The following is a 230686-nucleotide window of genomic DNA, read 5'->3' on the forward strand; positions in this document are numbered from 1 at the left end:
AGTAAATCGTCCATTATTAATGGATGAACGATTTTCAAATGAATCAGATGAAATTGACTTACGTGAGTTATGGAATGCTATTTGGCAGGGGAAGTGGTTGATTGTTGGAGTCACTTTCATTTTTGCAATCACTTCTGTTTTCTATGCGCTATCTTTACCTAATGAATATAAGTCAACGGCTATTTTAGCGCCTGAAACGCAATCAGGGGGCGCTGGTGGTCTTTCTAAATTAGCTGGGCAATTTGGTGGTTTGGCTTCTCTTGCCGGACTTAATTTAGGTGGTGGTGGCGCTGAAGATAAGTCTGTTATTGCTATGGAAATTATTAAAACTTGGGGTTTTTTGGAAAAGTTTATTGAAGATAATAATATTCAGGTTGAAGTTTTTGCTGCTAAAGGGTGGAATAGAAGTACTAACGAGTTGATAATAGATCCTGAAATTTATGATGTTGAGAATAAAAACTGGGTTAGGGATTTTGACTCGAAAAAAGGAGAAACTGCTGAGCCTAGTAGCTGGGAATTATTTGAAGAGTTTAGAGAAAGAATTAGTATTAGTCAGGATAAAAAAACGAGCTTAATTAATTTATCCGTTGAGTATTACTCACCAGTTTTAGCCAAAGAATGGACTGACAAACTAGTAAAGTCAATTAATGAGCATATTCAAAAGCAAGAAAAAGAAGAAGCGACTAAAAGTATTGAGTATTTAAAAGCTAAAATAGGTGAAACCAACATTGCTGATATGCAAGCTGTTTTTTATCAGTTGATTGAGGAGCAGACTAAGACTTTGATGCTGACTGAGGTGAGTGATGAGTATGTTTTTAAAACAATTAGTTATGCAAAGGTTGCAGAAGAAAAATCTAAGCCAAAGCGAGCGTTGATTTGTGTTTTGGGTGTGATGCTTGGTGGAATGTTGTCTGTTTTAATCGTACTCGTCAGATATTTCAGTAACAGCAATAAAATAGAGTCTAAACATTAAAAACGATGGTCTAAAATTATATGAAAATACTAGTTACTGGAGGCGCTGGGTTTATTGGCTCTGCTGTTATTCGTCACATAATAGAAAACACTAGTGATAAAGTAGTTAATTTAGATAAATTAACTTATGCAGGTAACTTGGAGTCACTTCAATCTATTTCTGATAATCCTCGATATGTATTTGAACAAGTTGATATTTGTAATAGAGAAGAATTGGAGCGTGTTTTTTCAAAATATAAACCTAACGTAGTAATGCATCTTGCCGCAGAAAGCCATGTTGATCGCTCAATAGACGGGCCGTCTGAGTTTATACAAACAAATATTATTGGCACGTATAACTTACTGGAAACAAGTCGTCAGTATTGGCTTAATCTAACAGAAGAAGACAGAGCTATATTTCGTTTCCATCATATATCAACAGATGAAGTGTACGGTGATCTGGATGGACCAGAAGATTTATTTACAGAGGAAACGCCATACGCTCCAAGTAGTCCTTATTCAGCTTCAAAAGCTTCGAGCGATCATTTAGTACGCTCATGGTTACGGACTTATGGTTTACCTACATTGGTAACTAATTGTTCAAACAACTATGGTCCTTATCATTTCCCTGAAAAGCTAATCCCGCTTATGATTTTAAACGCGTTAGAAGGCAAACCACTACCAATTTACGGGGATGGCCAACAGATCAGAGATTGGCTTTATGTCGAAGATCATGCCAGAGCGCTTTATTTGGTCGCCACAAAGGGTAAAGTTGGGGAAACCTATAATATTGGTGGTCATAATGAAAAAGCTAATATCGATGTAGTAAAAACATTGTGCCAACTATTGGAAGAGTTAGTGCCAAGCAAGCCAGAAGGGGTAAGCTATTACACTGACTTAATTAGCTACGTTAAAGATAGACCCGGTCACGATGTTAGATATGCAATAGATGCAAGTAAAATTGAAAGAGAGTTAGGATGGAAGCCGTCTGAAACTTTTGAGTCTGGTATTCGAAAAACGGTTGAGTGGTATTTAAATAATAAAGACTGGTGGAGTAGAGTTTTAGATGGTTCTTATAGTTTAGAGCGATTAGGAAATGGTGGATAAAAAATGAAAGGTATTATTCTTGCGGGGGGATCAGGCACACGTTTATATCCCATTACCAAAGGTGTCTCAAAACAATTACTGCCTATTTATGACAAGCCTATGGTTTATTATCCATTGTCGGTACTAATGTTGGCTGGAATTAAAGAAATCCTGATTATTTCTACGCCTAGTGACATAGATGGTTATAAAAGGTTATTAGAAAATGGTCAGCAGTTTGGTGTGGATATTTCTTACGCTGAACAACCAAGTCCCGATGGCTTAGCACAAGCTTTTATTATAGGTGAAGATTTTATCGGTGATGACAGTGTTTGCTTAGTTTTAGGCGATAATATTTTTTATGGAGAAAGTTTTTCCAAAAAGTTAAAAAATGCTGCCAATAGAACAAGTGGAGCGACTGTTTTTGGTTATCGGGTAAAAGATCCTGAACGTTTTGGAGTTGTCGAGTTTAATCGTGATATGAAAGCTATCTCGATCGAAGAAAAACCCATTAAACCTAAATCAAACTTTGCAGTTACTGGGTTATATTTTTATGATAACGATGTAATTGAAATTGCAAAAACAATTAAACCTTCTAACCGTGGCGAACTGGAAATTACCAGTGTTAATAACGCTTATCTTGACCGCGGAGATTTAAATGTTGAGCTCCTTGGGCGTGGCTTTGCATGGCTTGATACTGGTACTCATGAGAGCCTACTGGAAGCAAGTCATTTTGTTCAAACTATTGAGCATAGACAAGGACTAAAAGTCGCCTGTCTGGAAGAAATTGCTTGGCGAAATGGTTGGCTCACGGATGCACAGTTGTTAAAACTTGCGAAGCCTATGCTAAAGAATGAGTATGGAAAATATATTCAATCACTTATCGAAGAAAAGAATTAACTATAAATGCGAATTTTATTAACAGGTTGCAATGGTCAGGTTGGTTTCCTGCTAAAGAAAAAGCTCGAAGGTAAGTGTGAGCTACTTGCGTTAACTCGTGAATCTCTCGACATTACCGATGAGCCAAAAATTAACCTGACGGTCGCTGAATTTAAACCGCAAGTGATTATTAATGCTGCAGCCTATACCGCAGTAGATAAAGCTGAGAGTGAAAAAGAGCTCGCATTTGAAATCAACGCTACTGGCCCAAAATTGCTAGCCAAAGCTGCTAGCTCAGTTAATGCTTCGATAATTCATATATCGACGGATTATGTTTTTGAGGGTAATAAGAGTGGGACTTATTCAGAGACAGATCATGTCAATCCTCAAGGTGTTTATGGTGAAAGTAAACTTGCAGGAGAAATTGCTGTTCGCGAAAACTGCGAGAAACATATTATTTTACGGACAGCCTGGGTTTTTGGCGAGCATGGTAATAATTTTGTTAAAACTATGCTTCGGCTAGGTCAAGAACGAGAATCTCTAGGTATTGTCGGCGATCAGTTCGGTGGACCCACTTATGCTGGTGATATTGCGGATGCGATTGTCGAGATAATTTACCAAATTGAAGATAAGCGCTTTGACAGTTGGGGGAGTTATCACTATTCAGGATATCCTTATGCAAGTTGGTATGAATTTGCAGAACAAATTTTTGTGAAGGCAAAAGGAAAAGGATTATTAGAGTCAATTCCAAAACTAAACAAAATACAAACTGAAGACTACCCCACCCCTGCAGCACGGCCTAAAAACTCTAAACTTGAATGTAGTAAAGTTAAGTTGCAGCTTGGAATTGAGCCATCAGATTGGTTGAAGGCTTTAGAAAAAATCTGTGAATATGAGTAATAAGGCGTAAATAGATGAATGTAATAGAGACTAAAATACCAGATGTGAAAATTATTGAGCCGAGGGTGTTTGGTGATGACCGCGGTTTTTTCATGGAAACCTGGAATCAAAAAGAGTTCGAAGAGAAGGTGGCAGGAAGGCCAACAGTTTTTGTTCAAGATAATCATTCTAAATCTAAAAAAGGCATCTTACGAGGTTTACATTATCAAACTGAAAATACTCAGGGCAAATTGGTTCGCGTAATTTCAGGGGAAGTTTTTGATGTTGCGGTTGATATTAGGAAGAATTCTCCAACATTTGGCCAATGGGTTGGTGAATATTTGTCTGCTGAGAATAAGCGACAACTTTGGGTTCCTGAAGGATTTGCTCATGGGTTTTATGTGACAAGTCATGAGGCTGAATTCGTTTATAAATGTACAGATTATTATAACCCTAGCGCCGAAATTTCGATTAACTGGAATGATCCTGAAATTGGTATTAATTGGCCGACTTTTAACCATGAAGAAGTACAGCTGTCTGAAAAAGATCGGCAAGGTGTAAAGTTTTTAGCGCTCTGCCTGTAAATATTGTGGAAATCGAATGTTTTTGACTTTTGAGTACTACGGAGTTAGCAGTGCTGTTTAAACATAGTTTTATTTATGCGATTACGCAAATTCTACCAGCGGCAATGACTTTGATTGGCATTTCCGTTTTTACTCGACTGCTGAGTCCGGAGGATTACGGGTTATACTCTTTAACTTTGCTATTAGCTGCCGCTGGTACCACTATATTTTATCAATGGCTTAGCCTCTCTCTCGGACGTTACTATCAAGAATACGTGCATTCCGATCAAAAAGTTTTTCTTTTATCGACTACCTTATTATCATTTGTACTTATCAGCGTTGTTATCGCTATTGTTTCAGGCATATTAAATCTTGTTTTAGAAAGTGAAATAAATTTTGTTGTGGTTGGTGCCGTTATCTTATCTGGTGCGTGGTTTGAAATAAACAAACGACTGTCTAACGCAGATCTAAAACCGTCATCTTATGCTATCTCCTTAGGTATAAAAAGTACTTTAGCTGTATTCGGGGGGTATGTTGCAATATTGGCTGGGTTTGGCGTGTCTGGTATTTTGATCGCTTTATGTACAAGTTTCTGCGTCGCTACACTGGTACAATATCGGTATTGGATGGGATTTAGCGTAAGTAAAGTTAGCAAACCCGTTTTTTACAAAATGGCTGATTATGGATTACCATTAACCTTAACGTTTTTAATGCTATTTGTAATAAATGGTTCTGGTAAGTTCTTTTTAGATCAAAGCATTGGAAAATCAGCTGTGGGATTATTTTCGGTAGCATTTGATTTTACGCAATATATCATCTTAACAATCTGTGCAGTGTTACACCTTGCTGGATTTCCGTTGATTTTGAAAGCTTACACAGAGAGAGGGGAGGCGGAAGGAAAGAAGCAGTTGTTAAAGTCCTTTAACCTTTTACTATGTATTTCTATGCCAATTGTATTTGGTTTGATTGTAACTGTAGATGAGGTGACGGCAATATTTTTAGGTAATGAATTTAGAGAGAGTGCCGTTATTTATATACCTATTTTGTCAATTGCATTATTGACAATGGTTTTTAAGTCTTATTATTTCGATTATGCATTTCAGTTGGCTAAAAATACAAAACTACAAGTGGTTGGTGTGATTGCTGGTGCAATAGCCAGTTTTGTTTCAAATCCAATTTTAATCAGTTATTTTGGAATTATGGGGGCGTGTTACGCCATTTTGATTTCGTTTCTAGTTTATCTTTTCGTATGTATTTATTTAGGTAATAAAGTTTTCGACATGCCTAGGCTTCCCTGGCTAAATATATCGAAGATTATTTTTGCATGTGTATTAATGGTAATAGTAGTTAAAATCATAAAATTTGAAAATTTGTATATATTAATCTCAGTAAAAATATTAATTGGGACGTTAGCATATACTGTTTTACTTTGGATAATGAACTATCTTGGGCTTAGAAATATTGTTAAACTTAAATTATCAAAAAATATTACTTTCAAGTAAGAGTATGTCGGATATAGGCAGACTTTAAGTGTCCAATATCGTTTATACATTGCTTTCTGGAATAATTCTATTGAATTTTTCTTACCTTTGCTATAGGTACTCTCGCAGTGTAGTCTCTCCTGCATTCACTTTTAGTAGTGTATGGGCTGTATCATTAGTGTTTTTGTCTATAACTCCTTTAATGGGGTTTTATGCAGTAAATTCATTCTCCGTTCTAATTTTTATATTCGGTGCAATCGTATTTTCACTTACAAGTTTAAGCATTCAGTTTATTTCTGCTTGCTTACAAAAATCTAAAAAGAGCGGTCAACTAGAAACATTAAATTACGACAAACTGTTAGTATTTTTTATAGCCATATCGATAATATTTTTACCGCTACTTGTGATTGAAATAATGTCGTACGGTAGCTCTGTTCCAGAAATAGCATATAATTTGAGGCAAGCAACGTTGAACGGTGAAAAGATCGGCTCTTTCTTCACTGCAAATTATTTTGTGATTGCATATTTCTTATCAATTTTATTTATATATGCAATTAGTAAAAAACTCGTACGAATAACACCAGTAATACTAAGTCTCGTTCCATTTCTTGCGTTGACGTTGTTGTTAACGGGGCGTTCTGCACTAATTAGCTTGATATTGGCATGGGTTTTTACCTATGTCTTTTCGGGTGGAAAAATAAGTATAAAAGTCGCGACTTCCTTTTTTGTGGCCTTTATGCTGGTTCTGGTTTTAGGTGCAACCTTAGTAAGTAAAGTCGATGTTGCCGAGGCAAGCTTAGGGGAATCTATTTATATTTTGCTAGTGCATATTGTCGATTATTTATTTCAAGGACCGGTATTATTTTCTCATTATTTTGACAATCAGATACATATAAGAGAAAGCTGGGATACGTTAAATAGTGTTTGTCATGCATTATCTAAACTTGGATTATGTACACCGATTTCTAATGTACATGCCGATGATGCATATTTCGGCAACAACAAGCTTGGGAATGTTTATAGCATGTATTTCGCAATTTTTCCTCATTATTCTTATATTGGAATTGTCTTTTTTATTGTACTCTATTCAAGCTTGTGCACTTATTTTTTTGAAAAAGCAAAACATGGAAGTGTATTCTCACTAGTAGCAAGTGGTTTTTTGTATAGTGCAATAGTGTTATCTATATATAAAGATGGTTTTGGATCTGCGTTCTGGCTATTTATAAAATTCTATTTAATTTCAATTGCAATTGTCGCGTTATTTTCAAATCGTGGGCTTTTTAACCGAATCAAAACTTGAAATGAATATTGACGTTGTAACTAATTACAAACGGTAAATACAAAAATAAATTTTACTCCTTAACACAATAACACTGCGCCTTCAGCGAAATAAATATGACAATATTTAATAATCTATTATTTCAAATATTTATTGATACTGAAATTTAAAGAGGTGACAACTTCCTTTTATGGAAAATCTAAATATATTGGCTCTTACACTTGGAGAGAATACTCCTAGTAGTAGGTTTAGAGTCAGAAAGTTAACCCCTGAATTAACGCGTTTTAATATAAATGTTGACGAGCTTTATGCGAAATATGGCTCATATCCTCCTGCAGGCTCAATAAATAGACTTGGATGGTTACCTTTAGCTTTGAAGGATGCTTACTTACGTGTTCGTAAAAGTAAAGACTATGACCTATGTTTGGTTCAAAAACCACTGTTGTCAACCTTGATTACGTTTGAGCCGTTTATAAGAAAACCATTTATCTTTGATGTTGATGATGCGGTACATCTAGGTAAACGGGGCGGCTTAATAAACAAAATCGCACAAAAATCAGCGCACGTAATTTGCGGTAACCAATTTCTGGCGGAACACTATAGTAAGTTCGCTGAGGTTACAATACTACCCACAGCTGTAGATACTGGCTATTTTTATCCACAGAAAACTAAAGATGATAGATTGACTATAGGTTGGTCCGGCTCTTCGAGTGGTTTTAAATATTTGTATAATATTGAAGCTCAATTGTTAGAAGTTTTGAATCGTCATTCAGAGGCTTGCATCAAAATAGTCTCAAATGAACCGCCGAAATTCAAATTAATTGATCCAACAAGAATTATATTTGAAAAATGGACTAGCGATACTGAAGTGCAAGCCATACAAGATTTTTCCGTTGGCTTAATGCCGTTAGATGATAACCAATGGGAGCGTGGTAAATGTAGTTACAAAATGTTGACTTATATGTCTGTAGGTGTTCCAGTTGTGGTTTCTGACGTAGGTATGAATATTTCCGTTATGTCGCATGGTGAGTCTGGATATCTAGCGTCGACACCTTCAGATTGGATAGAAGCTATTTCTGAGCTGTTAAATTCTCAAAGCTTAAGGGAAAAGATGGGCGGTATTGGAAGAAAGGTTGTTTGCGAGCACTATTCTAATAACGTCATAGTGCCACAGTTGACCAGAGTTATTAGGAATATTTGTAAATAGGTAATAATTTGTATGAAAGTATTACATATAACTTTGGGCTTGGGGAATGGTGGGGCTGAAGGAGCATTGTTCAGACTTGTTACGTTTGATAAAAGTAACGAACATATTATTATTTCGATAATGGGAGACGGCATATATGGACAGAAGTTACGTGAATCCGGTCATACTATTTTTTCATTGGCTGTGCGAAGAGGAAAAGTAAAATTTAGTTGTTTTTATTCGATTTATAAAATAGTTAAGGAAGTTAGACCTGATGTTGTTCAAACTTGGTTATATCATTCTGACCTTCTTGGTGGAATTATCGCTCGCTTGGCTGGCGTGAAGACGGTTGTATGGGGAATTCGTCATTCCAATCTAGATCCAAAACTTAACTCAAAAATAATTATTTACATTGCAAAGATATCGAGTTTATTTTCTAAGATAATTCCTAAACGTATAATCAGTTGTTCTATTAAAGCTGCTGAAGTTCATAAAAATATCGGGTACAAAGCCTCTATCTTCGAAGTTATTCCTAACGGTTACGACCTTAATAAAATCAAACATACTAGAAAAGGTAGGTATGGGTATCGCTCTAATTGGCGGATCGGTGAAAAAGAAATCGTTTTCGGAGTGGTTGGCCGATGGGACCCGTTAAAAGATCATAAAAACTTCATTCGAGCTGTTTCAGATTTAAAGAGACAATATAAAGGTTCAATAAAGTGCATTCTTGTGGGACCTAACATTGATAATAGTAATGTAGAACTAGTTAAACTGATTCGATATTACGAGTTGGAAGATGATTTCTTACTACTGGGCCCTACTAAACAAATTAGTGAGGTTATGTCGGCATTTGACTTATTGGTCTTGCCGAGTTTAGGTGAAGCTTTTCCTAATGTGGTCGCAGAAGCTATGGCATGTGGTACTCCATGTATTGTAACTGATGTCGGTGACGCATCATTCATAGTCGGTAGTAATGGATGGGTCGTACCACCTGCAGACCATATCGCCTTATCAAATGCCATGAGTGAGTCCATAGCAAAAAATGCAGACGAAAATGAATGGCAAAATCTAACACAAAGATGTAGAGAACGAATTGAACAAAATTTTAGCATAGAGAGCATGGTTTCAAGATTTTCAGATGTTTGGTTTGATGCTAAAGAATCGAAATAATTAAAAGTTGCATGGGCGAATTTATTAGGTGATCAATTGAGAGTGTTACACGTAGTTGGAGATTCAAAATTTGGTGGTGGTTCAGTTATTATAAGCCAAATTGTTGTAGCGCAAAAGGAAAAAGGGTATGACGTGAGCGTGCTTACAACAGACCGTGAATTTATTTCACACTTGCAAAGCAAAGGAATTAATACCCATCATGTTGATTGTATTTGGCGCAGTTATAACCTATTCAAAGACGTGTTAGGCGTATTTAGGTTAGTTACATTTCTTAATCGTGATGAGTTTGATGTTGTACATACTCATACAACTAAGGCCGGTTTTATTGGTCGGATAGCGGGAAGGATTTCTGGTTGTAAGAATATTTTTCATACTGTCCATGGATTTCCGTTTAGTGAAAATAGTTCACTTTTAAAAGTTAGGATATTTGCAATAATAGAAAAATTTTTAGCACGCTTCACACATAGATTAATATTCGTAAGTGACTACCATAGAAAATGGGCAAAGGATCTTGGGATTATTTCTAATAATTCAAACGCTATTTCAATTAGAAATGGCGTGAATGCGCCATCTATAAGTGGCGACAAGGTTAAGGTTCTCAAGGAAAAATTTGGCAATAAAATATCAATTGTATTCGTTGGACGTATTGTTAGAGAAAAAGGGGTTTTTGATTTATTGCATGCGTTTAGTATATTGAAAGATAGTATTAAAGGAGCACAACTCTTTTTTGTTGGAGATGGACCAGATTTCGAAAAGCTAAAAGATGAAGCTTGTGGGGAAGATGGAGTGTATTTAACCGGCTTTGTAAAAAATCCAGCTGATTATTTAACGTTAGCCGATATCTTTGTATTACCTAGCTATAGAGAAGGGCTTTCAATTTCAGCTCTTGAAGCTCAGGCATTAGGAGTACCAAGTATTCTAAGTAATGTAGGTGGTAACATTGAGATAAGTGATAATGGTAAGTCTGCTTTGATTTTTGATGTTGGTTGCATTTCTGCTTTAGTGCAAAAATTAAGCTGTCTTCTATCTGATGAAAAGCTTTGCGAACGACTTAGGTTGAGTTCAAATGAAAATTTCAATGATAATTTTACAAGTGAAAAGATGACAACCGAATACAATAACTTGTGTGAAGAAATACAAACGAAATAATATTTCGCAGTCTCATGATATTTGTATTGTCGTACTTGGTTAAGTGATTAGGATTAGTAAGGGTAAGTGATGGAAGTAAGAAGGCTAAATTCGGAAGACTTGGATGCTATTGTGAAAATCCATAGTTCTGCGTTCCCTGATTTTTTTTTAACAGCATTGGGTGCACGCTTTTTAACCAAATATTACAGCTTTTACTTGGATGATAAACATGTCGCCTTGGTCTGTATTGATGGTGTTGAAATTATGGGCTTCGCTGTTGGATCTCATAATATCGAAGAGTTCTATTGTGAGCTATCTAATCGCAAAATGTATTTTCTTCCTTCAATTTTGCTTAATGTTTTTAATTGGCAACTATGGTCAAAAATTTTCAAAAGAGCTATGTCAATTATTTTTAAGAAACGAGTAAATGATGACAAAGTGAATTTGAAAGGATACTGCGAATTGACATCTATTGGAGTATCGGCTGACCACCAAAATAAAGGTGTCGGCAAAACATTGCTCAATGCTTTTGAGGTAGTTTGTTTTGAAAGTGAATGCGCCGGAATATATCTCACAACAGATCAAGATAATAATGAATCAGTAATAGAATTTTATAAACGGTCAGGTTATGATATTTTTAAAGAGTTTAAACAAGGCAAATCTAGAGTGATGTTAATAATGAAAAAAGATAAATGTAATAAAACTGATAGAGGCGAAGACTCAGATTTAATGCCATTTATACCTTATGCATTACCTCTAACGGATGAGAATGAAATCAACGAGGTTATAGATACAATACGGTCTGGCTGGTTAACTACAGGACCGAAAACCAAGCAATTTGAAAAAGATTTTTCAGAGTTTGTGCAAGCTAAATATGCCTTAGCAGTTAACTCTGCAACCGCTGGCTTGCATTTAGGTCTTGAAGCTTTAGGCGTAGGAGCTGGTGATAAAGTAATTACAACTGTGCATACTTTTACAGCTACGGCGGAAGTAATTCGCTACTTGGGAGCCGATCCTGTTTTTGTCGATATTGAAGGGGATAGTTTTAATATTGACTGTGATGAAGTTGAAGCAGCATTAATTGCTCACCCTGAAGCCAAAGTAATAATGCCTGTTCATTATGCGGGGCAATCGGCAAACATGACTCGTATTATGGCACTAGCTGAGCAATATAAAGTAAAGGTATTAGAAGATGCTGCTCATGCCGTGCCAACAACTCATCAAGGTAAAATAATTGGTACTTTTGGCGATATAACCGTTTATAGTTTTTACGCTAACAAAACGATTACTACAGGTGAAGGTGGAATGTTGGTTACTAATAATGAAGAATACGCTAAACGTGTTAGCTGTATGCGTCTTCATGGTATCAGTAAAGATGTTTTTGACCGTTTTACTTCTACTAAACCTTCCTGGCATTATCAAGTAGTAGCACCTGGTTTTAAATATAATATGACAGATATAGCTGCTTCGCTTGGTATACATCAGCTAAAAAAAGCTTGGCAGTTACAAGAGCGCCGAAAGGAAATTGCCAACAAATATAGTAATGCTTTTAATGACTTACCTGTTGTTACTCCTTTAATAATTAATGAAGATGATGTCCATTCGTGGCATTTGTATGTGTTGCAACTAAACATTGACGAGATTAGTATTTCGCGAGATCGTTTTATTGAAATATTAGCGGAGAAAGGAATCTGTACATCGGTGCATTATATTCCTTTGCATTTTCACCCATATTGGCAAGAGACTTACAGTTTAAGCAAAGCTGATTTTCCAAGATCTAGTAAGGCGTTTACACGGATCGTAAGTTTACCTAATTATCCTAAAATGACTGACGAACAAGTTGATAAAGTTATTTCTGTTGTTAGAAATGTGCTTAAAGAGTATCGGTTAAGTGCTTAAAAGAATCTTTGATTTGATTTTTTCTTTATTGGGAGTGACATTGCTTAGTCCTTTGTTATTACTCATTGCTTTTTGGATTAAGGTTGATAGTGATGGTCCAGTTTTATTTATTCAAAAGCGTGTTGGAATAAATGGAAGTACGATCAGTGTTTATAAATTTAGAACTATGGTTGTAGATGCCGAAACTAAAGGGTTAAAAATAACAGTTGGAAATGATTCCCGGATAACTAGAAGTGGACTCTTTTTAAGAAAATATAAATTAGATGAATTGGCTCAACTATTTAATGTATTAGATGGTACAATGAGTTTTGTTGGCCCTCGTCCGGAAGTTCAGGAGTACATAGATGTCTATCCAAATGACATCCGAAAAAAAATATTATCTGTTCGCCCTGGAATCACAGACTTTGCTTCCATTGCGTTTAAAGATGAAAATCAAATGCTAGAAAATGCATTAGATCCTAACAAAACCTATATCGAAGAGATATTGCCTATCAAACAAAAATACTATATCAAATACATAGAAGAGCAAAGTGTTTTATTAGATATTAAACTTATTATCAAAACAATTATTAGGATAGTTTTTGGTAAGTAATAAGTTGTAAAAACGAAAAATCATGCCAATAGTTATTATTGGGCGAAGTATTTATTTTGCCAAAAATCGTAAGTGTGCAGCTATAGATTAATACTAGTGTAAAGTCTGTTGAAAAATTGAACGTAAGCAATGGTATGGACTCCTCCTCAACCTGACCAATTGGCTATTTTAAGCGACAATGGTATTTGAATAGTCATTATAAACAATTGAGGAGAATTTCATGGGTAACATAACTCGAGTAGGTGTTGATATTGCCAAATCTATTTTTCACATACATGCTGTTGACCGATTCAGTGAAGTTCAATGGAAGGGAAAGTATTCTCGGAATAAATGGTTAGCAGCAATTGTAAAAAAAGTACCAGAAGGAGCGGTGATTGCGATGGAAGCTTGTGGTTCAGCAAACTACTGGGGCCGAGAACTTGAAAAGTTAGGTTATCAAGTCACAGTTATCCATGCACAATTTGTTANTGGAAGCTTGTGGTTCAGCAAACTACTGGGGCCGAGAACTTGAAAAGTTAGGTTATCAAGTCACAGTTATCCATGCACAATTTGTTAAACCTTATGTAAAAAGTAATAAAAATGATGCGGTCGATGCAGAAGCAATCTGCGAAGCCATGAGTCGGCCTAATATGCGATTTGTGAATTTGAAAACAGTCAGACAGCAAGATGTTCAAGCAGCACATCGTATTCGAGATAAGTTAATGATGCAAAGAACAGCAAAAATTAATCAAATTCGAGGGTTAACCGGTGAATATGGGTTGATAGCCCCTATTGGAGCCAAGAATCTGAGAAAAATTATTCCCATTTGGTTAGAAGATGCAGAAAATAGTTTGTCTCCGATGTTCCGTGAATTGCTGAGTGGTTTATCGGAAGATTTAATTCAATTAGATGAGCGTCTATTAATGCTTGATGAGCTGATTCAACAAGATGTTCAAAATGATCCGGTTGCCAGTAGACTTTTAGAGTTAAGGGGGGAAGGTATTTTATGTTCCAGTGCTTTATCAAGTGCTATTGGAGATGGTAAAGCTTATCGTAAAGGGAGAGATTTTGCGGCTTCCGGCATGCCCATCGACATAATGACAGTTTGAGTCAATGGCTAAAAAATTAACTTCCAATAAACATTTCAATGTTGTCATTGTTGCATTAGCGAACAAAACGGCTAGAGCGGCCTGGGCAATGGTGAATAATAATGAAAGATATCGACCTGAATTAATCGCTTCGGTAGAAGCATAAACGCTTTCATAAAAACGAGTAAAAATCAGTTTCATCCAAGTTGCAAAGTATCGCGTGAGATGGCAAATAGGTAAGACCGACACTTGTAAAACCTCAAGCGGACGAAGAGCCAAACAAGCTCGTGTAAGCGTAAAGGAACAAGTGTGCGAATAGCCCATAGTGGTTCGATGTATTCAAAGCATCAATAAAGAAACCGAATATACGTTGGCACTTATACCATTATATCGTTGAGCGAAATACTTGCAAATGAGGAGGAGTCCATATACGTCTGGCCAAAGACACCTAGCAGTTGAAATTTTTTCGAATAAACTGACTCCGGCATTCACCATTGGAGACCAGCATGAAACGGGTGGAATGGTAACAACCAATGACTAAAGCTTCTGGAAAAAAATGTGGTCCTACAAAGATCACGGTAAATCATGGATGCTATTTATAATCGTGAACATACACCTGGTTTTAGATGGGGTCATGAAAGCTTTGGAACCAACCGGAGAATGCTTGAAATTCAAGCGGTTATTGTTAGAATACAGCTGAAAAGAATGAGTGAATGGACTAAGCTTCGTCAGCAAAATGCAGCTAGAATCGATAAGGTTGCTAAGCGGTTTAAAGTGACTCGCTGAATTGATATACCCTCAAATATGCAACATGCGGAATACAAACATTATTTATTAATTCAGAATATTTAGTTAAAGGATGGAGTCGAGATAGAATCATTGATAAAATTATTCAGCTCGGCTTACCTTGTTACTAAGGCAGTTGTTCAGAAGTTTATTTAGAAAAAGCCTTTGATAATACATCATTTAAGCCTAAAGAGAGATTACCTAATGCCAAGTTATTAGGTGAAACTAGCTTGATGTTTTTAGTTCATCCAACACTCACCGAAGCAGAAGTTAATAAAACCTGTGAAGTTCTTTCGGAAGTATTAAGCAAAGCTTCAAAGTGATTTCTGTGTAATTTAAGCAATTTAATGTTAAAAGTTGTAATTCTTTTGCTAGTACTTGTCAGTACTTCTTTAAAGATAATTTCGAACCCTACAAATATCCAGCAAAATCTTGAAATGGGTACTAAAATTAGCTCATCTAAGAAAAAACAGTGTGTTTTTTATTTAAAAGATAATTTACTGGTTAACAAAAATAAAAGGAAAATACTACATGGATAATAGGAACAAAATAATCTCTTCATTTATTGAATCACCAAGACCATTTAAGAGATTCGTTTCTTTAGCTTTTGATTCTGCTGCAATAATATTCAGTATCTATTTTGCATTAAATATAACTATTTATGGGTATGAAGTTGATAATGTAAACGCTCCATATATTTTAATCACTTTAATAGTCAGTTTATCTGTATTTGCCAGAGTTGGTTTTTATAGAGCTATTTTACGTTACATGGGGCTGAAAGCTATCTTTACTATAGCTATAGGTATCGCTCTTTCGACACTAGCATTCACCGCAAGTTGTTTGTATTACAAGGTTTCTATTGATGCAACTAGCATTCTACTTTATTGGTCTTTTTCTCTTGTAACAATTGGAGGTGCTCGTTTATTAACAGTTGCTCTAATTCGTTCAACAAAGAATCTCTCGTTAAATGTAGTTGCCATATATGGTGCAGGCTCAGCTGGAAGACAGTTAGCCCGTGCACTAGGTCAAAGCAATCAATATAAGATTGCTGCCTATATTGATGACGAGCCAACAATGTTCGGAACAGAAATTGATGGTGTTAAAGTATACTCTCCCATTTCTTTAGAAAAAATAATTGGAAAACATCTTGTTTCTCAAGTGCTATTAGCAATGCCTTCTACTAGCCATGCTCGTCGTTCTGAAATTCTTTCTCGTTTAGAACCGTTCCCTATTAAAGTTAAAACTATCGCCTCTATGGACGAAATTGTAAGTGGTAAAGTCCAAATCGAGCAATTGAAAGAAATTGAAATTGAGGACTTACTTGGACGAGATTCTGTAGCGCCTAATAAAGAGCTGCTGCATTCTTGTATTATTAATAAAGTCGTGATGGTTACTGGAGCTGGTGGCTCTATCGGTTCTGAACTATGTAAACAGATTGTGGCACTGAAGCCGAGTTCGATAGTTTTATATGAATTATCTGAGTTTGCGTTGTATTCTATTGAAAAACAGTTAAGAAAATTAAGTCGAAAACTTGAAATTAAACTAACCATTATTCCGTTACTTGGTTCAGTTCAACATAAAAACCGACTAATCCGTGCGATGCAGCATTATAATGTACAAACAGTTTATCATGCTGCTGCTTATAAACATGTGCCGATAGTTGAGCATAATGTTGTTGAAGGTGTGAGGAATAACGTTTTTGGAACTTGGTATGCCGCAGAGGCTGCTGCTGAAGCTGGTGTAGAAAGGTTTGTACTTGTTTCAACAGACAAGGCTGTACGACCTACGAATGTTATGGGGGCATCAAAACGACTTGCTGAGCTGGTATTACAAGCTATTTCTACTCGAGGTCAAAAGACTATTTTTACAATGGTCCGGTTTGGTAATGTTTTAGGATCATCTGGTTCTGTGGTTCCTTTGTTTAGAGAGCAAATAAAAGCTGGTGGGCCAGTAACCGTTACTCACAAAGATATTATCCGTTATTTTATGACAATTCCTGAAGCTGCGCAGCTGGTTATTCAAGCGGGAGCTATGGGGAAAGGGGGCGATGTTTTTGTTTTAGATATGGGAGAACAAGTTAAGATTTCAGAACTCGCAGAGCGAATGATCCACTTGATGGGGTTAAGTGTAAAGAGTTCTGCTAATCCACAAGGTGATATCGAAATTAAGTATTCTGGGTTAAGGCCTGGAGAGAAGCTCTATGAAGAGTTATTGATTGGTGAAAATGTCGTTGGTACGTCTCACTCAAAAATTATGACGGCTAACGAAGAGTTTCTACCTTGGTTAGATATGCATAAAGCTTTAATTCTCTTAAATGAACTGTGTGAAAAAATGGATTGTGAAGGAATTGTACAGCTTTTGCTTAAAATTCCTACAGGGTATAACCCGCAACACGCCGTTTGTGATTTGTTATGGGATGAGGATAAAGAACAAAATAATGTTATTAGATTAAAGACATTGTCATAAAGTTTTTAGCAAAAACTAATTAAAGGGAGAGTGCTAATCATCCGATCTCGATTAAAAGAGTGAGTCATTAAGTAAATTAGTCGTTACTTTAAAATTTATTTATACCTGCTAAATTGTTTTAATACCTTAAATTTAATATACAATGTAGAAACTATTGTCTTAAATATTAAATTGTTGCAAATAATATGAAAATTCAAAAAGCCGTCATTCCCGTAGCAGGCTTAGGTACACGTATGCTGCCTGCATCGAAATCCATCCCCAAAGAAATGCTTCCGATAGTGGATAGGCCATTAATTCAGTATATTATTGATGAGTGTATTTTAGCCGGGATCACCGAAATTGTATTGGTCACACACTCTTCAAAAGCTTCGATTGAAAATCATTTCGATACTAATGTTGAACTGGAAAGTAATCTAAAAGCAAAAAATAAGCTTTCTTTGTTGAAGGAAGTGCAAAATACTTGCCCTAATAGTGTTTCTATTATTGCCGTTAGACAAGGTGAAGCCAAAGGACTCGGTCATGCAGTCTCAATGGCGAGAGCCGTTGTTGGAGATAACCCCTTTGTTGTTATTCTACCTGATGTGCTAATTGATAATGCTGCTTGTGATTTAAAGTCAGAGAATTTGGCCGCTATGCTTAGCCAATATGAGCGTTCGGGGGCCAGTCAAATTATGGTGGAGCCTGTACCAGATGATAAAGTATCCAGTTATGGTGTGGTTGATTGTGGTGATGTCACATTAAATCCGGGTGATTCTGTTAAAATGACGCGAGTGGTTGAAAAGCCACCTAAAGAGCAGGCACCATCTAACTTAGCTGTTGTTGGTCGTTATGTATTATCAGCTAAAATTTGGCAGTTATTAGAAAATACACAACCTGGGGCTGGCGGTGAAATTCAGTTGACGGATGCCATTGATGAGCTGATGAAGTCAGAAACGGTTGAAGCGTTTCATATGACTGGAAAGTCTCATGATTGCGGTTCAAAAATTGGCTATATGAAAGCAAATATTGAATATGGAATGAGGCATCAAGGGATTGGAAAAGAGCTTACTGATTTTGTTAAAAGTATGATTGAGTAGGCTAGTAGTCGAGTAGGCTGGTAGTCGAGAAATAGTAAGCTAGTAGTCGAGTAGACTGGTAATTGAGTAAGGAGGCTTTTTATGCGATTTAGGGAGTTGGATGTTTGGAAGCGTAGTAAATGATTAACAATAGAAGTGTACAGGGAACTATCATTGTTAAAGGATTTTGGGTTTAAAGATCAAATTACTCGTTCAGCTTTATCGATACCATCTAATATTGCAGAAGGATTTGAAAAGGATTACACAAAAGAAAAGTTGCGTTTTCTAGCAATTGCTAAAGGCTCACTTGGTGAATTTGTTACACAAGTTGAAATTGGAATTGGAATTGATATTGATTATATCAAGCAAGAAGTAGGTGTAAAGTGGATTAAAGAAGGTGAAGAACTATCTAAAACGATAGGAAAAATGATAACAAATTTAAAATACTAATTAATCTCTAACTAGCATATTCCACTACTAGGATACTAGCTTACTCACTTACTAGAATACTCGCACACTAGAATACTAAAAAATGACTATGATCAACAATACCCCTCAATGGCAATCTCTACAATCACACTTAGATTTAGATTTAGTTGAAAAAAATATTGCTGAATTATTTCACAATAAGCAACGATTTGAAGATCTTTCTTTTGAGTTTGAACAATTGCTACTCGACTTTTCAAAACAGAAGCTAACAAAAGATACGCTTAAAAAATTAATACAATTGGCTCATGCTGTTGAGTTGCCTTCACAAATTCATAACTTATTAACTGGAAAATTAGTTAATACTACTGAGAATCGTCCTGCACTTCATTCTGCGCTCAGAATGCAAGAGAGTGAAACTCTCATATTAGCGGGTGAGAATATCAATCAAAATATTCAAACTGAACTTAAAATTATGCAAGCAATGATCGAGCGAATAACGCAAGGTCATTGGCGGGGATTTAGTGGTAAGCCCATAACTGACATTGTTAATTTAGGTGTAGGCGGCTCAGATCTTGGGCCGCTCTTAGTTTGTGAAGCGCTTGATGAGTTTAAAGTGAATTACGCTAATCCTGTGAGCGTTCATTTTGCGTCAACAATGGACGGTTCACAAGTTTCGAGTTTGTTTGAAAAATTAAACCCGGAAACAACGCTGTTTGTATTGGTGTCTAAGTCGTTTACAACGATAGATACGTTATCAAATGCAGCATCAGCAAAAGCCTGGTTAATGAATCATTGTCAGGATGAACGAATAATTAATAAACAGCATTTCATTGGTATTTCAACCAATGAAAAGAAAATGGCTGAATGGGGCATTCACCGCGATCACCAACTCAAGTTGTGGGATTGGGTTGGCGGACGTTTTTCCCTTTGGTCAACCGTTGGTCTGACTATCGCATTAAAAATCGGTATGGGGAATTTTCGTCAACTGCTCGATGGGGCCAATGCTCTTGATAAACATTTTGGCCAAGCAGAACTTTCAAATAATCTGCCTGTTTTATTTGGACTCGTTGGTATTTGGAATGCCAACTTTTTAGGGATTTCGGCGCAAGCGATTTTGCCCTATGATGCACGTTTAAAATATTTTCCAAGCTATTTAACGCAACTCGAAATGGAAAGTAACGGGAAGTCCGTAACTCACGCAGCCGAAAAAATTGAATATGATACTTGCCCCGTACTGTGGGGAGAAGTCGGCCCTAATGCACAACATGCCTTTTACCAGTTGTTACATCAAGGTACTCGGAAAGTTGCCTGTGATTTCATCGCCCCAGTTAAACGATTTGCAATTGCTGAAAGTGAGCATGATAAAGCGCTACAGGAACAACACGCGCTCACGCTAGCAAACTGTTTTGCCCAATCTCGTGCATTGATGCTTGGCAGTCAAATAGAAAGTTCTCAATGTGAACCTTCTAAGTTTGAATCTTCTCATCAGTTTTATCCTGGTAATCAACCTTCAACGACCATTTTATTAAAAGAGTTAAATCCGTTTAGTTTAGGGCAGTTGATTGCACTTTATGAACATAAGGTTTTTGTTATGGCTGCAATTTGGGGGATTAACCCGTTTGACCAATGGGGGGTTGAATTAGGAAAAGTCATGGCGAAAGAAACCTTGACTGCGATTAAGTCTGAGACTGAAATAAATCAATTTGACGGTTCGACAAATGGGCTGATGAACTATGTTAAGCAACAGGCTTGATTAGAATTAAATAATTTAAATTGACTTGTCGTTAAAACAATAATATTAAAATAGAATTAAATAGAAAAAATTTAAGAGTAAATTATGAAAATTGCAGTCTTTGGTCGAGAATTACAGTCACATACTGCAGCATCTTTGTTTGCTTCGGTCGGAAATCAAGTCGACTTTTTTGCTAGAGAAAAAAGTACCTGCCTACAAGAATCTGGCTTACTAAATTTATATACTTTACAAAAAGATGCTAAACGTCTTAAGAATATTTTAACAAATCAAGTTATCTCCTCGTCGTTAGAAGGTGAGAAAGCACGCTATGATTTTATTTTAATTTCAGATGTTTCTCCCAATTATGTTCTTGAACATTATGCGCAACAGTTAAAATATTCTCTAGAGTGTGGGACCGTTTTCATTATTTTTACTCCCTCAGAAATCGGTGAAGCTCAGTCATTTTCGCAAAAACTTAAATTGTATGGCGATCAGGTAACCGTTTGTAGCGTACCGTTGCTAGTTCGTGAAGGTCGCGCGATATTAGATTTTTCCAGACCAGATAACATTATTATTGGCTGTGATGATCCTGTTGTTTTGCCGAAAGTGAAATCACTTTTTTATCCATTTAATCGGGTAAAAAATGTCATCAAAGAGGTGTCTACCAGAGAAGCTGAATTTTCCTGCTTTGCGGGCAATGCCATGTTAGCTACTCGTTTAAGCTTTATGAATGAAATGGCAAGTTTGGCAGAAAGAAGTCATGTGGATATTGATGTTGTCAGAGAGTGTATAGGTAGTGATCCGAGAATAGGGCGAGATTACCTTTATCCTGGGTGCGGTTATGGTGGTCATGCACTTGCCGAGAATGTTGAGAAAATTGCGGCGCAATTGAGAACGCGAGAAGATGATCTAGGTTTGCTCGATATCGTTGCTCAAATTAATGAACGCCAAAAAGACTTGTTATTTCGCAAAATCTGGCAGTTTTTCAATACAGACCTGCATGATAAAAAGATTGCAATTTGGGGGGCTGCGTTTAAGCCGGGTAGTTCAAATATTGATGGTGCTCCCTCAATTAAACTCATTGAAGCTTTGTTAGCGCAAGGTGCGAACGTCAATGTTTATGATCCGCTAGCACTTGAAAAAATTCATGTAAAATTTAAAAATAACTGTCATTTAACCTTGTTAGACTCGGCTTATGAAGCACTTGAAGGTGCTGATGTTTTAGCAATTTGTACTGAATGGAAAGAGTTTTGGAGTCCTGACTTTGAAAAGTTTTCTAAATGTTTGAAGTACAAAGCTATATTTGATGGCCGAAATATACTTGATCCATTCCAAATGAAAAATGCGGGGTTCCTGTATTTTGGTATTGGACGAGGGGAAATGTTGTAAACCAATTTAAATTGTAAAAAACGATTTAAAAAAGCGACTGTAAAAGCGCGATTGAGTAACAGGGTTAACTTAATGAAAGTAACGGTTTTTGGTACAGGATATGTTGGATTAGTTCAGGGAACAATTCTCGCGTCTGTTGGACATGAGGTTATATGTGCAGATATTGATGAAAAAAAAATAGCAGATTTAAAAAATGGCAGTATACCGATTTATGAACCCGGTTTGGAGCCGTTGGTTAAAGAGAATTTTGAGTCTGGAAGACTAAAGTTTACCACCGATTTAAAATTAGCAGTTGAGCATGGAGAGTTTCAGTTTATCGCTGTGGGTACTCCGCCCGATGAAGACGGCTCTGCCGACTTAAAATATGTTTTATCTGTTGCGGAAACCATTGCAGTTAATATGCAAACACCTAAAATTATTGTTAATAAATCAACGGTACCAGTTGGAACTGCTGACAAAGTTGCCGCTTCAGTACAGAAAAAACTGACCGAAAGAAATACCAATCTTTTATTTCATGTGGTTTCTAACCCTGAGTTTTTAAAAGAAGGTGCTGCGGTTAATGATTGTTTGCGTCCTGATCGGATTATTATTGGCACGAATAATTCAGACGTTGAAGAAAAAATGCGTGAGCTATATGCGCCATTTAATCGTAATCATGACAAAGTGATTGTGATGGATATTCGTTCAGCAGAATTAACCAAGTATGCGGCTAACTGCATGTTGGCGACAAAAATTTCTTTTATGAATGAAATGGCTAATCTGGCAGAAAAATTGGGGGCCGATATTGAAGCCGTGCGTCATGGTATTGGCTCTGACCCTCGAATTGGTTATCAATTTATTTACCCAGGTTGTGGTTATGGTGGTTCTTGTTTTCCAAAAGATGTTAAAGCATTGATTAAAACCGCCAATGATTTGGATTATAAGCCCGAATTATTGGAAGCCGTTGAATTAGTTAACGAGTACCAGAAGACTAAATTGTTTGAGTATTTTAATGCACATTTTGCTGGAAATATTACTGGAAAAACTGTTGCGCTATGGGGGTTGAGTTTTAAGCCTAATACAGATGATATGCGAGAAGCCTCTAGTCGAGTGTTGATTGAAGCACTTTGGGAGCATGGTGTAAAAGTTCAAGCCTATGATCCTGAATCCATGAATGAGTGTCAACGGATTTATGGTCAAAGAGAAGATCTCGCATTAGTGGGTACAAAAGAGTCTGCACTTAAAAATGCCGATGTACTGATGGTATGCACCGAGTGGAGTCAGTTTAGGGCGCCAGATTTTGAGTTAATTAAAGAATCATTAACTGATAAAGTGATTTTTGATGGTAGAAATATGTACGATCCTAAGCTGATGAATAAAAAGGGGTTAAAATACTATGCTATTGGGCGAGGAGCTTCGGTAAAATCCGTATAATATCTCTATTTTTCCCATTAATTTAGTGTGACTATATCATTTTGTCGCTTTCGATATAATGCAATTATGGTATTATTTGCACACTATAATCAAAAAACACTTTTATAATTAATTAGGAATCTCTGATGGATAGAAAAATATCAGTTATTGGCCTTGGATACGTGGGGTTGCCGGTTGCAGTTGCGTTTGGTAAATCACACCAAGTAGTTGGTTTTGACCTTAATCAAGCCCGAATTGATGAGTTGAAGGCTGGTCATGACCGGACATTAGAGGTAACTGATGAAGAGTTGGTCGCGTCAGATATTCTATTTACCGCAAATCCAGAAGATTTAAAAAATGCTGATTTTCATATTGTTGCAGTGCCAACGCCAATTAATCATGCCCGTCAACCAGATCTCAGACCGATGCTTTCAGCCTCCAAGACAATTGGTAGCCAATTGAAAAAGGGCGATATTGTTGTTTTTGAGTCGACGGTTTATCCAGGAGCAACTGAAGAAGATTGTGTGCCGATACTGGAAGCTGAATCAGGATTGAAATGTGGTATTGATTTTACAGTGGGATATTCTCCAGAGCGTATTAACCCAGGTGATAAGGAACATACATTTACTAAAATTACCAAAGTAGTTTCTGGACAAGATGAAAAAACGCTAGATATTGTCGCAGAAGTTTATTCTAGCGTGGTTACTGCTGGCGTGCATAAAGCCGCAACAATTAAAGTGGCAGAAGCGGCAAAAGTAATTGAAAATACCCAGCGCGATTTGAATATTGCACTAATGAATGAACTGGCGGTTATATTTGAGAAAATGGGGATTGATACGCTGGATGTGCTTGAAGCTGCGGGTACTAAATGGAATTTCTTACCATTTAGACCTGGATTAGTCGGTGGCCACTGTATTGGCGTTGATCCTTATTATTTAACCTATAAAGCGGAACAAGTTGGATATCGACCCGAAGTAATTCAGGCTGGACGTCGAATTAACGATAATATGGCAAAGTTAATTGTTCAACGCTGTGTTAAACAGCTTATTTTGCAAGACCGTAAAGTCAAAGGCGCAAAAGTTGCTATTTTAGGGTTAACCTTCAAAGAAGACTGCCCCGATTTGAGAAATTCAAAAGTTGAAGATCTGATCGCTGAGTTTAAGAGCTATGGTATTGAACCATTGGTGCATGATGCAATGGCCGATGCTAAAGAAGCTGAAAAGTACTATGGTGTAAAATTAGCGTCTTTTGACGCGATTAAAGAATGTGAATTAGTGTTAGTCGCTGTAGCTCATAAAGAATATAAAGCTTTATCTGCAAAAGAATTTGCAGGCATGTTAGCCAAACAAGGGTGTTTATTTGATATAAAAGGAATTTTACCTAGAGCAGAATTGAAAGAGTTAGGTGTTGATGTTTGGCGAATTTAATTCGTAAAAGCTTAGTTTTATTACTAATTTTGATTTTTTAGGTTTAGATTTTTAGTTATTAATATTATGACTATAATCATTCAAAGCGAATTATCATTAGCGATTGAGTTGCTGATAAGAAAATAGTTTAAATTGGAGTAAGTATTTTGAACGTTTTAGTTACCGGTGCCGCGGGTTTTATCGGCTTTCATGTGTCTAAGTATTTGATGAGTCGTGGCGATACAGTTGTGGGAATCGACAATATCAATGATTACTACGATCCCAATATTAAACTTTCACGACTGGATATGCTCAAGGAGTTTGACGGATTTAAATTTATCAAACTAGATTTGGCGGATAAAGAAGGCATGGAAAAGCTGTTTGCTGAGCATAAGTTTGATGCAGTAATTAACTTGGCAGCTCAAGCGGGTGTTCGTTATTCGCTGGAAAATCCACATGCCTATATGGATAGTAATATTATTGGTTTTTTGAATATCCTTGAAGGGGTAAGACACAATAATATTAACCATTTAGTCTATGCTTCTTCAAGTTCTGTTTATGGTGCTAACACATTACAACCATTTTCAGAACACCATAATATTGATCACCCAGTTTCTCTTTATGCCGCCAGTAAAAAAGCTAACGAGTTAATGGCACATAGTTATAGTCATTTATATGGAATGAAAACGACAGGGCTGAGATTTTTTACCGTATATGGCCCTTGGGGCAGACCTGATATGGCGCTTTTCCTATTTGCCAAAGGTATTATTGAAGACCAGCCTATTAATATTTTCAATAATGGTAATATGATAAGAGATTTCACTTATATCGATGATATTGTTGAAGGCATTGTTCGAGTGATGGATAATCCGCCTGAAGGTAACCCTGACTGGAATGGCGATAAGCCTGACCCTGCAACCAGTTATACCAACTACCGCGTTTTTAATATTGGTAATAATAGCCCTGTTAAGTTAATGGAATTTGTCGAAGCCATTGAAAATGCCGTAGGTAAAAAAGCCATTAAAAACTTTATGCCAATGCAAGCAGGGGATGTACCTTCGACCTGTGCAGATGTCAGTGAGTTGGAAAATGCCGTAGGATTTAAACCAAATACTTCGATTCAAACGGGCATCAATAATTTTATTGAGTGGTACAGAGCGTATTTTAAAGTTTAAGAGACATCAGCGTTAACAATTTACGATTTGTTTAATTGAATCTAAAAGCCTTTGAGTTATTGCTCAAAGGCTTTTTGTTTTTAGCGCAATAAAAAGTCATTTTGATTTTGATGACTTTAATAAGTTTAGATATTTTTTTAATCTAAGTTATTCTTATAAGTACTGTCGTTTTTATAAAGTTGAAAGCAAATGATACTACCTGTTATTTTGGCTGGGGGGACAGGATCACGGCTTTGGCCCAAGTCTCGTGCGATGCATCCTAAGCAATTTTTAAAGATTTTAAGTGATAATACCATGTTGCAAGAAACGCTATTGCGACTTGATGGTATTGAATACCTCGATCCTTTAATTGTCTGTAACGAAGAATATCGTTTTCTTGTTGCTGAACAAATTCGTGAAATCAAGTTACACTGCGAAATTTTGCTTGAACCCGAGGCTAAAAATACTGCGCCTGCTATTACGCTTGCAGCGCTCCATGCCGTTGAGACTAATCCCGATGCGATTCTTTTGGTACTTGCTGCTGACCACCAGATTGAAAATATTAAAAACTTTCATCAATCGATCTATCAAGCAGAACAATTGGCAAGACAGCAAAAGCTAGTTACTTTTGGTATTGTTCCACATAAAGCGGAAACCGGTTATGGCTATATCAAGCGAGGGAAGCCAATTGAAGCTGGATTTCTCGTTGAGGAATTTACTGAAAAACCGCAAATAGAAAAAGCCAAAGAGTTTCTACAATCAGGACGCTATTACTGGAATAGTGGTATGTTTATGTTTCGTGCAAAAGACTTATTAGCTGAAATAAATCAATATTCTCCTGAAACTTTAAGTCTTTGCGAACAGGCAATGGAAAAAGTCACTCAAGATTTGGACTTTGTGCGCATTCAGGATGAAGCATTTACAAGATGCCCATCAGTGTCGATTGACTATGCCGTAATGGAGAAAACAAAAAATGCGGTGACTGTTCCATTAGACGCAGGATGGAATGATGTTGGCTCTTGGGCTGCTATTTGGGAAGTTACCCCGAAAGATAACAATGGTAATCAACTTACTGGCGATGTGCTTGTTTCGGGTTCATCGGGTTGCTTGATCCAAGCTGAAGATCGAATTGTTTCTGCGCTTGGCTTAAAAGATACGGTAATTGTCGATACAAAAGATGCTTTATTGGTGGCACATAAAGATGCCGTTCAAGATGTAAAAGTCATTGTTGAAAAATTAAAACAATCTCAGCGAACTGAATGGCAAATTCATCGGGAAGTTTGTCGGCCTTGGGGAAAGTTTGATGCGATTGATAGTGGACATCGATATCAGGTAAAACGTATCACGGTTAATCCTGGGGCGAAAATCAGTGTGCAGATGCATCATCACCGCGCAGAACATTGGATTGTGGTTAGCGGTACCGCTAAAGTCAGGAAAGGCGAACAAATCTTTTTACTTGCTGAAAATGAATCAACGTATATACCAATAGGTGAAATTCATTCGCTTGAAAACCCAGGAAAAGTGCCTCTGGAGTTGATTGAAGTACAAACCGGAGCATATCTAGGTGAAGATGATATTGTCCGGTTTGAAGATGATTATGGTCGTATTAAATAATCGGGTTTGAATCTTTGAAGGAGATAACGACTTTCAGCTTCATTGCCAGGAATATTTGACAGCAAAACGAGCGAAATCTTCACCGAAATTATCTTGACCAAAATAGAGTTCATAGCGCCAAATACTGGTCGGTTCTATTTGATTAAAGCCAATCGTCCACTCTGTCGCTCGCTCATATTTAGATTCATCACTCGGTGCTTCATCACTTAAGTTGATGTTTTTGAAAGTTGAAAGTTTAAAATCCAGATGTAAATCGGCGCTATATTCCCAGTTGTAGCGTAGCGTTGTAATACGCGCACCAATACCATCATTGATAAGTTTTTCGTCACCCCACCAATGACCCATACTATGCTTATCATTGCGATAGCCTTCGGCATAAAGATGATGTACATACCAGGCATTTTCAATGTACTGATACTCTAGAAGAGCGGATGACTTTTCAGTTAAATAAGGGAGGAATACACCAATATTGTACGCTTTATTGCCTAATTTATAAGCTTTGAAATTATTGGTATCTTCGCCTGCCAGTTCTGTATAAATACTAATAGGCATTCCCCAATAAAAATCAAATTTATTAGAAATTGAAGCCTGCTGATTTCCAAATTCCTCTTTACAATTCTGTAACTCTGATTCACCGCCGCAGTTATCACTATTAACCGGATCAATAATCGCATTCCAAACATCACCTAAATCAACATCTCTATCTCCACCACCAAACATCATTGTTCGAGTCGCGCCAATTGTCCACCAGTCAAAAGGTTGTAGACTAAAGTGCATGGTTAAAAAACCCGGCTCGCCTGATTTTCGTTCTTCTCCAAATCGAATTCCTTCCATCTCTTCCAGTTTTCCAAAAGAAACATCATAACGAATTTGGTAATCTGTCCAAGGCGTTGGGCTAGAAATATTGAACCGGGCAATTGGTTTGGCGTTTGTTGAAAGGAGCATCGCGCTTTCTTGAAACGGTGATAGCCAGATTTCTTTGTAGCCGACGTCAATTTGCAAATAATCATTACTAAACGATAGGTAGCTATGATTGGGAATAATGCCGCCGCTACCATTATAAATAGTCCCACCTAAAGAAAGATTAAAATACTCGTTAAGTTGAAAATAGCCGGCAACAACGCCAGTAAATTCGCTATCGGAATCTTGTCCACGCCTATTCGGCAGGTTTTTAAAATCAACATCACTATAAGCTATTTCTGCACTCAGTTGAGTAATATTGTAGGTGCTTTTATAACGACTAATGTACTGGCTGATCCGCTGATAAAGCTGTGGATGGCTAATACGGATTTTATCTAAATAGCCGACTAGCGTATCCAAGTGATAAGGTTTAGACATAGTTGGCATTTGGGCAACTGATGCCAGTTTTTCGAGTTCTAGTTCGAATAGAGGATCGGTTTTGATTGGCAAATAGTGCTGACTGGCAACCGCTATCTGGCTAGTACTGATTAAAATACTAAATGTTATCAAGTGAGGGACGAATCGAGTATAAATATTCAAAACAAAATGCCTGATTAATTGTATAAGTAACACTGTTGTCGCTATTGTACTGGAATAAAAAAATATAAAAAGTAAGAAAGTGTAGTTATGCAAACTAAATGATACTGTCAAATTTATATTGTTTAATGATATTGTCTAATGATATTGGCTTAGGTATTGACTATCGTTGGTAACGATTTATTTTTCACGCTTAACTTGAATTATTGCAAACTATATTTCTTGATTATCTATTCACTTTGCTTGTTTGAACTATCCGATTGCTGAGAGATTAATCGATGGGCAACAAAGACGCCAACAAGAGCACCAATGCAGTCGGCAACCATATCAGCAATACTAAAACCGCGATTAGGGATATAAATTTGGATAAATTCAATTAATATACCAAGCAGCGACGATAAAATTAGAATTCTGTAAAATCCTAATTTTTTAAAGGCAATATAAAAGATAAGACTAAATCCAAAAAAGGTGACAAAATGATATAGCTTGTCAATATGCTGAACCGAAATTGGGTTTGGTGGCCTTGGTGTTAATGTTAAATAGGCAATTGTAATAAGCACCAGCCAAAATAAAATCTGCCAAAATCGTCGATATTTATCGACGTTAATGAACTGCTTGATTATCAATGTAAAATCCAATTTGTTAAATTTCAACAAGAATCATACCTTATTCGTTTGGTTATAACTACATTACGACAAATTATCTCTGCTTAGCACGGCATACTGATAATATGCTGACTGTAAATTAACCATTGATTTAAAAGATCAGGATAAACAAAATGCAAGCTGAATATAATGCTCACGGTGGTACATTAAAACAGTTATACCTCAGTGAAGAAGAGGCAAAGTTAGCAAAAGAAACAGCAAAATCATTGCTTTCTTGGGATTTAACCCATCGTCAGATTTGTGATATCGAATTGTTGCTTAATGGTGGCTTTTCACCATTAGAAGGCTTTTTAACACAACAGGATTATCAGTCTGTTCTTGATAAAATGCGCTTAGCTAATGGTGTTTTATGGCCAATGCCAGTTACCCTAGATGTATCTGCCAAGTTTGCTGAACAAATTGAACTGGGCGATGAAATTGCCTTAAGAGATGAAGAAGGCGTTATTATCGCGATCATGCAAGTGTCTGATCGCTGGCAACCGAATAAAGCTGAAGAAGCAGAAAAAATATTTGGTGCCAATGATCAAACTCACCCAGCGGTAAGCTACTTATTTAATCAGGCTGGTGAAATTTATCTAGGCGGAAAATTAAAAGGGGTTTCAACACCTAGTCATTACGATTTTAAAGCATTAAGAGATACCCCAGCAGAGTTACAAGATAAATTTAAAAAGTGGGGATGGAATAAAGTGGTTGCGTTTCAGACTCGCAATCCAATGCACCGCGCGCACCAAGAGCTGACATTTCGCGCTGCCAAACAAGTCGAAGCAAACTTATTAATTCAACCAGTTGTTGGAATGACCAAGCCTGGCGATATTGACCATTTTAGCCGTGTTAGATGCTATGAGCATTTGGTTAAGCATTATCCTGAACAAACGACAACATTAAGCTTGTTACCTCTTGCCATGCGCATGGGCGGGCCGCGTGAAGCTGTTTGGCACGCTATCATTCGTAAAAATTATGGATGTACCCATTTTATTGTGGGACGTGATCATGCTGGACCAGGCAAAAATGCACAAGGTGAAGATTTTTATGGACCATATGATGCGCAAAATCTGATGAATGAATTTAAGGATGAACTGGGTATTGAAATGGTACCTTTTCAAATGATGGTTTATGTGAAAGAGCGTGCAGAGTATCAACCTGTGGACAATGTTCAAGAAGGCGAAACCGTTTTGAATATTTCTGGAACGGAATTTCGTCGCAGATTGGCTGAAGGTCTGGAAATACCAGATTGGTTTTCCTATTCCGAAGTTGTTAGCGAATTACGTAAACGTTATCCGGCCAGACACAAGCAAGGTGTGACGGTTTTCTTCACCGGGCTGTCAGGTTCTGGCAAATCAACAATAGCCAATGCCTTATTAAACAAATTGATGGAATTAGGCGATCGTTCAATTACTTTACTCGATGGTGATGTTGTTAGAAAGCACCTGTCTAGCGAGTTAGGTTTTTCTAAGGAACATCGTAACTTAAACATTCAGCGAATTGGCTATGTTGCCAGTGAGATTACTAAAAATGGTGGTATAGCTATTTGTGCTCCAATTGCGCCTTATCGCTCAACGCGCCGTGAAGTCAGAGAAATGATTGCACCTTTGGGTGGTTTTATAGAAGTTCACGTCGCAACCAGTCTTGAGGTGTGTGAACAACGAGACCGAAAAGGGCTGTATGCAAAAGCGCGCGAAGGAATCATCAAGGAATTTACCGGAATTAGCGATCCCTACGAAGTACCAGAAAATCCAGAACTGATTATTGATACGGTGAATTGCACCCCAGATGAAGCTGCGCAGCGAATCATTCTTAAACTGGAAAGTATGGGATATATTAAGTAGTCATCTTAGGTTTTTCAGTCTTAGGTTTTTCAATCTTAGACGTTTCAATCTAAGCAATGAGAATCTAGGAAGTAACTTTTTAAAAATTACTTCCTAAGAAGTATTATCTGACAAGTAATACCTAGTAAGCAACAGGCTCAAGCTGATATAAAATTTTTATCAGAATAATCAATCTTGGCGAACTCATGGATGAGTTTCATTCGACTTCTGAGTTAAGTTGGGTAATGTAAAGTAGAGCAAGCTAGAGTAAATTAGGGGCGTCAGCCAAATAATAACTTGGCTAAAAGATGCTGAGCTCACAGATTTTAAGTGCTAAAGAATTCAGCTAAAGCAACCGGCTCTATAAAACCAAGCTAATCTTCCACCGTTTCTTTTCACAAATATTATTGATTGACGGTGAGTATCTTTCCTTTTAAGCCAGCATATGTCACTGCGAAATTCTTTTGTGCAGTAATGTTTTTGATTTACAACGGAAAAATTAACGAAATATTCAAAAAATCAAAAACATAGACTCCTATTTCAGACGATTGTTTTCTTTGCTTTATGTTGACTTATTCGATATTATCCCGCTAGTTTAGAGCACTCCTTGTGATTCTTGCCAAATAGCCATGATAAAAGCACCCAAATCGGTGCTTTTATTGCTTAAACCATTGGCAATTAACCATTATTTTTCGAGTGAAAATTGAAACGTTATTAATGATATAAATTAATTGCATATAAGGTTGATAAGACGCATGCCTGTAATAACACTTCCCGATGGTAGTCAACGACAATTTGACAAGCCGATAACTGTCTATCAAGTTGCCGCCGATATAGGCCCAGGATTAGCCAAAGCGGCTTTGGCTGGCAAAGTAAATGACCGTTTGGTCGATACCAGCTATGTGTTAGATACCGATGCAACCTTATCCTTAGTGACCGAGCGTGATGAAGAAGGCTTAGATATTATTCGCCACTCTTGTGCACACTTATTAGCTCAAGCCACCCAAGCTATTTTTCCAAAGGCGCAAGTGACAATTGGTCCCGTAATTGACAATGGTTTTTATTATGACTTTGCATTTTCCAGACCTTTTACTCCTGAAGATCTGGTAGCGATTGAAGCCAAGATGGAAGAAATAGCTAAGCAAGATCTGCCTGTGCAAAGAACAACCATGTTAAGAGAAGATGCAATTACTTTTTTCCGTAATATGGGAGAAGAGTATAAAGCTGAAATAATTTCGAGTATTCCGCAAGGTGAAGAGATCTCTTTATATCAACAAGGAGATTTTATCGATCTTTGTCGAGGCCCGCATGTACCCAGTACTGGCCGAATAAAAGCATTTAAGCTGATGAAATTAGCTGGTGCTTATTGGCGTGGTGATTCTAATAATGAAATGTTGCAGCGAGTTTACGGTACTGCCTGGACTAATAAAAAAGAACTGAAACAGTATCTGCATCGTTTAGAAGAAGCTGAAAAGCGTGATCATCGAAAAGTTGGTAAAGCAATGGAGCTTTTCCATTTTCAAGAAGATGCGCCTGGAATGGTCTTTTGGCACCACAATGGCTGGATCGTGTTCAAGCAATTAGAAGCTTATATTCGCAGTGTTTTGGATATTAATGATTATCAGGAAGTGAAAGCGCCACAAATTATGGACCGCAGCCTGTGGGAAAAGTCAGGTCACTGGGAAAAATATCACGATGATATGTTTACCACTGAATCTGAAAATCGGACCTATGCGGTAAAACCTATGAACTGTCCGGGACATGTTCAAATATTTAATCAAGGGCTCAAGTCGTACCGTGATTTACCCTTGAAAATTGCAGAATTTGGCTCTTGTCATCGAAATGAGCCTTCTGGTGCACTGCATGGATTAATGCGTGTTAGAGCATTCACTCAAGATGATGCCCATGTATTTTGTACTGAATCACAAGTACAAGAAGAAGTTTCGAAGTTAATCGATGTAATTTATCAAGTTTATGCAGATTTTGGCTTTGATAAAATTGAAATAAAACTTTCAACACGTCCCGAAAAACGAGTTGGATCTGATGAGGTTTGGGATGCTTCAGAAAAGGCATTGGCGGACGCATTAGCGTCAAAGCAAATAGCATTTGAGTTACAACCGGGTGAAGGGGCATTTTATGGACCTAAAATTGAGTTTTCGTTGCGTGATTGCCTAGACAGGGTTTGGCAATGCGGCACAGTGCAACTAGACTTTTCAATGCCACTTAGATTAGGTGCTGAATATGTCGATGAGGATGGTAGCAAGAAGGTGCCGGTAATGATCCATCGCGCGATCCTTGGCTCGCTAGAGCGATTTATTGGCATTTTAATCGAAGAGTACGCTGGAAAATTTCCGCCCTGGCTGTCTCCAACACAAGCTGTTTTGTTGAATATTACCGATAAACAGCGTGAATATATCGAAAATTGTGTGAAATATTTGAAATCACAAGGGTTTAGAGTGAATTCGGACTTGAGAAACGAGAAGATCGGCTTTAAAATTCGCCAGCACACGCTAAAACGCGTTCCATATCTGTTGGTGGCCGGTGATCGTGAAGTTGAGACGAATACGCTTTCGGTACGGACTCGAAGTGGTAAAGATCTTGGCAGTATAACGTTAGAGGCATTTGCAGAGAGACTAACTGCTGATATCGCACAGAAAGGGCGTTATGTAGAGCCATGATTGCTATAGACGCATTAATAATAGTAAGCGTTTATGTATAGAGAGGAAATATTAACAGAACCGTAAAAATTTAATACTGAACAAGATTAATCGATAAAATTAGTCTATGTTTATTGGCATTATTAAATATTTCCTCTTATATCAAGTAATTTCAGATAGAGTAAGATACTGTATTTATTTAATAAAAGAGGATGAATAACATTAAAAAACCAAGACCAAAAGCGAATATGAAAGACCAGCGCGCAAATATAAACGATGAAATAACAGCACCAGAAGTACGATTAATAGGTCCCGATGGTAGTGCAATTGGGGTCGTATCAAACAAAGACGCTCAACAAGCTGCAGATGATGCGAAATTGGATTTAGTCGAGATTTCGCCAGGGGCCGAGCCACCTGTTTGTAAAATCATGGACTATGGAAAATATATTTTTGAGCAGAAAAAAGCCAAGGCTGCTGCCAAAAAGAAGCAAACAATTGTTCATGTCAAAGAAATTAAATTCAGACCAGGGACTGATATTGGTGACTACAACGTCAAATTAAGGAAGTTACAAGAATTCTTATCTGACGGTGATAAAACTAAAATCACTGTTCGATTCCGAGGTAGGGAAATGGCTCATAAAGAACTGGGCATGGAACTTCTGGGAAGGGTTGAAAAAGATTTAGCTGAGTTTGGTGAAGTTGAAGCCAGACCAAAGCTAGAAGGGCGACAAATGATTATGGTGGTTGCCCCGAAAAAGAAAAAATAGCCAATAGGCTGTTTTTGTCCGTGCAGGGTTTTTGGCAACCCGGTATGGACTTGGTGAGAAGGCACCTAAAGCCTTCTTTTTTATTAAGCACTGTCAGGTAACAAACGGTATAGTGAATAATTCGTACTATTAGTACGTATTGATTACAAAATACGACCTGCAGATGATATTTGGAGTAAACAAGAAATGCCAAAAATCAAGTCTGATAGCGGCGCTGCCAAGCGCTTCAAAAGAACGGGTAAAGGTGGTTTTAAGCATGCTCAATCGCATCGTCGCCACATTCTTACAAAGAAGAGTTCAAAGCGGAAACGTCATTTACGTGGTATGGAAATGGTAGCTCCGGCTGATGTTGAACAATTGAATCGTCAGATTCCTTACGCATAAGAATGGAGGAGTAAAAGATGCCAAGAGTTAAACGTGGTGTAACGGCCCATAGACGTCATAAAAAAGTTTTAAAGGCGGCTAAAGGTTATTATGGTGCTCGTAGTCGTGTTTTCCGTGTTGCCAAGCAAGCGGTAACTAAAGCGGCTCAATATGCTTATCGTGACCGCCGTCAAAGAAAACGTCAGTTCCGTGCGTTATGGATCCAACGAATTAATGCAGAAGCCAGAGTTAATGGTATGTCTTATAGCCAATTTATCAACGGTCTGAAGAAAGCATCTATTGCAATCGATCGTAAAATATTGGCTGATATTGCTGTTTTTGATAAGGCTGCATTTAGTGCTTTGGTTGAGAAAGCAAAAGCTGCTCTTGCTTAGGTACTACTAAATCGAGTTAACATGAATTGACTCTGTTTAGACAGATTAAAGGGAAGGGCATAAGTCCTTCCCTTTTTTATTGGCAAAATAATTACTATTGCAATTGAAAAGAATTTTTTGATAATCAAATGGTTATTGATAACTGATTACCAGACCAAAACCGGAATAATTAAATGTCGAATATGATTGATGAATTACTTGACCGTGGCCTAAAAGCGGTAACGAATGCTGATAGTCTTGAAGCACTAGAAAAGGTTAAGGTTGAGTTTTTAGGGAAAAAAGGTGAGTTAACATCGCAGCTCAAATCACTGGGTAATCTCCCTGCTGAAGAACGACCTCTCGTTGGAGCAGAAATTAATAAGGCGAAAAAAGCCATTCAAGCGAAAATTGATAATCAACGCATTCAATTTGAACAAGCAAAAATTAATGCTCAACTCAATGAAGAAACAATTGATGTCACCCTCGCTGGAAGAAATATCCAAACTGGCGGCTTGCATCCGGTTAATCGAACACTGGAAAGAATTGTTAATTATTTTTCTCAAATTGGCTTTGGTGTAGAAGAAGGTCCCGAAGTTGAAGATGACTTTCATAATTTTGAAGCGTTAAATATTCCCGGTCACCATCCTGCTCGTGCAATGCATGACACTTTTTATTTCGGTGATGGCCAACTGCTACGAACACACACCTCGCCAGTACAAATCAGAACGATGGAGAAAACTCAGCCTCCAGTTAGAATAATTGCTCCTGGCAGGGTTTATCGATGTGATTCAGATTTAACCCACACACCTATGTTTCATCAGGTAGAAGGACTGTTGGTTGATAAGACGACTTCTTTTGCTGACTTAAAAGGTGTATTAGATGAGTTTTTAAAACACTTTTTTGAAAATGAGAATTTAGCCGTTCGTTTTAGACCATCATATTTTCCATTTACAGAACCCTCGGCAGAAGTCGATATTGAATGTGTTATGTGCGCCGGAAAAGGTTGCCGGGTATGTAAACAAACAGGATGGCTGGAAATTTTGGGATCGGGCATGGTTCACCCAAAAGTACTTGAGTCAGTAGGAATAGATAGCGAAGAATATACTGGTTATGCATTTGGTATGGGGGTTGAGCGGATGACGATGCTGCGTTATGGCGTCAATGATCTACGTTTATTCTTTGAGAATGACTTGCGCTTTTTAACGCAATTTAATTGATTAAGATAATTGAATTGAACACCTGCTTGTTCATCAATTTGATCAATTACCAATGAAATCAGGTACAGAATATTAAGTATTGTTCGAACCAGAGTATTTCAGAACTAAGTACTGAACAAAACGAAGTACTGATCATAAATAAATTAATCGAGAACTTTCAAACTGAAATTTATGTTTGAGAATGTTGGATACTGATAATGAAAATAAGTGAAAATTGGTTACGCACTTGGGTTAATCCTCAAATTTCAACTGACCAACTGGTGAGTGTTTTAACAATGGCCGGTCTCGAAGTCGATGGCATTGAAGAAATGGGCGCCGAACTTAAGGGTGTTTTGGTGGGGGTAATCGAAAAAGCAGAAAAACATCCTGAAGCTGATAAATTACAAGTATGCAGTGTTAACATTGGTGAGTCTGAAAATTTACAGATTATCTGCGGTGCGCCGAATGCACGAGAAGGGATTAAAGTTGCTGTTGCTACGATTGGTTGTGTTTTACCCGGTGATTTTAAAATTAAAAAAGCTAAATTACGGGGGGTTCAATCATTTGGCATGTTATGCTCGGGTAAAGAATTGAATTTATCCGATGATCATGACGGTATTATGGAATTGCCTGCCCAAGCCAGCATTGGCACTGAATTAGTTGACTGTCTTGGGTTAAAAGATAATTCAATTGAAATTGATTTAACACCCAATCGTGGAGATTGTTTGGGTATCAAAGGGCTGGCATTTGAAGTTGGCGTTTTAACTCAATCTGCTCTTTCGCCTGTTAATATTGAGCCTGTCCCAGCATCAATTGATGATAAGGTTGAAGTCAATTTACATGCCCCAGAAGCGAACCCTAGATTTGTTGCACGAGTGATTAAAGGTGTAAATATCAAGGCACCTACACCGGAATGGATGAAAGCAAGATTACTGGCTTCAAATATTCGAAGCATTGACCCTATTGTTGATGTTACTAACTATGTGATGCTTGAGTTAGGGCATCCCATGCATGCGTTTGATTTAAATAATCTCGATGGGGCATTACATGTTAGATATGCCAATGAAGGAGAAAAACTGACCCTGTTAAACGATCAGGAAATCACCATTAGGCCAGATACGCTGGTTGTTGCTGATGACAATAAAGTGTTGTCTCTGGCAGGAATTATGGGGGGAGAATTTTCGGGAATTAATAAAAATACCCAAGATTTATTACTAGAAGCCGCACATTGGGAGCCTATTAATATTGCTGGAAAAGCCAGAAGTTATGGACTTCATACCGATGCTTCACATCGATTTGAGCGTGGTGTTGACTATAATATGAGTGCTGAGACAATTGAACGGGCAACACAATTAATTATAGAAATTGCAGGTGGTCAGGCTGGCCCAATTGTTGATCAAATTGATGATGTGCATTTCCCCCAGTCAAAAAGTATACAGCTTCGACAATCTCGAATTGAACGCTTATTAGGTGTTCAATTAGATGATAGTCAAGTTGAAGATATTCTTACTCGCTTGGGAATGGGGTTGACGTCTAATCAATCAGGCTGGCTGGTTGAGATTCCTTCGCGACGTTTTGATATTTCTATTGAGGCCGATCTCATTGAAGAGTTGGCTAGAATCTACGGCTACAATAAAATTCCAAGCCGAAAGCCTGTTAGTGAAATGTCGATGATTCGTCATCCTGAGAATCGTTTGACCAAATTGCAAATTGCAAAGCTGTTAGCTGCTCGAGGTTATCAGGAGTGTATTACTTACTCATTTGTTGATAAAAATGCACAGCAGCTAATCGATCCTGCAATCGAACCGCTGGCACTGTTGAATCCAATTTCGTCAGAATTAGCCATTATGCGTACATCACTTTGGCCCGGACTATTAAAAACTGTTGAATATAATCAAAAGCGCCAACATGACAGAATTCGACTGTTTGAAACCGGTCTTAAATTTATTCCTGGCGAGCAGGGGCTTGAGCAAATACCTGTTATTGCTGGTGTGATTACTGGATGCAGATATGCAGAAAACTGGGAAGCTGCGAATCAAAAAGTTGACTTTTATGATTTAAAAGGAGATTTGCAGGCCATTTTTGATAGTACGCAAGCCAGTGATGAATTCTCATTTGTTGCTGCTCAACGTGAAGGACTTCATCCTGGACAAACAGCAACCATTTATCGCAATGGCCATGAGTGCGGAATTATTGGAAAATTACACCCACAAACCCAACGAGAGTTTGATTTAGAAGAATCTACTTATGTATTTGAGCTAAACTTGAAAAAGGTACTTCCTAGGATATTACCCAGGTTTAACCCTTTATCGAAATTCCCGTCCATTCGTCGAGATATTGCGATTTTGGTAAAAGAAAGCGTGACATCTTCGCAAATTATTGATTTAATTGGACAAACAGCCAAACATTGGCTAAATAATATAGTGATATTTGATATTTATCGTGGTAAAGGTATTGAACCTGGCTACAAGAGTGTTGGCATTGGCTTTACTTTACAGCGTGCCGACCGTACCTTTAAAGACGCTGAAATTACCAAAACAATGGATAAGGTTATTTCGGTATTAACTGAGAATTTAGGCGCAGTATTGAGGGAATAGCGAATGGCACTAACTAAAGCAGATATGGCTGAACGCTTATTTGAAGATTTAGGGTTGAATAAGCGAGAAGCTAAAGAAATGGTGGAGGGCTTTTATGAAGAAATTCGGGAGTCTCTCGCCAACAACCAACAGGTCAAACTTTCTGGGTTTGGTAATTTTGACTTGCGTGACAAAAAGCAGCGTCCAGGAAGAAATCCAAAAACTGGGGAAGAAATTCCTATCAGTGCGAGAAGAGTGGTTACATTTCGACCAGGACAAAAACTTAAAGCCAGAGTAGAGGCCTATGCTGGAAGCAAGCAACAATAACGAACTCCAACCCATACCAGACAAACGCTACTTCACCATTGGTGAAGTAAGTGAACTATGTCTGGTTAAACCTCACGTTTTGCGTTATTGGGAACAAGAATTTCCACAATTAAAACCAGTCAAACGTCGAGGTAATCGACGCTATTACCAGCGTGAAGATGTGTTAGTCATTCGAGAAATTCGTGAGTTGCTTTATGATCAGGGATTTACAATTGGTGGCGCACGTCAGCAATTAGAATCAGAAGAAAACCAAACAGAGCAGGCAATTATTGAAGAAATTATTCTTGAGTTAGAGGATGTTTTAAAAATACTCAAACATTAAGCTGATATGGATTAGCTGACATTATTTGCCAAAATTCATAATAGAATTTCATAACAATTACTTGCAATGTGTTCAAATTCAGGTAACATTCCGCACCACTAAAAGTTATTCAAGTATCATTGCAATTAAAGACAAAGCAATAACAGATAATTAAATAGTTTTAGTTGTTAGCTCGGTGCTAATGTGTAATTAAAGCAAGTTCAGAATTACAATCAAAATATTTTAATCGGAGCGTGGCGCAGCCTGGTAGCGCACTTGCATGGGGTGCAAGTGGTCGGAGGTTCAAATCCTCTCGCTCCGACCAATTTTTCTTTATTTTCAATCAGTGAAACTTTCCGGCTCATATTCAGTTTAAATCTTCGTTTCTGCCTTTTGCATCAGTTGTTTTAATCTTTCGCAATCTTGAGAAATTATCATCAAATTTACACTGAGCTTCGGCTGTAGGAAGTGGTATTGGGTAATGCTGATCGCCTGATTTTATTAAATATGTGAACTTACTCGAAAATAGTTGAATCATTTAATGCAATAACTGTGATTTTTGACTATAAAATGTATACTGATAAGTTATTAAAAACGGTAAATTACAGGAAGTTTGTTATTGCCAATTATTAAAAAAATTATAATTATTTGTATTGTCTGGTTTTCGGGGGAAAGCCCGCTATTTGCTGCGAATAATAAAATCGCCGTATTTTATCCGCAAAGCAAAGAACCCTATCAATCAATTTATCAAGAAATTATCACTGGTATTGAAAGTAGTCAGCAAGATATTTTAGTTGTCGAATTATCGAAAGATTATGTTGCCGCCTCAATTACCAAGGAGCTCGTACAAAAGGAGATTAATAAAGTTATTGTGTTAGGTCGACTGGGAATAAAATTAGCTAGACAATTACCTGAAAATATTCATGTTATTTCTGGTGCGTTGCCGATTCCTCCGGGAAGCATTGATGGGATAAGTTTGATTGCTGATCCAATAAAATTATTTGAGTATTTAAATACCGTTGCCCCCGCAGTAAAAAATGTTCATGTTGCTTTCAGCAGTGAAAACCAATGGATGATTGACTTAGCAGAGGCTGCAGCAAAAAAGAAAAATTTAGTTTTAAAAGCTAAACTCATTAATCAGACAGCAGAAGCGATTCAATATTATAACCAATTATTCGGTTCGCTAGACTCGTCACAAGATTCTATTTGGTTACCGTTAGATAGGGTAACTTCACATGATAAGGTGATTTTGCCTCTCATCCTTGAAAAAGCTTGGTCGAAAGAAATTGTCGTTTTTTCAAGTAAACCATCCCATGCTAAGCGAGGGGCTTTATTTTCAACATATCCAGATAATTACCTGCTTGGGCAACAATTGTCTAAAATGGTCAATTCGGTTGCTGCGGCACCTGACACACCAAAATTTGCGGTACTCGATTCATTACAGCTGGCGGTCAATATAAGAACGGCTGCACACTTGGGGTTAAAATATTCAAGTGACCAGCAAAAACAGTTTAAACTGACTTTTCCGGAGTAGGTGAAGAAATGTTTAAATCATTTGGTAATCAATCTCCTTTAAAACGCCAGCTTTTAGGATTTTTGTTACTGAGTGTTGTAATCCTGGTGATAACGACGTCACTAATTACTGCGTGGCAAACCAGTATCAAAGTTGAAAATTCAATCATTGAAAATGGCTTGCAGGTGACGCGAAACTTTGCAGATCAAACGGTTTTAGCATTGTTAACAGGGAGTGAAGAAAATGCTAGAGAAGCGGTTGATAGAGCAACTGGTTTCGAGTCGGTTATCGCTGTTGCGGTGTTTGATTCACAAGATAATATTTTGGTGACTTCAGCTAAAAATGTAAAAGACCGACTGGATTTTGAACATAAAAAGATTACCGAACACCCTATATTAATTGAAGATGCGGAATCCTCCTGGACCTTTGCTGCGCCCGTTTATTTTGAGGATGATCGTTTCGATGTAGATACTGTTGAGCCAGATGAAGAAGCAATCAATCGACAAAAAATTGGTTATGTTTTGGTCAAATATAATAAGCGAAGTTTACGAGAAATTCAGCAATCGATTTTGGTCAGCAATATATTAACCAGTATTATTATTGCTTCAGTGTTAGCTGTATTTATGAGCTTAGGTCTTAATCGCTTGACTCGACCAATTAGTGGTTTGTCTAAAACAATGGAGTCAGCGAGGGATTCTGCTGAATATTTGCGAGCAGAAGTTAGTGGGGCAGCCGAAATTAGACAAATGGCAGAGGTCTTCAATCAAATGATGGAGCGTCTTGAGCAAACTAATATCGAATTAGAAAAGCATCGAAATAATCTAGAATCTGAAGTTGAAATCAGAACTCAAGAGTTGAGAGTCGCACGTGATACCGCATTAACAGCAAACCGACATAAGTCTGAATTTTTAGCCAATATCAGCCATGAATTAAGAACGCCACTGCAAGCGATAATTGGATACACCGATCTTGTTAAAGAAGAAATCGAACTGGAAGGAATGGATGCACAAGCAGAGGATTTAGCAAAAGCTATTCGCAGCGCACATCACTTACTTGGACTGATTAACAATATCCTCGATCTTGCAAAAATTGAAGCCGGTAAAATGGACTTGTATTTACAAGCCGTTGATATGGAATATTTAGTCAATGATACAATTGAAACCATACAACCTATGGCTGAGGCAAATGACAACAAACTGCGACTAGTTCGTGGTGAACTACCTGAAAAGTTATTGTTGGACCGACAGAAAATGTTGCAAATCTTCCTTAACCTGCTGAGTAATGCATGTAAATTTACCAAAAATGGAGAAGTTATTTTTGAAATTTACAGTGATATAAATTATCTGTATTTTTCGGTTAAAGATACCGGTATTGGAATTGCGGAAGAACAACTGGAATTTATATTTGAAGAGTTTACTCAAGTTGATGGTGCACAAACACGTAAATTTGAAGGAACCGGACTTGGAATGGCAATTACTAAAAATTTTTGTGATTTAATGAATGCCACAATCCATGTTGAAAGTGAGCTTAAGGTTGGAACAACATTTCGTGTCAGATTGCCCATTATTACTGATGAATCAAAATTGTAAGACTTAAAAAATATTGATGTTTAATTAATAGGCTTACTTGTGAAAAAACTAAATTAGACTAGAATTACTAATTTAGGGTAAGTCATACCAAACACTCAAAAACAAAATAACAGGTATTTAATATGACTGCAAAACCTCGTTCATTGATCCTATTTTTGTTTATTCATTTTATTTTATCTCCCATAAGTTCTGCTCAGGAAGTGTCAGAGAACGAATATGATCTGGCTGACTTTTATGGTGACGAAGAGTTTGTGAGTATTGCTACAGGAAGTAAAAAATCAATTAGTAAAGCGCCTGCTGTTGCCTCTGTGATAACTGCAAAAGATATCCGCAGAATTGGGGCAACTAATTTAGCCGAAGTACTGGAGCAAGTTCCTGGACTTCATGTATCCCGCAGCGGGCAAAACTTTGTTCCCGAGTTTTGGTTTCGTGGTATTACTTCTACTTTTAATCCACAAACCTTGATTATGATAAATGGCGTATCGACAAAAAGTGTTGTTCGTGGCGATAACCATACTGTTTGGGGACAATTTCCAATTCACGGTATTGAACGTATCGAAATTATTCGTGGGCCCGGTTCGGCGCTGTATGGTGCGGATGCTTTTTCTGGTGTCATAAATATTATAACCAAAGGTAGTGAAGAGCCCTTTAATAATGAAGCTGGTATCATGTACGGTAGCTTTAACACAAAAAATATTTGGAGTAACAATCAGTTTACACTCGCTGACTGGAATTTTGCGCTTACTACTGAGTATATAAAGAGTAAAGGCTTTGAGGGGTTGATTGAAGAAGACACACAAACAATTTTTGACCGTGTTGCGGCAACGTTAAATTTGCCGGCAGCTTCACAAGCGCCAGGATTTCTTGCCACCAGTTTTGAAGCTTTGGATATTTGGATGTCTGCCAATAACACTTGGGTAAATCTTCAAGCCGGGTTGCAAAAGCGTAGTGATATAGGAACCGGGCAAGGTGGAACAGAAGCGTTAGACAAAATAGGGCGTTTGGGTAATTACAAGAAAATTTTCAAGATCTCACTTAATGAGGTAGAGGTTTTGCCTCAGTTTAGTTTAGGTGGAAATATTTCCTATTATGGTTCAAGTCAGGAAATCGAGAAAGATATGGTGTTATTTCCTCCTGGCGCTTTTTTCGGGTCTTTTCCCGATGGATTTATCGGTAATCCTGGGTGGGAAGAAGAAACCACTCATGCGACTTTAACGGCAACTTATCGTCAATTTAATCAAACAGAAATTTCATTTGGTGCAGGATATGATCGGCAAAACCTGTATAAGGTTGTTGAAGAGAAAAACTTTTATCCAGACTTTTCGCCGCGCCCAGGTGGTATTGAAGATGTTTCTGATACGGCAGAAGTTTACATGCCAGAGGCCGACAGAGAAAGTCATTTCTTTTATACACAGTTGATTAGTCAGATTGCGCCAGACTGGGAGTTAACGGCTGGTGCCCGATATGATCATTACACTGACTTTGGTTCAACCATTAATCCGCGTATTGCATTGGTCTGGTCTTCCAGTTTAAATTTGACCACTAAATTTCTCTATGGCAAAGCATTTAGAGCGCCGGCATTTGCTGAATCTTTGGTTGTTAACAATCCTATCGCGCTTGGCAATCCAACAATAAAGCCTGAAACAATCGATACGCTGGAGGTGGCATTTAACTATAATTACTCACCAGAGCTTTCTTTAGATTTTAATTTGTACCATTATGAAATTGAAGATTTCATTACTTTTATTTTGGATGAAAACGGTGTTACAGCAACTGCACAAAACATCGGAAAACGCTCAGGCAAAGGGTTCGAGTCGGGCTTAAACTATCACTGGTCCGAGAGCTTTGATATTTCAGCGAACATTGCTTATGTCAATGCAAAAGATAAGTTACTCGATAGCAAAGTGCCTGATTATCCTGATATTCAATTTTATTTAAATGCCGATTGGCATATAGCTGATAAATGGAAATGGAATGGTCAGTTGTTTTATATTGGTGAGCGAGAGCGAATGCCAACGGATCCGCGAGAAGACTTACAGGATTATTTACAATTCAATATGGTAACTAGCTATCAAAGTGCTGATAATTTTTTGATTGAATTTATTGTTGCTAACTTATTTGATGAAGAAATTTGTGAGCCGAGTGGCGCATCGACAACGCTCGGACAAATTCAGATTCCAAATGATTTGCCCCAAGCGGGGCGAGCTGTTTATTTACGGGCCAGTCTGCAGTATTAAGTTTATTCATTTGTTAATGTTGAGCTACCAGGATTTGTCTTTTTCTCCAACAAAATTGATGTCGCTGCACTTGATAGGTAAAAATGTTCCCGGTGGTTTTTTTTGTGCATCGAGATAACAAGGAGGCATACCCGCAACAACTAATAAGGAAACAAATAAGCTCAATTCAGTTTTGTTAAACTCTAAGTCTGCTAATACTGCGGAATAAAGTGCGGCAATATTCATTTGAATATTTTTTTTTGCTTTTAAAATTGCTTCAATTTTAAAAGCGAGTTTGAAATGAAAGCCTTTGTCACAGCCAAGCCGGTTTAAATAGCTAACAAAGTGTGGGACGCGCTCATCAACTGAAGTAATCGGACGTCCAAAGCCGAAAATTGTTTCGTTGCTGTCGAGTTTCTGTTGTATTAGAAATTCTAATGACTGTCCATGAATAGTTAATAACTTTTCCATTTTTTGATACATAACCAAACAATTCACTAATGGCTGAGTAACGAATAACTCAGCATCACACGAAGATAATCCGCCAACAATTGACATCAATGCCGTACTACGTGTGGTACCCGCAAGAGCTGCAATGCGATTGGGCCAGATTCGAATATCTGAGTAGCTAGTGCTTCTCCAAATATAGTTTAAAATTTTTAGTTGAACTTCTGTAAATTCACGCCCCGTTATTCCATATAAATTTAGTTCAAACCAACTCTCAGATGTAAAGTCATTATGCAAGTCTTTTTCTCTAAAAATAGACTTTTCACTTAAATAGGCATAACCAGAGTCAGTAGGGTAGTGTGTGTGCAATTGGTTCAGTTTGAAATTTTTAGATAACATAGCGGATAAAAATATAAATAATATAAATTAAAAAATATCGAACAATATTACAAATGCTCAACATTTTAATTGAGTAACTTGCTTATGATTCAATCTGGCAAATAAGAATAACTAATTTCTCAACATGGCTATCACTTTAAATAGTAGTCTTTAATTTACAGCAATCCTTTTTGAAAACTTGAACATGATTGGTTTGCTGAGTTAATTAATTATTCATAAAAATGGTAAAGTTAATCATTTACATAATGCTTCACCAATTGAGAAATGTCAGGTAGTTTTGTTGGTTTTTCTTCTTGAGTAAATTTTACTGTATCAGCAAAAAAAGGAAACTTTTTCCAGCCAAGCTCTTTTTGTTCTAAAGCGTGAGCAGCGATGCCTGGTAAACGTAAAATTAAAAATAAATATTCGCATTGTTCTTCGGTTAATCCCAAATCACAAAAACCAGCAGCTAAAACACAGATTAAAGAAATTGGATAACCTGCTGTTGATTCAATGGTTTCACGGTGTTCCTCTAGCCCATTTAAGTAAGAGGATGATACGGCTTTAGTTAAAAATTGGAGGCACTCAAGTACAAACGGAGAGGTTTTTTCAAAGTGTATATCAAACCCTGGCGGGTGTTTAATATCGGGTAAAACTTCTTTTTTATCCAGTTTCTTGAGCGCATTTATAAAACTCAAAGGCTCAAAATCAGAGGTTTTGCCATCTGAGGACTCAGCGTCAGATAGTTTGACGCTTGCTTTCATCCACTGCATACAGAGTGAGACTTCTTGAGAACCATAAAATTGTCCTGCACTACAGCTTATACCCGAGATAAGAATTGAAGATGCTGGCGCTTTACCCACGCCGGCATTCATTGCTGCGCGTACGCCAAAATCTCTTAAACCTGGATTGCATAAAATTAGTGAAAGTTTTTCTAGGAGTAGTTTTTCTTGGGGCTCGGCACGTTTGCCAGAAATTAATAAAAATAAATACTCTATCCAAGTTGCATTCGGTAATATCTGATTGACAATATCATAGCCCATACAAGAAATACTTTTGGGTTGAAATTCGCTTTGTTCATCAGCTTGTTCATACCAAATAGAAGAGGTGATGATGGTTTTATTGGTTTGCACGATTTAACCTCCAGGCGTTGCGGAGCTGTCGGCCAAACCTTTAACTCTCTGTCCCATTGGCGGAACTTCATTTGGATCGATAATCAGATCTATTAATGTTGGACCTTCTCTTTTACCTAGATATTCCCAGTCTATATTATCAAGTTCTGTTGGACTGGTAATCGTCATTGCTGGTACGCCCATTGCTTCAGCTAGTCTGGCAAAATTAATTTGTGGTAACTCAAAACCGATTTCTTCCGCTTTTCCGAGTTTTTGTCCATGTTTGACCATGCCTAACGCGCTATCATTTAAAACAACATAGATAACTGGAAGTTTATGTTGAAGTGCAACAGTAATTTCCTGACCGGCCATTAAGTAGCTGCCATCACCCGTGATACAAACTGCAGGTTTTCGTCCACTGCCTAAACAGTTACCGATAGCTGCGCCAATAGCCCATCCCATCGAACCAAAGCCCATTGCAATGTGGTAATTTCCCTTTGCGCTTGCGCGGTGAAAATAATGGGTAAACCAAGCCCAGGCATTACCAGCATCAATATGAACCCGAAAATAATTTGGAATTTTTTTTGCAAATTTAGTGACTACTTTTTGTGGCTTTAGCGGTAAGCTATTTGAGTAGCAAGATGCGGGATCGTTTAGCCGGATTTGAAAACCATGATCATTACTTGGAATATGGTGATCGAGAAAATTTTGTTTAACCGGATCCGGTGCATCCCATTTTCGCCCCCACTTTAGACCTAAAATTATATCGCTGTTAAGTTGCTCAAAGATTAATTTGAGATCACCACAAACATGTAATCTGGCCATTGGTGAGCGAGAAAAATGTTCAATATTCGGATCAATATGTACCAGTTTGCTGTTTAATAAGTCCGACTGCCAGCCGCCTGTGCCAAGCTCAGTAATCGGTGTACCAATAGCAAGAAGCAAATCAATTGTTTTATCTCTAATGGTTTGCTCTGCACTTTGATGACCGGCAAATCCAAACACACCACGATATAAAGGGTGGAAACCATTTATCCAGCGTTTTCCAGCAGGACCGGTGATAATAGGAGAACGAGTTAATTCAGCAAACTCCATGATTTGTTCGATGGCTGCACCACAACCACGTCCCAAATAAAGTGCAACGCGTTTTGACTGCTTGAGCATATCCAGTAGTTTAGCCACCGCAACATTATCAGTAAGTGCAAAGTCGTGTACTAAATTATCAGCTTGAGTTAATTCAAAAGTACTCGCCGGTGTTCTTAAAATATCTGAAGGTATAGAAATGTGTGCCGGACCCGATGGTACTCGATAAGCAGCGGTGATTGCAGAAATTAATTTTGCGGTTAATTGTTCTGTATGAGAAACCAACGTATTGTAGCGCGTGCAATGACGAAAAATTCCAACAGTATCGATTGCCGTGCACGAAGATTCTTGCAAAGCATTACGACCAAATTTAGGGAGAGGTGTTTGTGCGGTAATGACAAGTATCGGAATATTATCAGCATAAGCAGATGCAACGCCCGTTAACAAGTTAGTTGCACCAGGACCTGTGGTCGCACAGCAAACACCAATTTTTCCAGTTTCTCGCGCATAGCCTTCGGCCATAAATGCAGCTCCCGCTTCATGACGAGCAACAATTATTTTAGGGCCTTTATTTTTATATCTTGCTAGCGCGTTATAAAATGGTTCGATTGCGCCACCAGGTACACCAAAAACATATTCGACGCCTAAAAGATTTAAATATTCAATAATTAAATCGGCGTTATCCCAGTTTTTTTTTGGTTGAAAATTTGTTTGATTCGTCTTTCTTGAAACCAACGATAACTTCATACATCACCTCTTAAGGTTTTAGTTATCAGTGCGTGGATTAAAGGGGCGCCATTTTAGACTGTTTTTTAGTCAAATAACAAATACTATTTGAAGTTATGTCAACAAATTATGTTTTTTTAACTGAAAATAATATTGTAAATGTGAAGCAGTTATTTATTTGAGTGTTGTTTTATTTTTCTAATTTAATATTAAATAATTTAGCATTACTTACATTAATTCTTGCTTAAATAAAACTTCGATCGGTTTAGGTTGTCCGAGATGGTATCCTTGTGCATAAGTAACACCGATAGATTTTAATAATAAAAAGGTTTCTTCATTTTCTACAAACTCAGCAACAGTTTTTTTATTGAGTGCTGAAGCCACTTCATAAATCGCTTTAACTAAAGCCAGGTCTACTGGATTTGAAATTAAATCAATAATAAATGAACCGTCTATTTTTACAGATTGTGCGGGAAGTTGTTTGATATAATTGAAAGTGCTAAAACCAGTACCAAAGTCATCAATAGAAAACTCGCAGCCTAATCGACGAATAGCAGAAACAATTTGTCGGGTTGCCCGAATGTTACTTAAACTGGCACTTTCTGTTAATTCAAAAATAATATTAGCGGCATTCACTTGATATTGTTTAATGGTATCTTTAATTAGTGGTACTAGGCGTTCATCACTAAAGCCTTGCGCAGACAAATTAATCGATATTTTGCCCAGCTGCGGATATTCACTTAGATACTTTATTGCCTTGTTGATAACTTGATGGTCCAGCAAACTCATGTCACCTTCACGTTCAAGAGCAGGAATAAATTCACCGGGTGTTACTATTTTGCCATCGAGCTCTAATCTAACTAATGCTTCATAGTAATGCACCTCACGCGTATTTAATTCGAATATGGGTTGAAAATAAAGTAGCAAATTATCTTGGGCAACTGCCTGGTGTAATTTTCTTGCCCAGTCCAAACTGTTTTGTAGATCATTACTGTGTATGTCATTTTTGTCATAAATGTGAGCGAGGTTTCGTCCTTGTTTTTTTGCTGCATAAAGTGCAATATCAGCTTGCTTCATGTATTCATTGGCACTGGGCTCTTTGCCATTAATTTCAGCAATACCAATCGAGCAGTTAACTTGAAAAACCTGATCTTCGAGATTGCATCGATAATTGCTAAGTAGTTTACAGATATCATTCGCAATTATCAGTGCAGTTTGCTGGTTGGTATTTGGTAACAGCAAGGCAAACTCATCTCCTCCAATTCGAGCTAAAGTATCTGACTCTCGAAGCCGTGTTGAAATAAGTGATGCGATGCTTTTTAAGACGATGTCGCCTTGATGATGTCCCAATGTATCATTGATAACTTTAAAGTGATCTAAATCTAAATAAAGTAATGCATGGGGACCATTGCCGCGGCTGGCAGTAGCGGCGAATTGCTTGAGCTCTGTTTCAAAAAAGTGTCGGTTAAACAGTCCGGTTAGCCCATCATGCATGGCCATATATTCCAGATCACGTTGTGCTTTTTTTCGTGCAGTAATATTATCGATAGTGCCTGAAATAGTGCGACTGTTTTGTTGATCATCAATAGCAATTTCAAAGCGAGCTTCAACCCAAAGCTCCTCAGAAAATTTATTCTTCAGTTGAAACTCAAATCGATGTGAGGAAACTTTTCCAGAGAGGAGCGTGAACAATTCATTAGAAATATAGTTGCCTGGCAAATCAGAAATCTGAATAAAGTCGAGTAAAGGTTTGTTGTGGCTTTCTTTAATTTTGTATCCCGTGAGTTTTTCCCAGGCTCGATTAAGAAAACAAATCTTACCTTGTGTATTAAGCTCGATGACGACGCTACCGAGTTGATCGAGTAAGTGTTGATGAGCTTCTGATAAGCGTTTGTATTCTGCTCGACTCTGATTGAGCGATTTTACTTTTGAGGCAAACTGGGCGTTGCTAACCATAAAGTCTTCGCGTCTGGCTGCACTTTCACAGGCTCGGCGCAGTTCTTCGGCACGAAAGGGTTTGGTTATGAAATCTGCCGCACCGGCGAGCATTAGTTCTTCTGCTAATTCAATCGTATGGTTCGCTGTCATAATGACCACTGATTGATTGGGTTTTTGCTGTAAAATATATTTAAGAACCTGATTGCCAGTCATACCTGGTAACATCACATCCAACAAAATCAACGCATAATCTTTTTGATGCCAAAGTTTTATTCCTGTTTCGCCATCATCGGCAGCATCAACCGAAAAGCGGTGGCTTAAAATGCGACTGACTAAGTGCTTGGTATCGGGATTATCTTCAATCACCAACAACGGCGCTTTGGGGACTACCTCAAGTTTGCCGCGTTGCTGCATATTAATAATATCGATTAATTGTTCGCGTTGCTCAAATGCGATCAAGCGATTGATGCCAAACTCTCGGGCGGTGGTATTGGCAATATGCTCACACCAGGTATTGGCGACAATGATATACGGAGTTTCACGTGGACAACGCAATATGTCAGAACGCACTAGCCTGGCAAGACGCCAGCCGTCCATATCTCCAATTTGGATATTGCTGATGATGATTTCGATATTCTCATGACGCAGAATATCTATCGCCTTGGTTGCATCGCTTGCGGTGATAATTTTAAAATCAGTACCCTTAGTTAACAAAGACTCCAGAATATTCAATCGTTCAATGCTAGAATTAACCAACAAAAGCGTTTTAGTCGAAATCTTTTGAGACATACTACCTCGTTATTATCATTTATGCGTTCCCTATAAAATAATATTGGAGTCTTAATTAGAGTTAAAATTACCCTTTAGTATAAACCATAATATAAGTAAATCGCGGACTTATGTCCGTTTGTCCGTTTGTCCGTTTTGCCGTGTAAGATTAGATTAACATAAGATTATTCAACAAAAAATTTAAAGGTTATTTTAATATAAGAAAAAATCCTAATTCTTTTATGAAAATTATAGAATTTATTGTTAAAATCCGGTTCGAATGTTTATTAACCAACTCTTGGAGTACACAATGCGTGAATTATTAGTAATTGCCGATAGGAAGAAAGGGAAGCAGAATGCATTCCGCCATGCACTGGAAGTTGCAAAAAATACCGGTGCGACAATTGAGTTTGTTGGTTTCGTACATGCGCCTGGGGTTGATAGTTCAGAAATACTGACACATGAAGAAAAACGGAAAGTGCATAGAAAGTATACCGATCAAAAACAAGCAGAGATTGACAAGTTTTTAGCTACTCAAGATTTGGGTAATGTTAAGGTAAGAACCGATGTGGTTTGGGAAAGAGCATTTGAGCGTTGGGTTATTTCACGTTGCTCTCAAAAATCATTTGATATGGTTTTTAAATCTGGGCATCGTTCAGAGGCTTTCATGTATACACCATCTGACTGGCAATTAATGCGTCATTGTCCTGAGACGGTCATGATTGTTGGTGACCATGAGTGGAAGGAGGGTGGCATTTTATTAGCCGCACTAGACTTAGGATCAGATAATTCGCGAACGCATCGTTTAAATGAAGATATTTTGAATCAGACATTTAAGCTGGCGGAAGCAACCAATAGTGATGTGCATGCATGTTACTCAATCGCAATCCCTAAAGCCTTGGCCGACTTGGATCTCATTGACCCAGTTGAATACGAAAGAAAGATGAAAGACTCGTTAGACCCGGTAATCCGTAAGCTGGTTGAGGATGCTGGGCTTAAACGTGAGCAGTTGCATTTGGTATCAGGTAAGCCGGATAAAGAGATTTGTCGCATTGCTGAAAAAATCAGCGCTGATGCGGTAATCATCGGTAACAAAACTCGTGCCAGCTTACGCGGACGTTTAATGGGGAATACCGCTGAGAATGTACTTCATAAAGTTGCTGCTGATGTTGTCGTTGTAAAATAAGTCACAGACTTAATTTAGCAAACGGGAGTACATACTCCCGTTTTTGTTATTCTACTCAATCGTATTGTAAAATTAACGCTTAGCGCCCGTTGCTAAACAGTCTATGATTAAATTGATATTTGTGTCCGTGGCTTTACCTGTCTGAAATTTGAGGATACAATTTTTGAGGAACTAACTGATGTTGAAACAGGAATCAAAGGAAATCAGCGCTCAGCAGCAAAGTGTGAATGACAAAGGTGCTAATTTTGAGGATATTACCGGGCTAATAGTACATGCCTATAATAATTTTCTATCGGGTATGATGGGATTTACTGAGTTAGCTTTACTAGATTGTCCACAGCAAAATTTGAAAGCTCAATTAGAAGCCTCTTTAGAATCGGGAAATCAGGGGGTTCATTTTGGTAAACAGCTTCTTTCGTCGATTGGCCGGTTACAAGTAAACCTAGCACCAAGAAATCTGATAGAGCTACTTGTGCAATTTGCAAATGAAAAGCACATTGAATTTCAAAACCAGATTGGTGAGCAAAGTTGTCTCATTACTACCGAAGCCGAATGGTTTAATTACTGTCTGAATGTTCTTTATGAGTTTTGTGATAACCTTTCAACTGAAAAGACACTCGCTGTAAAAATAATCTTGCAGGATGCACGAGCAATAGTGACATTTTACTCGCCAAGTGTCGATTTAACCGAGGTTCAACAGCAACAATTATTTTTACCTTTTTATTCGAGTCGTTATATACAAGGCACGAAAGATGTTGGGCTTGCAGTGGTCAAAGGTTTTTTAGAGCAAATGAATGGTGAAATTGAGTGGCAGGATAAAAAAGGATTTATTATAAAAATACCAATATTGGAACGGTAATAACAATTCGTATACAACTAATTTGGTTAATAAAAAAGGGAAAACGATTTCCCTTTTTTATTTGATATTTTTACGGATTATTTTTAATTTAACACTCAATAATATTGACTGCCAATCCGCCTCGAGCTGTTTCTTTATATTTAGTCTTCATGTCTGCACCCGTTTCACGCATGGTTTTTATTACTTTATCAAGTGAAACTTTTTGTTCGCCATCGCCTTGTAGTGCCAATCTTGATGCATTAATCGCTTTAACTGCACCCATAGCATTTCGTTCAATACAAGGAACCTGAACTAAACCGCCAACCGGATCACAGGTTAAACCCAAGTTATGTTCCATACCAATTTCTGCGGCACATTCTACTTGCTTAGCTGTTCCGCCTAAGGCTTCTGTTAAACCGCCGGCTGCCATTGAACAGGCAACACCGACTTCTCCCTGACAACCCACTTCAGCACCAGAGATGGATGCGTTTAGTTTGTATAAAATACCTATTGCCGCAGATGCAAGTAAGAAACGGCGAATACTTTCTCGGCTACTCGGTTGATAGTAATGAATAAAATATTTGATAACGGCTGGAATTATTCCCGCTGCTCCATTTGTTGGCGCTGTTACTACTCGACCACCCGCAGCATTTTCTTCGTTCACTGAAAGTGCGTATAGATTAACCCAGTCCATTGCTGATAAGGGATCGGATTCTGCTTTGCCAGCGGTTAGTCTACGATGGAGAGAAGCGGCACGGCGTCTTACTTTATAACCGCCGGGTAATACGCCTTCTTTACGCATGCCTTTTTCAATACACGCATTCATGGTATCCCAGATTTTATCCAGTCCAGCATTGATCTCATCTTCAGTTCGCCAATGCTTCTCATTTTCCATCATGATACTGCTGATGCTCATGCCGGTTTCTTTGACAATTTGCAATAATTGCTCACCCGATTGAAAGTCATAAGGCAGTTGTAAATGGGCTTGTTGAATGGGTTTCGGATCGGTTTCTTCACCAACAATAAAACCACCACCAACGGAGTAATAAATTTTTTCGAGAATTATTTCTCCCTCTTCACCAATAGCGGTAAATTTCATTCCATTGGCATGAAAGGGGAGAGATTTACGACGGTTAAAAATTATATCCTTATCATAATTAAAAGGAATGGTTTGTTTGCCGAAAAGGTTAATAACCTGACTGGTTTTTATGTGCTCGATTCGTGCTGGAACAGAGTCTGTATCGACTGTATCGGGTTTTTCACCTTCGAGTCCCAATAAGATGGCAACATCACTACCATGTCCTTTTCCGGTATAGCCCAAAGAACCATAAAGTTCAGACTTCACTTTTACGATTGGTTTTTTTTGTGCAATCGCTTTCTTTATAAATCGCCTAGCAGCACGCATAGGTCCAACAGTATGTGAACTTGAAGGACCAATACCCACGGTAAATAAATCAAAAACTGAAACAGCCAAAGTTTCACCTCAAATAGTCTAGTAAATTTGATTTTTATATTATTATTTTATGTTGCTTGTTACGTGTCGTTTGCACGTGTAATTCGACGAGCAAAGTTAACTAGAATTCTAGCAGTTGCCCCCCAAATATTATAATGCTTATATCGTATAACATAGTAGCTGATTTTTCGTCCGTTAAAAAAATCTTCGTGCAGTTCTTGGTTAGATTCTTGTGTAATAAAATCTAGCGGAACAGTAAACACTTCTTCAACCTCATTCTCATCTGGAATGATGCTATAATCTTTATCAATAACTCCGACAAATGGCGTAATACTAAATTGGGATGTTGTGTGTTGAGAGGGTAAGCGGCCGAGTAACCTGATTTTTTCTGCGGGAATACCAATTTCTTCGAATGTTTCTCTCAAGGCAGTATCTCGTAGATCGCTATCAATTGACTCTAAACGTCCACCAGGAAAGCTAATTTGACTCGGATGGTGTTTCAGGTGAGCGGCGCGACGGGTGAGTAATACATCAAAACAAAGTGCCATATTATTCGTTTTTCTTTCTGGATTCTCTCTTCTATGCTCGATCAAAGGAACTAAAACTGCTGCAGATTTTAAAGGTTGAGATTGTTGCTCAATTAATCTGTTAGCTATTACGTCAGATTGATTATATGAAGCTGATTTATCTGCTGAAATATTCTCAACATAATGATGTTTATTCGCATGATTATCTTCGAATGGTAGTAATTGATCTTTAATCCGATGTATGAGCATAGTGTTTGATAGCGTGATGTATGGTTTTAACCCCTAAAATTGTCAGGTAAAGTCTAGCTAACTAAAGTTTAACAGAATCAACTTAGTTTGGAGTCAGTATTGGTAATATTTTGGCGAGTTTGTCATAGGTTTCTTGGTATTCGGTGTTTAATTCTGAGTCAGCGACCAGCCCGCCACCAGCCCAACAAAATAATTTTTGATTTTTGGCGATAATAGTACGTATACAAATATTGGTATCCATATGTGCATTAAAATCAATATAGCCAATAATCCCACAATATAAATTACGCCTTGCGGGTTCAAGTTCTTCAATAATCTCCATTGCTCTGATTTTTGGCGCGCCCGTAATTGAGCCCCCCGGCAGCGTCGTTTTTAAAAGATCAAATTCATCAAAACGCTCTGCCAGTTTGGCAGTGATCGTTGAAATTAAGTGGTGCACCGATTCAAATTGATAATGTTGGTAAAGTTCTTCGACTTTGACACTTGCCTTGGCTGCTGTTCGACTTAAGTCATTGCGTAATAAGTCAACAATCATTAAATTTTCTGTTTTATCTTTTTCACTATGTATTAATTCTGATTTGAGGCGAGCATCAATTTGGGGATCGGGATGGCGTGGGCGAGTGCCTTTAATTGGTTGTGTTTTCACGCAGCGCTGCCTGGATTCAATAAATCGCTCTGGTGATAGGCATAAAATTTGGTGATCAACATAATTAAGGTATGCGGAAAAAGGCGCTTGATTTGCCTTGGTTAACTTTGCATAAGCGGTAACCGGATTACCGTTAAATTGAGTTGAAAACTGCTGGGCATAATTGACTTGATAACAATCACCGGCCTGAATGTAATCCTGGATTTTTTGAAAAGCAGTCGTGTATTCTTGTTTTGATGTATTGCTTTGCCAGGAAGCCGTAATATTGAACTTGGGGAGTTGTGTCAAGGGGGGATTACTTGGCTTAAGCTGTTGCGTAACTTTATCGACAATTGCACACCATTGCTCATTGTCCAACCCAAAATTATGGAGTCGAGTTCGACGGTTTCTATGATCAGTGATTAATGCCCATTGATATAACCCCATTTGTATCTGCGGTAACTGAATATCATCCCTGGCAATGTTTGGTAAACGCTCGAGAGAACGAGCAAAATCATAACTAATGTAACCTAGCCAGCCACCACAAAAAGGCATATCAACCTTTTGTGGATTCGTATCGCTGCTTGGCTTAGTACTATACTCGTTACTTTTCAGCATATTTACATAGGCTGGTTTGAATAATTGAAGAATTTTTCTCATGCAATCTAATGGATCGCTGAGATTTAATAACGCTAACTTTTTTACCTGCTCAGTCTTATCGGGTTGATTTAAACAGGGCTGGGGAGTCTTGGTTTCACCAAGTTGTTGGTAATCAAATGGCGCTTCAATTTTACAGCGTTTTCCATTAAAAGTTAATTTAACGCTTGGCGCAAAACTGAAAATATCAAATCGACTTAACTGATTGAGACTGGCTTGATTTTCATTGTGTTGCTTTTTCGCACTATCCAGTAACACAGCCCAGGGCAGGGATAATAAAGGGTGTAAATAATGAAGCTTATGTTCGTGAGATAGATAAGGAAGTTCAATTATATTCATGAATAACGATATAGCAAAAATGATTGACAAGATTCAATTGCAGGACTATTTAATTGAGCTGATTTTCTGGCAAGTGAATTCACGACATTATGACGCTTATTGTAACTGAATCATTTGAAAACATCAGCTTTTTCGGTAGTATGCATTTCTTATGCTACACATATTACTCCACTTTATTATTCCTGCAATTGTTGCAAGACTGGCTTTTCGTAAGAATTGGCTGAGGGTTTATTTAATCTTTTGTTTAACAATGCTTGTGGATTTAGATCATCTGCTAGCGACGCCTATTTATGATCCATTTCGTTGCAGTATTGCGTTTCATCCGTTGCACAGTTATTGGGCAATTGGTGTGTATATCATTTTGATTTTTATTCCTAAAACCAAAGAGATTGGTATTGGCTTGTTAATTCATATGTTATTAGACTGGCAGGATTGTTGGTACAAAATTTCATTCTGAGTTTATTAACGATCTTACAAAAACTCGTACCATGAAAAATTGACGATGCAAAAACTTTTAGTATTTACCAGGCCAGCTAAAAATATAAGTTACTCTACTGTAAAATTTGTTGAACCTTTATTTATAATTATTTTATTCATGACTATTCTGTATACGTTTATGCCATACAATTCTATCTATTAAATAGATTATCTTAATAAAATATAATTATATAGTTAAAAGTCCGTTTACTTTTGTCTTTATACGGGTTTAAATCAAGCCTACCTGTCTTAAGATTCAAGAAATTTTAGTGAAAGTAGCGATCCGTGGAGCGAGCCAAATCGATGCTCGTGTTGTATTACCGGGCAGTAAATATATTGCCAATCGATTATTATTAATGTGTGCGCTCGCCGAGTCAGAATCTCGCCTGACAAATGTGGTTAATAATCATGATATTCAAACCTCGATTGAAGGGTTGCGCCAGCTTGGTTATCAATTTGAGCAGCAGTCTGCTGAATTAGTGATTAAGCCGCGTGTTCAACAACCCGATATGAAAGTTAAATTATATACCGCGCATAGTGGGACTTTTTCTAGATTTGTCTCTGCTATCGCTGCATTAGAGAGCGTGCCGGTTGAAATTGACTGTTCGGCTAAAATGGCCACTCGTCCGATGCTCGAATTATTTGCCGGACTAATTGAGTTGGGCGTTAAAATAGACTCTCCAAACAATTGCCTTCCTGCAACCATTACCGGTCCGGTAATCGGTGAAACCTGCGCTATTGATGCTAGTAGAAGTAGTCAGTATTTAAGTGCGTTGATGATTATCGCTCCGCGACTTCCACAGGGGTTAACGATTCAGCTAGATAATCAAGTTGTATCGGGTGCTTATGTTGAAATGACAACTAGATTTATGCAAATGATGGGTGTTCAGGTTGATCAGTCGGCCCATGCAATTAAAATTTTACCGGGTCAAAAATATCATGGAATTGACTTTCAAATTCCTGGTGATGCTGTTTCGGCCAGTTACTTTATGGGCGCTGCTGCAATTAGCGGTGGTCGGGTTACCATTGCTGATTTCGATTTTGATTCAGTGCAGGGCGAAGCTCGGTTTTATCAAGTTCTTGAACAAATGGGGGTAACTGTCACTCGGTTGGGGAACGATTTGCTGATTAGTGGTCCGCAGCAACTCAAAGGAATTGAAGTCGATATGGGAGATATGCCTGATGCGGTACAAACTTTAGCGGCTGTCGCTTGTTACACTGATGGTGTTACTAAAATTACCAATATTGCCCACTTGGCCTATAAAGAGTCTAACCGAATTGAAGATACTGCACATGAGTTGCGTAAAGCGGGAGTTCGCGTCGACTCGGGCAAAGATTATTTAACGATTTATGGTGGTTCGCCACATGCCGCAACATTTGAAACACATGAAGATCACCGTATGGCGATGAGTCTTGCGTTGCTGGGTATTAAAACACCCGGTATTCAAATTAATAATGCTCAAGTCGTTGAAAAGTCTTTTCCTGAATATTGGCAATATCTGACAGCAATAGGAATTGATGTGAATACTCTGGTTGACGATTAAAGGTACAATTAATCAATTATGTTTAATCAAAAACAGGTCGAACAGCTTTCGTTAACAGAAATTGAAGCGCAGTTGGAACTGTTAACTCAGCAGCGTCAGCGGCTGCTTGAATCAATCGGTGATGCTTCACCAGATGAATTACCTTTGTCCAAAGATGTTTCTGCAAATACTGATTCGATCGATATTGATTTATTAAATACATCCTTCATACCAGAGCAAAAAACAATTGAGCCAAAAGTCAGCGCGATAGCAAGTATAAAAGAAGGTAAAGAAGAAGGTACAAAAGAAACGGCTCAGCAAAGTCTGCGGTGTAAGGTCGTTATTGTTGGTGGAAGAGGTCAGCTTGGCAAACTGTTCGTCGGGTTATTTTCGGCATCAGGATATGTGGTTGAAATTATTGAAGCGGAAGATTGGCCTAATGCAAGCAGTAAACTTGAAAATAGTCGATTGGTCATTGTTGCCGTTCCTATTGATATAACGGTTGAAGTAATTAAGCGACTCAATCAGTTACCACAAGATTGCATTCTAGCTGATTTAACCAGTATTAAGGCAAGGCCACTGGCGGCAATGTTATCGGTTCATCAAGGACCGGTTGTCGGGCTACACCCTATGTTTGGTCCAGATTTAGCACATATTCAAGGACAAACTGTCGTGGTTTGCGAGGGCCGATATGCTGAGCAGTATCAATGGTTGATTGAGCAACTGAATGACTGGCAAGCGACGACTTATTTGGTGGATGCACAAAAACATGATGAAACAATGGCATTTGTGCAGGTATTACGCCACTTTTCGACGGCAGTGTATGGTGTTCATTTAAGTCAGGAGGACATCTGTCTGACTGATATTCTAGCGATGAGCTCGCCAATTTATCGACTTGAATTGGCTATGGTAGGGCGTTTATTTGCTCAAGCCCCTGAGTTGTACACTGAGATTATATTTGCAAACCCCGATAATATTGCGATGATGAGGCGATATGTTACTCGATTTGAGCGCATGCTGGAATTATTGAGTAAAGGCGATAAGCAAGGGTTTAAGACAGCATTTCTGGCAACTCGTGAATGGTTTGGAGATTTTGCTGAAGTTTGCTTATATGAAAGTGGGCGAATGCTGGAAGCTGCAAATCAAGTTAAAAACAGATAATTAGATACTTTACTTTAATCTTTAATGTAACTTTCAACTCAATTTGTAAGCAATTTAAAGATGCTAAAATGTATCGATATTTTTTAGAATAAATATTGGCAGGCTTGTGCACATATTCATAATATCGATTAAAATGGCGAGCTTTTGGAAAATATTTTCTGAAAGTACCATGTTTTAACAACCAGTTATCAAGATGCAATGAAATCAGATATATAAAATCTGATTAAAGATAGTCAGTAAAGAGAGCGCAATATGTCGGGAGATAGTTTCGGAAAGTTATTTAAAATTACCAATTGGGGGGAATCTCATGGACCTGCAATTGGTTGCGTGGTTGAAGGGTGTCCCGCTGGCATACCTTTAACTGAGACTGATATACAACCGTTTTTAGACAAACGTCGCCCAGGGCAAAGCCAATTAGTCACCCAACGTAATGAAGCCGATCAGGTTAAGATATTATCCGGTGTTGTTGATGGCAAAACGACTGGAACGGCAATTAGTTTGTTAATTGAAAACAATAATAACCGATCCAAAGATTATAGTGAGTTTGCAAAGTTATATCGTCCAAGTCATGCTGATTTTACTTACCAGCAAAAATACGGTATTAGAGATGTTGCAGGTGGTGGCCGAAGTTCGGCGCGAACGACTGCATCAAATGTCGCTGCTGGGGCGATTGCCTTAAAAGTGCTACAACGAGCAAATATCGAAATTTTATCGTGGGTAGATTCTGTTGGCACTATTTCAGCCAAAATAGACGCTGATCAAGTTACCGAAGCTTTAATTGAAAGTAACCCAGTACGCTGCCCAGATTTGGTGGCGGCTAAAGCAATGGAAGAAAAAATTCTGGCCATTCGTAAAGCAGGAGACACCATCGGTGGCGTGGTGAAGTGTGTGGTTCGAGGAGCGCCAATTGGACTTGGTGAACCGCTATTTGATAAATTGGAAGCTGATCTCGCCAAAGCAATGTTATCAATTAATGCCAGTAAAGGGTTTGAGTTTGGTTCTGGATTTGCAGGAACAGAACTCATAGGCAGTCAGCATAATGATATCTTTTATCAGGATGAAAATAGCCAAATAAAAACGCATACTAATCATTCTGGTGGCATTCAAGGCGGAATTTCAAATGGAATGGATATTTATTTTAGAGTTGCATTCAAGCCGGTTGCCACTTTAATGCAGCAGCAGCAAACGGTTGATACTTCGGGAAATGCTATTGAATACCACGGTCGAGGTCGACATGATCCCTGCGTTTTGCCTCGTGCCGTACCGATTGTTGATGCAATGACGGCAATTGTGTTATGCGATCATTGGTTAAGACATCAGGCTTATTGTCACTCATGATTTCACTTTGCCATTGGCGTTTTGCCAGTGGCATCGCTGTCAATGATTTATGTTTTACTCTTTTGATTTACTTTTGGGGAGCTGCAACCCCAATTGTTCGCCACGCCACTTAGCAAAATACATACTCGAAAAAAGAAAAATGCTGCTTAATAATAGTTCGCACAAAATTGCCGGTAATTCTTGAGGATTTGTTAAAAGTGCCGTTAGACCGTGGCAGATATAAATAACTGCAATAAAACCAGACCAAGCGTGAGTGTAAGCTTTGCCTTTTATTAACCCAGCGAGCGGAAATAATAATGGGAATATCCAGATGAAGGTTAGTGTAAGGTTAGAGAACTGCGTCGATGGATACCACCATAAATTCCAACTCGGAATTAATAAAATTAATCCGAAATAGCTGAATAATGTTAAACGGTGTGCCAATCGCATACGCGATGTTGGTTGAACTGGATGACTAAAATTATCAATACTCATTGGTCAGTAATTTACTCGTACTGCGCTTAAAAAATAAAGCTTAAGTTAATGAAGTTTAATGATGTTAAATTATTGCTGGCTAAATCTTCAATCTTTTAACTTGATGGCAAACTCCGCAACTCGTTTACCCTGCGCTATGGCAAGTTGCTTTTCATGCTCGCTGATAGCATGTTGATTATCATTTCCTGACCAGTGAGTAACGCCATAAGGGGTGCCGCCTGTTGTGGTATGTAACAGTGCTGTTTCGCGATAAGGTAAACCGCAGATCAGCATCCCGTGATGTAAAAATGGAATCATCATGGAAAGTAAAGTTGATTCTTGTCCACCATGCAAACTGGCGGTTGAGGTAAAGCAGCTAACAGGTTTGCCGGCTAACTTCCCTTGCATCCAAAGCTCACTGGTACCATCAATAAAATATTTCAGCGCAGCTGCCATATTACCAAAACGGGTGGGGCTGCCTACGATTAATCCATCGCAAGTCAGTAAGTCTTGTTGACTGGCATACAAATCACCTTGTTCGGGGATTGCACTTTGTGACTTTTCAATATTATCAGATACCGTTGGTACCGTTCTCAGTACGGCCTGTGCTCCTAGCTGATTAACGCCTCTGGCAATTAATTGAGCCAATTGGCGGGTTTTTCCACCATGAGAATAATATAAAATCAATACTTGTGCTGACATGGGCTGCCTTGGTTTTTTGCCTTAGGGAAGAAGTGAAATTTAAAACAAGTGCTTAAAGTTGGTCACTTTATTTAAAAAATACCAGCACATTTTCTGGCGGTCGCCCAATGACTGCTTTTTTTCCTTTTACTACGATTGGGCGTTCGATCACCTTAGGATTCTCAGTCATTAGCTGAATTTGTTGTGCTTCAGATAAGGTTTCGTCGTTAAGGCCTGCCGCTTGGTATTCAGCTTCTTTTTTGCGCATTAATGCTTGCGGTGATAATTTTAGTGAAGCCAAAATAGTTGTTAACTCTTCGGCAGTGGGCGGTGTTTTCAGATATTCAATGACTTCGACATCTGCATCATTTTCATGTAATAAATCAAGAGTTTGTCGTGATTTTGAGCAACGAGGATTATGATATATTTTAAACTTGGCCATAGCGTTATCACCTTAAGCTGTTTTGAAGTATGGTTTACGATAGGTTAATGTTACATTGTTTGTTGATGGTAATTGAGATAATAGAGCCAGTCAGACTGTTATCACCAATTTACGATATATCGACTACCGATTAAAAGAGAGTTATTTTAGGGTGAAGTTGTGATTGAGAAAAGAGTTAAATACCTGTTGGCGTTGATTGGTTATGTTTTTGAGCGATATTCGTTCAATCGAAGCTCTTCGGTGGCGGCAGAATTGACTGTTACTAGTATTTTGGCACTTGTGCCGCTAACTGCGGTGATTTTTGCATTATTAGCCTTTATTCCAAGTTTTCAGAATTTGGGTGAAGAAATACAAACTTGGCTTTACCAATATTTTGTTCCTAGTACCGGTGAAACCGTACAGCAATATATTCGCGAATTTGTCGGTAAAGCGCGGGGGTTGTCAGGATTAGGATCCGTGATGTTAATTATTACTGCATTAGCACTCATGCGGACTATTGACCAAAGTTTTAATAAAATCTGGCATTCAAAATCAACCAAATCTTTTGTAAGAACCTTATTAGTGTATTGGGCGGTATTGACTTTAGGGCCTATATTTTTGGGTTCTAGTTTGGTGATTACTTCTTATATTAAATCCTTACCGATTGTTTCTGATGTGGTTGAGCAAGGACAATGGCTTACTTTATGGCTGCCATTTTTAATGGCATCAATAGCATTTAGTGTGATGTACTATGTGATCCCTAATCGAAAAATTCGTGTCTGGCATGCGGCTTTATCCGGATTGATAACTGCAACACTGTTCGAAATCGCCAAATTTGCGTTTGGTGTATTTGTATCAGGTGTGTCGACTTATCAATTAATCTTTGGCGCGTTGGCGGCCGTACCTTTATTTTTAATCTGGATTTATTTGAGCTGGAGCATTGTTTTATTTGGGGCGGAAATTTGTCATGCATTGGATGCATTTGAACCAGAAGAAGTACGTCAAAATTTGCACCCATTAATCGAATTAATCGGGTTATTACAATGTTTTGCGCAGGCGCAGCGAGCCGGAGAAGTGATTAGTGAACAGCAATTAAAAAAATTAAGAGAGACAATTGGTCGACGGGTCAGTCAAGATTGGATAGAAAAGTTGATTGCTGCCAAAGTGATTGCGCAAACACATGAGCAATCATATTGTATGATTAAAAATGCAGATAAACTTGATTTTGAATTAGTTTTCAATTTGGCTGGACGTCATTTTCCTACACCAGCACAAGTTGAAAGCAGCTTTTTGTCAGCTGCCAGCAAAGCCTCATTAAATGAGATAATTGTCACTATTCAGAAACAGCTTAATGGTCGCCTGGTAATCTAAGGTCGTCCAGACTGTTGGGAAAATTATCATCTGACTTGTCATCAAAACTATCGAGAATATCGCCTTTTTCATGAGGAATTGATGTCCAAGGGATCACATCAGATACCTCATCCTGAACTTCCTCTGCCAGTTCATCGCGCAACTCGTAAGTTTGAAAGAAAAAGCGCTCCACGCAGGGCGTTATTTCAACTTTTAATCGAGGTCGTACTTCAACCGGTTTGTCCATGCCAAGCATTGCATAAACCCGGTTTTCACTATGTGAACCACGCAAGGTAATAATGGTTGATGAGTTACTGCCTTCAATTACGGTGTCAGAAACGACTATGCCAGCCTGTCCACCTTTTTCATTTCTACCCTGATAAAGAATTAATCTCACGGGGTGATAGCGGCCTTCAATATATTTTAAGCCTAACATGGTTCCATTATTTTTATCGCCAGTATGCCAGCGACAAACTGCCAGACGCCAGTGTGGCGCTGGTGAGCCATCCATATATTCTCGAATAAATGCTAAGTCTCCCAACTTAATATTGGGAATCATATAACGGCGAGAGCATAAGCCTATCCCGCCACTACTTACATTGATTGCATCCCACGAAAGCTGCTCGGCCGTTTGAATTTCAGTTAACGCTTCAATTTCGTTGAAAGAGAGCGATACGCCGCTATTTTGTTCAATTCTTCCCAGAATACGACAAATATTATCAATACCCCAAATGACATCAACTTTAGTCACAATAGGGTAGCGACGAGACGAACGTTCAATACGGTGACGCCAATGTTTGGCAATATGTTCCCAGAGATATTTGGCGGTAATATGAGAAATTGACTTATGAAAGGTATTATCAGGTAATCTATTTTTATCGTTAAACGTTTCTAAATCAAAACTGATTTGTCGTAATAAATCAAAAGTCAGTAATAAGCGAATTTTTGGATCTTCCGGATCATCGAGTTCACTGGTTACAAAACTGGGTTTGTTTTCAGAAGTGACATCAATAATAAAACATTCTTCTTTACGAAAATCATCAGGATCTTCTGAAATATGTGCCAAATGTATCCAGTTTTGTAAATAAAAGAATAGCTGCCAATGTTCGCCTTTATCAAGATGGTAAGGATCGGATAAAGCCAATAGACAGTTACGAATGTAATTTTTCTCAATCGTATTTAAACAATGAGAATTAGTAACTTCAAACTCTGCATGTTCGATATTATCGCGTCCAGCATGGGCAAACAGCGCATTGATTTCACGCCACAAATAAATGGGAATAGGGGTGTAGTTTTCATATTGCTCGATGAGCATGATACCGAGATAAAAAATGGCAAAGCCAATCGCTTTGACTTTAAATTTATTTTTGCCCCAAAATTGACGTTTGTGTTGTGAGTCGTTGACAATAATCTTGTGGGCGAAGGCCATTTCGCGCGTAAAATTATGCAGTTTATTTAGATTGTCTTTTTCAACTTGAGATGTTTTGCTGCTAATAGTAATTTTGGGACGAAATCTATCGTGAATTAACTGGTAACTGGCATCGAATAACTCCACTAGCTCGGCTCTTTGTTTAAAAGGCATTTCAGTTCGGTTAAGACTCGATATTGCGCGTGTAATTTCGGGCAACGTTTTAGACATATCTGCTAGTGGCAGCGACAGTAACCAATCGGAAAGCTTGGCCCGGTCAGTTTCGACCAGAATATGCTGGCCTTCCTGCTGTGAGGGAATAGTTAATCTGAGACTATCCATATGAAACCTTAAAATACTCCCAAATAACTCGTCGCAATAAAATAGTGTGTCAGTCTAGTGTCTTTTATCATGCTGTGTATAATAATCGTTTGTCTACTAATAAAATAATTTAAACACAATAACGCCAAAAGTCAGTGAATGTTAAATTGCTAAATCGCATTAGGTTAAATTGGTACGACTTTAGTATTAGTTGAAGTATTAGTTAAATTTGCAAATTAATGAATTTTGTAATCGATTTGCATAAAATTTTTAAACTAATGCCAACGTATTAATCAAAAGGACATTACAAGAGTATAGCAACTGGACCTGTTGCTCATGACAATACTTGAATTACTTATAAAAGAATTGCTGTTTATATCTCTTTTTTTGCTAATTGTCCAATTTTTCAACGAATCCACTGAATTTTCTTATGAGTGGTATTGTGTCATTAAAAATTATTCAAAATCAATACGATATCATTAAGTAAATCAACTGAAAACATGAAAACTATAGCATATTTTATTCGCACAATTCTATTTGGATTCGGTCTTATCTTGACTGGCTGCACTCAAAATGGACAATTTACCCTGCTTGATGGCAAAAGTTATTCTCTCGATGATTTTTCTGGCCAGTGGGTGATTATTAATTTTTGGGCTGAGTGGTGTTCTCCTTGCCTGGAAGAAATTCCAGAACTCAACAAGCTGGCAAACCAAGAGCAAGCATTTAAAGTGACAGTTATTGGGGTCAGTTATGACCAACTTACCTTAAACCAATTAACTGATACCGTAAAAAAATGGCAGATTGAATACCCTGTTATTGCTACCGAACCTGTCCCAATTTTGCCATTTGAGTTGCCTCCTACCTTGCCAACTAACTATTTACTTAACCCGGATGGAAAAATTGTAGCAAAACTAGTTGGTACGCAAACCTACGAATCTTTAAATGCAGCAATTTTAAAAGCTCAAAATAAATAGCGTTGACTCTTCTTTACATAGAGATTTCAATGGCGTAGTTGAATTAAAGTACCGCAATCGACAAAATGAGTACTGGTATGAATTATTTTATTATATGCTGCGATAAAATAGAATTTGGTTATGATGTCTGGTTTAATGGTTACTGATAGATTTCCGTCGATGAAGCAAAAAGCTCAGGTTATCTTGAATAAATTGCACCTTTGTTTGGTTTTTCGATATAAAGCCCGATTTAAGCTGAAGTTGAGAGGCGTTAATTAATTAAAACGCTGGGACTGAAAGTTGTTTGGAATAGTGATTATAAAGCTTTGTGGCTATGGGCTTAGGTGTGAATTTGAGGCTTTAGAATGTTGGCGATTCAACAATAACAAAATTGTGAATAATTACCAAATCTATTGAATTTAACTGGAATTTACTCGACCACACCTTTTTGTTGCAGTATAAAATTTGTTGCAGTATAAAATCGGTCAATAAGCACAAGTAAACAAGAGCCCAACTTGACAAGGGCTTAACTTGACAAGGGCTTAACTTAAATAGTTGATTGGGGTTGGAATGAAATATTTAATGACGCTTTTTGTTGTATGCATGTTGCTGAGTCAAGGCAAACTCATGGCATATGCAGAAAGTGAGCAAACAGAGCAAACAACAGCAGATAAGCTTGAAGCATTAAAAAAAGAAGTACTCAATGTTAATCGTGACTTGTTTATTTTAGAAGAAGATCTACTTTTTCCTGCTTCGACTCAACTTGCCGTGTATTTATCTATCGATGTTGGCCAGTTTTTTCAGCTTGATCATGTTAAAATAAAAATCGATGATAAGGACGTTACTCATTACCTATATACTGAAAATGACGTAGATGCACTACATCGGGGTGCAATTCAAAAATTGTATTTAGGAAACTTAAGCACCGGTAAACATCAGATTGTCGCCATTTTAATCGGCATAGGCCCTCACAATCGAGAATATCGAAATGCTGTCGCTTTTGATTTTGAAAAAGGCAGTGACGCTAAATCTTTAGAAATTCAAATTCGGGATAACACAACTAAGCAGCAGCCCGATCTAAAAGTTATCGAATGGTAAAATTGTCGAGATGTTATCTATGAAGTCTTCTCGAATATCACGACAGTTTCTGTTCGCTGGTGCTAGTCTATTAACTTCTGTCTGTTTATCTTTACCCGCAGCCAATCAATCTGAAACGGTTACTGATAATCAGACTGTTCAGTCTGCGGAAGATTTCAAGAAGCCAGTCATCATTGAAGATTTAGCTTATGGTAATATTTTATTTGATTACTATCGGGGTAAGCCTATCAATGCGCTAAATAGTATTCTCGTTGCTCAACAACAAAATACGCTGAATAATCATACGCAAAGTGCAAGGCTGCTTTCCGGTGTTATCTATCTTGATCTGGGAATGCTAACGTTAGCGCAGAAAATCTTTAATGAATTGCTGACAGAAGCTGATCTACAATCTGGATTATTCTCAAAAATTGAGTTTTATTTAGGTAAGCTACACTACAAGCAAGGAGATTTAAAACAGGCCGAATTTCGCTTAAGTCGAATTATCGATACGCTTGATAGCAAATTGAAAGATGAAGGTTTGGTGATATTAAGCAATATTGCTGTCAGTCATGGAAATAAACAACAGGCAAGAGAGTGGCTTGATCTTATTAGTGAAAATTCTCAATTGTCTGCATTTAGTCAGTTTAATTTGGGCATGTTATGGTTACGTGAAGGACAATTTGAACAAGCGCAGCCGATTTTAAGTAATATTCGTGCTACCGATAAGGAAGATCCGGTGGTAAAAGGATTGCATGATAAAGCGAACATTGCTCTGGGTTATTATCTATTGGCACAAAAGCAGTTTACTGAAGCTAGGGAATATTTAAATCAAGTTCGCCTTGAGTCGCCTTCATCAAATAAGGCGCTCTTAGGAATGGGGTGGAGCTATGGTGAAGAAGGTAATTATCGTAAAGCGTTATCGTTTTGGTTGGAATTAAACAAACGAGACATTCGTGATATTGCCGTACAAGAAGTATTGCTCGCAGTGCCATATGCCTACCAAAAACTGAACGCAATGCAACTGGCTTTAGAGCACTATGTTAATGCATCAACCCAATACCAACAGCAACTTGACTTAATTGATTCATTATTATTAAAAATTAATAATGAAGGATTGATCGAGTCATTTGTTAGTCAAATTGTTAATCAGGCGCCTGAACTTAGCGATAAGGGAGTAGAAGATTCGCAACTGTTTGGGGATCAATACGATTACTACTTATTTGAATTAATTTCCCAGCATCATTTTAATGAAGGGTTTAGAAGCTACCAGAAACTCGGACAGCTAGCCCAGATATTATCCTACTGGGAAAGTCAATTACCAGCATTTACCGATATTCTGGATACCAATCAATTAAGATTTCAAGAAAAATTACCCTTAGTTGATAGTTATTTGAATCAAGGAGCATTCGATCAATATACGCTGCAACTTGAGCTAATGAAAAGTCACTTAAATGATGTGAAGCAAAATAAAAATCTGCATGTTATTGCAAATGAAAAACAGCTAAAACTTCATCAGCGAATTAACTCGTTAATGCAAAAGCTAAGTATTATTCCCAGCGAATTATTGACCGATGACCAGCGTTTAAAAGCTGAGCGTGCAAAGGGTGTATTGCAATGGCAATTTGAAGAAAACAAAACGGAAAAAATCTGGCAACTTGAAAAAGAAATCAATCAGATTGAATCGGTTTTACAGGAATTACAAAATCGCAAATTTTCTTTGGCAAATGCTCGTCAAAAAGCAGCAGGACGGTTTGATGGCTATCAACAAAAAATTGATGTTGCTGCGAACAAGCTCTTATCATTAAGAGACAAAATAAAAGTGCAAATTACTTTACAAGCTGAAGATCTTAAATCACAAATTATTGCTGTGCTCAATAAACGAAAAGCAACGCTAGATTATTATTTGCTACAGTCAGACTTATCTGTTGCAAGACTTCATGAAAAAGCGCTTAAAATACCGGAGCTCGAATGATGAAGTTGAATAAATGTCGAGCTATAAGAGTCTTGCCAAAAGCAAGTTTGCAGTACTTGCAACAGCTTGGTTTACGCATTGTAATTTCTTTAGCTGTGGTTTTGTTGATTGCTGCCTGTGCCAATATTAAAAGAATTGTTCCGCTACAAAAATTAACACCTGCTGAGGTAGACCCGCGCGTTAGTTTTATAGACAAAAAAGAAGACCTCGAGGTTGAAACCTCTGCAATTCAATCAATTGAACCCGAAATCGTTATTGCCAGCTACGAGAGATTATTAACTCGTGGCAATTCGCAAATCAGAAAAGAAGCATTACATCGACTGGCCGATTTAACCATGCGGCTTGCTGAGTCAAAGCTTGCCGTAACAAATCAGGAATCCCTTCAACAATTATCGCTAGCCGTACAACAGGCAACATTTGCCAAAGCGATTATGCTTTATCAGCAGTTAGCCATCGAGTTTCCAGAATACGAAGCGATAGATGAAGTAAAATATCAATTAGCTAGAGCTTATTCGCTGAATAGTGAACCGGAATCATCACTGGAAATTCTCGATCAAATAGCGATTACGCATAATGAGTCCTTGTCTTATTTAGAAAGTCAATTTAGACGTGGTGAGGCGTATTTTGTTCGAAAAGATTACCAAACTGCTGAAAAAGCCTATACCGAGGTTATTCAAAAAGGTGTTACTTCTGACTTTTATGATAAAGCGCTTTATAAACGCGGTTGGTCTTTATTTAAACAAAGTTTGTTTCAGGAAGCCTTAAATGATTTTTTCGTTTTATATGAAAGGCTTTTGTATCAGCAACAAGCTGGTCAAATGAAAAATAAATTACTCGCTGACTTAATTAAAGACACTCGCAGAGTAATTAGTTTGTCTTTTTATAATCAAGATGGCGCAGAATCTATTCAAGCTTATTTTAAAGTTCATGGAAAGCGCTCGTTTGAAGATCAGATTTATGATGCACTAGCTCAACTTTATATTGAGCAGGAAAGATTTCAAGATGCAGCAGATACTTATTTGACTTTTATTAAACAATATCCCGTGTCCTTATCTGCACCAGAGTTTCATACTAAGGTGATTGATATATATCGACAAGGTGGTTTTCCGAGTTTGATTTTGCCTGCCAAAGAAAGTTTTGTTGTGACTTACGGTCGTAATAGTGCATTTTGGTTGAAATATTCTGGCAAAGTTATTGATGATCTGAAAGTTCTGTTGAAATTACACTTAGATGATATATCGCGTTTTTATCACGCAGCTGCACAAAAATCGAAAAAGCCGGCAGATTATTTAATTGCTGCTAAGTGGTATCGAGAAATTTTACTCACATTTAATGATCCACAGGTTGACTCCCAATATCGTTATGCAATGGCTGAAGCACTATTTGATGGTGGTCAGTTTGAAATGTCGGCGAAAGAATTTGAAACGGTCGGTTATAACAATCCACAGAGTCAATATTCAAGAGATGCTGGATATAAAGCGCTATTGGCTTATCAGGCTATTCAATATCCGCAAACTGCGACAAATCTTGAAAAGCTTCTGCCGTCAATTCAAAGTGGGCTTAAATTTGCACAAACTTTTTCAACTGATAAACAAACACCACAGATAATTTCGCGTGTCGCTGAACAGCAATTATCAATTCAAGATATTCAAGGGGCAATTGACAGTAGTGAGCTATTGTTACAATCGCCTGTTGCTATTAGTAATGAACAAAAACAACGCGCGCATATAATTATTGCTAATGGACTATTCGATCTAAAACAGTTTGCTAAAGCTGAGGTTGCTATCAGTCAGTTGTTAAAAGAGGTTAAGTTGACAACTCAACAGCGCAATAGTTTTCGCCAGCGCCGAGTCGAAGCGATATACCAACTAGCGGATACGGCTAAAAGTGAAAATAAATTTGCAGAAGCAATAGCGTTATTTTTAAAGGTAAAGCAACTCGAACCACAATCAAGTGTTGCAATCAATGCTCATTATGATGCCGCTGCGCTTTATTTACAAACAGAGCAATGGCAGCTAGCGGCGCAACTGTTAGAGTCATTCAGAAAGTTACATCCTAAACATGCATTAAGCCAAGGCATTCCCGAAAAATTAGCATTGGTATACGAAAAAGAGCAAAATTGGAACAAAGCAGCGCTTGAATATCAGCGCTTATCTGCCGAACAAAAAGATCCCCAACTCGCCCGTGAAGGTTATTGGCGTGTTGCTGAACTCTATTTGAAAGCCAGCAATAAGAAACAGGCGATTGTTGCATTTAAAAAATATGTTTGGGATTATCCTGAACCTTATTTATTAGCGCAGGAAGGACGTTTTAATCTGGTCAATCTTTACGATGAGCGCGGTGATTTTGAAAAGCGTGACTTTTGGCGACAAAAAATTATTCAGTTTTATGCCAAGAATACCAATAAAAATAATACCCGAACTGCATTTTTAGCGGCTCAATCTAAATATCAATTAAGTGAGCCATTGTTTGAATCTTATCGTCAAATAAAATTGAAATTACCTTTAGCTAGTAGTTTGAAGAAAAAACGAGTAGCAATGAAAAAAGCACTTGATGCTTATAACTCAATTGCCAAATATAATGTTGCGCGTTTTACGACGGCTAGCACGCATAAAGTCGCAAAAATTTATCAGCTATTGTCGAGCGATTTAATGTCTTCACAACGGCCTAAAGGCTTAAGTGAAGAAGAGCTGGAAGAATACGGCTTTTTGCTTGAAGAGCAAGCGTTACCATTTGAAGATAAAGCGATTGAGTTTTTTGAAGTAAATGCTAAGCGAACGGCTAATAATATTTATGATGAATCAGTTCGTGAAAGTCTTGATGCATTAAAAAAGCTTAAGCCTGTGCAATATGATAAGCAAGAGCAATTGGAGGCAATGAATGCCATTGAATTTTAACAAGATTGCTTTTGTTATATGGCTGACATTGGTATGTTTGCTATCTGCTTGTACCCATGTGCCAACGCGTTCAAGTGCGGAAGAATCGCCAAGTGAATCTTCGCAAACGGGTGATCCTTTGATTGGCCAAGATAACATAACCACAGACTCACAACAAACACCAGGGCAACAAACATCGGGGCAGTCTGAAGTCTTTGAGAAAGCTGTTGATCCTATGCAGGTTAAAATTCCCAAACAATTGCAACAAGCATATCAGCAGACTAATTTGCTTATATCTGAGAACTATCAAAAAGCAATCGAAAAGCTTCAGCAATTACAGTCACAATATCCTGGACAATCTGGCCCTAGTTATCGAATAGCAAGAATTTATTACCAGCAAAAACTATGGGACAAAGCACTAAAGTCACTCGAAAAATGTTTAATTATCAATCCTCAAAACTATTATGCACTTAATTTAAAAGGTATGGTGTTACGTGAACAAGGAGCATTTAATTTGGCACTTCAAGCTTATCAACAGGCGATAAAAGTGTATCCTGATCATGTTGAGTCTCATCTAAACCTGGCGATTTTAGCGGATATATATTTATATGATTTACCCTTGGCATTAGCGCATTATGAGAATTATCGTCTGTTAATAAAAAATTCGGCGCAACCACAGGTAAATCCAAAAATTGATAATTGGATTCTTGATTTAAAAAGGCGAATACCTGCAAATTAGATGAATATTTGCAAATTAAAGGGTGATAGCATGCAAGCTCAATGTATAAAATTTATTAGCATTTTATGGCTAATTAGTAGTGGCTCGTTATTGATGGTCAATGCACTGGCTGTTAATGATCAACCAATAAAAAATGATACTCAAGAAGTGACAGCACAAGAACAGATGGTAGAGCAAACGCAAGAAGTAGCTGAAACAAAAACGGGCCAGGGAGAAACTACGCTAACAACACAAGTAAATAGTGCTCAGCCAGTAAAAATTGAAGAGACAGTGCTTGGTATGAATGTCTCGGGTACTAGAAATTTGCCGAATGTCCTATATATTATTCCTTGGAAGGGAAATAAAACACAGGTATCACCGCCACAAATATCCCGTTTAGTTGATGAAATTTATGCGCCGGTTGATCCTGAAGTTTTTTCTAAGCAAGTTAAGTTTTATTACCAGTTAACGGCGGAAAAAGTTGAACAGTCCGCAAATATGAAAGAAGTCAAATAGTTATTATGGATAAATGCGTTAATTATCGCTATTATGATATCTAATTTAGCAATATCTAAATGCGCGAAAGTTGTCAGAATAAAACAACAAGGTTTCAAGCAACTTTCAATAATAACCTTTATCTTGTTTGTTAATCACAAAATCCAGCCTTTAGGGGATTAATATGGCTCAAGTACAATCTGCCAATGCCAATCAATTACTGTCTGCGGCTGAGCAATCAGACCCAGGATTATTCACCACCATTATTGCTTTTTTTCAGGATGGTGGTGTATTTATGTATCCCATTATGTTTGTTTTTATTTTTGGGGTCGCTATCGCGATTGAGCGGTTTATCTTTTTAAATATGATGAAAGCGAAAAATCAATCGGCCTGGAAAAAACTCTTGCCGGTGCTTAATCAAGGCAATTTTCGTCAAGCGCTTGAAATAGCCAACAACTCTAAATCAGCCATTGGTCGTATTTTAGCTTATGGTTTATCAAAAGTTGGACAGGGCAGACGCCATGATGATTTAGAAATGGCAATGGAAGAGGGGTTAATGGAAATCTTACCACGGTTAGAAAAGCGTACACCTTATCTAGCAACATTTGCCAACATTGCCACGTTATTAGGATTGTTAGGGACTATTTTAGGTTTGATTAAAGCTTTCACCGCGGTTGCGAATGTTGATCCAGCAGAAAAAGCCAATATTCTTTCGGCGAGTATTTCAATTGCCATGAATACAACCGCATTTGGTTTGATGGCAGCTATTCCATTATTATTAACCTTTACTTATTTACAAACAAAAACTACGGAAATTGTTGATAGTATTGAAATGGCCTCAGTCAAGTTTGTGAATTTAATTCGTGATGCCAGACCTAATGAGCCAGCAAAGCCTAAAACGCCACCAACACGTAATGTGTAACCTGCGTCATTAGTTTTAACTTACTACTCTAACAGGTCATATTATGTTTCGACGAAAATCGAAAAAGTTAAGAGAAAATAATGCAGAACTTAACATCACTGCTTTTATGAATTTAATGGTGGTGTTAGTACCATTTTTGCTCATTACAGCAGTTTTTTCACAAATTTCTATTTTGAATCTAAATTTACCTGCTGGTGTTAGTGAAGATATACCTTCAGAAGAAAAGCCGCCAAAGGCGTTAGAAGTTGTTATTCGTAAAGATAAATTTGATGTGATGGAGCGAAACTCAGGTTTGTTAAAGCGCATAATCAATACTGAAAATGGTTATGATTTCCAAGGTCTAAATACATTTTTGCAAACCGTTAAGGCGCACCCTGAATTTAATATTGATACCAGTGTGACACTTTTAATGGAAATGGACACTAGTTACGATACGTTAGTGCAAACAATGGATGCTGTCAGATTGATTGTACGAGAAGAAAGAGAGTTAGATGAAAAAGGAAATTTGATTCAAGGCGAATTATTTCCCAATATATCGATGGGGGATGCTCCACCTGAAACCGATAATAGTCAGACTCAGTTAGGAACAGAGGGGAGTTTGTGATGAAAAAATCCTATCGCGCCGCTCGCATGGAAAGACACCACAAGCGTTTTGGAAGTGGTGGATTAAATCTGGTTTCCTTAATGGATATATTTACCATTTTAGTATTCTTTTTATTAGTTAATTCTTCTAATGTACAACAATTGCCGAGTAGTAAAGCCATAAAACTACCTGAATCAACGGCACAGCAACTGCCTAAAGAAACGGTAATTGTATTGGTGAATAACCAGCAGATTTTAGTTCAAGGTCGTGTGATTACTACGGTAGATAAAATATTGGCGACAAAAGAAGCCGTTATTCCAGAGCTATTGGAAGAAATGAAATTTCAATCGTCTAAAAGCTGGCAGCCTGCAAATCCTGAAGAAGGATTGGAAGTAACTGTGATGGGCGACAAAGAAATCCCCTACCGATTATTGCGTAAAATATTGACCACTTTAAGTCAGGCAAATTATACCAATATTTCTATGGCTGTCATGAAACGCGCCGATTCAAATAATCAAGCGGGCACAAGGTAAGCAATATGGCCAGTTATTTATTGACTACATCCGTAACACCTATTTTACCTTGGGAAAGTGATCCACAAGAATCTCAGCGGTTTCGGCGTATTTTAATTAGTTTGCTGGTCGCAAGTATACTTTTGAGTTTGATCATTCCTTTTATTCCCCTTGAAAAGCCAGATAGAAATCGGCAAACGAGTATTCCTCCACGCTTGGTTAAAATTGTGCTGGAACAAAAGAAAGAGGTTAAGCCACCTCCACCACCACCCGAAATTAAAGAAGAGAAAAAGCCGGAAGAAGAAAAGCCTAAAGAGCCTGAAAAAGAACCTGAGAAAAAACCGGAAGAGAAAAAGCCTGAGCCTAAAAAGACAGCCAAAGAGGTTGCTAAAAAGCACATTGCCGTTTTTGATGCGTTAGCTGATTTACGCGACCCAGATGATATGAATGATTTGCGTAAAAATCAGAGCTTATCAAATGATACGGGTAAAGCTGAAAAGGTAACACGGTCAATCATTTCTAAAAAAGCAACTCAAGGTAGTGGTGGTATTCAAGTTGCAACCGCAAGCCAATCTTCGGGAACTGGTACTTTGGCAGGTCAAAATACTACCCAGGTAAAAAGTGAAATTGGTGAAGCCGTTGCTAATACTCAGCGTAAAAACCGAGCTGGTAATTTGAAGCGAAGTACTGAAAATATTCAACTGGCGTTTGAAAAACATAAACCCGCTATTTTTGCACTATATCATCGTGAGCTGCGCAAAGATCCGAGTATTCAAGGGCGAGTTATTTTTCGCTTAACAATACTTGCTGACGGTACTGTTGCGAAATGCAGTATTGAATCGAGTGAGCTGAACAATGCTGCGCTAGAGAAAAGACTTATTGCACGAGTTAAACGAATTAACTTTGGAGCAATGAATGTCGCAGATTGGAATGACACTTACATGATTCATTTTTTCCCCAATAATTAGTGTTGCGGAATCAATTATCATATTTGTGCCAAATCAATCTAAGCTGTTTGCGTTAAAAAACTAACAATAAGGCCTGTGCCGATGACAAAGTTACTTAAAATTTCAGGGATTTTGTTACTTCAGGCTTTAGTACAATTGAGTTTTATGCAGACTGCTTTTTCACAATCTGTCAATTTGTCTGTTTCTAATATGACAGCCTCCCGTTTGACCAGTTCCGCTGCAAACAGTCCAAGTGTCAATATTTTAGACACTAACGACTCAAGTAAAAATAAATCGAGTGTAAATAAATCAAGTACAAACGAGCTGAATAAAAAACAAACCGCATTAAAGCAGCCAAAATCACAATGGTTTGAAAAGGCATTTGCTGTTATGGGCACCCAGGCTAAAGTGGAGTTTGAATGGCATGATGAGAAACAAGCGGAGCAACTTATCCAACAAGTTATTGCTGAAATGCATCGAATTGATCAATTAATGAGTCCATATAAACCGGCCAGTGAGCTCTCTTTGATTAATCGACAGGCCGCCGTCAAAGCAACCGTTATTTCGCCTGAGTTATTTCGATTAATCGAAAAGTCTTTGTACTTTTCTCAACTAACACGTGGCGCATTTGATATCAGTTTTTCCAGTGTGGGTTATTTATACGACTTCAGAGAACATAAAAAGCCCACAATCAAGCAAATAGAGCAATTAAAAGGTGCGATTAATTTTCATAATATCCAGCTCGATAAGCAAAAGCACAGCATCTTTTTTAGTGATAAACGTGTCAAAATTGACCTTGGAGGCATTGCAAAAGGCTATGCGGTTGACCAGTGTATGGCAATTTTAATGCGTGCTGGTGTAAAAAATGCGTATATTAATGCGGGAGGCGACAGCCGCATTATTGGCAAAAAGCATGATAGGCTTTGGTATATCGGTATTCAGCATCCGCGCGACGACAAAAAACTATTGGCTAATTTACCGTTAGAAGCTGTTGCGGTATCAACATCGGGTGATTACGAGCGCTACTTTGAAACAGAGGGCGTTAGATACCATCATATTATTAATCCAAAAACTGGGGATTCAGTAAGAGCGATTCGAAGTACCACTATTTTGGCTAAAGATTCGACAACTGCTGATGCGCTGTCGACCAGCATTTTTGTACTTGGGGTGAGTGAAGGTATGAAGCTCATCAATAGTATGCCCGATGTATCGGCAATTATGGTGGACAAAAATGGAAAGTTATTTGTCTCAGAAGATTTAGCTGCTGTTGAGTAAAACTGATAACTGACCGATAGAAACACTAAAAGAAGCATCAAAACAAGCATCAAGAGGTAGGCTATTTGATAAACTCACTCACTGAGTTATCAACTTATTAGATTATTGGAATTGTTGCTATTGAAAGAGAATATCTTGATTATCCTTGAACGACATCAATAATGATTAATTAATATCTGTTGAATCAATATTTTTTATGAATTGATTAATTACTGTTGAATCACCTTAAATATCCCATCTTTTATCGGGTTAATGAGGCATTATCATGCACTTAATCCGTTTAATAACTGTTGCAGAACTATTGGCTCAATATGCGAGTTAGATTATTATTGGCATCCCGTTTGAATTTAGGCATTTTATGAAAAATTTAAAAAATCTTGGCTTGAACAAAATTTCAACAACTTGGCTTTTACTAAGTTTTGGCTTGTTTTCATTTTATATTCAAGCGGTTGAAGTTGAGGGGTTATATCAGGTTGAAATTGCGGTAACCGACCAATCAAATAAAGTACGCTGGGAAGCCGCATTAAACGGGCTAAAAGAGGTGCTGGTACGTAAAAGTGGCAGTCAGCAGATTTTGAGTGTCTATGAAACTCAACAAGCGTATCGCAAAGTTACCTCTTATTTACAGCGGTTTGAATATATTCAAAACACCGAACAAAAAACACGTGCTGAGTATCCGTTTTATTTGAGCTTACATTTTGAACCTCGTTTAGTGGATGAACTTATTCAAGAAGCCGGTATGCCTATTTGGGGAAGCAATCGGCCTATCAGTATATTGTGGTTAGCTAAAGAAGAAAACTTTCAGCGAGAAATTATCAAAGATGACCCTGCCGAAGATTCATTGGCACAATTAGTGGCTAAAAATGCCAAACGTCGAGGAATTCCGGTAATTTTGCCTATAATGGATTTAGAAGATCAGCTTAATGTTAATATTAGTGATATTTGGGGACGGTTTAATACGCCGGTTGTTGCTGCCAGTGAGCGATATCTGGCCGATGCAGTTGTTGCCGGCCGAGTGAGCCGCTTTGGTGAGCAATGGCAAATTAAGCTGTCTTATATTAATCAAAGTAATGAACAGACAATTGAGTTTACTGAACAATCAATGGAAGAGTTGGCAGGTACACTGGTTAATCGTTTGGCAGAACTACTTTGTGAAAAGTACTGTGTGGTAGAGGCGGCTGAAAGTCATAAAATTGTGATGCAAATATCGAATGTAAGAAATTTTTCTCAATATAAAAGCGTGCAGCGCTATTTGGAGAGTTTATCATCAATTCGTAAAGTTGAAGTTGATAAATTACGTGCTGATGTCGTTCGCTTCAGTTTGTCTTTGCTGGGTGATGTGCAGAGTGTAAAAGATGGGATTACATTAGGCAATAAATTAGTTGAAGAGTCTCCAGCTTCAATAGATTTGTTTGTTAATGAAAAATCGCCTGAATTAAAACCTGAGAATCCACTTTCTTCGACTATTCACAGCGAAGTAACGTTAGAAAATTCAGAAAACCACAAGGAGGTTTTATCAGAACAAAACGTCACATCAAATCAAACTGAAATTGCATTACAGACAGAAGTTTCCAAGCAAAGTGAAACTCTCTTGTCCGAAAAGCAAGATGTCGTGTTGTATTATCGGTGGATTGAATGAATCTGAGTTTTTTGCCCAATTTTATTACATTACTGCGGGTATTTTTACTCATTCCGTTATCGATTGTATTACTCAATGAACAGTATTTTAGTGCATTAATCTTATTTGTTATTGCGGGTTTTTCTGATGCACTGGATGGTTTTTTAGCGAAGCAATTTTCTTGGATTAGTCGGTTTGGTGCCATACTCGACCCGCTCGCAGATAAGGCGCTACTCGTCATTACGATGAGTCTATTGGTCTACAACCAACAGCTGAGCTGGATACTTTTATTAGTGGTATTTGTGCGTGACATTTATATTGTTGTCGGTGCCTACTATTATCATTACCGTTTAGGACCGTATGAAATGCAGCCTAGTAATCTGTCAAAGTTTAATACCTTTGTGCAATTATTATTGGTAACCACTTTGTTGGTTTCTCTGGGATTTTATCAACTGCCAACGCTATTTATTGAAGGATTAATTCTTCTTACTTATGTTACAACTATTGCTAGTGGTATTCATTATGGGTGGGTTTGGGGCGGCAAGTTTCGTCAGGAGATAAAACGCCGTAAACAGCAGTCAGGTCAATCTTCAAATCAGCAACGAGAACAATAAATGTATCAGTTACCATTGAATGTTCAACTCGATGATTCTGCTGATTTTACTAACTTTTTATCAGCTCATAACGCACAATTGATTAATCGATTGCAATCAATGCACTCGCATAGCCATGATTTTATTTTTGTCTGGGGGCAAACAGAAACAGGTAAAACTCATCTGGCATCGGCAGTTTGTCACGAAGCTAGTAATAAAAATTTGAACGTGGCTTATTTACCTGTTGATAATCCGGCAATTATGCCAGAGATTTTACAAGGTATGGCCACAATGGATATCATTTGTATTGACAATGTTGAAACCATTTTGGGAAATCCTGAGTGGGAAATAAAGTTATTTGATTTGTATAATAATCTAAATAATGAAAAGAAAAGCCTAATTATTTTTAGTCGATTACCACTTAACGAAGCACCCACAAAGCTTGCTGATCTTCAATCTCGATTGATGGCAATGGAAATCTACCGCCTTATTCCACTTGATGACGAGCAAAAAATTGAATTAATGATTAAGCGTGCTGCTAATCGAGGTCTTGAATTATCAGCTGAGGTTAGTCGATATATTATTACCCATTACAGTCGTTCTGTTGATCAATTAATACATATGCTTGAAAAACTCGATCGCTCGAGCATGAGTTTGCAGCGCAAAATTACAATTCCCTTAGTAAAAGAAATATTCAAAGATAACGCTGCAAGCTAGTCTGACTAATGTTTAAATCATCACTTTAACTGAAAGGCTTCACAGTTGAGACTTTCTGCGCCCGCATTAATAACCGTTTGATGATAAGTTGCTCTTGGTAAAAGTCTTAGAAAATAAAAGTTAAGCAGTTGCAGCTTGTCTTGTTTGAAAGACTCTGACTGCGAACTATGTTGCAAGCTGTTTGCTTGCTGTAAGAAAATATGAGCAACACTGACATAACCGCAAAACATTAAATAATCAAATGCTGCTGCGCTGATCTCATCAGGATTTTGGCTGACTTTTTGCGCTAGATTTTGATTAATCGTTTGCCACTGTGAACAGTAATCAAGTAATTGGTGGGCGTAATTGACAAATTTTTCATCGCTATTTTCTGTTGCGATTTTAATTTCGGTCAGCCATTGATTGACAGAATGAAACTTATCTTTTAATACTTTTCGGCCAAGTAGGTCGAGCGCTTGAATACCATTGGTACCTTCATAAATTGAGGTAATACGCACGTCTCTGACAAGTTGTTCTATTTCTGATTCTTGAATATATCCATGCCCACCATATATTTGAATTGCTAAGTTGCAAGCTTCAAATCCGGTTTCTGACATGAAGGCTTTACAAATTGGTGTCAGTAATCCAAGACGACTTTCTATATCTGACGATGGCTGCTGGCTCAATTCAATTTTATCAACGAGAGTTGCAACATACATTGCTAATCCTCGACATCCTTCAACAATTGCTTTTTGAGTAAATAACATGCGTTTTATATCGGCATGAACAATAATCGGATCTGCCGGTTTTTGTGGCATTTTTGCGCCAGAAATTGCACGCATTTGCAGGCGTTCGCTAGCGTAAGTTAATGAGGCTTGTTTCGCTAATTCTGCTATGGCATAGCCTTGAATACCTGTCGCCAGTCGCGCTTTGTTCATCATGGTGAACATACAGCTTAATCCTTGATTCAGTTCACCAATTAAATAACCGCGCGAGTTATCAAAATTGAGTACACAGGTAGGTGAAGCTTTAATCCCCATTTTATGCTCAATACTGCTACATTCAACCTGGTTATCACTCTGTACTGATTTGCCTGAAATAACCGTTAGCATTTTAGGAACTAAAAATAATGAAATCCCGGCTGTACCTTCGGGCGCCCCATCGACACGAGCTAACACAAAGTGAATGATATTTTCTGCTAAATCGTGTTCACCTGCAGAAATAAATATTTTGCTACCATTAATCACATATTCTCCATCTTTAGAAGGAGTTGCTCTGGTTTTTAATAATCCTAAATCTGAACCGCAATGAGCCTCGGTCAGACACATAGTGCCAGACCATTGACCAGAAATTAATTGAGGTAAGTATTGAGCTTGAAGTGATTCATTGGCATGATTCTCAAGTGCACTGATTGCTCCATGAGTCAGGCCAGGAAACATACTCCAAGAGGCATTTGCGCCAGCGACCATTTCTGCGACTGCGGCAGACAACGAAAAAGGTAGGCCTTGGCCCCCAAACTCTGGATTGCAAGCCAGTGAAGACCAGCCTGCATCACAGTATTGCTGATAAGCGTCCTTAAATCCGCTTGGTGTAGTGACCAGACCGTTATTCAATTGACTTGATTGTTGATCGCCAGAATAGTTAATAGGAGATAGCAACGTTTCTGAAAACTTTGCAGCTTCATTTAATATAGCGTTAACTAAAGATTGATCGGCAGCATCTTGTGCGCCAATTGCTTGATAATGATCGGTTAGTTTCAACCAATCATGTAGAATAAATTCAAAGTCATTGAGGGGGGCTTGGTATTGTGGCATAAAAAATTCTCCTTAATTAAGCCGTCTAATTTATCTGGTCAGACAAGATTGTACAAGCAGAAAAGCGTAATGAAATATAAATTTCATTAAATCAGTTTCGTTAAGTGAAATGATATAATAACGGCACAGATATAAAATTGAAGGCGGTCAAATAATTAGGTTAGTACCTGAATTATTCGCATCAAGATAAATTAATAACCAGTAAAGCAGAAGTTTTATGCAACAAATGAGTGAATTAAGATTTGGTGGAACAGCACGGCTATACGGTCAGCAAGGGCTTGACAATTTAACTCGGGCAAAAGTCACGGTAATTGGTATTGGTGGCGTTGGTAGTTGGGCTGCCGAAGCACTAGCCCGATCAGCTATTGGCGCAATAAGTTTAATTGATTTGGATGATATTTGTTCGACCAATACAAATCGGCAGATACATGCCAATGTTGAGTCAGTCGGCAAAATGAAAGTTACCGAAATGGCAGAGCGAATACAAAAAATCAATCCCGAATGTCAGGTTAATCCGGTTACTGATTTTATTCATACAGATAATCAACAAATCTTGTTAGCGGATAAACCTGACTATGTGATTGACGCAATTGACAGCGTCCCAGCAAAAGTTGCGTTGATTGCTTATTGTAAAAGAAACAAAATTAGAATTATAACTACAGGAGGCGCTGGCGGACAAATTGATCCACTAAAGATAACCTTATCTGATTTGAGTCGGACGATACAAGATCCTCTTGCCGCTAAAGTAAGAAGTGAGCTACGTCGCCATTATGGTTTTTCTAAGAATCCCAAGCGTAAATTTGGCATCGAATGTGTCTATTCAACGGAACAGTTATTATTTCCTCAGGCCGATGGTAGTGTCTGCCATACAAAGCATCATCCTGATGGAAGTGTAAAGCTTGATTGCAGTGGCGGGTTAGGCGCAGGTGTTACTGTGACCGCAACATTCGGCATGATTGCAGCGTCACGTGTGATTAATTATTTATCACAGAAACAAATGTCTGATTAACCACTTAAAACTTTAATTGCATTAAGCAAATTTCAAGATAGCTGAATTAGGGTAGAGTTAAACTATTTTGCTTGTACGATAACTTCGAGGCATATTGTTTGACTGCCGAATAGTACGAATGTATAAAATCAGTTCGTTTTCTGCTTCATTTTTTGATATAAAAGGACCTTCTTGTGATTGCTCCCGCGTAGTGAACCACCACCCTTCGTTGGTGTGATAGTAGCGATCACTGCGAAACCAAGACTTTTCAGATTCTCCTGCGCGATATTGCATGCTATTTTCTCCCTTTTCAGTAAAAGCTTATCAGTAGAAAATGTATAGGTTGACTGTGTAAGCTTAAGGTTTTATGGCGCTGATCTTTTGCAGATTTAAAATATCTAAGTATCAAAGCTATAACGAGTCGACGTTTTCAACCCAGTATTTAAGTGTAGTGAAGGTATCGAGAATAGATAAAGACGGATTTAGACTTTAAGCATTGGCGTTAATTCGCAAAGGCTATTAAAGAGAAAGCGATAAATTTGGTCTAAACTTATCATTTCATAAAGTAAGATATTTCACTACAGCCTTTGTATTTGGTAATATTCCATTAGCTTTTGATGTATAAGCACTTTTAGCCATTATTGGCACAAATAATTATAACAGTAATAACAAAAATCTGGAGTTTATAGTCTTGAGTGCTATCGAAATCCCCGGTTATAAAATAATTCGAACACTCGGCGTTGGTGGTCAGGCAACCGTATACCTTGCGTTACAGCAAGGGTTTGAGCGCGAGGTTGCTCTTAAAGTTATGTCACCCGCTTTGGCTGCAGACCCCAGTTTTGGTGAACGGTTTATACGTGAAGCCAAGATTGTCGCTAAGTTATCCCATAAAAGTATTGTCACTGTATACGATGTTGGAGAAAGTGGTAATTTCTATTATCTCGCAATGGAATATATGCCTGGAGAAGATCTCAAGTCTCGTATTCATAAAGGAATGAAAACTAAAGAATGTTTGAGTACTATCGCTAAAATTGCGCGAGCCCTGCATTTTGCTCATCAAAAGGGCTATATTCATCGCGATGTAAAATCCGAAAATATTTTATTTGATCAAGATGATGAACCGGTATTGACCGATTTTGGTATTGCTAAAGCATCTAATTCGTCAACCCAAATGACGCAAACCGGAAAATTAATTGGTACGCCAGAATATATGAGCCCTGAGCAGTGTCGAGGTAAAAATATTGATGGTCGAACTGATTTATACAGCTTGGGTATTATTTTATTTGAAATGCTTACGCGTAAGGTTCCATTTACGGGTGAAGATTCCGTGGCCGTTTGTATTCAGCATGTCACCAAGCCGCTTCCTCGATTGCCTGCTCGACTCAATCATTATCAATGGCTAATTGATTCGTTATTAGCCAAAGATCCTAATCAACGCATTCAAACGGGCGAAGATTTGGCATTAGCGATAGGTCGGTTTGAGAAAACTGGCAAGACACAAGAAATTACCCAGAATATACCATCATCGGCTCAGTCGAAAATGACTGGGAAACGATCAAGTAATAGCGCTTCGCTCAATAACGACTTTGATGATCAATCCTTTCGAGATAATGATAGTTTTACTGACTCAGATCTGTCTACTCGACAAGAAGAACCCGAAATTATTGATGATTTACATACGGAACACCGATATTTGACGCAAGCTGAAAATCGGAAAAATAATTTACCTTTATTTGTAGGTTTAACGGCTTTGGCATTAATCGGCGTGGCTGCATTTTTTACCAAGCAGCAGTGGATGCCAATGATAGAACCTTATTTATCAAATGCAGCATCAACAGATATCGCATCGACTAGAACCGAAGCAACATCTGCCAATAACCCGGTTGACGCAGATAAACCGAATCAGTCAGCCCCCAACGGGGTTAAAGACAAAGCTCCTGACGTTGCATCGTTATTACAAGAAGCTGATGCATTGGTGCAATTTGTGCCACATAAAATTGCCGATATGAAAAAGGCGCTCAAATTGATTTCAGCTGTCAATGCGCTTGAAAAAGATAATAAAAACGCGCAATTAATCTACCAGAATATATTAAGTACCAGTTTGTTAGAAGCGACCGCGTTGGCAGAAAAAGAAGATTTTGTCGCTGCCGAAGAATGGATTTCATTAGTAAAGTTTGAAAATCCAAAATATGCATTATTAGCCGCAACGACCAGCAATATTGAGCAATTGAAACAAGTACATTCTGCGGCAGAAAATGAGCGCTTAAGTCAGCAAACAAAAATTGATGAATTAATTCAAAAAGGCCAAACTGCACTCAATGAAAATCGACTGTCATCGCCGTCAAAAGATAATGCAATAGAATACTTTGAAATGGTTCTTAAGTTACAGCCCGATAATAACCTGGCACAACAAGGATTACTTGACGTCACCGCAGCTTACGAAAGTTTAGTTAAAAAAGCTATTGCTGATGAATCGTTTACCAAGGCAAAAGCGTTGTTGAGTCGCTTTAATAATTTATCTAATGAACAGCCCAAAAAGATACAACTAAGACAAGCATTAAGTCAGGCTGAAAAAAAATATCTTGCTGAACAGGCCAAACGAAAAGAGCAGGCTGCACTGGCCGAAAAAATTAGACAGCAAGAAAATGCCCGTCAGGAACGACTCAGTGATCCTATCGTACAAATGCAATTGCTGGGTAATTTAGATTCTGCCAAATCACTAGAGGCGCAAGATGTATTGGTAATGCCTGAAGAAAATAATGCGGTCAGTAAATATCGAGCGGTATTAAATATTGATGATCGCAATGTTGAGGCTAAAGCTGGACTCACTAGAATTGAAAATAAAATTCTTTCACAATTACAACGATTGATTACACAAAAAAATCGTGTAGAAGCTGAGCAGTGGCTAACTCGGCTCAAGTTATTTCAAGATAATCACCCTCAATTTGATAATCTGGCTTCACAGGTGAGTGAATTGCCCTTAATGACTGAGTCACTTATTGACGATGAACAATCAGCTAAAAATCCCGACGAGCAAATGGATACCGAAGATGCTGTCAGTGAAAAACAACTGATAGATAAACAGACAGTTAAGCAAACTGACAATCTTGAGAAGAGTAACCTTGAGAAAAATAATCTTGAACAAAATAAAACTAAACAAGACAAACAAGATAAAACTGAGCATGACAAAACTGTTCATGATAAAACTGAGCAGAGTATAGATTCAGAAAAAAATATTGCACCACTAATGGATGGTGAGAAAAGTCAGACAGATATGTTAATTGAGCAAGAAATACAAAATGATGCCGCTGAGCTGGAACAGTCTTTACGAAAGTCAACACGTTCAGTTGATAAAAGCGAATCAAAAAAATAGAAAGATCGAGTAGCAGATAATTAAAGTTATTGAGCATTATTCAGCTAAGTTTTAAAAGCTGATTTGCATTGAAACCTCTTTAGGATACAGGACTATAAGCATGCAATCTAAGTTTATTCAATTTGTGATTTACCTGTTACTATCGGCATTAATTGCCTGTGGTGGCCCGAAACAGGCTCTAATTTCTCCCGCGGAAATTCAATCAGCACAGCAATCTGGTAATTTACTTGCCTTATATGACAAAGTCTCTAATATGGTCATGCAAAATAAAGGAAGTGCAAAAGAAGAAGCGATTGCTATCCAATCCGAGATTGCTCAGTTGTTAACACAGCAAAAAAAGCAACAAGTAGCACAAGTTGTCGCCCAGTTTAATCAAGAAGGCTCAAGTATTACTCGAGAGCAATTGCTTGATTTAAAAAGTAGTGTGCAATCTATGCAGCAATGGTCTGCAACCGATTTTGCACGGATTTCTCCACAAATTAATCAAATGCTTGCTCAAATTAATCAATTGATTGCAACTTATATGAATGTCGCAATTGACCCCAATAAAGAACCGGTTGCTCAAATCCTGGCATTGAAACGGGCTGCTGAATTGGCTGGTGAATCGCAACCTGAAACCAGTGAATATCAAAATGCTCACAAAAAAATGTTGGCACAGCTACAAAGTAACGGTAACACCCAATTAGAGCGACGTAATTACGAGCAAGCACTAGCCGCTGCAAAAGGGGGACTATTGCTTGATGCCAATAACATTCAGTTTGAATCTTTGATGTCGCAAGCAGAAGCCGGTTTATTTGAAAATGACTTTAGAAAAGCTATCGAAAATGGTAAGCCAGAATCAGCCTATCAAGCGGTTATCGAGGTTTCAGATAAACCAATATTTTTGCAGCTCAAGAAAAATATGCGTAACAGCATTATTCTGTTGTCGAACTACTTTGCTGGCAGCGCACAAAAAGCTTATGTGTCGGGTGACTGGGTAACAGCCTACGTAAACTTTATAAAAGGACGAACTATTCAAGATAAACTTGATATTGCAGATAAAGGTTTTATTCAAGAGAAGAAATATTTAGACATGCTAATGTCAAAAGTTAATAAAGGTAATGTTGCAGAAGGGCAACAATTAATTCTATTAAAAATTATTCAAGAGTTTGATGATAAGTTTCCAAATCTACAAAATCAATTGCGCAAGATTGAAGAGAGTATTAAAAGTCGTGCGATGACTAAACTGTCCGTTGCTGCTTTCAAAGAGATACCCGCAACAGATAGCGTTGTCAATTCTGTAGGGCGTCGTGTTGGTAGTAAATTAGAAAAAATATTGTTTGAGCGATTAGGTCATGAGGTGACAATTGTTGCTCAACTGACCACAGAACAGTCTAACCCTTATGAAGGTTTAACCTTAAAGGTTGATGGTGAAGTTCTACAAGCTGCAGTTGAAAATTCGACTAATATTGGCAAACGCAATTTGCGGGTTCAAACCGGTGTCAACCGTACTGAGACCGAAGCATATCAAAAGTGGGTGAAACGCAAGCGAGGCGAGCAGCCAGAGCAATATATTGAAACGCCAGTGATGGAAAATGTTGAATTAACGGTAGAGCATATTTTAAAACATGCAATTGCTGAAGTTGCATTCCGAATTATTGAACCTGCTAGCGGAACAATTTTGTTAACCGATAATTTTGTTGAAGAAAGTGAGTTTAGTGGTGAGTCGATTAACGAATTGCAAAAAGGTGAATTTCATCAACCTTATGTTAGAGCTGATTTGCCATCGGATATTACTATTATGGATGAATTAGCTTCCAAATTAGCAGAAAGATTAGGTAATAAACTAGCGGAGTATCTGCAAAGCCCAGAAAATGTGTTCTTTCAAAAGTCAGAAGACTCAACTGCACAAGGCAATGTTAAATTAGCAGTTGAAATGTTGGCTAATGCTGTAACTATCGGTGAAGCCAAGGGTAAAGATGTTTCAGTTTGGTATGAAAAAGCTAAGCGCCTTGCTTTGCAGTAAATATTCTCTAGTGATTCTATCGATATTATCACTTTAATTGGATTTTTAATAAGACACTGGTTAACTTATCAAGTTGCCGCGATGTACACAGATAATTAAGCGTCACGCGGCAACATGCTGGTTACACAATGAATTAAGCGTTGGGTCTTTTTGGCCAGACTCATTTGTTCTAAACGTTTTGCATTGAGTTGTTGGATTGCCCACTGAATGTGTTCTTGTACCATTTCGTTGGCTTCACTCATCTTTAATTCAAGCGCAATAATCATTTCATCTGAATATTCCGCATTACCAATGGCGACAGCGAGGTTTCTAAGCCAGCTTTGATAGCCTATGCGGCGTATGGGCGTTCCGGCAAGATTCTCATTAAACTCAGATTCACTCCATCGCCAGAGATCAAATAAACTGATTTCATCGAGTTGATTGCGAGGTAAAAAATCTTTGTCGGTTGAGGTTTGTGCGTATCGGTTCCAAGGGCAGGCCAGTTGGCAATCATCACAACCATAAATTCGGTTGCCAATTTTTTCTCGCAAATCTTCTGGTATTCCGCCCTTATTTTCAATCGTTAAATACGAAATACATTTAGTTGCATCAACTTTGTTTGGTGCAATAATAGCGCCTGTTGGACAAATGCTAATACAGGCGGTACAACTACCACACTGATTTTCGATTGGTTGATCGACGGGGAGAGGTAAATTAATAAAAATTTCACCAAGGAAAAACCAAGAACCCGCATCGGGATTGATAATTAAAGTATGCTTACCTTTCCAACCGATGCCTGATTTTTCTGCGAAACAACTTTCCATTACCGGAGCACTATCGACAAATACTCGAAAATCGATGACATCTTTCAACGAAAAATACTCACTGAGTGATTGGCATATTTTATCTAGCTTTTTACGCATTAATTTATGATAGTCGCGTCCTAGCGCATAGCGAGAAACATTGGCAAGGTTAGGATCTTTAAGTGGTGTCGAAAACTTCGCATTTTCTGGCAAGTAATCATAGCGTAAGGAAATTATTCTTGCCGTGCCTGGATGTAACTCTTGGGGATTTTGACGAAGGTTTTGGTTTCGCTCAAAAAACGTCATGTCACCATGACGTTTTTCTGCTATCCATTGTTCAAGTTTTGGATAATAGCCTTCGGTAGAAGTGTCACAGACACGCGCATCTTGAAAGCCATGTTCAAGGGCTAGTTTGTGAATGTGTGCTTTGATTTCTTGTAGTTGTTCGTCGGTCAGCTTCATGCGATTGAGTTTTGTAATAATTGAATAGATTTTAATCCGTGATTTATTTTAAATAGTAAACTTGGCCATCTTTTATTAACAGGGCTTATAGCTTATTCAAAATAAACCAATCTAGTTGGTACGCATTATACGCATTGTGCTAAAACACAGTGAAGTACTATTATGAATGTTCTGATGTATTCTTCTCATGTTGGGATGTTAAATAAACTAAACATTGGTGGGTTTCAAATCAAACATGAACTTGATCGCGCCAAAATCTGAATAAATTGCTGAAAAATATTTAAATTTAACAAAATTACTTGAGTCTGACTCAGCATTCGGTTAGATTATGCGCCTCACGCGTCATTAGCTCAGTTGGATAGAGCATCAGGCTTCGAACCTGAGGGTCGGGCGTTCGAATCGCTCATGGCGCGCCATTTTTTATGTATCAAAAATAGCCTTTTCTGGCTATATCTTATTATTCAATAACTTAGCCTTGTTTCGTGGCAGCTATTATTTTACATATCTAGCTATAGTTCTCTATTTTTCACGAGATTTTACGACTGAATTACGACTCGATTACGACTGAGGTCAAAATATTATGGCTACTATCAAAAGGCGTTCTAACAAACGATTTATCGCTGAAATTAGAAAGGACGGGCAATACAAAAATCTTAAACATTTGATATCAAAGTTCAGGCTTTAGCATGGGCGGTTGAAATGGGGCAAAGTCTTTCACCAGACGGACTGATACAAGGGAAAATTTTAAACGATGCATTCACTCGTTACGGATGTTAAACAAGATTATTTTGAATCATGGGTTACACAAGCTTTAATCAGACTGAAAACCAGCAGTGTTAATCGTAACCTTGATTTATTAAGCTCTGTTTATGAAGCAGCAAAGCGTTGGCGTTGGATAAAAGATAATCCTATACGTGCAATTAAACGCCCTCAAAATCCACCACCTAGAGATAGGCGCATTAGTGATAAAGAAATTAAGCATATTTTAAAGGCTTTATTTTTTGACGGTCATATAGTTTCGGAATCGTGGCATCAAGTTGCTGTTGGTTTCCTGTTTGCCATTGAAACCGCCATGCGACAAGGTGAAATCTAGAGTCTGGAGTGGAGGAGGGTATTTCTCAATAACCTTGATATTAGTGATAGACTAAAAGGTCACGGCAAACTTTAAAAGGTAAAAATATGACTACTTACATTTATTCAAAGTGGAAAAATAACCCTATTGAAATGCCTGTTGAGTTCTATAGTGAACTTGATATGTCAAGATATGAGGTTCGTAAGGTAGAGATTTTTAAAAATGGAAAGCTTACTTATGCCTCTAAAACAAAGTCAACTGGTGAAACTCGCTTAGGTATTACGCCTGTACCATCAATAGCAGAGATAAAAACTCAAGCTGAGTTTGAGATCAAAGAGATAAGCAAACAGGACTTTGAAAATATTTGGCAGAAAGCGACTAGCTAGTGGCTATTCAATACTTAAAAGGTGATGCGACAAATCCGCAAGGCCAAGGCCAACGGATTATTACCCATGTTTGCAATGATATTGGTCAATGGGGGAAAGGATTTGTTTTGGCAATAAGCAAGCGCTGGCCTGCTCCCGAAAGGGCTTACAAAAGTTTATTTCAATCAGATAACAAACCTTCTCTTGGCGACACTCAGTTTGTCCAAGTTGAGGATTTAATAACTGTTGCAAATATTATTGGCCAACATGGTGTACGTTCGCCAAGAAATAAAACCGCACCAGCACCTATTCGTTATGATGCTATTGAAAAAGGGCTTACTTTGGTTGCAAATCATGCAATCGAAAACAGCGCTAGTGTTCACATGCCGCGTATTGGTTGTGGTCTTGCAGGTGGAAGCTGGGAAAAGATAGAACCAATCATTGAGCGCACTTTAATAGATAAAAATATTAAAGTTTTTGTTTACAACTTTTAACTCTTTAATATATTTTTTAATTTGTTAGTTCGATTAGCTAAAGTTTAAAAATAAATATTTATAGCCTATCGAAAAACGTTGTCATTCCGATTTTAATTATAAATTTATCTATTAATAGTACTTTAAATTAAACCGTTTTTCACTGGTATTTACCAACACTGCCAGCTATGATTAACCATCTGCTCACAACTTGAGTTATGTCATGTTAATTGAATATCAACAACTCTCAACCGATGCTTTGTACGGGATTGCCAAACAATATGTCGAAGTTAATCTTTCCGATGTCGATACTGATATTCAACTTGAAGATTGGATTCAGCAAGTGATTAACTTGGTAAAAAAAGGCGAGTTGCTGATTGAATTTAGCCAGGCAAATGAATCCGTTTATTTAAAAAAGCCTGAAGAAATTTATGATGAATCAACGATTGAAAAAGACGAATAAAAAATTTATTCAATGAATGAGGATTAAAGCAATGCGATTTCACAGATTAATCAATTTGAGTAATCAGTCAACAAAGGAAATCTTAGGATTTACGCTGTTAATATTAATGTTTACCAGTATTAATTTTTCAGTTGCCGCACAGCAAGTTGATTTAGCTGGATTTAACCAGGTTAAAACGGCATCTGAAAAATTGATTACCGGTGGACAGCCCAGTAAAGAGGAATTAGTGCTGCTAGCGAATTCAGGTGTCAAAAATATTATCAATTTAAGAGGTGTAAATGAATTTGATGGTTTTGATGAGAAGCAGGCTGCAGAAGCGTTAGGGATTAAATATATTGTAATTCCTGTTAATGGTGCAAAAGGGGTAACTTTGGAAAATGCAGAAAAGTTAAATCAGGCACTTAGTGAAAATAATGGATTAACGATGGTTCATTGCGCAAGTGGTAATAGAGCGGGGGCACTTATCAGTATTCGTGAATTTATCAATAATAAACAAGACGCTGAAGCTGCGTTACAAACTGGTGAGCAGGCGGGGATGACAAGTTTAAAGCAAAAGGTGAGTGAGATTTTACAGTCTGTGGACAATAAATAATCAACTAATCAAAAGTGATGATATTTATACTCAAACCTGATTACTATTTAATGTGAATCAGGTTTCAAAGCATACTTGAATTGAATCTCGTTTTAAATTTAATTGATGTGTTTAAGGCAGAACAGATAATTGACTTAAAGTTAAAATTACATCAGGTTTGTCTTGTTCAAATTGCGCAATCTTAATTGGAAAATAGTTTAGTTCGGGACACAGCCAGATTGAAAAATTACTATCATCCCCACTGATCCGATCCATACGTATGGCTTCATAGGTTCCCATGGGCGTTTGCAAGCTCTCTTTGGCTGTCTTAGCATACTCATAAATTTTGCGCCGACCTTTATAGCTAATGAGGTATTTAAAAGTTGGTTGATGAGTTAATAAGTCTGCCCGCAATTGTAAAATATGAGACATTCGATCAAATAACTGGTCTTGTAGGGGCAATTCCCAGAATTGTTCTCCTTTCTTACCTGTTTCTATTTGTTTTTGCCAATCAAAATTTTGTTCAACCATGCGTGGGCTTTTAAAGCTAATTTTAGTAGACGTCAAAAAGTGAGTGGTTTGAAGCTGTTTATTCTTGATAATAAATGCTGAAGTTTCCTTACTTTTTAAACTGAGTAACCATTTTTTTAATTTGCTGGATATTTCAAGTTCCCATTGATTATTTTGGCGTTTTAATCGACGTGTCGCTTTACCTAACTTTTCTCCGTCAGAAGCGATTTCATAAACTGCATTATAAGGGTGAAGGAAAAACCAGGGGTTTTCTTTTAAGCGAGCATACATTCTATTTTGCTCACCTGGTGATATACTTTCTGCTGAATTTGATTCTAGAGATTGTGTGGTTGGTAGATTGCTTTGCAAAATTGGTAATCTTGCGTGAGCATGATTGCAGAATAAAAGTATTACGCAAAGCAGAGTAGTAAAAAAGATGATTGCGGGTTTAGATTGCATTAAAGGAACAGGATTATTTGAAATATGGTGTAGTCTATTATTGCGAATTTTCAAAGTCGTCAATAACAATAGGCTGTTCCAGTTTTTTACTTTCAAAATAGACTCCATTATCTTTCATTGTAATTTGCTCACCTAAAAACCAAGCCGCAACTTTAGGGTAGAGTTGATGTTCGAGTTGTTGAACCGCTTTTTGCAGCGACTCTGGTTCGCTAAATGTGGCTAATTTTAAGCGAGCTTGCGCTATAATCGGTCCACCATCAAGTTCTTCAGTAACAAAGTGTACACTACTACCATGATATTCATCCTGACTATCTAGCGCTCGTTGATGGGTATGTAATCCAGGATATTTAGGCAACAATGAAGGATGAATGTTCAATAATCTTCCATGAAAAATGTTAACAAATGTAGGTGAGAGAATCCGCATAAATCCTGCCAGTACCACCAGGCGAGGTTGATATTGCTCAATAGTTTGTGCTAATTGCTTATCGAATGCTTCGCGAGTTTCAAATGCACCATGTTCGATGACATGGGTTGGGATTTGATTTTGTGTCGCTCGTTGCAGGCCATAGGCATCAGCTTTATTGCTGATGACTGCGGCGATTGATGCATCTAACTGCTGGTTTTTTATACTGTCAATAAAAGACTGAAGGTTAGAACCACTACCCGAAATCAAAATAACAATATTTTTATTCATTAATGAACCTGGCTTATCAAGACCGAAACGATAAAACTTTGTGGGGTTATGTTGTTCGCGATTTAAACAAAGCTGACTTGTTGCTTATCGCTGGCGTCAGTAATCTCGCCTAAATGCCAAGCATTTTCACCAAAAGAATTGAGCAGATTGATAGCTGATTCTAATTCTTCTTTAGCGACAACGAGAACCATTCCCACACCACAGTTAAATGTACGATACATTTCCTGTTGTTCAATATTGCCATTTTGTTGCAACCACTTAAAGATTTGAGGTATTTGCCAACTGTCTTGTTTTATTTGAGCGCAGGCATTTTCAGGAATCACTCGAGGAATATTCTCGAGTAAACCGCCTCCAGTAATATGTGATAACGCTTTAATGTTAATTTGTCGATTTAGTTGAAGAATTGATTTCACATAAATGCGGGTTGGTTCTAGTAATGTCGCTGCTAAAGTTGACTCTCCAAATGGCTGGTTTAAATCGGCTTTGGCAACTTCAATAATTTTTCGAATCAGTGAATATCCATTAGAGTGTGGTCCGCTTGAAGCCAAGCCAATTAACTGATCGCCTTTGGTCACTTGAGTGCCATCAATGACTTTAGATTTTTCTACAATACCTACACAAAATCCTGCTAAATCATAATCGCTGCCTTCGTACATGCCGGGCATTTCTGCTGTTTCTCCCCCAATTAATGAGCAATTTGCTTGTAAACAGCCTTCACCAATACCTTTTACAACTTCAGCAGCAGTATCTACCTCAAGTTTACCTGTGGCATAATAATCTAGAAAGAACAGGGGTTCTGCGCCTTGAACGATTAAGTCATTGACACACATGGCAACTAAATCAATTCCAACTTTGTCATGAATTCCAGCATCGATCGCCAGTCGCAATTTTGTGCCAACACCGTCTGTACCTGAAACTAAAACTGGCTCTTGATATCCTTTGGGTAATTCAAACATTGCGCCAAATCCACCTAAATTAGATACCACTTCTGGGCGTTTAGTTGCTTTGGCGACGCTTTTGATTTTTTCAACCAGTTGATTTCCCGCTTCAATGTCGACACCGGCATCTTTATAGCTGAGATTTTTTGATTGATTTTCTGACATTTGGATAATCCCGTTAATTCAACGACCTGAAATTGCGCGCTATTCTACCAGTATTATTGCGGGATTTCTCTATTTGTTAATATTTTATCAATACAGAATATGCTGCTTTGGTGATAAAAGTTTGTGGTAAAAAGGAAAAGATTAACCTTTAACTTGCTTTCCGCTTTTTACTGCTAGCGAGCGCTTCACTCAGTGCATATTCGATAAATGGTTGATCGTCTTCATTCAGGTCATAGGGACCTTTCCATTCATCTGGCGTGTTAACTTCAACGGGAGTAATTGTTTTCCAGCCACTAAAGTCCAGCTCCTCGATTTCGCCATCAAAATATTGGATTTCTATCAGTTGCTTATCATAATCTACAGCTACCACCTCAAATAGTTCTTCTCTATCACTAGGGTGATACCAATGGCCAATTTCGGCATAAATTTGTCCTGACATCATGATTTTTAATCCTCAAATTTTCGTGATCTTAAGTAAAAAGAAAGCTTTGTAATTAATGACTTATGTAATAATAATCGTAGATAAAATGAAAATAGAGAAGGAATAAATTATTCATAGCAGTAGTGTGGATAGACAATTTTTTTATTATTTGAATGCCTGGCTTGATTAAAATTGAACAAGTTGGGTATGCGCGAGGTAATTGTGATGTTTTTGGTTATAAAAAAGGTTAGTTTAAGGACTGGTTGGTGGATCTTGTTGAACGCCAATTGAATATTTGTCAAGTTGAGCGATAAAGTTGTCGGGTTGGTTGGTCAACTTAGCATAAATCAATTGGTATGCGAGTACATTTTTAACGTATTCACGAGTTTCTTTATAGGGAATTTGTTCTATCCATTCTAAGGGATCGTTGGTATTAATTTTTTGCAACCATTGCTGAACTCGGTGTTTACCGGCGTTATAAGCTGCTGTTGCTAATACTGGATTAGCAGAAAAATCATTATAAATATCACTTAAGTGAGCGGTACCGAGTTTTATATTAGTATGTGCACTCAATAATTGAGAGGTTTGGCTGGCTTTTTGGCCTGTCTTTTTAGCGATATGACTAGCGGTTGAAGGTTTTAACTGCATTAAACCACGAGCGCCAGCGCTAGAAATTGCATCGGCTTTAAAAGCACTCTCTTGGCGAGTGATTGCAAATGCCCAGCTGAGTGGAATTTGATTATGCTCAGTCTGAGCTTTAAATACATTGAGGTATTTAAGTGGAAAGCGTTTTTCAACATCGTTAATCTGTTTGCTGCGGGCAAACGCTAAGATTGCTTGATGCTGCCAACCCCATTGATGAGCAATTAAGGCAAGTTTGGTTTGATCGCCTAACGCGGTTGATCTTACCAGCATATTCCATTCTTGTCTGGCCTCGCTTAAACGATTTAACTGATAAAACTCTTTTGCTCTTATGGCGGCAGGATGATTGGTAAAATGTTCAAGTTCATTTGTATTGAAATCAATCGCTTGGTGACTTAATTCTGGTGGAATGTTGAGTTGTCGTGCTGCCAAAAAGCCATAGTAGTGGCGTTGTTTTGCTAATTCAGCGAACAGTTGGCGGGCTTTTTCCAAGTTGCCTAGCTGGGTTTCTGCAACAGCTTGCCAGTACTGCCACTTTTCAGCATCTTGTTGAGTATGTGAAAATTCGTTTGCCAGGGTGGCGATTTTATCCCAATCTTTGTCAAATAAAGCCGTTGATAAAAGCCATTGATTGACTGAACTATCATTTTTATCGGTCAGAGATGAAAGCCAATTGCTAGCTTTGGGGTCCTGATCGAGAGCCAAGCTTAAGCTAATAGCTCGCTTTAGGGAACTAAATTCTTGTTTTAACTGATATTTTTTGCCTAACTGTTGCCAAACTTGAATCGTTAAATTAGCATCTTGCCAAGCAGATTTGAGCAGTCCGGCTTCAATAATATCAATCGCACGCGAAGTGAGAGGATGTTTGAAATTAATCTGCGTTAGCTTCTTGGGATTTTTAATGACTTCACCAAGCAATTCACCGGCATTTTTTACCGACGCTGGCGACTGATTTAATAGATATTGTGTTAAACGCTTATTTTTGTGTTTACTGGCTAATAGTATCCGCTGCCATAAATCTGTTTCTTTGAAACGTCCCGATTTTTTCCATTGGGCAATCAATTTATCGCAAGTTTTGGGCAATAACTTGGGGGTTAACCAGATTTTCTTGACTTGCGCATAGATGTCATCTTCGTTCTCTGAGGTCTTTAAGCGAAACTCAAGTTGCTTGCAGGTTAGCTGAGTGCTGCCAAAATCACGGTAGTAGCGTAAAAATAAAGAGGAGTGGTTTTGCTTGGCTAACCACTGTAGCCATTTATAGCGTAATTTGCGGGCAACGGGTTCGTCACTGTGCGCATCTAAAAAGTCTTCTATTTGCTGGCGATGGGAAAGACTAATGTTAGCCAGCAACTGATCTCTTTTTAAATAGCTATAGAGTGGATGTTGGCTAATCGATTTCTCTAAGGCATTGAATTTATTCCAGTTCTTGCTTTTGATAGCCTGTTCCGCATCAATAAATATTTGTTGTTGTGGAGTTAGTTTGTCTGGAATTGCAGCATTTGGATATGAAAATATAAGGAATAAGCAATTAACAATTAGTGCAGGCATCAGCAGTGAACGCTTGATAAAGCTTTTCAGTTGAGATTCTAATCTATTTGCTGACACAAAAATTATCCTGCTCCTGAATGATTAACGACTCTATTTTATATCGTTTACAATAACTATATATCGTTTAAAACAATAATAAGTTTAGTAATTCCTGACTATTTTTATTCTTGTTAAATCGTCTAACGAAAGATTTTTATCACCTAAATATTGAAATCACATGCTCGTTACTGATTGTAAAATGATTTTAACAATGAATTAAGTATATATGAAAGTATAATTTTTAACAGATTTATTAAATTGATACAAAAATGAGACAAGATTTTTAGCTTGGCTATTCATGTTAGAGAAACAATATTGCCACTATTAAGAGATAATATTCTTTATTACAGATGTTGACGATAGGCGCTTCAAAGGAAGACTGACAGTATTAAATGAAGGGGAAAAAATACTGTCAGTCTTGGTGGGTGAAGTTTTACGATTAGTATTGTGCAACTTCAGTATTCAATTCTGAGGAATGTGATTGAATAAAATTAATGCTCACTTTGCGCGCTAATGCATAGTTATCATTATTTGTTGTCGGCGTACCGTAATCTATTTCGCCATGTGCAGCCGAAACTAGTTGATCTTGGTTGACACCAAAGCTTTGTAAGGCTTGTTTGACCGCATCCACTCGATGTTGTGAGAGTTTTAAATTATCGGCTTTTGAGCCACGAGGATCGGCATAGCCGTCAAGTTGAACAGTCAGTTGAGGGTTTTCGATTAAAATAGAGGCTAATTGCGCGATATTTTTATGATCCAAATCGGATAATTCGGCAGAGTTGGTGGTAAACATCAAGTTTAGTGTTAAGCCCTCTGGTAAAGTGACTTGTTCTGCCTCAGCTAATAACGCCATTTCACTATTTAAGCTGCTGACCTGTTGCTTTAGTGCTTGTTCTCGCTGATTGCTTTGTGCCAGTTGATTAGTGATTTCATCGACTTGATTTGCTTTTTCTACTTGTTCTCCAACTAGTAAGCCAGTTACTCCTCCAATAATAAACCCTACGGGTCCACCTATGGCTGCGCCAGCGATTGCACCCGATGCAAATCCTATATTTTCTTCTTTACTGGATGCTGCATTGGCAGAAAAGCTGTGAAAAACACTGGTGATTACTAATGTTGAAATAATTGTCATTTTTTTCATGGTTAATTCCTCATATTGTTATTTGTTAAACGTTGTTAGTTAACTAATTAATCACTTGGTTAATTGATAAAGCCGCGAGTTATGTAATTAAAGCTTGCTTGTTAATTGAGTGAAATTTGCACTCAACTGTTAAAACTTGTTCGCTCTTCAATCCCCTTGAACATTTCTATGGGATTGAGACATAATAAAAAATCAATAAAGTACCATCCCTGGTTATGTTTAATCTCCTATGTTGCTCGAATAACGCGCTTTTAAAGTTATACCTTTCCTTTATTAGTTAGTACATTTCCATTTTTGTCATCTGTTGACTGTTGAGGCATAGACTTAAATTAATGCGGCTTCCTTTATTGAAAATTTACTTATGTCCTTGCCGCTTATTTGTCCTGCTGTGCATCTCCTTTGCATGGTGTTATTAAACACCAATAATTCGGCGTAACTATTGGTCGAATGGGTAAAGGCTGCGGCCAAATATGGCAAAAAGATGGCATTTGAATTTGTTGGCTTATTTATTGGAAAATTTGCGGTAGTATTAGTATTAATAATGTTTAAATGATTTAAGGGAAAAATATGGGTAAGCGAATTGCACTGGTAGAAGATGAAAAGGCAATCAGAGAAAACTATTCTGCTTCGTTGCGCAAACAAGGATATGATGTGTTTTGTTATGCAACCAAGCAGGAAGCCTTAAAAGCTTTTGAAACCCGATTACCGGACTTAGCCATTTTAGATATTGGTTTAGGTGATGAGCCGGAAGGTGGATTTGAAATATGTCGATATTTAAGAGCGCAATCTGAAACCTTACCGATTATTTTTCTCACGGCTTTAGATAGTGAGTTTGATACTATTTCGGGATTACGGCTTGGCGCAGATGACTATTTGACTAAAGATATCAGTCTGGCACAGGTACTGGTAAGAATTTCAACCTTATTTCGCCGTGTGAATGCATTGTCATCAGGTAGTGGTCAACCAGAAGATATAATTGAAATAGGAGCATTACAATTAGATGCCAATCGACTTATTGCCATGTGGAATAACCAACCCTTAGATATTACTTTGACAGAGTTTTGGATATTACACGCAATGGCGAAAAGGCCTGGCCATGTTAAAAGTCGAGAACAATTAATGGAAGCTGCTAAAGCTGTTGTTGATGATAGTACGGTGACTTCTCATATTAAACGGCTGCGTAAAAAGTTTATAGTTATCGACTCGTCATTTGATTGTATTGAAACGGTTTACGGGATGGGCTATCGTTGGAAAGCTTAATAGCAACCGTATCTAGACAAATTTAAAATGAGTAACAGTTAGGATGTCTGATCAATAATGCAACTCCACCCTGAGATGTGGCCGCTGAAGTCAAAATTTGTTGCAATTCTTTTACTGGCTTTATTTATTCCAGTGTCTACGGTCGTATTGCTCAAAGAGATCGAAAAGGCGCTGGTTGATAACTTAAAGAAAAACTTGCTGTTATCAACGCAGTTTTACAGCTTACAGCTTGCCAATAATAGTGAGTGGTTTTATCAAAGCCGTTTGCCTAAATCAAGCGACTCTGTGGCTGAGGAGTTGTTTGTTTTTCCTTTGCAGCAGCAAATCATTATTGATGGTTTTTTTGCTGATGAATGGCAATTTGTTGAAAAATTTCGGCAGCACTATTTCCCGTTGCCTGCATCTAGCTCAATGAACTCATCTGGGAATACGACAAAAGCCAAGCATGATAATCAAATGAGTGTTTTATTGGGTGATTATGAAGAAAGTCTGTATGTTTCTATTCAAGTGTTAGATAAAAATGTAGTTTATCCAGAACTTAATCAACAGACTCGATCAGACCAACTGGTGGTTAGTTTTATTGATCAAAATGAGCAACGCTATAATTACTATATCTTGCCGAAAGCACCTGGAAAAATTCCTGTCTATCAATATTCCTCGCAACAATTGCGAATTGACTGGCGATTTACTGCTTATTGGGTAGAAACTGCCGATGGCTTTAATGTTGAAATTAAGTTTCCTGCGGGTATTAAACCAGTCCAGTTGGGCGTTAAATATTATGATATCGATAAACTCAACGATCAGTTATCCCAACAGGTTATTGCCACTAGTCCTATTGAATTAAATCCAATTGTTTGGCCATCAAAATCGTTAAGCGAATTTGTACAACATATTGAAACTATCCCAGGGCAGCGAATTTGGGTCTTGGATGTTGAAGGTCGTGTGCTCGCTAGAAGAGGTAATCTGGATTCTATTTTATCTGGTCAGACAAATTCGTTTACTGCTTGGTTATTGCATTACCTCGCCGATGAGGTAATTGATACTCGGGCGAATCAAGTTCGATTAAATTCGCTCGCAATATTTCGTGCTTTACAAGGTGTTGCCTACAGTTACATTGAGACTAAACCAAATAATGATTTTTCGGTTGCTCTGGCAGCCAGTCCGATTAAAGTCAACGGTGAAATTTTAGGTGTTGTTTTATTAGAAGAAAATATTGCCAGAGTACAATTACTCCAGCAACAAACGCTTACGCGAATTATTAATGCCATGCTAATTATCATTGTCTTAATTATGGGAATTATTGGCTGGTATGTTACTCGTCTGGTAAGACGAATTACTCGGTTGAAAAACACAATGAACTCGGTGGTTGATGAACATGGACGGTTGTCTAATTCTACTCCGTTAGAACTAAAGCAGGGGGATGAGATTGATGAATTGAACAATGCTTTTGTACATATGAATAATAAAATTTTTGATTACAATGCCTATCTGGAAAAGCTCGCCTCTCGGCTGTCGCATGAGTTACGCACACCCATTGCGATTGTACGTTCATCTCTTGATAATTTAATGCTGACCGAACAGTCTGATGAAAATCTATTAACCATTCAACGTGCATTAAATGGTATACAGCGATTGGCGGATATCATTAGTCGTATGCGACAGGCTAGTAGTGTTAAGTCGGCAATGCAAAGTGCTGAATTTGAAAAAATTGAATTGAATGATTATTTACAACAGATTGTTAGCGGCTTTCAAGCAACTTTTCAACACCAGCAATTTCAGTTTAAGTCTAATATTAGTCAACATGTATGGCAATTATCACCAGATTTGTTTGCTGAATTAATGGATAAACTGCTATCAAATGCAATGGACTTTGCTCACAAAAATACACCAATAACTGTATCTTTGTCAGAGTCTGATAAGCAGGTTGAAGTTGCGGTTACAAATTTGGGACCTATTGTTGAAAAGAAAAATAGAAATCGAATATTTCAGTCATTGGTCTCTATTCGTGAAACTTCTGCGACTAATCAATTTAACCTGGGGTTAGGATTATATGTTGTTAAACTAATTGCTGAATTTCATCAGGCAAAAGTTGTTGTTGAAAATTTACCAGATAAGTCGGGTGTAATATTTAAAGTTATCTGGCAAAAGTTTTGATTAATTCAAAAGTTGACTAAGAAAAGGTTTTAGATCGATGCTTTCCTGCAAATAGTAATCTGCTTGCCAATCGACAGAGTCTTTATTGGCCTGATATCCCCAATTTGCACAAACCGATTGCATATTGGCTGCCTTAGCTGCGATGATGTCCCGTTCATCATCACCAACATAAATGGACTCTTCAACTGCAACATTACAAATTTTACAAGCTTGTATCAGCGGGTAGGGATCGGGTTTTTTTAGTGGGTAGGTATCGCCTGAAATAATGACCTGAGCTTGGTTAATCAGATTAAAGTGCGCGACAATCGGTTGAGTCAAGTAGTCGGGTTTATTTGTGATAATTCCCCAAACCACTTGCTTTTGATTCAAGAAATTCAAGCTTTCACGAATACCAGCAAATAGCTTGGATTTTGCTAACATTGCTTTTTCATAGCTCTGTAAAAATTCTTGCTTTAGCTGAGCAAATGAAGGGTGATCAGCATCGATATTAAAACCTAACTTGATTAATGCTGGGGAGCCTCCAGAAACGTGCGGTCGAATAGTTTCATAAGGTAGGGTAGGGTGTTTGTGGTTTTGTAAAACCTGATTAATGGCAAAGCCCAAGTCGGGCGCTGTATCGGCGAGTGTGCCATCGAAGTCAAAAAAAACTGCTTTAATCATTATTTCAATGCTCGAGTGTTAATCGCTAAAACATTTTAACTGGTTAATCAATGCTGCATGACTAATCATTATTCATTCAAAATTATGGTTGATAATGCGCAATGTAATTGACATCAACGCCTGGAGCTAATTTATAAACTCGAGTTATCGGATTGTAATGCATACCAATGAGTTCCTTGGCCTGCAAGGCCACATTGCGGGACCAACTATCCAGTTCTGAAGGCTTGACAAATTTTTCAAATTGATGTGTGCCTTTGGGCAACATTTTTAATATATATTCCGCTCCAACAATTGCAAAAGCAAAAGCTTTGGCTGTACGATTAATTGTTGAGAAAAAAACATGGCCATCAGGTTTGACTAATTTAGCACAAGCTGCAACGACTGATGCTGGATCAGGTACGTGCTCGATCATTTCCATACAAGTCACTACATCAAATTCACCTGCAAATTGCTCGGCCATTTGTTCTGCGGTCGATTGTTGGTAATCGACATTTTGTCCTGATTCGAGCTGATGTAATTTGGCAACTGATAAGGGTGCCTCACCCATATCTATACCTACAACTTGGGCGCCATTAGCTGCCATTGAGTCAGATAATATACCTCCACCGCAGCCTATATCGATAATTTTTTTACCACGTAAGCCTCCACACTGTTGTGCGATATAACCCAGACGTAGTGGGTTAATATCGTGTAATGGTTTAAATTCACTTTCTTTATCCCACCAGCGAGATGCTAAATCAGAAAATTTTTTAATTTCGGCATTATCAACATTAAGTTGCATGGTTTTTGTTTTCCTCAATTGTATTCTGTTTGTATTTGCAAGATCGTTTTGAGCTACTAACCATTATTTTGCATACTTTGCGCAATTTGTTTTTGCCAGAACTTACTGTTATTTAATATTAAAGACTCATTTAAACTTAGCAGTTGTCGATCTTTGAGCAAGTGTTTTCCATTGACCCAAACATTGGTAACCTGATTTCTTGACGCAGCATAGACGATTTGTGAAATGGGATTATAAACAGGTTGGGTTTCAATTTGATTGAGATCAATAGCAATGATATCTGCTGCTTTGCCTATTTCGAGTGAGCCTGTTATATCAGACAAACCAAGAGCTTTTGCGCCTCCCATTGTGGCAGCATAAAGTGCTTGGTAGGCAGTCATTGCGGTTGGATTCAGATAATCCAGTTTTGCCAGCAAGGCGGCTGACTTGAGTTCGTCAAGCATGTCCAGATCATTATTACTTGCAGCACCATCGGTTCCAATTGCCAGATTGACGCCTGCATCTAATAGTTGTTGCGTAGGACAAACTCCACTGGCTAATTTCATGTTGGATTGTGGGCAGTGCACAATATGACAACCATTTTCAGCTAACCATTGAATTTCGCCCTCATTGAGTTGGGTCATATGAACGGCATTTAATAGTGGCGAGAGTAAACCAATTTCCTTTAGTCTCGCTAAAGGTCTGATATTATTTTCTTTAATAAAGCTTTCAACTTCAAAAGCCGTTTCATGCAAATGAATTTGTAGTGGCATATTCAGTTCGTTTGACAAAACAGCTAATTTTTCCAGCGAGTTCTTAGATACAGTGTAAGGCGCATGAGGGGCTAGATTAAAGGTGACCGTGTTACTGTGTTTAAATTGATCGAAAACATCAAGGCCTTTATCAATACATTCTTGAGCGCTTTTTGCCCATGAAGTTTCGAAATCTACAACAATTAAGCCAACACTACTGCGAATACCTGATTCATGTGCGGCTTTTGCTGCTTGGTCGGGCATAAAGTACATGTCCTGAAAACAGGTTGTGCCTCCACGTAGCATTTCGGCAATGGCATGTTGCGTACCTTGATACACAAAACTGTCATCGACAAATTTTGCTTCAACGGGCCAGATTGCTTTTTCCAGCCAATCCTTGAGTGGTAAATCATCTGACAAGCCGCGTAATAAATTCATTGCTGCATGACAATGCGCATTAATAAAGCCAGGCATTAACACTTGGCCCGATAAGTCAGTTATGTCATGTTGTGGATATTTTTCACTGAGTTGATTAATCGGTAATATATCAATAATTTGCTGATCTAGAATAATGACCGCATGATTTTCTAGCCAATGATCGGTTGCCGTCATTGGAATTACCCAGTCCGCTGCTAAAATTAGCGGTATATTCGCTTTTGAGTTACTTTGCTGCATAAGCTCGCCGTATAATTTTCGTTGCACAAAAGTAAAGTGACTGCTATTTTACCTGCTTTTCGAGATGCTAAAAAGAAAATATAACGCTCGTTTATTGAACAAAATCAAATAATAACGATAATAAATACGATATTTAAAGATAAGAGATCAATATTTAGATGACGGATTCTAACAATCGTAAGACCTTGCGAATGCCAATTACTAATGTTTTTGCTCGCGGAGGATTTTCTGTAACGGTTAGTTTTGGAAGTGAATTTGATACTGCTGAATTGGTACTTGATACAGGTAGCAGCACACTTGTCGTTAAACAGTCCGCCTATGAGTCAATTAACGATAGAGAGTTGGTCGCGACGAGTTATGCCCAATGTGTGCGTTATGGTATGGGGGGATGGTATGGCCCGGTAGTAAAAACAGGGGTTGATATGATTACCCACGATGGAAAAATGCTACTTGATAATGCTCATGTCTCGATTGCAACAGAATGCATGGAAGGCTGTTTTGCTGAAGCTGACGGAATACTTGGGCTTGCATTTAAAGAATTGAATGATAGTCATTGTTTGAAGGAGTATTTAGCGGAAAAATCTGTCAATCCACGGTTAACTTACCCTTGGACAAATACTCAAATCGAGTCACAAACTATCAAATCATTTAAAAGTTTTCTTAAAAATAAACCCAAAGATGAATTGAAACCTTATTTTACCAACCTTGAAGAGCAAGGCATTTCAGCAAATAAATTTTCGTTTATTACTCGCCGTTCTAGTATCCACCATGCAAAGTCGGGGTTAACAAATCAAGAGTTAAAACAGGATCCGCTAAATCAGGGGCTATTTATCCTCGGTGGTGGAGAAGAAGATGTCGATCTATATGAAGGGGATTTTGTTCGTATTAAAGTGATCGATGATGTTTACTATAATGTCAGGTTGTTACAAGTCAAAGTCGGTGATTTTGCACCATTTGATGTGCCTGTACTGAAAGGTAAGGAATTACAAAAGTACCACTCTAACGCTTTTATTGATACCGGTGCATCTTTGATTGTGCTGGACAATGTTGTGTTCAATTATATTATAGAGTGCTTTGAAAAGATTAATCCCGAGTTTAAGACGATTCTTGAGCCATTTCTCTCATTTGAATATATTGAAGAAGGCATTGATATCAACAAAGTAAACTTAGCAGAATGGCCTGATATTGAGTTTATTTTTGAAGCCGCGGATTCTGCTGGTAGCTCTCACGTCAGTTTGTTTTGCCATGCTGATCAGTATTGGCAGGTAAATGCTCCGTCTCATGGACAAATATCGTTTAAAATAATATCCCAACTACCTGGATGGCCGGATCAATCAATTCTAGGACTACCCCTGTTAAGTGATTATTATGTGATATTTGCTCGATTTGAGAGCGAATTTGGTGATATTAAAGTGGCAAAGGCAAAGTGAGTCTCGTGTGATTGATGAACTTCAGACGAAACGGTTTATTTTACAACCACTGAAATCGACACATAAATTATTTTATTGCGAACTTTATCAAGATGAAAATTTAACTGAATTTATTGATGGTGTTCGCAGCAAACAAAAATTAGATAAAGCATTTCGAACAGCTTTAAGGTTTAATAAATATGTATTTTCTCATTATACTTGGGTTATTATTGATAGAATAACAACTGAACAAATTGGAATTTGTGGGTTAGTAGATAAAGCGAATGACAATGTTGATATCGGTACTGTGATTATACAGAAAATGCAAAATAAAAAGATTGCAAAGGAAGTTTTAGCTAGATTAATGGATTACGCTTACTTGAATTTAAATAAGCGAGTTATTACCGGATATTCATACTTAGAAAATATTAAGTCAAGTCGATTGATGCGCTCTCTAGGATTTGAATGTTGCCTTGATAGTAGAAAGGAAGTAAAGGTCAACTATTGGCAGCTATCTAAAGAACAATGGTTAATAAATAACGTTAGAGAGTAATAAAGTTGAGAAAAGTTGGCAGTGTAGTTTTTGTTGGTATTGGTATAACGCTTGGGGTACATTTAACCCAGCGCGCAAAAAATTATATTGAACAAGCTGATGTTGTTTTTGTCGCTGCGGCTGATGCGCTGGTCGAAAAATGGGTAGAAGGTATGAATACCGATGTGCGCAGCTTGCAGGTTTATTATCAAGAAGGTGTCTCGCGTAAGGTGACTTATGCCCAAATGCAACAGGCGATAATGGCAGAGGTCAAGTTGGGGAAAAATGTTTGTTGTGCGCTTTATGGACATCCTGGAGTTTTTGCCTTGGTTTCACATAAAACCATACACCAAGCTTTAATTGAAGGTTATCATGCTTCTATGGAGCCAGGTATTTCAGCTGAAGATTGTTTATATGCCGATCTAGGCATCGATCCTGGCACTGTTGGGTGTGCGCATTTCGAGGCGAGCCAGTTTTTGTTTTATAAAAGAGTGATTGATCCAACCGCTTATTTAATTTTATGGCAAGTAGGTATCGTTGGTGATAAATCTTACAAAAAACTTAGCACTGGACATCAGCATCGAGAGTTATTAGTTAAGCTATTGAGTGAAACCTATCCATTATCACACACGTTAACTTTGTATGAAGCACCAACATTACCAGTAAATAAGTGCCGTATTGAAGAGGTTAGATTAGATGAACTGGCTAGCGCTATTTTGAATCCAGCAACGACAATTGCAATTCCACCTGCGCAAGCGTTTATTGAAAATAAAGAAATGACAAAACTCTTATCGAATTTATGTTAGAAACTCTTTTAAGTGATGGATAGCTTAAGTTAGAGAATAATTTAGTAACCAGAAATTATTGGAGATAACAATGAAAAAACTAATAGATTTAATAGAGAATTTAGGGGAACAAGCCAATTTTAGTGCCTACTCGGAAACAGAAATTGCAGAATTACTTAAAGCTGAAGATGTTAGCGAACAACTAATTGAAGCTTTACTCAACGCTGATCAGCGTGTACTGGCAGAAATGTTAGATGCACGTCCTAAAATTGTAGCATTTTTGGCCCCCGCGGAAGATGACGATGCTGATGAAAATGAGGAACAAGATGAACAGGATGAAAGTGAGAAAGAAAATACACAAAAATCTAATCAGCAAGCTCGTATTGTTGCCTAATAATAGATAGGGTTAATTGTAAATTGACTTTTCGGATTTTAATTTTGACAATTATGTTTTTATCCTGCGGTGCAATTACTGCGGGAGAGGGACTAACCGATTATTCTGCTCTTTTAAAAAATGCAGAATCCGTTAAATCGTCAGATAGAAAGTTATTTTCTGAACTATTGTTAGAGGTAAAGCCTCATTTTGAAGCACTTACCATAGAAGAGAAATATCACTTTATATATTTAACTGGCTATGAGCACGCTTATCAAGGACGACTAGAAAGCGCAATTAAATCTTATAAACATGTGTTTGATAGTGCGACAAATGAATTATTGAAGTTTCGCGGTGCATTTTCATTGGTTAATATTTATCTATTTAATAGAGAATGGTCTAAAGCATTTGAGTATGTTCAATATATTCAGCACGTTAATGAAAAAATTATGGATATGAATATTAGGCACTTGGGGTTGGTTACCGTTGGTTATTTTTATGTAGAACTAAGTCAATTTGATTATGCATTAAATATAGCGAAACAGCTTATTGCTGAAGAGGTTCAAGGAAGAAATAAATGTTTGATTTTGGGGATTAAACTTAGAGCACTCCTCAATTTTACACCAGAAAAGCTTGAAGAGTCTCAATTTAATACCGCAATCAACTTTTGCAGAGACATCAGTGAAAATGTCATTGCTAATGTAATTCGAACACATTATTCGGTATTTTTATACTTAAACAAAAACTACGATAAAGCAATTAGTGTAATAACTGAAAACATACAGCAAATTGAGGAATCAAATTATCGTATGTTAATTATCGAAGCTTATAGTGTTTTATCCAAGGCGTACTATGTGGTTAATCAATTGGATATTGCTAAATCGTTTGCAGAAAAAGTTGTACTGGACGGTCCACAAATTAATTATATCAATCCCATCGTTGATAGCTATTGGACGCTTTATCAAATTGAAGAGTCGAGAAATAACTATAGCTTGGCTATCGAATACTTGAAGAAGTTTTCTGAAGTTAAAACTATTGAGTATGAAGATACTAAAGCTAAACAGTTAGCAATGGAACTGGCTAAATATGAAACTAAAGATAAGGATAATCAAATCACCTTGTTAAACAAAGAAAATCAGATTTTACATCTGGAGCGAGAATTTTCTCAAGAAACCGCCACTTATAATCGCTGGATTATTATCTTGCTGGCTGCAATCGTAACCTTGATGACCGGTTGGGTTTTCTATGTTAAACGGGCACAAAATAAGCTTAAGTATTTGGCACAGTATGATAGTTTAACCAGTATTTTTAATCGCAGCTATTTTACGCAAAATGCTGAATCTATGTTGGATTATTATGCGAAATCTTCCAGAGTCGCCAGTTTAATTATATTTGACTTGGATTACTTTAAAAAGATTAACGATACATATGGGCATATTGCTGGTGATGAGGTTTTGTCGAGAGTCGCCAAAGTTTGTAAGGAGAATATCCGTAAAGTTGATATCTTTGGTCGCATTGGTGGCGAAGAATTTGCTATTTTATTACCCGGTTGTGAACAATCTCAAGCTAAACAAATTGCAGAAGAATGTCGGATAAAAATTAGCCAGCTGGATTCATTTGATACAAATCAAGATATCTCTGTAACGGCCAGTTTCGGGGTAACTGATACCGCCGATAGTGATTATGAATTGAAGAAACTTATTGCAAATGCCGATGAAGCACTATACCTCTCGAAGAGGCGAGGACGCAATCAAGTTGCTGTGTACATAAACGCTTAATCTACGATTTAAAAGTTGCTAAAACGCGTAAAAAGTTAAATAAGGATTAGGTAAATCTAAAAGGATTAGTGATGCAAATGAATTGTATTTGTCGTTCAGGACATATCGGATAGGGTATTTAAATGAAAGGAAGATTTTTAATACTCATATTTCTTTTAGGCTTGGTAGAGATAACTGCTTTAGCTCAAGTTAAAACTTCCAATTTTTTATTGCTTCAACAAGCGGATAATCTTAGAACATCTGACTTTGAGCGTTTTTCAGATTTGATGTCCACATTAGATAAAAAGAATAAAGAGCTGACAGTTGAAGAAAAATTTTACTTTCAATATTTAAGCGGTTACAAAAATGCGTTAGATGGCAATCAGCTTAATGCAGAAAGGCAATATTTGATTGTTTTTAAAAACTCACAGACGCTTACTCTTCGTTATCGTGCTGCTTTCTCATTGGTTAATCTTTATGTTTTTATGCAAAATTGGACTCAAGGGATTCATTATGTTCAATTTATTGAAAATAATAGTGAATATATCTTGAATGCTGAAATTCGCCATATAGGGCTTATTGCTGCGGGGCTATTTTATAATAAAGTAGAATACTATGAAGCCGTCGAAAAGCTCATGTCGACAGTATTAATTGAAGATGCCAGCGGTCGAAATATGTGTATGGCCAAAGGCATTTTATTAAAAGCTCAATTATCATTAAAGAAACGGTTTGACTTGAATAATGTTTTAGCTGATGCGATTAGTGTTTGTAAACAGCAGCAGGAAAATACTATTGTTAGTATGATTCGAACTTATATTGGAAATTACTATCTGGAAATGGGGAAATTGACAGATGCTTTAAATGCTGTTAATCCTTATTTAAAAGATATCGAAAGTAGTCAATATAGTTTAATAATTGTTGACGCTTATGCATTGCTGGCCCGGATATATTGGAGTTTAAACCATCATGTGATGGCCAAGAGATTTGCTGAGAAAACTTTAAGCTTTAAGGAAAAAAAGAGTGATGTTAGGTCTTCGATGCATGCCTACGATATATTGTCGAAGGTATATATGGTAAATAATATTTCTTCGGAAACGAACACTCCATCTAACTTGATTAAAGTAATCGAATATCTAAAAAAATATAATTATTTTAAGCATCAATTGTTTATCGAAATTAATGCTAAACAACTAGCTATGGAGCTGGCACATCGAAACGTAAGTGTTCGAGATGAAAAAATTGTATTGTTGAAGCAGCAAAACTCAAGTTTGCGTTCTGAGCTGACTAATGAAAATAGGCAGATAAAGGTAAGTCAATGGTTAACAAATTTATTATTGACGGTTTTAATTCTATTATTAATGTTGGGTGCTTATTTCCAATATTCTCAAAGAAAGTTAAAATCTTTATTGAGGTATGATGGATTGACCGGCTTATTCAGTCGATACTTTTTTGATCAAGAGCTTGAGCTAATATTAAGACAATTTTCCAAAATACCTTCATCTGCTTGCTTACTTTTAGTTAAGGTGAACTTAATAAATAGTGCTGAAAGAACTTATGATTTAATGACTAAGCACGAATTATTGATTGAAATAGCTAAACTACTCGAATCAGAATTTCCAGAAAACAGCATGATTGCTAGAGTGAGTGATTGTAAGTTTGTGGTGTTTCTACCAAATTATAATATCGATATGGTTATACCATTTGCGAATAATATTTGTTCAAAAGTTAATTTGATTTTGCTGCAAAAGTTTAAGCATCAGACCGAAACTCAAGTTAATTCAAATATGATACATTATGGTGTGACGAGCACCGATCGAAGTGGTTTTAATTTGAAGTGTCTTTATAAGGATGCTGGTGAAACCTTGAATATTTTGCCTGTGCCTGGGTGAGTGAAGATCGCTTAAGTGGGCTTGGATATCCGCAACATATGAGCAAACATCAGGGACCTAAATTTTAGAAAATTACTCGTTTTGTCTAATAATTGTTCAGATGTTAGTCTTTGAATTTTTCTATCTGTAAACTTCGAGAAAGCCAATAATATAGCAAATAATCCCATCAACTTTCATCTGGTTATGGTATAATATACCGCTTTATAGCGTTAATTTACAGTTGTTAAATCAAGTGTGTTTTAACTGTTACCCAGTTGAAGTAACTAGGCTAATAAAGACTCTTAAATCAATAATATAAGGAACCTTGGTCGTTTATGGGTGAGTTTGCAAAAGAAGTCCTTCCAATAAATATTGAAGATGAATTAAAAGTCTCATATCTAGACTATGCAATGAGCGTCATTGTAGGTCGAGCTTTACCTGATGTGCGTGATGGTTTAAAGCCTGTGCACCGGCGTGTTTTGTACGCCATGAATGAATTGGGTAATGATTACAATAAACCCTACAAAAAATCTGCTCGTGTAGTCGGGGATGTTATCGGTAAATATCATCCACATGGTGATACTGCTGTTTATGACACTATCGTACGCATGGCGCAGCCATTTTCATTAAGATACATGTTAGTTGATGGTCAAGGTAACTTTGGCTCAGTAGATGGTGACTCACCTGCCGCAATGCGATATACCGAAGTTCGAATGGACAAGTTGGCGCACCAGCTGCTGTCTGATCTTGATAAGGAAACCGTTGATTGGGCAGAAAACTATGATGGTTCGGAATCTGAGCCAACTGTTTTACCTACTCGAGTTCCTAATTTATTAATTAATGGTGCTGCCGGTATAGCTGTGGGAATGGCGACCAATATTCCTCCACACAATCTTAATGAAGTTATTAATGCATGCTTTGCTGTAATGGATAATGCAGATATCGATGTTGCTGAATTGATGGAGTTAATGCCTGGACCGGATTTTCCAACTCAAGGAATTATAAATGGTCGAGCAGGCATTATCCAAGCCTATACCACTGGTCGCGGACGAATATATATCAGAGCTCGCCATCATATTGAAACTGATGATAAAAATGGCAAAGAAAGTATTGTTGTCACCGAATTACCTTATCAGGTAAACAAGGCTCGCTTAATCGAAAAAATTGCAGAGCTTGTTAAAGAGAAAAAGGTGGAAGGTATAACCGGGTTAAGGGATGAGTCGGATAAAGATGGGATGCGTATGGTAATTGAGCTGCGCCGTGGTGAAAATGCTGAAGTATTGATGAATAATCTGTACTCGCAATCGCAGATGCAAACAGTTTTTGGAATTAATATGGTGGCCTTAGAAAATGGCCAGCCAAAACTGTTTACATTAAAGGAGATGTTGGAAGCGTTCATCCGCCATCGCCGTGAAGTCGTGACTCGTCGAACTGTTTATGATTTACGCAAAGCACGCGAAAAAGCGCATGTTTTAGAGGGATTAGCGCTCGCGTTAGCCAATATTGATGAGATCATAGAGCTTATTAAGAAAGCACCAACGCCGGCCGAGGCTAAAGAGCAATTAATGGCAAGAGGTTGGGAGGCTACCTCGGTAGTAGCGATGCTTGATCGTGCGGGATCTGACGCATGTCGTCCAGAAGATCTCGAGCCACAGTATGGTTTAGTTGATAACTTGTATCATCTCTCTGCGGCACAGGCTCAAGCAATTTTAGACTTGAGATTACATAAGTTGACTGGGCTGGAACACGACAAAATTATTAGCGATTACAAAGATTTAATCATAATAATTGCAGAATTGCTGGAAATATTAGCCAGTACTGAAAAATTAATGGAAGTGATAAGGGTAGAATTACAAGAGATTCAAGACTCATTTGGCGATGAGCGAAGAACGGAAATTACCAATAGTTCAGCCGACTTATTAGTCGAAGACTTAATTCCAGAAGAAGAAGTTGTAGTAACACTTTCACATGAAGGATATGTTAAGTATCAGCCGCTTTCTATATATGAGTCTCAACGCCGGGGTGGAAAGGGTAAGTCGGCGACTAAAGTTAAAGACGAAGACTTTATAACGAAACTGCTTGTTGTTTCAACTCATGCCACTATTTTATGTTTCTCAAGTGTTGGTAAAGTATACTGGCTACGAACTTTCGAGTTGCCATTGGCTAGTCGTGGCTCTCGGGGTAAACCTATTGTTAATATTCTTCCATTGGCTGATGATGAGCGTATTACCAGTATTCTTGAAGTCAAAGAGTTTGCCGAAGACCGTTTTGTCTTTATGGCGACTGCGAATGGAACAGTTAAGAAAACTTCATTAGAACAATTCTCACGTCCAAGATCCAGCGGAATTATCGCGCTTAAATTAGATGAAGGTGACGAACTTATTGGTACTGTCGTTACTGATGGTAATGATCATCTGATGCTATTTAGTGATGTGGGTAAGGTTATCCGGTTCCACGAAGAAAACGTGCGCGAAATGGGACGAACTGCTCGTGGTGTAAGAGGAATAAAAATTAATGAAGATCAACGGGTAATCGCGTTAGTTAGAGCTGATGAAAATAGTCAGATTTTAACGGTAACCGAAAATGGTTACGGTAAACGAACTTGTATGTCTGAGCATCCTTTACGTGGTCGAGGAGGGCAAGGCGTTATTTCTATCACTCTAAGCGAACGTAATGGTAAAGCGATCAGTGCCGTGAGAGTAAAAGACGGTGATGAAATTATGTTAATCAGTAATGGTGGGACACTGGTTAGAACGCGAGTTGATGAAATTCGTGTCATGGGCCGCAATACGCAAGGTGTTCGATTAATTCGCTTACAAGAAGACGAGACTTTGGTCGGGCTAGAGCGAATCGATGAGCTGGATAAAACCCCCGAAGAATTAATGGCTGAAGGGGAGAGCGTAGCGCAAAACACCGACGAAGTAGTAAGTCTTGATATTGATACTTTAGAAGAGAACTTGTCTCCTGATGCTGATTCAAATGCGCTGAATGATGTAAAACGTGAACAAAATGGTGATGCGAAAAATGAATAATCATAGCGTATTTAACTTTTGTGCAGGACCAGCCGCATTACCTAAACCGGTGATGCAACAAGCGCAAGCGGAATTCCTCGATTGGCGTGGTCTTGGTGTTTCTGTGATGGAAGTTAGTCACCGATCATCTGAATATCAAGAACTGGCAAATAAAGCCGAATCAGATTTTCGCGAACTACTCAAAATCAGTGATGACTATGCGGTGCTCTTTATGCATGGCGGTGCAACGCATCAATTTTCAAATTTGCCGATGTGTTTATTATCAGATGGCCAAGAAGCTGAATATATTGTTAATGGTGTCTGGTCATCAAAAGCAGCAGTTGAAGCTACTCGGTATGGACAGGTAAATCGAATAGATGCACTGTTTAAGCAAGGCTCGTCATTTTCGCTAATCGATTCGAGTGATTGGCAACGAAGTCAGTCGCCGATTTATACACATTATACTCAAAATGAAACAATTGAGGGCTTACGCTTTCCACAAGCAGTAAAGTCTAACGGTGCGGTTGTCGCAGATATGTCATCAAGTATTTTATCTGAAGTACTCAATATTGATGATTACGATTTTATATATGCTGGTGCACAAAAAAATGTTGGTCCCGCTGGGATGACAATCGTCATAGTCAAGCGCCAACTTGTTGAGCAAATGGATTTTACACGAATTCCCAGAGTTTTTAATTATCAACTACAAATTGAGCAAGGCTCAATGCTGAATACACCACCAACCTATACATGGTATTTAGCTGCTTTAGTCTTTGAGTGGGTTATTGCTAATGGAGGAGTAGAGGCGATGGAACATAGCGCGATTGAAAAATCTCAATTGCTATATGAATGCATTGATATGGATGACTTCTATACCAACCCCGTTGAAATTCAGTATCGCTCTCGTATGAACATTCCTTTTATTTTAGCTGACTCAAAATTAAACGAAACTTTTTTGAGTAAAGCTAAAAAAGCTGGGTTGATTGGATTAAAAGGTCATCGAAGTGTCGGTGGTATGCGCGCTAGCCTATACAACTCAATGCCCGTTGATGGTGTTAAGGCACTAGTTGATTTTATGCTTCATTTTAAACAACAAAATGGATAATAGTATTTATTGGCTTGTCAGTCGAAAAACTTCAAAAGCTAGTTTATGAATAACACCGCAAATATAGTAACTCCCAATATAATAACAGTTGATGGTCCTTCAGGCGCAGGAAAAGGCACATTGAGTCTGCTATTGGCAGACAAACTGGGCTGGCATATCCTCGATAGCGGCGTGCTATATCGTGTTTTGGGGGTGGCTGCTTTAAAACACCATATCGCGTTGGATGATGAGCTAAAAGTCGCGCAGTTGGCAAGGCATTTGGACATTGATTTCAAATTAAACCCATCAAGTCAAGAGGTTGAACCTGTTTTAGAAGGGGATAACCTTGCGGGTCTTATCCGTACTGATGATGCGGGGCAGGCTGCGTCAAAAGTTGCTGTCATTCCTGCTGCAAGAGAAGCATTACTCGAGCGCCAAAGAGAATTTTATCGCTTGCCAGGGTTAGTCGCTGATGGACGAGATATGGGGACTGTTGTTTTTCCAGATGCTCCGGTAAAGATATTTTTAACGGCAAGTGCAGAGCGTCGTGCTGAAAGGCGCTATAAACAGTTGAAAAATAAAGGTGTAGATGCTAATATGCGCGCGCTTTTAGACAGCATTAAAGCACGCGATGAGCGTGACCGAACTCGCCCCGTAGCACCTTTGGTGCCTGCGAATGGGGCTTTTATTATTGATAGTTCAGAATTGACTATCACTGAAGTGCTTACTCAAGTACTTGAATTTTCGGCTAAAAGTATGCCAGAAATTTTAGCTGGCTAGCAAGTGTTTTATACATTTGATTTTGAATTTTAATAGTGGGTAAATTCTCTTTCTAGCTGCTATTAAGCAGCTTCTCGGTAAGAGTTATTAAGCTTGATTAGTGCGTTAAGCTTAAGTTAGTAGAATGATATAAGTTAGTAAAGTGATAGTTCTATTGGATTAACCGATGGTGTATCCAATTAACGTTTATATAAAGTTAACTAACAATACCACTAGTATGATGTTTGAATAATTATTCTTTTATTGGAACGTACAGGGAATGCAGCGTTCTTTTATTAATAATCCCAGAATAGCAGGATGTTATTCGGAGTTTGAAACAAGACATAGTGAAAACTGTGTTTACCAGGTAAATTAAGATGAGCGAAAATTTCGCAGAACTGTTTGAACAAAGTCTAAATGAACTAGAAATGCGTCCAGGTGCGATTGTTAAAGGCACAGTGGTTGCAATTGATAATGAAACCGTGATAGTTAATGCCGGTTTAAAATCAGAAGGTGTTATTCCATTAGCTCAGTTTTTGAATGAGCAAGGTGAAGTGGAAGTTAATATCGGTGATGAAATTGATGTTGCTTTAGATGCTATTGAAGATGGTTATGGTGCAACTCAGTTATCACGTGAAAAAGCCAAGCGTTTTGAGACTTGGTTAGAGCTTGAAAAAGCATGCGAAGCAAATGAAACTGTTGTTGGTATGATTACTGGCAAAGTAAAAGGTGGATTCACAGTCGAGGTTAAAAATGTTCGTGCATTCTTACCTGGCTCTTTAGTTGATGTTCGCCCAATTCGTGATACAACTCATCTTGAAGGTAAAGACCTGGAGTTTAAAGTTATCAAGCTCGACCAGAAGCGAAACAATGTGGTTGTTTCTCGACGTAGCGTGATTGAAGCTGAAAGCTCAGCAGAAAGAGACGAATTACTGGCTCGTTTGGAAGAAGGCGCGAAGGTTAAAGGTATTGTTAAAAACTTAACTGATTACGGTGCATTTGTTGATTTAGGTGGTGTTGATGGTCTACTTCACATCACTGATATGGCATGGAAACGTGTTAAGCATCCATCAGAAGTAGTTCAGGTTGGTGATGAAATCGATGTTAAAGTACTCAAGTACGATCGTGACCGTTCACGAGTTTCACTGGGTATGAAGCAATTAGGCGAAGATCCTTGGGCTGATTTAAACCGTCGTTACCCAGAAGGAACACGCTTATTTGGTCGTGTTACTAACCTGACTGATTACGGCTGTTTTGCTGAAATCGAAGAGGGTGTTGAAGGTCTTGTTCACGTTTCAGAAATGGACTGGACAAACAAAAATATTCATCCAAGTAAAGTTGTTAGCTTAGGTGATGAAGTTGAAGTAATGGTACTGGATATCGATGAAGAACGTCGTCGTATTTCTCTGGGTCTAAAACAGTGTGTACCTAATCCTTGGACTGAATTTGCTAGCAAATACAACAAAAATGACCGTGTTAAAGGCAAAATCAAGTCCATCACTGATTTTGGTATCTTTATTGGCCTAGACGGTGGTATTGATGGTTTAGTTCACTTATCTGATATTTCTTGGAATATTCCTGGTGAAGAAGCCGTTCGCGACTATAACAAAGGCGATGAAGTTGAAGCTGTTGTCTTATCTGTAGATGCAGAAAGAGAAAGAATTTCTCTAGGAATCAAGCAAATAGACTCTGATCCATTTGCTCAGTTCTTAGCTGAAAATACTAAAGGTTCAATTGTTAATGGTACTGCAACAGAAGTTGATGCTAAAGGTGTTAAAGTAACCTTGGCTGAAAATGTTGAAGGCTATTTAAGAGCTTCTGAAATTAGCGATGAAAGAGTTGACGATGCAACCAAACATTTTGCTGTTGGTGATGCAGTAGAAGCGAAATTTACAGCGGTTGATAAGAAAAATCGCGTAATTTCTCTATCGATTAAAGCGAAGCATAAGCAAGAAGAAGCCGAAGCGATTGCTGAATACAGCAAAGATGGCGATGAGTCTGCACCTGCGACTCTGGGTGACTTGCTTAAAGAACAGCTTGATCGCGACTAATCCTACCTGTCAAGTTATAAAAAAAGGCCCATAATCTATTGATTTTGGGCATTTTTTTTTGCTTTTTGTAAATTATTTGTCTATTGTAGAATAGTAAATAAATCCTAAAGTACCAAACTAACAAAGGAATGGATTGATGACAAAATCCGAATTAATTGAAAGATTGGCTGCGCGCCAGACTCAATTATCGCTTAAAGATGTAGAACTCGTTGTAAAAAGTATTCTGGAGCATATGGCCCAATCATTGGCTAAAGGTGAACGGATTGAGATTCGTGGATTTGGCAGCTTTTCTCTGCACTTTCGTGAACCGCGTGTAGGTAGAAACCCTAAAACTGGACAATCTGTGCAATTGGAAGGTAAATATGTGCCTCATTTCAAGCCAGGTAAAGAGTTGCGGGATAGGGTTAATGAAGGAATTCAATCTGAACAGTGACGATTTCTGTAATTTTGAAAAAGCATATCATTGATATGCTTTTTTTATGTCCGAAAATATACTAAATGCTTCTCGACCCCTTTTCATAATCTGCGTTAAAATGAGTCACTTTTCAATTCAAGAGGCGCCAGCTTGAGAAATTTTTTAACAATATTCTTAGCATTATTGCTTTTCATCGCGTCAATACTTTTTTTTGCACAGAATGACTCGCCTATTGCTATCAATTATTTAAGTGGAGAATTAAACTGGCAGCTCAACTGGGTGATGCTTGCATCCTTGGTAATTGGTTTTTGTATCGGTGTATTTTCAATTTTAGGTCATTTATTGCAAGCTAAAAGACTAGTCAGACAACAAAAGATTAAACTGCAAAAGCAAGAAAAAGAGCTAAATAATTTAAGAGCGCTACCTGTTAAAGATGAATATTAATATATAGGGACTCAATACAAAATTATGTTTGAATCCATATTGGCTGCTGCTGCACTGCTGATGATTGCCATCTATTCGGGTTACCTGATTGGGAAAGGTAAGTCTAAAAATCGCTCAGATACGAAGCAGATGGGGCTATCCAAAAAGTATTTCGTCGGACTCAATTATCTCTTAAACGAAGATGCGGATAAAGCTATTGATACATTTGTCAGTATGCTTGAGATTGATTCCGAAACGGTAGAAACGCATTTAGCGTTAGGTAATCTATTTCGCCGGCGTGGTGAAGTTGATCGTGCAATACGAATTCATCAGAATTTAATTGCCCGGCCATCTTTATCGACGGCACATCGTAAAATGTCACTACTTGAACTCGGTTACGATTATATGGCGGCCGGATTGCTCGATAGAGCAGAGAATATTTTTAATGAATTGGTTGCTGATCAGGCGCATAAGCAAGCAAGTCTAAAACAGCTGTTACTAATCTATCAACAAACCAAAGATTGGCAAAATGCCATAAAGGTTTCTGAACGTCTACAACCTGGTGCATCTAGTAGCGTTAAAGTAGAAATTTCTCATTTCTATTGTGAATTAGCCGAAGTAAAACTCTCGCAGCAGTCTCACCGTGAAGCAATGGCATTTGTCAAAAAAGCAATATCGGCTGATCCCTATTGCGCCAGGGCTTCGTTAATTGGCGGGAATGTAGAATATTCCCTAGGGCGGTTTAAACCTGCAATTAAAGCTTATCGTGAGCTGATTAGGCAAGACATTGAGTTGTTGCCTGAAGCGCTTAACCAGATCGTATCCTGCTTTAAACAGTTAAATGATTTTAAAGGGTTAACAATATTTTTGCAGAATGCAATTGAGCAAGGGGCGGGTATAACTTGTATTTTAGTTCTTGCTGAACAAATCGAGAGTGAGCAGGGAGATATTGCTGCTGGTCATTTTATTGCGGAGCAAATGGCTCAACATCCTTCTATAAAGGGATTATTGAAGCTGATCGATATTTATTTAAGGCACGCCAGTGACTCTGCTCGGCCAAGTTTACAGATGCTACAAGATGTTGTTGGTAAATTATTGCAAAACAAGCCGGTTTATCACTGTAATCGCTGTGGCTTTGACTCAAAATCTTTGTTTTGGCAGTGTCCAGGATGTAAAACTTGGGGAAGCGTTAAGCCCATTCAGGGGATTGAAGGTGAGTAAAAATGAGGAATAAATATGACAATACAAGACAAGTATGATTCAAAAATTATCGTTGCGCTAGATTTTGATGATATTCGTAAAGCGCGTTCATTTATTTCAAAAATTGATCCCAACCTTTGTAAATTGAAGGTCGGGAAAGAAATGTTTACGCTATTTGGTCCCGACTGGGTTCGCTATTTAGTCGAGCAAGATTTTTCAGTATTCTTGGATTTAAAGTTTTTTGATATTCCCAACACGGTAGCAAAAGCTTGTAAAGCTGCTGCACAACTAGGCGTGTGGATGGTTGATGTTCATGCTTCCGGTGGCGAAGTAATGATGCGAGCCGCACAAGAAGCAATAGATTCAGTTAGCGGCCCCCGACCTTTATTAACTGCAGTGACTGTTTTAACAAGTTTTGATGAACAACAATATCAGTCAATTGGTTATCATCGCACAATGGAGCAGCAGGTTAAACATCTAGGTAAATTGGCAGAATTGTCTGGTCTTGATGGTATTGTTTGTTCTGCACAAGAGGCGAACGCAATGAGAGTTGAGTTAGGCCCTGAATTTAAACTAGTAACGCCTGGAATTCGTCCCGCGGGTAGTGCTACAGAAGATCAATCGCGAGTGATGACGCCCGAAATGGCAATTCAGTCGGGTGTTGATTATTTGGTTATTGGCAGACCAATTACTCAATCTTCCGAACCGCTGAAAGTCTTGTGCGAAATTTCTGAAAGTATTAAATCACTATAGCGAATAAAAATAAATTAAGTTACAGTTTTATTTCAACATTAAATGATTGGAAACTCTATCAAGGAGAGAAAAATGAAAACTAAAACTTTAATTTATACTTTTTTAATTGTATTCACCACGATTGCTCCAGGCGCTTTTGTCAAATCTTTTGCTGGTATTAAACTGCCGAGTAAGATTGTGACTCAGCAAGTGGTCGATAAAGTTAATATCAATACCGCAAGTGCAAAGGAAATTGCAGAATATTTATCAGGGATCGGGATGAAAAAAGCATTAGCTATCGTAGAGTATCGAGAAAAAAATGGTCAATTTAAAAAGCTTGAAGATTTAGCAGCTGTAAAGGGAATCGGTATTGCTACATTAGTCAAAAACAAGAAAAAAATTCAGTTAAATTAATTTCTTTTTATTGAATAGACTAAAGCCAAAGAATAATTTATATATTTTTCTCTTTGGCTTTTACCGTCGACAGAATAATAGATAACACATAAATGAAGATTGCAGAAACAGCTCCGGACAAATGAGCTTCTTCAACAACATTGGCTTGTATAAAATTAGCGGTAAGCTCATTAATATTCCAATTTAACTCAATAAATAGTTTTATACCAACAACAGCTAGTATAAATGAGTTAGTTTTGATGGCAGCTTTAAAACTAAAAAGAGCACACCCAACCAGATAACCATGCAGTGCACCAGAAAATCCGACATACCATTCAAGTTTTATAAAACAGTGCAAAAGTAAAATATTGAATAGTATGCATCCAGAGAGTAAATATATTTTTAATCGATTCGTCATTAAAGGTTGAAATAATATATCTATCAATATTAAACCGCTCATATTTAGCCAGAGATGATTCCAATTGCTGTGCGTAAAGTTGGCGGTAAATAATCGCCACCACTGGCCATCTATCACGGCTTGATACTCGTAGCGCAACAATATAATTGAGTCAGGCGAAAAAGCTTGAATAGCTATACATAATAAAATAATTACAACACTAAATCTGGATGGCCTTATTAATGCAATATTTAACATAAAAACGTTACTAATGTTATTGTGGCTAATAGTTTATCCAATCTATGATGGCTTATCAAAAAGTTCAAGTTTCGTATGACAAATTAATAGATAGACAATAAAATACCCCAAACTTATTAAACAAGGAAAAGGACTCGCGTGAAAAAGCTTACCCTGTCTCTATTTATTTTGGTAATTTCAATCAGTAATGTTTTCGCCCAAGAATCAAGCAATAAACTGGATTTCAAGCAAGAATTTAAAGCATTTATGTTAGTGGGAGTACAAGGTGGAGGTGATGGAACTAAACCGCTGCCTCTCTATTACCGAGGTGATGGGCTGTATTATTCGGATATTCCTTACACACTCGCCGGACCATGGTTTGGTGTACCCTCTGATCTGCCGCAACACTGGGAAGATGATGTCGAAGCAGGTGGATTGATTTCGTTTGCGGTTGGTGTTGAAGTGCCGGTAGCAGAAAAACTGGTTTTTTCGGCAGCATGGGGTTATTTATATGATGAAGTTTACGGTGATTTGACCGATGGATCTGGTGGAAAAGGGAGTTTTAAATATTCTCGACAGACGATTGATTTGATGTTGTTTTATAATCGTGGTCGCCATAGAGTTGGTTTAGGGGGGGCATATCATTTAAAACCAAAAGCATACCACCATGAATATGCGAGTGCCTTTGATCTTAAAACAACTTATTATTTCGATGATGGTATTGGTGCTGCTATTCAATATGACTACAAAGTGAGTAAAAATACTTCTTTAGGTATTAAATACACAAAAATGAGTTATGATTTTGATGGCTTGAAAACAAGATACCGAGTTGGACGCAATGTGTCGAATAATTTAATTGATTGCGAATCTAATTGCGGTGAGTTAGTAGATGCAGATAGTTTAGCTATCAATTTAATATACCGATTTTAATTAATTTTAATATGGTTTTTTCTGTGAGTCTACCAGCGACAAAAATGTTGTTGCTGGTAGGGCAAAGCTAATTAATTTCAAATATTAACTGGCTTCAGACATTTTAAATAATTTTTTCGCTTTTTTAGACGCGATATTATTGTGTAAATTTACAGTCTTGGTTGGTGTAAACTTAAGGGCTATGACCGAGCGGTATTCAACTTCTCCCGCAAGATAACCTAATAACTGATGATAGATTTTATCATCTAATAAGTACCAAAGCGGTTGTTCAACTTGTAAAACCTTTTGTAATGCAGGCTGTACCTTTTTATCCCATTGGTTGCCGTAGGTATCTAAATCATTTGTATATAGATACTTTCGACAATTGATACAACCACAATTGATCGGAGTGTCTTCTTCAATGTTAAACAGTCCATATTCATCTGTGATTTCTTCGTCAGCTTTAATGTCACGAATCGCGATTTCAAACCCATAACCGGTACTCATTGTATTACAGTTACAACTATGATTAATGTACTTTGCATGGTCCCAGCTAACGATACGAATACCTTTTGCGTCGATATAGGAATACTTATCAACAATTTCACGATGATTTTTATCGAGTGTTGTGTATTTATCGGGAGTAATACAGATTTCCAGATCGTCACTGGCATAAATGATAGTTCCCATAGGTATATTACAGGTTGCAAATACGCCATAACCAATTTCAGGACTGACATAACGCAACTCTGTATAAGGGTGTAACATTTTGACCTCACAATTAAAATATTAAGTTGATAGACTAATTAACCCTGCTAATAGTTATATGGCTAATTAATTACCTTTGCAAATGATATTTAACTAATTAATGAAAAATAAATTTGTTGTTTTGTTAAATAAAATTTGTTAAAAAATATCTATCAAATTAGATGTTTTAAATTGGTTTTATGCAAAGCTCAATGTTTAAAAAGTCAAATTTTTCCGAGGTAAATAAACCTACAACCGGTAAAATAATGGCGGTTTAAAAAGACTACATTAGGTTGGGTAATAAAGATTAAATATCGTTGAATAAAAACAAAAGAGTATAAATAGATTTATTTATAGTATCTTAAGTTATTTTTGAGTGTTTGAGCAAAAATATAGGGTATAAAAAAAGCAGTTACAAATGTTTTTGTAACTGCTTGATTTTATTCTTAAATTTGGCTCCCCCTCCCCGACTTGAACGGGGGACCTGCGGATTAACAGTCCGTCGCTCTAACCAACTGAGCTAAGGGGGAATTGAGCTACTCTCCTTGAAAGCGAGCGCAATAATAAATAAGAATTTTAATCTGGTCAACTAAGAATTTAAAAAAACTGAAATCTTTTATCGAATTTTAATGTTTCGATTAAAATGTCATCAATAAATAAAAATTTCCGAATATTTATTAATCAATTTAGATGGAACGTTGATAAATTACAGAAATTGGGGGAGAGGTCGCAAACTGATATCCATTTCGACAGTGAGTATTAAATTCGATGGCCAAAGTTCTGCAAATTGTCCAGATTATCAAGGTGCTTAGCGAAATATCACTTTGGATTATTTTAATTGAAAAATTGCTGTGTACAAAGAAATATCAAATTGAACTGGTTTTCAGTAATTAGTTTAAATATTATGTGGCTTAACTTGATTAATCGATTCAAATCTTTCTATCAGCCATCAATGAAATTCGACTATGACTGAAAATTTTCGACTAAAATCGCCGTTTAAACCGGCTGGAGATCAACCTAAAGCAATTGAGCAATTAATTGAAGGTCTCGAAAATGGACTGAGTCATCAGACTTTACTCGGTGTTACTGGATCAGGAAAAACCTTTACCATTGCCAATGTAATTCAAAAAACAGGGCGTCCGACACTTATTTTAGCACCCAATAAAACGCTGGCGGCTCAACTGTACGGTGAAATGAAAGAATTCTTTCCACATAATGCGGTGGAATATTTTGTTTCTTATTACGACTATTATCAACCGGAAGCTTATGTTCCTAGCAGTGATACATTTATAGAAAAAGATGCCTCAATAAATGATCATATCGAGCAAATGCGCTTGTCTGCAACGCGCGCGCTGCTGGAGCGTAAAGATAGCATCATTGTTGCTTCAGTTTCTGCAATATACGGTTTGGGAGATCCAAAACAGTTTCATAGCATGGTTTTGCATTTGGCTATAGGTGAAGAGATTGATCAGCGAACTATCTTAAGGCGTTTGGCAGAGTTGCAATTCAGCCGTAATGATATGGAATTGCAAAGAGCAACCTATCGAGTCAGGGGGGATGTCATTGACATCTTTCCGGCTGAATCCGAGCGAAATGCAATTAGAATTGAACTATTTGATGATGAAGTTGATGGGCTAAGTATGTTTGACCCGTTAACTGGGGAAGTGGTTAAAAAGTTATCAAGGGTAACAATTTATCCAAAAAGTCACTATGTCACAGCACGACAAACTTTATTAGATGCAATCGAAGAAATCAAAGTTGAATTTGCTCAACGGTTACAACAGCTTGAAGCGGCTAATAAGCTGGTTGAATATCAGCGTTTGGATCAACGTGTTAAATTTGACTTGGAAATGATGCGCGAGCTAGGGTATTGCTCTGGTATTGAAAATTATTCTCGCTATTTGTCTGGTAGAAAAGCCGGTGAACATCCGCCGACATTATTTGATTACTTACCCAAAGATGCACTGTTAATTATTGATGAATCCCACGTTATGGTGTCGCAGATTGGTGCAATGTATCGTGGTGACAGGTCGCGTAAGGAAACGTTGGTTGAATACGGTTTCCGTTTGCCTTCTGCACTCGATAATCGACCTTTGAAATTTGAAGAGTTTGAAAAGCTTGCACCACAAACAATATTTGTTTCTGCGACTCCCGCTGATTATGAAAAACAACATTCTGGAGAAATTGTCCAACAAGTTGTCAGACCTACTGGCCTGCTTGATCCAGAGGTTGAAATTCGTCCGGTTGCTACCCAGGTTGATGACTTGTTATCTGAAATTAAAATTCGTGTCGAAGTCAATGAGCGTGTGTTGGTAACAACGTTGACTAAAAAGATGGCAGAAGATTTAACCGAATATTTAAATGAAAATGGCGCAAGAGTGCGCTATTTACATTCTGATATTGATACAGTTGAAAGAATGGAAATTATTCGTGATCTCAGGCGAGGGGAGTTCGATGTTTTGGTCGGAATTAACCTGCTACGCGAAGGCCTGGATATGCCCGAAGTGTCATTAGTGGCTATTCTTGATGCTGATAAAGAAGGTTTTTTGCGTTCGGAACGTTCGTTAATTCAAACGATTGGCCGAGCGGCGAGAAACCTACGTGGTAAGGCAATTTTGTACGCTGATAGAATGACTGGGTCGATGGAAAGAGCCATAGGTGAAAATAATCGTCGTCGTGAAATTCAACATCAGTTTAATATAACACATGGCATAACGCCTAAAGGTGTCACCAAAAAGATTGGTGATATTATGCAATCTGATAGAGGCGAGTACGCTAAAGACAAAGTTAAACTGAAAAAGGTTTCAGAAAAAACGAAATCATATGCTGTTGATACACCAGCCAAAGCGGCTCAGTTAATTGAAAAGCTTGAAAAACAAATGTACGAGGCGGCAAAAAATCTAGAGTTTGAACAAGCAGCTAAATTACGCGATGATATTGCAGCAATTAGAGAAAAAATATTTAACTAAATAGATATTTATTCGCGGCTTATTAGCTCAATAAAAATACTAAAGTCATGGTTGATTTGGGAAATAAAATGAGGCAAAAAATAAATATCGGCCAATTAATATGCCCAGTAAGCACAGCAAGACAAAACACTTAGTTTAAAAGAAGATATAACAGTTATTTGAGAAAACAAGGTTTTGTCTCGATATGTGTTTTGCTACTACTTAGTTGTTGCTTTCTTGCTGTTCACCAAAAAGGTATTCCAGGCTTTCTGCTGCATGTCTGGCATGTGGAATTACGATAGAACCCCCAATTAATAATGCAATACCAATTGCTTCATCAATTTCTTCTCGAGTAAAACCTAGTTTTACCGTAGTTTCCAGATGATAATCAATGCAGTCATTACAGCGAAGAACCATAGAAGCGGTTAATGCTAGTAATTCTTTGGTTGTGGCTGGAAGCGCGCCATCTTTGTACGCTTGTTTATCGAGTGAAACGAAACGCTTGGTTACCAGGTTATCGGTTTTAAGTAATTTTTCATTTCCTGCTTTTCGTTTTTTACGATACTCTTCAAATGGATGTGTCATCTTATAGTTAACATATTGTCTGTAAAAGACTAATTCTAACGAAGATCGGTTTAAATTTAAAATGACATTTAAACTTTTATCAAGGTAAATATGTAGGACAAATGACTTTAATAACTAATTGTTAGTTGTTGATTTGTATGCTATTTTAATTGGCTCGAAGTTAAATTAGTCTATCCGTAATGGTTATTTTAATTTGCAGTCTAACTTAGTAAGTTAGTTAAATTATAAAAATAAACGTGTAATTATATTTAATAACTAACAAAGTGGTATAATTTAATTCTAAACAAGCTCTTTTTGCTAACTGAAAGCACTGAATTAACTTAATTATTCAAAATAGAGTTTTATCTGAAGCGTTAAATTAAAAGCTAAATATTATGCATCATTGATTATTGTAAATATTTTGCCAAAGAGTCATAAAAATGAGTTAAAAGAAGATTTAATGTGGAATTTCAATTTTCTTCAATTTTTGGCTTTTACACTAGGTTTGTCGTCACTGTTTTACACTCATTGTAAAAAGACCAACTATTTAGTTACTTGATTCAAATCTTGACTGGATTCAAATCTTGAAATAGATAATATCTAGATTAACTAGAGGTCGTGTGTATCGGTGAGTAGAGTATTAAATAGACAGTTGTTCAGAATAATTAATAATAATGTTTAATGCTGCAAATAAATGGATAAAAATATGAATCAAGCACTATCAGATCCCAACTTTTTTGTAAAACAAGAAAACTGGCAGCGTTGGAAAAAAAATCATGGTCATGATGATATTATCATTGAAAATGTAGAATTTCGTGATTTTGATTTTACTGAAATTGATTTTTCCAGTGTTAAACTGCTTGGTTGTTACTTTGATTGCTGTTCTTTTAAAAATGCTAATCTGATATCAACAAATTTTAGTCATTCCAGTTTTCATGCTTGTGATTTTTTGGGGGCAAAAATGATTGCCAGTAACTTGTCACATGCAGAATTTAAGCGATGTAATTTCGAAAAAGTAAATTTATTAACGGCCATATTAAACGACACTTCAATTATCAATTCAGATCTGACTCATCTGGATCTGCAAAGCTTTAATTTAATTGGTATAACACTTGATCTGTGTGATTTAAGAAAACAAAATCTGGCCGGTAAAAACTTAACTAATGCCAGTCTAAAACGTGTTGATTTACGTGGCGCAAATTTAGATAAAACTATTTTTAACGGTGCTAATCTTGCTGAGTGTTTATTAACCGATGCAAATATTCATTTAACCCAGTTTAAATCGGCCAATATGACTGGTGTCGATTTTGTAGGATCAAATTTATCACGCGTTAACTTTGAAGGTGCATCGTTACGGGGATGCGATTTTCGTGATGCTGACTTATCGGGTGCATGCCTAGCACATGCAGATATTACTAACACCAGTTTATTTAATGCTGAAACGATTGGATGGGATATACGTGAAATTCGCTGTGACTACGCTTATTGGGATCGCGATAGTACAATTAAAACGGAATACAAGCCTCATGAATTCGAAAGAATTTATGCGGAATCACTGATTATTGAACTCAAGTACGACTTTCGTTTAACCGCAAATGAAATTGCTACCTTACCAATATTAATAGATCATCTACAGGCATGTCATTGGGGGGTGGCTTTAAGGCTTAAGTCAGTTAAGGATATTGCTGGCGGTGCATTAGTTCAATTAGTTGTCGATGAAGCAGGCAACTATTCGCTCAACGACCTTGAAATATCATTGAAGGAGGAGGCCAGTCGTATCCAGAATGCGCAACTAGCGCTTCGAGCCGATCGACAAATGCAGCAACAATTTAAAGAGTCACTTGCAGAAATCAAAGAGAAATTTTGGCCTAGATTGCTTGAACTTGCCGCAGAGCATGAGCTCGATCAAATAAGAAATTTCTGTGTATTATTTATCGATTTGAAGGGGTTTACCCAGTGGAATGAGGGAATTGTTTCAGAAAAGCTCTCTCTCTTTCGTGGACTATTAAAACCAATTCTTGAAAGGTGGAAAGCCAGTTATCCTAATATGGAAGGCGACTCACTGCGTGCTACATTTCGCAGTGCGCGATCAGCCGTTGAGTGCGCTTGTATGATTAGAGATGTCCTCATGTCTGCTCAATTTGAATTACGTATCGGAATTGATTTGGGACAAGTTTCCATTGTACATAATGAAGTGACCGATCAATCTGATTTGGAAGGTAATGCCGTCAGTATGGCTGCTCGATTAGAAGCGATGGCTGAAGCCGGTGAAATTATCGTATCCGAGAAGGTTAAACACTATGCTGAACAAGAAACAAGTGAATTTGTATTTTATCCGCGTAAAAGTCAGTTGACCAAAGCTATTGGTAATAAAAAAGCGGGTGATTGGATAAATATTTACCATTTACAACGAAAGCTAAGTCAGTAGGAGATTATAAGTTGCAAGCACCGATTTTGAGACTAATAAAGTATATTAGTTGGGCTCTTTTAGCCGCTTGTTGCCTTTCGTCAAGCGCCGAAACATTACCTAATTTTGATATTGTAGTATTCAATTTAGCCAATAACGACGATGAGTTAAGCATAGAGCAACCGCAATTAATCGCCCAATCTAAAGCGTATGAAAACCAACCTTTTTTCTCAACTGATGATAGCCAATTATATTTTACTAAGTCAGATGGAAAACAAACGGATATATGGCAATGGTCTTTTAGTCAAAATAGGTTACAAAGTTTATTTAACACTGAGCCAAGTGAGTATTCTCCAACCGTAATTCCTGGTTTAGCCGATTCAATTTCGATGATTCGACAGGATAAAGATGGTACACAAAAATTATGGCAGTTTTCTAATAAAAAGGGTTTTAACCTGTTGTTTAATTCAATTGAACCGATTGGCTATCATGCCTGGAGTCAAAATCAAGTTGCACTATTTGTGCTGGGAGAACCCAGTACACTACAAATTACTCAACGTGGTAATGATGGCGCTGTCGTTATTGATAAAAATATTGGACGATGTCTGCAAAAGCGTCCAGATTTTCATCAAATCAGCTATACCGTTTATCACGATGATACCAAAAAACATGAACTTAAAATTTATGATTTTAATACAAAATCGGTTTCCTCAATCATTGAACTGCCTTCCGAAGCTCAGGATTATACTTGGCTTTCAAAAGACGTACTGCTGTCATCAGAGCGTGAAAAATTATTAGTTTACCGATTAAATACTAATCAAAAATGGGTGCCGGTAAAAAATATAAGTCAGTTTAAGTTTAATCAAATCTCTCGGTTAGCCGTATCTAATAAGAAAGATAAATTAGCGGTTGTTTTTGAAAATAATTGATCTTTAAAGCAATCTTTTAATAGGTTTCGAAGCAAAACTAAAATTTTATTAGAAAAAAGTTTTATCTCGAAATTCAATATATCGAAAGATATTATTATCTATTTCTTATTTTTGTTACTTTAAACTTGAATAATTCAATATATTTGATACCTTTGGTGGTCGGATATATGGGAGTAGTTTTCGAATAAACTATAGAAAAAAACAAGAATTAGTTCGGAATTAAAAAGTGATCATTAATCAAACGGCTAGTTGGTTATTGCGGGCTGTTTATGTGGGGACTATTGGGGCAATATTAACAATTTTATCTTTTTCTTGTCGATCATCTGAACTGATTGGTGAGATTCCCTTCATTACTCTGGCGCCAAATAAGCAGATCGAAATTGATGGAAAGTTAGACGAAACAACATGGTCTGATGCCCTCGAGCTGTTTCTAAATTTTGAAACTTCTCCGGGTGAAAACATTCCTGCGCCTGTTGCCACCCGGGCGCTAATCTTTGAAGATGGCAGAAATATTTATATTGCCTTTGAAGCCTATGATGATAGCCCACATTTAATTCGTGCCTATATGGGGGATCGCGACAGTATAGAATCCTCTGACTCTGTAGCTATCAAACTGGATACCTTTAACGATTCGAGAAAAGCATTTTTATTTGAAGTAAATCCGCTAGGTATTCAAGCTGATAGTGTGATTGATGAGCAGTCTGATAAAACTGATTCAAGTTGGGACGCTATCTGGTTTAGCGCGGGTAAGATGACGGCAAATGGTTACAATGTTGAAATGAAGATTCCATTTGCAGCTTTAAGGTTTGAAAATAATCGTTCAAAAAAGCGTTGGGGGTTAGAGCTGGTTAGAAAGCTGCGCCGCAATGTGGTTCATGAATTAACTAACCTCCCGGTTGATAGAAATATTGACTGTGATTTGTGCCAGATGGGGGAAGTTGAAGGATTTGCACTGGCCGAATCCCCTAGCAATTTGACACTGATCCCTTCGCTGACTTTGTTACAGTCGGACAAGCGTACATTTGATAATGGATTGCAATGGAATAATGGCAAACTAAGGGAAAGACTGAGTCTTGATATGCGTTGGGGAATCAACCAAAATAATTTTTTAAATGCCACGCTTAATCCTGATTTCTCTCAAGTTGAAGCGGATTCAATTCAACTGGATGCGAATAATTTGTCGCTTCTTCAATTAACCGAAAAACGGCCGTTTTTTCTGGATGGGATCGACTACTTCAGTAACTGGACTCAGTTAATTTATACCCGTATTTTTGATGAGCCCGAGTATGGTATTAAAATTACAGGTAAAGAAGATAAACACAGTTACGGATTGATTAGTCTTAAAGACAAACACACTAATTTAATTATTCCAAACCAATATGGGGCTAATCTTTTTAGATTATCTGATACAGAAAGTGAGAATCAGGTAGTCCGTTATCGTTATGACTTGGGCGATAATAGTAATATTGGAGCAACTATAACACTGCGTGAAGCCGATGATTATCGGAACCAGGTTGTCGGACTGGATGGTCGGTTTTGGTTTACCGGTAGTGATTATATCAAGTTTCAAGCGATGACTTCCGATACCACTTATCCTTATGAGTTTTTTGTTACAACTAGTGAAGTTACCGAAAAGGATATTTCTGATCAAACGGTCTCTTTTAACTATACCCATAACGATAGAGATTGGGGATGGTTTGCTACTTACCACCGTTTTGGAAAAGATTTTAGGGCCGATGCAGGATTTATCAGTGTGGCTAACTGGGAACGATCTGCTTTTGGTTTTTCACGAAACTGGTATTCAGATGAGCCAAGTAGTTGGTGGAAGTCTGTTGAGATTTATGGCGATTGGCGCGAAACTCAGGAAATTGATGAAACACCAATTGATAAGGGGATAAATCTTGGGATTGAACTGAATGCCATTTATGAATCGTTTTTTGGTTTTGATATTATTGATCTTGAGAATACTTATTTAGGGACTACATTTGAAACACCAAGCTATATATTTTGGGGAGGATTTAATCCCATCCCAGAATTAGGAATCAAGTTTGAGTACGAATGGGGAGATGAAATAGACTACTCTGCCGCAGTATTGGGTGATGTTGAACGGCTGACTTTAAAACTCAATTACCAATTAACACAAAGACTCAATTCAGCGCTTGAATACATTTATGAAGATTTTCAATATCAGAATATAGATGTATATAATACGGATATCTTTAATCTTAAAACAACTTATCAAATCGATACCAACAGCTTCATTCGATTGACACTTCAAGGTAAGGATAGCGTTGATATGGATGGAAAAGATAAACTCCTTGCTACCCAGCTGATTTATTCTTATAAGATTAATCCATTTACTCTGTTTTATGCAGGGTATTCTGACAATTATGCGAATCAAGATGAGCGTTACCCCGATCTAGAAAAATTAAACCGCTCGGTTTTTCTTAAGTTTTCCTACGCTTGGCAGCTTTAGTATCAATCAACTAGTTAAGTCACACCTTGACCCATAAATTTTAATGGAAAGACTTAAAGATATTTGCTGAATCTGGTTTTTTTATATGGGGATTATTGATATGATCTGCCCGTTTATTTTAATGAAAAACAGGCTAATTTTGATGAATATTTATTCTAAATCTATACTAGGATTATGTTTTTGCACGTTTTTTAACCTGCCAGTTTTTGCAGATGATTTCTTTTTGTCAAAGCCGAGCGAAGCTTCTGGTAATGCCGATGTAAATTGTGAGCAAGAAGCAGAAGGTTGTACCGGAAAATGGGAAGGGGGTATCGAGTTTGGATATGTGGCTGTTTCTGGAAATGAAGACACGGCATCATTAAATGGACAATTTAATTTGTCGTATGAATTAACTAAATGGAAGCACGAAGGATTTGTCGCGACGGTGACGAGTTCATCTGAAGAAAAAGATTCAAGCGGTAATGTTATTAAAACTGAGTCCGAAAAATATGTCGCCCAAATTAAATCGAACTACAAAATTAGCAATAAATCATATGCATTTGGCATTTATGACTATGATAGCACCAAGGATTCTGGCTTTGAGTACCAAATGTCATTAGCTGTTGGTGCAGGTTACAATTTCATAAAAGATGATACACATGTGCTCGATGGGGAGCTAGGTTTTGGTTCGCGTAAAAGTAAAACTGAAGCAACACTTGTATTACCATCAGAGACCAATAATGAAAGTATTACTCGAATCGCTGGTAAATATAAATGGAAAGTAAGCGAAACTGCAACATTTGAGCAAAAACTATCCTCTGAAATTGGTGATGACAATACTATCTCGAAATCATATACTGGCTTATCAGCTAAAGTGATCGAAGACCTTGCCTTAAAGTTATCTTACGCTGTAAAGCGCCAATCTGAAGTTCCACTAGGTAGTAAAAAGACAGAAACAATCACCTCGTTTACAGTTGTTTACTCTTTTTAATCTTGTTAATCGAGAGAGTGACATTATCTTTTAATTATTGGGTAATGTCACTTGGATAGACAAAAGCATCGATAGCTTTTGTGGTTTAATTTTGAGCCAACACTTCGTCACTAACAAAGCGATTGGATTTTCTTTCAGTATCGAAATTCGAGATGGGGCCATGACCCGGAACAAACCGAGTTTCTCTGCCTAATGGCCAAAGTTTTTGGGTTATTGATTGAATCAATGTTGTATAGTCGCCTCTCGGAAAATCTGTCCTGCCAATTGAGCCCCGAAATATAACGTCTCCAACAAAAGATAACTGTGATGGCTGATGATAAAATACAATATGGCCTGGAGTATGCCCGGGACAGTGAAGTATCGAAAGTACTTCTTCGCCGACAGTAACTTCTTCATTTTCATCAAGCCATCTACTTGGATGACAATTTTTTATCCCAGTAAATCCGTAGCTTTTAGCCTGATCAGTAATTGCATCGAGCAAGAATTTATCTTCGATGTGAGGACCGTTGATTGCAACCTGAAAGTGAGCGGCTAAATCAGTTGCCCCACCTGCGTGATCGAGATGACCATGAGTAAGTAGGATTTGAGTAATTTCAATGGAGTTTTCTTCAATAACATTGAGGATTTTTGCAATATCGCCTCCCGGATCAATGATGGCTCCTTGCTGCGTATTATCACACCAGATGAGCGAACAATTTTGTTGAAAAGGAGTAACCTTTACAATTTCTACACGTAATGCCATATAAATATAGATAAAATACTTTATTGAATGAAAGTTATGCTAACAAATTTTTTCAATTATGCCTACTTTATGAATATGACCAATTAAAATTGATTGTTTTGTAAAAATATCAGCGCGATATTTATTAACTTGACACTTACTTATTCGATATTTTTTAGTTCGATATTTTTGCGAGCAAACTATTATGTGTTTAGGATTAAGTATCAGTTTACAATTCAGATGAAAGTGAAAAATTTAAGAGTTGTGTAGTGAGATCTTTCAGTCTTTTCAGCTTTTGCTTTTTGCCTGTTAATTGATAGATACGCGACAATGTTTCTTCAGTTTTGTAAAATAATAAACAATCAATCAAAAATAACCAATCAACTTGAGGAGTACTCTCTAGGGTGTTTTGATCTTTGTTGGATAAGCAAGTCAACAGCAGTTCTTTTAATAACCAGTTGATTTGGGTGAAGCTTCGTTGATGATTGCTAAAAGCCTTCAACTCATTTCGCGTATGCGAATTTAAATATAAACTGTTATATTCAAATTGTTGTCGAATAATTTCATAAACGATTTTGTTTTCGAGTGTAATAAATTGATGGTTAAGATTGTAGATTAATGATGCTTCAAAATCAGTTAATAATTTGGGTAAAAAAGATTTAAGTTTTGCATTAATTGTCATTAATACATCGCAAGTAAATAAGCCTGTTGAAGAATCTTTTCGGCTGCCAATACGATAAATAGAGTAATGGTTTTTTAACCAAAAATTTAATATCTTGGAATCACAAGCAAAACTGGCACCTAAAAAATCTATTTGCTGAAGATGAGCATAGTCTTGAATATTCTTGAGTAACAAACTGCCAATACCGAAAGATTGTAAATAAGGCAATGTTGCTATCCGCATGATACGTAAATAGCGATAGGTCCCGGCTTTGGAATAACCCAAATTACAAATAATTGATTGAGGAATTAACTCTCCCTTTAGTCGCACTGATGAATGGTTTAATTGATTGATTGTTTCTGATGTTAAATTACCTTCCTGATTTAGTAGTGCAACGGCAACAACTTCTTTTTGTTTAAATAATACGGCAACAGTCAATTTAGGATTTGTTAATATGCTCTCTAGGTCGGCTGGACGTGTTTGGTAATGTGCATTGATTAATAGCGAAAACACTTGAGATAGGTAAGATTCATTCGAAGTTAACTCGGCCTTGTCAATAATGTCAAATTTGAGTTCAGAAAGATTATTCAATTTAACTTGCTGAGTACCATTAGTACTATTGAGTAACAACGCATTGAAACACGCATTTTCCAACTTATCGTTTACTGACCATCGAATCGGTCTTGCTATACTTGTGAAGCGAGCTTGTGGAAATTTTTTAAGTAAAATTTTCTGAAATCTAAGTTCAAATCCTTTACCATTTCCTTCATATCCATCTGTTGTTGAAGAAAAAATAATACGATTGTAATGCGCAATGATTTGAGTTAATTGATTGACGGGAAAAGCCGCAGCTTCATCTATGAGTAATAGGTTAGCTTCAGGTTGGTTTTGAATAATTCTATCAATCGGAATGAATTGAACACTTGAGCCATTATTACAATTGTATTTCTTGTCTTTAGTAGACTGCTGAAATAGCGTTTTATCTAAATGTTTAAAATACGAATTGAGGTTTTGAACGTTAGGGGCGGTGACTATAATTTTAAAGCTTGCTTTATTGCACAAAACATTGCTGGCAATACCAAGTGCAGCCGATTTACCCCGCCCTCGGCTGGCAGTTAACACTAATGGTCTCTTGCTATGTCCCGTTGCGACGCGAATTATTTTTTCGATAGCTTTTTCTTGTTCTTGATAATTTTTAGAATTATTTTTATTTTGACAAATGTTTGCATTTGCAGCTGAGTTATTTTTTGATGTGTTGTTCTCAGAATCTAATAATACTAGTCCAGAGTAGAATTTGAGTGTAACAGGACAAATTATACTAACCGCAGGGTTAGTTAAATTAAACTTTAGAATACGCTTGAGTACCGGGGAAACTTCAATCGGCTGCAAAAAATGAATGAGTTGTTTTGTTTTTAAGTGGTTGTTTATCAAGTTAACATACTGATGGAGCCAATTATTTAACTGATTGGGTAATATAAGAAAAAGACAACCTCCACCTTTTATTCCACCACACAAAGCAGCAAACAAATTTACATCAAATTGGCTTGATGCATTATGAATATAGATTTGATATTCATTACCTAATAATAACTGTTGTTCAAACAGCGAAGCGGCTGACAGATCGGCACTTAGGCTTTTTCTGTTATTTTGATTCGATTTTTCGGTGTTATAGGAGAGTGAAATAGTTGACTCTGGGTATATGTTTTGCCAATCGATTTTAAGTTGTTGCCAGGTTTTCTCAGTAATTAATAACAAACCTCGAATATTTTGATATTCTAGGTTCTTTAGCCAGTCGTAAAATGCTTGTTGAATTTGATGAGACAAATGAAATTGAATATGCGGTCTGAAATATATCCAATTATATACGATAAACGGAGTACTTTTATAGTATTACCCACCATGTTTAAGTTAATTTAAGCAAGACTTGCGATAAGTCCAGCGTAACTTTCTAAGATTATTTTTAAGTCGTTCGAAGTTTTCTGGTTTTTGCTGATTTCTAAGTTGAATTTCAATTTGATTAATTTGAGTTTTAAGTTTTTTACACTGTTTCTTTTTATTGCTTTGAGCTTCGTTTTTTATTAACTCTTTCCGTTGCTTTTTATAGGGAAGCTTTTCTTTCGCGACAAATGATGTTTTTATCCATTCAGTGGCGTCAATTATTGGAATGGGTACAGTTTGGTAGTCTGTATTTGTAGGACGAACATCGGTAAAATTTAAAATACCATTTTCATCAATATATCGATAGATTTTAGCTTTACATACATTGGGATTTATAAAAATCAGTATGTGAAAAATCGATAATAAGAGTGTTTTCCTACACATTTTTAGTCCTGTAATTTTTTAATATTTATTTTAATCAGTAAGTGACTAAAGCATACTAGTAGAAATTTAGCGGTGATGAAATTGTTAAAGTCTGTTTCTAATGTAAGAGATTGTCAGGAAAAATAGGGAGATTTTTGCCTTGTAGGGAAGAGTAGGCACAGAGTAGTTAAAATCACTCTGTGCTCAAATATGTCAGAAATAGATTATCCAGCGAAATTGCTAGAAACAAATTCCCAGTTAATAATATTCCAGATAGCTTCTAAATAATTTGGTCGAGCATTACGGTAGTCAATATAGTATGCGTGTTCCCAAACATCAATAGTTAGTAAAGGTGTGAAACTCTCTGTTAATGGGCAGCCGGCGTTGCTGGTATTTTTAATCGATAATTTACCTGAACTATCTTTTACTAACCAAGTCCAGCCAGAACCAAAATTAGTTGCTGCAGAGTTTAAAAATTGTGCTTTAAGTTCATCTATTGAACCAAACGCTTCATTAATTGCCGCAGTTAGTTCAGCTGATGGTTGAGTTGCTTCAGGTGATAAACAATTCCAATAAAAAGTGTGGTTCCAAATTTGAGCCGCATTGTTAAAAACACCGCCTTCTGAGTCCTTAATTACTTCTTCTAAACTCATTGATGCATATTTGGTACCTTCAGCTAATTTGTTTAGATTCACGACATATGCGTTATGGTGCTTACCATAGTGAAACTCAATGGTTTCTTCAGAAATAGTTGGTGCTAGTGCATCCTTAGCGTAAGGTAATGCAGGTAGTTCAAAGGACATTTTATTCTCCTAGAATATTATTGATTGTCGACGGGGGCTATTTTAGACTGAAAAGCGGTATGGATACAGGGTAAATTGAAGCAGTTAACAGTAATAATAGTTTATATCTATAAAAATAAATACTCAGTTTTGAGATAATTAATAATAATTAACAACTTCGCATAGAATCATAATACGAAAAAAGATAAAATTCCTGCTCGATACGAAGTGGTCGGATAATCATAAATTTTTTGAGGTTAATCGTGGATACTGTAGAAAAAATTAAGCAACAGCTAGAAGAAAATAACATTATTTTATATATGAAAGGTTCTCCAGAAGCACCAATGTGTGGTTTTTCTGCACAAGCTTCTCAGGCAATCATGTCTTGCGGGAAGGAGTTTGCTTATGTTGACATTCTGCAAAACCCTGACATCCGTGCAGAGCTTCCAAAATATGCAAACTGGCCAACTTTTCCACAACTATGGGTAAATGGTGAGTTAATTGGTGGATGCGATATTGTATTAGAAATGCATCAATCAGGTGAACTCGCTCAAGTTATCGAAGCTGCTTAGTCTCTTCACTGTGTAAGCGTTCGCATAAAAATTGATTTAGTTGGCTACTCGATACATTTGAGTAGCTAATTAACCTACCTACAAAACAACCTGATTTTAATCGATATTAAAGTATGCATTAAAAAAATTAGGTAAGCCTTTAAAGATCGATTATAGATAAACTATTGCTCAAGAGAGAAAGTATCGCATTAGCTAATGGATATGTGGTTAGTGACTTGTGTCGAGAATTAGAACTTAATTATTAAATGATCTGGTCTAAAACAAGACTTAATCATTAGAAACTATCTAAATGCTAAAGTAGTGAGAAGAAATAATGCTTTAGTTTAGTTAATAAGCTCGGTAATGTTTGTTAAACCGATAGCACCATACTTTTGTGCTTCTTGCTCCAACATTTCGAATGCACGATCAATTTCAAGTCCATCATTTTCATTAGTAACATCTGTTTCAAGCTGAATCGTTTCAAATCGAGTGGGACCAACCGTTTTTTCTGTGATAAATTGCTTTTCTTGAGTGTTCAATTGATAAACTCCACCAATATTATTATGCATAAATGAACTGCTGAGATAGGTTTGAAAGTTCAAAAAAATGTCGAGCCGTATCGTTTATTTTTTTATCAATTTCAGAATCCGAATACCAATCCTCTGGATAAGACCCAATTAACGCGATGTGTTCTGGTAATAACGGAACATCTATCGGCGTAGCTAGTCTAATATTTGTAGCTATATGAAAATTAGCGACTTTTTGCTTGTCTGTTCCAAGACAAAGTCTGCCATTTTCTAGTGTGTACCACTTCATCTTAAATCCTCATCAATGTTTTCTAAATTTGACTGAAAACACTGTTTAAAATTTGTCTTGTTTCGAGGAGCTACCATAATACCAAATTGGTATTAAATAAATGAGAAGGAGTTCACAAAATCAGGTTTAATAAAAATTAAATATTATAAATCAATAGGTTATATGTTTTTATTAAAGCAGGTTGTTAAGATAGGGAGAATCGGTTATTTTATCTGACAGACCAAACAACAAGGTCAGAATTCAAATTATATCGTATATTCCAAATAGAATTTGAATTTTATCAACATCTTTAAAAATTAAATGTATTACGAATTGTTACAGAGTTCACTAATAATTCATTAGTGGATATTTTATAAATTAATTATACTGATCTGCAACCGCTTTAGGATGAATTAAATCATGGATTATAATAATAAAGTTATTTGGATTACTGGAGCAACATCGGGAATTGGTAAAGCCTTAAGCTTTGCCTTGGCTGCTAAGGGTGCCATTTTAATTCTTTCAGGCCGAAATGAGGCTGCGCTTAAATTATTAAGTCAAGAACTACACAATCCTGATTTACACTCGTATTTAGCTTTTGACTTGGTCGAAGCTTCATCGCTCGAATCTCAGGTGAATAAAGCTTGGTCATTTCATAATAAAATCCATATTTTAATTAATAATGCGGGTATCAGTCAGCGATCGTTAGCGCTTGAGACTACGCATGAGGTTGATCGCTTGGTCATGGATATTGATTATTTTGCGCCATTGATCTTAACCAAATCACTTGTCTCTAAAATGCGAGACCTAAACTTTGGAATGATTGTTAACATTATCAGTGTTGCAGGAAAAGTAGGTTCTCCTATGCGAAGTGCATACTCTGGAGCTAAACATGCACTGATTGGATTTATGGATAGTTTTCGCGCGGAGGTGTCTAAATACGGGATAAAAATTATTAATGTTTGTCCTGGGTTTGTTAAGACGAATATCAGTAAAAATGCGCTGACCGGAAATGCACAGCCTTATGCAAAAATGGATAATGAAATTTTAACAGGGATGAGTGCAGAAGAATTTGCAAAAGTGCTTTTAAGGCAACTTGATAAAGGTAAAAATGAAGTGATAATCGCCAAAGGTTTACCTGCATTGGCTTCGTTTATCCATCGCATTAACCCTAATTTTTATCATTGGGTTTTACCTAAAATCTACCAACGAAATCAATAATAATATTTAGCTATGGGGTTTGACTAAGTGAAACGTATTTTAAAATGGATTCTATTGTTTGTCGTTTTTTCAATTTTGTCAGTAGCTGTTTTTGCCGTCAATGAATGGTACGGAAAGCCTGTGTTGATTAATAATTTTTTTAATCGAGTCGCATTGAAAACTGTTTTTAAACATCCAGAAACCCTATCTTCAATGCACTTTTTGGAGCAATACGGTATTAAAGCTCACAATGCAGAGCTAAACGACATCACACCAGAATTCAGTCGAGAACTATTTGACTACTTTTCAAAAGAGCATGCTGTACTTAAAAAATATGAAAATGAAAGTTTAAGCAAAAACGAATTACTTTCAAAGAAAATTGCTGAATATTTATTTGAGCTTGCTAAGCAAGCTGAGCCTTACCAATTTCATACTTATCCGGTAAACCAGCTCTCTGGTGTGCAAAATAGCTTTCCTACTTTTATGGATGCACAACATCAAATTAATGATGTTAATGATGCGGAAGATTACATTAGCCGCTTACATAAATTGCCATTAAAATTTTCACAAACAATCGAAGCACTAAAACATCGTCAAGAAAATGGTATCGTTCCACCTAAATTTATTTTACAACGTGTTGTTGATGAAATCAGTAATTTTACCGAACATTCCACAGAGCAAAATATTTTATACCAATCATTACAAAAAAAATTAAATAATGTAGATTCAATTTCAGATAAACATAAGCAAGATATTTTATTAAAAGCGAAAACAGCGATTACTGAAGATGTATATCCTGCTTATGAATCTCTATCTCAATATTTATCTGCCTTGTCTGATAAAGGTGATGATAGAGCGGGTTTTTGGAAACTACCCGATGGCGATAAAGCTTATCAGGTTGCTCTCAAATTTTTTACGGGAACAGATTACACGCCAGATTATATTCATCATGTTGGTTTGAACGAGGTTGCTAGAATTCAACAACAGATGATGCAGATTCTTTCGCAACAGGGAATTGATACTTCGCAAGGTTTTTATACAGCAATCAGCACCCTGACATCACAAGATAGATTTTACTATGAAGATTCTGCTGCTGGTCGAGTACAGATCTTAAAAGATTACCAAAAAATTATTGATGAAATAGATGCTAACCTGGGTGACTCGTTCAATATAAAAAATAAAGCGGCTGTCCAAGTCGAACGGATTCCACAATTCAAAGAAAAAACCAGTCCAGGTGCATATTACATTCCGGCAGCTGTTGATAATTCAAGACCGGGTAGATTCTCTGTGAATCTTTATGATGTTAGAGCAACTCCTAAATTTGGAATGAGAACATTAGCTTATCATGAGGCTGTGCCAGGACATCATTTTCAGGTTTCAATCTCTCAAGAGCTTGAAGGCGTTCCTTTCTTTCGAAAATTGTCTATATTTACCGCCTATACCGAAGGCTGGGCCTTATATGCTGAGCGTTTAGCTTGGGAACTTGGCTTTTTAAAAGATCCTTTCGACAATGTTGGTCGGTTACAGGATGAATTATTTCGTGCAGTCAGACTCGTTGTTGATACAGGTATTCATGCTAAACGCTGGACTCGTCAACAAGCCATTGACTATATGATTGAAAATACCGGAATGGCTGAAACAGATATTACCGCCGAAGTTGAGCGCTATATTGTTTTACCCGGACAAGCATGTGCTTATAAAATTGGTATGATGAAAATATTAGAGCTTCGAGCTAAAAGCCAACAAGCGCTTGGTAGTCGTTTTAAATTAAGTGAATTTCACAATGTCATACTTAAAAATGGCGCTGTACCGTTAGATATTTTAGAAGAGCTGGTAGATGAATATATTCAAACTGAGCTCAATCGCACCAATTAAATGACTGATTAATAAAGCGAAAGGTGCTCAATTGAACCTCGTAGACCGATTAATATGACTTAGTCATTTGCGAATCAAGCTGATGAATAGTGATCGCGATATCTAATGATACAAGAATATCCGTCTCGCAGTCGGTTAAATATAAATTGGCGTTTTTGTCTAGTACGGTAGGCAAAGCTGCAAAGGACCTGTATATGAGGGAGGGAGGCATGGCATATTCTGCAAAATATTAATTGCTATTCTATACTTGAAATATCTGTATTGCAGTGATTACAGCTGACAAGAGAGAATTCAGGTGGTGAGCATGGCATTTGATATTGACGATTTAAGAGCGCAGCGACGTCGCAAGCGACAGCTTTCTATATTGTTAACCTATCAGCAGCCAAATCATGGAGAAACTAAGCCGTTTGAGCATACATGCGCAACAGAAGATATTTCCGAAGGAGGACTTAAAATTGTTTCGCAAACCCCTTTACCATTGGGTGTTTCATTGCCGTTGGAGGTTAAGGTGATCAAGCCTGAACAATTGTTCAAGTTTTTGGGGGAAGTGAAATGGTGTTTAGAAGTTGATGATTCACCAACTTTTTTCATTGGAATCAAGCTGTTAGATATAATTGAGAATGAATATCGTAACTGGCTTGAATTGGTTAATTCATTTAAATAGTGTTCACTCGCGGAGTGTTAAATGAAGCATGAAGAGCAACGTCGACACGAACGTCTGCAACGAGAAGAGAAAATCTTTATTGAGGTTTTATCGGCTTCGGACGGTAGTTCCGATGATTGTATTTTATTAGAATGTACGACACAGGATATTTCTGAATCAGGCTTAAAAATCAAGTCGGGTTATCCTTTCATTATACACTCTATACTTGAGCTATTAATCAGCTTTGAGTCTGGTGGATATCGGTTTTTACTGACGGGTGAGGTGAAATGGTTCGAAAAGATCTCACATAATGAATACTTGGCTGGATTTGAATTAATCGATGCTGAACATTCGGATTACTTAGTTTGGCAAAAGATGTTTCAGTCAGAAGAGAGAAAAGCCGGATCAGTATGAGTGATTTAACTGCTCTTTATCACTAGTTTCAATCATAATTCCATCAAAATTCAACATATTGTCGCTTATTAGCACTTCTTTAATCCGTTTATCTTCTAGATAATTCTACTCTTAACCAGTAATTTTGTCAGTTTTGTTTATATTGCGGTATTCAATCGCATTTTTTACCGAGGATGTTTTTCTTGAATAATATAGAATAGAGTTATATGACGTCATTGGTAATAGTTATCTCATTTGTTGACTGAACGATAACAAACTGATTATATAGACCAAAAAATATTAGGGGTCTTAACGAGGGAATCATTTATGCATGTAACACCGCAACCGACACAGGCTGAGTTAGAAGTCTTGCAGGTTTTGTGGCAACGAGGGGATTGTACCGTTAGGGATGTTCATGAAGAACTCTCTGCCACGCACACCACCGGCTATACGACCGTTTTGAAAATAATGCAAATCATGTTTGAAAAAGGTTTGTTAGAGAGAGATGAGTCCTCCCGTGCACATATTTATTCATCGGCTGTCGATCAAAGCGAAACTCAAGGACGTTTTGTTAAAGATTTAGTATCAAAGGTTTTTGCGGGGTCAACATCGAAACTTGTTGTAAGCGCTTTGCACGGTAAAGCGACCAAAAAGGAAATTGCTGAAATCAGAGAGATTTTAAATGAATTAGAGAACAAGAAATAATATGAATCTATTTGAGTTCTTATATAGTGAACATGTTATTTCAAATGTTGCCTATACTTTAGGTCATTTTTGTTGGCAAGCTACTATTATTGGATTGTTATTAAAGTTAATTTTAAATTTCACGAGTAAACATGCTCTTTATTTTAGATATTATTCATGCCTGGGTGCATTAATATTTTGCTTGATTGCACCGATATACACTTTCACACATTACAGCAATGCTGATAGTTTTAAGCAATCTGACTTATATACTTTGCAACCAACCAACTTACTAAATCATCAAGACATCAGCGATTCCAATGGGTTTATATCTATCGCTAAAGATCCTAATCAGTCCCATTTGTCATACATGAGCGTTGACCGAGATAGTTCGCAAGATGATTGGACAATAGATAAAACGAATACCTCGTTTTATGAACAGATCAGCAATCACCAAATTCTGGTTTTGATTTGGGGCATCGGCGTATGTTTCATGCTGTTTAAGTTTATTTTTGATTTGCACAAAACCTTTTTACTTACTAAGCGAGGCATTTTGCCAGTTGATTCTGAATTAAATATCGCATTTGTCAACTTGTGCGCTCAATTGAACATTGATAAGCCAGTAAAAATATTTCGTTCATCTTTAGTTAATGTACCGGTAGTGATTGGTTGGTTGAAGCCGACAATTTTGCTTCCTCTAGCGATCACAGTTGGGCTAGATAAAAAGCAATTAGAACTAATTATTGCGCATGAGTTAGCCCATGTTAAGCGTGAAGATTTTTTGATTAACTTGATTCAGGGCGTAATGCAGGTATTGTTTTTCTTTCATCCGGCAATTTATTGGATTAATCGCGCGCTTCGAGAGGAAAGGGAATATATATGTGATGCGATTGCAATACAAAATGCGCCAAAGGACTCACAAAATAAAAGACCTCATATTGAGTTGTTAAAACTGGATTTAGCAAAAGCATTGTTAAGAATTGAAGAGTTAAAAGAAGGCAATTTATCACTGGTTGCTGTTGCCGCGACAGATGGACATCTTAAACGCAGGGTTGATCGAATCTTAACACAGCATAAGCGCCAGTTAATCTCATTAGAAAGCCTGTGTGTTGCGTTTTTAGCAATAATTGTCAGTTTTACTTCGTTAGCTTTTACCTCTAATACTTTTACCGCAGAAACTTTTGCATCAGAGACGTTTACAGAGCAAACTTTTGCCAAAGAAAATTTGACCAATCGTAATTTTCTCTCAGAGAATTTACATATGGGGACCTTTAGTGATTTTCCGATAGTAGAAAGGTTGGAGAGTAAACGCTCAGTTATTAATACATCGACAATTAATACATCGACAATTAATGTACCGACAGTCAATACGACTTCAGACAACACGCGAGCAGAAACTGTAGGTGGAGTGAATAGTTCTATAATAGATGGCACATCTCAGTCTGGTAAGGTGATTACCAGACAAAACGATGATAATCCACTGGTTTTAGCATCGGCATCACAACATCCTGTATTGGCGCTTCCTACTATTGTGCCAAAGCAGTCGGCCAAGGTCGATCCTAAGCCAATGCATATTGCCAAACCACAGCAAATCAATCGTCAAGCTAAAATAGCGTTAAATTTGGCGCACCAGACTGACTTTTCGAGTGTCACAGTCCCGGTAGGAACAACTGGCGCTAAAACCAGTCTTCAAGCTGTGCAGGCTGATTTACTCAGGCTGAATACCAAACTTGCGTCTCGTCAAACAAGCGTGCAGTATAAAGAGCCTAAAGCGATTTATACACCATATCCTGGATATCCTGCAGAGGCCTATACAAGTCAGCTGAGTGGTAAAATCAAAGTTGACTTCACTATCGATGCGCGCGGGCGGGTAACCGATCTGAATTTTAGCGACGGTGCTTCTTGGCTGTTTGTTAGAGAGATTAAAGATAAGCTTAAACAGTGGCGATATAAGCCAGCAATAAAGGATGGTAGACTGACCGCTTATCATTCAAGTATTTATTTTGATTTTGAATTGCCGCCAGAGCAGCCGCTAGTTAAGTATCAGGTGGGAACGAGAATTCGTCGTAAACTTAACTAATATTTAATAGACTTCAATGAAGTTGTTAAATTTTCGGCGTATGATTGATTTAATGTGCTAATCAGCAAAGCGAAACTAGGCTTTGTGACAGAATAAAGATACAGAAGCTATGATTAAAAAATTTTTATTGGTTGTTGTAATGTTTATCGTCATTATAGGCGCATTACAAATATTTGGTGGTCGCGATTTTGGGCAAATTACACTAGCTTGGGATAAATATGCCAGTAATGGTACATTAAGTTCTTTTATTGATGATGTCGTTATCATTTTTAAAGGTGATAAAATTAAAGAATCTGTATTCCCACATTCTAGATATGCCAAAAAGGTGGTTTATCGCTGGACTGATGCTAATGGTGAAGTCCATGTCAGTGAAAGAATGCCAACAAATGTTAAAGATTATGAAGAAATTCAATTAGGGGATATGGAATTTCAAATTCAAGAAAGTATGGGCGATGATATTACCGTTAAAAAAGCAAATAAAAAGAAAGATGATAACTAGTTCTAGGGATTAAATAATCAATCTAAACAATAGCTTGTACAAGGGGATAATATAGATGTTTGATGCTGCGATATTGGAAGTAGCATTAAAGCCTAGAATAAACAGATTCACCCCGATTGCATAAGAGCGACAGTAAAACTAATTTATCCATGCTCAGCTATTTGATTTCATTAATTATATTTTGAAGGATTAATGGTATTTTCGGCAGATTTTTTGAGTAAGACGTAAACTGAACCGACCCCACCATGACGTTGAATAGCTGAGTGAAAAGCGATTACTTGTTCAACCTGTTTAAGCCAATGATTTACATAGCTTTTTAAACGTGCCGGTGGGTTACTCTGTAAACCTTTTCCATGAGTAATCATAATTGTTCGGTATTCGTAGCGAATAGATGCTCTTAGCAACTGATAAACGTCATGTCTTGCTTGCGCAACCGTTTTTCTGTGTAAGTCTAAATGATAATCAATGTCATATTTACCTTGTCTTAACTTTTTGAAAACGCCGGGTTGAACTCCGTCAAGTTTAAAAGAGAGTAATTCAAGCGGTTCAACAGGAACTACTTCGCCATCTGTCAGAAAATTATGGTCTTTCTTCAAAAATGACTCGGCCATTTTTTGACGATAAATATTGTTAATCTCTGGCTGATTTCGGTTTTGTGTTAAAACTTTGTCTTGCTCAAGAGGTTTCACTTCCGCCATTTCTTCTAAAAAATTATCAGAAGGCGTCATTTCAGAATCATTGGTCATTAAATACACCTAAAGCTGCGATGATGGTGACTTTGTCATTTTATGCAATTATCTCCGACCTGGGTAGATGCAAAGCGGTTTAATTTTTTCTATAATTCCCAATGATTCATAGAGTCTTTGTAGGAATAACTAATGATTGATGGACAATATAATGTTGTTTTTAGAGGCCAGACTGTAAAAAGCTTGGAAATCGAACAAGTCAAAGCTAATCTGGTGAAACTGTTTAAATCGACACCAGAAGCCATTGAGCGGCTATTTACTGGTGGTGAAGTCGTTATTCGAAAAGATCTTGATTACGCGGCAGCGATGAAGTATCAGTCTGCGTTGCGTAATGCTGGGGCCTTAGCACTGATTAAAGAAGTTGAATCCAGCGCAGAACAACCTGCAAAAATAAAAGCTGCATATGCTGGAAAAGCCAGCTTTGCATCGCCCGAAGATGGTGCGACTGACAGCTCAAATGATACTCATGTGAGTCATGGTATCAATAATGAAGCAACCCATGTGACGCAATCCCCATCAAAAGCAGAAGATATCTCAAGATATAGTGCGCCATCTAGTCAAATGATGCCTCAACAGCAGACAGGTGCTAATACCGATATCCCAGACAGTCGTGGTGCTTCAAGCCTGAATGCTGAAAATCAGGCTGAAGAGGTGGCGGGCGATTTTTCTGTTGCAGAGGTTGGTGCACAAATATTACCTCCTAAAGTCTATGAAAAACGTGAAGTTGATACCAGCGGATTATCATTGGCTAGCGTAGGTGAGCGGATTTTACCGGCTAAAACACCGGAAAAGATAGCGGCTCCCTCGATAGACCATCTATCACTGGTCGATCAATAAGCGGTTGTTATCAGATGACTGATGGTGCGAATTGCCGAGGATTTAATTGCGGAGTCACTAGCGGATAATTAACCGCTAGTGTTGCTTATGATGGAATTTGTCAAACCATAAAGCCGTACCGCCAGCTACCGCTGCAGGCATGACTAAAATGTTAACAACTGGAATCATTGTCAATAGCATGACAATGGTGCCAAATCCAAATGTACTTCCTCGTTGTTGGCGAATTTCTTTCAGCATTTGAGAAAAAGAAATTTTATGATTATCCATTGGATAATCAATATACTGAATACCAGCCATCCAAGCATTAAAGAAAAACCAGATAAATGGTGCAACAATGGCCAAAGGTGTCAAAAATAAAATTAAGCAACCCAAAGCTCTGGGTAAGTAGTATAAAAACTTTTTCCATTCTCGCTTGAGTAATCGCGGAATATCATTGAAAAACTCACTAAAGTTAAAGGGTTTATCGATAAATTGATCGTTTGCCAGATATTTTTCTACCGCTTCAGAGAGTAAACCGTTAAATGGTGCGGCGATCCAATTGGCAATAAAGGCGAAAATAAAAAAGATAACGATAAAAACACAAATGACTACCAATGGCCAGATCAACCAGTCGAGCCATTCCATTACCCATTGTATGATGCTGCTATCACTTTGCTGCAAGCTGTTATACCAGGATGAAAGGTTCTCAAATGCATAAATTGTCGCTATCGTCAGTAATAACAGATTTATTAATAGCGGAATAAACACAAATGTTCTAATTTTAGGTTTCCAGATAAGAGAAAAACCTTTGCTCAAATATTGAACACTGCTAAGTGATGAATGTTGCATAAGTCTAATTTACTGGGTGATTACTATATTTTTTATGTGTTTTAACTGAGAAATAATTTAAACTAATGCGTTTGATAAAACTAGCCCCATTTTGTAAGTCTTTATAGCAAACCTAATAAAATTTACGCGTGACTGTTTTATCACCAAATACTGATATATTTAGATTTAATACAAGATGCGATTAAAACAAATTAAATTAGCTGGATTTAAATCATTCGTTGATCCTACCAGCGTTCCATTTCCAGAAAATTTAACGGCAATTGTTGGACCAAATGGGTGTGGCAAGTCAAATCTGATAGATGCTGTACGCTGGGTTATGGGTGAGTCTTCGGCAAAAAATTTGCGTGGCGACTCGATGACGGATGTTATTTTTAATGGTTCGACAAATCGAAAGCCTGTTGGTCAAGCAAGTATCGAGCTGGTATTTGATAATTCTGACAGTACATTAAAAGGCGAATATGCCAATTATGCTGAAATATCAATCAGACGACTGGTAACACGAGATGGCCAAGCGAATTATTATTTAAACGGTACTAAGTGCCGACGTAAAGATATAACTGATATATTTTTAGGTACAGGACTAGGGCCAAGAAGTTACGCCATCATTGAGCAGGGAATGATCTCTCGTTTAATAGAGTCAAAGCCACAAGAATTAAGAATTTTCCTAGAAGAAGCTGCGGGCATTTCGAAATACAAAGAGCGTCGGCGCGAAACTGAAAATCGTATTCGTCATACTCGCGAAAATATGGAGCGTTTGACCGATATTCGTGAAGAACTGGGTAAACAATTAGCACATCTTCAGCGACAAGCAACGGCCGCGACTAAATATAAAGAACTAAAGCAAGAAGAGCGTCAGCTCAAGAGTGAGTTATCTGCGTTGAAATGGCAAAAGTTTAATGCTCAAGTTGAATCACTTAGCAGTGATATTAAAAAGCTTGAAGTTGAGCTGGAAGCTCGTATTGCCGATCAGCGCCATGCCGATAATCAAATTGAACAAACTCGCGAACAACACATTGAGCTGTCTGAAGGCTTTAATGCAGCGCAAGGACGTTACTATGGAATTGGTGCTGACATAGCTCGACTTGAGCAAGGTATTGCCCATAAAAAGGAAAGACGCGGACAATTAAATGAAGATTTGCAACAAGCTTCTTCTTCATTAAAACATTTACTCGAGCAAATGAATCAAGATGAAACCCAGATTGAATCATTACAAGAAAAGCTACTTGAATCAGAGCCTGAGCTAGAAATTCAGCAACAGAAGCTTGAACAAGCGCAAGAGTCACTGCAAACCATAGAAGCTTCATTATTAGATTGGGAAGAACAGTGGGAAACTTTTAATCGCAGTAGCGCGGATAACAGTCAAAAAATGGAAGTTGAACGGACACGTATTCAACATTTTGAAAAAGTGATCGAAAGGCTGGTTAAGCGTACAACAGATAATGAAGAAGAACTGGCAAAGCTGGAAGCTGAACCCATTGAAGAATCAATGCTAGAGGCATCTTTGGAATTAAGTAAAGCTGAAGAGGAAACTCAGTTATTATCTGAAAGCGTTGAACAAATGATGGAGCAGATATCTGGTTTGCGTGAACATCGACGTACCAGACAATCTGAAATTGATAGTTGTCGCAGTCAATTACAAAAAGTACAAAGTCAGTACATTTCTCAAACAGCATTACAAAAGGCTGCGTTGGAAATTGACAGTAAATCGGTTGATCAGTGGCTAGCTAAAAATAATATGAGTCAACATAAAAAGTTGGCGCAAAATATTAAAGTTGAAAATGGTTGGGAAACCGCAACAGAAATTGTATTGGGTGAGTTACTCGATGCGGTAAGCGTTGAGTCTTTTGATAGTTATATTGAAGATATTGCGACATTGTCGGGTGGAAAGCTAACATTAATTCGAAAATCTGCAGTAAAATCAGGTTCGGTGAATGAATCGGCTTTGTTACACAAAGTTGAAAACGCTGATAATGTCGCCGATATCCTTAAAAATGTACTCACCGCAGAAACATTGGAACAAGCCTTAGCCATTAAAGAAAACTTGACTGAAGGTCAATCTGTTATAACCAAAGATGGTTTATGGCTTGGTCAAAATTGGGTTAAGGTTGCGCTAAAAGAAGCCGATGAAACTAGTGTTTTGGAGCGTGAAAAGCTGATTGAAAAACTGGCTGAGGAGTTGGATATTTTTGAAGCCAAGCTTGAATCTCTTAATGAACTATCCGAGCAAGAAAAAGATCAGCTAAAAGACTTAGAAACGACTTGGGAAGAAAAACAACGCACTTTGAGTGTGGCGAATAAACGCTATGGTGAATTGAGAGCCAAAGTCGGATCACAACAAGCTAAGCTTGAGCAAATGTCACAGCGTAAACAAACACTCAATAAAGAGTTAGCTGATTTAGCGCAACAAATCCAAACTGACGAATTAACTTTATCGCAAAGTCGGGCAAATCTTGAAAAATTGGTTGATGCGATGGCTGATGATTTATCACAGCGTGAAAATTTAAATCGATTAAAAGATGAAAAACGATTTGCGGTAGAGCAGGCAAGAAGTCAGGTACAAGCGGCTAAAGATCAAGCGCATAAAATTGAATTAGAAGTCGCTCATATCCGCTCGGAAATTAATTCTGTGCAGTCTACAAATGAGCGTATGAATCGTCAAATAACCGAGTTACAAACGCGCAAGTTATCGCTAGAAGACTCTTTGGCAAGTATGAGTTCTCCAGACGATGATGAGCAACTACAATTAGAAGCTGCATTAGAAAAACGCTTAGTTTCAGAACAAGAACTGGCACAAGCAAGAGATGCGTTGGAAGAAGTCGACAAAAAAATACGTCAGTTTGAAAAACAGCGTCATGATGCAGAGCAAGCAGCGCAAGGTGTACGAAGTCGATTGGAACAACTGCGTATGCAGTGGTCAGAAAATTCAACGATGCAAAAAAATCAGGCTGAAAGTTTATCTGATGCAGATGCCGGTATCGAAGAAATTCTGGCGAATATGGAAGCGGGAGCAACCGAACAAGAGTGGGGTAATCGTCTAGAGCAAATTGCGGGTAAAATTCAGCGGTTAGGTGCAATTAACCTGGCAGCAATTGAAGAGCATGAACAACAAAGTGAACGAAAAGTTTATTTAGATGCCCAATATGCTGACCTCGAAGAGTCCTTAGAAACTTTAGAAGGTGTAATTCGAAAAATTGATAAAGAAACTCGTACTCGTTTTAAAGAAACTTTTGATAAAGTAAATGCTGGAATGAAAGAGCTATTTCCTAAAGTGTTTGGCGGTGGTCATGCTTATCTTGAGATGACTGGCGAAGATTTACTGGACACTGGCGTTGCCGTTATGGCGAGACCACCGGGTAAACGCAACAGCACGATTCATTTGTTATCTGGTGGAGAAAAAGCTCTAACCGCATTGTCGTTGGTATTTTCAATATTTCGACTCAACCCGGCTCCTTTTTGTATGCTTGATGAAGTGGATGCGCCATTGGATGATGCCAATGTTGGGCGTTTTTGTAAACTGGTTAAAGAAATGTCTGAGACAGTACAATTTATTTATATTACCCACAACAAGGTTGCAATGGAGATGGCCAGTGCACTTGCTGGGGTAACAATGCAGGAGCCAGGCGCTTCTCGTCTGGTTGCCGTTGATGTTGATGAAGCAGCCAAATTAATTGCGTAATTAAAAAATATTGGTAAGTTAAATATGGATTGGCAAATTCGAATTGCATTAATCGTCATTGGTATCATGGTTATTGGGTACATTGTTTTTGATTATCGTCGCCGTAAGTATCAAAGCGTAGAAAAAGAAAAACTAATTCAGCAGATGCGTGAATCTGCTCAGCAAGTTGACTCTGCTGGTTTCGATTTTACCGGTGTTGGGAATGTTCGCGTTGCCGATAAAAATCAACCTGATGAAACGATGAGAGTTTCTGATTGTGAAGAACAGACTGGTGTAACTGTTGATGAGGTGAGTGATAAGAATACTTTACGGTCTCATTCAGAGGTATTGGAATCAAATAAATCAAAATCGAATGCATCAAAATCTTATTCCTCAGAATCCTTAACAAACGTTGTTTCGTCTAGTGATTCAATACAAAAAGAAAATGAAAAAAATCACTTAACTGAACAAATGAGTATGGATGTTTCGGATAATAGTCAGTTGCAAACTTCACCTGAATTAGTGATGTCTCTTATCTTGAGAGCACAAGGCGATGTGGTATATGCGGGCAAAGATTTTATGCCGCTACTACTTTCACAAGGATTACGTCATGGTGATATGGGAATTTTTCATCGTCATTCTGGCGCTGCCGGTAAACCTGGCCCTATTATGTATAGCGTCGCAAATGCCATAAACCCCGGAACTTTTGATATTCAAAATATAGAAACCTTTACAACACCTGCTTTTGCATTTTTTATGACCGTACCGGGCCCCGTTGATCCCGTCAAAGCCTATGAAAACATGGTCAATACAGTACGCTTACTCAAGCAAGAGTTAGGTGGACAAATTCTGGATGAAACCAAAAGTGTTTTTACCGAACAAACATACCAACATCAGTTAGAGGTATTAAAAGCGTACCTGGCGAAATCAAGAGTTGCTCATTAGTTTTGTTTTATTGAATAACATTTATTAAATAAATCACGCTAAAGTATTGCAACTCAATAACTTTTTAATTGAGTGACTAATAGAGTTATTTGTCGCTGATTGTGAATCCACTTTATATATTTTAACTTGTTGAGTTTTTCAATGACACTTGATATTCAAAAACAAATCGATCACTTAAAAGCAACTATCGAAGATTACAACTATCAATATTATGTACTAGACAATCCGTCGGTGCCCGATGCCGAATATGATCGATTAATGCGTGAATTAAAAAGTCTGGAAAATGCTCATCCAGAGTTGATTACTGCTGACTCTCCGACTCAAAAAGTTTCAGGTAAACTTGATAATAGTTTTCAACCAATAGAGCATTTAACGCCCATGTTATCTTTAGATAACGTATTTAATATCGAAGATTTTGCCGCATATCAACAGCGTTTACATAACCGATTAAAAGATGATGCCGTTTTGGCATTTACCTGCGAACCTAAGCTTGATGGACTTGCAATCAGTATTGTCTATAGAAATGGTCTTTTAGAATTTGCCGCGACACGAGGCGATGGAAAAGTGGGTGAAGATGTTACTCATAATATCCGTACTATCGCCAGTATTCCATTAAAGCTAAGGGGTGATTATCCTGAGCTGCTCGATGTTCGTGGAGAAGTATTTATGCCTAAATCGGCTTTTGAAAAAATTAATCAAGATGCGATTGAGCAAGGCGTAAAAACTTTTGCTAATCCACGTAATGCTGCCGCAGGAAGTTTACGCCAGTTAGATCCGTCAATAACCGCTAAACGCAATCTGGCTGTTTATTTTTACTCAATTGGTACGGCAGAAGGACAAGCATTAGCAGATACGCATTATCAACGTTTAATGCAGCTGAAAAGTTGGGGGTTACCTGTTTGTCCAGAGGTAAAAGTGGTTGAAGAAGCGCAAGGCTGCCTGACTTATTATGACGACATATTAAACCGTCGAGATCAATTACCTTATGAAATCGATGGGGTCGTTTATAAAGTCAATACTATTGCCACACAACAAGTACTTGGCTTTGTTGCAAAAGCACCTCGTTGGGCGATTGCTCACAAATTTCCCGCTCAGGAAGAATTAACCCGACTATTAGCCGTTGATTTTCAAGTCGGTAGAACGGGGGCTATAACGCCGGTAGCTCGGTTGGAGCCAGTGTTTGTTGGCGGTGTAACGGTATCAAATGCGACCTTGCACAATATGGATGAAATCGAGCGTTTGGGGGTTAAAGTTGGTGATACAGTAATTATTCGACGGGCCGGTGATGTGATACCTCAAATTATATCCGTCGTGCTTGAGCGGCGTCCTGATAATGCAGCAGATGTGAATATCCCCGAACATTGTCCTGTGTGCGCTTCTGAAGTTGAACGAGAGCCAGATCAGGCAATTTATCGATGTACTGGCGGATTGGTATGTGATGCTCAGAAAAAACAGGCAATAAAGCATTATGCATCACGAAAAGCGATGGATATAGAAGGGTTGGGTGATAAATTGATTGAATTGTTGTGTGATAAAAAGTTACTTGGCAATGTGACTGATATTTACGCTTTATCGAAAACGTCAATCATTAACCTGGAAAGAATGGCTGAAAAATCTGCCGATAATTTGCTATCTGCGATTGAGAAGAGTAAGCAAACGACTCTGGCAAAATTTATTTATGCGTTGGGTATACGGGAAGTTGGTGAGGTGACGGCATTAAACCTAGCTAATCATTTTTTAGAAATTGAGCGCTTAGTTGAAGCATCTCAAGAACAATTAGAAAGTATAAAGGATATTGGCGAAGTCGTTGCTCATCATATTGTTGCGTTTTTCGCAAATGAAGAAAATCGAATTATTATAGAAAAATTACTTGAAGCTGGAGTGCATTGGCCTACAATAGAAAATCCTGATGAAGATCAACAACCACTTTTAGGACAAACTTGGGTTATCACTGGAACCCTCGCACAAATGAAAAGGGCAGAAGCACAACAAAAATTACAACAGCTTGGTGCTAAAGTTAGTGGCAGTGTTTCGTCAAAAACTTTCGCTTTACTTGCGGGTGAATCTGCTGGATCTAAATTAAATAAAGCAACTGAACTTGGAATAAAAATATATACAGAGGAAGAATTTGTGACAATGATTAGTTCAATTAATTAAAATTATCTCTGTATAGTAATAATAAAAATCTAATTGATTTTAGACTCAAAATTACATTTTGTTTTTGAGAAGTCCTTCACAAATTTAATCTCTATTTAATGTGAAATTTTTACCAAATTCCTCTATCCTTGCACACATTATTTTTATCTAATATACAACTTCAGCAGAAGTTAAACCCCTAAAAAAATAGAGGATTTTTGAAATGGCGACAACTAAACATCAGTGGGTGACATTCCAAAAAGGGCGAGTAAAAGTTAAAGCGTGTGCAAGTTGTGGTGATTTACACTTACCAAGTAATACTGATAAACCATGCGAAAATTTAGGGATATTGGATAGTCAAATTGTAAAAGCTGGCTATAAATTATATAGCGAACCTCAAGCAATGGCTTCTTGAAAATAATTAAAAATTTATTTTATTTTTTTAATTTTAGTTTTAGAAAAAAGGCCTCGACAAGCGAGGCCAAATAAAACATTAGACCATGGGTAGAAACTAATGTTTGTGGGTAAAAGTCCTTTTTAAAACTACTAGAAGTCCATAGAAAGATTTAAATTGTACGTACGACCAAATACATCGGAAATGCCGTAGTTTCCACCAAATAAACTAGGCTTTCTTGGTGGTTCTTTGTCGGTTAAATTACGAATACCGAATCCTAAAGTCATAGAATCTGATATTACGTAGTATCCATTCATATCTAATCGATATAGCATGCCAACTTTTCCAATTCCGTCTGGATAGATTTCATCGTAATTGGCAACTGAGTGGTCGAGGTCGGGATCTGCAACTGCTTTTCCGCGAATATTGGCAACTAATTTTGTACCCCAAGTATCGCTATCATACCCAATGCTTAAATTGGCTCTAACTTTAGGTTGAGCAAAACTACCTGCGTAGTAGTCTGCATCTAAAGTCTTAGGATCGGAAACAACCTTGCTCAATTGAAGCCTTGTCATCAATAGACGGGCAGAGAATCTACCTGGCATATCGCCAAAAATTTCAGATGCATCTAGTGAATATTTAACTTCATAATCAATTCCTTGAAGATCATTAGAAGCCAAATTAATTTGTCCGCCTTTAAGTGCTGTTATAGCTCCACCGCCTGTTCGAGTGATCAAGGAACATTCGAAATTATCAAGAGTTGGAGTATCGTAACACCTAGTAAGAACATCTTGCATAGAAAGTGTTGAAATTTGATCTTCCATTTGGATAGACCACCAGTCTGCTGAAATACTAAAGTTTGGTATTGCATCTGGTGAGAACACCATTCCTAAAGTAAAGGTATCTGCATCTTCAACTTTCAGATTGAGGTTACCTGAAGATAAATAATCTCTGCTGGATGTTGAACGTGGATCTTCCCATCCTTCTGGAATACCTTCTGCCGCACAATTAGCTGTTCTAGCTGCGGGATTAGGTCCTTCACCTGGTTTGGCACAGGGATCTGTTATGAAAACAGAACTAATGAAGCCTGGATTATAAAGTTCATAAGGGCTAGGAGCTCTGATACTTTTTGAGCCAGTGAGTCTAAATTTTAAATCATTAGTTGGTTGGAAAGATAACCCAGCAGACCATGCTTCTGCTTTTCCAACGGTGCTGTAGTCAGATACCCGATAAGCTGCTTTTAAGTCCAGAGACTCTAATATTGGAATATTAAATTCAGTGTATGCTTCCTTAACATCTAAACTTGTAGTTGGAACAATTGACGTTTGACTTTCCAAAACAATATTGAGAGCATTTTGTGCGGTGTCAGGCGTGAATCCAATGGTGTCTCTGCGATAGTCCGCACCAACTGCAATACTGAGTGGCCCTGCTGGCAATTCTAAAATTGGGCCAGTAATATGGGCTGTAAATAATGTTTGCTTATTAAACTGAGAATTTAATGTTTGCGTTTTAACCCAATCTAACGCTTCTTGATTGGTGTTTGTACCAAAAATAGCGAGTGGTAAACATCCTTTCGCACGCTCATCATAATGTTCTCCAGGGATAGTCGCTCTACAAACTGTTTCGCCTGCGTCATTCAATGCTGCATCAAAGGCAAAGTTATAGCGATCTTTATATAATCGATTTAACCCTTTATTTAAAGATCTGGCTTCGCCATGCTGTGCAGAAACCGCCCAGTCAAATTCACCAAAATAGCCTTCTAACCCAATGTCAAACGTGTAGTTATCACGCTCATTTTTGTTACCAATTCGGCCGAATTCTTCGTGCGTTCGATAAACATAATCATATCTACCTAAACTACTGTCTGCTACTATAGTATCCCAGCTTTGGTTATCCATAAAGTCACGGACAGATTGTGGCAAAGTTGGATTATCTCGGTACACAACCATAGGATCTTCGGTATAAGCAACTTGTCCGAAACCTTCTGTATATGTTGTGGACATTTGAAGACTGGAATTGAAGCTTATATTTTCAGTAATTTCGTAGTTCATATTGACGAAAACACTGAATACTTCTTGCTTGCTTCTTAATGGCCAAGCATATTCACTGAATCGAAATCCGGGGCCTCCAATGGTGTATTGACCATAAAAAGTTCTATCATTGAATGTTAATTCACCGGTAGTTTCATCAATATAGTAATTATCGTATTTCCAATCATCCCAATTCCAAGTTCTTAAACCTCCAGTTGTTGGGTAAGTTGCGGTAACAATGTCGTTTACAACTAGTATGTCTGGAATTCCATCGGTAGAAGTCTTACTTTCTGGGTTTGAAACAGTACTTAAGAAATTTTTACCGGATACAAAATCTCTGTCTTTTTGTAATAAAGGCTGGGTATTAGTAAAACTAATACCAGTCGACACATTTCCTTTTCCATCGGCAAAATTTCCACCCATTGTGAGCGTAAAAGTTTGTGTTTCACCACCAGATTGCTCAGGTTGAGTCGCCCCTAGGCGTAAGTTAAACCCTTCAAAGTCAGACTTTAAGGTAATATTGACTACGCCACTGATTGCGTCCGAGCCATATATAGCAGATGCACCACCAGTCAGAAACTCGACCTTTTCAACCAAAGCAATTGGAATTGTTGATAGATCTACTGATGAAGACGTTAAACTTGATGAAACACGTCGCTTACCATTGATCAGTACTAATGTACGATTTGAACCGAGTGAGCGCATGTTAGCGTAAGTCGTACCTGATCCCGTACCACTATTACCATTGTTTCCTAAATTACTACCAATCCCCATTTGCGGAAACTCTGCTAAAGCCTCTTCCAGATTGGTATATCCGGTTTCCAATAATGTATCTGCTTCGATAACCATAATTGGACTAGGTGATTCAAAATTTTCTTGTTTGATTCTTGAACCAACGATAACAACTTTTTTTGATTCTTTTTCGGCGCTAGCTTCTTCGGCATATGAGTATTGTGTACCCAATACTCCAGACACTAAAACTGCTCCTAAAGACAGAGTCAGTCCGAGTGTTTTTTTATTATTTAAATAATTGTGCACTTTAATGCCCCCTTGAGAATAGATTGTTGCCTGCGTACTTCAAACAACGCAGGTTCTCAATTTATACCCTAAAAAAAATATGGGTGACAATTGCTATAATTTCGAGCGATGTGAAAACGGCCTAATATTAGGCTGTTCAAATAATAATTAATTATTGATAAAAATGGTTGTGTATGGTGTCGCAGTAATTATTACTTAAATTATTTAAAAGGGGAGTATGCTCGTTAAAAAAAATAGAAAGAAATAAAAGATGCATAAAATTAATGAGTTAGCTGTTTTTATTTGGCAATGAATTGCGGGACAAAGTTAATTTAAAAACTTAACTAACTCAATTAAAAAAAATTAACAATATATCAAAGTATTTTGGTGATTGATAAATAAAAAAAAGATATGAAGAAAGGCTGATATTTTTATAATTCAATAAAAATTATGGTGCACAATAAGCGAAAAATTTTGTAGTTGAATGACAGTGAAATTATTTACTTGTAATGACAAATTTAAACCAATAAAAAACAAAATTAAAATAAGTTTATTTGATTTATTCTTTGTTTTTTAATGCGTAATTCTTTTTCTTTATTTAATCTCACCCGACAAACCTTATACTAAAATAAATTAACAAAAAATGCAAAATAATTAATTTTATAAAGTTTTAGATTGGCTTTACTATTTTTAATGTAGTGTAAACTCTAAATATAAAACTGGTAAACGACGTTTTTGATTTCAGGTGAAGCGCATAAAAAAGCCAGCTAATAAAGCTGGCTATACTAAAATGATAGGAGAGGTTAAACGCTCTTTATAAAAAGCGTATTAACGAGTCAGAAATTGATGTAGCCATTGATTGACTTCATTATGCCATTGGAGGCTGTTAGCTGGTTTTAGTACCCAATGGTTTTCATCTGGAAAATATAACAGTTTACTTTCGATGCCTTTCTTTTGCAGGGCGGTGAAAGTTGCTAAAGCCTGGGTTACCGGAATTCGGTAGTCCAGTTCTCCCTGTACCACCAGCATCGGTGTTTTCCAGTTATTGACATAATTGACAGGATTGTATTTTTCATAGTTTTCCGCAGATTTAAAGTGTGGGCCAGCGTGTTCCCATTCAACAAACCAAAGCTCTTCGGTAGAGTAGTACATCATTCTGTTATCAAAAATACCATCGTGATTCACTAAACATTTAAAGCGATCAGACCAATTACCTGCAATCCAGTTAATCATATAGCCGCCGTATGACGCACCTAATGCACAGGCATTGTCACCATCGATGAAACTATATTTTTCAATTGCATGTTTTAATCCTTTTTGTAAATCTTCAAATGGTCGACTTCCCCAGTTTTGACTAATCGAATCAGTAAATTTTTGTCCATACCCGGTTGAACCATGAAAATCGATCATTACTGAAACAAAGCCTTGGCCTGCATAAGTTTGAGGATTCCAGCGATAATGAAAATGATCACCGAAACTCCCTTGTGGACCACCGTGAATTAAAAATGCCAGTGGGTATTTTTTACCTTCTTCAAAGTTTGCTGGTTTAACAACATATCCATAAACTGTCTCATCATTCCAACCTTTAAAACTAAATTGTTCATAATCGCCAAATTGTATTTGTGACAATTGCTGCTGGTTGTTAAAAGTAATTTGCTTTTGATTCGTGCCATCTAAATCACTCACAAATAACTGGCTAGGACTTTTTAAAGAATCTTTACTAAAAACAACTTTATCTTGACCCACGGTTACTGCAGTAATTGCACCTTCCTGATTAAAAATAATTTTTTTACCAGACTTAATGTCATACTTCCAAAGGGCATTTTTACCAAGATGATTGCCGGTTAAATAAAGTGACTTATCATCAGGTGAAAATGCAAGACTTTGAAATGATCGATCCCAGTTTTCAGTCACTTTCGTTGTTTTACCTGATTTAATATCCTTAAGAATAACTTCAAATCGGTCTGCTTCGAATCCTGGTCTGCGCATTGCTAAATAAGCAAGCTTTTCGCCATTGTGACTAATAACCGGTTGAGTATCCCATGCTTGATTGGCAACTGTTAAGTTCGTTGCTTTGGCCGGATTGTCTAAAGCGACTTTATAAATATCAAAATTTGTTGAAGAAGGTTCTTGAGCATCTTGAATTCTGGCAGAAAAATAAACGCTGTTACCGTCATCAGAAAAATTATATTCTTCATCGCCGCCAAATGGATCGGATGGGACATTGGCATTAACGGATTTGGATACAGGAATAATAGTGGAATCTTTTATCTTGCCTTTTTTATTTAAAGCAACAGAAAATAATTGTGATTGTGTTTCATCGATCCAGTGATCCCAGTGTCGAACAAACATCTTATCATAGACAACGCCACTATGCGGTTTTTGTTTATTCAGTTCATGTCGAGATTTAGTACAACTGAAATCTTTGCAATCAGGAAATACGCTGGCAGAGAAAACAATTTTATCAGTGGAGCGCGATAATTTAAATGAAGAAACATCAACCGGAAAGTCAGTAATTTGTACCGGCTTTTTCTTGTCGATGTTAATTTTCCAGATTTGTGAAGATTTGCTGCGAGAGGATAAGAAATAAATATCTTCGCTGTTGGCTGACCACTTAGGTGAATGATCGGCTGCCGGATCGCTGGTTAAACGCACCGCTTTTGAGTTATCCAGATGTATTAACCAAATATCAGTACGCCCTTTGTTAGCTTTCATATCGGTTGTACGTACGACATAAACAACTTTCTTACTGTCTGGTGAGATTGCCGCACTACTAACACGCTCAAAATTGATCATATCTTGAGCAGTAAATGGTTTCTTCTCGGCATTGGCAGTGACGGATATGGTCGCTACCAGTATGAGGGTTAAGAGATGTAATAATTTCATTGATTATTATTCCTTCGTGTTTTTATTAATGTTGCTGCATTTTGCGGCTAAGTATTCGTTAGATCAAGAGAACAGCAGAATTAGCTATTTATCAAATTTTGACCCGACAAGATTAAATATGACAAAGATATATTCTTTTTGTCATAAACAGGTTGACAGCGATCAGTTAAGCCCTTAGAATTCCCGCCGATTTTGGGGCTATAGCTCAGCTGGGAGAGCGCTACACTGGCAGTGTAGAGGTCAGCGGTTCGATCCCGCTTAGCTCCACCAATTTATGCTTAACTGATATTTTAATTTAATCTATAGAAATTTATTGATAATTAAAGAATAAAAAGCATAAATAAGTATTACATTTGTATTAAATTCGAATATAATACGCCAAAATTTCTAGTCCCCTTCGTCTAGAGGCCTAGGACACCGCCCTTTCACGGCGGTAACAGGGGTTCGAACCCCCTAGGGGACGCCATATTGAAAGCCGGTCTTATTAAGGCCGGTTTTTTTATTTGTACAATAATATTTTATCCTTTTATCCTCAGCAGTTACTCCAATAAATCAGTTATCCCAATTACTTTTAGTCTTATCAATAAACTTGCTTTAATCGCGGATTGAAATTTTTATGTTGGGTTTAAAGAAAGCTGATAGTTTTTCCCATTTAAGCTATAATAGCCCAACCAAAAATGTGACATTAATAATTAAAATTTTTGCTGATTCATCGCGCAATTTGTTGCACTGCCAATTGGTTGGCAAGCAGGTGAATACTACGTAAGGTTCATTGCAAAGTTCATATTCAGTTCATCGCACGATGCTTTGTTAGTTAGTAATTTTAATGTCAACTTAATCACTTTTTATTTAACTACAAACAAAGATTTTAAATGTCAAATTTTTGCAATTTAATATCTCGTTTGATTCTAAATTGAAAACTAAGATCGGGGGAGCTTAGATGACGGCTATTCAGAAAGCTGACTTTATTGAAAGTGTAGAAAGCGCGCTGCAATATATTTCTTATTATCATCCAAAAGATTTTATCGATTCATTACATCAAGCCTATCAAATAGAAAAAAATCCTGCGGCTAAAGATGCAATGGCGCAAATATTAATTAACTCGCGAATGTGTGCAGAAGGTAAAAGACCCATTTGCCAGGATACAGGAATCGTTACGGTATTTGTCAAAATTGGTATGAGGGTTTCCTGGAACACCGACATGACGGTACAAGAAATGGTTGATGAAGGTGTTCGTCGAGCGTATCAGAATGCAGAGAATCCTTTGCGTGCTTCAATTGTTAAAAATCCTGTTGGTCCAAGAGTTAACACCAAAGATAATACACCTGCCGTTGTGCATGTCGAAATGGTAGAAGGGAATAAAGTTGATGTGACGGTTGCTGCTAAGGGCGGTGGTTCTGAAAATAAATCAAAGTTTGTTATGCTTAATCCGAATGACTCAATTGTCGACTGGGTACTTAAAACAGTGCCTACTATGGGGGCTGGTTGGTGTCCACCTGGTATGTTAGGGCTGGGTATTGGTGGAACAGCTGAGAAAGCGATGGTAATGGCCAAAGAGTCGTTAATGGATCCAATTGATATCCAAGAACTAAAAAGTAACGGCGCTAAAAATTCTGTTGATGAGTTGCGTTTAGAATTATTTGAAAAAGTTAACCAGTTGGGGATTGGCGCACAAGGGTTGGGTGGTTTAACAACTGTACTGGATGTAAAAATTAAAGATTGTCCAACTCATGCTGCATCGTTGCCTGTTGCGTTAATTCCAAACTGTGCTGCAACCCGTCATGCGCATTTTGTGCTCGATGGTTCAGGGCCTTCATTTGTTGAAGCGCCGGCATTGAGTGACTGGCCTGAAATAGCACGACAAGGTGGTGATCAAGCCAAGCATGTTAATTTGGATAATATTTCTCAAGCCGAAATTGAAAGCTGGCAACCGGGCGATACTTTATTGCTATCGGGAAAAATATTAACTGGTCGAGATGCCGCGCATAAAAAAATTAAAGACTTGCTCGACAGTGGTAAGTCACTACCTGAAGGCGTCGACTTTGAAGGACGGTTTATTTATTACGTAGGCCCTGTTGATCCGGTTAGAGATGAAGTTGTTGGACCGGCCGGGCCCACTACATCAACACGAATGGATAAATATTCTGACATGATGTTGAATGCCAAAAGTGAAGGTGGTTTAGGATTGATGGGAATGATTGGTAAGGCTGAACGAGGCGAGTTTGCACTTGAGTCTATCAAGAAGAATAAATCAGTCTACTTGATGGCGGTTGGTGGTGCTGCATACCTGGTTTCAAAAGCGATTAAACAATCCCGTGTGGTTGCATTTGAAGAGTTGGGAATGGAAGCTATTTATGAATTTGAAGTGCAAGATATGCCGGTAACTGTTGCTGTTGATACTAATGGAGATTCCGTGCATAAAAGTGGTCCTCAAATTTGGAAACTGAAAATTCAAGAGCACGCGTAAATTTAAATCGCGCTCAAATGAATTGAGGTGTTGTATTAAAAAAGTAAAACTAATAATTAACAAGAGAGTAACATAATGAGTCAGCAACAAACTCCGGGTAATCGTTTTCGACAGGCAGTGGCTGCCAACAAGCCATTACAGTTAGTCGGGACAATTAACGCCTTTACTGCACATATGGCTAAACAAGCAGGGCATCAGGCTATCTATCTGTCTGGAGGTGGTGTTGCTGCAAACTCCCTTGGTATTCCGGACTTAGGAATCAGTACTATTGATGATGTGTTAACTGACGTGCGTCGAATTACAGATGTATGTGACTTACCATTAATGGTAGATGCCGATACTGGTTTTGGTGGTGCATTTAATATTGCACGAACTATTCGATCGCTCACTAAATTTGGTGCAGCGGGTTGTCATATTGAAGATCAGGTAGCTGCGAAACGTTGTGGCCACCGTCCCGGAAAAGAGATTGTTTCAAAAAGCGAAATGATAGATCGGATTAAAATGGCGGTGGATGCCCGTACTGATGATAGTTTTGTCATTATGGCACGCACTGATGCGTTAGCTGTAGAAGGCATGTCATCGGCTATTGAGCGAGCGAACGCCTGTATTGAAGCCGGAGCAGACATGATTTTTCCTGAAGCGGTTAATACGCTTGAGCAATATCAACAAATCAGGGCGGCTATCGATGTTCCCATATTAGCCAACATTACTGAGTTTGGAAAAACTCCTTTGTTTTCTACCCCCGAGTTAGGCGACGTTGGGGTTGATATTGTTCTTTATTGCTGTGGCGCTTATCGCGCAATGAATAAAGGTGCCGAGGCATTTTACCAGGCACTGATTGCCGATGGACATCAACGCAATGTCGTCGACAAAATGCAGACCCGTGAAGAACTTTATCATTATTTAAACTATCATCAATACGAGCAAAAACTTGATGAACTTTTTGCCGATAATAAGGAGAAGTGAGTCATGACTGATTCTGAAACTGGTTCAGTATTACCTAAACCAAAAAAATCTGTTGCATTATCTGGGGTTGCCGCTGGCAATACTGCTTTATGTACCGTTGGCCGTTCAGGTAATGATTTAGCCTATCTTGGCTATGACATATTGGAATTTGCTGAAAATGCTGAGTTTGAAGAAATTGCTCATCTGCTCATTCACGGACGTTTGCCTAATCGAGCAGAATTAAAAAATTATAAGCAAAAGCTTAAATCTTTGCGAGGTTTACCGCAGGCAGTAAAGACTGTATTGCAAGCTATTCCTGCGGCTGCGCATCCAATGGATGTATTGCGCACGGGATGTTCTGTTTTGGGAACGGTACTGCCAGAAAAAGATGAACAGGCACCCGCAGATGCCAGAGATATTGCCGATCGGTTGTTGGCATCGTTTGGTTCAATGTTGTTGTACTGGTATCACTATAGTCATAATGGCAAAGCAATTCAGGTTGAAACGGAAGATGATTCAATTGGCGCACATTTCTTGCATTTACTTCACGGTGAAAAGCCAAATGAGTTGTGGGAAAAAGCAATGCATACCTCTCTGATTTTATACGCTGAACATGAGTTTAACGCTTCGACTTTTACATCCCGTGTGATTGCGGGGACGGGTTCTGATATGTATTCGGCTGTCAGTGGTGCAATTGGTGCTCTGCGAGGTCCAAAACATGGTGGTGCTAATGAGGTTGCATTAGAAATTCAAAAACGATATGCCTCACCAGATGAAGCAGAAAAAGATATAAAAGAGCGAATTGCGCGTAAGGAAATTGTGATTGGCTTTGGTCACCCAGTTTATACGGTATCTGATCCACGTAATGTCATTATCAAAAAAGTCGCTGAAAAATTGTCAACTGCTCAAGGTGATAAATCACTATTCAATATTGCTGAAAGACTAGAGTCGGTTATGTGGGAAGAGAAAAAAATGTTCCCTAACTTAGATTGGTTTTCTGCTGTTGCTTACAATGTCATGCACATTCCAACTGCGATGTTTACACCCATTTTTGTGATGTCACGAATTACTGGTTGGGCAGCACATATTATGGAGCAGCGTGTCGATGGAAAAATTATTCGACCCAGTGCAAATTATATTGGTCCCGACGCTAGGGAGTGGATACCAATTGAAAAAAGAAAATAATTTTAATCAGTTTTATTTAACGAAAAGGAGAGATTAGTCTCCTTTTCTTTTATCGATGAAAAAAATCTACATTGTTTATTTATTAATTAATTGGAGTGACACATGAGTGCAAATGTTGAGTCAAATGTTAAACCTGACTACGATCAACCCATTAAAGATATCGCAACTTATGTAACAGATTATGTTGTTGAAAACGATCATGTTTATGACACTGCTCGTTACTGTTTAATGGATACGCTAGGCTGTGGATTATTGGCATTGCGCTATCCTGAATGTACCAAACATTTAGGACCGATTGTTCCTGGTACTGTTGTTCCAAATGGTGCCAGAGTACCAGGAACTCAGTTTGAACTAGATCCGATTAAAGCGGCATTTGATATTGGTTGTATTATTCGTTGGCTTGACTTTAATGATACTTGGCTAGCTGCAGAGTGGGGGCATCCATCTGATAACATGGGCGGAATTTTAGCGGTTGCCGATTATATTTCTCGTCAAAGAATTGCTAGTGGATATGAGCCATTGACAATGTTTGATGTATTAACGGCAATGATTAAAGCTCATGAAATCCAAGGGGTGATGGCACTGGAAAACAGCTTTAACCGTGTTGGCTTAGATCATGTTGTACTGGTTAAGCTGGCTTCGACTGCTGTTGTGACTCAAATGTTAGGTGGGGACAGAGAAGAAATTCTCGATGCTGTGTCTCAAGCATTGGTAGATGGTCAAAGTTTACGAACCTATCGTCACACGCCAAATGCCGGATCAAGAAAATCTTGGGCTGCGGGCGATGCAACTAGTCGAGCTGTTCGATTAGCGTTAATAACCATGACAGGTGAAATGGGGTATCCAGGGGTATTAAGTGCCAAAACCTGGGGATTTTATGATGTATTATTTGGCGGCAAAGAATTTAAATTCCAGCGTCCCTACGGTGAATACGTGATGGATAATATTTTATTTAAAATTTCTTTTCCAGCTGAGTTTCATGCGCAAACTGCTGTGGAGTGTGCAATTAAATTACATCCAGAAATTATCAATCGATTAGATGATATTGATCGCGTTGAACTAACGACTCATGAATCTGCCATTCGAATTATCAGTAAGCAGGGCGAATTACACAACCCGGCAGATCGTGATCATTGTTTACAATATATGGTCGCAATTGGCTTAATCTTTGGTCATTTGGAAGCCGATCATTATGAAGCAAATGTGGCGGCAGATCCTCGAATTGATACGTTACGCGAAAAAATGGTTGTTGCGGAAGATAAACGTTATAGTGAAGAATATCACGATCCTAACAAGCGAAGTATTGCCAATGCGATTCAAATTGTTTTTAAAGATGGCACGAAAACTGAAAAAGTTGAAGTAGAATATCCAATTGGTCATAAATTCCGACGTGAAGAAGGGATTCCTGTACTGCAAGCTAAATTTGAAAGAAATGTGAAAACGCGTTTTCCACAAAAACATGCCAATGCTATTGTTGAAATATGCAACGATAAAGAAACTTTTGAGGGAATGCCTGTGAATGAATTTATGGATTTATTAGTCATCTAAGGATTGATTCTAAAATACTGAAGATTCATTAATAATAAAAAAAGCTGCTTTATTTGCAGCTTTTTTTATAGTTTTTTTATTATAATGTTGGTTCATCAATCAATATAATTCGTTAATTGATATAACCCGATATTCAGCTATTCTTTAATCGGATTAGATAGTAGTTGCCGCAATCCTGCTAATAAAGATTTTTTCTTAAAAATAAAATGCCATCGTGATCCACCTGACTGACGCCATAAGAAACAGGCTCTAATGGCTGCCAGTAATGCTGCGCGAACTTTCGCCTGAGTTTCTGGTTGTTTTAAATAGGCGGGTTCACCTTTGACCTGAATTCGTTGTGATAATTTTGATAATGTTTGTTTATAAATATCAGAGCATTCATTTATGAGTCGCTCAAATTGTTGCTCATCTTGATAGATTGACTGATCTGCATAGTCTTCGGAAAGCTGTTGAATTTTTTCAGCCAGCTTATCCATTAATGAGCGGTTTTTAGCAAACTGTGTTTGAAGTGCCATTACACTAATCACCATACCCACAAACTCTGGATCTTTGTCTTTGTTATCGGGATCAATTTGTTGACTTAAAATTCTAAGTCCACTGCTTACTTCGAAGCTACCTGAAAATACACCAGCGGCACTGGCAGCATCAACTTTTAATAAACTGGCTAATACGGCTTTAAAATCTGTATCATTTGTATGACCTTTCCATGCTAAATGCTGAACGATTCTTACAGACTGAGCGATGCCAGCCAATGCAATACATTGATCAATTACTTGTTGATTAACACTCATATAAATTTATTTCTCGCGCGGTACCAGGTGAATAATTTCATCGATAATGCCTCCTCCGAGACAAATTTCACCATCATAAAAAACCACTGATTGACCTGGCGTAACTGCTCGTTGGTTTTCTGTGAAGGTGACTTGCCAGTTATCTTCGTCAATACGTTTGACCTGACATTTAAAATCTTGTTGTCGATAACGACATTTCGCAGTGCATTGAAAATTATCAGTTATCTTTTTGGGTTCAACCCAGTGAAGTTGTGAAGCAATGAGTCCCGTACTAAGTAACATTGGATGATCGTGTCCTTGACCGACAATCAAGACATTGCGTTTGAGATCTTTTTCGAGTGCGTACCAAGGCGCTTCATCTTTTGCGGGTAAACCTCCAATACCTATCCCTTTACGCTGGCCGAGGGTATGGTACATTAAACCCGAATGTTGGCCAATCACGTTACTATGTTCATCTTCAATGTCACCTGGTTTTGCTGGAATATATTGCTGTAAAAAATCTTTGAACTTTCTTTCACCGATAAAACAGATTCCCGTGCTGTCTTTTTTATCAGCAGTAACAAAGCCTTGCTCAGTTGCAATTTTTCGGACTTCGTCTTTGTTTAAATGGCCAATTGGAAATAATGACTTATTGAGTTGCTCTTGTTGTAAAGTATAAAGAAAATAAGTTTGATCTTTATTTGCATCGAGGCCACGTAACATTTGAGAACTTTGTGCATGATGGGAAATTTGGGCGTAATGACCGGTTGCAATATAGTCAGCGCCTAAAATTTTTGCATAATCTAAAAAAGCTTTAAACTTAATTTCTTTATTACACATAATATCAGGGTTAGGTGTTCTACCTGCTCGGTATTCTTCGAGAAAATATTCAAATACTCTATCCCAATATTCTGTTGCAAAGTTTATTGTTTTAAATGGAATACCAAGCTTTTCGGCAATTGCGCGGGCATCTGCCATATCTTTTTCGGCGGCACAATAATCATCTGTATCGTCTTCTTCCCAATTTTTCATAAAGACGCCAATCACATCATAACCGTTTTGCTTAAGCAAATAAGCCGATACAGAAGAGTCGACACCGCCCGACATACCGACAACAACACGATTTAAAGCCGGATTTGATGTTTCTTGAGTTTTAACTTTTGACATAATAGCTTGAACTGAAATATGTTAAATATGAATGTGTCGCTAATAGTTAGCGTCGAGAATTTTTATTGAGATATTCAAAGCACTGTTTGCCAAGGGCTACTTCATCTTCACTAAAAAATAGCGATTCAAGCGGCATACGAATGCCATTTTGGTAATCCTGAATACATTTTAATACCAGGGCGCTTCGAAGTTCTTCGCGCGAAAACTGACCAATTTCATTCGCAGTAAACCAGCAGTTTTCCAGTATTTCATCATCTTGAGGGCTTGGTTCTTGGTCGTCGGGGGTTTTGCCAGTAAAGCAAAACCTGAGATAGGTTTTTCCATTGGTTGCAGGACTAAGCAAATAAGTGCCAACTAATGCGGTTGGTGTAAAATCCAGTCCTGTTTCTTCCTTAACCTCCCGGATGACGGCATCTATAATTGATTCATTTAACTCAACATGGCCTGCTGGCTGGTTAAAGACTATTTCGCCGGAACTTGCTGTTTCTTTTACTAACAAATACTGGTTATTTCGCCTTATAATAGCGGCAACTGTAACGTGGATTGAATCCATGAAATATCCGTTCAACTAATTAATAAACATATGACACATTTTACCCATTTGAATGAAAAAGGCGAAGCCCAAATGGTCGATGTAACCGAAAAAGCTCATACTTTTCGTGTTGCTACGGCTTCAGGTTGTATAAAAATGCAACCAGAAACCTTGAAAATGATTATTGAAGGTAAACATAAAAAGGGCGATGTATTGACGACTGCCCGTATCGCAGGTATCCAGGCGGCTAAAAAAACATCTGATTTAATTCCAATGTGTCATCCTTTAATGCTGACCTCAGTCAAAGTAGAGATAACGCTAGATGAGTTGCAAAATCAAATTAACATACAAGCAACCTGCAAGCTTAGTGGACAAACTGGTGTTGAGATGGAAGCACTAACAGCAGTTTCGGTTGCCTGTTTAACTATTTACGATATGTGTAAAGCAGTCGACAAGTCGATGGTTATCGCGGCGATTCAATTAGAAGAAAAATCGGGTGGGCGTTCAGGCGAATGGCGTCGTGAATAATAGTAATAAATACCTGGCCTGTTATGAATTTTATATGTTAAGGTTTGCTCGAATTTTCAAGAGTTGCATTTATGATTATCGATATTTTATTTTTTGCAAGTTTTAAAGAACAACTCAATTGTGCTGCACGAACGATTGAATTGCCAGAAGGCGCTCGAGTTATCGATTTATGCGAGAAACTGGCATTAAAAGGAGGTGAGTGGGGTAATTTGTTTGATTTTCCTACCCAAAAACTCAAAATTTCTGTCAACCAGGAAATTGCCGATATTTCATTTGAACTGCGAAATGGCGACGAGGTTGCCTTTTTTCCTCCGGTAACAGGAGGCTAAGAATGATTCCGGATGTTTCCGATATTATTATTAGTGAATTACCACTTGATTTAGCAAAACTTAACCAGCTTATTCAGCAGTCTCAAGGAGAGAACGGGGCTGCGGTAATCTTTACCGGGTGTGTGAGAACCGCTGATGAAGCAAACGGGTTAACTGGTATGACGCTAGAACACTATCCGGGAATGACCGAATCTGAATTGCTAAAAATATTGCAGCAGGCAACCCAGCGTTGGCCACTTACCCAGGTAAAAGTGGCTCACAGGATTGGCTATCTTATGCCTGGCGATACAATTGTCTTTGTTGGGGTTTGCAGCTTGCATCGAAAGCAGGCATTTTTAGCTGCCCAATTCATTATGGATTATCTTAAACAGAAAGCAACATTTTGGAAAAAAGAGCACTTTGGTGAGAAAACGCGATGGGTTGAAGCAAAATCATCCGATGAAGAGGCTGCAAGTCAGTGGTAGCCATGCAATATTGGATGCGATTGAGCACATTATACAGACCTGGCTACCTTAGACTGCTTTGTTGCAGACCGCGATACCGTGCGCTTAGATAAGTTTATTTCACAAACTGCTAACCAGTCCCGTGCGCAATCTCGCTCTTTAATTAAATCGGGTAGGGTACGTGTTAATCAGACTCGTCAACAAAATCCAGGTTTTCAGATCCATCCTAGTGATACCGTCTATTTAAACGAAAAGTTACTTTCACCGCTAAAAAATCAATATATTTTACTATATAAACCAACAGGCTATATTTGTTCAACTCAAGATGAAATTTATCCTTCAGCATTGAGCTTATTGACTGGGGTTGCAAACAGTAAATTGCACTTTGCCGGTCGACTTGATGTGGATACAACTGGGCTGGTGCTTATTACTGATGATGGACAGTGGTCTCACCAAGTCACCTCTCCAAGAAAGCAGTGTAGTAAAACCTATCGGGTTTCTACTAAAGTTCCGTTAACTGAGTTGTCGCTTGAGTCGTTGCGCCAAGGCGTGCTTTTGCAAGGAGAAAAAACACCGACATTACCCGCGGAAGTCATTTTACTAGATGAAACGAATATTTTGCTCACCATTCAGGAAGGCCGTTATCACCAAGTAAAAAGAATGTTGGCTGCAGTAAATAATCGGGTTATTGCCTTACATCGTGAAAAAGTCGGAGCTATCACATTAGATGGACTGGAAATTAGCCAGTGGCGCCATTTAACTTCAGCAGAAATAGCATCGTTTATGCAAAAGTGAGTTACTTAAGTATTAGCAAGTGCCGTAAAGCGTTAAATTTAACTATAAAGATTGGCGGAAATCATTGAGTGGTCAAGATTAAAACTAAATTCAGGTACTAAGGCGCATTGGCCATTTTCTTTTTTAATTAAGGTTACTTTATCAATTTTCAAATGGGCAAATCCAATTAATACTTTGACATTGCCCGAATAGGTAATGCCATTTTCATGGGTATAGATTTCATCGGCGGTGACAACAATATCGCAAGAAGGCAGCATGATTGTTGATTCATTATCAATTTGTGCAGCGAGTAATGAAAATGCTTGAAACAGCATCGCTAATCCAATCATCAGGCAGGATTTAAGTCCTTTTTGTTTTGAATTAACCATCAGATTGATCATCATATTCCCCCTGGAACGTTTCTCTCGAAAAATTCTTGTTGAAACCTTATATTATTGCAAAATCATCCAGTATCAATATTAGTTTGTTAAAATTGCATTTTTTTATCAGTAAACTCGACTATAACTTACAGAGTATAGCGCTATTACTATAATTTGTTAATATCTAAGTTAATGATAACTATAGAATTATAGATAATATAATGGATAATTATTGCAAAAAAGCTAAATTGACTTAAAAAACTGAATAATCAAATAAAAAATTGGTATTAATTGTCGGTTTTATCTTTGAATTCACATAAATCTTCAATAATGCAAGAGCCACAGCGAGGTTTCCTGGCAACACAAGTATAGCGGCCATGTAAAATAAGCCAGTGGTGGGCATCCATCAGAAATTCTTTTGGTACAAATTTTAATAATCGTTTTTCGACTTCAACGACATCTTTGCCTTTGGCAATGGCCGTGCGGTTAGCGACTCTAAATATATGCGTATCAACGGCCATCGTAGGTTGTCCAAATGCGGTGTTTAAAACAACATTTGCTGTTTTTCGCCCGACGCCAGGTAGTGCTTCGAGGGCTTCACGGGTTTGCGGAACTTGAGATTGATGTTGTTCAATTAAGATGTGGCAAGTTTTAATAATGTTGGCCGCTTTCGAATTAAACAGTCCAATGGTTTTAATATACTTCTTTAACCCTTCAACGCCTAAGGCATATATCGCTTCTGGCGTATTAGCGACGGGATACAAAATACGAGTTGCTTTATTTACTCCGACATCGGTTGCTTGAGCAGAAAGAATAACGGCTATCAATAATTCAAATGGATTATTAAATTCAAGCTCAGTGGTTGGATTTGGATTATTGGCTCGAAAACGTTCAAAAATCTGCTGTCTTTTTTCTTTATTCATATTGTCGGCAGTCTATTAAAATTCGAAATTATCATACACGATTAAAACCAGCGCTTTGTTGTGGTTTCAATCTGGAAACTGATTCGATCATAACATTCTTGGGCAACTTTGAGTGGAATAAATGGTATGACAATTTTATTTGACGCCAATCGAATAAAAACCGAAGCGAGATTATGACGCTTTTGAAAAATTGACTGTTGTATGGTGACATGCTGGACTTTAAATAATGGAAATCCAATTTGTCTAAAACCGAGTAATCCACTTTGTACCACAATAAATTCATCATTAATAGCATATTGGGCCTTTCGCCATCGACCATAGGCGATCAAAAAACAACCCAAAAAAATGGCCGGAATGATGTTAAGCATATAGCTTGCTTCAACACGTAGAGAAACAATAATTAAAATAATATGCGGGAGTATCATTAATTTGAGCCAGGCACTTAAAATATATCGGCGGCTCACTGGTGTTAATTTTACTGAAAATGAAAAGTTGTCAAAAACAATATGGCTGATTTTATCCACTTGCAAAAAATTCAAGCTAGGTACAACAAACAACTGTTGTGCTGCTGACTTTCTACTTGAATAAAGTGAGACCTGCTTAAGCGTGAGGTTTTGACGCTGTAATAACACACCGACCCAATTGCACTGTCGAATTATTGCCTGAAATTTGCTGAGATTTACCGACTCTTCATGTTGAGTTAGTAAGCCGCTCTTACGCTTAAGCGTCGGCGTGTTTAATGATAATTCGTATTGGTAATACTTTATGATTGCCCCTAAAATAGAAAAGCAAATAGCGCCGAAGACAATACCCAGGATAGTGATTGAAATTAGTAATATTCCGCCTGTGTATCCACCACCTAATAGCCCAACCAGTTGGTTGATATTTTCTTTTCCCAAATACTTTTCGAGTAAATCATCAATGCTGTTAAGTAACGGTGTAATGGCTGCAAAAAACCAAAATATATTATTACTGGTTAATCCATATTGAACTAAATGAATTAATCGGGTTTTTACCAAAAGTTGACGATTCGATAATTGCGGATTTGCCTGCTGACTGTTTTCCCCTTCATTTAACGCTGTAATTTCGACATGCACTTCATTATTTGTATGGGGTGTTGATGGTATGTCGTCTAAATGATTTTGAATATTTTGCCTGAGCGACTGGCTGTTATTGAAAACAATGCGTTGAATATTGTTGGCGCGTATTTGATTTATGCCGGGTAAACTAATTTCGCTGGCAGCTGAACCTGCGGTATCCAGGTTTAAAATGACGAGCTTAAAAAATTTAAAATAAAAGGGCTGTAAAACATTAATATTCTGTATTCGTTCACAGTGAATATTGTGGCGATATTTTTTTAAGACACCTTCGTGTACCAGTATACGTTCGCCTTGAATGGAATACTTAAAAAACCAGTACTGCAAAATGGCAAAGAGACCAATTAAGATAACCAGCAGTGCTCCGGCAATAGATAAAACGGATGTACTGCTATTGCCACTAACTACTACGGCAAATAGCGGGACTAGGGCAGGGAGTGCATCTTTAAATAACTGGCGAGAAAATTTAAATACAAAAAAACAAATTGATAACGGTGAAAGTCGATACCACTGAGCTTCGATTAATTGCTGATTAGATACATCCTCGGCATTATTGTTCATGATGAATGCCTGTTTGTGATAAGATAAACTCTTTGATTTGCTCGGCGCGAGCTTGTGTTAACCCTGCTATTTTAAGATCGACCCCAGCACCACCTGCTGTATAAATGTTGATGTTTGCCAGATCAAACATTCGTTCTATAGGCCCATGTGAAATGCCAACATGTTGAATTCGCTTGTATGAAACTCCGGTCACTTGTTGCCAAATGAGTCCTTGTTTGTACAGGAGGTCTTTTTCTCTAATGGCATATCCTTTATTGGCAAAAGCTATTCGGTGATAAATAACTGAAACGATGAGTAGCGTAAACCATACTAGCCAAATAGCTTGTCCGAAAGGAAGTTGTTCAACCGATACAGAAATAACCAAGAAAATACCTGCTAAAAATCCAAAATTGAGGACTAAAGAAATAAGACCAACTTTAAGGTAAGCTTTTTCAAGCCCTATGAATGCTGCATTATTTACCGTTGGTAATTGTTCAGGACTAATATTTGAGTTTTGATAATGAGACATGGCTTAAATTTTATATATTACTTAAATGAAATTAATTGATTAATTGAGTGTTTATATTTCAACCTGAAAATAGTATTTATACCGGCGTATATTATGCTTCTGTTTTCTCGCTTTTTAACCCAAATGTATGCCTGCTTTGGTCTTGTTATTTAGTCGGTTACTTCTCTGTTATTGCTCCGTTATTACTCTACTGGTCTGTCATTGAATTCACTTGAAACTCTAGCGCTTGGCTCAAATTTACCAAATGATACTTTTCTTGCGATGCTGGTCAGGTATAATCTATGACTAATTGTTTATTTTATCTAGGAAGATTGTCAATGCAAATTAATAGTCAGTTTGATGGTGGGAATATTGACTGTATAAATTCCGAGCACCCAGCGGATATTCAGCTTAACATTCGTAAAGATAACCAGAGTGAATTTTATCAGTGGTTTTATTTTCGAGTCACTGGCGCACGTGATACTCAGTGTTGTTTTAAGATTTTAAATGCCAAAGATTCTGCTTATGAAAAAGGCTGGCATGATTATCAAGCCGTTGCGTCTTACGATCAGGATTATTGGTTTCGGGTTCCAACTGAGTACGTTAATGGTCAATTGCAAATCAGTCATACACCAGAAAGTGACTCGATTTATTATGCTTATTTTGCACCTTATTCGCTTGAAAGATGTGCAGAATTGGTCAATTGGGCTTTAGAAGATCATCGTGTATCGCTTAATGTTTTAGGCCAAACGCTAGACGGGCGTGACTTAGATCAGTTGATTATTGGTGAACCAGCCAGTCATAAGAAAAAAATATGGATCCATGCACGTCAACACCCAGGAGAAACCATGGCTTCTTGGTGGATGGAAGGGTTTTTACAGCGATTGCTTGACGCAACCGATCCGATTGCCCGCGCAGTATTGAACCAAGCGGTTTTTTACGTGGTACCTAATATGAATCCAGACGGCAGTTATCGTGGACATTTACGGACTAATGCGGCTGGCGCTAATCTTAATCGTGAATGGTTAACGCCAACTATGGAGAAAAGTCCAGAAGTGTATTTACTGCGTGAGCAAATGGAAAAACTGGGTGTCGATTTTTGTCTTGATGTTCATGGCGATGAAGCTCTTCCTTATAATTTTGCGGTTGCTGCTGAAGGGGTTCCTGACTGGAATGAAAAGTATGCGCAAAATTATCACCAGTTTTGCCAATCACTATTGGCTGTCAGTCCAGACTTTCAAACGAGTCATGGTTATCCGAAAGACAGCCCAGGGACTGCTGATTTAACAATATGTACCAATTATATTGTTCAGCATCTGCAAGCACCAGCAATCATTTTGGAAATGCCATTTAAAGACACGGTTGAAACGCCTGAGCCAGTCCAAGGCTGGTCTGCTGAGCGAAGCAGTCGTTTAGGCGCAGCGTGCCTTAATGCTATTGCTGATATCGTAAAAGCATTATAAAAATATTTCACAGGCTAATACAAAACAGGGTATTTGGTGATTACCTCAGGTTTCAGTATAATTTGGGGCTAATCACCATGCGACTGGTAAGAATATGATGAATCAAAATGAAATGGATGAATCGCTTAATGTTTACGATGAACCATTAATTCCATGTAACTTCGATCCGGTTACCGGTTTCTTTCGCGACGGATGCTGTAATACTTGCGATCAAGATTTAGGCTCCCATACTGTTTGTATAGAAGCAACCCAGGCATTTTTAGAATATTCCAGGTTTCGTGGAAACGACTTGAGCACACCGGTGTTAGAGTATGGATTTCCTGGTTTAAAACCGGGAGACAAATGGTGTCTTTGTGCCGCACGATGGTTAGAAGCTTATAACGCTGGTATGGCTCCGAGGGTTTTTCTGCAAAGTACTCATAAAAAAGCATTGCAGATTATCCCGCTTAAATTGTTATCGCAATTTGCTGCCGATTTGAATTAAAAATCGGCATGCTTAATAGATCGCCGCTAATGAGATGAACAAGTGTAGCAACGCTATTGTTCAGTTGGTAGTTTATTGAGAATCACTTTGCCATTTTTGATTACTGCCCGACAAGGATTACCTGCCATGCGATAACTGAGTTCGGCTGGTGTTTCGATATCCCATAACACTAAGTCAGCTTGCATCCCTTCTTTGACCATACCAACCTTCTCGTCAATTCTTAGTGCTTTAGCGGCATGTCGAGTTACCCCAGCAAGGGCTTCGTGAGGTGTCAATTTAAATAGAGTGGTCGCCATATTCATCATCAGTAATAGTGATAAACAGGGAGATGTTCCCGGGTTTGAATCTGTTGCAATAGCGATTGGCACGTTGTGCTTTCTTAATCCATCTATCGGGGGTAATTGACTTTCATTTAAAAAATAAAACGCACCAGGGAGCAAAGTAGCAACGGTACCAGAATTTTTAAGTAGAGGAATATCATGCTCACTTAAATACTCCAAATGATCTACTGACCAGGCATCGTATTGGCTGGCAAGCGCTGAACCGCCCAAGTCTGACAACTGTTCGGCGTGCAGTTTGACGGGTAATCCAAGTTGCTTGGCAGCCTGAAAAACACGTTCTGTTTGTGCCGTTGTAAATCCGACATTTTCACAAAAAGCATCGACGCAATCGATCAAACCTAACTGATGTAAATGGGGCATCATAGTTTCACAAACTAAGTCTATGTAGGCATCATCCTGTCCTTTAAATTCTGGTGGTACTGTGTGTGCACCTAAAAAGGTTTTACTGACGCTGACTGGAGAAAATTGGTCGAGATGCTTTGCTACCTGAAGCATTTTTTGTTCGGTTTTAAGGTCTAAACCATATCCTGATTTAATTTCAATACTGGTAACTCCTTCATCAATCAAATAGCTAAGGCGTTTTGCCGCCAGTTTAAATAGCTCATCTTCACTGGATGAGCGGGTTGCATTAACGGTTGCAACAATACCTCCCCCAGATTGGGCAATTTCTTGGTAGGTGGCACCTTGTAAGCGCATTTCAAATTCATTGGCGCGATTTCCACCATAAATCAGATGGGTATGGCAATCGATGAGTCCAGGGGTAATCCAACCGCCTTGTCCATCAATTGCCGTTTCTATGTCTAATGTAATATCAGGTTGTTGACTGACTTGTTTAATAATACGTTCTATTTTGCCTTGATTAATGCAGATTGCGGCATCATGAATAACACCATAGTCATCTGTCGTTGCCATGGTTGCAATGTTGATATTATGGATTACCATTTCAAACTGATTTTTCATAATTTGCTCAGATATTACCGAAGTTTAATTAAAATTATTTATGATTTTACACTTGCTATTTGCTGTACGGGTCGTTATCTTGGCTAGCTTCAACGTTCATATAATGATTATAAATTATTGCAACCTATAGCTTTTATCTTGTTAATTGTGGCTTCCGGTTTTGAAGTGAAACTATTCGTTTTCTGACTTTGTTCAAGCAATGATTTATTGATGATTTGAATTCAATTCAGTCTTACCGGGTGTTAATGTGAAATTATACGCTGATTCGATTCTTATTGGGAACCAATGGCAAAATAATGTGACATTGGATATTGATCAAGTGGGAATTATTCAATCTATCACTCAAGGGAAGTCAGATGATGCCACTCTGGCACAAGGCGTGGTTTTACCCGGCATGGTCAATTGTCATTCGCACGGCTTCCAACGAGCATTTGCCGGTTTTTCTGAATACCGGGCAAATCCCTCTGACAGTTTTTGGAGTTGGCGGGATATTATGTATCGATTTGTCAGCAAGATGACGCCTGATGATGTTAAAGCTGTTGGTGAGTTTGTTTATTTAGAGATGCTTAAAGCTGGATATACTTCTGTGGCCGAATTTCATTATTTGCATCATCAGCCTAACGGTAAACGATATGCCAATTCTGCAGAAATGTCACACCAGATGCTGGCCGCAGCGGAGTCCACCGGAATAGCAATCACTTTGTTGCCAGTCCTGTACACTTACGCCGGATTTGGAGAGCAAAAACCGAGTCCTGCACAGGCTCGTTTTATTCATCAAACAGATGAATATTGTCAGCTGGTTGAGAAGCTGTTTAAAACAACCCAGTCCCAAGCAACTCAGCAAGTTGGTATTGCGCCACACTCGTTAAGAGCCGTTAGCCACGAGCAACTGATGCAAATTACTCAGCATATTCGTCAACTGGACTCCAAGGCACCTATCCACATTCATATTGCGGAACAAATGCAAGAAGTGAATGATTCCCTGAGTTATTATCAACAACGTCCGGTTGACTGGTTACTTGATCATTTGGCCGTTGATCAATCCTGGTGTCTGGTTCATGCGACACACTTGAGCTCACAAGAGGTTGAAAAACTGGTACAAAGCCAGGCTGTCGCAGGAATTTGTGCAACCACTGAGGCTAATTTAGGGGACGGTGTTTTTCCAGCAGAAGCGTTTTTACAGCAAAGTGGCCGTTTTGCCATTGGATCTGATTCCCACATAGCCGTTAATATTGCGGCTGAGTTGAGAACTTTTGAATACAGTCAACGACTAACTCACCAGCGCAGAGCTGTGTTGGCATCTGATGAATGTATTTCAATAGGCCAAAATTTGTTTGCTCATGCTGCACGAGAGGGCGCGTCAACAGTTAACCAGAATGTCGGCGAAATTGCGGTAGGTAAACGTGCTGACTTGATTGTGATTGATCCATCTCACCCCAGTTTGTTTGCTAAAAAAGAAAGTCAGATACTTGATGCGGCTATTTTTGCTTGTGCGCAATTACCGATTAAAAGTGTCATGGTGGCGGGACAGTGGCAAGTTGAGCAAGGTAAGCACCGTGCAGAAGCTCAAATTATTGAACGATATCAACAAGTATTGATGCGTCTTGCCAATTAACACTAATTAGAAATTGGTAATCTACTTAAATTGCGTGATAGTCTGGCCCAGCGATAAAGCAATAGGACAGCTGCGGTGCTGAGGCCTGCTATCAGTCCCATCCAATACCCATTTACTCCCAAGCCCGCTTGTTCCGCCATATAATATCCAAAAGGAAATCCTACCAGCCAGTAAGATACGGCGGTGATTAACATGGGGATTTTTGAATCTTTTACTCCCCTGAGTGCGCCCGCAGATGACACTTGCAAGCAGTCAGAAAACTGAAACACCGCGGCAAAAAACAATAAATTAACGGCAATTAATAAAACTTCATTATCCTGAGTGTAAAAACTAACCAGTAAGCTAGGCAAAATAATCATGGTTGTTGAAGTAAATGCCGATAATAGGGCGGCAACGCTGATTCCCGTATAACCGGCCAATTTTGCTGCTAGCGGATCGCCACGACCATTAAAAAAGCCTACTCGAGCCGTTATTGCTTGCGACATGCCCAAAGGAATCATAAAAGCTAGGGATGCAATATTGAGGGCGATCTGGTGTGCGCCAACAAATTGCGTAGGATAACGGGCAATCATTAATGATACAGCAGCAAACATAGTGACTTCAAAAAATAAGGTAATCGCCATGGGAAACCCTAGTTTAAAAACTTCAACTGTTGATTTCATCGTAGGCAAAGACCACTGTCTAAAAATCATTAGAGTCGAGTATTTAGGATTTAATAGCGTATAACCAAGTAAGCCAATAAACATGATCAACCAAACCAATGAGGTCGCGTAGCCGACGCCAATAGCTCCCATGCCTTGAATGCCTAAACCACCATACATAAACCAATAGTTGAGCAATATATTAAAGGGTATTGATACGACCGTTGCTGTCATGATGGCCGCAGTGGCGAAAAGTCCTTCGTTACAGAATCTTAATGCCAGAAACAATAAAAAGCAGGGTAGTCCCCAAGCTGTCGCGTTAACATAACCGCTGGCTAATAGTGCGGTGTCCGGGTCAACGTTTAACCAAACTAATAACACACGACTTTCGAGTAAAATGGTTACAGCGATGGGAGAGATGATTATTCCAAGCAGCAGGCTCAAACGAAAATTGGCGCCTATTTGATCGTCAGCATTTGCGCCTTTAAGATGCGCAATAATAGGATTAAATGCTAAAAACAAGCCAACAAAAAATATCATAACCGGATGTAACAAACCGCCACCAATAGCAATAGCCGCTAATGCCTGGTTACTGTATTGACCTGCCATTACCGTATCGATGACGCCCATTGCCATTTGTGCCAATTGCGCCAATACGGCCGGAATTGCAATAGGCAAAAGCTGCCGAACTTCATTAATGATTGATATACGCACAGTAATTCCGGTTATTGGATGCTAATTGACTTGTCCGTAGTTTTATTCAGGACGAGACAGCGAAACCGGAAATATACGTTAATTTTAAGGGCTTCTCTACGAAAATGATTTTTTTATTGGACTGTTAGCAATAATATCGAGCAATTATAAACATAGCGCGCGTAAATAAATGGCTTGTGCTGACTGCTGCCATACTTCATTAAAATATTTACTCCGCTGGTTGAGTTTACCATCGGGTAATTGTCGATACTCTGCTTCGTAACGATCTGCTTGTGGTCGATAGATCATACGTTTGCCATCGATTATATAAAATGAAAAATAGTTATCATGAAAATCTTTTGGTATCACTCTTAAGTCGATGAAAGAAGTATATTTTTGTGAAAGTCTAACGATAGCGTGGTCAATACCTTGCAAATTCCTTTCATCTTTTATCAATATTTCTAGTCGGCTGTTTCGGCTAAGTCGAATAAATTGCCGCAGAGCGCTTTCAATTTGAGAGTCGTTTAGAATTCGCGGATCTAAATTATCGGTATACAGCTGAATTTTTTGCCTGGCTAATAGAAAATAATCGAGTACCTTGGGCTTTAACTCACCCAGTCCGCTAGTTGTATGAATTGTCTCTGTCTGTTCGTCATTCATCGTATTCTATCGATCTACTTTAACCATTTTATGCAAACATAAAATAAGCAAAAGGTAAAGTAAAGTATCGAGCCGGGTAATTGGCTATTGGTTTATTATTAAACTTTTACTATAGCACCCTCATGTTTTGATTAAATGAGCTAGGCAAGTCTTTTGGCATACGTTAAAATTTTGTGATTATTAAACTGGTTTTCAATATTTGGCAGTAGCCAAAAAGATATTTACTGGAATTTGCATGAAAAGGTTAGAAAAAAAATTCGAATCGTTAATGTATGCGACACGCTGGTTATTAGCACCAATCTATTTAGGGCTGAGTTTGGCGTTATTAATGCTGTTAATTAAGTTTTTTCAGGAAATTATTCATGTATTTCCTATTATTTTTGAAAAACCCGAAAAGGATTTGGTATTACTGATTTTGTCATTAGTTGATATGGCCTTGGTTGGGGGGTTGATAGTGATGGTAATGTTTTCCGGATATGAAAACTTCGTTTCTCAGCTGGATATTGATGATAATATGGAAAAACTCTCTTGGTTAGGAAAACTAGACTCTGGCTCTCTTAAGCAAAAAGTAGCGGCTTCTATTGTTGCTATCTCTTCGATTCATTTACTGCAAAAGTTTATGAATCTAGAAGGCACCTCAAGTGATGAATTGATGTGGTATGTCATTATTCATTTAACTTTCGTTTTATCGTCACTTGGAATGGCGTGGGTAGATAAGTTTAATCATAAGAGCCATCAGTAATTATGTCAGAGATTTGTAATTGATATGCAAATCAGCCGATGATTATTAACAGTATCTGCCACCAAACTCAAGCTGGTTAATTAAGTGAGAAACCTATGAAAATCTGGAAGAAGCCTGTTTCAATAGAAGCATTGCAAGCCTACCGAAAAGATACCATGGTTGAAAACCTTGGAATTGATATTACCGAAATTGGTGATGATTATATTATTGCTTCTATGCCGGTCGATAGGCGTACGCATCAGCCAAGAGGCATTTTGCATGGCGGCGCGTCGATTGCGCTTGCAGAGACTGTGGGAAGTATTGCTGCCAATTTGGCAGTCGATGAATCACAATATTGTGTTGGTCTGGAAGTGAATGGCAATCATCTTCGAAGCATTTCTACCGGTTTAGTTTTTGCCAAAGCAAGCCCTGCACATTTGGGGCGAACGACTCAAGTCTGGGAAATATTGATTACAGATGAACTGAATAACAAAATTTGTTTGTCTCGTTTGACCATTGCGGTATTAAACCAAAAATAATCAGTTTATTGGGTAATTAATTAGGCCAGTTTTTTAGTCATTCGGTGAAATGGTACGCCTTTTTTCATATAGACTGGCCCATCGATATGAAATTGCTGTTGATCATAAAAGTGAACAAGGTCTGTTTCGGCGTTAAGGGTTAGATTTTGAATATTATTTTCTTGGGCAATATTAATAAGGTGGTTTAATATCTGAGTCCCGACTCCATGACCGCGATGATTGATTAATACGGCAATTTTTCCTACTCTGCCATTGGGTATTAAGCGACCACATCCAACGGGGGTATCTTCTGCATCGGTGACCAATAGGTGGTAACTACTATTGTCAAATTGATCGCAAACGACCTCTTTTGGAAATCGTTGTTCGATAACAAATACCTTTTTACGAATTTCCATAATGTCATTCGCTGCGCTTTGCCAACTGACTCGCTGAAATTTAAATGCTATTGCGGTTTCCATTACTCATTAAACCAAAATTTAAACAGGTGTTGAATTGATTAGTCATCAAATTCAATATACCCCTTATTTAATATCGTAGCTAAACTTTGATAAAAATCAAATCGTATATTTTCACTATTTAATTCGTGAATATTAACTGGCTTTCCTGATAACAAAGTCGTAAGCGGTTTTCGGAATGTTGTCTCAAATACAAATTGCTCACCTTCAATTGATATAAAAATCTTATCGTCTAATTCGGCCCAGTTATAATTGACTTCGGGATTTAACCGAATTGTGTGTGCTTTCTGGATATCTGTTGCTAAATAATTTGTCGTATCAAAAAACTTATCAAGTTTGCTTTGACTTAAATGTTGACTAAGTAATTGGCAGATAAGTGATTTATTATTGGCAATTTTGGCTAATTCTTGTTGGGCCCATTCGATAAGTTCGGGTTCAATTTTTGCCGTATTGGTGTGAGCGCGGTAGGGATCACTAAAAAATAAATTTTGTGTATTAGGACATTGTGAGCCAGCGTCAAAGTGATTTGCCAACAGCGCCATAATATCTTTGGTTTGAGGTGCTCTATAGCCAACCGAGTAACTAATTGATTCACCAACCGATTGACCCCAATGAGCGGTATCAGGTGGAATATATAAAATATCACCAGGTTCCAATAGTGTATCAATAATTGGGGTAAAGCTTTCGAGATGAAGTAAACCATTGATTAACTCACTGCGCGCATCAGTATCACCCTTTGCACCAACTTGCCAGCGACGGGTTCCTTCGATTTGTACAATAAATACATCGTAGTTATCAAAGTGAGGTCCAACACCGCCCCCATCTGTTGCGTAACTAATCATCAAATCATCAAATCGCCAGCGAGGAATAAAGTTAAAGCCTTGTAAAAAAGGCTGAACCTCAGTGAGCCAGTGATCAGCGGTTTGTATGAGTAATGTCCAATTGTTTGCTGGTAATCGTGAGAAAAGCGATTCTTCAAAAGGCCCATGTTCCAGATGCCATTGATTTTGTTGAAGGTAAATAAGACGAGATTCTACTTCTTCGTCGAGTGATAATCCGGCTAACTCGTCGGCAGAAATAAAGCTGGTTGGATTTGAAATTGCTTTACTCAGCAAACAAGGTGATTTTTGCCAGTGCTTTCTAAGAAATGCTTCCGGATTAAATTGATTTAGCTGCATGATTAAATAGGTACTAATAGTTGATAATCAAAAGGCCATTGACCGATATGGAGCAAAATGACCGCTTTAGTCATAAGGCAAGTGTGACATTTAAATCGTTGGGATTAAACTGTTATTAAGAGAAAAATTGAATCTCAAGCTTAATTGGGCATAAACCGTTCGGGTAGTTATTTGGGGGTGATCAATTATTTTTATTTGAGATGAGTGTTTAAATGGGAGAGCAACGCCACTCAAATAATTGGTGGTGTTGCTTTTTATTTGGTTCTTGTACTAAACGTTTTTGGCTTGCTCGATAGCATTACCAATATAAGTGGCTGGTGTCAGTGCTTTCAGATAATCTTTTGCGGCCTCTGGTAGTTCAAGTTGTTCAACGAAAGCTTGAATACCTGCTTGATCAATCTTTTTACCACGTGTAAGTTCTTTAAGCTTTTCGTAGGGCTTTTCAATTCCATAACGGCGCATCACTGTTTGAATTGGCTCTGCCAAAACTTCCCAGTTTTGGTCGAGTTCTTCGGCTAACGATTGTACATTAACCTCGAGCTTGGATATTCCTTTGAGTGTCGCCTGATAGGCAATCAATGAGTGTGCAACGCCCATACCTAAAGCACGTAGCGCAGTCGAATCTGATAAATCTCTTTGCCAACGTGATACAGGTAATTTTTGGCCCAAATGGGTGAATAGCGCATTAGCGATTCCCAGATTTCCCTCAGAGTTTTCAAAATCGATAGGGTTAACTTTGTGTGGCATTGTTGATGAGCCAATTTCTCCGGCAACCGTCTTTTGTTTGAAATGTCCTAACGCAATATAACCCCAAATATCGCGGTCAAAATCGAGTAAAATTACGTTGTAACGGGTAATTACATCAAAGTATTCAGCAATATAATCATGGGGTTCAATTTGTGTCGTGTAAGGGTTCCAGGTAAGACCCAGGTTTTCAATAAATGCTTGAGCAAATGCCGGCCAGTCCACATCTGGGTAGGCACTTAGGTGGGCATTATAATTGCCAACAGCACCATTAATTTTTCCCATTAATTGGACACGACCAAACTGTGCCTGTTGGCGTTGAAGTCTGGCAACAACATTAGCCATTTCTTTACCCAATGTTGTAGGAGAAGCTGGCTGGCCATGTGTACGCGACATCATTGGAATCGTTGCATGTTGTTCTGCCAGCTCTGCAATGGTATTGGTAATTTGCTCTTGATACTGACAGACAACTATTGCTGCATCTTTGAGCATGAGTGCATAGGACAGATTATTGATATCTTCAGAAGTACAGGCAAAATGAATAAATTCACTAACCTGGTTGATTTCTGCGATATCGGCAGTTTTTTCTTTGAGAAAGTATTCAACGGCTTTAACGTCATGATTTGTTGTTTTCTCAATATCTTTTACGCGTTGTGCATCTTGCTCACTGAAGTTTTCTACGATTTCATCCAGTCGCTGATTGGCTTGTTCGCTAAACTCTGGCACTTCAATAATTTTAGCGTTATTGGCTAATGCCTGTAACCAGCGAACTTCAACGGTTACCCGATATTTGATTAATCCATATTCGCTAAAAATACTGCGTAGCTCGGTTGTTTTACTGCCATAACGGCCATCAGCAGGTGAAATCGCGGTTAATGCCGATAATTCCATGATAATTCCTCAAAATAAGCGATGATTCTATTGATCAATTAAATACTGGAAAAACGCGCATTCTACCTGACTTTATCAATGTTGAACAATAAACCATAGTTTTAGTCGCGCAATTGAAAGTAAAAGTGCTGCTAATGCTGTCATGGATAAATAATTTATCAGGTTGAATTCTGAACTATAGTTAATCTAAGGGCCGAAAGTTTCATTATTTATTATGAGATTATAAAATAATTGATACTGGTCACAATATAATCAAATGATTTGGTTGTTGCGTTGTAAATCATTTGGAAAATATTAATATTCAAGATTCCCCGTTAAGGAGCTACTAAGGATTCTACAATGAAAAATACAATTTTCCCTAATGCTCAACACTTCCAAATCCCAAGAGCACTTTATGTTGGCGCATGGAAAGTTTGGTTTAAACGTTTTGCTGACCATGAAAACTGGCGCGTGGGTTTAATGCCTGCTCAATATAGTGATGCCAAACTGCATGAATTAATTGAAACTGGCAAACGATTTAGCGTTCAAGTGCTCAATCGCCTCATGGTTCCTTGGTCGTTTCGTGATAGCGAGCAGGTTGACGAAGCTTTCTTTTTGATGAATCTCGATATGGTTAAACGAACCACTAATTCGTTGGGTGAGTCAGGATACGTGCGGTTAACTGATCAGGCACTAGACTATTGGGACAGACTGACCTTTTTAGAGCAAGATTTATATACCGCCTATGCAGAAGCCAGGATACAAGCTGATATTGAAACGCCTAGTCAAGCTCCGGTAGTGTTAGATGATGCTGGTCTTGACTTAATTGGCGAAGATATTTACCCGCCGGTCATTCCTGCAAAAGCGGCGCCAGATGCTGCCTTTGCCGATGCCATCGTTGCGTGGATTGAAGAAGATCCCTTTACCCCCATGTATCAGCGTGCGGCGGTTGGGGATTCAGTGAGCAGTTGGCACGATCGATTGACTGCTTTTTTCTGGCCTAAGCCGAGAAACGGCCTGATACAGGTTTCTCATACTGCTGATGCATTAATGTACCGCGCACAGGTACTTGCGCAAGGTATTGAAAATAATATTGGCTGGAGCGAAGAAGATAAGCAAATGGCAGTAAAAACAGCTGATGAAATCTTTTTGCAAGCAGGCGTTCCTCAACGTGAGGTAAACTGGCAGAACGTCTATGAAGTCATGCAATCTGCGATATCTGCCAATGAAAATTCAACGGCTAAAATGAATAGTGGCTGGAGTTTATTGGCTTCATTTGCAACTCATTGGCTGAACAGCTACGCCGACAGAGTGCCCATGGTATGCTGGAACAGTCGCGTGTCAACTTCTGTGATTTCGCGCTTAGACTTTTTAATGGTTGAAGCTGGATATCATTCGTTGGATGGACGATTTAATTATATTGGCACTATCCCTGGGGTTGGTGGTACTCGCCCAAGAAAGTATACATTGGCATGGCCGGATGGATACCGTAGCTGGAAGACACAAGTTGCAGCGAGTAAGTTTGTACGATTAATGGTGAATTCATTGAATAATACGAAAAAAACAGATGGAAGTTTAAAGTATAAACCAATGCCTCTGCCAACTGGCGGTAGTGCTCCTTGGTCAATTCAAGGTGTTCAGCTAGTCCTTTTTTCTGATGGTTACTAATGTTGTAAGTCTGGGTTCAGTAATAAAAAAAGCCCTAAAGTTAGGGCTTTTTTAAGAGAAATTTTCCAATAAGATTTTAAGGGCATCTTATTGGATAAAGTTTTTAATTAAGCTTCAGGATTAGATTTCTCTGTGATATCCCAGCCGCATTGACGGCTTTCGTTTTGCTTATCTAACCAATTTTTCAACGGTGCAAAATAATCAATCATGGCGGTGGCATCCATTTGATTGGAACCGGTTAAGGTTTCCAGGGCTTCTTGCCATGGACGACTTGACCCCATTTGTAACATCGCTTCAAGTTTTGCGCCGGCTTCTTTGTTGTTGTAAATAGAGCAGCGGTGCAGTGGGCCTTCATAACCCGCTATTTGACACAGTGAACGATGGAACTGAAATTGTAAAATGTGCGCCAGGAAATAACGTGAGTAGGGCACATTTCCTGGAATATGATACTTCGCACCAGGATCAAAATTACTTTCAGAACGATTAACTGGCGATTTTACACCTTGATATTTCTCACGAAGTTCCCACCAACCTTGGTTGTATTGCTCCGGCGTTATTTCACCGCTAAACACTCCCCATCGCCATTTATCAACTAGCAAACTGAAAGGTAAAAAGGCAACTTTATCTAAGGCAATTTTCATCAGATTTGGTAAATCTGCTGATTCGTCTGGAATTTCATCGATTAAGCCAATTTCTTTCAAATAGCTATCGTTAATAGACAGTGCAATGGTGTCACCAATGGCTTCGTGGAATCCATCATTGGCACTTTCACGATAAAGTGGTGGCTGGGTCAGATTGTAAGCACGTTGATAGAAGTTATGGCCTAATTCATGATGAATAACTACAAAGTCTTCTGCCGTTTTTTGAATACACATTTTAATACGGTAGTCATCTTTGCTAAAGTCCCACGCGCTGGCGTGACATTGCACATCACGGTCACGAGGTTTAACAAATAGTGATTCGGTCCAAAAGGTATCGGGCAAAGGCGCAAAACCAATTGATTTAAAGAAGTTTTCTGCCGTACGCACCATTTCGATTTCGCTATATTGCTTGGCTTTTAAGCGTGCGGTTAAGTCAGTTGCTGGTGTTTCAGAAGACGGTGCAACATCTTCAAAAATATTACTCCAGCCCTGAGCCCACATATTACCAAGCAAATGAGCAGGAATTGGCCCTGTTTTGGACACTACGTCGTCGCCATATTTTTCGTTAAGTTTTGCTCGAACATGGCACTGAAGTGAATTATAAAGCGGTTTTACCTGGCCCCACACGCGGTCCATTTCAACCGCGAAATCATCTGCTGCCATATCATATTTGGACCGCCAAAGCGCGCCTGCATCTTTAAAACCAAGTTCTTGCGAGCCTTTATTGGCAATTTCTACCATACGTGAATAATCTTTACGCATTTGTGGTGATATTTTGCGCCAGTTTTCCCATGCCGCCAGTTTTTCCTGGTGTGATTTTGAGTTATCAGCTAATACTTTACTCAGTTCACCTAACACATGGCATTCTTTATTTTCGGTACAACCTTTTGCATAAATAGAATCAAGTTTTGCAGTAATTTCTGCAAGTTCTGCTGTTTGTTCATCGTTATTTGGTGCAGGTAAAACCAATCCTGCTTTTAATTTTTCAAGTTTTCTGCGGGTATCATAATCGGCTTCTACAGCGTTAAACTTGTTTGCATCGAGAGCCAGTTTAACACCATCTTTGGTGGCTTCTTCGCTCATTTTTGCAACTAGAAAACTGGTATCATTGGTTACAAAATTAGCTTGTACCCATGCTGTTTTAGCACGAAACTCGTATTTACTTTCCAGTTCTTTTTCTGCACTGTCGATAAAGGCTTTAGCTTGTGCCGCTGTTGGTCCTTTGAGGGCAGGGGGGGCGGCTTTTTCTTGTGGTGCCTGCTCTTGTTGACATGCGGTCAGTGCTGTAGCGACACACGCCGCTAATATGACCTTTTGAAAGCGTATTGTTTTTCTCATAAGAAGAATTCACCTTATTGGGTTGAAACTTTTGGTTAAATTTTGTTCTGGTATATTTTCAAGTAATCTTATTTGTTGGTGTCAGAGAATATACCGGATAACTGCGAGCATCAAGTTTCGCTATCATCTCAAAATGAAATTTTTATTGGATAGGGTTAATAAATTTTTGCTAACCCCTTGTATATACGGGCGTTGCGTGAAACCTTATCTTTTATCTGATTTCATCGTGAAGTTTCTATTCAACGATTAGTGACTGATAGTGCAAATTTGCAAGAATGTTAAAAATAATTGTAAAAAATTAACAAAATGTGATTTTGATCCATGAAACTGGTTATTATTTCATCTAATATGATTGCACTTGGATGAATCTTGTTGTAGTCTCGTTGAGCTTAAGTCCCTGGCTAACAACAAAATAATTTCCCAGGGATTTGGTTTGTTTTGGGCCGTACAAAAATCTGGGGTAGAGTATGAAGTATCCAGTTCGCTTACTTTTTTCGGGGATTATTGCTTTAGGTAGTAGTCTTGCGATAGCGAAAGATATTGCTGGTGTCAATATCGAAGAAGTGGTTAACCTTTCATTAGGTGGTCAGGAGCTCAGACTTAAAGGAACTGCAATCAGCAATAGCCAGGCACGTCAATCGACTTACGTGGGTGGGTTATATTTGCAAAATGACGCACAAAGTGTGCAAGATATTCTTTCCAATACGGGTGCAAAACGGTTTGTATTGTATTGTCAAAATTCATCGATTAAGCCTGAAGCACTTATTCGTGCGCTCAACCTGGGATTTATTGCCAATCATTCTGAACAAGAATTTGCTGCCCTTGAACCAATGGTTAATCAGTTTAACCAGATTTGGCATGATGAAATCCATGAAGGTGACAAGGTTTGGATTGATTTTCTGCCAGAACAAGGCACGGTTGTTACAATCAATGGTAATCAAAAAGGAATTATACCCGGTAAAGATTTTTACGATGCTTTTTTAAAAACATGGTTGGGTGAAAAACCAATTAATGCTGAAATGAAAAAGCAACTGCTCGGACAATAATCCTGATAGGTTAGTTTTAGCTTACTCAATGGTCCTCATAAAATCCCGTTTCTGCGGGATTTTTCTTTTTGTGATTGGCACTAGTTTACCTCTTTTCATTGGCACGTTATTATTCCATCAGCTTTTTAATCTCAAAATATATCGGAAATCTTAATATGAACCGAATTGGTCCACTGATGTTGGATATTGCGGGAACACAACTAACAGAAGAAGATCGAGCACTAATTGCCTCGCCAATATGTGGTGGTCTGATTTTGTTTAGTCGAAATGTAGCAACCGTTGAGCAGTTGGAATCCTTAACTGCTGAAATCAAGCAAATCAATCCAACCATTATTATTGCGGTTGATCAAGAAGGTGGAAGAGTTCAGCGATTTAAAGAAGGTTTTACGCGACTCCCCGAATTAGCCGTTCTCGGCGAAATATATGCCACTCAACCCCAAAAGGCCCTTGAGTTAGCGAGTGCACTTGGTGAAATTATGGCGTTGGAGATACAAGCTGTTGGTTGTGATATCAGCTTTGCGCCGGTATTAGATTTAGGGAGTCTATCTAGTCGGGTTATCGGAAGACGGGCTTTTTCAACTCAGCCTTTAGCAATTGTTGAGCTAGCCAAGGCATATATTGAAGGTATGCGACTAGCAGGTATGCTGGCAACAGGTAAGCACTTTCCGGGACATGGTTCAGTTGATGCTGACTCTCATATAGAAATTCCTGTTGATGATCGCCCATTTGATGAAATTGCCAAATCCGACTTATTGCCATTTAAGATGTTAGCTGCGCAACTGGGCGCCATTATGCCGGCACATGTCATCTATCCTCAGGTTGATTTGATGCCTGCTGGCTTTTCAAACTTTTGGTTGCAGCAACTTCGTAACGATTGCCTATTTGATGGCGTGGTCTTTTCAGATGATTTGACGATGAAAGGTGCGGAGGTTGTTGGTGATTATTCAAATAGAGCTAAGCGGGCTCTTAGTGCGGGGTGCGATATGGTTTTGGTATGTAATGACCGATTGGCAACAATTCAAGTGATGGATACACTACAAGATCAGTCATTTTCAGCACAATCCTCACAGCGGCTTTCACGCTTATTGGCACAGCAATCTCCAAGCGGTTTGAATAATCTAAAAGATACCGAACGTTGGCAGTCTTTGAGTCAACAAATAAGCGAACTTTAATGAAACGGTCAATAGTAGTTTTATAGATTGAATGATTGAAAATTGTCATTAGCAATTGATGATTTGGGGTTTATGATTAGCAAATATTGTCATTAAAATTTTAGGGTTTAGTAATGAGTTTGGCAGATATTGAAAGTTGGTTTTACGAGAGTTTTGGTGATTATACTTTTTACATTAAAGTTTTTTTAGTTGTTTTCTTAACCCTAGTGGGCAATTATATTTGGCGTAGAGTCTACCGAAATATACATCATCAATTAAAGAAAACTAAAAATCCTTGGGATGACGCACTCATTGATTCTGCCAGTCAGCCGGTTGCTTTGTTTATTTGGGGTATTGGTATCTGGATTGTGGTTCGCTATTTATTTGATTACCAAATTCAACGCTCGATTCGCGACATAGGATTGGTCATATTAGTCAGCTGGTTTTTAGTGCGCTTTATTCGCGCCGCAGAAGAAAACTTGATGGAGCAAAATAAATCAAAGGATCGCGAAGAAAAAATCGACCATTCTACTATCGAAGCTATTAGTAAATTATTGAGAGCGTCGGTAAGTATTACCACTTGTCTGGTAATTCTACAAACACTTGGCGTCAGTATCAGCGCAGTGCTCGCTTTTGGTGGAATAGGGGGGATTGCGGTTGGTTTTGCGGCAAAGGACTTATTGGCTAATTTTTTTGGTGGACTAATGATTTATTTGGATAGACCTTTTTCTGTGGGTGATTGGATCCGCTCACCCGATAAAGATATCGAAGGAACCGTAGAGTATATCGGTTGGCGACAAACTCGCATTAGAACTTTTGATAAACGTCCATTATTTGTACCAAATGCAGTTTTTAATAGCATTGCTGTTGAAAATCCCTCAAGAATGCTCAATCGACGTATCTATGAAACCATTGGTATTCGCTACGATGATATTAACAAAATGGATAAAATCGTTACCGAAGTTAAAGAAATGCTTCAATCACATCCCGATATTGATACGACACAAACCATGATTGTTAACTTTAATCAATTTTCATCTTCATCAATAGATTTCTTTATTTATACCTTTACTAAAACTACTGATTGGGTTGCGTTTCATGAAATAAAGCAGAAGGTTTTACTCTCAATAGCGCAAATTATTCAGACAAATCAAGCAGAAATTGCCTACCCAACGCAGCGGTTACACATTGAAGAAGTAGAAAGGATGGCTCATGCGTGAGCCATTATTTTACCAATCAGGGACGAAACTTGATCCATTAATCTTACTCAATGATTAATGATTGTAATGAGTTAGAGGGTATGATTTGGAGACTAATGGATATATTGGCTGATTAGTTGCACCTATCAGCTGCGATGGGCAACGGCGTGAATAACACGATCATGCTCAAAATAAACGGTAAAACTCGAATACTGCCAGCGAGTAATTGGCGGATCGCCCACTGCAGGCAGTTTGTGTGCGGGTGAGCCATATTTAGATTCAACCTGTTGCATGGATAACCCGGTTTTTGGTTTTTCAACGCTATATGCTGATTGCTGGTTAACCTGAATGGTTTGACCTGAAACAACCGGGATAGTAGCTCCGGAAATATTGATTAGCGTGACTATCAAACCACTCTTAATTCTGTTCATGCTCATTTCTCCATACTAGAATCGTTATTAATATACTCCTCTAACTCCATGATTTAAAGTATATTAATTGAAAATAATAGAACTGTTTATCAATTTTGCTGGTTATTCGAATTATTTTTCTTGTGCATTCTCAGCTGTTTAGACTGAACTTTAAAAACATGACGAATAATTGCATCACGATCAGTTTCTTTCAGTTTAACGAAAATTAAAGCGGTTTCATGCTGACCGTTGTCAATTGCTCTTGAATCTACTACCCGGGCATAGGCAACAATACCAATGCACTCGGGCACTAAAACAATCTCAATTTTCATGAGTTGATCGACAGGGTATAACTCATTGGTACGGTATCGAATGCCGCCGCCACTGATATCTACCTCTGTCAGATCATCTTGATTAGTATTGAGAGACTGAATAACAAAATGGGTTAACAGCTCTACCTTTTTGTTTAAATTGAGTAAATAGTTACCCAGTTGGCTTTGTTTTTCGGTGAGAGATGTTAAATAAGCCTGATTTTCATTTTCAAGTTTGGTTAGCTCCTGCAGCAAGGTTATGCGTGGCGAATTAATGGTCGTTAAATCATCAAACTGCGGAATATCTTCAATATTATCGATGATATCCTGATTGATGATCATCCAGTTTTTTACTCTAAAGTATTCTCGTCGTTCATTTTCAAGTGTTTTATCTGACATTCCAATTAACCTTCTATCCTGAGAATATAATACTTATAGCATATTTATTCTCTTAGATTACGCTATTTAGTACTTTTGTCCAAAGGGTTAGATTGATAGAATCCTTTTATCTCAGTATAAAACTGAATCATTCAAATATCAGATTTGAGCGGTAACGCTTATCTTAAATTGGGAAATCATGAAAAAATCAGTCGCGTTAATGGTGGGATTGCGTTACACCAGTGCTCGAAAAAGTAATAATTTTGTATCTTTTATTGCATTGGTAAGTATGTTGGGAATTGCCTTGGGGACCATTGTTTTGATCACCGTTATGTCGGTTATGAATGGTTTTCAGTCTGAAATGCAAGAGCGCATATTAGGTATGGTGCCGCATGTTGTGATTGGGGAAAGAGGCGAGGGCGTTAAAGATTGGCAAGCTCTGGAGCAACAGGTTGTCAAACATAAAGATGTTATTGCTGCAGCCCCTTTTATTGATATACAAGCCATGTTTAAAGTTGGGCGAAATACTCACTTTGGCTTGGTTCAAGGTATTGTGCCAGAAAAGGAAGCCGAGGTTTCGATAATCGATAAATTTATGAAGTACGGAAAGCTTAACAATTTACGATCACGTGAATACGGAATTATTTTAGGGAAGGGACTGGCAAATAGTTTAGGGGTGACGATGGGCGATAAGGTCAGCTTGCTAATTGCCGATGGCGCAACCGTTTCTCCGGCAGGAATATCACCGCGTACCAAGCGGTTTTCTGTGGTCGGCATTTTTGAAGTCAAATCAGAACATGATGCAATGATGGCGTTAATTCATATTGATGATGCAGCAGTATTAACTCGAAAAGGCGATCTGGTTTCGGCATTGAGAGTCACAACCAATAATGTACTCAATGCACAGTGGACTGCATTTGAATTGCGTAACCAATTAGGTACTGAATATTATGTCAGTGACTGGAATTATAGCCACGGCACTTTATTTCGCGCTATCAAAATGGAAAAAGCCATGATCGGTATTCTGCTGACATTTATTATTGCGGTAGCGGCTTTTAATATTATTAGCACGCTGGTCATGGTCGTTACCGATAAACAAGCCGATATTGCTATTTTACGTACACTCGGTGCCAGTCCTGCAACCATTATGAAAATATTTATGGTTCAAGGGAGCGTGAATGGCATTATTGGCACTCTGATTGGGGTGATTGGTGGGGTGGCTCTGGCGATTAATTTACCGCAGGTTGTGGTATTTATTGAAAATCTGTTTGAGGTGAGTGTTATTCCTGGCGATGTTTATTTTATTGGCTTTTTACCTTCGGAACTGCACTGGCAAGATGTTTTTGTCATTGCTTCAATTGCGCTTTCTTTAACCGTATTAGCGACTATTTTTCCTGCCTGGAAAGCATCAAAAACCAAACCTGCGGAGGCATTAAGGTATGAATAATTGGGTGCTAGAGGCTAGCGAAATTTCTAAATCATTTACCGATGGGCAAAGTCAAATCGATGTTCTCCAGCAAGTAAGTATTCAAGTTCAACCTGCCGAAATGGTCGCAATTATTGGTTCGTCGGGATCCGGCAAAAGTACATTACTACATATACTTGGTGGGTTGGACTCTCCAGATAGTGGGACTGTTTATATACAAGGTACAGATATTCATCAACTTTCTACGCGCAAACAGGGGGAGTGGCGCAATCAGTATTTAGGTTTTGTTTATCAATTTCATCATTTACTTGCTGAATTTAGTGCGCAGGAAAATGTAATGATGCCTTTGCTTATTGGTGGCATGGACTATCAGCTTGCCCAAGCTGAAGCGGAACAAATTATTACCCGCGTCGGACTACAAAACCGGCTCACTCATAAACCCGCTAAATTAAGTGGCGGAGAGCGTCAGCGAATTGCTATTGCTCGCGCAATGGTGACTAAACCTGCTTGTATTTTAGCCGATGAACCAACAGGAAATCTGGATACACAAACTGCCGAGTCAGTAAATGAGCTAATGCGTGAATTAAGTGCGACAGAAAATACCAGTTTTTTAATTGTTTCGCATGACTTACGCCTAGCAAAAAGTTTGCAAAAAACTTATCAAATGATGGACGGTAAGCTTAATTTGTTTAAACAATAGACGCAATTTTAAGAATATTAAAAAAAAATTAAATTTTTTAAAAATACACTTTGACAACACCTAAAACCATCTATAGAATGGCGCGCTCTTAAGGCAAGTCCTTGAGATAAAAGTTTTAGTCCCCTTCGTCTAGAGGCCTAGGACACCGCCCTTTCACGGCGGTAACAGGGGTTCGAACCCCCTAGGGGACGCCATATTAAAAAGCCAACACATCGTGTTGGCTTTTTTATTTTCTACAGATAATCTCTCGTACTATATTCGTTCTAAAGTCTGACTTCCCTGTGAGTTATTAAAAACTTAATTTTTGCTATTTTTAAATCTTTTGACTATCTTTGTTGAAAGCTATCTACATGTATTGACATTGCCTTGACCCAAAACCCTTTCTAAAAATACTGCTTGTTCGGGAACGTCAACAAACTATATGCAATCAGATCTCTCCGCCAATACAAAAAATAATAACCGGCGATCAAATGAAGCAACTTCGCAGATTTTGTGGTATCGGAGTTTAAGGTTTTCTTTAACTTTTAAAGCGTTGATTATTTTTGCCATTACTGTTTTGGTACTTTTTATAGTAATTGGTCTAGTAGTTAAAGCATTACTGATTGATGCAGAACAAAGAGTACTACTCAAAATTGGCGAGTCAGTGGTTGGCGATATAGGCCAAATTATTCAGTCGACCGAAACCTTAACTAAAGCCGTCGCTAAGGCGGGAGAAACATTACCAAAAGATAGATCGCTCACCAAATCGACTTTAGCTGCAATAATCGATCAACCAGGAATGGAAGAGGTCATTGCTGGTGGTGGTATATGGCCCGAAGCCTATTTATTTGATCCAAAGGCTAGCCGACATAGTTTTTTTTGGGCTCGAAATCGGCAAAACCAACTTGGTTTTCTTGAACAATATAATTTACCTCAAGGAAACGGTTACCATTCGGAAGAATGGTATGTCCCGGTAAAATATTTGGCTAGAGATAAATGCTATTGGTCAAAATCTTATTTTGATCCATTTTCATTTGAGCCTATGGTGACTTGTAGTATTGCAATGTCACGAGAGAGTTTTTCATTTTATGGCGCCGCCACTATTGATATTAAGCTGAGTGGACTGAAAAGTATTATTCAACAAACGACACAAAGTATGCAGGGATATGCGTTTGTGGTGGACAGAAATAATAAATTTTTAACCTATCCTGATATTGCCAAAGCTAAATATACAACAACAAATGAAGCAGGAGAAGAATCAGAAGATTTTTACCGAGTTAATCAGTTCTCAAAAATTTACGCTGCTTTTTTACCCATTACTCGACAACTTGAGTTAATTAACCAATCTATCATTGATACATATAGCAATAATCAAACTGATAAGACCACTGATAGGATTAATGCATTAGCACAACGTTTAACGCAAGAGAGTTACCAAATTTCGACAGAGGACTCACACTTATTGGCTGCAATTTTGCTTGATAGCCAAGTAAATTCAAAAACAATGATTCGCCAGATTTCCTTCCATATGCCTGAAGATGTTTTATATAAAGAGCCAGTATTAATTAATATATTTTTAATTCCTGAAACTTATTGGAAGCTTGTTTTAGTGACACCTCAAAAAGCATTTACTGAACCTGTTGATAACGCAATTAACGGTATGTTTGGCTATTTTATTTCGGTAATTCTATTCATATTTTTGTTGGGGTATTGGTTGATTGGTCGAGTTGTCATTAAGCCGTTCAATGAACTGGTATATCATTTGACGCATGAATCAGAAAAGCCGCTGGATGATTCATTACCCAATGAATTTGGTTTAGTTGCAAAAACTATCAATTACCGCACAGAACAACTCAGAAGTAGTAATCGTAAAATGATTATTGCTATGGATAAACGAGACAGAGCAGATAAAAAGCGTAAAGCTTCAGAACAAAGATTTCGTGCCATCGCAAAAACTGCACCGGATGCCATTATCACTATCGATATGACCGGAAGCATTGTTGATTGGAATCCTGCTGCTGCTAAAATTTTTGGCTATCAACGAGCTGAAATCTTGGGGAGTAAATACACCAGATTACTCGTACCTGGTGAATTAAATCATACACTCAAGCAGATTGAAGAGTTCATGCAAGGTGAAATTAGTTCTTTGCAGCGTTCTCAAGTTCAAATTCAGGCAATTCGGCAAGATGGTATAATTTTTACCGCCGAATTTTCGATGACTTCCTGGCATGAAGATAATGCTGCATTCTTTTCAATTTTTTTGCGTGATATTTCTGATCGAATTGAGGCTGAGTATCAATTACGTCATCAGGCATTACATGATCCATTGACCGAATTACCCAATCGTAGTCTGTTTAAAGATCGGCTAATGTCTGCGGTTGTACAAGCGAAAAGAACGCTTTGCCAAGTGGCAATTATGATAGTTGATTTAGATAATTTTAAAATAATTAACGATACACTGGGACACGGTATTGGCGATCAGCTTTTACAGGTTATCGCGAAAAGAATTATTAAAAATAAACGCGCAACCGATACAGTTGCAAGGCTGGGCGGAGATGAATTTGGTGTCGTACAAACTAATATGACGGATCCATCTGAAGCAATGTTGTTTGCATCTAAACTGAGACAAGCGATTGCAAAACCTGTTACGATTGATGATAATATTTTTCAAATTGGATGTAGTATTGGTGTCACAATATATCCAAACGATTCGAAAAATCCTGAACATTTACTGCGAAATGCCGATATGGCGATGTATCAGGCAAAAGAAGAAGGACGTAATTCTGTACGTTTTTTCGTTGAAGAAATGAATGAAGAAATTCAAAAACGAAAAGAAATTTTAGAAGATATTGCCATCGCGCTAGAGGCCGATCAGTTTGAATTATTTTTACAACCACTAATTAACTTGAAAAACGATAAAATTGTTGGTGCAGAAGCGTTAATTCGTTGGCAACATCCGCAGAAAGGATTTATTTCTCCGGGCGCATTTATTCCAATTGCTGAACAGAGTAATATGATTAATCGAATAGGTGCCTGGGTTATCCGCGAGGTATGCCGACTGATTAATCAAATGGATTCGATAGGGCTTCCGCCAATTACTATTGCGTTAAATATTTCTCCCGTACAATTCAAAAGAGAAAATATTTTTGAAAGCATGATCAAAATAACCACAAAAGAAAAAGTGTCTCCTAAACGGATTGAATGTGAGATTACCGAAAGTACAACAATGGAAAATGTAGAAAGGGTTATTCAAATTATGCACTCTTTACGTGGTGCAGGGTTTAAACTGGCGATTGATGATTTTGGTACAGGTTATTCTTCGTTAAGCTATTTGAAGCAATTTCCAATCAATAAAATAAAAATAGACCGTAGTTTTATTGCTGATATTGAAACTGATGATGATAGTGCCTCTATTGCCAAGTCGATTATTCAGCTTGGACACTCAATGAATCTGACTGTTTTAGCGGAAGGGGTAGAAACTGAGCAACAACAACAATGGTTGATTAATCATAATTGTGATCTGTTACAAGGTTTTTTTCGCGCTAAACCAATGCCCTTTGAACAGTTCGTTGAGTGGGTAAAGGGAACTTGCTAGAATAAGCAAACACAAAACGATTACATTTAAACTAAAGGGCAAATCATGGATGCTTTAGAACAACTTTTATCTCGTAAATCACATAATAAACTTGTTGAACCCGCACCAAATAAACAGCAATTAGAAATTCTTTTTAAAGCTGCTCTGCGCGCCCCCGATCATGCTTTATTAAAGCCTTGGCGCTATCGGGTATATCAAGGAAGTGCCTTAAACCGGCTTGGAGAAATGATGCTCAAAGCATCTTTAAATGCCGAACCCGAGCTAAGCGAAGATAAGCAACAGCGTATTTTGGCAAAGCCTCAACGCGCACCAATGGTTATCGTCGCTTCTGTTGGAATTAAAGAGCATCCCAATGTGCCAGAAATCGAACAAATTCTTTCAGGTGGTGCGAGTGTACAAAACTTGCTAATGGCAGCACACTTTCAAAATATTGGTGCGATTTGGCGAACAGGTGACTGGACTTTTGACCCTTATTTTGCGGGTTTATTGGGGTTGGAAGACAATGAGAAAATAGTTGGCTTTATCTATTTAGGTAGTGAAGAAGGCACCAAGCAACCTGTTCAATGGGTCGAGCAGAGTAATCATGTTACTTTTGAATAACTAATTATATTAAACTGATTAAAACAACAAATTGTAATGACAGCTTGTTGGCGCCTATGAAATTAAAGAAGTATGAGCTGTTTAAACCGATAATTACTTTTATGGCTTAAAAAAAGACCGGCTTAACTAAGTCGGTCTTTTTAAATGGTACAAAATATTTTTAGTTATTCTCAGTTTTATTAAAACTCAGCAGAACCGGGCGTTCGAGGAAAAGGAATAACATCACGGATATTTTTCATTCCGGTTGCATATAATACTGCTCGTTCAAACCCTAATCCAAATCCCGCATGAGGAACTGTTCCATAGCGTCTTAAGTCGCGATACCACCAGTAATTTTCTTTAGGTAATCCCATTTCTTCGATTCGTCGATCAAGCACATCCAGACGTTCTTCACGTTGACTTCCTCCAATAATTTCTCCAATACCAGGTGCTAGAACATCCATTGCTGCAACTGTTTTGTTATCGTCATTTAAACGCATATAAAAGGCTTTAATATCTTTTGGATAGTTCATCAGCACAATGGGTTTACCAACTTTTTTCTCTGCCAGATATCGCTCATGCTCCGATTGCAAATCTGTTCCCCATTCGACGGGGAATTCAAATTTTTCATCGCAATTTTGCAAAATATTAACCGCCTCAGTATATTCCATGCGTTCGAATTGATTATTGACGACTGATTCTAGTCGTTCGATAACCGTGTTATCGATTCGTTGATTGAAAAACTCAAGGTCGTCTGCTCGCTCATCTAGTACTGCCTTAAATATGTATTGCAACATCGCTTCAGCAAGGTCGGCATTTTGTGCTAAATCGGCAAATGCTACTTCTGGTTCTACCATCCAAAACTCGGCAAGATGACGACTGGTATTTGAGTTTTCTGCACGAAAAGTTGGACCAAAAGTATATACTTTGGATAAAGCGGAACAATAGGTTTCGACATTGAGTTGGCCAGATACCGTTAAGAAGGCTTCTTTACCAAAAAAATCTTGTGAATAATCAATCTCGCCTTTCTCGGTCAAAGGTAAGTTTGTTTGATCGAGTGTACTGACACGGAACATTTCGCCGGCGCCTTCACAATCACTTGCAGTAATAATTGGTGTGTGAATCCAGTTAAACTGGCGTTCATACATAAATCGGTGAATCGCCTGTGATAAGCAGTTTCTAACTCGTGAAACTGCACCTATCGCGTTGGTTCTTGGTCTTAAATGGGCGACACTACGCAAAAATTCCATCGTATGTGGTTTTGGTTGAATGGGGTAGTTGGCTGGTTCGTCAACTAATCCCAGCACTTGAATGCTGGTTGCCTGAATTTCATAAGACTGGCCTTGTCCCTGACTCTTCACCAAAATACCTTCAACCGACATCGACGCTCCAGTGGTCACTTTAAGTATATCTGACTGGTAATTATTGAGTTCACCAGGGGCAATAATTTGAATTGGATTAAAACATGAGCCGTCGTGCAAATTGATAAAAGAAAATCCTGCTTTAGAATCTTTACGGGTTCTTACCCAGCCTTTTACAATAATTTGACTGTCTGCTTCAACTTTGCCGGCGAGTAGGTCTGCAATTGACCAATGCTTGCTCATTATTTACTCCAATTAATCTTATCAATATTTTAAAATAGTGGAGGGCAATCTTAACCTTGAAAACCACTAACTTCCAGTGGAAATCCGTAAAACAGCAATAATCTGCTGGGTTTGCGTAATTAATTCGCATAAAATAGCGCACAATGCCATTAAACATTTTGAGATGATTATTGTGGATAATACTAAAATAGAGTTTTATCGCTTACTAAATCGACAACTCGCTGAACTTTTAGACGGTCATACCAATATGATCACTAACTTGAGCCAGTGCAGTGCATTCTTAAATACTTATTTAAAGGATATCAATTGGGTTGGGTTTTATTTAACTCAGCCCGATGGCAACTTATTATTAGGGCCATTCCAGGGCCTAGTTGCTTGCGTTGCTATCGAATTGGGGCGAGGTGTTTGCGGGACCGCAGCGAAAACCCGCGAAACTCAATTGGTTGCTGATGTCCATGCTTTTCCCGGCCATATTGCTTGTGATGCTCGTTCACAATCTGAAATTGTATGTCCAATTGTTGTCAATGATAAGGTTATTGGTGTTTTAGATATTGATAGCCCATCTTTAAATCGTTTCGATGAACAAGATGCTGAAGGTTTGATGGCATTGGTTAAAACCTTAATTGACAAAACGGAATTTCCACAATAAATATCTTTGTTAAATCGCCAATTTTGCTTCGCAGTACTGAGTTGAAATGTTTGTTTTAATATAATTTTTAGTTGAATTTCAGTAAATAGTCTATGCTTTAACAATTAAAAATCGATTGAAAGTTAATTATTTACTGTGATTTATATGACGCTCTAAGCGATAGAGTTTAATCAGATAGCCCGCTTGGCTATGTCCAACTTGTGTGTTGCTAGTAAGCTGCATTTTCTTATTGCTGACTAAACTTCGCTTGTTCTAGCTAATAATAATTCTGACCCAATCGTAAGCCAATTAATCAACGGTGATTAATTTTGAGTAGAATTTTTGGACACTATATTCCTCGAAGTTTAACCATACTGGTTTTGCTTGAGTTTATCAGTGCTCTTGGTGCTTTTTATATTGGTGTTGCTATTCGATTCAATGATGTGCCGATAGATAGAAAGCTAACCGAACTATTTCATGTTAAAGCAATCGTTTTTGCACTGGTTGCATTTATTTCATTGATTGCTGTTGGACTCTATTTAGTCTTGGGCACTGGAAAACTAGCCTGTCGCTTAAATGAGCTCAAGCGAAAATCTGATTGGATTGGCATTACACTGGTTGGTTTTTTGCATTTGAAAGGTGAACATGATGAAGTGGATGCTGCAAAAGTCATTCGAAGTCATGAACCATTAACCAAGGTTGTCACTGATTACGGTATTGATGAAATTATTGTTGCTATTGAAGGTCAACGTAAAAACTATCCTGTTGATGAGATTATTGATTGTAAAATGAAGGGCGTACAAGTTACTGAAATCAGTGACTTTTTTGAGAAACGATCCGGTAAAATTTAAGTTGATATTTTGCATCCGCAGCGCTTTATATTTATTGAAGGATTTAACCAGGATTACACCAGAATTTTGATTAAGCGAATGGTGGATATTTTACTGAGTAGTGTGATGCTTTTGTTGTCTCTGCCACTTTATCCGGTATTGGTTGTATTGATTAAAAAAGAGTCGGGTTTAAACGCGCCGGCGTTTTACCTCCAAAAGAGGGTTGGACAGGACGAAAAGGTATTCGTAATATATAAGTTTCGCAGTATGATTGAAAATGCCGAAAAACTAGGTGCTCAATGGGCTGCGAAAGATGATAATCGAGTCACGCGTATTGGTCGAATTATGCGTAAAACGCGTGTGGATGAGTTACCTCAATTACTTAATGTGTTAAAAGGGGATATGAGCTTTGTTGGGCCTCGCCCTGAACGGCCCGAATTTGTAGAAAAACTTGCAGAAAATATTCCCTATTATCGAATGCGATATCGAGTAAAACCCGGTATTACTGGCTGGGCACAGGTGAGTTATCCTTATGGTGATGATATAAAAGACGCAAAAGAGAAATTACAATTTGACCTTTATTATATAAAAAATTACAGTGTTTTCTTAGATTTGGCTATTCTGGCGCAGACGGCACAGGTTATAATATGGCAAAAGGGTGCACGTTAATAACTTAGAAAAAAAAGTGGGCTAGAATAAAATCAATTCATTTCAATGGTTGTTGTAAGGGTAAATAATGTACGAATCATATTATAAGTTATCAGGTAAACCATTCCAGTTAGCACCTGATCCTTTCTTCTTCTTTGGTAGTAGTACACATAAACGGGCATTGGCCTATTTGAAGTACGGACTGTCACAAGGTGAAGGATTTATCGTGGTGACTGGCGATGTGGGAACTGGTAAAAGTACATTGGTTCGAACTTTATTTGGCTCCCTTGAAGGAAAAAATGATGTTGTTGCTGCCGAATTAATCAACACCCAACTGGATTCTACTGATATTTTGCGCATGGTCGCTGCAACCTTTGGATTAGCCCATAAAGAAAATAAAAAGTCTTCATTGCTTAAAAATCTGGAAAACTTTTTTATTGCTCGCAGCAAAGAAGGTAAACGCTGCATGTTGGTAATTGATGAAGCACAAAACCTGCCATTTGAAACATTAGAAGAACTAAGGATGCTTTCTAATCTTTACCATGATGGCAAAACTTTGCTACAAATATTTTTACTTGGCCAATCTGAATTCAGAGAGCACCTACGTGACCCAGCGCTCGAACAGGTTCGCCAACGAGTTACCGCATCCTACCACCTTGCGCACCTTGATGTAGAAGAAACTCAAGCTTATGTTGAGCATCGTTTGAGAAAAGTGGGGTGGGATAATTTACCCAGCTTTACTGCTGAATCCTTTCAACTGATTTACGATTTTACCGAGGGTGTACCAAGAAAAATTAATACCACTTGTGATCGCTTATTGTTGTACGGATTTTTAGAAGAGAAATCTCGAATTGATGGTGAAATTGTTAAAATTGTAACTTCAGAAATTACCCAGGAAAATGATGCTGGAAAAGAAGCCGCAGCCAAATCCAAAGTACCATTAAAAGTTGTCGATAAGTCATTACCTGCGGATGCTTCTGCTATCGAAGTGCGTGTTCATCAACTGGAAAAAGAAATTCAGGATCTGCGAGATCGCTTTAGAAAAGAGCGTGAATTTATGCGCAAAATCGTCCAAATATCTTTAAATTTTGGTGATGAGTAATTACCTAATTTGCAAGAAATAAAAAAGCTCCTTAAAGGAGCTTTTTTTTATTGATTCGTAATGAGGAGTCAAATGTTTAGCGCTTCTCAATAGGTTGTACATCTCGATGCGACTCTCCGGTATACAACTGACGAGGACGGCCAATTTTTTGTGTTGGCTCTGAAATCATTTCTTTCCACTGTGCAACCCAGCCAACGGTACGAGCGAGTGCAAAAATTACAGTGAACATGTTGACCGGGATACCAATGGCTTGCAAGATTATGCCAGAATAAAAGTCAACATTTGGGTATAGCTTTTTCTCAATGAAATACTCATCTTCAAGCGCAATTTTCTCAAGTTCCATTGCAACTTTTAAGATAGGATCATCTTGCTTTCCTGTTGCCGCTAATACTTCATGTGCACTTTCACGCATTACTTTTGCGCGTGGATCAAAGTTTTTATATACGCGGTGACCGAAACCCATTAGTCGGAAAGGATCGTTTTTATCTTTTGCTTTGGCAATAAACTCTGGTATACGACTTACGTCACCAATTTCATTTAACATATTTAAACAAGCTTCGTTCGCACCACCATGAGCGGGTCCCCAAAGTGAGGCGATACCGGCGGCAATACATGCAAATGGATTTGCGTGTGAAGAGCCTGCTAATCTGACCGTAGAGGTTGAGCAATTTTGTTCGTGATCAGCATGTAGTGTGAAAATACGATCCATTGCCTTAACCAATACAGGATCTGGTTTTTCATCATGTGAAGGCATGCTGAACATCATGTTTAAAAAGTTTTCTGCGTAGGTCATTTCATTGCGAGGATAGACAAATGGGTGTCCCATCCAATAGCGGTAGCACATGGCAGCAATTGTTGGAACTTTAGCAATTAATCGCGTTGCACTGCGAGAACGATGCTCGGGGTCATTAATATCTAATGAATCATGATAAAATGCAGAAAGTGCACCTACCACACCCACCATAATTGCCATAGGGTGGGCGTCGCGACGAAAACCACGGAAAAAAGTAGCCAGTTGCTCGTGTACCATAGTGTGGTTGTTGATTTCATCAACAAAACCCTGCTTTTCAGATTGATTAGGTAGTTCTCCATTTAGCAGCAGGTAGGCAACTTCCATAAAATCACACTCATCAGCCAGCTGATCGATAGGATAGCCGCGGTATAAAAGAACTCCTGAGCCACCGTCGATATAAGTGATTTTAGACTCGCAGGATGCGGTTGACATGAAACCGGGGTCATAAGTGAAAAAGCCACTCTTTACCAACTGAGAAACATCAATGACATCGTTACCTTCGCTAGGTGAATACATCGGCAAAACGAGTTCTTCACCACTGGGTAAAATCAGTTTGGCGGATTTATCCGTCATATTATTAGCTCCTGTCTTCTTGAAATTGCGTTAATTTTGCCCAGTTTTGGTACAAAATGCAGCAAACTAGTAGTTAAATGTTTTGTTGTTGTTAGAGCGCGCTACTATAAAGAATGATAGCGTTTTGTCAAATACATTAGTGTTTTTATCTCAATTCAATGGTCAATTGATAGACAAAATTGATATCTATTACCTAGTATTTTAATTCATTTGTAATCAGTGCGTTAGGCTTATATAATTCGCCACCACTGGGGTTGGCAAGACTTTTTATGACAATATCTTTAAAAGGTAACATCGTCGTTAAAAGTTTAGCAGAATCTTCGTATTCTGCTTAAAATATGTAGTCAACATTAATCTATTTCACACAATCGAGAAGAATTGTAACCGTGAACAATAATAGACCTGTAAACCTAAACCTGGCAGCGTTCAGATTTCCAGTGACATCGATTTCTTCGATTTTACACCGGATAACTGGCGTACTGCTCTTCATCGCAATTCCATTTTGTCTGTGGGCACTTCAACAAAGTCTGACACCAAATGGCTTCAATCAACTTCAAAGCATTTTATCTGGTGTGATTGCAAAACTCACGCTCTGGTTAATCTTATCGATGCTGTCTTACCATATTATTGCAGGTATCAGACATTTATTGATGGACGCCGGTATTGGTGAGTCACTAGAAGGTGGCCGTTTTGGCGCTACTGCCGTTATTGCACTTGGCGTATTAGTCGCTATTATTTTAGGAGTGTGGATATGGTAACTTCTGCAACAAGTCTTGGACGTAGTGGTCTGCACGACTGGGTAATTCAACGAGTCAGCGCGGTTGTTTTGGCTGCATATGTCATTTATCTGACTGGTTTTGTGCTTTCTGCTGAATCAATGTCTTTTAATCTATGGCACAGTTTGTTTGCTCAAACCTGGTTCAAGATTTTTTCACTATTGGCAATTGCTTCGTTATGTTTTCACGCTTGGATTGGTTTATGGATTGTGTCGACCGACTACATTAAACCAACCGCAATTCGTCTGGTTTTTCAGGTGTTAGTGATTTTATTATGTTTTGCGTTTCTGATTTGGGGCGCGCAGATTATCTGGAGTGTATAGAGAATGGGAATACCAGTTTATACCTATGACGCTGTAATCGTCGGCGGTGGTGGTGCAGGTATGCGAGCATCACTTCAATTAGCCAAATCAGGGCAAAAAGTTGCACTTATTTCAAAAGTTTTTCCAACCCGCTCACATACTGTTTCGGCACAAGGTGGTATCACCGTCGCACTGGGCAACTCACATGATGATGATTGGCGCTGGCATATGTTTGATACCGTTAAAGGGTCAGATTATATCGGTGATCAAGACGCTATTGAGTTTATGTGTGAAAATGGTCCCGATGCGGTTATTGAGCTAGAGCACATGGGGTTACCATTTTCCCGTTTGGAAAATGGAAAAATCTATCAGCGTCCTTTTGGTGGTCAGTCTAAAGAGTTTGGCGGTGAGCAAGCGGCACGAACGGCTGCTGCGGCAGACCGTACAGGACATGCTTTATTGCATACATTATATCAGCAAAATCTTGCGGCTAAGACTCAGTTTTTCAATGAATGGTACGCGATTGATTTAGTCATGAATGATAAAAATCAATGCTGTGGTGTAATCGCCATGTCTATTGAAAGCGGCGAGGTTGCTTTATTCAAATCGCGTGTAACCGTATTTGCAACGGGCGGTTCAGGTCGAATTTTTTCTTCTACAACGAATGCATTGATTAATACTGGTGATGGCGTTGGTATGGCTCTACGAGCTAACATTCCTGTGCAAGATATCGAAATGTGGCAGTTTCACCCAACAGGAATTGCGGGAGCTGGCGTGTTAGTGACAGAAGGTTGTCGCGGTGAAGGTGGCTACCTAATTAATAAAGATGGCGAGCGTTTCATGGAACGTTACGCACCAAATGCCAAAGATTTAGCTAGCCGCGATGTTGTTGCTCGTTCAATGACAAAAGAAATTCTTGAAGGACGCGGTTGCGGACCTAATGGTGATCACGTCATGTTGAAACTTGACCATCTTGGTGCTGACACTTTAAATACTAAACTACCAGGGATCTGCGAATTGTCACGAACCTTTGCTCACGTGGATCCGGTAGAAGCACCAATTCCGGTTGTGCCTACTTGTCATTATATGATGGGCGGTATTCCGACGAATAAATACGGTCAGGTAATCGGTAAAAAGCCAGGTCAGGAAGAATATGTTGTTGATGGTTTATATGCGGTTGGAGAAATCGCATGTGTGTCGGTGCACGGTGCTAACCGCTTAGGTGGTAATTCATTGCTTGACCTAGTTGTATTTGGGCGTGCTGCAGGTATGCATTTAGAAGATGCATTGGCAGAAGGTATGCCACAAAGTGAATATACAACCGAGAATGTTGATGCTGCGATGGCTCGATATAATCGTTGGGAAAATAGTAATGGTGGTGAAGATCCGGTTGTTATTCGCAAAGATATGCAGCAAATCATGCAGAATCACTTTGGCGTTTTCCGAACAGGTGATTTGATGGAAAAAGGCATGGTTGAACTTGAGAAAGTTGCAGAAAGACTAAAAGGTGCTGGCTTAACCGATAAATCAAAAGCTTTTAATACAATGCGTGTTGAATGTCTTGAGCTGGATAACTTAATGGCAACTGCTAGAGCCACAGCTAAAGCCGCTAATTTCAGAACGGAAAGTCGTGGTGCACATAGCCGTGAAGATTATCCAGAACGTGATGATGAAAACTGGTTAACCCATAGCTTGTATTATCCTGAAACGCACGAGATGGATACACGCGCCGTGAATATGCAACCCGTTTCAGTGGATGCATTCCCACCAAAAGCTAGAACTTATTAGTGCTGAGAGAGAGAATAATGCAATTTTCTATTTATCGATACAATCCAGATGTAGATAAAAAGCCACGTATGCAGGACTATGAGCTCGACATTGAAGCGGGCTCAGATATGATGCTTCTCGATGCACTTATTGCTTTAAAGGAGAAGGATCCTACTTTAAGTTTTCGACGTAGTTGCCGAGAAGGGGTATGTGGTTCTGATGGTGTGAATATCAATGGTAAAAATGGTTTAGCCTGTATTACTCCATTGTCTTCGCTGAAAGGCAAAAAAGTTGTTGTTCGACCACTACCAGGTTTACCGGTTATTCGTGACTTGGTTGTCGATATGGCACAATTTTACCGCCAGTATGAGAAAGTAAAACCTTACCTGATCAATAATGATGAGCCTCCTGCCAGAGAACGCCTGCAGTCACCTGAAGATCGAGCAAAATTAGACGGCTTATATGAGTGTATTTTATGTGCTTGTTGTAGTACGGCTTGTCCTTCATTCTGGTGGAATCCAGATAAATTTGTTGGTCCGTCAGGGTTATTACAAGCCTATCGATTCTTAATTGATAGCCGAGATACTGAGACAGATGCTCGATTAGCAGACTTGGATGATGCCTACAGTGTGTTCCGTTGTCGTGGCATTATGAACTGCGTCAGTGTTTGTCCTAAAGGACTTAATCCGACTCAAGCAATTGGCCATATCCGAACCATGCTGTTAAAACGTGGCGTTTAATAAGCAAAACTTTAAAATTGGTCTATTATTTGTCAATTAATAAAATAAAAAACAGCTTTTAACGTTGGTTAAAGGCTGTTTTTACATTTTTATCAGGTTGTTTTATTAAGACTTCTAGTTTTTAGGGCCGCTTGTGACTTTTTCATTAACGGCGGCTAAAGATTTGAGTGTGAACTGGTCAACTCGATTGATAAACACTATAATACGCGCAAAATCAAATATTAAAAAAATTCGATATAGTTGAATACTGATTTAATCAGATAGTCTCTTTAAATAATTAAACGTGGAAAAAACATCATGAACTTACATGAGTATCAAGGTAAGCAGCTGTTTAGAGAATACGGCTTACCGGTTTCAAACGGCATAGCGGTCGATTCTCCAAAAGCAGCTTTCGAAGCTGCTGGACAAGTCGGTGGAAATAAATGGGTAGTTAAAGCACAGGTTCACGCCGGTGGCCGTGGGAAAGCGGGTGGTGTCAAACTGGTTGATACTAAAGAAGAAGTTAAAGAGTTTGCCAAGCAATGGTTAGGCAAAAATCTGGTAACTTATCAAACTGATGAAAAAGGACAGCCTGTTTCCAAAATTCTTATCGAAGAGTGTACCGACATTGCTCAGGAATTATATTTAGGTGCAGTGGTTGACCGTTCTACCCGTCGTATCGTTTTTATGGCATCTACCGAAGGTGGTGTTGAAATTGAAAAAGTTGCGGAAGAAACACCAGAGAAAATTCATAAGGCAATTATTGATCCATTAGTTGGTGCGCAGCCTTACCAAGCTAGAGAATTAGCTTTTAAAATGGGTTTAGAAGGCAAAAACGTAAAACAGTTTAGTCATATATTTATGCAGCTCTCAAAGTTATTCCATGACTTAGATTTGGCATTACTGGAAATTAACCCTTTAGTTATTACAAAAGAAGGTGATTTGCACTGTCTGGACGCCAAAATTAATATTGATGGCAACGCAATCTATCGTCACTCACAACTTCGCGATATGCACGACCCGAGTCAAGAAGATGAGCGTGAGGCACATGCTGCTTCATTCGATCTTAACTATGTTGCATTAGATGGCAATATTGGTTGTATGGTTAACGGTGCTGGTCTAGCGATGGGAACAATGGATATTGTTAACTTGCATGGCGGTTCACCTGCTAACTTCCTTGATGTTGGTGGTGGCGCGACAAAAGAGCGCGTTATTGAAGCATTTAAAATTATTTTAACTGATGACAATGTCAAAGCAGTTTTGGTTAATATTTTTGGCGGAATTGTGCGTTGTGACTTAATTGCTGAAGGGATTATTGGCGCCGTTGAAGAAGTGGGTGTACAAGTCCCTGTTGTTGTTCGACTTGAAGGCAACAACGCAGAATTAGGACGAGAAGTTCTAGATAAAAGTGGTTTAAATATTATTGCTGCCAGCAGTTTGACCGATGCAGCAGAAAAAGTGGTTGCAGCAGCGGAGGGCAAATAAATGAGCATTTTAATCGACAAAAATACCAAAGTTATTTGCCAGGGTTTTACCGGTTCTCAAGGAACTTTTCACTCAGAGCAAGCCATTGAGTATGGTACAAAAATGGTTGGTGGTGTAACGCCAGGAAAAGGTGGTCAAACCCATTTAGGTTTGCCCGTATTTAATACGGTGGCAGAAGCTGTTGAATCGACTGGTGCAGAAGCGTCTGTTATTTATGTTCCAGCACCATTTTGTAAAGACTCAATTCTTGAAGCGGCAAACGCTGGAATCAAACTGATTGTCTGTATTACAGAAGGCATTCCTACATTAGATATGTTGGATGCTAAAGTGAAATGTGATGAACTTGGCGTTCGTTTAATTGGGCCAAACTGCCCTGGTGTGATTACACCTGGTGAATGCAAAATTGGTATTATGCCTGGTCATATTCATTTGCCCGGTAAGGTGGGAATTGTTTCTCGCTCTGGTACACTAACTTATGAAGCTGTAAAACAAACAACTGATGCTGGTTTTGGACAAACAACCTGTGTTGGAATTGGTGGTGATCCAATTCCAGGTACTAACTTTATTGACGTACTGGAAATGTTTGAAAAAGATCCAAAAACCGAAGCGATTGTGATGATTGGTGAAATTGGTGGTACTGCTGAAGAAGAAGCGGCCGCTTATATCAAACAAAATGTAACCAAGCCTGTTGTATCTTATATTGCTGGTGTAACTGCACCTCCAGGCAAGAGAATGGGACATGCTGGTGCAATTATTTCTGGTGGTAAAGGTACTGCGGATGAAAAATTTGCGGCACTTGAAGATGCTGGTGTAAAAACAGTACGCAGTCTTGCTGATATTGGTCAGGCTTTGAAAGAGTTAACTGGCTGGTAAATCAAATCATTATGTGATTGACAAAAAAACCGGCTTTGCCGGTTTTTTTGTTTAAAAAGGCAGAAAATTATATTTGTGGTTTTGTAGATTTATTATATGCTACTTTTTGCTGAAACCATTCCGTTATGATGCAATAGCTACGAAGCGATAATTATGAAGCAATAGAAGTTATTTTTGAGTCTATTGTTAAAAGCAAAAACTTAAAAGTGGTAAATTGTTATGCAAAACTGGGTAACCCCCGTTACTTTAAAAAGTGAGCTTATCACTTTACGTCAACTAGAGCCTGGCGATAAGGAGCAACTGCTTGCCGCTGCAAAAGATGGCAATTTATCTGATTTGTGGTTTACCGGCGTTCCGAATGAATCATCTATTGATAACGTACTAGCCAAAGCATTTGGTGCACTGCAAAGCGGAGAAGAATTTCCTTTTGTTGTTGTCCATAATTCAACAGGTAAAATAATCGGTAGTAGTCGATATTGCCAAATCGACAGTATTAATCGACGATTAGAAATTGGATATACCTGGTATGCAAAGTCTTTTCAGAAAACCGATGTTAATACTCAAGCAAAACTTTTACTTTTACAACACGCATTTGAAGCCTTAAACGCAATAGCCGTTGAATTTCAAACACATTGGTTTAATTTTAATTCGCGCCAGGCAATTTTGCGCTTAGGCGCCAAGCAAGATGGCGTGCGTCGAAATCATCGTATTATGCCTGACGGTTCATTTCGTGATACGGTCATATTTTCAATCATCCAGTCTGAATGGCTAGGGGTAAAAGCCAACCTCGAATTTAAGCTTAAGCAGCATAATAAATGAGCTGATTTTCGGAAATATCTGATTTTATAAAAAGATACAGTAACAAGTTAGGCGAAAACAGCTTGTTATTTTAGCTAAGTTGGATAGACTCAGGTAAATATGTTTTGTTGCGTCAATAATTTCATATGTCTTATTCCTATCAATTTGATTTTTCTGCTAATAGTGATGCCATGTATGACGTGGAGCAGCGTCAACGAAAAGCAAAAACGATGATAGCGGTTTTGCAGGATTATTTTGAGCAACCGCTCGAACAGTTTAATTTGCTTAATCTTGGTGGTTCGACAGGGATCATTGATGAATATTTATCGCGTTATTTTCAACAGGTAACGGGTGTTGATATCGATGAACCAGCAATTAACTATGCGCAACAAACCTTCAAAAAAGATAATCTCAAGTTTGCTGTTGGTGATGCGATGGATTTGCAATATGAATCTGAACAATTCAATGTGGTTATTTGTTCTCAAGTTTACGAACATGTGCCAGATGCAAAACAAATGATGAAAGAAATTTGTCGGGTACTCAAGCCTGGTGGTGTCTGTTACTTTGCTGCGGGTAACCGCCTTGTTTGGAATGAGCCGCACTATCGCTTACCTTTACTATCAGTAATACCTAAATGTTTTGCTCATTGGTACTTACAACTGACAAAGCGTGGAACGTATTACTATGAAAATCACAGAACACTTTGGGGGCTTAACCAATTAGTTAGTGCGTTTACTCGAATAGATTACACAAAAAAAATTATTGATTCTCCTTCGAAATTTGGGGCTGATTATATGCTGCCTGAGGGCAGTCGCAAAGCAAAACTTGCATCGTTAATCGCTCGCTACTTTTACTTTATGGTGCCAGGATATATCTGGTTATTGCAAAAACCGACTGATTAGTAATTAGCAAAATGGGCATGGACAATCTTAAATTGATTGCTTTCTTTCAGTAACGTCAAGCTTACGGGACCGGTTTGTAATGTATTTTTAATTGCATTTTTAAAGTGCCAAATTGCAGTGACTTGATAGGCGGTATCACCCAATGGCTGATACTCGATATCCGTTAACCACAGTTTGTTCTGTTGCGTTTTACCTTTGGGTACAAAGCCAAATCCCTGATGATGTTTAACTATTGCATTGTAACTACGTATGAGGCCTTGGGTCTCAGAAGAAAAGTAGGTTAACCGCTTATCTTGAATAAATAAATTGGGCAACTGGTCTAAGTTGTAGTTATTCCAAAATTTAACCCACTGCTCGACTGTTACCTGTGCTTGAGTCTGATTGTTTAAAAAGCGCTTTTTATGAACTTCATTTTGTGTCGGTTTTAGTTGATTCCCTTCGATAGATTGATTTTGACTAAATACAGTTGTACTGACAAGTGCCAATAAACTTACTAAATGCCGAGCATGTAATTTGTGTGCTATAAAAATCTCAAAAGCAAAACTTAAAATCGATTTTAAGTAATATTTTATTATGTGCATATTTCTTCTGTTTATTTTCTATGTTTACTCGGATAATTTAAGAGACTAATATTTTTAGATTGTAGTCGTAATAAGAAGTTAAAAATATTGTAAAAATTGTTTGGCTTGTAATATTGAATAATTGGCAAAAGAGTTCACTTACTATACATATTCAATTATTATTCAATTCAAGAATTAAATAGCAATTTACTTAAATTAGGGGAGTTAACATGAAAGGAAGACTAATTTTATCATTTTTAATTTTGATATCATATTTTACTGCGATGCCCATAACCCAGGCAAAAAGTAAGGGAATTAGTGCAGAGCTGCTATTTGGCAAAGCAGAAGTTTCCGCTATGACAATGTCTCCAGATGGAAAATATTTAGCGGTAGTTATTCCACAAGAAAATACTGACTTAATTAATATTCTCGATCTCGATACTAAAAAGCCGACTTATTCATTTAAGATGGGGAATGATAAATATATGGGGCGTTTTCGATGGGCAAATAATACACGTTTGCTCATTGAACCAGCGATTAAGGGTGGATTTAGGGAGCAACTTTATTTAACGCAAAAACTTCAAGCAATTAATTTTGATGGTTCTAAAAATCGTCATATTTACGGTTACCAATCTAATTTTTCGAGTTCTATAGCTGGTAGACGACTTAACAGACGCCGTACAGTGGGCTATTCAACAAAAAATTGTGGCTAAAGATCGAGTGTGTATTTATGGTGGCAGTTATGGTGGCAGTTATGGTGGTTATGCCGCTTTAATGGGCGTGATTAAAGAGCCAGATTTATTTCAATGTGCTGTGAGTTTTGCCGGTGTCTATGATCTTAACTTAAAGTTTGATAAAGGTGACTTTCTAGAAAATAACTGGAGCGAAGCTTCTTTAGTTAAAATAATGGGCGATAATGAAAAGTTTCTTGCGCAAAAATCACCGGTTAACCTGGTTGAAAAAATAAAAGTTCCTTTATTTTTATCTCATGGTACAAAAGATGAAAGAGTGCCTTTTGAACACTATGAAAAATTAGTTGTAGCACTGAAAAAAAATCGTATTGAATATGAAAGCTTAGTGTTAAAAGGTGAAGCGCATGGATTTCAAAATAGTAAAAATGGTATTAAGTTTTATAAAAAAGTGCTTGAATTTTTAGATGATGTGTTTGAGCTGTAATCAGTTTGATTGATTTTTTATTCTGGCTTTTGTTAATGAGTTTAATTACCACTAAAGTTTTGAATAAAACTATCTAAACCTTAAGAAAAAGGCATGATTATCATGCCTTTTTCTTATCCACACTCAATCACTTACATTTTATAATCGATTCCAAAATAGAAAAAGCGACCTCTGGCACTGACGGGGAATGAATACGCTGTCATGAATGGTTTTTCATCTGTTAGGTTTTTAATACCACCATAAACGGCCATTTCTTCAGTAAACTGATAAGCCGCATTAAGATGATGTATCCATTGTTCATCTTGCATCACTACATCGCCATACAAATATTGTTGTTCTATTTCAACGTAACCTAGAAGTTGCTCACTCATATACTGTGATTGAGTACCGACTTTTAGATTGTTCCACTCCCAGTTAAGATATAAATTACCAGCCAATTCTGGTCGGTTAACTTCTTTTAATTCAGGATTTACGACAGTGAGATCATTCGGATTAGTAAATTGATTTAATTTATGAACTTTAGTACCTTGAAATTTTGTAGAAAACTGATGTTCTTCATAATTAAATTGATAACCGATAGAAAAGTCAAAGCCTGATGTTTCTAATTTTGCAAAATTGATTAAGGTGCTTTCAATAAAGTTAAATCCACCATTTTGGGTACTACGATTTAATAATTCACAAAAGGCAATATTTAACTCGGGGCCAATAAAGCAAGAATTAACAATATCCTGATCATCAACTTCTTGAATAGCATCTTCAATTTCAATTTGCCAGTAGTCAATACTCAACGCAAATCCTTGCAAATAATCAGGTTGGTAAATTAATCCAAATGTATTGGTATCGGCCGTTTCTTCGATGAGTTCGGCGTTGCCCCGCTGAACTCCCCCAAAAGCCGCTGAAAGCGGATCGGCAAAATTGTAATTGCCTGAATCGTCATTAGGACTAAAGTTGATTGACGCGAAATAACTTTCACAATTGGCTTGTGTTTGTTGTGCTAATGCTTGATTATTTTCTGCCATAGCCGTAATTTGAGCGATATCACATGGATCATTAGGGCGAAAAGTTGTACCCACTTCAGGACCAAATAGTTCTGTGATATTAGGGGCTCTCACTGCGACCGAAGTTGTCGCTCTAAGTGTTAAATCGTTATATGGCTGATAAAATAGATTAGCTTTCCATGTAGTCGCACTACCAACAGTGGTATAGTCTGCAAATCTGACGGCTAGCTCTAGTGTCAATTCTTCTGCCCATTGTTCACCAAGTAGTAAGGGAATTGCCGACTCCATAAAGACTTCTTTAACTGAGTAGTCTCCCTGTTCGTTGTTAATTCGCAGCGCCGGTCTGAACACTAAAGATTCATTATTTGAGTGTTCTGATATATGCGTACCTGCAGGGAAGGGCGAACCACTTGGGATGATTCCTCGTTGGAGTGCATCAAAGGTCGCAGCCGATTTTTCTTTGCGTAATTCGGTTCCAATGACAAACGAGAGTGGACCCGCTGGCAATTCGAAATAATCGGTAGAGTCACCGGCGATATAACCTGAAAATACCAGTTGTTCTAATTTGCTTTTGGTATTTGAGTCTGTGGTGACCCAATCAATCGCTTCTTGCGTTATTCCGCGATGTCCTGCCCAGATGTTCATGGGGACGCATTCTCCATTTCCCGGGGTGAATGAGAAATACCCAGGATCATAAACCGGAATATCAAATGGAGTTGTCATTGGGGCCGCATTTGGATCGACTTCAACACGACATGCAGGATTGCCTGTTAGTGGATCGATGACCGCGTCAATGGCGGCGAAAAACCGATCATTAATGATCGAATTTTTTTGATGAATGGTTTCTTCATATTGACCCCAGTTTAAACTCATTTCAAATTGCCACGAATTGTCAAAACTACCCTGAAGTCCGGCGACCACTCGGGCAGTATCACGGTTAGTCGTTTGTTCACTATTGCCAATGAATATGGGGTCCATGGTGATCGCAACGCCCCCATATTGAGTTGCCACTGGTTGAATAAAAGTTGGTAAGTATGGATTGTCGGGCGCGCCTAACAGCAAATCCCAAAATGATTTTGGATTGCTTTCATTTTTTGATTTTTGAGTAACATATTTGATTTCGGCAAATGCGGTTGTATTTGATGTCAGGTCATAGTTTGCAATGAGATTTAGCGAAATATTTTCTTGTGGCAATATAATGTATTCATCATCTTGAACTAAAGTATTGAATGAGTCACCTCCAAATCCTTGAAAGTCATTGGCAATTAAACCGTCATGGATTGGTCGATAGCTACCATCTGCGGTAACATTCCAGCAACCACCAACAATGCCATAAGATGCCTTGCCATAAACCGAGTTATAACCGGTAAATGAGTCGAGACAGTCTGGTCGCCCATTACCGTCTAAATCGATATTCGTTAACGGATCAAAACCGTCGCCGGTAAATGGATTGCCTGGAATAATATAGCCATAGCCAGATGTAAACGGGAAAGTCCTCTCTGGTAAAATTATTCGTTGTGGAGCGTTCGCTGCTCGAGCAATCAGAGCCAGTTCCTGCTCAGTGAGTGTTGGGGTTGTACCAAATTGTGTTAAATAATCAGCGATAAAATCTTCAGCTTTAGGAATTTCCAATCCAAAGTTAAATAAACCTGTTTGAGCGTAATTAAAATAGCGGGCAAAGTTCGGTGTCGCTTGTTCACTGATATCACCTTGTTGAAAACGTAATGCCGGATTGACCCAATCCTGTGCTGAACCTATCAAGCGACCATTTTTCCGCTCATAGGCTCTCAAACCTTGGTCTTTAGTGTAGTCAATGGCTACCGCAATATTTCCTTTGGCACTGTCAAAGTTACTGCCCCAAACCAATGATAGCGCGTCTTGTCGTGCATCACTTTCTTTAGAAATTCCCGATTGAAAGTCGACTTCAAATCCTTCAAAATTTTTATTTAAAATAAAATTAACTACGCCGGTTACCGCATCGGCACCATAAATTGCAGATGCGCCACCACTGAGCACTTCCACTCGGTCGAGTAATTTAACCGGGATTGAACCAACATCTACGGCTGCTTGCCCAGTTACACCGGCAACATGACGTCGACCGTTAACTAATACCAATGTTCGGTTAGTGCCCAATCCACGCAAATTGAGTACATTTGCACCATCAGATAAATCAGCACCATTATTTTTTGAGCCTTCAGCTGTAACAGAAGAAAATAGTGCAGGTATATCGTTGACAACATCGGCAATTGAAATTTCACCTGATTGTTTAATCGCAGTTGCATCTAATGATTGAACTGGTGAAGTAGAAGCCAGGTTAGGATCTCTGGCGAGTCTTGAACCAGTGATGACAACCTTTGGAACATCTTCTTCACTGATTTCTGGTGCAATGGTATCGGCAGCATTGATAGACGGTATTAATGATGCAGTAAACACTGCTGTAATCACTGTATTAATCCGATTCTTTTTGAAAACATTGAATTGATTTAATACTGTTGGGTCAAGTGATATCATTATCGACTTCCTCACAAATGTTTATTTCTATTTTTTGTTAGTTTGAATAATTAAAATAATTGCTTTTACTTTAATGAAAAGAATAAAAAGAAGTTGTTTTTCAAGATAAATAATTTGACAGGACAAACCTACTATTCATTACGCCATTCACTGACATAATATACAGCGTATCGCCGAGTTTTAAACTGAAAAAACCTTTTAGTCATGGGTCATGTTTGATTAGAGCACTTCACTTAAAAACATCAGGTCAAAAGTTCCGTGCTTAAGCATTGGTAGTGTGTGTAGTATACCCTAGTTTTGTTTCGTTTAAATTTAATAACGCTAAACTTTTAACTTTTAATGTTCTAGTTAAGGATACTATAAGAAATTTGTAATTTTGTTCAGGAGAAATGTGAAATCGTTATTAAACGAATCAACTAAAATAAGAGTTAATCGGTGATAGATTGATGCAAATTAATGAAAATCTCTTATAGGTATTTTTGTGGTTTTGGTCGTCGAACCTAGATTAGTGAGTTTATGTTGGCTATTGAAAAGGACATTAGAGTTAATATTAAATCAATATTAAATCAATATTAAATCAATATATTCTACGAATGAAGTATGGACATACAGTTTTTTGCCCATAAAATTTTAATGCTTATAAAAAATGATTATATTTGGAGTTCATAGTGAATAAATTAGCTTACTGGTTTAAAAGCGTCAGCCTAAAAAATCGGTTGTTTAAAAGATTAACTAAACTGATAGGGTTAATTATTGTGTGTGCTTAAGTTAATGCAGCAGACAAGGCTTCACATCCGTTATTAGGTGGTTTTCAAGGCGCAAGACTCAATCAGTCGACCGCCTATAACTATTATGAAGTAAATTGGCCTGTTGATAAGGTCGAAGATTATCAGTAGGTCAAAACACAAAAGGTTTCGGGGCATGCATTTTTGAAAAGTATGTTATCGAAAATAAAGCTGTTATTGAAGTGATTAGAAATTACCAGCGGGCTTTTTCACAATCGGGTTTTGAAATAATATTTCAATGTTTACCCAATACCTGCGGTTCTGAAATAGAGTCGTTCTTAGAGCAACCGAGAATTTTAGGTAACCTTTCACCCAATTTTCGCCAAGAGTCACCGGTATTTTTTGTTAAACATGTTGCTAATAACCAAACTTCTTATTTGTTACTAAGCTCATCTGACTGGTCAAATTATATTGATATCTATTTATCGATTATTGAAGTGTATCAACCTGTTTATGACAAAGTGAAAATTGATAATGCCGCATATCAAAAACACCTAAATGGTAATGTTAATAATTATGGTAAGGTTGATAAAGATATAGAGAACAGTCAAGATCATCCTTTAGTTTCACGTTATAAAACATTTAATTTTATTGATGTTGCTCTACCAATTAAAGCAATTAGTTCCGATGAACCAAAAAGTGAAATTCTTACGGTAGAAGGCCGAGGAACATTTATTAAATATATGACTGCGCTTGGCGTATCGCAACTGGATGTGTTAAGAAATTATGATAATGCTTTTAAACAAGCTGGATTTCAACCTTTATTGGCGTGTGAAAATCAGGATTGTGGTAATTATATGGAGAATTATCTGGAAAAAGACACGGTATTTAGAAAAATAGGACCGAATCTAAAAAGTGAAAGTCCGGTCAGAGTTATGAAGCATAGTAGTGAGGGAAAAAATACTTATGTTGCTTTGGCTATTGCAGATTGGGAGCGAGAGCTGGATATCTTTTTAGCAGTACTAGAAGAAGGTGAGCTCAAGCAAGGTAAAGTTGCCATCAATGCGGATTATCTTGCGAGTAAAATTGCAAAAACAGGTAAAGTTGCTTTGTACGGTATTGAGTTTGATTTTGATTTTGATAGCGATAAAGTAAAATCAAAATCTTTTACTTTAATTAAAGAAATCGCTAACTACTTAAAACATAATGCCGCACAAAAAATCTATATTGTTGGACATGCTGGTGCAACTGGTGATGAAGATTATAATATTTTACTTTCTAAAAAACGCGCCCAATCGGTACGAAAAATTCTAATTGAGCAACACCAAATTGCTGCTGATCGACTGAAAGCTCGTGGTGCAGGTGATTGGGCACCAGTTTCAACTAATCAAAATGAGGAGGGTAAAGCTTTAAGTCGTCGAGTAGAACTGGTTTTAGATTTATAAGATAACAGGGATTGCAGGTCTAAAAATCTATAGAAAAAGCCAGTCTGGTTTGGTTAGCAATTTGCATGCTGTTATAAATAGTGAATACGAAAAAGTGGCAGGTTACTTGAGTTTACTTATAGTAATGTTAAAAAAATATAGCGGCAGTTTTAGGGGTAAAAGCTAATGAAAAAATGTTTTTTGAAGGAAAGAAATAAAATGGCTGGCAGCTAATTTTGCTTTTATGAAATGAGCATCGTTATGATTTTGATAAATTAGAAAAATGGTGATGTAAATGGGGTAAGCAGGGCTGTATTTGCGGAAGATAGCATACTCAAAAATTGAATATTTATCATTCCGCAAAAAGTTACCACCAGTATGTTTAAAATGGCGAATTACTTAATGAATACCGGCTAAAACAGTGAGCAACTTGACTACATTTTTATAAAGTGTAACGCTTTAAACTGTAAATAATTTAATTAACTCGCTTGTTTTAAGGCAATCCACGTATCAACTTTTTGGGTTAGAACTTTCATCGAAACTGCACCGCCTAACAAAATTAAATCGTGAAATTCTGCTAAGTCAAATTTATCCTTAAGTTGTTTTTGTGCCTTATCACGTAACGATAGAATTTTCAGCATACCTAATTTATAGCCCAAAGCTTGACCTGGCCATGCCATATAGCGTTCAATTTCACGGGTGACATCTGATTTTGCTGTGCCTGTTTTTGCTGCCATGTATTCAATAGCTTGCTCGCGAGACCAGCGTTTGTGATGAATACCGGTATCAACAACGAGACGTACTGCGCGGAATAATTCTGCTTGTAAACGTCCAAGATCACCAAAGGGATCATCTTTATAAACGCCTAACTCAGCAGCAACTTTTTCAGCATATAAAGCCCAACCTTCGGCGTAAGCATTGTAAGGGGCAATTCTGCGCAACAACGGGAGAGCATCTTGTTCAAGGTTTAATGAACCTTGCCAATGATGTCCAGGACTGGCTTCGTGGTAGGTTAAAGTTTTTAAACCAAATTTAGGATTGGCTTTGATATCTTTTAAATTAATCCAATAAATACCTGGCTTAGTACCATCGATTGCTGGTGGTGTATATTGACCGCCAGGTGCACCATCTTGGATTGCTGCGGGAAATGATCTTACTTCAACCGTATAATTGGGGTTGGTTTTAAAAAGCGGTTGCATAAGCTCACTGATTTCTTTAATTTGCAAATTTAAATCAGCCAGTAGCTGTTTTCTTCCTTCTGCTGAGTCTTCATAAAGAAAACGGGGTTCCTTAGCCAGTTCATTCATGCGCTCACCAACGCTGCCAGACTGATAGCCTTGTGACTTTAAAATTCTATTCATAGTGTTACTGATTCGTTCCACCTCACTGACGCCTACTTGATGAATTTGCTCTGCGTCTAGTTCACTATCACCCAGTTGTAAAATAGCATCTTGGTAGTATTTTTCGCCACTCGGTTGTGCCCATATTCCTGATTCTTCACGTGCTTTCTCTATTAAATTTTCGGTTTGTTTCAGTGCTTTTTCATAGGCTGGATAAACTTGTTGAGTTACAGCACTAATCGCCTGGGCTATAAGTTTAGCTTTTTGTTCTTTATTTAAATTGTCAACTTGGTCAAGTTTTTCAATAAAGCTGGTGACTAGTGGGTTTTTTTCGGGGGCGTCGGCCAAAAAGTTATTGATATAACGAACACTACCTTGCAAAATAATTTTAGGCGGAATCCAGTTTTTGTTGGCATCTGCGAGCTGCTTTTGTAATACACTATCTACAAAATGGTCAAACTCTTCAAGTCTTTGAATATAATCTTGTGCTTGTTTTTCATTCTTAACGGCTTGATCACTTTGCATATATCGCGGAATATCAATCAAAGGTCCATTAATCTGATTGATAACAAATGGAGACAATCCCATCCAGACATCAATATAACCCATATTAAAATCGGGAATGCCTGCGAAATAACGGGTTAAGTGTGCCATTACTTGTTGGTTTTCTGTTGCGATACGATTATCAGATGGAACTTTTACCGCTCGGATTTGTTGAGAAATTTGGTGTAATTGCTGACGAAGTTTCTGTTCGTTTTTTTCGGAGTAATTTTCTAGCCGGTTAGCAAAATAAATGCCGACATCTTTTTCTGATAAACCATATAAAGTTGCCGAAGCCGCTCTAGATTGGAATAATACTTTAGTGGCTTGTTGGTACAATTTATTGAGCGTTTGCTCTGGGTTAAGTGTTTTTTGTGAGGGATTTTTTTCCGATTGTGCGACTGGTAAAGGTGCTTGCTTGGAAATTTCATTAGCTTGCTGTGTTTGCTGATTGCAGCTAATTAGTAAAATAGAAGAAGCTAATAAGCATCCGAGTAATTTTATTTTCATTATGTATCAACCATTTAATTAAACTAGAATTAAAATAGTGTGTCATAAAATTATGGCAATTACCATACAAACCTTAAGGCATAGGTAAGAGCAATGTATGACATAATTGATAAAAAGTTTGGTAAATATCGTTTATGGCATCAACACTTTTGATGTAGCGAAAAGTGGTGAAATTTTTGGTAATAGAAAAGCCGGTAACACCGGCTTTTTATAAAATGAAAAAGTAACTTTTTACTGGGATATTTTAAAGAACAGCTTTTAGAGATTGAGCGACATATTCTAAACAATGTGTATTTAGTCCGGCAACATTGACACGACTCGAATCTGCCATGTAAATGGAATATTCACTTTTTAATCGCTGAACTTGTTCTTTAGTGATCCCTAAATAACTGAACATACCTTTTTGTTGAGTAATAAAACTAAAGTCCTGTTCAATACCTTGTAATTGAATTTGTTTTAGTAGTCCTGCTCTTAATGACTTAACTCTCAAAGCCATCGAGTTTAATTCTGCTTCCCATTCTGTACGAAGAGAATCATTTGATAAAACGAGATCAACTAAAAATCCACCATACGCTGGAGACATTGAGTAATTAGCTCGTGCAACATCTTGAATTTGTGTTTGAATAGCCTGAGCTTGTTCTTTTGATTTGGTCTGGATTAATAAGCTACCGGTTCTTTCTCGATATAAACCAAAATTTTTGGAGCACGAAGTGGCAACAATCATTTCGTCAACTTTTTCTGCCAAGTAACGAACACCTTTAACATCTTCTTCCAGTCCATCACCGAGTCCTTGATAAGCGATATCAACAAAAGGAATAAATCCGTTTTGTGCGGCTCGGCTAGCGACTTGTTGCCAGTTTTCAAATGATAAATCAGCACCCGTAGGATTGTGACAACAACCGTGTAATAATACGATATCTGTTGGGCCAAGTTGCGCCAGTTGTTCATCCATTGCAGTAAAGTTAACTGCACCAGTTGAATGATCAAAATACGGGTAAGTCTTGATATTTAATCCTGCTGACTTGATTAATGGAATATGGTTGGCCCATGTTGGATCGCTTACCCAAACAGTTAACTCGCCTTTAACACGCTTAATCAATTCTGCACCAACGCGCAAGGCGCCACAGCCGCCAGGCGTTTGAATTGCGGCGATACGCTCGTCTTTTAAAATAGAAGAGTCTTTACCAAAAACCAGTGATTTAACCCCTTGGATAAATCCAGGTACGCCACCAGGACCAATATAAGTTTTACTGTCTTCTGTCTCTAAATGTTGTTGGGCTGCTTTTTGTACCGCACTCATTATCGCAGTATGACCTGATTCATCACGATAGACACCTACACCCAAGTCTACCTTTTTGGGATTCGGATCATCTCTGAATTGACTGATCAGTCCTAATAAAGGGTCGGCAGGTAAGGCATTGAGTTGATCAAACATTGATTAGCTCCATCAATTAATTTTTATGGTTCAAGTAAAAGTTCAGGCCGATAATTGTACTCTGTATACTTGGTAATTGACTAGTTATGTTTATAGATTAACGTATTAAAAAACCAAAAGTTATGGTTATTAACAGCAAATATTGCAAGAGATTGAATCCGTGGTCACTAATGACTAAAATGTCTCCTTCGCTGATAGGTATTGTTGAGTCGGATGAGTCATTTGCTCAAATTTCAGCCTTTTTAACATAAGAAAATTAAAAGTAGCTTGTTTAAGAAATAAAGCTATAAGAAACAAAATTTCAGAATCAGGCTTCGTCATTTTAATTAACCTATACCGCAATTTACGGTAAACGTTTTTTTGGTTAAATCATAACCTATCAAATAACATGGCCAAATCAAGT

197 protein-coding genes and 6 tRNA genes (1 of these 203 only partly in view) are annotated in these 230686 nt (G+C 37.9%); 142 read left to right on the plus strand and 61 right to left on the minus strand.

Annotated elements, in window-relative coordinates:
• From ABVT42_RS00495 to ABVT42_RS00610, 24 genes are all read left to right on the plus strand, one after another.
• Nucleotides 1-973, plus strand: partial view of a Wzz/FepE/Etk N-terminal domain-containing protein gene (locus ABVT42_RS00495; RefSeq protein WP_353873131.1) — the 3' portion only. The gene continues 89 nt to the left of window position 1, outside the view; only the last 973 of its 1062 coding nucleotides appear in the window; the start codon falls outside the window, past its left edge; it ends in the stop codon at nucleotides 971-973.
• A gap of 20 nt (nucleotides 974-993) precedes the next feature.
• Nucleotides 994-2058, plus strand: a complete 1065-nt coding sequence (gene rfbB, locus ABVT42_RS00500; RefSeq protein ID WP_353873132.1) for a dTDP-glucose 4,6-dehydratase — start codon at nucleotides 994-996, stop codon at nucleotides 2056-2058.
• A 3-nt stretch (nucleotides 2059-2061) separates the two neighbouring features.
• Complete coding sequence (rfbA, locus tag ABVT42_RS00505) at nucleotides 2062-2934, plus strand: glucose-1-phosphate thymidylyltransferase RfbA (protein WP_353873133.1); 873 nt, start codon at nucleotides 2062-2064, stop codon at nucleotides 2932-2934.
• 6 nt (nucleotides 2935-2940) lie between these two features.
• A complete protein-coding gene (rfbD, locus tag ABVT42_RS00510) occupies nucleotides 2941-3813 on the plus strand; it encodes a dTDP-4-dehydrorhamnose reductase (RefSeq protein ID WP_353873134.1) in 873 nt (290 codons plus the stop codon).
• 14 nt (nucleotides 3814-3827) lie between these two features.
• Nucleotides 3828-4376, plus strand: a complete 549-nt coding sequence (gene rfbC, locus ABVT42_RS00515; protein ID WP_353873135.1) for a dTDP-4-dehydrorhamnose 3,5-epimerase — start codon at nucleotides 3828-3830, stop codon at nucleotides 4374-4376.
• Between the two features lie 50 nt (nucleotides 4377-4426).
• The gene (locus ABVT42_RS00520) at nucleotides 4427-5857 is read left to right on the plus strand and encodes a lipopolysaccharide biosynthesis protein (protein ID WP_353873136.1); all 1431 of its coding nucleotides are present in this window, start codon (nucleotides 4427-4429) and stop codon (nucleotides 5855-5857) included.
• A 28-nt stretch (nucleotides 5858-5885) separates the two neighbouring features.
• A complete protein-coding gene (locus ABVT42_RS00525) occupies nucleotides 5886-7136 on the plus strand; it encodes an O-antigen polymerase (protein ID WP_353873137.1) in 1251 nt (416 codons plus the stop codon).
• A 169-nt stretch (nucleotides 7137-7305) separates the two neighbouring features.
• Nucleotides 7306-8322, plus strand: coding sequence for a glycosyltransferase (locus tag ABVT42_RS00530; RefSeq protein WP_353873138.1), 1017 nt, complete (start codon nucleotides 7306-7308; stop codon nucleotides 8320-8322).
• A gap of 12 nt (nucleotides 8323-8334) precedes the next feature.
• Nucleotides 8335-9471, plus strand: a complete 1137-nt coding sequence (locus tag ABVT42_RS00535; RefSeq protein WP_353873139.1) for a glycosyltransferase — start codon at nucleotides 8335-8337, stop codon at nucleotides 9469-9471.
• Between the two features lie 42 nt (nucleotides 9472-9513).
• Nucleotides 9514-10620, plus strand: coding sequence for a glycosyltransferase family 4 protein (locus ABVT42_RS00540; RefSeq protein WP_353873140.1), 1107 nt, complete (start codon nucleotides 9514-9516; stop codon nucleotides 10618-10620).
• 69 nt (nucleotides 10621-10689) lie between these two features.
• Complete coding sequence (locus ABVT42_RS00545; RefSeq protein WP_353873141.1) at nucleotides 10690-12498, plus strand: GNAT family N-acetyltransferase; 1809 nt, start codon at nucleotides 10690-10692, stop codon at nucleotides 12496-12498.
• Nucleotides 12491-13090 (plus strand): sugar transferase, encoded by a 600-nt coding sequence (locus ABVT42_RS00550; RefSeq protein WP_353873142.1) that lies wholly within the window; start codon nucleotides 12491-12493, stop codon nucleotides 13088-13090. The genes ABVT42_RS00545 and ABVT42_RS00550 overlap by 8 nt, the downstream gene beginning before the upstream one ends.
• 452 nt (nucleotides 13091-13542) lie before the next feature.
• The gene (locus ABVT42_RS00555) at nucleotides 13543-14178 is read left to right on the plus strand and encodes an IS110 family RNA-guided transposase (protein WP_367023333.1); all 636 of its coding nucleotides are present in this window, start codon (nucleotides 13543-13545) and stop codon (nucleotides 14176-14178) included.
• A gap of 4 nt (nucleotides 14179-14182) precedes the next feature.
• Complete coding sequence (locus ABVT42_RS00560; RefSeq protein WP_353873145.1) at nucleotides 14183-14323, plus strand: hypothetical protein; 141 nt, start codon at nucleotides 14183-14185, stop codon at nucleotides 14321-14323.
• A gap of 419 nt (nucleotides 14324-14742) precedes the next feature.
• Nucleotides 14743-14943: a DegT/DnrJ/EryC1/StrS family aminotransferase gene (locus ABVT42_RS00565; protein WP_353873146.1), complete on the plus strand. Its 201-nt coding sequence runs from the start codon at nucleotides 14743-14745 to the stop codon at nucleotides 14941-14943.
• Between the two features lie 531 nt (nucleotides 14944-15474).
• Complete coding sequence (locus ABVT42_RS00570) at nucleotides 15475-17409, plus strand: polysaccharide biosynthesis protein (RefSeq protein WP_353873147.1); 1935 nt, start codon at nucleotides 15475-15477, stop codon at nucleotides 17407-17409.
• A gap of 185 nt (nucleotides 17410-17594) precedes the next feature.
• Nucleotides 17595-18485, plus strand: a complete 891-nt coding sequence (gene galU, locus ABVT42_RS00575; RefSeq protein WP_353873148.1) for a UTP--glucose-1-phosphate uridylyltransferase GalU — start codon at nucleotides 17595-17597, stop codon at nucleotides 18483-18485.
• 135 nt (nucleotides 18486-18620) lie between these two features.
• Complete coding sequence (locus ABVT42_RS00580) at nucleotides 18621-18914, plus strand: four helix bundle protein (protein WP_353873149.1); 294 nt, start codon at nucleotides 18621-18623, stop codon at nucleotides 18912-18914.
• A gap of 82 nt (nucleotides 18915-18996) precedes the next feature.
• Nucleotides 18997-20646, plus strand: coding sequence for a glucose-6-phosphate isomerase (gene pgi / locus ABVT42_RS00585; protein ID WP_353873150.1), 1650 nt, complete (start codon nucleotides 18997-18999; stop codon nucleotides 20644-20646).
• 84 nt (nucleotides 20647-20730) lie between these two features.
• Nucleotides 20731-22014 carry a nucleotide sugar dehydrogenase gene (locus ABVT42_RS00590; protein WP_353873151.1) on the plus strand — a complete coding sequence of 428 codons (1284 nt, stop codon included), beginning with the start codon at nucleotides 20731-20733 and terminating at the stop codon, nucleotides 22012-22014.
• A gap of 72 nt (nucleotides 22015-22086) precedes the next feature.
• Nucleotides 22087-23427, plus strand: a complete 1341-nt coding sequence (locus ABVT42_RS00595; RefSeq protein ID WP_353873152.1) for a UDP-glucose dehydrogenase family protein — start codon at nucleotides 22087-22089, stop codon at nucleotides 23425-23427.
• 125 nt (nucleotides 23428-23552) lie between these two features.
• A complete protein-coding gene (locus ABVT42_RS00600; RefSeq protein ID WP_353873153.1) occupies nucleotides 23553-24833 on the plus strand; it encodes a nucleotide sugar dehydrogenase in 1281 nt (426 codons plus the stop codon).
• A 146-nt stretch (nucleotides 24834-24979) separates the two neighbouring features.
• Nucleotides 24980-25987: an NAD-dependent epimerase gene (locus ABVT42_RS00605; RefSeq protein ID WP_353873154.1), complete on the plus strand. Its 1008-nt coding sequence runs from the start codon at nucleotides 24980-24982 to the stop codon at nucleotides 25985-25987.
• Between the two features lie 189 nt (nucleotides 25988-26176).
• Nucleotides 26177-27580 (plus strand): mannose-1-phosphate guanylyltransferase/mannose-6-phosphate isomerase, encoded by a 1404-nt coding sequence (locus ABVT42_RS00610; RefSeq protein ID WP_353873155.1) that lies wholly within the window; start codon nucleotides 26177-26179, stop codon nucleotides 27578-27580.
• A 39-nt stretch (nucleotides 27581-27619) separates the two neighbouring features.
• On the opposite strand, the gene ABVT42_RS00615 is transcribed toward ABVT42_RS00610, so the two are convergent.
• Both ABVT42_RS00615 and ABVT42_RS00620 read right to left on the minus strand, forming a co-directional pair.
• Nucleotides 27620-29080, minus strand: a complete 1461-nt coding sequence (locus tag ABVT42_RS00615) for a capsule assembly Wzi family protein (RefSeq protein WP_353873156.1) — start codon at nucleotides 29078-29080, stop codon at nucleotides 27620-27622.
• 227 nt (nucleotides 29081-29307) lie between these two features.
• On the minus strand, nucleotides 29308-29703 hold the full coding sequence (locus tag ABVT42_RS00620; protein ID WP_367023338.1) for a VanZ family protein: 396 nt from the start codon (nucleotides 29701-29703) through the stop codon (nucleotides 29308-29310).
• 152 nt (nucleotides 29704-29855) lie between these two features.
• On the opposite strand from ABVT42_RS00620, the gene ABVT42_RS00625 reads away from it, so the two are divergent.
• From ABVT42_RS00625 to ABVT42_RS00685, 13 genes are all read left to right on the plus strand, one after another.
• A complete protein-coding gene (locus ABVT42_RS00625) occupies nucleotides 29856-31568 on the plus strand; it encodes a bifunctional sulfate adenylyltransferase/adenylylsulfate kinase (protein ID WP_353873158.1) in 1713 nt (570 codons plus the stop codon).
• Between the two features lie 734 nt (nucleotides 31569-32302).
• On the plus strand, nucleotides 32303-34225 hold the full coding sequence (gene thrS / locus ABVT42_RS00630) for a threonine--tRNA ligase (protein WP_353873159.1): 1923 nt from the start codon (nucleotides 32303-32305) through the stop codon (nucleotides 34223-34225).
• Nucleotides 34226-34416: 191 nt separating this feature from the next.
• Nucleotides 34417-34971 (plus strand): translation initiation factor IF-3, encoded by a 555-nt coding sequence (gene infC / locus ABVT42_RS00635; protein WP_417281467.1) that lies wholly within the window; start codon nucleotides 34417-34419, stop codon nucleotides 34969-34971.
• A gap of 186 nt (nucleotides 34972-35157) precedes the next feature.
• On the plus strand, nucleotides 35158-35355 hold the full coding sequence (gene rpmI / locus ABVT42_RS00640) for a 50S ribosomal protein L35 (protein ID WP_353873160.1): 198 nt from the start codon (nucleotides 35158-35160) through the stop codon (nucleotides 35353-35355).
• 17 nt (nucleotides 35356-35372) lie between these two features.
• The gene (rplT, locus tag ABVT42_RS00645) at nucleotides 35373-35729 is read left to right on the plus strand and encodes a 50S ribosomal protein L20 (RefSeq protein WP_353873161.1); all 357 of its coding nucleotides are present in this window, start codon (nucleotides 35373-35375) and stop codon (nucleotides 35727-35729) included.
• A gap of 173 nt (nucleotides 35730-35902) precedes the next feature.
• Nucleotides 35903-36925 carry a phenylalanine--tRNA ligase subunit alpha gene (gene pheS / locus ABVT42_RS00650; protein ID WP_353873162.1) on the plus strand — a complete coding sequence of 341 codons (1023 nt, stop codon included), beginning with the start codon at nucleotides 35903-35905 and terminating at the stop codon, nucleotides 36923-36925.
• Nucleotides 36926-37122: 197 nt separating this feature from the next.
• The gene (gene pheT, locus ABVT42_RS00655) at nucleotides 37123-39501 is read left to right on the plus strand and encodes a phenylalanine--tRNA ligase subunit beta (protein WP_353873163.1); all 2379 of its coding nucleotides are present in this window, start codon (nucleotides 37123-37125) and stop codon (nucleotides 39499-39501) included.
• A 3-nt stretch (nucleotides 39502-39504) separates the two neighbouring features.
• Nucleotides 39505-39807, plus strand: coding sequence for an integration host factor subunit alpha (gene ihfA, locus ABVT42_RS00660; RefSeq protein WP_353873164.1), 303 nt, complete (start codon nucleotides 39505-39507; stop codon nucleotides 39805-39807).
• Nucleotides 39785-40129 (plus strand): MerR family transcriptional regulator, encoded by a 345-nt coding sequence (locus ABVT42_RS00665; RefSeq protein ID WP_353873165.1) that lies wholly within the window; start codon nucleotides 39785-39787, stop codon nucleotides 40127-40129. Before ihfA ends, ABVT42_RS00665 begins: the two co-directional genes overlap by 23 nt.
• Before the next feature lie 227 nt (nucleotides 40130-40356).
• Nucleotides 40357-40433: transfer RNA gene (locus ABVT42_RS00670), tRNA-Pro, on the plus strand.
• A 294-nt stretch (nucleotides 40434-40727) separates the two neighbouring features.
• Entirely contained in the window at nucleotides 40728-41642 is a 915-nt protein-coding gene (locus ABVT42_RS00675) for an ABC transporter substrate binding protein (RefSeq protein WP_353873166.1), read from the plus strand.
• 8 nt (nucleotides 41643-41650) lie between these two features.
• On the plus strand, nucleotides 41651-43210 hold the full coding sequence (locus ABVT42_RS00680) for a sensor histidine kinase (protein WP_353873167.1): 1560 nt from the start codon (nucleotides 41651-41653) through the stop codon (nucleotides 43208-43210).
• A gap of 122 nt (nucleotides 43211-43332) precedes the next feature.
• Nucleotides 43333-45447, plus strand: coding sequence for a TonB-dependent receptor plug domain-containing protein (locus tag ABVT42_RS00685; RefSeq protein ID WP_353873168.1), 2115 nt, complete (start codon nucleotides 43333-43335; stop codon nucleotides 45445-45447).
• 24 nt (nucleotides 45448-45471) lie between these two features.
• On the opposite strand, the gene ABVT42_RS00690 is transcribed toward ABVT42_RS00685, so the two are convergent.
• From ABVT42_RS00690 to ABVT42_RS00705, 4 genes are all read right to left on the minus strand, one after another.
• Complete coding sequence (locus tag ABVT42_RS00690) at nucleotides 45472-46242, minus strand: citrate synthase family protein (RefSeq protein ID WP_353873169.1); 771 nt, start codon at nucleotides 46240-46242, stop codon at nucleotides 45472-45474.
• A gap of 260 nt (nucleotides 46243-46502) precedes the next feature.
• Nucleotides 46503-47384 (minus strand): citrate synthase family protein, encoded by an 882-nt coding sequence (locus ABVT42_RS00695; protein WP_353873170.1) that lies wholly within the window; start codon nucleotides 47382-47384, stop codon nucleotides 46503-46505.
• Nucleotides 47385-47387: 3 nt separating this feature from the next.
• Nucleotides 47388-49193 carry a thiamine pyrophosphate-binding protein gene (locus ABVT42_RS00700; protein WP_353873171.1) on the minus strand — a complete coding sequence of 602 codons (1806 nt, stop codon included), beginning with the start codon at nucleotides 49191-49193 and terminating at the stop codon, nucleotides 47388-47390.
• A 207-nt stretch (nucleotides 49194-49400) separates the two neighbouring features.
• A complete protein-coding gene (locus ABVT42_RS00705) occupies nucleotides 49401-51899 on the minus strand; it encodes an EAL domain-containing protein (RefSeq protein WP_353873172.1) in 2499 nt (832 codons plus the stop codon).
• A gap of 289 nt (nucleotides 51900-52188) precedes the next feature.
• Between ABVT42_RS00705 and ABVT42_RS00710 the strand changes: the two genes are divergently transcribed.
• Both ABVT42_RS00710 and ABVT42_RS00715 read left to right on the plus strand, forming a co-directional pair.
• Nucleotides 52189-53064: a universal stress protein gene (locus tag ABVT42_RS00710; RefSeq protein WP_353873173.1), complete on the plus strand. Its 876-nt coding sequence runs from the start codon at nucleotides 52189-52191 to the stop codon at nucleotides 53062-53064.
• A 178-nt stretch (nucleotides 53065-53242) separates the two neighbouring features.
• Nucleotides 53243-53923, plus strand: a complete 681-nt coding sequence (locus ABVT42_RS00715; protein ID WP_353873174.1) for a sensor histidine kinase — start codon at nucleotides 53243-53245, stop codon at nucleotides 53921-53923.
• Nucleotides 53924-54011: 88 nt separating this feature from the next.
• Here ABVT42_RS00715 and ABVT42_RS00720 read toward each other — a convergent pair whose 3' ends face one another.
• The 3 genes from ABVT42_RS00720 to pabB all read right to left on the minus strand — a co-directional run bounded on the left by ABVT42_RS00720 (nucleotide 54012) and on the right by pabB (nucleotide 57752).
• On the minus strand, nucleotides 54012-55376 hold the full coding sequence (locus ABVT42_RS00720; RefSeq protein ID WP_353873175.1) for an L-serine ammonia-lyase: 1365 nt from the start codon (nucleotides 55374-55376) through the stop codon (nucleotides 54012-54014).
• Between the two features lie 59 nt (nucleotides 55377-55435).
• Nucleotides 55436-56131 carry an NUDIX hydrolase gene (locus ABVT42_RS00725; protein WP_353873176.1) on the minus strand — a complete coding sequence of 232 codons (696 nt, stop codon included), beginning with the start codon at nucleotides 56129-56131 and terminating at the stop codon, nucleotides 55436-55438.
• An 82-nt stretch (nucleotides 56132-56213) separates the two neighbouring features.
• A complete protein-coding gene (pabB, locus tag ABVT42_RS00730; protein WP_353873177.1) occupies nucleotides 56214-57752 on the minus strand; it encodes an aminodeoxychorismate synthase component I in 1539 nt (512 codons plus the stop codon).
• A gap of 151 nt (nucleotides 57753-57903) precedes the next feature.
• Here pabB and ABVT42_RS00735 point away from each other — a divergent pair, with 151 nt between their 5' ends.
• From ABVT42_RS00735 to aroC, 4 genes are all read left to right on the plus strand, one after another.
• Nucleotides 57904-58209 carry a DUF6122 family protein gene (locus ABVT42_RS00735; RefSeq protein ID WP_353873178.1) on the plus strand — a complete coding sequence of 102 codons (306 nt, stop codon included), beginning with the start codon at nucleotides 57904-57906 and terminating at the stop codon, nucleotides 58207-58209.
• Nucleotides 58210-58498: 289 nt separating this feature from the next.
• Nucleotides 58499-59773, plus strand: a complete 1275-nt coding sequence (gene aroA, locus ABVT42_RS00740; protein ID WP_353873179.1) for a 3-phosphoshikimate 1-carboxyvinyltransferase — start codon at nucleotides 58499-58501, stop codon at nucleotides 59771-59773.
• Nucleotides 59774-59791: 18 nt separating this feature from the next.
• The gene (tyrA, locus tag ABVT42_RS00745) at nucleotides 59792-60913 is read left to right on the plus strand and encodes a bifunctional chorismate mutase/prephenate dehydrogenase (RefSeq protein WP_353873180.1); all 1122 of its coding nucleotides are present in this window, start codon (nucleotides 59792-59794) and stop codon (nucleotides 60911-60913) included.
• Nucleotides 60914-61165: 252 nt separating this feature from the next.
• Nucleotides 61166-62251, plus strand: coding sequence for a chorismate synthase (aroC, locus tag ABVT42_RS00750; protein ID WP_353873181.1), 1086 nt, complete (start codon nucleotides 61166-61168; stop codon nucleotides 62249-62251).
• A gap of 54 nt (nucleotides 62252-62305) precedes the next feature.
• Here the strand turns inward: aroC and ABVT42_RS00755 are convergent, their stop codons facing one another.
• The 3 genes from ABVT42_RS00755 to arsC all read right to left on the minus strand — a co-directional run bounded on the left by ABVT42_RS00755 (nucleotide 62306) and on the right by arsC (nucleotide 63827).
• Nucleotides 62306-62725, minus strand: coding sequence for a DUF2069 domain-containing protein (locus ABVT42_RS00755; RefSeq protein ID WP_353873182.1), 420 nt, complete (start codon nucleotides 62723-62725; stop codon nucleotides 62306-62308).
• 87 nt (nucleotides 62726-62812) lie between these two features.
• Nucleotides 62813-63406, minus strand: a complete 594-nt coding sequence (gene wrbA, locus ABVT42_RS00760) for an NAD(P)H:quinone oxidoreductase (protein ID WP_353873183.1) — start codon at nucleotides 63404-63406, stop codon at nucleotides 62813-62815.
• 67 nt (nucleotides 63407-63473) lie between these two features.
• Nucleotides 63474-63827, minus strand: a complete 354-nt coding sequence (gene arsC / locus ABVT42_RS00765; RefSeq protein WP_353873184.1) for an arsenate reductase (glutaredoxin) — start codon at nucleotides 63825-63827, stop codon at nucleotides 63474-63476.
• A gap of 159 nt (nucleotides 63828-63986) precedes the next feature.
• Here arsC and ABVT42_RS00770 point away from each other — a divergent pair, with 159 nt between their 5' ends.
• Nucleotides 63987-65177, plus strand: a complete 1191-nt coding sequence (locus tag ABVT42_RS00770; protein ID WP_353873185.1) for a YihY family inner membrane protein — start codon at nucleotides 63987-63989, stop codon at nucleotides 65175-65177.
• Here ABVT42_RS00770 and ABVT42_RS00775 read toward each other — a convergent pair.
• A complete protein-coding gene (locus tag ABVT42_RS00775; RefSeq protein ID WP_353873186.1) occupies nucleotides 65155-66906 on the minus strand; it encodes a hypothetical protein in 1752 nt (583 codons plus the stop codon). The two genes, ABVT42_RS00770 and ABVT42_RS00775, sit on opposite strands and share 23 nt — an antisense overlap.
• A gap of 479 nt (nucleotides 66907-67385) precedes the next feature.
• Between ABVT42_RS00775 and ABVT42_RS00780 the strand changes: the two genes are divergently transcribed.
• The 14 genes from ABVT42_RS00780 (at nucleotide 67386) to hda (ending at nucleotide 82143) form a co-directional block, all read left to right on the plus strand.
• Nucleotides 67386-67859 (plus strand): TlpA family protein disulfide reductase, encoded by a 474-nt coding sequence (locus ABVT42_RS00780; RefSeq protein ID WP_353873187.1) that lies wholly within the window; start codon nucleotides 67386-67388, stop codon nucleotides 67857-67859.
• A 549-nt stretch (nucleotides 67860-68408) separates the two neighbouring features.
• The gene (locus ABVT42_RS00785) at nucleotides 68409-68936 is read left to right on the plus strand and encodes an AraC family transcriptional regulator (RefSeq protein ID WP_353873188.1); all 528 of its coding nucleotides are present in this window, start codon (nucleotides 68409-68411) and stop codon (nucleotides 68934-68936) included.
• Nucleotides 68937-68955: 19 nt separating this feature from the next.
• A complete protein-coding gene (locus tag ABVT42_RS00790; protein WP_353873189.1) occupies nucleotides 68956-70887 on the plus strand; it encodes a tetratricopeptide repeat protein in 1932 nt (643 codons plus the stop codon).
• A complete protein-coding gene (locus tag ABVT42_RS00795; RefSeq protein ID WP_353873190.1) occupies nucleotides 70884-73784 on the plus strand; it encodes a tetratricopeptide repeat protein in 2901 nt (966 codons plus the stop codon). Before ABVT42_RS00790 ends, ABVT42_RS00795 begins: the two co-directional genes overlap by 4 nt.
• Nucleotides 73768-74502, plus strand: a complete 735-nt coding sequence (locus tag ABVT42_RS00800; protein WP_353873191.1) for a tetratricopeptide repeat protein — start codon at nucleotides 73768-73770, stop codon at nucleotides 74500-74502. Before ABVT42_RS00795 ends, ABVT42_RS00800 begins: the two co-directional genes overlap by 17 nt.
• Nucleotides 74503-74532: 30 nt before the next feature.
• Nucleotides 74533-74997: a hypothetical protein gene (locus ABVT42_RS00805; protein ID WP_353873192.1), complete on the plus strand. Its 465-nt coding sequence runs from the start codon at nucleotides 74533-74535 to the stop codon at nucleotides 74995-74997.
• Between the two features lie 163 nt (nucleotides 74998-75160).
• The gene (locus ABVT42_RS00810; protein ID WP_353873193.1) at nucleotides 75161-75898 is read left to right on the plus strand and encodes a MotA/TolQ/ExbB proton channel family protein; all 738 of its coding nucleotides are present in this window, start codon (nucleotides 75161-75163) and stop codon (nucleotides 75896-75898) included.
• A 43-nt stretch (nucleotides 75899-75941) separates the two neighbouring features.
• Nucleotides 75942-76502: an ExbD/TolR family protein gene (locus tag ABVT42_RS00815; RefSeq protein WP_353873194.1), complete on the plus strand. Its 561-nt coding sequence runs from the start codon at nucleotides 75942-75944 to the stop codon at nucleotides 76500-76502.
• Nucleotides 76502-77014, plus strand: a complete 513-nt coding sequence (locus ABVT42_RS00820; protein WP_353873195.1) for an ExbD/TolR family protein — start codon at nucleotides 76502-76504, stop codon at nucleotides 77012-77014. The genes ABVT42_RS00815 and ABVT42_RS00820 overlap by 1 nt, the downstream gene beginning before the upstream one ends.
• A gap of 5 nt (nucleotides 77015-77019) precedes the next feature.
• A complete protein-coding gene (locus tag ABVT42_RS00825; RefSeq protein WP_353873196.1) occupies nucleotides 77020-77961 on the plus strand; it encodes an AgmX/PglI C-terminal domain-containing protein in 942 nt (313 codons plus the stop codon).
• An 81-nt stretch (nucleotides 77962-78042) separates the two neighbouring features.
• On the plus strand, nucleotides 78043-79215 hold the full coding sequence (locus ABVT42_RS00830) for an FAD:protein FMN transferase (RefSeq protein WP_353873197.1): 1173 nt from the start codon (nucleotides 78043-78045) through the stop codon (nucleotides 79213-79215).
• Nucleotides 79216-79573: 358 nt separating this feature from the next.
• Nucleotides 79574-80854, plus strand: a complete 1281-nt coding sequence (locus tag ABVT42_RS00835; protein ID WP_353873198.1) for a DUF2066 domain-containing protein — start codon at nucleotides 79574-79576, stop codon at nucleotides 80852-80854.
• Entirely contained in the window at nucleotides 80851-81447 is a 597-nt protein-coding gene (locus ABVT42_RS00840) for a CDP-alcohol phosphatidyltransferase family protein (protein WP_353873199.1), read from the plus strand. Before ABVT42_RS00835 ends, ABVT42_RS00840 begins: the two co-directional genes overlap by 4 nt.
• Entirely contained in the window at nucleotides 81448-82143 is a 696-nt protein-coding gene (gene hda / locus ABVT42_RS00845; protein WP_353873200.1) for a DnaA regulatory inactivator Hda, read from the plus strand.
• Nucleotides 82144-82163: 20 nt separating this feature from the next.
• Here the strand turns inward: hda and ABVT42_RS00850 are convergent, their stop codons facing one another.
• Nucleotides 82164-83936, minus strand: a complete 1773-nt coding sequence (locus ABVT42_RS00850; RefSeq protein WP_353873201.1) for an acyl-CoA dehydrogenase family protein — start codon at nucleotides 83934-83936, stop codon at nucleotides 82164-82166.
• A 217-nt stretch (nucleotides 83937-84153) separates the two neighbouring features.
• On the opposite strand from ABVT42_RS00850, the gene tcdA reads away from it, so the two are divergent.
• Entirely contained in the window at nucleotides 84154-84945 is a 792-nt protein-coding gene (tcdA, locus tag ABVT42_RS00855; protein ID WP_353873202.1) for a tRNA cyclic N6-threonylcarbamoyladenosine(37) synthase TcdA, read from the plus strand.
• 57 nt (nucleotides 84946-85002) lie between these two features.
• On the opposite strand, the gene ABVT42_RS00860 is transcribed toward tcdA, so the two are convergent.
• Nucleotides 85003-85218 (minus strand): DUF6316 family protein, encoded by a 216-nt coding sequence (locus tag ABVT42_RS00860; RefSeq protein WP_353873203.1) that lies wholly within the window; start codon nucleotides 85216-85218, stop codon nucleotides 85003-85005.
• A gap of 397 nt (nucleotides 85219-85615) precedes the next feature.
• Here ABVT42_RS00860 and ABVT42_RS00865 point away from each other — a divergent pair, with 397 nt between their 5' ends.
• Together ABVT42_RS00865 and ABVT42_RS00870 are read left to right on the plus strand one after the other, a co-directional pair.
• A complete protein-coding gene (locus ABVT42_RS00865; RefSeq protein WP_353873204.1) occupies nucleotides 85616-88297 on the plus strand; it encodes a serine/threonine protein kinase in 2682 nt (893 codons plus the stop codon).
• Nucleotides 88298-88397: 100 nt separating this feature from the next.
• Nucleotides 88398-90302, plus strand: a complete 1905-nt coding sequence (locus tag ABVT42_RS00870) for a hypothetical protein (RefSeq protein ID WP_353873205.1) — start codon at nucleotides 88398-88400, stop codon at nucleotides 90300-90302.
• Between the two features lie 95 nt (nucleotides 90303-90397).
• On the opposite strand, the gene queG is transcribed toward ABVT42_RS00870, so the two are convergent.
• On the minus strand, nucleotides 90398-91546 hold the full coding sequence (queG, locus tag ABVT42_RS00875) for a tRNA epoxyqueuosine(34) reductase QueG (protein ID WP_353873206.1): 1149 nt from the start codon (nucleotides 91544-91546) through the stop codon (nucleotides 90398-90400).
• 339 nt (nucleotides 91547-91885) lie between these two features.
• Here queG and ABVT42_RS00880 point away from each other — a divergent pair.
• The 6 genes from ABVT42_RS00880 to ABVT42_RS00905 all read left to right on the plus strand — a co-directional run bounded on the left by ABVT42_RS00880 (nucleotide 91886) and on the right by ABVT42_RS00905 (nucleotide 94511).
• A tRNA-Arg gene (locus ABVT42_RS00880) sits at nucleotides 91886-91962 on the plus strand.
• Between the two features lie 335 nt (nucleotides 91963-92297).
• Nucleotides 92298-92639, plus strand: coding sequence for a hypothetical protein (locus tag ABVT42_RS00885; protein ID WP_353873207.1), 342 nt, complete (start codon nucleotides 92298-92300; stop codon nucleotides 92637-92639).
• An 86-nt stretch (nucleotides 92640-92725) separates the two neighbouring features.
• Nucleotides 92726-93004 carry a DUF6881 domain-containing protein gene (locus ABVT42_RS00890; RefSeq protein WP_353873208.1) on the plus strand — a complete coding sequence of 93 codons (279 nt, stop codon included), beginning with the start codon at nucleotides 92726-92728 and terminating at the stop codon, nucleotides 93002-93004.
• Complete coding sequence (locus ABVT42_RS00895; RefSeq protein WP_353873209.1) at nucleotides 93004-93477, plus strand: macro domain-containing protein; 474 nt, start codon at nucleotides 93004-93006, stop codon at nucleotides 93475-93477. Before ABVT42_RS00890 ends, ABVT42_RS00895 begins: the two co-directional genes overlap by 1 nt.
• Before the next feature lie 202 nt (nucleotides 93478-93679).
• Nucleotides 93680-93919 (plus strand): YheU family protein, encoded by a 240-nt coding sequence (locus ABVT42_RS00900; protein WP_353873210.1) that lies wholly within the window; start codon nucleotides 93680-93682, stop codon nucleotides 93917-93919.
• A gap of 31 nt (nucleotides 93920-93950) precedes the next feature.
• A complete protein-coding gene (locus ABVT42_RS00905) occupies nucleotides 93951-94511 on the plus strand; it encodes a protein tyrosine phosphatase family protein (protein ID WP_353873211.1) in 561 nt (186 codons plus the stop codon).
• Nucleotides 94512-94622: 111 nt separating this feature from the next.
• On the opposite strand, the gene ABVT42_RS00910 is transcribed toward ABVT42_RS00905, so the two are convergent.
• The 6 genes from ABVT42_RS00910 to ABVT42_RS00935 all read right to left on the minus strand — a co-directional run bounded on the left by ABVT42_RS00910 (nucleotide 94623) and on the right by ABVT42_RS00935 (nucleotide 101047).
• On the minus strand, nucleotides 94623-95369 hold the full coding sequence (locus tag ABVT42_RS00910) for a DUF3108 domain-containing protein (RefSeq protein ID WP_353873212.1): 747 nt from the start codon (nucleotides 95367-95369) through the stop codon (nucleotides 94623-94625).
• 127 nt (nucleotides 95370-95496) lie between these two features.
• Nucleotides 95497-96153, minus strand: coding sequence for a phosphoribosylglycinamide formyltransferase (gene purN, locus ABVT42_RS00915; protein ID WP_353873213.1), 657 nt, complete (start codon nucleotides 96151-96153; stop codon nucleotides 95497-95499).
• Nucleotides 96154-96215: 62 nt separating this feature from the next.
• Nucleotides 96216-97256 (minus strand): phosphoribosylformylglycinamidine cyclo-ligase, encoded by a 1041-nt coding sequence (gene purM / locus ABVT42_RS00920; protein ID WP_353873214.1) that lies wholly within the window; start codon nucleotides 97254-97256, stop codon nucleotides 96216-96218.
• A 148-nt stretch (nucleotides 97257-97404) separates the two neighbouring features.
• Nucleotides 97405-97698, minus strand: coding sequence for a DUF6763 family protein (locus ABVT42_RS00925; RefSeq protein WP_353873215.1), 294 nt, complete (start codon nucleotides 97696-97698; stop codon nucleotides 97405-97407).
• A gap of 231 nt (nucleotides 97699-97929) precedes the next feature.
• Nucleotides 97930-99924: a transglycosylase SLT domain-containing protein gene (locus ABVT42_RS00930; RefSeq protein WP_353873216.1), complete on the minus strand. Its 1995-nt coding sequence runs from the start codon at nucleotides 99922-99924 to the stop codon at nucleotides 97930-97932.
• 421 nt (nucleotides 99925-100345) lie between these two features.
• Entirely contained in the window at nucleotides 100346-101047 is a 702-nt protein-coding gene (locus ABVT42_RS00935; protein ID WP_353873218.1) for an OmpA family protein, read from the minus strand.
• A 567-nt stretch (nucleotides 101048-101614) separates the two neighbouring features.
• Between ABVT42_RS00935 and pdsR the strand changes: the two genes are divergently transcribed.
• Nucleotides 101615-102307: a proteobacterial dedicated sortase system response regulator gene (pdsR, locus tag ABVT42_RS00940; RefSeq protein WP_353873219.1), complete on the plus strand. Its 693-nt coding sequence runs from the start codon at nucleotides 101615-101617 to the stop codon at nucleotides 102305-102307.
• 57 nt (nucleotides 102308-102364) lie between these two features.
• On the plus strand, nucleotides 102365-104461 hold the full coding sequence (locus ABVT42_RS00945; RefSeq protein WP_353873220.1) for an ATP-binding protein: 2097 nt from the start codon (nucleotides 102365-102367) through the stop codon (nucleotides 104459-104461).
• Here the strand turns inward: ABVT42_RS00945 and ABVT42_RS00950 are convergent, their stop codons facing one another.
• The 3 genes from ABVT42_RS00950 to ABVT42_RS00960 all read right to left on the minus strand — a co-directional run bounded on the left by ABVT42_RS00950 (nucleotide 104462) and on the right by ABVT42_RS00960 (nucleotide 107308).
• On the minus strand, nucleotides 104462-105121 hold the full coding sequence (locus ABVT42_RS00950; RefSeq protein ID WP_353873221.1) for an HAD family hydrolase: 660 nt from the start codon (nucleotides 105119-105121) through the stop codon (nucleotides 104462-104464).
• A gap of 82 nt (nucleotides 105122-105203) precedes the next feature.
• Nucleotides 105204-105902: a bifunctional 2-polyprenyl-6-hydroxyphenol methylase/3-demethylubiquinol 3-O-methyltransferase UbiG gene (gene ubiG / locus ABVT42_RS00955; RefSeq protein ID WP_353873223.1), complete on the minus strand. Its 699-nt coding sequence runs from the start codon at nucleotides 105900-105902 to the stop codon at nucleotides 105204-105206.
• 56 nt (nucleotides 105903-105958) lie between these two features.
• The gene (locus tag ABVT42_RS00960; protein ID WP_353873225.1) at nucleotides 105959-107308 is read right to left on the minus strand and encodes a TRZ/ATZ family hydrolase; all 1350 of its coding nucleotides are present in this window, start codon (nucleotides 107306-107308) and stop codon (nucleotides 105959-105961) included.
• A 158-nt stretch (nucleotides 107309-107466) separates the two neighbouring features.
• On the opposite strand from ABVT42_RS00960, the gene ABVT42_RS00965 reads away from it, so the two are divergent.
• The 15 genes from ABVT42_RS00965 to ABVT42_RS01035 all read left to right on the plus strand — a co-directional run bounded on the left by ABVT42_RS00965 (nucleotide 107467) and on the right by ABVT42_RS01035 (nucleotide 124121).
• On the plus strand, nucleotides 107467-108738 hold the full coding sequence (locus tag ABVT42_RS00965) for a pepsin-like aspartic protease (protein ID WP_353873226.1): 1272 nt from the start codon (nucleotides 107467-107469) through the stop codon (nucleotides 108736-108738).
• Nucleotides 108739-108745: 7 nt separating this feature from the next.
• A complete protein-coding gene (locus ABVT42_RS00970; protein ID WP_353873227.1) occupies nucleotides 108746-109270 on the plus strand; it encodes a GNAT family N-acetyltransferase in 525 nt (174 codons plus the stop codon).
• Nucleotides 109271-109275: 5 nt separating this feature from the next.
• Nucleotides 109276-110055 carry an SAM-dependent methyltransferase gene (locus tag ABVT42_RS00975; RefSeq protein WP_353873228.1) on the plus strand — a complete coding sequence of 260 codons (780 nt, stop codon included), beginning with the start codon at nucleotides 109276-109278 and terminating at the stop codon, nucleotides 110053-110055.
• Between the two features lie 70 nt (nucleotides 110056-110125).
• Nucleotides 110126-110428 (plus strand): hypothetical protein, encoded by a 303-nt coding sequence (locus ABVT42_RS00980; protein ID WP_353873229.1) that lies wholly within the window; start codon nucleotides 110126-110128, stop codon nucleotides 110426-110428.
• A gap of 53 nt (nucleotides 110429-110481) precedes the next feature.
• A complete protein-coding gene (locus ABVT42_RS00985) occupies nucleotides 110482-112185 on the plus strand; it encodes a diguanylate cyclase (RefSeq protein ID WP_353873455.1) in 1704 nt (567 codons plus the stop codon).
• Between the two features lie 122 nt (nucleotides 112186-112307).
• Complete coding sequence (locus ABVT42_RS00990; RefSeq protein WP_353873230.1) at nucleotides 112308-114053, plus strand: GGDEF domain-containing protein; 1746 nt, start codon at nucleotides 112308-112310, stop codon at nucleotides 114051-114053.
• A gap of 314 nt (nucleotides 114054-114367) precedes the next feature.
• Nucleotides 114368-117064 carry a DNA gyrase subunit A gene (gene gyrA / locus ABVT42_RS00995; RefSeq protein WP_353873231.1) on the plus strand — a complete coding sequence of 899 codons (2697 nt, stop codon included), beginning with the start codon at nucleotides 114368-114370 and terminating at the stop codon, nucleotides 117062-117064.
• Nucleotides 117057-118148 carry a 3-phosphoserine/phosphohydroxythreonine transaminase gene (serC, locus tag ABVT42_RS01000; RefSeq protein WP_353873232.1) on the plus strand — a complete coding sequence of 364 codons (1092 nt, stop codon included), beginning with the start codon at nucleotides 117057-117059 and terminating at the stop codon, nucleotides 118146-118148. The genes gyrA and serC overlap by 8 nt, the downstream gene beginning before the upstream one ends.
• A 45-nt stretch (nucleotides 118149-118193) precedes the next feature.
• The gene (gene cmk / locus ABVT42_RS01005; RefSeq protein WP_353873233.1) at nucleotides 118194-118907 is read left to right on the plus strand and encodes a (d)CMP kinase; all 714 of its coding nucleotides are present in this window, start codon (nucleotides 118194-118196) and stop codon (nucleotides 118905-118907) included.
• A gap of 356 nt (nucleotides 118908-119263) precedes the next feature.
• Nucleotides 119264-120937 (plus strand): 30S ribosomal protein S1, encoded by a 1674-nt coding sequence (rpsA, locus tag ABVT42_RS01010; RefSeq protein WP_353873234.1) that lies wholly within the window; start codon nucleotides 119264-119266, stop codon nucleotides 120935-120937.
• 136 nt (nucleotides 120938-121073) lie between these two features.
• On the plus strand, nucleotides 121074-121370 hold the full coding sequence (ihfB, locus tag ABVT42_RS01015) for an integration host factor subunit beta (protein WP_353873235.1): 297 nt from the start codon (nucleotides 121074-121076) through the stop codon (nucleotides 121368-121370).
• Between the two features lie 132 nt (nucleotides 121371-121502).
• A complete protein-coding gene (locus tag ABVT42_RS01020) occupies nucleotides 121503-121796 on the plus strand; it encodes a LapA family protein (protein WP_353873236.1) in 294 nt (97 codons plus the stop codon).
• Between the two features lie 24 nt (nucleotides 121797-121820).
• Entirely contained in the window at nucleotides 121821-122996 is a 1176-nt protein-coding gene (gene lapB, locus ABVT42_RS01025) for a lipopolysaccharide assembly protein LapB (protein WP_353873237.1), read from the plus strand.
• A 15-nt stretch (nucleotides 122997-123011) separates the two neighbouring features.
• Nucleotides 123012-123728 (plus strand): orotidine-5'-phosphate decarboxylase, encoded by a 717-nt coding sequence (gene pyrF / locus ABVT42_RS01030; RefSeq protein WP_353873238.1) that lies wholly within the window; start codon nucleotides 123012-123014, stop codon nucleotides 123726-123728.
• Between the two features lie 72 nt (nucleotides 123729-123800).
• Complete coding sequence (locus ABVT42_RS01035) at nucleotides 123801-124121, plus strand: ComEA family DNA-binding protein (protein WP_353873239.1); 321 nt, start codon at nucleotides 123801-123803, stop codon at nucleotides 124119-124121.
• A 37-nt stretch (nucleotides 124122-124158) separates the two neighbouring features.
• On the opposite strand, the gene rrtA is transcribed toward ABVT42_RS01035, so the two are convergent.
• A complete protein-coding gene (rrtA, locus tag ABVT42_RS01040; protein WP_353873240.1) occupies nucleotides 124159-124755 on the minus strand; it encodes a rhombosortase in 597 nt (198 codons plus the stop codon).
• 138 nt (nucleotides 124756-124893) lie between these two features.
• Between rrtA and ABVT42_RS01045 the strand changes: the two genes are divergently transcribed.
• Entirely contained in the window at nucleotides 124894-125664 is a 771-nt protein-coding gene (locus ABVT42_RS01045; RefSeq protein ID WP_353873241.1) for a hypothetical protein, read from the plus strand.
• 84 nt (nucleotides 125665-125748) lie between these two features.
• Here ABVT42_RS01045 and ABVT42_RS01050 read toward each other — a convergent pair whose 3' ends face one another.
• A complete protein-coding gene (locus ABVT42_RS01050) occupies nucleotides 125749-126411 on the minus strand; it encodes an SET domain-containing protein (protein ID WP_353873242.1) in 663 nt (220 codons plus the stop codon).
• 432 nt (nucleotides 126412-126843) lie between these two features.
• A tRNA-Asn gene (locus ABVT42_RS01055) sits at nucleotides 126844-126920 on the minus strand.
• A gap of 435 nt (nucleotides 126921-127355) precedes the next feature.
• Here ABVT42_RS01055 and uvrB point away from each other — a divergent pair.
• Nucleotides 127356-129359 (plus strand): excinuclease ABC subunit UvrB, encoded by a 2004-nt coding sequence (gene uvrB / locus ABVT42_RS01060; protein ID WP_353873243.1) that lies wholly within the window; start codon nucleotides 127356-127358, stop codon nucleotides 129357-129359.
• A gap of 201 nt (nucleotides 129360-129560) precedes the next feature.
• Here the strand turns inward: uvrB and ABVT42_RS01065 are convergent, their stop codons facing one another.
• The gene (locus ABVT42_RS01065; protein ID WP_353873244.1) at nucleotides 129561-129923 is read right to left on the minus strand and encodes a carboxymuconolactone decarboxylase family protein; all 363 of its coding nucleotides are present in this window, start codon (nucleotides 129921-129923) and stop codon (nucleotides 129561-129563) included.
• A gap of 685 nt (nucleotides 129924-130608) precedes the next feature.
• Between ABVT42_RS01065 and ABVT42_RS01070 the strand changes: the two genes are divergently transcribed.
• From ABVT42_RS01070 to ABVT42_RS01085, 4 genes are all read left to right on the plus strand, one after another.
• Nucleotides 130609-132330: a pentapeptide repeat-containing protein gene (locus tag ABVT42_RS01070; RefSeq protein WP_353873245.1), complete on the plus strand. Its 1722-nt coding sequence runs from the start codon at nucleotides 130609-130611 to the stop codon at nucleotides 132328-132330.
• Between the two features lie 11 nt (nucleotides 132331-132341).
• Nucleotides 132342-133238, plus strand: a complete 897-nt coding sequence (locus tag ABVT42_RS01075; RefSeq protein WP_353873246.1) for a TolB-like translocation protein — start codon at nucleotides 132342-132344, stop codon at nucleotides 133236-133238.
• Between the two features lie 226 nt (nucleotides 133239-133464).
• The gene (locus ABVT42_RS01080; RefSeq protein WP_353873247.1) at nucleotides 133465-135714 is read left to right on the plus strand and encodes a carbohydrate binding family 9 domain-containing protein; all 2250 of its coding nucleotides are present in this window, start codon (nucleotides 133465-133467) and stop codon (nucleotides 135712-135714) included.
• An 85-nt stretch (nucleotides 135715-135799) separates the two neighbouring features.
• Nucleotides 135800-136684 carry a DUF481 domain-containing protein gene (locus ABVT42_RS01085; RefSeq protein WP_367023354.1) on the plus strand — a complete coding sequence of 295 codons (885 nt, stop codon included), beginning with the start codon at nucleotides 135800-135802 and terminating at the stop codon, nucleotides 136682-136684.
• A gap of 85 nt (nucleotides 136685-136769) precedes the next feature.
• On the opposite strand, the gene ABVT42_RS01090 is transcribed toward ABVT42_RS01085, so the two are convergent.
• From ABVT42_RS01090 to ABVT42_RS01105, 4 genes are all read right to left on the minus strand, one after another.
• Nucleotides 136770-137426 carry an MBL fold metallo-hydrolase gene (locus ABVT42_RS01090; protein WP_353873249.1) on the minus strand — a complete coding sequence of 219 codons (657 nt, stop codon included), beginning with the start codon at nucleotides 137424-137426 and terminating at the stop codon, nucleotides 136770-136772.
• 208 nt (nucleotides 137427-137634) lie between these two features.
• Nucleotides 137635-139890 carry a tRNA(Met) cytidine acetyltransferase TmcA domain-containing protein gene (locus ABVT42_RS01095; RefSeq protein ID WP_353873250.1) on the minus strand — a complete coding sequence of 752 codons (2256 nt, stop codon included), beginning with the start codon at nucleotides 139888-139890 and terminating at the stop codon, nucleotides 137635-137637.
• 84 nt (nucleotides 139891-139974) lie between these two features.
• The gene (locus ABVT42_RS01100; RefSeq protein WP_353873251.1) at nucleotides 139975-140388 is read right to left on the minus strand and encodes a hypothetical protein; all 414 of its coding nucleotides are present in this window, start codon (nucleotides 140386-140388) and stop codon (nucleotides 139975-139977) included.
• A 203-nt stretch (nucleotides 140389-140591) separates the two neighbouring features.
• Nucleotides 140592-141170 carry a superoxide dismutase gene (locus tag ABVT42_RS01105; protein ID WP_353873252.1) on the minus strand — a complete coding sequence of 193 codons (579 nt, stop codon included), beginning with the start codon at nucleotides 141168-141170 and terminating at the stop codon, nucleotides 140592-140594.
• A 239-nt stretch (nucleotides 141171-141409) separates the two neighbouring features.
• On the opposite strand from ABVT42_RS01105, the gene grxD reads away from it, so the two are divergent.
• On the plus strand, nucleotides 141410-141721 hold the full coding sequence (gene grxD / locus ABVT42_RS01110) for a Grx4 family monothiol glutaredoxin (RefSeq protein ID WP_353873456.1): 312 nt from the start codon (nucleotides 141410-141412) through the stop codon (nucleotides 141719-141721).
• 323 nt (nucleotides 141722-142044) lie between these two features.
• On the opposite strand, the gene ABVT42_RS01115 is transcribed toward grxD, so the two are convergent.
• Both ABVT42_RS01115 and ABVT42_RS01120 read right to left on the minus strand, forming a co-directional pair.
• Entirely contained in the window at nucleotides 142045-142269 is a 225-nt protein-coding gene (locus ABVT42_RS01115) for a hypothetical protein (RefSeq protein ID WP_353873253.1), read from the minus strand.
• Nucleotides 142262-142516, minus strand: a complete 255-nt coding sequence (locus tag ABVT42_RS01120) for a hypothetical protein (protein ID WP_353873254.1) — start codon at nucleotides 142514-142516, stop codon at nucleotides 142262-142264. Before ABVT42_RS01120 ends, ABVT42_RS01115 begins: the two co-directional genes overlap by 8 nt.
• Nucleotides 142517-142915: 399 nt before the next feature.
• On the opposite strand from ABVT42_RS01120, the gene ABVT42_RS01125 reads away from it, so the two are divergent.
• The 7 genes from ABVT42_RS01125 to ABVT42_RS01155 all read left to right on the plus strand — a co-directional run bounded on the left by ABVT42_RS01125 (nucleotide 142916) and on the right by ABVT42_RS01155 (nucleotide 149869).
• Nucleotides 142916-143716 (plus strand): SDR family NAD(P)-dependent oxidoreductase, encoded by an 801-nt coding sequence (locus ABVT42_RS01125; protein WP_353873255.1) that lies wholly within the window; start codon nucleotides 142916-142918, stop codon nucleotides 143714-143716.
• 27 nt (nucleotides 143717-143743) lie between these two features.
• On the plus strand, nucleotides 143744-145570 hold the full coding sequence (locus ABVT42_RS01130) for a DUF885 domain-containing protein (RefSeq protein WP_353873256.1): 1827 nt from the start codon (nucleotides 143744-143746) through the stop codon (nucleotides 145568-145570).
• Nucleotides 145571-145874: 304 nt separating this feature from the next.
• Nucleotides 145875-146234, plus strand: a complete 360-nt coding sequence (locus ABVT42_RS01135; RefSeq protein WP_353873257.1) for a PilZ domain-containing protein — start codon at nucleotides 145875-145877, stop codon at nucleotides 146232-146234.
• A 21-nt stretch (nucleotides 146235-146255) separates the two neighbouring features.
• The gene (locus tag ABVT42_RS01140) at nucleotides 146256-146627 is read left to right on the plus strand and encodes a PilZ domain-containing protein (RefSeq protein ID WP_353873258.1); all 372 of its coding nucleotides are present in this window, start codon (nucleotides 146256-146258) and stop codon (nucleotides 146625-146627) included.
• 306 nt (nucleotides 146628-146933) lie between these two features.
• Nucleotides 146934-147311 (plus strand): BlaI/MecI/CopY family transcriptional regulator, encoded by a 378-nt coding sequence (locus ABVT42_RS01145; protein WP_353873259.1) that lies wholly within the window; start codon nucleotides 146934-146936, stop codon nucleotides 147309-147311.
• A 1-nt stretch (nucleotide 147312) separates the two neighbouring features.
• On the plus strand, nucleotides 147313-149370 hold the full coding sequence (locus ABVT42_RS01150; protein ID WP_353873260.1) for a M56 family metallopeptidase: 2058 nt from the start codon (nucleotides 147313-147315) through the stop codon (nucleotides 149368-149370).
• Between the two features lie 139 nt (nucleotides 149371-149509).
• Nucleotides 149510-149869 (plus strand): DUF4124 domain-containing protein, encoded by a 360-nt coding sequence (locus tag ABVT42_RS01155; RefSeq protein ID WP_353873261.1) that lies wholly within the window; start codon nucleotides 149510-149512, stop codon nucleotides 149867-149869.
• Between the two features lie 170 nt (nucleotides 149870-150039).
• Here the strand turns inward: ABVT42_RS01155 and smrA are convergent, their stop codons facing one another.
• Nucleotides 150040-150615 (minus strand): DNA endonuclease SmrA, encoded by a 576-nt coding sequence (gene smrA, locus ABVT42_RS01160; RefSeq protein WP_353873262.1) that lies wholly within the window; start codon nucleotides 150613-150615, stop codon nucleotides 150040-150042.
• Between the two features lie 132 nt (nucleotides 150616-150747).
• On the opposite strand from smrA, the gene ABVT42_RS01165 reads away from it, so the two are divergent.
• Nucleotides 150748-151452: a hypothetical protein gene (locus ABVT42_RS01165; RefSeq protein WP_353873263.1), complete on the plus strand. Its 705-nt coding sequence runs from the start codon at nucleotides 150748-150750 to the stop codon at nucleotides 151450-151452.
• Nucleotides 151453-151527: 75 nt separating this feature from the next.
• Here ABVT42_RS01165 and cysZ read toward each other — a convergent pair whose 3' ends face one another.
• A complete protein-coding gene (gene cysZ / locus ABVT42_RS01170) occupies nucleotides 151528-152280 on the minus strand; it encodes a sulfate transporter CysZ (RefSeq protein WP_353873264.1) in 753 nt (250 codons plus the stop codon).
• Between the two features lie 175 nt (nucleotides 152281-152455).
• On the opposite strand from cysZ, the gene smc reads away from it, so the two are divergent.
• The 4 genes from smc to ABVT42_RS01190 all read left to right on the plus strand — a co-directional run bounded on the left by smc (nucleotide 152456) and on the right by ABVT42_RS01190 (nucleotide 159431).
• A complete protein-coding gene (gene smc / locus ABVT42_RS01175) occupies nucleotides 152456-155956 on the plus strand; it encodes a chromosome segregation protein SMC (RefSeq protein ID WP_353873265.1) in 3501 nt (1166 codons plus the stop codon).
• 24 nt (nucleotides 155957-155980) lie between these two features.
• Nucleotides 155981-156880, plus strand: coding sequence for a cell division protein ZipA (gene zipA, locus ABVT42_RS01180; protein WP_353873266.1), 900 nt, complete (start codon nucleotides 155981-155983; stop codon nucleotides 156878-156880).
• Nucleotides 156881-157021: 141 nt separating this feature from the next.
• The gene (gene ligA / locus ABVT42_RS01185; RefSeq protein WP_353873267.1) at nucleotides 157022-159037 is read left to right on the plus strand and encodes an NAD-dependent DNA ligase LigA; all 2016 of its coding nucleotides are present in this window, start codon (nucleotides 157022-157024) and stop codon (nucleotides 159035-159037) included.
• A 202-nt stretch (nucleotides 159038-159239) separates the two neighbouring features.
• A complete protein-coding gene (locus ABVT42_RS01190; RefSeq protein ID WP_353873268.1) occupies nucleotides 159240-159431 on the plus strand; it encodes a hypothetical protein in 192 nt (63 codons plus the stop codon).
• A 131-nt stretch (nucleotides 159432-159562) separates the two neighbouring features.
• Here ABVT42_RS01190 and ABVT42_RS01195 read toward each other — a convergent pair whose 3' ends face one another.
• Both ABVT42_RS01195 and ABVT42_RS01200 read right to left on the minus strand, forming a co-directional pair.
• A complete protein-coding gene (locus tag ABVT42_RS01195; RefSeq protein ID WP_353873269.1) occupies nucleotides 159563-162415 on the minus strand; it encodes a TonB-dependent receptor plug domain-containing protein in 2853 nt (950 codons plus the stop codon).
• An 870-nt stretch (nucleotides 162416-163285) separates the two neighbouring features.
• Nucleotides 163286-165343: a prolyl oligopeptidase family serine peptidase gene (locus ABVT42_RS01200; RefSeq protein ID WP_353873270.1), complete on the minus strand. Its 2058-nt coding sequence runs from the start codon at nucleotides 165341-165343 to the stop codon at nucleotides 163286-163288.
• Between the two features lie 194 nt (nucleotides 165344-165537).
• Here ABVT42_RS01200 and ABVT42_RS01205 point away from each other — a divergent pair.
• The 6 genes from ABVT42_RS01205 to ABVT42_RS01230 all read left to right on the plus strand — a co-directional run bounded on the left by ABVT42_RS01205 (nucleotide 165538) and on the right by ABVT42_RS01230 (nucleotide 171488).
• Nucleotides 165538-165613: transfer RNA gene (locus ABVT42_RS01205), tRNA-Ala, on the plus strand.
• 120 nt (nucleotides 165614-165733) lie between these two features.
• Nucleotides 165734-165809 (plus strand) — tRNA-Glu (locus tag ABVT42_RS01210).
• 474 nt (nucleotides 165810-166283) lie between these two features.
• Nucleotides 166284-167810 carry a fumarate hydratase gene (locus tag ABVT42_RS01215; protein WP_353873271.1) on the plus strand — a complete coding sequence of 509 codons (1527 nt, stop codon included), beginning with the start codon at nucleotides 166284-166286 and terminating at the stop codon, nucleotides 167808-167810.
• Nucleotides 167811-167885: 75 nt separating this feature from the next.
• A complete protein-coding gene (gene prpB, locus ABVT42_RS01220; protein ID WP_353873272.1) occupies nucleotides 167886-168776 on the plus strand; it encodes a methylisocitrate lyase in 891 nt (296 codons plus the stop codon).
• Nucleotides 168777-168779: 3 nt separating this feature from the next.
• Nucleotides 168780-169940, plus strand: coding sequence for a bifunctional 2-methylcitrate synthase/citrate synthase (gene prpC, locus ABVT42_RS01225; RefSeq protein ID WP_353873273.1), 1161 nt, complete (start codon nucleotides 168780-168782; stop codon nucleotides 169938-169940).
• Nucleotides 169941-170042: 102 nt separating this feature from the next.
• On the plus strand, nucleotides 170043-171488 hold the full coding sequence (locus tag ABVT42_RS01230; protein ID WP_353873274.1) for a bifunctional 2-methylcitrate dehydratase/aconitate hydratase: 1446 nt from the start codon (nucleotides 170043-170045) through the stop codon (nucleotides 171486-171488).
• A 137-nt stretch (nucleotides 171489-171625) separates the two neighbouring features.
• Here ABVT42_RS01230 and hflD read toward each other — a convergent pair whose 3' ends face one another.
• Genes hflD through ABVT42_RS01245 form a run of 3 tightly spaced genes read right to left on the minus strand, consistent with a single transcriptional unit; the run spans nucleotide 171626 to nucleotide 173978 of the window.
• Complete coding sequence (gene hflD / locus ABVT42_RS01235; protein ID WP_353873275.1) at nucleotides 171626-172279, minus strand: high frequency lysogenization protein HflD; 654 nt, start codon at nucleotides 172277-172279, stop codon at nucleotides 171626-171628.
• 6 nt (nucleotides 172280-172285) lie between these two features.
• Nucleotides 172286-173425 carry a tRNA 2-thiouridine(34) synthase MnmA gene (gene mnmA / locus ABVT42_RS01240; RefSeq protein ID WP_353873276.1) on the minus strand — a complete coding sequence of 380 codons (1140 nt, stop codon included), beginning with the start codon at nucleotides 173423-173425 and terminating at the stop codon, nucleotides 172286-172288.
• 46 nt (nucleotides 173426-173471) lie between these two features.
• A complete protein-coding gene (locus ABVT42_RS01245) occupies nucleotides 173472-173978 on the minus strand; it encodes an NUDIX hydrolase (protein WP_353873277.1) in 507 nt (168 codons plus the stop codon).
• A 30-nt stretch (nucleotides 173979-174008) separates the two neighbouring features.
• Between ABVT42_RS01245 and moaC the strand changes: the two genes are divergently transcribed.
• The 4 genes from moaC (at nucleotide 174009) to ABVT42_RS01265 (ending at nucleotide 176052) form a co-directional block, all read left to right on the plus strand.
• Complete coding sequence (moaC, locus tag ABVT42_RS01250; protein WP_353873278.1) at nucleotides 174009-174485, plus strand: cyclic pyranopterin monophosphate synthase MoaC; 477 nt, start codon at nucleotides 174009-174011, stop codon at nucleotides 174483-174485.
• Nucleotides 174486-174556: 71 nt separating this feature from the next.
• Nucleotides 174557-174814 (plus strand): MoaD/ThiS family protein, encoded by a 258-nt coding sequence (locus ABVT42_RS01255; protein WP_353873279.1) that lies wholly within the window; start codon nucleotides 174557-174559, stop codon nucleotides 174812-174814.
• A 2-nt stretch (nucleotides 174815-174816) separates the two neighbouring features.
• Nucleotides 174817-175278, plus strand: a complete 462-nt coding sequence (locus tag ABVT42_RS01260) for a molybdenum cofactor biosynthesis protein MoaE (RefSeq protein WP_353873280.1) — start codon at nucleotides 174817-174819, stop codon at nucleotides 175276-175278.
• 78 nt (nucleotides 175279-175356) lie between these two features.
• Nucleotides 175357-176052, plus strand: coding sequence for a pseudouridine synthase (locus tag ABVT42_RS01265; protein ID WP_353873281.1), 696 nt, complete (start codon nucleotides 175357-175359; stop codon nucleotides 176050-176052).
• A 38-nt stretch (nucleotides 176053-176090) separates the two neighbouring features.
• Here the strand turns inward: ABVT42_RS01265 and ABVT42_RS01270 are convergent, their stop codons facing one another.
• From ABVT42_RS01270 to ABVT42_RS01285, 4 genes are all read right to left on the minus strand, one after another.
• On the minus strand, nucleotides 176091-176435 hold the full coding sequence (locus tag ABVT42_RS01270) for a hypothetical protein (protein ID WP_353873282.1): 345 nt from the start codon (nucleotides 176433-176435) through the stop codon (nucleotides 176091-176093).
• 263 nt (nucleotides 176436-176698) lie between these two features.
• Entirely contained in the window at nucleotides 176699-177334 is a 636-nt protein-coding gene (gene nth / locus ABVT42_RS01275; protein ID WP_353873283.1) for an endonuclease III, read from the minus strand.
• Between the two features lie 41 nt (nucleotides 177335-177375).
• Nucleotides 177376-178992, minus strand: coding sequence for a PH domain-containing protein (locus tag ABVT42_RS01280; RefSeq protein WP_353873284.1), 1617 nt, complete (start codon nucleotides 178990-178992; stop codon nucleotides 177376-177378).
• Complete coding sequence (locus ABVT42_RS01285; RefSeq protein ID WP_353873285.1) at nucleotides 178982-179500, minus strand: PH domain-containing protein; 519 nt, start codon at nucleotides 179498-179500, stop codon at nucleotides 178982-178984. Before ABVT42_RS01285 ends, ABVT42_RS01280 begins: the two co-directional genes overlap by 11 nt.
• Before the next feature lie 317 nt (nucleotides 179501-179817).
• Between ABVT42_RS01285 and ABVT42_RS01290 the strand changes: the two genes are divergently transcribed.
• Together ABVT42_RS01290 and ABVT42_RS01295 are read left to right on the plus strand one after the other, a co-directional pair.
• Nucleotides 179818-180942 (plus strand): M14 family metallopeptidase, encoded by a 1125-nt coding sequence (locus ABVT42_RS01290; protein ID WP_353873286.1) that lies wholly within the window; start codon nucleotides 179818-179820, stop codon nucleotides 180940-180942.
• Between the two features lie 94 nt (nucleotides 180943-181036).
• On the plus strand, nucleotides 181037-181426 hold the full coding sequence (locus ABVT42_RS01295) for a DUF2237 family protein (protein WP_353873287.1): 390 nt from the start codon (nucleotides 181037-181039) through the stop codon (nucleotides 181424-181426).
• Nucleotides 181427-181479: 53 nt separating this feature from the next.
• On the opposite strand, the gene hutI is transcribed toward ABVT42_RS01295, so the two are convergent.
• Entirely contained in the window at nucleotides 181480-182727 is a 1248-nt protein-coding gene (gene hutI, locus ABVT42_RS01300) for an imidazolonepropionase (RefSeq protein ID WP_353873288.1), read from the minus strand.
• Between the two features lie 247 nt (nucleotides 182728-182974).
• Between hutI and ABVT42_RS01305 the strand changes: the two genes are divergently transcribed.
• Complete coding sequence (locus ABVT42_RS01305; RefSeq protein ID WP_353873289.1) at nucleotides 182975-184342, plus strand: formimidoylglutamate deiminase; 1368 nt, start codon at nucleotides 182975-182977, stop codon at nucleotides 184340-184342.
• A gap of 2 nt (nucleotides 184343-184344) precedes the next feature.
• On the opposite strand, the gene ABVT42_RS01310 is transcribed toward ABVT42_RS01305, so the two are convergent.
• A complete protein-coding gene (locus ABVT42_RS01310) occupies nucleotides 184345-185697 on the minus strand; it encodes an MATE family efflux transporter (RefSeq protein ID WP_353873290.1) in 1353 nt (450 codons plus the stop codon).
• A gap of 144 nt (nucleotides 185698-185841) precedes the next feature.
• The gene (locus ABVT42_RS01315) at nucleotides 185842-186336 is read right to left on the minus strand and encodes a DUF7931 domain-containing protein (RefSeq protein WP_353873291.1); all 495 of its coding nucleotides are present in this window, start codon (nucleotides 186334-186336) and stop codon (nucleotides 185842-185844) included.
• Nucleotides 186337-186571: 235 nt separating this feature from the next.
• On the opposite strand from ABVT42_RS01315, the gene ABVT42_RS01320 reads away from it, so the two are divergent.
• Both ABVT42_RS01320 and ABVT42_RS01325 read left to right on the plus strand, forming a co-directional pair.
• Nucleotides 186572-187078, plus strand: a complete 507-nt coding sequence (locus tag ABVT42_RS01320) for a TIGR00645 family protein (protein WP_353873292.1) — start codon at nucleotides 186572-186574, stop codon at nucleotides 187076-187078.
• A gap of 95 nt (nucleotides 187079-187173) precedes the next feature.
• On the plus strand, nucleotides 187174-187596 hold the full coding sequence (locus ABVT42_RS01325; RefSeq protein ID WP_353873293.1) for a hotdog fold thioesterase: 423 nt from the start codon (nucleotides 187174-187176) through the stop codon (nucleotides 187594-187596).
• Nucleotides 187597-187616: 20 nt separating this feature from the next.
• Here the strand turns inward: ABVT42_RS01325 and ABVT42_RS01330 are convergent, their stop codons facing one another.
• The 3 genes from ABVT42_RS01330 to purB form a co-directional block, all read right to left on the minus strand.
• Nucleotides 187617-188054: a GNAT family N-acetyltransferase gene (locus tag ABVT42_RS01330; protein WP_353873294.1), complete on the minus strand. Its 438-nt coding sequence runs from the start codon at nucleotides 188052-188054 to the stop codon at nucleotides 187617-187619.
• Nucleotides 188055-188092: 38 nt separating this feature from the next.
• Nucleotides 188093-189229, minus strand: a complete 1137-nt coding sequence (locus ABVT42_RS01335; RefSeq protein WP_353873295.1) for a cupin domain-containing protein — start codon at nucleotides 189227-189229, stop codon at nucleotides 188093-188095.
• 270 nt (nucleotides 189230-189499) lie between these two features.
• Nucleotides 189500-190864 carry an adenylosuccinate lyase gene (gene purB, locus ABVT42_RS01340; protein WP_353873296.1) on the minus strand — a complete coding sequence of 455 codons (1365 nt, stop codon included), beginning with the start codon at nucleotides 190862-190864 and terminating at the stop codon, nucleotides 189500-189502.
• Between the two features lie 339 nt (nucleotides 190865-191203).
• Here purB and ABVT42_RS01345 point away from each other — a divergent pair, with 339 nt between their 5' ends.
• Nucleotides 191204-192511, plus strand: a complete 1308-nt coding sequence (locus ABVT42_RS01345) for a hypothetical protein (RefSeq protein WP_353873297.1) — start codon at nucleotides 191204-191206, stop codon at nucleotides 192509-192511.
• Between the two features lie 107 nt (nucleotides 192512-192618).
• Here ABVT42_RS01345 and ABVT42_RS01350 read toward each other — a convergent pair whose 3' ends face one another.
• A complete protein-coding gene (locus ABVT42_RS01350) occupies nucleotides 192619-194490 on the minus strand; it encodes a M2 family metallopeptidase (RefSeq protein ID WP_353873298.1) in 1872 nt (623 codons plus the stop codon).
• A gap of 467 nt (nucleotides 194491-194957) precedes the next feature.
• Here ABVT42_RS01350 and ABVT42_RS01355 point away from each other — a divergent pair, with 467 nt between their 5' ends.
• From ABVT42_RS01355 to ABVT42_RS01365, 3 genes are all read left to right on the plus strand, one after another.
• Nucleotides 194958-195536: a chalcone isomerase family protein gene (locus ABVT42_RS01355; protein WP_353873299.1), complete on the plus strand. Its 579-nt coding sequence runs from the start codon at nucleotides 194958-194960 to the stop codon at nucleotides 195534-195536.
• Between the two features lie 155 nt (nucleotides 195537-195691).
• Nucleotides 195692-196708, plus strand: a complete 1017-nt coding sequence (gene nagZ, locus ABVT42_RS01360; RefSeq protein WP_417281468.1) for a beta-N-acetylhexosaminidase — start codon at nucleotides 195692-195694, stop codon at nucleotides 196706-196708.
• A 113-nt stretch (nucleotides 196709-196821) separates the two neighbouring features.
• On the plus strand, nucleotides 196822-197907 hold the full coding sequence (locus ABVT42_RS01365) for a mechanosensitive ion channel family protein (RefSeq protein ID WP_353873300.1): 1086 nt from the start codon (nucleotides 196822-196824) through the stop codon (nucleotides 197905-197907).
• 125 nt (nucleotides 197908-198032) lie between these two features.
• On the opposite strand, the gene ABVT42_RS01370 is transcribed toward ABVT42_RS01365, so the two are convergent.
• On the minus strand, nucleotides 198033-198317 hold the full coding sequence (locus ABVT42_RS01370; RefSeq protein WP_353873301.1) for a hypothetical protein: 285 nt from the start codon (nucleotides 198315-198317) through the stop codon (nucleotides 198033-198035).
• Between the two features lie 89 nt (nucleotides 198318-198406).
• A complete protein-coding gene (locus ABVT42_RS01375) occupies nucleotides 198407-199006 on the minus strand; it encodes a PilZ domain-containing protein (RefSeq protein ID WP_353873302.1) in 600 nt (199 codons plus the stop codon).
• 178 nt (nucleotides 199007-199184) lie between these two features.
• Here ABVT42_RS01375 and ABVT42_RS01380 point away from each other — a divergent pair, with 178 nt between their 5' ends.
• From ABVT42_RS01380 to ABVT42_RS01400, 5 genes are all read left to right on the plus strand, one after another.
• The gene (locus ABVT42_RS01380) at nucleotides 199185-200432 is read left to right on the plus strand and encodes a lipoprotein-releasing ABC transporter permease subunit (protein WP_353873303.1); all 1248 of its coding nucleotides are present in this window, start codon (nucleotides 199185-199187) and stop codon (nucleotides 200430-200432) included.
• Entirely contained in the window at nucleotides 200425-201111 is a 687-nt protein-coding gene (gene lolD / locus ABVT42_RS01385; RefSeq protein WP_353873304.1) for a lipoprotein-releasing ABC transporter ATP-binding protein LolD, read from the plus strand. The genes ABVT42_RS01380 and lolD overlap by 8 nt, the downstream gene beginning before the upstream one ends.
• A 118-nt stretch (nucleotides 201112-201229) precedes the next feature.
• Nucleotides 201230-201305: transfer RNA gene (locus ABVT42_RS01390), tRNA-Glu, on the plus strand.
• A gap of 227 nt (nucleotides 201306-201532) precedes the next feature.
• Entirely contained in the window at nucleotides 201533-204685 is a 3153-nt protein-coding gene (locus ABVT42_RS01395; RefSeq protein WP_353873305.1) for a bifunctional diguanylate cyclase/phosphodiesterase, read from the plus strand.
• Nucleotides 204686-204730: 45 nt separating this feature from the next.
• On the plus strand, nucleotides 204731-205285 hold the full coding sequence (locus ABVT42_RS01400) for a nitroreductase family protein (protein ID WP_353873306.1): 555 nt from the start codon (nucleotides 204731-204733) through the stop codon (nucleotides 205283-205285).
• A gap of 179 nt (nucleotides 205286-205464) precedes the next feature.
• Here ABVT42_RS01400 and asnS read toward each other — a convergent pair whose 3' ends face one another.
• Nucleotides 205465-206868 (minus strand): asparagine--tRNA ligase, encoded by a 1404-nt coding sequence (asnS, locus tag ABVT42_RS01405; protein ID WP_353873307.1) that lies wholly within the window; start codon nucleotides 206866-206868, stop codon nucleotides 205465-205467.
• 172 nt (nucleotides 206869-207040) lie between these two features.
• Between asnS and ABVT42_RS01410 the strand changes: the two genes are divergently transcribed.
• The 4 genes from ABVT42_RS01410 to ABVT42_RS01425 all read left to right on the plus strand — a co-directional run bounded on the left by ABVT42_RS01410 (nucleotide 207041) and on the right by ABVT42_RS01425 (nucleotide 210076).
• Nucleotides 207041-207517, plus strand: a complete 477-nt coding sequence (locus tag ABVT42_RS01410) for a GAF domain-containing protein (protein WP_353873308.1) — start codon at nucleotides 207041-207043, stop codon at nucleotides 207515-207517.
• A 308-nt stretch (nucleotides 207518-207825) separates the two neighbouring features.
• The gene (locus tag ABVT42_RS01415; protein WP_353873309.1) at nucleotides 207826-208347 is read left to right on the plus strand and encodes a nucleoside-diphosphate sugar epimerase/dehydratase; all 522 of its coding nucleotides are present in this window, start codon (nucleotides 207826-207828) and stop codon (nucleotides 208345-208347) included.
• Between the two features lie 9 nt (nucleotides 208348-208356).
• A complete protein-coding gene (locus ABVT42_RS01420; RefSeq protein WP_353873311.1) occupies nucleotides 208357-208995 on the plus strand; it encodes an exopolysaccharide biosynthesis polyprenyl glycosylphosphotransferase in 639 nt (212 codons plus the stop codon).
• 67 nt (nucleotides 208996-209062) lie between these two features.
• On the plus strand, nucleotides 209063-210076 hold the full coding sequence (locus ABVT42_RS01425; RefSeq protein WP_353873312.1) for an XrtA/PEP-CTERM system-associated ATPase: 1014 nt from the start codon (nucleotides 209063-209065) through the stop codon (nucleotides 210074-210076).
• Between the two features lie 76 nt (nucleotides 210077-210152).
• Here the strand turns inward: ABVT42_RS01425 and gltA are convergent, their stop codons facing one another.
• Nucleotides 210153-211442: a citrate synthase gene (gltA, locus tag ABVT42_RS01430; protein WP_353873313.1), complete on the minus strand. Its 1290-nt coding sequence runs from the start codon at nucleotides 211440-211442 to the stop codon at nucleotides 210153-210155.
• 386 nt (nucleotides 211443-211828) lie between these two features.
• On the opposite strand from gltA, the gene sdhC reads away from it, so the two are divergent.
• The 8 genes from sdhC (at nucleotide 211829) to ABVT42_RS01470 (ending at nucleotide 219064) form a co-directional block, all read left to right on the plus strand.
• A complete protein-coding gene (sdhC, locus tag ABVT42_RS01435; RefSeq protein WP_353873314.1) occupies nucleotides 211829-212200 on the plus strand; it encodes a succinate dehydrogenase, cytochrome b556 subunit in 372 nt (123 codons plus the stop codon).
• Nucleotides 212194-212541 (plus strand): succinate dehydrogenase, hydrophobic membrane anchor protein, encoded by a 348-nt coding sequence (gene sdhD / locus ABVT42_RS01440; protein ID WP_353873315.1) that lies wholly within the window; start codon nucleotides 212194-212196, stop codon nucleotides 212539-212541. Before sdhC ends, sdhD begins: the two co-directional genes overlap by 7 nt.
• Before the next feature lie 3 nt (nucleotides 212542-212544).
• Nucleotides 212545-214308: a succinate dehydrogenase flavoprotein subunit gene (gene sdhA / locus ABVT42_RS01445; RefSeq protein WP_353873316.1), complete on the plus strand. Its 1764-nt coding sequence runs from the start codon at nucleotides 212545-212547 to the stop codon at nucleotides 214306-214308.
• A 17-nt stretch (nucleotides 214309-214325) separates the two neighbouring features.
• Nucleotides 214326-215027, plus strand: coding sequence for a succinate dehydrogenase iron-sulfur subunit (locus ABVT42_RS01450; RefSeq protein ID WP_353873317.1), 702 nt, complete (start codon nucleotides 214326-214328; stop codon nucleotides 215025-215027).
• A 297-nt stretch (nucleotides 215028-215324) separates the two neighbouring features.
• Nucleotides 215325-216491 (plus strand): ADP-forming succinate--CoA ligase subunit beta, encoded by a 1167-nt coding sequence (sucC, locus tag ABVT42_RS01455; RefSeq protein WP_353873318.1) that lies wholly within the window; start codon nucleotides 215325-215327, stop codon nucleotides 216489-216491.
• The gene (gene sucD, locus ABVT42_RS01460) at nucleotides 216492-217364 is read left to right on the plus strand and encodes a succinate--CoA ligase subunit alpha (protein WP_353873319.1); all 873 of its coding nucleotides are present in this window, start codon (nucleotides 216492-216494) and stop codon (nucleotides 217362-217364) included.
• A gap of 219 nt (nucleotides 217365-217583) precedes the next feature.
• The gene (locus tag ABVT42_RS01465; RefSeq protein ID WP_353873320.1) at nucleotides 217584-218183 is read left to right on the plus strand and encodes a GNAT family N-acetyltransferase; all 600 of its coding nucleotides are present in this window, start codon (nucleotides 217584-217586) and stop codon (nucleotides 218181-218183) included.
• 125 nt (nucleotides 218184-218308) lie between these two features.
• A complete protein-coding gene (locus tag ABVT42_RS01470; RefSeq protein ID WP_353873321.1) occupies nucleotides 218309-219064 on the plus strand; it encodes a class I SAM-dependent methyltransferase in 756 nt (251 codons plus the stop codon).
• Here the strand turns inward: ABVT42_RS01470 and ABVT42_RS01475 are convergent.
• Nucleotides 219061-219549, minus strand: a complete 489-nt coding sequence (locus ABVT42_RS01475; protein ID WP_353873322.1) for a nuclear transport factor 2 family protein — start codon at nucleotides 219547-219549, stop codon at nucleotides 219061-219063. The two genes, ABVT42_RS01470 and ABVT42_RS01475, sit on opposite strands and share 4 nt — an antisense overlap.
• A 305-nt stretch (nucleotides 219550-219854) precedes the next feature.
• Between ABVT42_RS01475 and ABVT42_RS01480 the strand changes: the two genes are divergently transcribed.
• Both ABVT42_RS01480 and ABVT42_RS01485 read left to right on the plus strand, forming a co-directional pair.
• On the plus strand, nucleotides 219855-220337 hold the full coding sequence (locus tag ABVT42_RS01480) for a hypothetical protein (RefSeq protein WP_353873323.1): 483 nt from the start codon (nucleotides 219855-219857) through the stop codon (nucleotides 220335-220337).
• Nucleotides 220330-220800 (plus strand): alpha/beta hydrolase family protein, encoded by a 471-nt coding sequence (locus ABVT42_RS01485; protein WP_353873324.1) that lies wholly within the window; start codon nucleotides 220330-220332, stop codon nucleotides 220798-220800. Before ABVT42_RS01480 ends, ABVT42_RS01485 begins: the two co-directional genes overlap by 8 nt.
• 131 nt (nucleotides 220801-220931) lie before the next feature.
• Here the strand turns inward: ABVT42_RS01485 and ABVT42_RS01490 are convergent, their stop codons facing one another.
• Nucleotides 220932-224309, minus strand: a complete 3378-nt coding sequence (locus ABVT42_RS01490; protein ID WP_353873325.1) for a TonB-dependent receptor domain-containing protein — start codon at nucleotides 224307-224309, stop codon at nucleotides 220932-220934.
• A gap of 967 nt (nucleotides 224310-225276) precedes the next feature.
• Here ABVT42_RS01490 and ABVT42_RS01495 point away from each other — a divergent pair.
• Nucleotides 225277-226479: an OmpA family protein gene (locus tag ABVT42_RS01495; protein WP_353873326.1), complete on the plus strand. Its 1203-nt coding sequence runs from the start codon at nucleotides 225277-225279 to the stop codon at nucleotides 226477-226479.
• Between the two features lie 458 nt (nucleotides 226480-226937).
• Here the strand turns inward: ABVT42_RS01495 and ABVT42_RS01500 are convergent, their stop codons facing one another.
• On the minus strand, nucleotides 226938-228848 hold the full coding sequence (locus ABVT42_RS01500) for a DUF885 domain-containing protein (RefSeq protein ID WP_353873327.1): 1911 nt from the start codon (nucleotides 228846-228848) through the stop codon (nucleotides 226938-226940).
• 244 nt (nucleotides 228849-229092) lie between these two features.
• On the minus strand, nucleotides 229093-230283 hold the full coding sequence (locus tag ABVT42_RS01505; RefSeq protein ID WP_353873328.1) for an amino acid aminotransferase: 1191 nt from the start codon (nucleotides 230281-230283) through the stop codon (nucleotides 229093-229095).
• Nucleotides 230284-230686 lie beyond the last annotated feature (403 nt).

Source organism: Aliikangiella maris (assembly GCF_040719265.1).
GTDB classification, from domain to species: Bacteria; Pseudomonadota; Gammaproteobacteria; order Enterobacterales; family Kangiellaceae; genus Aliikangiella; species Aliikangiella maris.

Excerpts from the sequence above, each read along its gene's own strand:
- rfbB (WP_353873132.1), top strand. The coding sequence starts at position 994 with ATGAAAATACTAGTTACTGGAGGCGCTGGGTTTATTGGCTCTGCTGTT.
- rfbA (WP_353873133.1), top strand. The coding sequence starts at position 2,062 with ATGAAAGGTATTATTCTTGCGGGGGGATCAGGCACACGTTTATATCCC.
- rfbD (WP_353873134.1), top strand. The coding sequence starts at position 2,941 with ATGCGAATTTTATTAACAGGTTGCAATGGTCAGGTTGGTTTCCTGCTA.
- rfbC (WP_353873135.1), top strand. The coding sequence starts at position 3,828 with ATGAATGTAATAGAGACTAAAATACCAGATGTGAAAATTATTGAGCCG.
- ABVT42_RS00530 (WP_353873138.1), top strand. The coding sequence starts at position 7,306 with ATGGAAAATCTAAATATATTGGCTCTTACACTTGGAGAGAATACTCCT.
- ABVT42_RS00535 (WP_353873139.1), top strand. The coding sequence starts at position 8,335 with ATGAAAGTATTACATATAACTTTGGGCTTGGGGAATGGTGGGGCTGAA.
- ABVT42_RS00545 (WP_353873141.1), top strand. The coding sequence starts at position 10,690 with ATGGAAGTAAGAAGGCTAAATTCGGAAGACTTGGATGCTATTGTGAAA.
- ABVT42_RS00560 (WP_353873145.1), top strand. The coding sequence starts at position 14,183 with ATGGCTAAAAAATTAACTTCCAATAAACATTTCAATGTTGTCATTGTT.
- ABVT42_RS00565 (WP_353873146.1), top strand. The coding sequence starts at position 14,743 with ATGGATGCTATTTATAATCGTGAACATACACCTGGTTTTAGATGGGGT.
- ABVT42_RS00570 (WP_353873147.1), top strand. The coding sequence starts at position 15,475 with ATGGATAATAGGAACAAAATAATCTCTTCATTTATTGAATCACCAAGA.
- galU (WP_353873148.1), top strand. The coding sequence starts at position 17,595 with ATGAAAATTCAAAAAGCCGTCATTCCCGTAGCAGGCTTAGGTACACGT.
- pgi (WP_353873150.1), top strand. The coding sequence starts at position 18,997 with ATGACTATGATCAACAATACCCCTCAATGGCAATCTCTACAATCACAC.
- ABVT42_RS00590 (WP_353873151.1), top strand. The coding sequence starts at position 20,731 with ATGAAAATTGCAGTCTTTGGTCGAGAATTACAGTCACATACTGCAGCA.
- ABVT42_RS00595 (WP_353873152.1), top strand. The coding sequence starts at position 22,087 with ATGAAAGTAACGGTTTTTGGTACAGGATATGTTGGATTAGTTCAGGGA.
- ABVT42_RS00600 (WP_353873153.1), top strand. The coding sequence starts at position 23,553 with ATGGATAGAAAAATATCAGTTATTGGCCTTGGATACGTGGGGTTGCCG.
- ABVT42_RS00610 (WP_353873155.1), top strand. The coding sequence starts at position 26,177 with ATGATACTACCTGTTATTTTGGCTGGGGGGACAGGATCACGGCTTTGG.
- ABVT42_RS00625 (WP_353873158.1), top strand. The coding sequence starts at position 29,856 with ATGCAAGCTGAATATAATGCTCACGGTGGTACATTAAAACAGTTATAC.
- thrS (WP_353873159.1), top strand. The coding sequence starts at position 32,303 with ATGCCTGTAATAACACTTCCCGATGGTAGTCAACGACAATTTGACAAG.
- infC (WP_417281467.1), top strand. The coding sequence starts at position 34,417 with ATGAATAACATTAAAAAACCAAGACCAAAAGCGAATATGAAAGACCAG.
- rpmI (WP_353873160.1), top strand. The coding sequence starts at position 35,158 with ATGCCAAAAATCAAGTCTGATAGCGGCGCTGCCAAGCGCTTCAAAAGA.
- rplT (WP_353873161.1), top strand. The coding sequence starts at position 35,373 with ATGCCAAGAGTTAAACGTGGTGTAACGGCCCATAGACGTCATAAAAAA.
- pheS (WP_353873162.1), top strand. The coding sequence starts at position 35,903 with ATGTCGAATATGATTGATGAATTACTTGACCGTGGCCTAAAAGCGGTA.
- pheT (WP_353873163.1), top strand. The coding sequence starts at position 37,123 with ATGAAAATAAGTGAAAATTGGTTACGCACTTGGGTTAATCCTCAAATT.
- ihfA (WP_353873164.1), top strand. The coding sequence starts at position 39,505 with ATGGCACTAACTAAAGCAGATATGGCTGAACGCTTATTTGAAGATTTA.
- ABVT42_RS00665 (WP_353873165.1), top strand. The coding sequence starts at position 39,785 with ATGCTGGAAGCAAGCAACAATAACGAACTCCAACCCATACCAGACAAA.
- ABVT42_RS00680 (WP_353873167.1), top strand. The coding sequence starts at position 41,651 with ATGTTTAAATCATTTGGTAATCAATCTCCTTTAAAACGCCAGCTTTTA.
- ABVT42_RS00685 (WP_353873168.1), top strand. The coding sequence starts at position 43,333 with ATGACTGCAAAACCTCGTTCATTGATCCTATTTTTGTTTATTCATTTT.
- ABVT42_RS00700 (WP_353873171.1), bottom strand. The coding sequence starts at position 49,193 with ATGAAGTTATCGTTGGTTTCAAGAAAGACGAATCAAACAAATTTTCAA.
- ABVT42_RS00705 (WP_353873172.1), bottom strand. The coding sequence starts at position 51,899 with ATGTCTCAAAAGATTTCGACTAAAACGCTTTTGTTGGTTAATTCTAGC.
- ABVT42_RS00710 (WP_353873173.1), top strand. The coding sequence starts at position 52,189 with ATGCGTGAATTATTAGTAATTGCCGATAGGAAGAAAGGGAAGCAGAAT.
- ABVT42_RS00715 (WP_353873174.1), top strand. The coding sequence starts at position 53,243 with ATGTTGAAACAGGAATCAAAGGAAATCAGCGCTCAGCAGCAAAGTGTG.
- ABVT42_RS00725 (WP_353873176.1), bottom strand. The coding sequence starts at position 56,131 with ATGCTCATACATCGGATTAAAGATCAATTACTACCATTCGAAGATAAT.
- pabB (WP_353873177.1), bottom strand. The coding sequence starts at position 57,752 with ATGAATATAATTGAACTTCCTTATCTATCTCACGAACATAAGCTTCAT.
- ABVT42_RS00735 (WP_353873178.1), top strand. The coding sequence starts at position 57,904 with ATGCTACACATATTACTCCACTTTATTATTCCTGCAATTGTTGCAAGA.
- tyrA (WP_353873180.1), top strand. The coding sequence starts at position 59,792 with ATGTTTAATCAAAAACAGGTCGAACAGCTTTCGTTAACAGAAATTGAA.
- aroC (WP_353873181.1), top strand. The coding sequence starts at position 61,166 with ATGTCGGGAGATAGTTTCGGAAAGTTATTTAAAATTACCAATTGGGGG.
- ABVT42_RS00755 (WP_353873182.1), bottom strand. The coding sequence starts at position 62,725 with ATGAGTATTGATAATTTTAGTCATCCAGTTCAACCAACATCGCGTATG.
- wrbA (WP_353873183.1), bottom strand. The coding sequence starts at position 63,406 with ATGTCAGCACAAGTATTGATTTTATATTATTCTCATGGTGGAAAAACC.
- arsC (WP_353873184.1), bottom strand. The coding sequence starts at position 63,827 with ATGGCCAAGTTTAAAATATATCATAATCCTCGTTGCTCAAAATCACGA.
- ABVT42_RS00775 (WP_353873186.1), bottom strand. The coding sequence starts at position 66,906 with ATGGATAGTCTCAGATTAACTATTCCCTCACAGCAGGAAGGCCAGCAT.
- ABVT42_RS00780 (WP_353873187.1), top strand. The coding sequence starts at position 67,386 with ATGAAAACTATAGCATATTTTATTCGCACAATTCTATTTGGATTCGGT.
- ABVT42_RS00785 (WP_353873188.1), top strand. The coding sequence starts at position 68,409 with ATGAAATATTTAATGACGCTTTTTGTTGTATGCATGTTGCTGAGTCAA.
- ABVT42_RS00790 (WP_353873189.1), top strand. The coding sequence starts at position 68,956 with ATGAAGTCTTCTCGAATATCACGACAGTTTCTGTTCGCTGGTGCTAGT.
- ABVT42_RS00795 (WP_353873190.1), top strand. The coding sequence starts at position 70,884 with ATGATGAAGTTGAATAAATGTCGAGCTATAAGAGTCTTGCCAAAAGCA.
- ABVT42_RS00800 (WP_353873191.1), top strand. The coding sequence starts at position 73,768 with ATGCCATTGAATTTTAACAAGATTGCTTTTGTTATATGGCTGACATTG.
- ABVT42_RS00805 (WP_353873192.1), top strand. The coding sequence starts at position 74,533 with ATGCAAGCTCAATGTATAAAATTTATTAGCATTTTATGGCTAATTAGT.
- ABVT42_RS00810 (WP_353873193.1), top strand. The coding sequence starts at position 75,161 with ATGGCTCAAGTACAATCTGCCAATGCCAATCAATTACTGTCTGCGGCT.
- ABVT42_RS00815 (WP_353873194.1), top strand. The coding sequence starts at position 75,942 with ATGTTTCGACGAAAATCGAAAAAGTTAAGAGAAAATAATGCAGAACTT.
- ABVT42_RS00820 (WP_353873195.1), top strand. The coding sequence starts at position 76,502 with ATGAAAAAATCCTATCGCGCCGCTCGCATGGAAAGACACCACAAGCGT.
- ABVT42_RS00825 (WP_353873196.1), top strand. The coding sequence starts at position 77,020 with ATGGCCAGTTATTTATTGACTACATCCGTAACACCTATTTTACCTTGG.
- ABVT42_RS00830 (WP_353873197.1), top strand. The coding sequence starts at position 78,043 with ATGACAAAGTTACTTAAAATTTCAGGGATTTTGTTACTTCAGGCTTTA.
- ABVT42_RS00835 (WP_353873198.1), top strand. The coding sequence starts at position 79,574 with ATGAAAAATTTAAAAAATCTTGGCTTGAACAAAATTTCAACAACTTGG.
- ABVT42_RS00840 (WP_353873199.1), top strand. The coding sequence starts at position 80,851 with ATGAATCTGAGTTTTTTGCCCAATTTTATTACATTACTGCGGGTATTT.
- hda (WP_353873200.1), top strand. The coding sequence starts at position 81,448 with ATGTATCAGTTACCATTGAATGTTCAACTCGATGATTCTGCTGATTTT.
- ABVT42_RS00850 (WP_353873201.1), bottom strand. The coding sequence starts at position 83,936 with ATGCCACAATACCAAGCCCCCCTCAATGACTTTGAATTTATTCTACAT.
- tcdA (WP_353873202.1), top strand. The coding sequence starts at position 84,154 with ATGCAACAAATGAGTGAATTAAGATTTGGTGGAACAGCACGGCTATAC.
- ABVT42_RS00860 (WP_353873203.1), bottom strand. The coding sequence starts at position 85,218 with ATGCAATATCGCGCAGGAGAATCTGAAAAGTCTTGGTTTCGCAGTGAT.
- ABVT42_RS00870 (WP_353873205.1), top strand. The coding sequence starts at position 88,398 with ATGCAATCTAAGTTTATTCAATTTGTGATTTACCTGTTACTATCGGCA.
- queG (WP_353873206.1), bottom strand. The coding sequence starts at position 91,546 with ATGAAGCTGACCGACGAACAACTACAAGAAATCAAAGCACACATTCAC.
- ABVT42_RS00885 (WP_353873207.1), top strand. The coding sequence starts at position 92,298 with ATGCATTCACTCGTTACGGATGTTAAACAAGATTATTTTGAATCATGG.
- ABVT42_RS00890 (WP_353873208.1), top strand. The coding sequence starts at position 92,726 with ATGACTACTTACATTTATTCAAAGTGGAAAAATAACCCTATTGAAATG.
- ABVT42_RS00900 (WP_353873210.1), top strand. The coding sequence starts at position 93,680 with ATGTTAATTGAATATCAACAACTCTCAACCGATGCTTTGTACGGGATT.
- ABVT42_RS00905 (WP_353873211.1), top strand. The coding sequence starts at position 93,951 with ATGCGATTTCACAGATTAATCAATTTGAGTAATCAGTCAACAAAGGAA.
- purN (WP_353873213.1), bottom strand. The coding sequence starts at position 96,153 with ATGAATAAAAATATTGTTATTTTGATTTCGGGTAGTGGTTCTAACCTT.
- purM (WP_353873214.1), bottom strand. The coding sequence starts at position 97,256 with ATGTCAGAAAATCAATCAAAAAATCTCAGCTATAAAGATGCCGGTGTC.
- ABVT42_RS00925 (WP_353873215.1), bottom strand. The coding sequence starts at position 97,698 with ATGATGTCAGGACAAATTTATGCCGAAATTGGCCATTGGTATCACCCT.
- ABVT42_RS00935 (WP_353873218.1), bottom strand. The coding sequence starts at position 101,047 with ATGAAAAAAATGACAATTATTTCAACATTAGTAATCACCAGTGTTTTT.
- pdsR (WP_353873219.1), top strand. The coding sequence starts at position 101,615 with ATGGGTAAGCGAATTGCACTGGTAGAAGATGAAAAGGCAATCAGAGAA.
- ABVT42_RS00945 (WP_353873220.1), top strand. The coding sequence starts at position 102,365 with ATGCAACTCCACCCTGAGATGTGGCCGCTGAAGTCAAAATTTGTTGCA.
- ABVT42_RS00950 (WP_353873221.1), bottom strand. The coding sequence starts at position 105,121 with ATGATTAAAGCAGTTTTTTTTGACTTCGATGGCACACTCGCCGATACA.
- ubiG (WP_353873223.1), bottom strand. The coding sequence starts at position 105,902 with ATGCAACTTAATGTTGATAATGCCGAAATTAAAAAATTTTCTGATTTA.
- ABVT42_RS00960 (WP_353873225.1), bottom strand. The coding sequence starts at position 107,308 with ATGCAGCAAAGTAACTCAAAAGCGAATATACCGCTAATTTTAGCAGCG.
- ABVT42_RS00965 (WP_353873226.1), top strand. The coding sequence starts at position 107,467 with ATGACGGATTCTAACAATCGTAAGACCTTGCGAATGCCAATTACTAAT.
- ABVT42_RS00980 (WP_353873229.1), top strand. The coding sequence starts at position 110,126 with ATGAAAAAACTAATAGATTTAATAGAGAATTTAGGGGAACAAGCCAAT.
- ABVT42_RS00985 (WP_353873455.1), top strand. The coding sequence starts at position 110,482 with ATGTTTTTATCCTGCGGTGCAATTACTGCGGGAGAGGGACTAACCGAT.
- ABVT42_RS00990 (WP_353873230.1), top strand. The coding sequence starts at position 112,308 with ATGAAAGGAAGATTTTTAATACTCATATTTCTTTTAGGCTTGGTAGAG.
- gyrA (WP_353873231.1), top strand. The coding sequence starts at position 114,368 with ATGGGTGAGTTTGCAAAAGAAGTCCTTCCAATAAATATTGAAGATGAA.
- serC (WP_353873232.1), top strand. The coding sequence starts at position 117,057 with ATGAATAATCATAGCGTATTTAACTTTTGTGCAGGACCAGCCGCATTA.
- cmk (WP_353873233.1), top strand. The coding sequence starts at position 118,194 with ATGAATAACACCGCAAATATAGTAACTCCCAATATAATAACAGTTGAT.
- rpsA (WP_353873234.1), top strand. The coding sequence starts at position 119,264 with ATGAGCGAAAATTTCGCAGAACTGTTTGAACAAAGTCTAAATGAACTA.
- ihfB (WP_353873235.1), top strand. The coding sequence starts at position 121,074 with ATGACAAAATCCGAATTAATTGAAAGATTGGCTGCGCGCCAGACTCAA.
- lapB (WP_353873237.1), top strand. The coding sequence starts at position 121,821 with ATGTTTGAATCCATATTGGCTGCTGCTGCACTGCTGATGATTGCCATC.
- pyrF (WP_353873238.1), top strand. The coding sequence starts at position 123,012 with ATGACAATACAAGACAAGTATGATTCAAAAATTATCGTTGCGCTAGAT.
- ABVT42_RS01035 (WP_353873239.1), top strand. The coding sequence starts at position 123,801 with ATGAAAACTAAAACTTTAATTTATACTTTTTTAATTGTATTCACCACG.
- rrtA (WP_353873240.1), bottom strand. The coding sequence starts at position 124,755 with ATGTTAAATATTGCATTAATAAGGCCATCCAGATTTAGTGTTGTAATT.
- ABVT42_RS01050 (WP_353873242.1), bottom strand. The coding sequence starts at position 126,411 with ATGTTACACCCTTATACAGAGTTGCGTTATGTCAGTCCTGAAATTGGT.
- uvrB (WP_353873243.1), top strand. The coding sequence starts at position 127,356 with ATGACTGAAAATTTTCGACTAAAATCGCCGTTTAAACCGGCTGGAGAT.
- ABVT42_RS01065 (WP_353873244.1), bottom strand. The coding sequence starts at position 129,923 with ATGACACATCCATTTGAAGAGTATCGTAAAAAACGAAAAGCAGGAAAT.
- ABVT42_RS01070 (WP_353873245.1), top strand. The coding sequence starts at position 130,609 with ATGAATCAAGCACTATCAGATCCCAACTTTTTTGTAAAACAAGAAAAC.
- ABVT42_RS01085 (WP_367023354.1), top strand. The coding sequence starts at position 135,800 with ATGGGGATTATTGATATGATCTGCCCGTTTATTTTAATGAAAAACAGG.
- ABVT42_RS01090 (WP_353873249.1), bottom strand. The coding sequence starts at position 137,426 with ATGGCATTACGTGTAGAAATTGTAAAGGTTACTCCTTTTCAACAAAAT.
- ABVT42_RS01100 (WP_353873251.1), bottom strand. The coding sequence starts at position 140,388 with ATGTGTAGGAAAACACTCTTATTATCGATTTTTCACATACTGATTTTT.
- ABVT42_RS01105 (WP_353873252.1), bottom strand. The coding sequence starts at position 141,170 with ATGTCCTTTGAACTACCTGCATTACCTTACGCTAAGGATGCACTAGCA.
- ABVT42_RS01115 (WP_353873253.1), bottom strand. The coding sequence starts at position 142,269 with ATGCATAATAATATTGGTGGAGTTTATCAATTGAACACTCAAGAAAAG.
- ABVT42_RS01120 (WP_353873254.1), bottom strand. The coding sequence starts at position 142,516 with ATGAAGTGGTACACACTAGAAAATGGCAGACTTTGTCTTGGAACAGAC.
- ABVT42_RS01125 (WP_353873255.1), top strand. The coding sequence starts at position 142,916 with ATGGATTATAATAATAAAGTTATTTGGATTACTGGAGCAACATCGGGA.
- ABVT42_RS01135 (WP_353873257.1), top strand. The coding sequence starts at position 145,875 with ATGGCATTTGATATTGACGATTTAAGAGCGCAGCGACGTCGCAAGCGA.
- ABVT42_RS01140 (WP_353873258.1), top strand. The coding sequence starts at position 146,256 with ATGAAGCATGAAGAGCAACGTCGACACGAACGTCTGCAACGAGAAGAG.
- ABVT42_RS01145 (WP_353873259.1), top strand. The coding sequence starts at position 146,934 with ATGCATGTAACACCGCAACCGACACAGGCTGAGTTAGAAGTCTTGCAG.
- ABVT42_RS01150 (WP_353873260.1), top strand. The coding sequence starts at position 147,313 with ATGAATCTATTTGAGTTCTTATATAGTGAACATGTTATTTCAAATGTT.
- ABVT42_RS01155 (WP_353873261.1), top strand. The coding sequence starts at position 149,510 with ATGTTTATCGTCATTATAGGCGCATTACAAATATTTGGTGGTCGCGAT.
- smrA (WP_353873262.1), bottom strand. The coding sequence starts at position 150,615 with ATGACCAATGATTCTGAAATGACGCCTTCTGATAATTTTTTAGAAGAA.
- ABVT42_RS01165 (WP_353873263.1), top strand. The coding sequence starts at position 150,748 with ATGATTGATGGACAATATAATGTTGTTTTTAGAGGCCAGACTGTAAAA.
- cysZ (WP_353873264.1), bottom strand. The coding sequence starts at position 152,280 with ATGCAACATTCATCACTTAGCAGTGTTCAATATTTGAGCAAAGGTTTT.
- smc (WP_353873265.1), top strand. The coding sequence starts at position 152,456 with ATGCGATTAAAACAAATTAAATTAGCTGGATTTAAATCATTCGTTGAT.
- zipA (WP_353873266.1), top strand. The coding sequence starts at position 155,981 with ATGGATTGGCAAATTCGAATTGCATTAATCGTCATTGGTATCATGGTT.
- ligA (WP_353873267.1), top strand. The coding sequence starts at position 157,022 with ATGACACTTGATATTCAAAAACAAATCGATCACTTAAAAGCAACTATC.
- ABVT42_RS01190 (WP_353873268.1), top strand. The coding sequence starts at position 159,240 with ATGGCGACAACTAAACATCAGTGGGTGACATTCCAAAAAGGGCGAGTA.
- ABVT42_RS01200 (WP_353873270.1), bottom strand. The coding sequence starts at position 165,343 with ATGAAATTATTACATCTCTTAACCCTCATACTGGTAGCGACCATATCC.
- ABVT42_RS01215 (WP_353873271.1), top strand. The coding sequence starts at position 166,284 with ATGACGGCTATTCAGAAAGCTGACTTTATTGAAAGTGTAGAAAGCGCG.
- prpB (WP_353873272.1), top strand. The coding sequence starts at position 167,886 with ATGAGTCAGCAACAAACTCCGGGTAATCGTTTTCGACAGGCAGTGGCT.
- prpC (WP_353873273.1), top strand. The coding sequence starts at position 168,780 with ATGACTGATTCTGAAACTGGTTCAGTATTACCTAAACCAAAAAAATCT.
- ABVT42_RS01230 (WP_353873274.1), top strand. The coding sequence starts at position 170,043 with ATGAGTGCAAATGTTGAGTCAAATGTTAAACCTGACTACGATCAACCC.
- hflD (WP_353873275.1), bottom strand. The coding sequence starts at position 172,279 with ATGAGTGTTAATCAACAAGTAATTGATCAATGTATTGCATTGGCTGGC.
- mnmA (WP_353873276.1), bottom strand. The coding sequence starts at position 173,425 with ATGTCAAAAGTTAAAACTCAAGAAACATCAAATCCGGCTTTAAATCGT.
- ABVT42_RS01245 (WP_353873277.1), bottom strand. The coding sequence starts at position 173,978 with ATGGATTCAATCCACGTTACAGTTGCCGCTATTATAAGGCGAAATAAC.
- moaC (WP_353873278.1), top strand. The coding sequence starts at position 174,009 with ATGACACATTTTACCCATTTGAATGAAAAAGGCGAAGCCCAAATGGTC.
- ABVT42_RS01255 (WP_353873279.1), top strand. The coding sequence starts at position 174,557 with ATGATTATCGATATTTTATTTTTTGCAAGTTTTAAAGAACAACTCAAT.
- ABVT42_RS01260 (WP_353873280.1), top strand. The coding sequence starts at position 174,817 with ATGATTCCGGATGTTTCCGATATTATTATTAGTGAATTACCACTTGAT.
- ABVT42_RS01270 (WP_353873282.1), bottom strand. The coding sequence starts at position 176,435 with ATGATGATCAATCTGATGGTTAATTCAAAACAAAAAGGACTTAAATCC.
- nth (WP_353873283.1), bottom strand. The coding sequence starts at position 177,334 with ATGAATAAAGAAAAAAGACAGCAGATTTTTGAACGTTTTCGAGCCAAT.
- ABVT42_RS01280 (WP_353873284.1), bottom strand. The coding sequence starts at position 178,992 with ATGAACAATAATGCCGAGGATGTATCTAATCAGCAATTAATCGAAGCT.
- ABVT42_RS01285 (WP_353873285.1), bottom strand. The coding sequence starts at position 179,500 with ATGTCTCATTATCAAAACTCAAATATTAGTCCTGAACAATTACCAACG.
- ABVT42_RS01290 (WP_353873286.1), top strand. The coding sequence starts at position 179,818 with ATGCAAATTAATAGTCAGTTTGATGGTGGGAATATTGACTGTATAAAT.
- ABVT42_RS01295 (WP_353873287.1), top strand. The coding sequence starts at position 181,037 with ATGATGAATCAAAATGAAATGGATGAATCGCTTAATGTTTACGATGAA.
- hutI (WP_353873288.1), bottom strand. The coding sequence starts at position 182,727 with ATGAAAAATCAGTTTGAAATGGTAATCCATAATATCAACATTGCAACC.
- ABVT42_RS01315 (WP_353873291.1), bottom strand. The coding sequence starts at position 186,336 with ATGAATGACGAACAGACAGAGACAATTCATACAACTAGCGGACTGGGT.
- ABVT42_RS01320 (WP_353873292.1), top strand. The coding sequence starts at position 186,572 with ATGAAAAGGTTAGAAAAAAAATTCGAATCGTTAATGTATGCGACACGC.
- ABVT42_RS01325 (WP_353873293.1), top strand. The coding sequence starts at position 187,174 with ATGAAAATCTGGAAGAAGCCTGTTTCAATAGAAGCATTGCAAGCCTAC.
- ABVT42_RS01330 (WP_353873294.1), bottom strand. The coding sequence starts at position 188,054 with ATGGAAACCGCAATAGCATTTAAATTTCAGCGAGTCAGTTGGCAAAGC.
- ABVT42_RS01335 (WP_353873295.1), bottom strand. The coding sequence starts at position 189,229 with ATGCAGCTAAATCAATTTAATCCGGAAGCATTTCTTAGAAAGCACTGG.
- purB (WP_353873296.1), bottom strand. The coding sequence starts at position 190,864 with ATGGAATTATCGGCATTAACCGCGATTTCACCTGCTGATGGCCGTTAT.
- ABVT42_RS01345 (WP_353873297.1), top strand. The coding sequence starts at position 191,204 with ATGAAAAATACAATTTTCCCTAATGCTCAACACTTCCAAATCCCAAGA.
- ABVT42_RS01350 (WP_353873298.1), bottom strand. The coding sequence starts at position 194,490 with ATGAGAAAAACAATACGCTTTCAAAAGGTCATATTAGCGGCGTGTGTC.
- ABVT42_RS01355 (WP_353873299.1), top strand. The coding sequence starts at position 194,958 with ATGAAGTATCCAGTTCGCTTACTTTTTTCGGGGATTATTGCTTTAGGT.
- nagZ (WP_417281468.1), top strand. The coding sequence starts at position 195,692 with ATGAACCGAATTGGTCCACTGATGTTGGATATTGCGGGAACACAACTA.
- ABVT42_RS01365 (WP_353873300.1), top strand. The coding sequence starts at position 196,822 with ATGAGTTTGGCAGATATTGAAAGTTGGTTTTACGAGAGTTTTGGTGAT.
- ABVT42_RS01370 (WP_353873301.1), bottom strand. The coding sequence starts at position 198,317 with ATGAACAGAATTAAGAGTGGTTTGATAGTCACGCTAATCAATATTTCC.
- ABVT42_RS01375 (WP_353873302.1), bottom strand. The coding sequence starts at position 199,006 with ATGTCAGATAAAACACTTGAAAATGAACGACGAGAATACTTTAGAGTA.
- ABVT42_RS01380 (WP_353873303.1), top strand. The coding sequence starts at position 199,185 with ATGAAAAAATCAGTCGCGTTAATGGTGGGATTGCGTTACACCAGTGCT.
- lolD (WP_353873304.1), top strand. The coding sequence starts at position 200,425 with ATGAATAATTGGGTGCTAGAGGCTAGCGAAATTTCTAAATCATTTACC.
- ABVT42_RS01395 (WP_353873305.1), top strand. The coding sequence starts at position 201,533 with ATGCAATCAGATCTCTCCGCCAATACAAAAAATAATAACCGGCGATCA.
- ABVT42_RS01400 (WP_353873306.1), top strand. The coding sequence starts at position 204,731 with ATGGATGCTTTAGAACAACTTTTATCTCGTAAATCACATAATAAACTT.
- asnS (WP_353873307.1), bottom strand. The coding sequence starts at position 206,868 with ATGAGCAAGCATTGGTCAATTGCAGACCTACTCGCCGGCAAAGTTGAA.
- ABVT42_RS01425 (WP_353873312.1), top strand. The coding sequence starts at position 209,063 with ATGTACGAATCATATTATAAGTTATCAGGTAAACCATTCCAGTTAGCA.
- gltA (WP_353873313.1), bottom strand. The coding sequence starts at position 211,442 with ATGACGGATAAATCCGCCAAACTGATTTTACCCAGTGGTGAAGAACTC.
- sdhD (WP_353873315.1), top strand. The coding sequence starts at position 212,194 with ATGGTAACTTCTGCAACAAGTCTTGGACGTAGTGGTCTGCACGACTGG.
- sdhA (WP_353873316.1), top strand. The coding sequence starts at position 212,545 with ATGGGAATACCAGTTTATACCTATGACGCTGTAATCGTCGGCGGTGGT.
- ABVT42_RS01450 (WP_353873317.1), top strand. The coding sequence starts at position 214,326 with ATGCAATTTTCTATTTATCGATACAATCCAGATGTAGATAAAAAGCCA.
- sucC (WP_353873318.1), top strand. The coding sequence starts at position 215,325 with ATGAACTTACATGAGTATCAAGGTAAGCAGCTGTTTAGAGAATACGGC.
- sucD (WP_353873319.1), top strand. The coding sequence starts at position 216,492 with ATGAGCATTTTAATCGACAAAAATACCAAAGTTATTTGCCAGGGTTTT.
- ABVT42_RS01465 (WP_353873320.1), top strand. The coding sequence starts at position 217,584 with ATGCAAAACTGGGTAACCCCCGTTACTTTAAAAAGTGAGCTTATCACT.
- ABVT42_RS01470 (WP_353873321.1), top strand. The coding sequence starts at position 218,309 with ATGTCTTATTCCTATCAATTTGATTTTTCTGCTAATAGTGATGCCATG.
- ABVT42_RS01480 (WP_353873323.1), top strand. The coding sequence starts at position 219,855 with ATGAAAGGAAGACTAATTTTATCATTTTTAATTTTGATATCATATTTT.
- ABVT42_RS01490 (WP_353873325.1), bottom strand. The coding sequence starts at position 224,309 with ATGATATCACTTGACCCAACAGTATTAAATCAATTCAATGTTTTCAAA.
- ABVT42_RS01500 (WP_353873327.1), bottom strand. The coding sequence starts at position 228,848 with ATGAAAATAAAATTACTCGGATGCTTATTAGCTTCTTCTATTTTACTA.
- ABVT42_RS01505 (WP_353873328.1), bottom strand. The coding sequence starts at position 230,283 with ATGTTTGATCAACTCAATGCCTTACCTGCCGACCCTTTATTAGGACTG.